General features: G+C 58.3%; 206 protein-coding genes, 3 tRNA genes and 2 pseudogenes (1 of these 211 cut by a window edge). 96 read left to right on the plus strand and 115 right to left on the minus strand.

What is annotated here, in order from left to right; all coding sequences use genetic code 11:
- Positions 1-127: pseudogene (locus HBN68_RS21995) on the plus strand (ribonucleotide-diphosphate reductase subunit beta); the annotation flags it as partial.
- Positions 128-172: 45 nt separating this feature from the next.
- Entirely contained in the window at positions 173-622 is a 450-nt protein-coding gene (locus HBN68_RS12320; RefSeq protein ID WP_094994570.1) for a DUF1289 domain-containing protein, read from the plus strand.
- 64 nt (positions 623-686) lie between these two features.
- Here the strand turns inward: HBN68_RS12320 and hcnC are convergent, their stop codons facing one another.
- From hcnC to hcnA, 3 genes are read right to left on the minus strand one after another with little or no spacing between them, the layout of a single operon-like run.
- Positions 687-1943 carry a cyanide-forming glycine dehydrogenase subunit HcnC gene (gene hcnC / locus HBN68_RS12325; protein WP_169964509.1) on the minus strand — a complete coding sequence of 419 codons (1257 nt, stop codon included), beginning with the start codon at positions 1941-1943 and terminating at the stop codon, positions 687-689.
- Position 1944: 1 nt separating this feature from the next.
- The gene (gene hcnB, locus HBN68_RS12330) at positions 1945-3342 is read right to left on the minus strand and encodes a cyanide-forming glycine dehydrogenase subunit HcnB (RefSeq protein ID WP_169964507.1); all 1398 of its coding nucleotides are present in this window, start codon (positions 3340-3342) and stop codon (positions 1945-1947) included.
- Positions 3339-3656, minus strand: a complete 318-nt coding sequence (gene hcnA / locus HBN68_RS12335) for a cyanide-forming glycine dehydrogenase subunit HcnA (protein WP_094994573.1) — start codon at positions 3654-3656, stop codon at positions 3339-3341. The genes hcnB and hcnA overlap by 4 nt, the downstream gene beginning before the upstream one ends.
- A 206-nt stretch (positions 3657-3862) precedes the next feature.
- Here hcnA and HBN68_RS12340 point away from each other — a divergent pair, with 206 nt between their 5' ends.
- Together HBN68_RS12340 and HBN68_RS12345 are read left to right on the plus strand one after the other, a co-directional pair.
- On the plus strand, positions 3863-4726 hold the full coding sequence (locus HBN68_RS12340) for a LysR family transcriptional regulator (RefSeq protein ID WP_094994574.1): 864 nt from the start codon (positions 3863-3865) through the stop codon (positions 4724-4726).
- Positions 4727-4840: 114 nt separating this feature from the next.
- Positions 4841-6109 carry an AGE family epimerase/isomerase gene (locus tag HBN68_RS12345; RefSeq protein ID WP_094994575.1) on the plus strand — a complete coding sequence of 423 codons (1269 nt, stop codon included), beginning with the start codon at positions 4841-4843 and terminating at the stop codon, positions 6107-6109.
- Here the strand turns inward: HBN68_RS12345 and HBN68_RS12350 are convergent.
- The 4 genes from HBN68_RS12350 to HBN68_RS12365 form a co-directional block, all read right to left on the minus strand.
- Complete coding sequence (locus tag HBN68_RS12350; RefSeq protein WP_169964505.1) at positions 6062-6391, minus strand: DUF4880 domain-containing protein; 330 nt, start codon at positions 6389-6391, stop codon at positions 6062-6064. The genes HBN68_RS12345 and HBN68_RS12350 overlap by 48 nt on opposite strands.
- A gap of 142 nt (positions 6392-6533) precedes the next feature.
- A complete protein-coding gene (locus HBN68_RS12355; protein ID WP_094994577.1) occupies positions 6534-7280 on the minus strand; it encodes an SDR family oxidoreductase in 747 nt (248 codons plus the stop codon).
- A 63-nt stretch (positions 7281-7343) separates the two neighbouring features.
- Positions 7344-9440 carry a bifunctional diguanylate cyclase/phosphodiesterase gene (locus HBN68_RS12360; RefSeq protein ID WP_169964503.1) on the minus strand — a complete coding sequence of 699 codons (2097 nt, stop codon included), beginning with the start codon at positions 9438-9440 and terminating at the stop codon, positions 7344-7346.
- A gap of 139 nt (positions 9441-9579) precedes the next feature.
- Positions 9580-10476: a LysR substrate-binding domain-containing protein gene (locus tag HBN68_RS12365; protein WP_094994579.1), complete on the minus strand. Its 897-nt coding sequence runs from the start codon at positions 10474-10476 to the stop codon at positions 9580-9582.
- A gap of 210 nt (positions 10477-10686) precedes the next feature.
- On the opposite strand from HBN68_RS12365, the gene HBN68_RS12370 reads away from it, so the two are divergent.
- The 16 genes from HBN68_RS12370 (at position 10687) to HBN68_RS12445 (ending at position 31680) form a co-directional block, all read left to right on the plus strand.
- Complete coding sequence (locus tag HBN68_RS12370) at positions 10687-12222, plus strand: MFS transporter (RefSeq protein ID WP_169964501.1); 1536 nt, start codon at positions 10687-10689, stop codon at positions 12220-12222.
- Between the two features lie 135 nt (positions 12223-12357).
- The gene (locus tag HBN68_RS12375) at positions 12358-13041 is read left to right on the plus strand and encodes a response regulator transcription factor (RefSeq protein ID WP_094994581.1); all 684 of its coding nucleotides are present in this window, start codon (positions 12358-12360) and stop codon (positions 13039-13041) included.
- Entirely contained in the window at positions 13019-14425 is a 1407-nt protein-coding gene (locus tag HBN68_RS12380; protein WP_094994582.1) for a HAMP domain-containing sensor histidine kinase, read from the plus strand. Before HBN68_RS12375 ends, HBN68_RS12380 begins: the two co-directional genes overlap by 23 nt.
- Positions 14426-14902: 477 nt before the next feature.
- On the plus strand, positions 14903-16717 hold the full coding sequence (locus tag HBN68_RS12385) for an ABC transporter ATP-binding protein (RefSeq protein WP_169964500.1): 1815 nt from the start codon (positions 14903-14905) through the stop codon (positions 16715-16717).
- Between the two features lie 904 nt (positions 16718-17621).
- Positions 17622-18431 (plus strand): energy transducer TonB, encoded by an 810-nt coding sequence (locus HBN68_RS12390; RefSeq protein ID WP_169964498.1) that lies wholly within the window; start codon positions 17622-17624, stop codon positions 18429-18431.
- Positions 18432-18483: 52 nt separating this feature from the next.
- Positions 18484-19188, plus strand: coding sequence for a MotA/TolQ/ExbB proton channel family protein (locus HBN68_RS12395; protein WP_094994586.1), 705 nt, complete (start codon positions 18484-18486; stop codon positions 19186-19188).
- Positions 19188-19589 carry a biopolymer transporter ExbD gene (locus HBN68_RS12400; protein WP_094994587.1) on the plus strand — a complete coding sequence of 134 codons (402 nt, stop codon included), beginning with the start codon at positions 19188-19190 and terminating at the stop codon, positions 19587-19589. The genes HBN68_RS12395 and HBN68_RS12400 overlap by 1 nt, the downstream gene beginning before the upstream one ends.
- Before the next feature lie 216 nt (positions 19590-19805).
- The gene (locus HBN68_RS12405) at positions 19806-22532 is read left to right on the plus strand and encodes a TonB-dependent receptor (RefSeq protein WP_094994588.1); all 2727 of its coding nucleotides are present in this window, start codon (positions 19806-19808) and stop codon (positions 22530-22532) included.
- Positions 22533-22729: 197 nt separating this feature from the next.
- Positions 22730-24547, plus strand: a complete 1818-nt coding sequence (locus HBN68_RS12410; RefSeq protein ID WP_262373522.1) for an extracellular solute-binding protein — start codon at positions 22730-22732, stop codon at positions 24545-24547.
- Position 24548: 1 nt separating this feature from the next.
- Entirely contained in the window at positions 24549-25619 is a 1071-nt protein-coding gene (gene yejB, locus HBN68_RS12415) for a microcin C ABC transporter permease YejB (RefSeq protein WP_094994590.1), read from the plus strand.
- Positions 25619-26641 carry an ABC transporter permease gene (locus tag HBN68_RS12420; protein ID WP_094994591.1) on the plus strand — a complete coding sequence of 341 codons (1023 nt, stop codon included), beginning with the start codon at positions 25619-25621 and terminating at the stop codon, positions 26639-26641. Before yejB ends, HBN68_RS12420 begins: the two co-directional genes overlap by 1 nt.
- A gap of 1 nt (position 26642) precedes the next feature.
- Positions 26643-28265: an ABC transporter ATP-binding protein gene (locus tag HBN68_RS12425; protein ID WP_169964494.1), complete on the plus strand. Its 1623-nt coding sequence runs from the start codon at positions 26643-26645 to the stop codon at positions 28263-28265.
- Between the two features lie 162 nt (positions 28266-28427).
- Entirely contained in the window at positions 28428-29207 is a 780-nt protein-coding gene (gene budA, locus HBN68_RS12430) for an acetolactate decarboxylase (protein WP_169964492.1), read from the plus strand.
- Between the two features lie 162 nt (positions 29208-29369).
- A complete protein-coding gene (locus HBN68_RS12435) occupies positions 29370-30176 on the plus strand; it encodes an ABC transporter substrate-binding protein (RefSeq protein ID WP_094994594.1) in 807 nt (268 codons plus the stop codon).
- 76 nt (positions 30177-30252) lie between these two features.
- Positions 30253-30981, plus strand: a complete 729-nt coding sequence (locus HBN68_RS12440) for an amino acid ABC transporter permease (protein ID WP_094994595.1) — start codon at positions 30253-30255, stop codon at positions 30979-30981.
- 3 nt (positions 30982-30984) lie between these two features.
- Positions 30985-31680 (plus strand): amino acid ABC transporter permease, encoded by a 696-nt coding sequence (locus HBN68_RS12445; protein WP_169964490.1) that lies wholly within the window; start codon positions 30985-30987, stop codon positions 31678-31680.
- A gap of 42 nt (positions 31681-31722) precedes the next feature.
- On the opposite strand, the gene HBN68_RS12450 is transcribed toward HBN68_RS12445, so the two are convergent.
- From HBN68_RS12450 to HBN68_RS12475, 6 genes are all read right to left on the minus strand, one after another.
- On the minus strand, positions 31723-36513 hold the full coding sequence (locus HBN68_RS12450) for an RHS repeat-associated core domain-containing protein (RefSeq protein ID WP_169964488.1): 4791 nt from the start codon (positions 36511-36513) through the stop codon (positions 31723-31725).
- 51 nt (positions 36514-36564) lie between these two features.
- Positions 36565-37560, minus strand: coding sequence for a hypothetical protein (locus HBN68_RS12455; protein ID WP_169964486.1), 996 nt, complete (start codon positions 37558-37560; stop codon positions 36565-36567).
- Positions 37561-37947: 387 nt separating this feature from the next.
- Entirely contained in the window at positions 37948-38289 is a 342-nt protein-coding gene (locus HBN68_RS12460) for a DUF3325 domain-containing protein (RefSeq protein WP_094994599.1), read from the minus strand.
- 1 nt (position 38290) lies between these two features.
- Positions 38291-39829 carry a PepSY-associated TM helix domain-containing protein gene (locus HBN68_RS12465; RefSeq protein ID WP_169964484.1) on the minus strand — a complete coding sequence of 513 codons (1539 nt, stop codon included), beginning with the start codon at positions 39827-39829 and terminating at the stop codon, positions 38291-38293.
- Entirely contained in the window at positions 39826-40116 is a 291-nt protein-coding gene (locus HBN68_RS12470) for an iron transporter (RefSeq protein WP_094994610.1), read from the minus strand. The genes HBN68_RS12465 and HBN68_RS12470 overlap by 4 nt, the downstream gene beginning before the upstream one ends.
- Before the next feature lie 139 nt (positions 40117-40255).
- Positions 40256-42514 carry a FepA family TonB-dependent siderophore receptor gene (locus HBN68_RS12475; RefSeq protein ID WP_169964482.1) on the minus strand — a complete coding sequence of 753 codons (2259 nt, stop codon included), beginning with the start codon at positions 42512-42514 and terminating at the stop codon, positions 40256-40258.
- Positions 42515-42869: 355 nt separating this feature from the next.
- Between HBN68_RS12475 and HBN68_RS12480 the strand changes: the two genes are divergently transcribed.
- On the plus strand, positions 42870-43211 hold the full coding sequence (locus tag HBN68_RS12480) for an FKBP-type peptidyl-prolyl cis-trans isomerase (protein ID WP_169964480.1): 342 nt from the start codon (positions 42870-42872) through the stop codon (positions 43209-43211).
- A 43-nt stretch (positions 43212-43254) separates the two neighbouring features.
- Complete coding sequence (locus HBN68_RS12485) at positions 43255-44364, plus strand: DUF1615 domain-containing protein (RefSeq protein WP_169964477.1); 1110 nt, start codon at positions 43255-43257, stop codon at positions 44362-44364.
- A gap of 5 nt (positions 44365-44369) precedes the next feature.
- On the opposite strand, the gene HBN68_RS12490 is transcribed toward HBN68_RS12485, so the two are convergent.
- Positions 44370-44594, minus strand: a complete 225-nt coding sequence (locus tag HBN68_RS12490) for a hypothetical protein (protein WP_169964476.1) — start codon at positions 44592-44594, stop codon at positions 44370-44372.
- Positions 44579-45946, minus strand: a complete 1368-nt coding sequence (locus HBN68_RS12495) for a PLP-dependent aminotransferase family protein (RefSeq protein WP_169964474.1) — start codon at positions 45944-45946, stop codon at positions 44579-44581. The genes HBN68_RS12490 and HBN68_RS12495 overlap by 16 nt, the downstream gene beginning before the upstream one ends.
- An 86-nt stretch (positions 45947-46032) precedes the next feature.
- On the opposite strand from HBN68_RS12495, the gene HBN68_RS12500 reads away from it, so the two are divergent.
- The 9 genes from HBN68_RS12500 (at position 46033) to HBN68_RS12540 (ending at position 53873) form a co-directional block, all read left to right on the plus strand.
- The gene (locus tag HBN68_RS12500; RefSeq protein WP_094994605.1) at positions 46033-46998 is read left to right on the plus strand and encodes a threonine dehydratase; all 966 of its coding nucleotides are present in this window, start codon (positions 46033-46035) and stop codon (positions 46996-46998) included.
- Between the two features lie 20 nt (positions 46999-47018).
- The gene (locus HBN68_RS12505; protein ID WP_169964472.1) at positions 47019-47489 is read left to right on the plus strand and encodes a GNAT family N-acetyltransferase; all 471 of its coding nucleotides are present in this window, start codon (positions 47019-47021) and stop codon (positions 47487-47489) included.
- Positions 47490-47629: 140 nt separating this feature from the next.
- The gene (locus HBN68_RS12510) at positions 47630-50044 is read left to right on the plus strand and encodes a membrane-bound PQQ-dependent dehydrogenase, glucose/quinate/shikimate family (protein ID WP_169964470.1); all 2415 of its coding nucleotides are present in this window, start codon (positions 47630-47632) and stop codon (positions 50042-50044) included.
- A gap of 5 nt (positions 50045-50049) precedes the next feature.
- Complete coding sequence (locus tag HBN68_RS12515) at positions 50050-50685, plus strand: TetR/AcrR family transcriptional regulator (RefSeq protein WP_169964468.1); 636 nt, start codon at positions 50050-50052, stop codon at positions 50683-50685.
- Positions 50686-50741: 56 nt separating this feature from the next.
- Positions 50742-51143, plus strand: coding sequence for a hypothetical protein (locus tag HBN68_RS12520; RefSeq protein WP_169964466.1), 402 nt, complete (start codon positions 50742-50744; stop codon positions 51141-51143).
- A gap of 118 nt (positions 51144-51261) precedes the next feature.
- Positions 51262-51582: a hypothetical protein gene (locus HBN68_RS12525; protein ID WP_169964464.1), complete on the plus strand. Its 321-nt coding sequence runs from the start codon at positions 51262-51264 to the stop codon at positions 51580-51582.
- A gap of 98 nt (positions 51583-51680) precedes the next feature.
- Complete coding sequence (locus HBN68_RS12530) at positions 51681-52235, plus strand: UPF0149 family protein (RefSeq protein WP_169964462.1); 555 nt, start codon at positions 51681-51683, stop codon at positions 52233-52235.
- A 51-nt stretch (positions 52236-52286) separates the two neighbouring features.
- On the plus strand, positions 52287-52955 hold the full coding sequence (locus HBN68_RS12535) for a GNAT family N-acetyltransferase (RefSeq protein ID WP_169964460.1): 669 nt from the start codon (positions 52287-52289) through the stop codon (positions 52953-52955).
- Positions 52956-53021: 66 nt separating this feature from the next.
- Positions 53022-53873 carry a CAP domain-containing protein gene (locus HBN68_RS12540; protein WP_094993892.1) on the plus strand — a complete coding sequence of 284 codons (852 nt, stop codon included), beginning with the start codon at positions 53022-53024 and terminating at the stop codon, positions 53871-53873.
- Positions 53874-53970: 97 nt separating this feature from the next.
- Here HBN68_RS12540 and mqo read toward each other — a convergent pair whose 3' ends face one another.
- Entirely contained in the window at positions 53971-55620 is a 1650-nt protein-coding gene (mqo, locus tag HBN68_RS12545) for a malate dehydrogenase (quinone) (protein ID WP_094993895.1), read from the minus strand.
- Positions 55621-56192: 572 nt separating this feature from the next.
- Here mqo and HBN68_RS12550 point away from each other — a divergent pair.
- Positions 56193-56564: a hypothetical protein gene (locus HBN68_RS12550; RefSeq protein ID WP_094993890.1), complete on the plus strand. Its 372-nt coding sequence runs from the start codon at positions 56193-56195 to the stop codon at positions 56562-56564.
- 3 nt (positions 56565-56567) lie between these two features.
- Positions 56568-56750, plus strand: coding sequence for a DUF1289 domain-containing protein (locus HBN68_RS12555; protein ID WP_094993889.1), 183 nt, complete (start codon positions 56568-56570; stop codon positions 56748-56750).
- A gap of 38 nt (positions 56751-56788) precedes the next feature.
- Here the strand turns inward: HBN68_RS12555 and HBN68_RS12560 are convergent, their stop codons facing one another.
- Both HBN68_RS12560 and HBN68_RS12565 read right to left on the minus strand, forming a co-directional pair.
- Positions 56789-58168 (minus strand): NAD(P)/FAD-dependent oxidoreductase, encoded by a 1380-nt coding sequence (locus HBN68_RS12560; protein WP_169964458.1) that lies wholly within the window; start codon positions 58166-58168, stop codon positions 56789-56791.
- A 414-nt stretch (positions 58169-58582) separates the two neighbouring features.
- Positions 58583-60775 (minus strand): GAF domain-containing protein, encoded by a 2193-nt coding sequence (locus tag HBN68_RS12565; protein WP_169964515.1) that lies wholly within the window; start codon positions 60773-60775, stop codon positions 58583-58585.
- A 239-nt stretch (positions 60776-61014) separates the two neighbouring features.
- Here HBN68_RS12565 and HBN68_RS12570 point away from each other — a divergent pair, with 239 nt between their 5' ends.
- The gene (locus HBN68_RS12570; protein WP_094993887.1) at positions 61015-61485 is read left to right on the plus strand and encodes an FAD/FMN-containing dehydrogenase; all 471 of its coding nucleotides are present in this window, start codon (positions 61015-61017) and stop codon (positions 61483-61485) included.
- Positions 61486-61557: 72 nt separating this feature from the next.
- Here HBN68_RS12570 and HBN68_RS12575 read toward each other — a convergent pair whose 3' ends face one another.
- The 16 genes from HBN68_RS12575 to HBN68_RS12650 all read right to left on the minus strand — a co-directional run bounded on the left by HBN68_RS12575 (position 61558) and on the right by HBN68_RS12650 (position 76721).
- Positions 61558-62478, minus strand: a complete 921-nt coding sequence (locus tag HBN68_RS12575; RefSeq protein ID WP_169964456.1) for a hypothetical protein — start codon at positions 62476-62478, stop codon at positions 61558-61560.
- Positions 62479-62685: 207 nt separating this feature from the next.
- Positions 62686-63474: a 3-oxoadipate enol-lactonase gene (gene pcaD / locus HBN68_RS12580; RefSeq protein ID WP_169964454.1), complete on the minus strand. Its 789-nt coding sequence runs from the start codon at positions 63472-63474 to the stop codon at positions 62686-62688.
- Positions 63475-63538: 64 nt separating this feature from the next.
- Positions 63539-64744: a 3-oxoadipyl-CoA thiolase gene (pcaF, locus tag HBN68_RS12585; RefSeq protein ID WP_094993884.1), complete on the minus strand. Its 1206-nt coding sequence runs from the start codon at positions 64742-64744 to the stop codon at positions 63539-63541.
- Positions 64741-65523 carry a CoA-transferase subunit beta gene (locus HBN68_RS12590; RefSeq protein ID WP_094993883.1) on the minus strand — a complete coding sequence of 261 codons (783 nt, stop codon included), beginning with the start codon at positions 65521-65523 and terminating at the stop codon, positions 64741-64743. The genes pcaF and HBN68_RS12590 overlap by 4 nt, the downstream gene beginning before the upstream one ends.
- Positions 65523-66374, minus strand: coding sequence for a CoA transferase subunit A (locus tag HBN68_RS12595; protein WP_169964452.1), 852 nt, complete (start codon positions 66372-66374; stop codon positions 65523-65525). Before HBN68_RS12595 ends, HBN68_RS12590 begins: the two co-directional genes overlap by 1 nt.
- Before the next feature lie 265 nt (positions 66375-66639).
- Positions 66640-67581: a catechol 1,2-dioxygenase gene (catA, locus tag HBN68_RS12600; protein WP_094993881.1), complete on the minus strand. Its 942-nt coding sequence runs from the start codon at positions 67579-67581 to the stop codon at positions 66640-66642.
- Positions 67582-67614: 33 nt separating this feature from the next.
- On the minus strand, positions 67615-67905 hold the full coding sequence (catC, locus tag HBN68_RS12605) for a muconolactone Delta-isomerase (RefSeq protein ID WP_094993880.1): 291 nt from the start codon (positions 67903-67905) through the stop codon (positions 67615-67617).
- Between the two features lie 16 nt (positions 67906-67921).
- Entirely contained in the window at positions 67922-69043 is a 1122-nt protein-coding gene (locus HBN68_RS12610; RefSeq protein WP_169964450.1) for a muconate cycloisomerase family protein, read from the minus strand.
- A gap of 107 nt (positions 69044-69150) precedes the next feature.
- Positions 69151-69927 (minus strand): 1,6-dihydroxycyclohexa-2,4-diene-1-carboxylate dehydrogenase, encoded by a 777-nt coding sequence (locus HBN68_RS12615; protein WP_094993878.1) that lies wholly within the window; start codon positions 69925-69927, stop codon positions 69151-69153.
- Positions 69928-70034: 107 nt separating this feature from the next.
- Positions 70035-71045 (minus strand): benzoate 1,2-dioxygenase electron transfer component BenC, encoded by a 1011-nt coding sequence (benC, locus tag HBN68_RS12620; protein ID WP_094993877.1) that lies wholly within the window; start codon positions 71043-71045, stop codon positions 70035-70037.
- Positions 71046-71178: 133 nt separating this feature from the next.
- Positions 71179-71667, minus strand: a complete 489-nt coding sequence (benB, locus tag HBN68_RS12625) for a benzoate 1,2-dioxygenase small subunit (protein WP_094993876.1) — start codon at positions 71665-71667, stop codon at positions 71179-71181.
- On the minus strand, positions 71668-73029 hold the full coding sequence (benA, locus tag HBN68_RS12630) for a benzoate 1,2-dioxygenase large subunit (protein ID WP_169964448.1): 1362 nt from the start codon (positions 73027-73029) through the stop codon (positions 71668-71670).
- A 180-nt stretch (positions 73030-73209) separates the two neighbouring features.
- On the minus strand, positions 73210-74181 hold the full coding sequence (locus tag HBN68_RS12635) for an AraC family transcriptional regulator (protein WP_094993874.1): 972 nt from the start codon (positions 74179-74181) through the stop codon (positions 73210-73212).
- A 208-nt stretch (positions 74182-74389) separates the two neighbouring features.
- Positions 74390-75232, minus strand: coding sequence for an IclR family transcriptional regulator C-terminal domain-containing protein (locus HBN68_RS12640; RefSeq protein ID WP_169964446.1), 843 nt, complete (start codon positions 75230-75232; stop codon positions 74390-74392).
- Between the two features lie 151 nt (positions 75233-75383).
- Positions 75384-75459, minus strand: a tRNA-Asn gene (locus tag HBN68_RS12645).
- Between the two features lie 65 nt (positions 75460-75524).
- A complete protein-coding gene (locus tag HBN68_RS12650; protein WP_094993898.1) occupies positions 75525-76721 on the minus strand; it encodes an amino acid aminotransferase in 1197 nt (398 codons plus the stop codon).
- A 335-nt stretch (positions 76722-77056) separates the two neighbouring features.
- On the opposite strand from HBN68_RS12650, the gene uvrB reads away from it, so the two are divergent.
- Together uvrB and HBN68_RS12660 are read left to right on the plus strand one after the other, a co-directional pair.
- Positions 77057-79072, plus strand: coding sequence for an excinuclease ABC subunit UvrB (gene uvrB / locus HBN68_RS12655; protein ID WP_094993899.1), 2016 nt, complete (start codon positions 77057-77059; stop codon positions 79070-79072).
- 144 nt (positions 79073-79216) lie between these two features.
- Positions 79217-80368, plus strand: coding sequence for an MFS transporter (locus HBN68_RS12660; RefSeq protein ID WP_169964444.1), 1152 nt, complete (start codon positions 79217-79219; stop codon positions 80366-80368).
- A 12-nt stretch (positions 80369-80380) separates the two neighbouring features.
- On the opposite strand, the gene HBN68_RS12665 is transcribed toward HBN68_RS12660, so the two are convergent.
- The 5 genes from HBN68_RS12665 to HBN68_RS12685 all read right to left on the minus strand — a co-directional run bounded on the left by HBN68_RS12665 (position 80381) and on the right by HBN68_RS12685 (position 86879).
- Complete coding sequence (locus HBN68_RS12665) at positions 80381-81700, minus strand: MFS transporter (RefSeq protein ID WP_169964442.1); 1320 nt, start codon at positions 81698-81700, stop codon at positions 80381-80383.
- Between the two features lie 90 nt (positions 81701-81790).
- Positions 81791-83239, minus strand: a complete 1449-nt coding sequence (locus HBN68_RS12670) for an efflux transporter outer membrane subunit (protein ID WP_169964440.1) — start codon at positions 83237-83239, stop codon at positions 81791-81793.
- The gene (locus HBN68_RS12675; RefSeq protein WP_169964438.1) at positions 83236-84300 is read right to left on the minus strand and encodes an HlyD family secretion protein; all 1065 of its coding nucleotides are present in this window, start codon (positions 84298-84300) and stop codon (positions 83236-83238) included. Before HBN68_RS12675 ends, HBN68_RS12670 begins: the two co-directional genes overlap by 4 nt.
- A gap of 19 nt (positions 84301-84319) precedes the next feature.
- Positions 84320-85819, minus strand: coding sequence for an MFS transporter (locus HBN68_RS12680; RefSeq protein WP_169964513.1), 1500 nt, complete (start codon positions 85817-85819; stop codon positions 84320-84322).
- Positions 85820-85970: 151 nt separating this feature from the next.
- Entirely contained in the window at positions 85971-86879 is a 909-nt protein-coding gene (locus tag HBN68_RS12685; protein ID WP_169964436.1) for a LysR family transcriptional regulator, read from the minus strand.
- Positions 86880-87312: 433 nt separating this feature from the next.
- Between HBN68_RS12685 and HBN68_RS12690 the strand changes: the two genes are divergently transcribed.
- Complete coding sequence (locus HBN68_RS12690; protein ID WP_169964434.1) at positions 87313-88653, plus strand: MFS transporter; 1341 nt, start codon at positions 87313-87315, stop codon at positions 88651-88653.
- Between the two features lie 4 nt (positions 88654-88657).
- Here the strand turns inward: HBN68_RS12690 and HBN68_RS12695 are convergent, their stop codons facing one another.
- Both HBN68_RS12695 and HBN68_RS12700 read right to left on the minus strand, forming a co-directional pair.
- A complete protein-coding gene (locus tag HBN68_RS12695; protein ID WP_094993905.1) occupies positions 88658-89611 on the minus strand; it encodes a LysR substrate-binding domain-containing protein in 954 nt (317 codons plus the stop codon).
- A 74-nt stretch (positions 89612-89685) separates the two neighbouring features.
- A complete protein-coding gene (locus HBN68_RS12700; protein ID WP_169964432.1) occupies positions 89686-91095 on the minus strand; it encodes an FAD-linked oxidase C-terminal domain-containing protein in 1410 nt (469 codons plus the stop codon).
- A gap of 185 nt (positions 91096-91280) precedes the next feature.
- Here HBN68_RS12700 and HBN68_RS12705 point away from each other — a divergent pair, with 185 nt between their 5' ends.
- From HBN68_RS12705 to kch, 11 genes and pseudogenes are all read left to right on the plus strand, one after another.
- Positions 91281-92381, plus strand: coding sequence for an FUSC family protein (locus HBN68_RS12705; protein ID WP_169964430.1), 1101 nt, complete (start codon positions 91281-91283; stop codon positions 92379-92381).
- 673 nt (positions 92382-93054) lie between these two features.
- Complete coding sequence (locus HBN68_RS12710) at positions 93055-93357, plus strand: urease subunit gamma (RefSeq protein ID WP_047275719.1); 303 nt, start codon at positions 93055-93057, stop codon at positions 93355-93357.
- A gap of 53 nt (positions 93358-93410) precedes the next feature.
- Positions 93411-93830: pseudogene (locus tag HBN68_RS12715) on the plus strand (urease subunit beta); the annotation flags it as partial.
- Positions 93831-94009: 179 nt separating this feature from the next.
- Positions 94010-95728 carry an urease subunit alpha gene (locus tag HBN68_RS12720; RefSeq protein WP_094993909.1) on the plus strand — a complete coding sequence of 573 codons (1719 nt, stop codon included), beginning with the start codon at positions 94010-94012 and terminating at the stop codon, positions 95726-95728.
- 63 nt (positions 95729-95791) lie between these two features.
- A complete protein-coding gene (ureE, locus tag HBN68_RS12725) occupies positions 95792-96472 on the plus strand; it encodes an urease accessory protein UreE (protein WP_094993910.1) in 681 nt (226 codons plus the stop codon).
- 20 nt (positions 96473-96492) lie between these two features.
- A complete protein-coding gene (locus tag HBN68_RS12730) occupies positions 96493-97179 on the plus strand; it encodes an urease accessory protein UreF (protein ID WP_094993911.1) in 687 nt (228 codons plus the stop codon).
- Positions 97180-97247: 68 nt separating this feature from the next.
- Positions 97248-97892, plus strand: a complete 645-nt coding sequence (ureG, locus tag HBN68_RS12735) for an urease accessory protein UreG (RefSeq protein ID WP_094993912.1) — start codon at positions 97248-97250, stop codon at positions 97890-97892.
- Positions 97889-98854, plus strand: a complete 966-nt coding sequence (locus tag HBN68_RS12740; protein WP_094993913.1) for an urease accessory protein UreD — start codon at positions 97889-97891, stop codon at positions 98852-98854. The genes ureG and HBN68_RS12740 overlap by 4 nt, the downstream gene beginning before the upstream one ends.
- A gap of 85 nt (positions 98855-98939) precedes the next feature.
- The gene (gene yut / locus HBN68_RS12745) at positions 98940-99932 is read left to right on the plus strand and encodes an urea transporter (RefSeq protein ID WP_169964428.1); all 993 of its coding nucleotides are present in this window, start codon (positions 98940-98942) and stop codon (positions 99930-99932) included.
- A 25-nt stretch (positions 99933-99957) separates the two neighbouring features.
- Positions 99958-101016, plus strand: coding sequence for a HoxN/HupN/NixA family nickel/cobalt transporter (locus tag HBN68_RS12750; RefSeq protein ID WP_094993914.1), 1059 nt, complete (start codon positions 99958-99960; stop codon positions 101014-101016).
- An 82-nt stretch (positions 101017-101098) separates the two neighbouring features.
- Positions 101099-102274, plus strand: coding sequence for a voltage-gated potassium channel protein (gene kch, locus HBN68_RS12755; RefSeq protein WP_094993915.1), 1176 nt, complete (start codon positions 101099-101101; stop codon positions 102272-102274).
- A gap of 52 nt (positions 102275-102326) precedes the next feature.
- Here the strand turns inward: kch and crcB (HBN68_RS12760) are convergent, their stop codons facing one another.
- Both crcB (HBN68_RS12760) and crcB (HBN68_RS12765) read right to left on the minus strand, forming a co-directional pair.
- Complete coding sequence (crcB, locus tag HBN68_RS12760; protein WP_094993916.1) at positions 102327-102731, minus strand: fluoride efflux transporter CrcB; 405 nt, start codon at positions 102729-102731, stop codon at positions 102327-102329.
- Between the two features lie 15 nt (positions 102732-102746).
- The gene (gene crcB / locus HBN68_RS12765; RefSeq protein WP_094993917.1) at positions 102747-103127 is read right to left on the minus strand and encodes a fluoride efflux transporter CrcB; all 381 of its coding nucleotides are present in this window, start codon (positions 103125-103127) and stop codon (positions 102747-102749) included.
- A gap of 155 nt (positions 103128-103282) precedes the next feature.
- Between crcB (HBN68_RS12765) and HBN68_RS12770 the strand changes: the two genes are divergently transcribed.
- Positions 103283-103564 carry a hypothetical protein gene (locus HBN68_RS12770; RefSeq protein ID WP_094993918.1) on the plus strand — a complete coding sequence of 94 codons (282 nt, stop codon included), beginning with the start codon at positions 103283-103285 and terminating at the stop codon, positions 103562-103564.
- Here HBN68_RS12770 and HBN68_RS12775 read toward each other — a convergent pair.
- From HBN68_RS12775 to HBN68_RS12785, 3 genes are all read right to left on the minus strand, one after another.
- Positions 103561-105924 (minus strand): DNA polymerase II, encoded by a 2364-nt coding sequence (locus tag HBN68_RS12775; RefSeq protein WP_169964426.1) that lies wholly within the window; start codon positions 105922-105924, stop codon positions 103561-103563. The genes HBN68_RS12770 and HBN68_RS12775 overlap by 4 nt on opposite strands.
- 30 nt (positions 105925-105954) lie before the next feature.
- Positions 105955-106308 (minus strand): hypothetical protein, encoded by a 354-nt coding sequence (locus tag HBN68_RS12780; protein ID WP_094993920.1) that lies wholly within the window; start codon positions 106306-106308, stop codon positions 105955-105957.
- Between the two features lie 381 nt (positions 106309-106689).
- Positions 106690-107247, minus strand: a complete 558-nt coding sequence (locus tag HBN68_RS12785) for a hypothetical protein (RefSeq protein ID WP_094993921.1) — start codon at positions 107245-107247, stop codon at positions 106690-106692.
- A gap of 296 nt (positions 107248-107543) precedes the next feature.
- Here HBN68_RS12785 and HBN68_RS12790 point away from each other — a divergent pair, with 296 nt between their 5' ends.
- The gene (locus HBN68_RS12790) at positions 107544-109253 is read left to right on the plus strand and encodes an amidase (protein WP_169964424.1); all 1710 of its coding nucleotides are present in this window, start codon (positions 107544-107546) and stop codon (positions 109251-109253) included.
- A 177-nt stretch (positions 109254-109430) separates the two neighbouring features.
- Here HBN68_RS12790 and HBN68_RS12795 read toward each other — a convergent pair.
- From HBN68_RS12795 to HBN68_RS12835, 9 genes are all read right to left on the minus strand, one after another.
- Positions 109431-109505: transfer RNA gene (locus tag HBN68_RS12795), tRNA-Gln, on the minus strand.
- Between the two features lie 285 nt (positions 109506-109790).
- Entirely contained in the window at positions 109791-110246 is a 456-nt protein-coding gene (locus tag HBN68_RS12800; RefSeq protein ID WP_094993923.1) for a glycine zipper 2TM domain-containing protein, read from the minus strand.
- Positions 110247-110411: 165 nt separating this feature from the next.
- Positions 110412-111500 (minus strand): hypothetical protein, encoded by a 1089-nt coding sequence (locus HBN68_RS12805; RefSeq protein WP_169964422.1) that lies wholly within the window; start codon positions 111498-111500, stop codon positions 110412-110414.
- Positions 111501-111908: 408 nt separating this feature from the next.
- On the minus strand, positions 111909-113447 hold the full coding sequence (locus HBN68_RS12810; protein WP_169964420.1) for a cryptochrome/photolyase family protein: 1539 nt from the start codon (positions 113445-113447) through the stop codon (positions 111909-111911).
- A gap of 117 nt (positions 113448-113564) precedes the next feature.
- Positions 113565-114023 (minus strand): DUF393 domain-containing protein, encoded by a 459-nt coding sequence (locus HBN68_RS12815; RefSeq protein WP_169964418.1) that lies wholly within the window; start codon positions 114021-114023, stop codon positions 113565-113567.
- A 643-nt stretch (positions 114024-114666) separates the two neighbouring features.
- Positions 114667-115968, minus strand: a complete 1302-nt coding sequence (locus tag HBN68_RS12820; protein WP_169964416.1) for an MFS transporter — start codon at positions 115966-115968, stop codon at positions 114667-114669.
- A 47-nt stretch (positions 115969-116015) separates the two neighbouring features.
- Positions 116016-117173, minus strand: a complete 1158-nt coding sequence (gene tcuB, locus HBN68_RS12825; RefSeq protein WP_169964414.1) for a tricarballylate utilization 4Fe-4S protein TcuB — start codon at positions 117171-117173, stop codon at positions 116016-116018.
- Positions 117160-118614: an FAD-dependent tricarballylate dehydrogenase TcuA gene (tcuA, locus tag HBN68_RS12830; protein ID WP_094995297.1), complete on the minus strand. Its 1455-nt coding sequence runs from the start codon at positions 118612-118614 to the stop codon at positions 117160-117162. Before tcuA ends, tcuB begins: the two co-directional genes overlap by 14 nt.
- A gap of 169 nt (positions 118615-118783) precedes the next feature.
- The gene (locus tag HBN68_RS12835; protein ID WP_169964412.1) at positions 118784-119719 is read right to left on the minus strand and encodes a LysR substrate-binding domain-containing protein; all 936 of its coding nucleotides are present in this window, start codon (positions 119717-119719) and stop codon (positions 118784-118786) included.
- A 169-nt stretch (positions 119720-119888) separates the two neighbouring features.
- Between HBN68_RS12835 and HBN68_RS22200 the strand changes: the two genes are divergently transcribed.
- Both HBN68_RS22200 and HBN68_RS12845 read left to right on the plus strand, forming a co-directional pair.
- The gene (locus HBN68_RS22200) at positions 119889-120164 is read left to right on the plus strand and encodes a transposase (protein WP_169964410.1); all 276 of its coding nucleotides are present in this window, start codon (positions 119889-119891) and stop codon (positions 120162-120164) included.
- Positions 120131-121006 (plus strand): IS3 family transposase, encoded by an 876-nt coding sequence (locus HBN68_RS12845; protein ID WP_346010208.1) that lies wholly within the window; start codon positions 120131-120133, stop codon positions 121004-121006. Before HBN68_RS22200 ends, HBN68_RS12845 begins: the two co-directional genes overlap by 34 nt.
- 285 nt (positions 121007-121291) lie before the next feature.
- On the opposite strand, the gene HBN68_RS12850 is transcribed toward HBN68_RS12845, so the two are convergent.
- Positions 121292-121555: a type II toxin-antitoxin system ParD family antitoxin gene (locus HBN68_RS12850; protein WP_094995301.1), complete on the minus strand. Its 264-nt coding sequence runs from the start codon at positions 121553-121555 to the stop codon at positions 121292-121294.
- A gap of 950 nt (positions 121556-122505) precedes the next feature.
- Here HBN68_RS12850 and HBN68_RS12855 point away from each other — a divergent pair.
- The 4 genes from HBN68_RS12855 to HBN68_RS12870 all read left to right on the plus strand — a co-directional run bounded on the left by HBN68_RS12855 (position 122506) and on the right by HBN68_RS12870 (position 128011).
- Positions 122506-123510: a hypothetical protein gene (locus HBN68_RS12855; RefSeq protein WP_169964406.1), complete on the plus strand. Its 1005-nt coding sequence runs from the start codon at positions 122506-122508 to the stop codon at positions 123508-123510.
- A gap of 1204 nt (positions 123511-124714) precedes the next feature.
- Complete coding sequence (locus HBN68_RS12860) at positions 124715-125698, plus strand: HipA domain-containing protein (RefSeq protein WP_169964404.1); 984 nt, start codon at positions 124715-124717, stop codon at positions 125696-125698.
- Positions 125691-126440 (plus strand): hypothetical protein, encoded by a 750-nt coding sequence (locus tag HBN68_RS12865; protein ID WP_169964402.1) that lies wholly within the window; start codon positions 125691-125693, stop codon positions 126438-126440. The genes HBN68_RS12860 and HBN68_RS12865 overlap by 8 nt, the downstream gene beginning before the upstream one ends.
- A gap of 161 nt (positions 126441-126601) precedes the next feature.
- A complete protein-coding gene (locus HBN68_RS12870) occupies positions 126602-128011 on the plus strand; it encodes a hypothetical protein (RefSeq protein WP_169964400.1) in 1410 nt (469 codons plus the stop codon).
- A 135-nt stretch (positions 128012-128146) separates the two neighbouring features.
- Here HBN68_RS12870 and HBN68_RS12875 read toward each other — a convergent pair whose 3' ends face one another.
- From HBN68_RS12875 to HBN68_RS12990, 24 genes are all read right to left on the minus strand, one after another.
- A complete protein-coding gene (locus HBN68_RS12875) occupies positions 128147-129118 on the minus strand; it encodes a hypothetical protein (RefSeq protein ID WP_169964398.1) in 972 nt (323 codons plus the stop codon).
- Positions 129091-129795 carry a hypothetical protein gene (locus HBN68_RS12880; RefSeq protein ID WP_169964396.1) on the minus strand — a complete coding sequence of 235 codons (705 nt, stop codon included), beginning with the start codon at positions 129793-129795 and terminating at the stop codon, positions 129091-129093. The genes HBN68_RS12875 and HBN68_RS12880 overlap by 28 nt, the downstream gene beginning before the upstream one ends.
- Positions 129796-129798: 3 nt before the next feature.
- Positions 129799-130347 carry a DNA-binding protein gene (locus HBN68_RS12885; RefSeq protein ID WP_169964394.1) on the minus strand — a complete coding sequence of 183 codons (549 nt, stop codon included), beginning with the start codon at positions 130345-130347 and terminating at the stop codon, positions 129799-129801.
- Positions 130344-131267: a hypothetical protein gene (locus tag HBN68_RS12890; protein ID WP_169964392.1), complete on the minus strand. Its 924-nt coding sequence runs from the start codon at positions 131265-131267 to the stop codon at positions 130344-130346. Before HBN68_RS12890 ends, HBN68_RS12885 begins: the two co-directional genes overlap by 4 nt.
- The gene (locus HBN68_RS12895) at positions 131264-131833 is read right to left on the minus strand and encodes a hypothetical protein (RefSeq protein ID WP_169964389.1); all 570 of its coding nucleotides are present in this window, start codon (positions 131831-131833) and stop codon (positions 131264-131266) included. Before HBN68_RS12895 ends, HBN68_RS12890 begins: the two co-directional genes overlap by 4 nt.
- Positions 131834-131835: 2 nt before the next feature.
- Positions 131836-134229, minus strand: a complete 2394-nt coding sequence (locus HBN68_RS22410; protein ID WP_169964387.1) for a phage tail protein — start codon at positions 134227-134229, stop codon at positions 131836-131838.
- A gap of 9 nt (positions 134230-134238) precedes the next feature.
- A complete protein-coding gene (locus HBN68_RS12905) occupies positions 134239-134763 on the minus strand; it encodes a phage tail protein (RefSeq protein ID WP_169964385.1) in 525 nt (174 codons plus the stop codon).
- Positions 134760-135932 carry a baseplate J/gp47 family protein gene (locus HBN68_RS12910; RefSeq protein WP_169964382.1) on the minus strand — a complete coding sequence of 391 codons (1173 nt, stop codon included), beginning with the start codon at positions 135930-135932 and terminating at the stop codon, positions 134760-134762. The genes HBN68_RS12905 and HBN68_RS12910 overlap by 4 nt, the downstream gene beginning before the upstream one ends.
- Positions 135929-136246: a DUF2590 family protein gene (locus HBN68_RS12915; protein ID WP_169964380.1), complete on the minus strand. Its 318-nt coding sequence runs from the start codon at positions 136244-136246 to the stop codon at positions 135929-135931. Before HBN68_RS12915 ends, HBN68_RS12910 begins: the two co-directional genes overlap by 4 nt.
- Positions 136243-138465, minus strand: coding sequence for a phage tail tape measure protein (locus HBN68_RS12920; RefSeq protein WP_169964378.1), 2223 nt, complete (start codon positions 138463-138465; stop codon positions 136243-136245). Before HBN68_RS12920 ends, HBN68_RS12915 begins: the two co-directional genes overlap by 4 nt.
- Positions 138466-138471: 6 nt before the next feature.
- Positions 138472-138624: a hypothetical protein gene (locus tag HBN68_RS12925; RefSeq protein ID WP_169964285.1), complete on the minus strand. Its 153-nt coding sequence runs from the start codon at positions 138622-138624 to the stop codon at positions 138472-138474.
- 11 nt (positions 138625-138635) lie between these two features.
- On the minus strand, positions 138636-138923 hold the full coding sequence (locus tag HBN68_RS12930) for a putative phage tail assembly chaperone (protein ID WP_169964376.1): 288 nt from the start codon (positions 138921-138923) through the stop codon (positions 138636-138638).
- A 39-nt stretch (positions 138924-138962) separates the two neighbouring features.
- A complete protein-coding gene (locus HBN68_RS12935) occupies positions 138963-139376 on the minus strand; it encodes a lysis protein (protein WP_262373518.1) in 414 nt (137 codons plus the stop codon).
- A 44-nt stretch (positions 139377-139420) separates the two neighbouring features.
- On the minus strand, positions 139421-139954 hold the full coding sequence (locus tag HBN68_RS12940) for a lysozyme (RefSeq protein WP_169964372.1): 534 nt from the start codon (positions 139952-139954) through the stop codon (positions 139421-139423).
- Positions 139951-140157, minus strand: a complete 207-nt coding sequence (locus HBN68_RS12945; protein WP_169964370.1) for a hypothetical protein — start codon at positions 140155-140157, stop codon at positions 139951-139953. Before HBN68_RS12945 ends, HBN68_RS12940 begins: the two co-directional genes overlap by 4 nt.
- On the minus strand, positions 140154-140366 hold the full coding sequence (locus HBN68_RS12950; protein WP_169964368.1) for a TraR/DksA C4-type zinc finger protein: 213 nt from the start codon (positions 140364-140366) through the stop codon (positions 140154-140156). Before HBN68_RS12950 ends, HBN68_RS12945 begins: the two co-directional genes overlap by 4 nt.
- A complete protein-coding gene (locus HBN68_RS12955) occupies positions 140366-140815 on the minus strand; it encodes a phage protein (RefSeq protein WP_169964366.1) in 450 nt (149 codons plus the stop codon). Before HBN68_RS12955 ends, HBN68_RS12950 begins: the two co-directional genes overlap by 1 nt.
- A 5-nt stretch (positions 140816-140820) precedes the next feature.
- Positions 140821-141936, minus strand: a complete 1116-nt coding sequence (locus HBN68_RS12960; RefSeq protein WP_169964364.1) for a DUF2586 domain-containing protein — start codon at positions 141934-141936, stop codon at positions 140821-140823.
- A 10-nt stretch (positions 141937-141946) separates the two neighbouring features.
- Positions 141947-142627: a virion morphogenesis protein gene (locus HBN68_RS12965; protein ID WP_169964362.1), complete on the minus strand. Its 681-nt coding sequence runs from the start codon at positions 142625-142627 to the stop codon at positions 141947-141949.
- A complete protein-coding gene (locus HBN68_RS12970) occupies positions 142617-143060 on the minus strand; it encodes a phage tail protein (RefSeq protein WP_169964360.1) in 444 nt (147 codons plus the stop codon). Before HBN68_RS12970 ends, HBN68_RS12965 begins: the two co-directional genes overlap by 11 nt.
- Positions 143057-143518: a head completion/stabilization protein gene (locus HBN68_RS12975; protein ID WP_169964358.1), complete on the minus strand. Its 462-nt coding sequence runs from the start codon at positions 143516-143518 to the stop codon at positions 143057-143059. Before HBN68_RS12975 ends, HBN68_RS12970 begins: the two co-directional genes overlap by 4 nt.
- A 96-nt stretch (positions 143519-143614) precedes the next feature.
- Positions 143615-144334 (minus strand): phage terminase small subunit, encoded by a 720-nt coding sequence (gene gpM, locus HBN68_RS12980; protein WP_169964356.1) that lies wholly within the window; start codon positions 144332-144334, stop codon positions 143615-143617.
- Positions 144331-145350: a phage major capsid protein, P2 family gene (locus HBN68_RS12985; protein ID WP_169964354.1), complete on the minus strand. Its 1020-nt coding sequence runs from the start codon at positions 145348-145350 to the stop codon at positions 144331-144333. The genes gpM and HBN68_RS12985 overlap by 4 nt, the downstream gene beginning before the upstream one ends.
- A gap of 1 nt (position 145351) precedes the next feature.
- Entirely contained in the window at positions 145352-146275 is a 924-nt protein-coding gene (locus HBN68_RS12990; protein WP_169964352.1) for a GPO family capsid scaffolding protein, read from the minus strand.
- A gap of 163 nt (positions 146276-146438) precedes the next feature.
- Here HBN68_RS12990 and HBN68_RS12995 point away from each other — a divergent pair, with 163 nt between their 5' ends.
- The 3 genes from HBN68_RS12995 to HBN68_RS13005 are packed head-to-tail and all read left to right on the plus strand — an operon-like array spanning position 146439 to position 149599.
- On the plus strand, positions 146439-148490 hold the full coding sequence (locus HBN68_RS12995) for a terminase family protein (RefSeq protein ID WP_169964350.1): 2052 nt from the start codon (positions 146439-146441) through the stop codon (positions 148488-148490).
- Positions 148429-149286, plus strand: coding sequence for a phage portal protein (locus HBN68_RS13000; protein ID WP_262373517.1), 858 nt, complete (start codon positions 148429-148431; stop codon positions 149284-149286). The genes HBN68_RS12995 and HBN68_RS13000 overlap by 62 nt, the downstream gene beginning before the upstream one ends.
- Positions 149287-149344: 58 nt before the next feature.
- The gene (locus tag HBN68_RS13005; protein ID WP_169964348.1) at positions 149345-149599 is read left to right on the plus strand and encodes an ogr/Delta-like zinc finger family protein; all 255 of its coding nucleotides are present in this window, start codon (positions 149345-149347) and stop codon (positions 149597-149599) included.
- Here HBN68_RS13005 and HBN68_RS22210 read toward each other — a convergent pair whose 3' ends face one another.
- Positions 149600-149806 carry a hypothetical protein gene (locus tag HBN68_RS22210; protein WP_262373513.1) on the minus strand — a complete coding sequence of 69 codons (207 nt, stop codon included), beginning with the start codon at positions 149804-149806 and terminating at the stop codon, positions 149600-149602. It abuts the gene before it with no gap.
- Positions 149807-150117: 311 nt separating this feature from the next.
- Between HBN68_RS22210 and HBN68_RS13015 the strand changes: the two genes are divergently transcribed.
- The 6 genes from HBN68_RS13015 (at position 150118) to HBN68_RS13040 (ending at position 155413) form a co-directional block, all read left to right on the plus strand.
- Complete coding sequence (locus HBN68_RS13015) at positions 150118-150366, plus strand: hypothetical protein (RefSeq protein WP_082149317.1); 249 nt, start codon at positions 150118-150120, stop codon at positions 150364-150366.
- Positions 150367-150395: 29 nt separating this feature from the next.
- On the plus strand, positions 150396-150890 hold the full coding sequence (locus HBN68_RS13020; RefSeq protein ID WP_048399287.1) for a YmfL family putative regulatory protein: 495 nt from the start codon (positions 150396-150398) through the stop codon (positions 150888-150890).
- 77 nt (positions 150891-150967) lie between these two features.
- Entirely contained in the window at positions 150968-151201 is a 234-nt protein-coding gene (locus tag HBN68_RS13025) for a hypothetical protein (RefSeq protein WP_169964344.1), read from the plus strand.
- A gap of 2 nt (positions 151202-151203) precedes the next feature.
- On the plus strand, positions 151204-153897 hold the full coding sequence (locus tag HBN68_RS13030; RefSeq protein WP_169964342.1) for a toprim domain-containing protein: 2694 nt from the start codon (positions 151204-151206) through the stop codon (positions 153895-153897).
- 47 nt (positions 153898-153944) lie between these two features.
- The gene (locus HBN68_RS22215; RefSeq protein ID WP_241485718.1) at positions 153945-154361 is read left to right on the plus strand and encodes a hypothetical protein; all 417 of its coding nucleotides are present in this window, start codon (positions 153945-153947) and stop codon (positions 154359-154361) included.
- A complete protein-coding gene (locus HBN68_RS13040; protein WP_262373516.1) occupies positions 154262-155413 on the plus strand; it encodes a tyrosine-type recombinase/integrase in 1152 nt (383 codons plus the stop codon). Before HBN68_RS22215 ends, HBN68_RS13040 begins: the two co-directional genes overlap by 100 nt.
- An 83-nt stretch (positions 155414-155496) precedes the next feature.
- On the opposite strand, the gene HBN68_RS13045 is transcribed toward HBN68_RS13040, so the two are convergent.
- The 9 genes from HBN68_RS13045 to thrS form a co-directional block, all read right to left on the minus strand.
- Positions 155497-155573, minus strand: a tRNA-Pro gene (locus HBN68_RS13045).
- Between the two features lie 79 nt (positions 155574-155652).
- The gene (locus HBN68_RS13050; RefSeq protein WP_047275136.1) at positions 155653-156009 is read right to left on the minus strand and encodes a MerR family transcriptional regulator; all 357 of its coding nucleotides are present in this window, start codon (positions 156007-156009) and stop codon (positions 155653-155655) included.
- A complete protein-coding gene (ihfA, locus tag HBN68_RS13055) occupies positions 155990-156292 on the minus strand; it encodes an integration host factor subunit alpha (RefSeq protein WP_002553164.1) in 303 nt (100 codons plus the stop codon). Before ihfA ends, HBN68_RS13050 begins: the two co-directional genes overlap by 20 nt.
- 3 nt (positions 156293-156295) lie before the next feature.
- Positions 156296-158674 (minus strand): phenylalanine--tRNA ligase subunit beta, encoded by a 2379-nt coding sequence (gene pheT / locus HBN68_RS13060; RefSeq protein ID WP_169964335.1) that lies wholly within the window; start codon positions 158672-158674, stop codon positions 156296-156298.
- A gap of 26 nt (positions 158675-158700) precedes the next feature.
- Entirely contained in the window at positions 158701-159717 is a 1017-nt protein-coding gene (pheS, locus tag HBN68_RS13065) for a phenylalanine--tRNA ligase subunit alpha (RefSeq protein ID WP_094994173.1), read from the minus strand.
- Positions 159718-159826: 109 nt separating this feature from the next.
- On the minus strand, positions 159827-160183 hold the full coding sequence (gene rplT, locus HBN68_RS13070) for a 50S ribosomal protein L20 (RefSeq protein ID WP_047275143.1): 357 nt from the start codon (positions 160181-160183) through the stop codon (positions 159827-159829).
- A gap of 29 nt (positions 160184-160212) precedes the next feature.
- Positions 160213-160407 carry a 50S ribosomal protein L35 gene (gene rpmI, locus HBN68_RS13075; RefSeq protein ID WP_002553160.1) on the minus strand — a complete coding sequence of 65 codons (195 nt, stop codon included), beginning with the start codon at positions 160405-160407 and terminating at the stop codon, positions 160213-160215.
- A gap of 60 nt (positions 160408-160467) precedes the next feature.
- The gene (gene infC / locus HBN68_RS13080) at positions 160468-161019 is read right to left on the minus strand and encodes a translation initiation factor IF-3 (protein ID WP_169835808.1); all 552 of its coding nucleotides are present in this window, start codon (positions 161017-161019) and stop codon (positions 160468-160470) included.
- The gene (gene thrS / locus HBN68_RS13085; protein WP_169964333.1) at positions 161019-162941 is read right to left on the minus strand and encodes a threonine--tRNA ligase; all 1923 of its coding nucleotides are present in this window, start codon (positions 162939-162941) and stop codon (positions 161019-161021) included. The genes infC and thrS overlap by 1 nt, the downstream gene beginning before the upstream one ends.
- Positions 162942-163298: 357 nt before the next feature.
- Here thrS and HBN68_RS13090 point away from each other — a divergent pair, with 357 nt between their 5' ends.
- Together HBN68_RS13090 and HBN68_RS13095 are read left to right on the plus strand one after the other, a co-directional pair.
- The gene (locus HBN68_RS13090) at positions 163299-163628 is read left to right on the plus strand and encodes a hypothetical protein (protein ID WP_094994175.1); all 330 of its coding nucleotides are present in this window, start codon (positions 163299-163301) and stop codon (positions 163626-163628) included.
- Positions 163629-163922: 294 nt separating this feature from the next.
- The gene (locus HBN68_RS13095) at positions 163923-164135 is read left to right on the plus strand and encodes a cold-shock protein (protein WP_003179963.1); all 213 of its coding nucleotides are present in this window, start codon (positions 163923-163925) and stop codon (positions 164133-164135) included.
- Positions 164136-164204: 69 nt separating this feature from the next.
- Here the strand turns inward: HBN68_RS13095 and HBN68_RS13100 are convergent, their stop codons facing one another.
- On the minus strand, positions 164205-164516 hold the full coding sequence (locus tag HBN68_RS13100) for an I78 family peptidase inhibitor (RefSeq protein WP_169964331.1): 312 nt from the start codon (positions 164514-164516) through the stop codon (positions 164205-164207).
- 159 nt (positions 164517-164675) lie between these two features.
- Positions 164676-164981 carry a hypothetical protein gene (locus HBN68_RS13105; RefSeq protein WP_094994177.1) on the minus strand — a complete coding sequence of 102 codons (306 nt, stop codon included), beginning with the start codon at positions 164979-164981 and terminating at the stop codon, positions 164676-164678.
- Between the two features lie 132 nt (positions 164982-165113).
- Here HBN68_RS13105 and HBN68_RS13110 point away from each other — a divergent pair, with 132 nt between their 5' ends.
- Entirely contained in the window at positions 165114-165308 is a 195-nt protein-coding gene (locus HBN68_RS13110) for a hypothetical protein (protein WP_094994178.1), read from the plus strand.
- 171 nt (positions 165309-165479) lie between these two features.
- On the opposite strand, the gene rbsD is transcribed toward HBN68_RS13110, so the two are convergent.
- The 6 genes from rbsD to HBN68_RS13140 are packed head-to-tail and all read right to left on the minus strand — an operon-like array spanning position 165480 to position 171383.
- On the minus strand, positions 165480-165884 hold the full coding sequence (rbsD, locus tag HBN68_RS13115; RefSeq protein ID WP_094994179.1) for a D-ribose pyranase: 405 nt from the start codon (positions 165882-165884) through the stop codon (positions 165480-165482).
- On the minus strand, positions 165881-166801 hold the full coding sequence (gene rbsK / locus HBN68_RS13120) for a ribokinase (protein WP_169964329.1): 921 nt from the start codon (positions 166799-166801) through the stop codon (positions 165881-165883). The genes rbsD and rbsK overlap by 4 nt, the downstream gene beginning before the upstream one ends.
- Positions 166802-166810: 9 nt before the next feature.
- Positions 166811-167845, minus strand: coding sequence for a LacI family DNA-binding transcriptional regulator (locus tag HBN68_RS13125; RefSeq protein ID WP_094994181.1), 1035 nt, complete (start codon positions 167843-167845; stop codon positions 166811-166813).
- 3 nt (positions 167846-167848) lie between these two features.
- A complete protein-coding gene (locus HBN68_RS13130) occupies positions 167849-168826 on the minus strand; it encodes an ABC transporter permease (protein ID WP_094994182.1) in 978 nt (325 codons plus the stop codon).
- Positions 168823-170376: a sugar ABC transporter ATP-binding protein gene (locus HBN68_RS13135; protein ID WP_169964327.1), complete on the minus strand. Its 1554-nt coding sequence runs from the start codon at positions 170374-170376 to the stop codon at positions 168823-168825. Before HBN68_RS13135 ends, HBN68_RS13130 begins: the two co-directional genes overlap by 4 nt.
- A 53-nt stretch (positions 170377-170429) precedes the next feature.
- On the minus strand, positions 170430-171383 hold the full coding sequence (locus HBN68_RS13140) for a sugar ABC transporter substrate-binding protein (RefSeq protein ID WP_169964325.1): 954 nt from the start codon (positions 171381-171383) through the stop codon (positions 170430-170432).
- A 440-nt stretch (positions 171384-171823) separates the two neighbouring features.
- Between HBN68_RS13140 and HBN68_RS13145 the strand changes: the two genes are divergently transcribed.
- Positions 171824-172903, plus strand: a complete 1080-nt coding sequence (locus HBN68_RS13145) for an asparaginase (protein ID WP_094994185.1) — start codon at positions 171824-171826, stop codon at positions 172901-172903.
- 83 nt (positions 172904-172986) lie between these two features.
- Here the strand turns inward: HBN68_RS13145 and HBN68_RS13150 are convergent, their stop codons facing one another.
- The 5 genes from HBN68_RS13150 to HBN68_RS13170 all read right to left on the minus strand — a co-directional run bounded on the left by HBN68_RS13150 (position 172987) and on the right by HBN68_RS13170 (position 178509).
- Positions 172987-173208, minus strand: coding sequence for an MbtH family protein (locus tag HBN68_RS13150; protein ID WP_047275172.1), 222 nt, complete (start codon positions 173206-173208; stop codon positions 172987-172989).
- 83 nt (positions 173209-173291) lie between these two features.
- A complete protein-coding gene (locus tag HBN68_RS13155) occupies positions 173292-174698 on the minus strand; it encodes an aspartate aminotransferase family protein (protein ID WP_094994186.1) in 1407 nt (468 codons plus the stop codon).
- Between the two features lie 225 nt (positions 174699-174923).
- Positions 174924-176336 (minus strand): D-serine/D-alanine/glycine transporter, encoded by a 1413-nt coding sequence (gene cycA / locus HBN68_RS13160; protein ID WP_094994199.1) that lies wholly within the window; start codon positions 176334-176336, stop codon positions 174924-174926.
- Positions 176337-176497: 161 nt separating this feature from the next.
- Positions 176498-177832 carry an ATP-binding protein gene (locus tag HBN68_RS13165; RefSeq protein WP_169964324.1) on the minus strand — a complete coding sequence of 445 codons (1335 nt, stop codon included), beginning with the start codon at positions 177830-177832 and terminating at the stop codon, positions 176498-176500.
- Positions 177829-178509 (minus strand): response regulator, encoded by a 681-nt coding sequence (locus tag HBN68_RS13170; RefSeq protein WP_094994187.1) that lies wholly within the window; start codon positions 178507-178509, stop codon positions 177829-177831. Before HBN68_RS13170 ends, HBN68_RS13165 begins: the two co-directional genes overlap by 4 nt.
- Positions 178510-178635: 126 nt before the next feature.
- Between HBN68_RS13170 and dsbD the strand changes: the two genes are divergently transcribed.
- From dsbD to dsbG, 3 genes are read left to right on the plus strand one after another with little or no spacing between them, the layout of a single operon-like run.
- A complete protein-coding gene (gene dsbD, locus HBN68_RS13175; RefSeq protein ID WP_169964322.1) occupies positions 178636-180378 on the plus strand; it encodes a protein-disulfide reductase DsbD in 1743 nt (580 codons plus the stop codon).
- On the plus strand, positions 180379-181248 hold the full coding sequence (locus HBN68_RS13180; protein ID WP_169964320.1) for a TlpA disulfide reductase family protein: 870 nt from the start codon (positions 180379-180381) through the stop codon (positions 181246-181248).
- Entirely contained in the window at positions 181227-182000 is a 774-nt protein-coding gene (gene dsbG, locus HBN68_RS13185; RefSeq protein WP_169964318.1) for a thiol:disulfide interchange protein DsbG, read from the plus strand. Before HBN68_RS13180 ends, dsbG begins: the two co-directional genes overlap by 22 nt.
- Before the next feature lie 47 nt (positions 182001-182047).
- On the opposite strand, the gene HBN68_RS13190 is transcribed toward dsbG, so the two are convergent.
- Positions 182048-195049, minus strand: coding sequence for a non-ribosomal peptide synthetase (locus tag HBN68_RS13190; RefSeq protein ID WP_169964316.1), 13002 nt, complete (start codon positions 195047-195049; stop codon positions 182048-182050).
- 112 nt (positions 195050-195161) lie between these two features.
- Positions 195162-195920: a thioesterase domain-containing protein gene (locus HBN68_RS13195; protein WP_169964314.1), complete on the minus strand. Its 759-nt coding sequence runs from the start codon at positions 195918-195920 to the stop codon at positions 195162-195164.
- A 367-nt stretch (positions 195921-196287) separates the two neighbouring features.
- On the opposite strand from HBN68_RS13195, the gene HBN68_RS13200 reads away from it, so the two are divergent.
- Positions 196288-196836, plus strand: a complete 549-nt coding sequence (locus tag HBN68_RS13200) for an RNA polymerase factor sigma-70 (protein WP_094994202.1) — start codon at positions 196288-196290, stop codon at positions 196834-196836.
- A 53-nt stretch (positions 196837-196889) separates the two neighbouring features.
- On the opposite strand, the gene HBN68_RS13205 is transcribed toward HBN68_RS13200, so the two are convergent.
- Both HBN68_RS13205 and HBN68_RS13210 read right to left on the minus strand, forming a co-directional pair.
- Positions 196890-197891, minus strand: coding sequence for a GNAT family N-acetyltransferase (locus HBN68_RS13205; protein WP_169964312.1), 1002 nt, complete (start codon positions 197889-197891; stop codon positions 196890-196892).
- A gap of 61 nt (positions 197892-197952) precedes the next feature.
- Positions 197953-198714, minus strand: a complete 762-nt coding sequence (locus HBN68_RS13210) for a transporter substrate-binding domain-containing protein (RefSeq protein ID WP_249275372.1) — start codon at positions 198712-198714, stop codon at positions 197953-197955.
- A 250-nt stretch (positions 198715-198964) separates the two neighbouring features.
- On the opposite strand from HBN68_RS13210, the gene HBN68_RS13215 reads away from it, so the two are divergent.
- Entirely contained in the window at positions 198965-199507 is a 543-nt protein-coding gene (locus HBN68_RS13215) for an exonuclease domain-containing protein (RefSeq protein ID WP_094994194.1), read from the plus strand.
- Between the two features lie 79 nt (positions 199508-199586).
- On the plus strand, positions 199587-199868 hold the full coding sequence (locus HBN68_RS13220; RefSeq protein ID WP_047292885.1) for a pyrimidine/purine nucleoside phosphorylase: 282 nt from the start codon (positions 199587-199589) through the stop codon (positions 199866-199868).
- 115 nt (positions 199869-199983) lie between these two features.
- Here HBN68_RS13220 and HBN68_RS13225 read toward each other — a convergent pair whose 3' ends face one another.
- A complete protein-coding gene (locus HBN68_RS13225) occupies positions 199984-201741 on the minus strand; it encodes an ABC transporter transmembrane domain-containing protein (RefSeq protein ID WP_169964310.1) in 1758 nt (585 codons plus the stop codon).
- A 255-nt stretch (positions 201742-201996) separates the two neighbouring features.
- Between HBN68_RS13225 and HBN68_RS13230 the strand changes: the two genes are divergently transcribed.
- A complete protein-coding gene (locus tag HBN68_RS13230) occupies positions 201997-202173 on the plus strand; it encodes a PA1571 family protein (RefSeq protein ID WP_169964308.1) in 177 nt (58 codons plus the stop codon).
- Positions 202174-202225: 52 nt separating this feature from the next.
- On the opposite strand, the gene pdxB is transcribed toward HBN68_RS13230, so the two are convergent.
- The 3 genes from pdxB to HBN68_RS13245 all read right to left on the minus strand — a co-directional run bounded on the left by pdxB (position 202226) and on the right by HBN68_RS13245 (position 205117).
- Positions 202226-203368, minus strand: a complete 1143-nt coding sequence (gene pdxB, locus HBN68_RS13235) for a 4-phosphoerythronate dehydrogenase PdxB (RefSeq protein WP_169964307.1) — start codon at positions 203366-203368, stop codon at positions 202226-202228.
- A gap of 103 nt (positions 203369-203471) precedes the next feature.
- Complete coding sequence (locus tag HBN68_RS13240; RefSeq protein WP_169964305.1) at positions 203472-203732, minus strand: bacteriocin immunity protein; 261 nt, start codon at positions 203730-203732, stop codon at positions 203472-203474.
- 8 nt (positions 203733-203740) lie between these two features.
- Complete coding sequence (locus HBN68_RS13245) at positions 203741-205117, minus strand: S-type pyocin domain-containing protein (protein WP_169964304.1); 1377 nt, start codon at positions 205115-205117, stop codon at positions 203741-203743.
- Positions 205118-205527: 410 nt separating this feature from the next.
- Between HBN68_RS13245 and HBN68_RS13250 the strand changes: the two genes are divergently transcribed.
- Positions 205528-206931 (plus strand): MATE family efflux transporter, encoded by a 1404-nt coding sequence (locus HBN68_RS13250; RefSeq protein WP_169964301.1) that lies wholly within the window; start codon positions 205528-205530, stop codon positions 206929-206931.
- Positions 206932-207021: 90 nt separating this feature from the next.
- Here HBN68_RS13250 and tusA read toward each other — a convergent pair whose 3' ends face one another.
- Both tusA and rlmM read right to left on the minus strand, forming a co-directional pair.
- Complete coding sequence (gene tusA / locus HBN68_RS13255) at positions 207022-207270, minus strand: sulfurtransferase TusA (RefSeq protein ID WP_094994531.1); 249 nt, start codon at positions 207268-207270, stop codon at positions 207022-207024.
- Positions 207271-207284: 14 nt separating this feature from the next.
- A complete protein-coding gene (gene rlmM, locus HBN68_RS13260; protein WP_169964299.1) occupies positions 207285-208361 on the minus strand; it encodes a 23S rRNA (cytidine(2498)-2'-O)-methyltransferase RlmM in 1077 nt (358 codons plus the stop codon).
- A 385-nt stretch (positions 208362-208746) separates the two neighbouring features.
- On the opposite strand from rlmM, the gene acnA reads away from it, so the two are divergent.
- From acnA to HBN68_RS13275, 3 genes are all read left to right on the plus strand, one after another.
- Complete coding sequence (acnA, locus tag HBN68_RS13265) at positions 208747-211488, plus strand: aconitate hydratase AcnA (protein ID WP_169964297.1); 2742 nt, start codon at positions 208747-208749, stop codon at positions 211486-211488.
- 111 nt (positions 211489-211599) lie between these two features.
- Positions 211600-212391, plus strand: coding sequence for a type II CAAX endopeptidase family protein (locus HBN68_RS13270; RefSeq protein WP_094994534.1), 792 nt, complete (start codon positions 211600-211602; stop codon positions 212389-212391).
- A 113-nt stretch (positions 212392-212504) separates the two neighbouring features.
- Positions 212505-214070: a PAS domain-containing methyl-accepting chemotaxis protein gene (locus HBN68_RS13275; protein WP_169964295.1), complete on the plus strand. Its 1566-nt coding sequence runs from the start codon at positions 212505-212507 to the stop codon at positions 214068-214070.
- A 25-nt stretch (positions 214071-214095) separates the two neighbouring features.
- Here the strand turns inward: HBN68_RS13275 and HBN68_RS13280 are convergent, their stop codons facing one another.
- The gene (locus HBN68_RS13280; RefSeq protein WP_169964293.1) at positions 214096-214803 is read right to left on the minus strand and encodes an alpha/beta family hydrolase; all 708 of its coding nucleotides are present in this window, start codon (positions 214801-214803) and stop codon (positions 214096-214098) included.
- A gap of 73 nt (positions 214804-214876) precedes the next feature.
- On the opposite strand from HBN68_RS13280, the gene ccoN (HBN68_RS13285) reads away from it, so the two are divergent.
- The 14 genes from ccoN (HBN68_RS13285) to hemN all read left to right on the plus strand — a co-directional run bounded on the left by ccoN (HBN68_RS13285) (position 214877) and on the right by hemN (position 229111).
- Entirely contained in the window at positions 214877-216301 is a 1425-nt protein-coding gene (gene ccoN, locus HBN68_RS13285; RefSeq protein ID WP_047275220.1) for a cytochrome-c oxidase, cbb3-type subunit I, read from the plus strand.
- 10 nt (positions 216302-216311) lie between these two features.
- The gene (gene ccoO, locus HBN68_RS13290; protein ID WP_094994537.1) at positions 216312-216920 is read left to right on the plus strand and encodes a cytochrome-c oxidase, cbb3-type subunit II; all 609 of its coding nucleotides are present in this window, start codon (positions 216312-216314) and stop codon (positions 216918-216920) included.
- 15 nt (positions 216921-216935) lie between these two features.
- Positions 216936-217127, plus strand: coding sequence for a cbb3-type cytochrome c oxidase subunit 3 (locus tag HBN68_RS13295; protein WP_094994567.1), 192 nt, complete (start codon positions 216936-216938; stop codon positions 217125-217127).
- Positions 217124-218062, plus strand: a complete 939-nt coding sequence (gene ccoP / locus HBN68_RS13300) for a cytochrome-c oxidase, cbb3-type subunit III (RefSeq protein WP_094994538.1) — start codon at positions 217124-217126, stop codon at positions 218060-218062. The genes HBN68_RS13295 and ccoP (HBN68_RS13300) overlap by 4 nt, the downstream gene beginning before the upstream one ends.
- Positions 218063-218542: 480 nt before the next feature.
- A complete protein-coding gene (ccoN, locus tag HBN68_RS13305; protein ID WP_094994539.1) occupies positions 218543-219985 on the plus strand; it encodes a cytochrome-c oxidase, cbb3-type subunit I in 1443 nt (480 codons plus the stop codon).
- The gene (ccoO, locus tag HBN68_RS13310) at positions 219985-220593 is read left to right on the plus strand and encodes a cytochrome-c oxidase, cbb3-type subunit II (protein WP_047275230.1); all 609 of its coding nucleotides are present in this window, start codon (positions 219985-219987) and stop codon (positions 220591-220593) included. Before ccoN (HBN68_RS13305) ends, ccoO (HBN68_RS13310) begins: the two co-directional genes overlap by 1 nt.
- Positions 220594-220598: 5 nt before the next feature.
- Positions 220599-220790, plus strand: coding sequence for a cbb3-type cytochrome c oxidase subunit 3 (locus HBN68_RS13315; protein WP_080960189.1), 192 nt, complete (start codon positions 220599-220601; stop codon positions 220788-220790).
- The gene (gene ccoP / locus HBN68_RS13320; protein WP_094994540.1) at positions 220787-221764 is read left to right on the plus strand and encodes a cytochrome-c oxidase, cbb3-type subunit III; all 978 of its coding nucleotides are present in this window, start codon (positions 220787-220789) and stop codon (positions 221762-221764) included. The genes HBN68_RS13315 and ccoP (HBN68_RS13320) overlap by 4 nt, the downstream gene beginning before the upstream one ends.
- Positions 221765-222092: 328 nt before the next feature.
- Positions 222093-223508 carry a cytochrome c oxidase accessory protein CcoG gene (ccoG, locus tag HBN68_RS13325; protein ID WP_094994541.1) on the plus strand — a complete coding sequence of 472 codons (1416 nt, stop codon included), beginning with the start codon at positions 222093-222095 and terminating at the stop codon, positions 223506-223508.
- A gap of 12 nt (positions 223509-223520) precedes the next feature.
- Positions 223521-224063, plus strand: coding sequence for a FixH family protein (locus HBN68_RS13330; protein WP_094994542.1), 543 nt, complete (start codon positions 223521-223523; stop codon positions 224061-224063).
- A gap of 104 nt (positions 224064-224167) precedes the next feature.
- Positions 224168-226618 (plus strand): heavy metal translocating P-type ATPase, encoded by a 2451-nt coding sequence (locus HBN68_RS13335; protein ID WP_169964291.1) that lies wholly within the window; start codon positions 224168-224170, stop codon positions 226616-226618.
- A 20-nt stretch (positions 226619-226638) separates the two neighbouring features.
- Positions 226639-226869 carry a cbb3-type cytochrome oxidase assembly protein CcoS gene (ccoS, locus tag HBN68_RS13340; RefSeq protein ID WP_094994543.1) on the plus strand — a complete coding sequence of 77 codons (231 nt, stop codon included), beginning with the start codon at positions 226639-226641 and terminating at the stop codon, positions 226867-226869.
- Positions 226862-227545 carry a sulfite exporter TauE/SafE family protein gene (locus HBN68_RS13345; protein WP_094994544.1) on the plus strand — a complete coding sequence of 228 codons (684 nt, stop codon included), beginning with the start codon at positions 226862-226864 and terminating at the stop codon, positions 227543-227545. Before ccoS ends, HBN68_RS13345 begins: the two co-directional genes overlap by 8 nt.
- Positions 227546-227728: 183 nt before the next feature.
- Complete coding sequence (hemN, locus tag HBN68_RS13350) at positions 227729-229111, plus strand: oxygen-independent coproporphyrinogen III oxidase (RefSeq protein ID WP_094994545.1); 1383 nt, start codon at positions 227729-227731, stop codon at positions 229109-229111.
- Here the strand turns inward: hemN and HBN68_RS13355 are convergent.
- Positions 229104-229574, minus strand: coding sequence for a hypothetical protein (locus HBN68_RS13355; RefSeq protein WP_262373512.1), 471 nt, complete (start codon positions 229572-229574; stop codon positions 229104-229106). The two genes, hemN and HBN68_RS13355, sit on opposite strands and share 8 nt — an antisense overlap.
- 158 nt (positions 229575-229732) lie before the next feature.
- Between HBN68_RS13355 and fnr the strand changes: the two genes are divergently transcribed.
- Together fnr and HBN68_RS13365 are read left to right on the plus strand one after the other, a co-directional pair.
- On the plus strand, positions 229733-230467 hold the full coding sequence (fnr, locus tag HBN68_RS13360) for a fumarate/nitrate reduction transcriptional regulator Fnr (RefSeq protein ID WP_094994546.1): 735 nt from the start codon (positions 229733-229735) through the stop codon (positions 230465-230467).
- Between the two features lie 47 nt (positions 230468-230514).
- On the plus strand, positions 230515-230686 hold the 5' end (the start) of the coding sequence (locus HBN68_RS13365; protein ID WP_094994547.1) for an adenine phosphoribosyltransferase. The gene runs 374 nt beyond the window's last position; 172 of the gene's 546 nt are visible here — the first part of the coding sequence; it begins with the start codon at positions 230515-230517; its stop codon lies off the right edge, out of view.

Below are 230686 nucleotides of genomic sequence, written 5' to 3' on the forward strand. Positions count from 1 at the left end.
AGAGTACCCGGGCACCACTAACCCGTTCCCGTGGATGAGCGAAATCATGGACTTGAAGAAAGAGAAAAACTTCTTCGAGACTCGCGTGATCGAGTACCAAACGGGCGGCGCACTGAGCTGGGACTGAGCCAATCGGCCCAATGCGGCCTTCATTTTTTTCAAACTGATACTTATGTGTAGCCAGAAAATAAAAACCCCTTGCGTGGGGCTGTGCTCGACGGTTTTTGGGGACCTCGTGTGCCGCGGATGCAAACGCTTTCACCATGAAATTGTGGGTTGGAACGGGTATTCGGAAACGGACAAACAAGCCGTATTGTGGCGGCTTGAGCACTTGCTCGACCGTGTTACGCAAGGGTTGGTGGATGTGTTCGATGAAGCCTTGCTCAAGGACCAACTGGCCCGGCGCAAGATTCAACTGCGACCCGAACACTCCATTTACTACTTGGCGTATCAGGTGATTTGGCGAGGGGCGGACACGATCAAGAACATCGAGCATTACGGCATACGGCTCGCCCCGCAAATCCGGGGTATGCCGCTGGTGGACGTGCGAGCCTTAATCGACAAAGAGTTCTTTGTGCTGTCCGAGATGCACTACCAGCGCATCCAGGCGCACGAGCTTTAACACGTGCCGTTGACACTCGACACTGTGGGCGCCAGTTGACTGGCCCCCACAGGTGAGGGGTGCGTCAGGCGCCGATGACTTTAGCTAGCCCCACCGGCTGCAGGTCAAAACGGTCAGCCAGAAATGGCGTCACGTCCAGTGGCAAGGGTTCATTGCGTACCAATGCATCCAGCATGACGCCGGTAATGGCCGACGTCAGAATGCCCGTGCGGAAGTGACCGCAGGCATTCAAATACCCCTCCACCCCCGCCATCGGCCCCAGAATCGGCAGTTCATCCGGCGACCCCGGACGCAACCCCGCCCACGTGCGCTTGAGGTTGACGTCTTTGAGTTCCGGGATGCAACGCATGGCGCCCTGCACCAAACCGCTGATTTCCGGGAAGGTGGTGGTCACGTCGAAGCCTTTGTCTTCGGTGGTGCTGCCGATCAGGATTTCGCCGTTGTCTTTCTGCGCCAGGTAGCAATCGCTGGTGGTCAAACACCCGTTGAGTAATTTGGGCATACGCTCGGTGAGCACGATCTGGCCCTTGACCGGCGCAACCGGGATGCTCATGCCGGTGGCCATGACGCTCAGCTCGGCCGCCCACGCACCTGCCGCGTTGATCAGGGTTGTGCTGTGGAACACCCCTTCGTTGTCCGTGCGCACGCCCAGCACTTTCGAGCCTTGACGCAACACGCCCGTGACGTTGGTGTTGAAGAACAGGTCCACGCCATTTTGGCGGGCACCCTCGGTGTAGGCGTCGGTAAGGCGGAACGGGCTGACCTGGTGGTCGCACAAAAACTCCAGCGCTCCCTGCGCATCGTGGCTGACGCTCGGCTCGGACTCGCGCAGCGCGGCTTGGTCAAGCCAGCGCACCTCATGGGCCAGATGCGGAATATTGGCGACGATGTGCTCGGCGTAGAGGCGGTCTTCGTCGTCGTAAATCACGTATTTGAGACCGGTGCGCTCGAACTTGAAGTCCATGCCGTGTTTTTCTTTGAGTTCCTCATGCAGGCCGGGGTACAGCGCGTTGGACTGCAAGGCAAAGTCGAAGAAGCAGTCGGGCAGGATATGCGGCGTGCTGGAATCCACCACCACTGCCGAACCCTGGGCTTCGCGCTTGCGTTCAGCCGACATCATGCGAAAGAAAATCACCCCGCAGCCCAGCCCCACCGACTCGCCGATGGCCCACAATCCGCCCGCCGAGGCACGGCTGGCATTGCCGGGGCGCTTGCAGTCGATCATGGCGATTTTCAGGTCCTTGCGCCGTGACAGGTGATAGGCGATTGAAGCGCCGATCACGCCGCCACCGGCAATGACTACGTCATACGTTTTGATCATGTCAGGCATCCTTGCAGGCATTGGTGAAGGCCGAAAATGGCACGGGTTCCAGCGGGAAGCGCGGGCGCAACCAGCCCACGTCCTTGCGCCCGGTAGCGTCGCGCAGACGGTCGCTGCAATAGCCAACGCACATGCGCCCTTGGCAGTCGCCCATGCTGACCCGTGTGCGCATCTTCAAACCGGCCATGTCCTGTACACCTTGGCTGAGGGCCAGGTCGATGTCGGCGCGGGTCACGTGTTCGCAACGGCAGACCACGGTGTCGGCCTGTGGCAAGTCAATCTGACGCGTGCCACGTTGCGTGTAGCGGTCAATCCCGCCGCGAAAGCGCACGATGGTATTGAGTTGGGAGAGGTAGGCACGACGCTGTTCGAGGGCCTGCTTTTCACTGAGCACCCCGCGTTGCAACAAAATCGACAGGGCCGCGATGCGCCCGGTCAGCATCGCGGCTTCGCCGCCGCGCAACCCGGTGACATCCCCCGCCAGGTGAATGGCGGGCTGGCTGCTCTGCTGCCAGCTGTTGGCCGTGGCCGCCAGATAACCGTCCACGTTGTAAGCGTGTTCCAGCCCCATTTGCTGGGTGAGCTGGGTACGCGGGATAAAGCCATAGCCTACGGCCAAGGTGCGTGCCATCACCGTCTGGGCCTTGCTCACGTCTGCTTGCCAGTGGCTGTCATAGGGCGCCACCTTGACCGCTTGCACCTCACCATCGCCAATGGCCTCAACCACCCCCCAGCCATAACGCAAGGTAATGCCATGGCGCTTGAGGTAAACCAGCATGCTCAGGCCATCAAGGAACAGTTGCGGCTGATTGAGCAGCGCGAGGCTTTCTTTGGCGATACGGCCGAACTCACAGGCTTCATACACCCCGGCCACTTCCACGCCCGCCGCATGCAATTGACAGGCAACCAACATTAACAGTGGCCCCGTACCGGCAATCAGCACCGGGCCTTTGGGCTTGACCACACCGCTTTTGATTTGCAATTGCAGACCGCCGAGCATAATCACGCCGGGGATGGTCCAGCCCGGAAAGGGCACGCTGCGCTCATGGCAGCCTGCGGACAGCAGCAGCTGCGCGAAGGCAATTTCCTGCACCTGTTCCTCGGCATTCAGCAATTGCAGGCGCTGTTCACCCTGACCGCCGATCACCCGGTGGTTGAGGCGCACATCGACATGCTGGGCAATCGCGGCGAATTCGCCGTGCAGCTTATGCAGTGCGTCTTTGTAACGTTCGCCCAAATAATCGAGCTCCACGCCTTCGCGCAGCGGCCCGCGATAGACGACACCGCCCAAGCGTGAGGCTTCTTCCAGCACCGTGCTCTGTACACCGTGCTGCGCCAGTTCAATGGCCGCCGACATACCGGCCGGGCCGCCGCCGACAATCACAGGATTAAGGCTCATCGTGCAGGCTCCTGTTCAGCGACCCGGTTTTGCCCGGTTTCGACTTTCATGCCGGGGCGCACCACGGTCTGACAGGCCCGGCGCTTATGCCGCCCGTCGATGTTGACCAGACAGCAATAGCACACGCCCATGCCGCAATATGCGCCGCTGGCCTGCCCGTGGTCGTTGGCCGACACCTGGCGTACACCTACCGCGTTCAAGACACTGAGTACGGTTTCGCCTTCAGCAGCGCTCACCGCCTGACCATTGAGCAGGATGGTCATATCCGCCTGCATTAAAGGTTGAATGTCGTACTGCCGGTTCAAATCATCCATTTTCTTATGTAGTCCTTTTTTGAACTGCTTAGCGCGGGCCTCCGGCTTTTAGGCAGCCAGAGGTCTTGGTCACTGGGAACCAAGGCCAGAACGTTAGTCGATTGGTGAAAATAAGCATTGATATAAGCCAATAGATCAGCCCCCTTTTTCGAATTCTCGACGCAATGCACTTACACTGAATGCCCTTTGCATGTTGGCGCCCCCCCATGGACCTCGATCTGGCTCGCACTTTCCTTGAGATTGTTCGCTACGGCAGCCTTGCCGGCGCTGCCGAGAACTTGCACGTAACCCAGACTGCCGTCACGGCGCGGGTGCAAAAACTCGAAAGCCTGCTGGGGGTGACGCTGTTCATCCGCAACCGCGCCGGGGCGAAATTAACCCCTGAAGGCGAAGCGTTTGTGGTGTATGCCAACCAGTTGTTGCAAACCTGGGAAGCAGCGCGGCGTGACCTGCCGCGCCCTGAAGGGCTCGACCGGGTGCTGCACATCGCAGGCGAGGTCAGCTTGTGTAACCCGCTGATCCTCAGCTGGACCAAAGCCCTGCGTCAGCACCTCACGTCCCATGCCGTGCGCGTGCAGATCCGGGATGGCGAGCAATTGTTGCGGCAGGTTGAAATGGGCTTGCTGGACGCCGCACTGGTGTACCGGCCCGCGTACTGGCCAGGGGTGCAGGTGGAGCAACTGCTGGAAGAAAAGCTGATCCAGATACGCCGCCCCGCGATGCCCGATCCCTATGTGTACGTGGATTGGGGCGACGATTTTCGCCTTCAGCATGATGCCGCCTTGCCGGAAAAGGCGCGGGCCGCCATCAGTTTCAACCTCGGGCCAGTAGCGCTGCATTACATCCTTGAGAACGGCGGCAGCGGCTACTTCCGCACGCGCGTGGTGCAAAGCTACCTCAACAGCGGCGCACTGGAACGGGTACCCAAAGCACCTGAATTCAGTTACCCGACCTACCTGGTGTATTCACGCGAGCGCGATTGCCCGGCCTTGCAACAGGCACTGGAATTGCTGCGCGACATCGTCAAGCTGGACAGTGACTGGTCGCAGCGCTGGGGGCCGGAAGTTTGATCTGCCCTGCGCCTTGATGAAACCTCAGGCACCTGAAACCTTTCAGCTTTGCAGCGGCCGCGCTATCCCTTAGGCTGCTGCAACGCTGAATAACAATGACAACACAGGTGACCCATGTCCGACCTCACCCGCACCGACGCTGGCTGGATGGCGTGCAGTGCCCACCACCGCTGGCTGGAAGACGAAGGACGGCGGCTGGTGGACTTCGCCCGCGCCGCCCGCGTGGCTGATGGATTTGCCCGCCTCGACCCATTTGGCCAGCGCCCCGACAGCGCCCGTGCCGATACCATGACCACGGCACGCATGGTTCACAGCTTCGCCCTCGCCCACCTGCAAGGCCTGCCCGGCTGTGCTCAGTTGATTGATCACGGGCTGGCGGCGCTGGCAGGTCCGTTGCGCGATGCCCGTCATGGGGGCTGGTTTGCCGTCCCGCACGCGCAGACCGGTAATAACCGCAAACAAGCCTATCTGCATGCCTTTGTAGCACTGGCCTTCAGCTCGGCAGCGGTGGCCGGCCGACGGGGCTCTGCCCAGTTACTGGGGGATGCAGTGGCGCTCTTGGAAGGCACATTCTGGAACGACGCCGAAGGGGCGTTACTGGAGTCCTTCGCGGACGACTGGAGCGAGTGCGAGGCGTATCGCGGCGCCAACAGCAACATGCACGGCGTCGAAACCTTTCTGGCGCTGGCCGATGTACTGGACGAAAACCTGTGGCTGGACCGCGCTTTGCGTATCGCCGAGCGGGTCATCCATGTCCAGGCAGCTCAGGCCGGGTACTTGCCGGTCGAACACTTTGATGCGCAATGGCAACCGCTGCCCGACTACAACCGCGACAACCCGGCCGACCCCTTCCGCCCTTTCGGCAAAACCCCTGGCCATGCCTTTGAGTGGGCGCGTCTGTTGTTGCATCTGGAAGCGGCGCGCACTCGACGCGGCATGCCAACGCCAGACTGGCTACTGAGCGATGCCCGGCAACTGTTTCACAGCGCGTGCCTACATGGCTGGAATGCCGATGGGCAGCCCGGCGTGGTGTACACACTGGATTGGGATAACCGACCGCTGGTGCGCGAACGTCTGCACTGGACAGTGGCCGAAGCCTCGGCCGCGGCCGCGGCGTTATGGCAGCGCACGGGGGAAGCGGAATATGAACAGTGGGGTCAGTGCTTCTGGGCGTTTATCGACCAGTACCTGATCGATCGTCAGCACGGCAGCTGGCATCACGAACTGGACCCGAACAACCAGCCTTCAGCGCGCATCTGGTCGGGCAAACCGGACTTGTACCACGCGTATCAGGCCACCCTGCTGCCGCGCCTTCCGTTAGCGGTCAGTCTGGCCTCAGCCCTGGCACAACAGCCCGGACGCCAGCACGCCCAAACCGACTAAGACGGCCAACAGGGCGTGTTGCAGGGCTTTGTGCCGGGTGAAGAAGGAACGCCCGTTCAACATGCGTTGCACCTGCTTGAGCAAGTCGGGGTCGGTCGCGCGCGCTCGCGGGTTGAAACTCAGCGCATTGGCGACGCGCTGCCATGCCGCCAGATGCGCGGGGGCTTCAGCCAGCCAGGCCTTGAACACCTGACGCTCTGACGGGCAGGCATGACCGGACTCAAGCAGCAACATCCACTCAACAGCTGCACGGGTTATGGGGTCAACGCTGCTTTTGCTCATAGGGACTGCGCCACTCGAACAACTCATAAGATAACCGAACTTAAATAGTAATAAGTCGCATTATCGGGATATCAATATGAATTGCAAGGTGGCGCAGGCTGCAGGGGCATGACAGACACGTCTGTTTTTGCCGCCTGCACAATCACCGGCCGCCAGCCATGTCCACAAAGGTGCCCGTGGCGTAAGACGCTTTGTCGGACAGTAGCCAGACAATCGCCTCCGCGACCTCCTCCGGGCGCCCGCCCCGGCCCATGGGGATCATGGGCTCCAGCTTGCTGACACGGCCCGGATCGCCGCTCAAGGCGTGGAAGTCAGTAAAGATGTACCCCGGTCGCACAGCGTTGACCCGGATACCCTCGCCCGCAAGCTCTTTGGACAGGCCGATGGTGAAAGCGTCCAGCGCACCTTTGGAAGCCGCGTAGTCGACGTATTCGCCCGGTGACCCCAGCCGCGCCGCCACCGAAGACACATTGACGATATTGCCGCCTTGGCCGCCATACCGGGGCGACATGCGCAGCACTGCATGCTTGGCGCACAGGATGGGGCCTAACACGTTGGTTTTAAGGGTATGCAGCACGCGGAACTCGGACATCTCTTCCAGCCGCGACTTGTGTCCGACCGTACCCGCATTGTTGACCAGCGCCGTCACCGGCCCCAGCTCCTGGTCAACCCGCAGGAACAGGCTGATGACTTCATCTTCATTGCTGACATCGGCCCGCACACTGATTGCCTGCGCGCCCAGTGCGCGCACCTGCTCCAGCACCTCATGCGCCGCCGCGTCGTCCGCCAGATAATTGATACAAATCTTGTAGCCCTGCCGGGCAGCCAACAATGCCGTTGCTGCACCAATGCCACGGCTGCCACCGGTGATCACGATGACTTTGTCCATAAATACGCGTTCCCCATTCACGGTGTAAACCTGCGGCCAGAATAACCGGGCGGCACGCCTTTGTCAGTGCGCGGCGTCAGGGACCCCGGCTGTTTGCTGAACGCGGTGGATATCGGCCATGAACTGTTGCGCAGGCTTTGGGTGCCCCAACAGATAGCCCTGCAAAGCATCGCAGCCCAGCGTGGTGAGGAAACTTTGCTGGGTGTCGGTCTCGACCCCCTCAGCCACAATCCGCAGGCCCAATGCCTGACCCAGCGCGACAATGGCCGACACAATGGCCGCGTCATCACTGTCGTGCTCCAGATCACGGACAAAACCGCGGTCAATCTTGAGTTCGTTGGCGGGCAAGCGTTTGAGGTACATCAAGCTTGAATACCCGGTGCCGAAATCGTCGATGGACAAGTCGACGCCCATCAGGGACAGCTGTTGCAACACGGTCATGCTGGCATCCGCGTCGCTCATGGCCGTGGTCTCGGTAATTTCCAGGGTCAGGCTGTTAGCTGGCAATTGATGGCGGGCCAACGCACACGCCACGCTGTCGACCAGCCCCTTGTGACAAAACTGCAACGCCGACAGGTTCACCGCAACCCGCCAATGGCTGTAACCCTGATCGAACCACACTCGCATTTGGCGACAGGCCTCATTGAGTACCCACTCACCGATGGGGATGATCAAACCGGTTTTTTCCGCTACGCCGATAAACGCATCAGGCATCAACAGCCCTTGCTGCGGATGCTCCCAGCGCAACAACGCCTCGGCTCCCACTGGCTGGCCGTTGCTGGCATCAATCTTGGGCTGATAGTGCAAACTGAACTGCTGTTGCGCCAGCGCTTGACGCAAGTCCTGCAGCAATTGCAATTGCTTGCGCGCATTGGTGTTCATCGATACATCAAAAAAACTGTAACCGTTCTTGCCAGCGCCTTTGGCGTGGTACATAGCTGCGTCAGCGTTCATCAACAGTTCTTCAGCGCTGACGCCATTGCCGGGGTACAGCGCAATGCCAATGCTGGCGGAGATTTGCAGTTGATGCTCGTCCACCTGAAATGAACGCGACAGCAGACTGACTTGCCGCGCAGCCACCTGCGGTGCATCGTTGGCTTCGGCCAGGCGCACCAGCATCACAAACTCATCGCCGCCGATGCGCGCCAGCGTGTCCTGCCCCCGCAACTGTTGACGCAACCGCTGGGCCACTTCGCGCAGCAAACGATCGCCCAAGTGATGACCAAAGGCATCGTTGACCGGTTTGAAACCATCCAGGTCAATGAACATCAATGAAAAACAACCGCCCTGTTCCGCCACTTTGCGCTGGGCCTGCCCGATGCGGTCGGCCAGCAGGATGCGATTGGGCAACCCGGTCAGGTTGTCATGCAAGGCAAGCTGGGTCAGTTCTTCATTGGCCAGGGTCAGCGATTGCGCCAGTGCCGCGGTGCGGGCATCGAGTCGGGCATCAAAAATCGAGGTCAGCAGTGCGATGGTCATGACTGCAAGGCTCGCCACCAGTACCAGATTGTCGAGCCCCTTGGCGCTCAGGCCATTCAGGGCTGCGCCGCAAAAACTGCCTTCAGGAAAACTGGCCGCCGCCATGCCGGTAAAATGCATGCCGACAATTGCCAGGCCCATGACGACTGCTGCCCCAGCCCGAGCCAGGCGCACATAGGGTGTTTGTTGACGCAAACGGAACGCAATCATCAACGCTGCCGCTGACGCCGCCACCGCGATCACCAGCGATAAACCGAACAACGCAGGGTCGTAGTCGATCCCCGGCTGCATGCGCAACGCCGCCATGCCGCTGTAGTGCATGGCGCTGATGCCCGCGCCCATGATCAGGGCACCATAGAGCAGTTGCAGCGCTGGCAGCCGCGGCTGACTGACCAGCCACAAGGCAAAACCCGATGAAAGAATCGCCACCAGCAACGACCACACGGTCAGCCCGAGGTCGTAGCCCAGTTCAATCGGCAAGGACAGCGCGAGCATGCCGATGAAGTGCATCGACCACACGCCAAACCCCATCGCCAATGCACCGCCACCTATCCATAGGTAAGCTGCACGGCCGTTCGCCGTGGCGATGCGACCGCTCAGGTCAAGGGCAGTGTAGGAAGCAAGAATGGCCACACACAAAGAAATTAGAACCAACGCGGGGGAGTAACTTGCCAAAACCATGGACCTTCTGCAGAGCGCAAGCCGAACGGCATCCATGCACAGTGAAAAGTGCGCGATTGTACTGATTCCATGGGCAAACGCACGCACAGACATAGGCTAATTGCCAGCATCTGACGAACTGGCCGTTGCCCGTTCCGGATCAATCGCCGCAAGCCGGTGGATGAAGCCGAAAATCACGCCTGGCATGCTCGATATAACGCGCCACCACCGCCGACTTTTCAAAGCGCCGGTGGATCAACGACAGCCACGAGGTGACGTCACAGCCCTCGATCTGCCGATAAACCACCCCTGGCAAGCTGATCTGCCCGACTACCGAGGCAGGCACCACCGCGACTCCCTGCCCCAGCGACACCAGCGCGATCACCGCCACCAGCCCGCCGGGTTGCGGGCCAAGCCTGGGCGCGAAACCACCTTGACTGGCTACCTGCAACGTCCCGCTGATTTGCTCGGGCAACACAAACGTTTCGTTTTGCAGGTGTTCGGGGCTGATGACCTTTAAACGTGCCAGCCATGCGTGCGCTGCCAGCGCCAAGACAAAGCCTTCTGCATTCAGACGAACCGCCTCCACCCCGTCGGGCAACGCCATGGGCGAGCGCACATAGCCAATATCGAAGCGGCCTTCAGCCACCATCGTTGGCAAACTCGCCATGGCGGCCTCACGTACCGACAGGCTGACTTCGCCTGATTCGCGGCAAAAGCCCTGCACTTGGCGCTGTAAAACCCCGGAATAGACTGCGGACGCCACATACCCCAACTCGATATGCCCGGTCTCGCCGCGACCTGCCCGCTGTGCGTGGCGCCGGGCCCGTTCGAACTGACTCACCGTGGCCTGGGCCTCAGGCAATAACGCCTCGCCGGCCTGGGTCAGGCTTACCTGACGTTGCTCGCGCACAAACAGACGCACCCCCAACTCGGCTTCCAGATCCTGCACTTGCCGACTCAGGGTAGGCGGCGCAATGCCTAGCACCTCGGCCGCGCGGGTGAAATTGCGTTGCTGCGCAACCGCCAGAAAGTAGCGGAAATGACGTATGTCCATGGGTGCATTAGCTCATAGGTAATGAAGTCCCGGTCGATGCCTAACCGACCCTTGCTGGCACCGCGTTAACCTGTGCCGACCGTCACACTAGAGAGCCGCTTCCATGTCCGTCAAATTACGACCTACCGTGCCGCTCAGTCACTTCACGCAGCCGCTCGTCCGCCGCATTGCCTCACAGGCAATCCTGAGGGTGTGCAGGGCGTTCCGGCCATGAAACCTGTCAGCCCGCGCCTGACCCTGCTGAGCGCCTCCGGCGTCTGCGCCCTGATCGTGCTCGACACCAACATTGTGGCCGTCACCTTGCCGAGCATCGCCCAAGACCTGGGGGCCAATTTTGTCGACATCGAATGGGTCGTCAGCGCCTACATGCTGGCGTTCGCCGCACTGTTATTACCGGCAGGAAGCATTGCCGATCGCTTTGGCCGTAAAAAGACCCTGCTCTGGGGCCTGAGCATTTTTATCCTCGCCTCCATCGGCTGCGGGGCCGCACCCACCACCTTGCTGCTGGACATCGCCCGCGCCATCAAAGGTGTCGGTGCCGCGCTGCTGCTGACCTCCGCGCTGGCCTCGATCGGCCACGCGTTTCATGACGAGGTGGAACGTGCCAAGGCCTGGGCGTTTTGGGGCGCGTGCATGGGGGTGGCCATGACGGCCGCCCCCACGCTCGGCGGCCTGATTACCGAATACCTGGGCTGGCGCTGGATTTTCTACCTCAACCTGCCCGTGGGCCTGCTCCTCATGGCGCTGGTCAACCATGCCATCGCTGAATCCCGTGACCCGCAATCCGCGCGGCTCGACCCGTGGGGCAGCCTGGTGTTCAGCGCCAGCCTGTTGTGCCTGATCTGGGGCTTGATCGAGGCCAATCGCATTGGCTGGAACAACCCGTTGACCTATGCACGGATCGTTGGCGGGTTGCTGCTGCTCGGGCTGTTTGTATGGGTCGAGTCGATGCAAAAGCGCCCGATGATCGACCTGCAACTGTTCCGCCATCCACGCTTTATCGGCGCCCTGCTCGGCATGTTCGCCTACGCGGGTTGTGCACAGGTGATGATGACCCTGCTGCCGTTTTACTTGCAGAACGGCCTGGGGTTTAGCGCCATCTATTCAGGGCTGGGCATGTTGCCCTTCGCTGTGACCATGTTGATTGGCCCGCGCATTGGCGCCCGCCTGGCCATGCGCTATAGCCCGGCCACCCTGATGGCAACCGGGCTGACACTGGTGGGCTGCGGCAACCTGCTCAGCGCCTGGGCGGTGGAGCACGGCGGCTACCTGAGTTTTGCCCTGACCACCGCCGTGACGGGCGCAGGCGCCGGTTTGCTGAATGGCGACACGCAAAAAAACATCATGGCCTGCGTGCCACGCGACCGTGTAGGCATGGCCTCGGGCATGAGCACCACCATGCGTTTCAGTGCCATCGTGCTGGCCATTGGCGTGCTCGGCGCCTTGCTCGGCAGTCATGCTGAACAGCGCCTGCATGCCAGTCTCGTGTCCGTTGCCCCGCAATGGATTGATCAAACCCATGCCATCGCGTCACGGGTGGTGGCGGGTGATCTGCGCGGCGCAGTGAGCGCATTGCCCCTGTCGGCCCAACCCCTGATTCAGACGCTGGCCACTGAGGCCTTTGTAAGCGGGTTCAGTGTGGTGTTGTGGGTCGCCGGGTGGCTGGGGCTACTGGGCGCATTGGTGGTGGGTACGTTAATGCGCAAGCCGATCCCGCAACTGACGCTCGTCACCCGGCCCCTTTAAAGCCCGTGCAGGGTTTGAGCATGCGAAAAGCCGTTGCACCTGACGCCCGGCTGAACATGAAGAAATATTAAGAAACGTTTCAGCTATTTGCGGGCAAAATGTGCTCACCGCTGTGAAGGCTAATCAGGTGACGGTATGACCCGCATTTTGACCATTGAAGACGATGCCGTGACGGCGAAAGAAATCGTGGCTGAATTGAGCAGCCACGGCCTCGATGTCGATTGGGTGGACAACGGCCGGGAAGGTCTGGTGCGCGCCGTCAGTGGCGACTATGACTTGATTACCCTGGACCGCATGCTCCCCGAGCTGGACGGACTGGCGATTGTCACGACCCTGCGCACCATCGGCGTCAGCACCCCGATTTTGATGATCAGCGCCCTCTCCGATGTGGACGAGCGCGTGCGCGGGTTGCGTGCCGGGGGCGACGACTACCTGACCAAGCCGTTCGCCAGCGACGAAATGGCGGCCCGGGTCGAAGTCCTGCTACGGCGCAAAAGCCCCGCCGACAAATATGAAACGTCGCTGCGGGTGGCTGACCTCGAACTTAACCTCATCACCCGCGAAGCCAGTCGCGCCGAACAACAGCTGAGCCTGCTGCCCACCGAGTACAAATTGCTTGAGTTCCTGATGCGCAATACCGGGCAAATCCTCTCGCGCATGATGATTTTCGAAGAGGTCTGGGGCTATCACTTCGACCCGGGCACCAACCTGATCGACGTGCACATCGGGCGTTTGCGCAAAAAGATTGACCCGCCGGGCCAGGTGCCCCTGATTCGCACCGTCCGAGGCTCGGGTTATGTCATTGCCGAACCCCTCTAAGGGCTGGCGTTCTTCCAGCAGCCGTTTGCTGGCGCTGTACAGCTTTCTGTTCGTGGCCTGGAGCTGCATCTTGATGGGCGTGCTGTATTACGAGGTGTCGGATTACCTCGGCAATCTGGCCAAGCATTCATTGATGCAGCGCCAACACCTCTTTTCACGCTTTCAGGGCGAACAGTTGGACGAGGCGCTGGCCACCAGCCTGACGTTTGATTTGCGAACAGTGGATGCGTATGGACTGTTCGATGCGCAACAGCGCCACCTCAGCGGGCCGATCCAGGTAATACCCGCCGACCTGCCCCTGGACGGCCAGATCCATGAACTGAGCACTTGCGTCGACGCCGACGACCCCAACCTGCCGCAAGACAGCTGCGACGCCGTGGCCACACAAACCCACGATGGCCGCTGGCTGGTGCTGGTGCGCGACAACGGTTCACTGTTCGCGGTCACACGGATCATTTTGCATGCGCTGTTTTGGGGACTGTCGCTGACCATCATCCCCGGCATTGCAGGGTGGCATTTGCTGCGACGTCGCCCCTTGCAACGCATCCGGGCGATTCAGGCCAGTGCCGAAGCGATCGTCGCAGGGGATTTGACCTATCGGTTGCCGCTGTCCAACCGGCGTGACGAACTGGACATGTTGGCGGCCATCGTCAACGCCATGCTCGACCGCATCGAACGGCTGATGCACGAAGTCAAAGGCGTGTGCGACAACATCGCCCACGATTTGCGCACCCCGTTGACCCGTTTGCGTGCGCAACTGTATCGCATCCAGCAGCAAGCCCCGGAAGGATCGCCCGAGGCCGTGCAAATGGATCAAGTGATCGCTGAAACCGACACCTTGATGGCGCGCTTTCGCGGGTTACTGCGCATTTCCGAACTGGAAGACCATCAACGCCGCTCGGGCTTTGTACAACTCGACCCGCAGCCGCTGCTGCAGGAGCTGTATGACTTCTACCTGCCGCTGGCTGAAGAAGGCCAGGTCACCTTGTTACTGGAGGCACCGCCGCCATTACCGGGCCTGAACGGGGATCGCGCGCTGCTGTTTGAAGCGCTGGCCAATTTGTTAAGCAACTCGATCAAGTTCACCCCGTCCGGTGGTGAGGTGACACTGCGCGCCGTCAACGATCAAGGCAGCGTGCGCATCGACGTGCTCGACACGGGCCCCGGCATTGCGGAAGCTGAGCGTGAAGCGGTGTTCCAGCGTTTTTACCGCAGCGACGACCAGCACGGCGGCTTTGGCCTTGGCCTGTCTATCGTCGCGGCCATCGTCAACCTGCATGGTTTCAGCCTCGAGGTGGACAACCGCCCCGGTGGCGGCGCCAGACTCAGCCTGCATTGCCGGCAAAGCCTGATCAGCGCTCAACCACGACCTTGGGTCGTGTAGTCGCGGCCCAAAGACGAGGGGGCGCCCCCCCCTTCATCGCATCCCATCTTTACACTTCTGTCGACACACTTTGGCACAGATTTTTCTTGTCTATCCGTGTTCGCAATTTTTCAGCCGGAAATTCAGCCCCGGCGTGCGCAACCCGCACCATTTGCAAACACGGACGGTAACGCCGTCCACATTCAGTGCAATGACGGGCCAAAAGTCACGTCAATACGCGGTTGTTATAAAGGAATATGAACCATGTCGGATGTGTGCACCGTTTCACGCTTGACCCTCTGTCCCGCCTCCCCGCGCCCCTTCAGTGCGCGATCCTGCCCTTGTAGCGCGGGCATCGACACGTAGCCCTTAACGCCCTCGATGTACCCGGGGGCTGTAAAGACGCACACAGCACGTAGCTGAATCTCAGCCCGTACGTGGCAGCGCTTCTGTGCGCCGCCAATGCCACTCCTTTTGCTCAAGAAAAGGCAGCTTGTCATGTCTGATGTTGACGCTATAACCGTTCCGCCAAAACGGCCATGGGCCTTTGTCTGGCATTACATTCGCCTTTATCCCGGCTGGTATTGGGGCATCGCCTTGTTGCAAATCGGCGCCGCCATGACCGCGACCCTGATGCCCTATGCCATTGGCCGCATCACCGGCGCCGTCAGCGATGGCACGTGGGACAGCGTTGACCTGTGGCACGCCAGCCTGCCTGCGTTGGGGCTGCTTTTTGGCCTTGCCATGGCTCAAATGCTGTTCGCCCGTGGCGCAACCTTGTGCATGATCATGGTTCGCCCGCAGCAGAAGATCCGCATCATCCGCGAACTGTTTGCCTATCTGCAGCATCATTCACCGCGCTATTTCAGCGAGCACTTCGCAGGCAGCCTCGCCCACCGCATCAGCGAGGGCAGTATAGGTTTGCTGGAAATCACCTGGTCACTGGTGGTGGAAATGTTGCCGATTCTGGTGGTGTTGATCACCAGCCTGGTGTTGCTGACCCTGGCCTCGCCCTGGCTGGGGCTGGGTTTGTTGCTGTGGGTGGGCACTTATGGGTGGCTCGCATTTGTCCTGTCACGCAAGGCCCAGGTCCTGGCGGGAGCCCACGCGCAGGCACGCAGCATTACCACCGGCAAGATTGTCGATGCGGTGGGCAATTTGAACAGCATCCGGCTATTCGCCCGCCAAGGGTTTGAACTCGATTACCTGACCCGCTACCAGACCGCAGAAAAACAGGCCGCCCAGCGTTCGTTCTTCTACCAGGAAAAGATCCGCCTGTTACAGGACAGCCTGTCGGTGGTACTGCGCGTGGGGCTGGTGGCACTGGCCTTGTACCTGTGGCAGGCGGGCATGATCGATGTCGGGCAACTGGTGATGGTCGCCACGCTGGGGTTGATGATCGTGGCGCAGTGCAGCTTTTTGAGCATGCAGTTCATGCATTTTTTCGAATTCATTGGCAACATCGAAAACAGCCTCGACACCCTGTTGCAACCCCACGAAATGCCCGACCGCGAGAACGCCTCTCCTGCACAGATCGAGAAAGGCTCGATCCACTTTCGCGATGTAAGCTTTGGCTATACCCCGGACAAACCCCTCTTCAAACACTTCAACCTCGACATTCGCGCCGGTCAACGCGTGGGCATCGTCGGGTTTTCGGGCTCTGGCAAATCGACCTTGTTAAACCTGCTGCTGCGCGCCTACGACCCGCAAAGTGGCACGATTGAAGTCGATGGCCTGGATATTCAAGGCATGACTCAACCCTCGCTGCACAATCACATCGCGCTTATCCCGCAGGAACCGGGGCTGTTTCATCGTTCCCTGCGCGAGAACATCGGTTATGGCGACGTGAACGCCAGCGATGCGCAGATCATCCTCGCGGCCAAGCGCGCACACGCCCATGAATTCATTATGCAAATGCCCGACGGTTATGACGCGCTCATCGGCGAGCGCGGGGTCAAACTGTCAGGTGGTCAGCGCCAGCGTATTGCCATCGCCCGTGCACTGTTGAAAAACGCGCCCATCATGGTGCTTGATGAAGCGACTGCGAGCCTCGACTCCGAAACGGAAAGCCTGATTCAGGGTAGCCTTGACGACATCATGGCGGACAAAACCGTGCTGGTCGTCGCGCACCGACTGTCGACCATCGCGCACCTGGACCGGATTGTGGTGCTGGAAAATGGCCAAATTGTAGAAGACGGCAATCACAGCCAATTACTTGAACTCCGCGGGGTGTACTACCGGCTTTGGCAACGCCAGTCTGACGGTGTATTAAATGAAAGCGCTGATGAAAAATATGACGCCTGGGTTAGTTAATCACCCTCAACCCCGCCATGAATAAACTTTAAAAAATAAAAACCGGCATGAATACACCCGACTTTTTACGTCTACATCATCCGCAACGGCCTCGCCTTTGGCACGCGCCAATGTTCAATGGCTGTTCTTTCAACAACGTCGGGGCGACTTGAATGTGCGCCTGCAAGATTAATAGGCAGCCCTAACCGGCTCACTTATGTTTCAGGCTTATTTAGCCCACACCCTGAAGATATTAAGGCACTCGATAAAGCAGCGTATTCAACGCCACCTCCAGGCCTCTTTTTAATAGAAGGCGGTATCAATGGCACCGCAATCGCACACGTTCCGGAAAACCCCGTACACGGTGGTGTGCGCCCGTCAGTCTGGCTAAACGACGCGCGTTTAGACGCTTGTACACTGACGCTATACCCATAACAGCTTTGTAAGTGCACTGTTTTCATACAGTAACTGGTCATATTGGTGCACCCATCAACACCGCATTAAGGGGCAAGTAAGATTGTCCAACAATGGCAATTACACTCACTAGAGTTTGGCACATTCATGCTTATTAAAACGGTACTGCTCGACCCCGCAATGGCGTTAATTGATAAGCTCTTTATTGAATCAGTTCGCACTTTTCACTGATTAATATATCTGACACCTTGCATTCACCTTGGTTGGCACAGCCATTGCTTGTAACAAATAGAAATAGGTTTCAACACCTGACAAGATCGGACCATTCAACCCTGTAGCACACAACAAGGAGTGTATATGAAACCGTTTTTTATCAGCCCTTGAGGCCCTTCGATCAATGAGCAGTCATTGATCGGTTAATGATTGATTCAACCGTTAACGGACAGTTCTCGTCCCTGCATGCAAGGGCGAACGGAGCCTTATTGCCCTTCATTTAGTCGAGGGACTCTTAATGAGTGACGAGGTAAAGAACAAAGCGCGGCCCGCCCCTCTACTCGACGCTGAGCGTGTGCAGCAGTGGACACATATTCCCCATGTGCCCAACACCTCAACGCCGGGGGGCGTGAGGGTGCCGAGGGTGCTGTTGCTGATAGGCGTTGCGGCGGTGCTGCATGCCGCAGCCTGGTGGGCGTTTCAGCAGGCCAAGGCAGCGCCGGTGGTCACCCCGCCCGAGATCCCGGAAATGACCGTCGAACTCACCAGCCCGGCGCCGCCAGCACCACCGGTCGAAGAGCCGCCACCCCCACCGCCGCCACCCGAGCCTGAAGTACCTCAAGAGGACGAAGACGCCGTCAAGCCGCCTCCCAAACCGCTGGAGAAACCCAAGCCGGTCGAAAAACCGAAACCGGTGGTCAAGCCAAAGCCGGTGCTCAAACCGCAGCCCGTCAAACCGGCTCCGCCAGCACCACCAGCCCCTGCCGCACCTGCAGCGCCCCCCGCACCTGCGGCGCCTGCTGCCGCGCCGGGGCCGGTCAAGGAAACCGCTGCGGTGTCGGGCCTGGCCAGCTTGGGCAACCCGCCGCCGGAGTACCCGTCGCTGGCCCTGCGTCGCAGTTGGGAAGGCACCGTGGTGCTGCGCATCAAGGTCCTGCCCAACGGCCGCGCCGGGGCTGTGGAAGTCACCCGCTCCAGCGGCAAGCAGGCACTGGATGAGGCTGCTGTCACGGCGGTACGCAATTGGAAGTTTGTCCCGGCCAAACGCGGGGACACGCCCATCGAAGGTTTTGCAACCCAGACCATCGCGTTCAAATTGCCGGCATAACCCGCTCAGGGGCCGACGTTAACTTTTATTTAGCCGTGTGTGAGGTGTAGCCATGAACGAGTCTCTGTCTTCCATGATTGTCCCGGGCGTGTTGTGGGCGCTGGTGCTGTTTTCGGTGGTGAGTTGGGCACTGTTGCTCATCAAGTCATCGCAGTACCTGCGCCAGAAAAAGCAAAACAAACTGTTCAGTAAAGCGTTTTGGGCCGCCCCGGACCTGCTCACCGCCGCCGAGCACGCCAGCCAGTACCCCGGCGCACTGGCGCGCATCGCCAACAGCGGTTTTGAAGCCATGATTGTCGATGACAGTCCGCGTACCACTCAGCAACTGGCTCACACCATCAACCGCTCTGATCGCCTGGAGCGCAACTTGCGCCAACAGATCCAGAAAGAACGCCGCGCCCTGGAAAGTGGCCAGGCCATTCTGGCCAGTATCGGCAGCACCGCGCCCTTCATCGGCCTGTTCGGCACGGTGTGGGGGATCATGGAAGCCCTGCAAACCATCGGCGCTACGGGTTCGGCCAGCCTTGAAACAGTGGCTGGCCCCATCGGACACGCCTTGATCGCCACCGGCGTGGGCATCGCCGTCGCGGTCCCGGCCGTGCTGATTTACAACTTCTTTCTGCGTCGCCTGAAGCTGGCTGCCGCCAACATGGATGACTTCGCCCACGACTTCGACGCCCTTGCCCAGCGCAGCGCCTTCGCCATCGACCGCCAAGCCATTGTCAACAAGCGCACGCCGGTGCGGGAGGCCAGCTGATGTCTTTCTCAACTCAGGACAGCGACGAAGTACTCAGTGAAATGAACGTCACTCCGCTGGTGGACGTGATGCTGGTACTGCTGGTGGTGTTCATCGTCACCACGCCGATGATGACTAACGCCATCAAAATCAACCTGCCCAAGACCGACGCCGTGGCCACGCAGCAGAAGAAAGACCCGGTGGTTGTCAGCGTCGATCAGGACGGCACCTTTTATCTGGCAAAGAACGAGGTGGCCCCCGAGTTGCTCGAGAAAAGCCTGCAAGACGTGAAAAACCAGGACCCGGAAGTGCGCGTTCAGTTGCAGGCCGATGCGGGCGTCAACTACGGGCAGGTGGCCAAGGCCATGGCCTCCATCGAACGTGCGGGCATCACCAGGATTTCGGTGATGACGGCCAAATAACACTGCCTGTCGCCGCAGCCCCAGGGCGCGGCGACAGCGCACACCGTGCAATCGCTGTCACTACGCAGTACCCACGCCGCGCGCGAACGCTGTTAGTCCGTGCAGGGGAGCGGCTTGCTTGAAAACCGTGTTTTGCAAGGGTCGACACAACCCAACTGGAGTCATGAGGGCTCACAAGGCCATTCCAATAAACGTCTGAAAAAGTCGGAAATAATTATGCAGATGAAGAGTTCAGGTTTTACCCTCAAGCCGCTCGTTGCCAGCCTGCAACGCCATCGTTTTGTGCCGCTGTATCTGGTTGCTCTGGGGATGAGCACAGGACAGTTACACGCTGCCGAAGCCGTTGCAGCAGACGATTCAGGCGCGGCCGTAAGTGCGGCGGCCGTCAGCGCGGATGCCGTGGCTGCACCGGCCACCACGCAACTGCAACGGGTGGAAGTGACCGGGACGGCGATTCGTCGGGTCGATGCTGAAACCGCAGTGCCAGTGACCATTTTGCGCGCCGAGCAACTGCGCAACGAAGGCGTGACCACCACGGCTGAAATCATGCAGCGCGTGACCGGCAACCAGTCAATCCGCAACTCGGCCAGCTCCGTGGGCTCGGCCACTGGCGGCGCCACGTTCGCTGACATGCGCGGCATCGGTGCCAATAAAACCCTGGTGCTGCTCAACGGCCGGCGCTTGGGCAACAACGCCATCGACGGCTCGGCAGTCGACTTGAACACCATCCCGTTCGCCGCCATTGATCGCGTCGAGGTACTGCGCGACGGTGCTTCGGCCCTGTACGGTACAGACGCCATCGGAGGCGTGATCAACTTCATCACTAAAAAGTCCCTGACCGATGGCACCCTGTCGCTGGGTGGCGAAGGCGCCGATGCCAGCGGTGGCGGCAATAGCCATGACATCAGCGGCAGCTGGGGCTACGGCGATCTGGAAAAAGACCGTTTTAATGTGATGGGCGTGGTGGGTTACAACAAACAAAGCGCGTTACAAAGCAAAGACCGCACGTTCACCACCAACTACGCCCCCGACCGCGGGCTGGACCAGACCTCCGGCACCTCGTACCCGGCCAACTGGAGCCAGGGCAACCTCAACACCAACCCGTTGTCGGGCAGCAATTGCAGCGGCGCCAATCTGGTATTGCGTCAGGGCGTATGCCGCTACGACACCCGGGACTACATCGACCTGTTGCCCGAAACCGAAAAGACCTCGTTCTTCGGTAAGGCCACCGGCAAGATCACCGATGACGACAACGTCAACCTTGAATACTTCTGGGCCCGCAACAACAACGCCACGTCGGTTGCCCCGGCCCCGTTGACCGGCCTGACCATGGACCCGACCTCACCGTACTACCCCGGCAACGGCATCACCCCGGGCAGTAACGATGCTGCCTTCGACCCGACCCAGCCGATTGGCCTGAACTGGCGAGAAACCGCTGCCGGTGGCCGTCAGTCCAAAGACCAGAACACCAGCCAGCGCCTGGTGTTGAGCTTCGACGGCATGGTCAAGGGCTGGGATTACAACCTCGGGGCCTCGTACAACCAGAACCAGGTGATCTCCAGCGTCACGGGCGGCTATGCCAGCGACGCGGCAATGATCAGCGGGATTGCTGACGGCATCCTCAACCCGTTTGGCCCGCAGACATCGGCCGGTCAGGCGTACATCGACGCCAATCAATACCACGGCCAGTATTCGTCCTCCGTGGGGCGTGTCAGCGGCCTTGACGGGCGCATGAGCCGCGAAATTGGCGACTGGTTCGGCGCAGGGCCTTCCGGCCTGGCCATTGGCGGCGAATACCGTCAGGAGAAATTCCACCAGAACTACGAAGCGTTTGCCGCAGACATCAGTAGCCTGGGCGTCGACCCCGACGGCAGCGTCGAAGGCGACCGCAATGTGAAAGCGGTGTACACCGAACTGAACGTACCGGTGCTCGACAGCCTGGAACTCTCGGCGGCCGTGCGTCACGACAAATACAGCGACTTCGGCAGCACCACTAACCCCAAGTACTCGTTCCGCTACCAGCCGGTGAAGGAATTGGTAGTGCGCGGTGCCTACAGCGAAGGGTTCCGCGCACCCTCGCTGTACGAGTTGTACAACCCGCAATACACCACGTACACCCAGGGGTATTACAACGACCCGGTGCTGTGTGCGGGCGGCGTGGTGCAGCCGGGTGGCAACAGCGGCCGCGACTGCGGTCAGCAGTTCCATAATCGCACCGGCGGCAATACCAAACTGGCCCCGGAAAAAGCCCGCAACGTCACATTGGGCTTTGTCTATCAACCGGTGCGCGAACTGTCGCTGGGTCTGGACTTCTGGTGGATTCACATCGCCAACCAGATCGCCGAGTTCCCGGAATCCACTGTGTTCGATGACCCGGACCTGTACGCCGATCGCTACATCCGCAACCCGGACGGCTCACTCAACTACGTGCAGACTGGCCTCGCCAACCTGGGAGCCGTCAAGACCAGCGGCATTGACGTGAGCATGGACTACCGCTTCCCGAACACACCGTATGGGCAGTTCGGTCTGGGTCTGCAAGGCACCTACGTGACCCGCTACGATTTCCAGAGCACGCTCGGTGGCACCTACACCGATAACGTCGGGGACTTCGAAGGCACAGGCGTCGTTGCACGCTGGAAACACGTGCTGAACGGCACCTGGAACCTGGGCCCCTACCGTGCATCGTTGGTTAACCGCTTCACCAGCGGCTACAACGACTACGACCCCAGCACCCATGCCAAAGTCGCTTCGTACACCTTGTGGGACGTGTCGGCCGGTTACACCTTCAACAAAACCGTGGACCTGGATGCGGGCATCAAAAACATGTTCGACCGCAATCCGCCGTTCTCCAATCAGGCCTATAACTTTCAGAGCGGTTTCGATCCGCGTTATACCGATCCTATGGGCCGTACGTTCTTCGCCCGCGCCACTTACCACTTTTGAGTGATCACCGGCGCAGGCCGACTCCAGCCTGCGTCGGTCTGACTGCGAAATCGCGCCCCCTCGGCCTGTTCACGCGCAAGGCCGGGGGGATTTTTCACGGTCCTCACCGGTTCTACACGCGGCACAAGGAAACCCCACACATGTCGTCAATTTTCCTGCCCCTGATCCGTTCGTTTCTGGTGCCCGTACTGTCGTGCATGTGCTTCGGTGCCAGCGCCGCGCCTGGCCAGTCCATGACGGTCTATGGCGAAGCCCCCAAGTACCCGGCCGGTTTCCAGCACTTTGACTTTGTGAACCCGCATGCACCCAAAAGCGGGTCGCTGAGCCGCGCCTCCATGGAAATCGGTCAGTTCAACTACCTCACACCCTATGTTGACCAAGGCACCGGCGTGGCCCAGATCGATCAGTGGGTGTACGCACCGTTGGCTTTTCGTTCGCTGGACGAGCCTTACACCGTCTACGGATTAGTGGCCCAGACCATGGAACGCGACCCGCAGGGCCTGTGGGTGCGTTTCAACCTCAACCCCACAGCCCGTTTCGCTGACGGCACCCCGATCACCGCGCAGGACGTGGCCTTCACGTACAACACACTGATGACCCGGGGCAGCCTGAGTTTTCGCATGCTCTACGGCGAGGTTAAAGACCTGGTGATAGAAGGTCCGCTGCGCGTACGTTTCGACTTCAAGAACAACCAGAACCGCACGTTGGCGCTGGATCTGGCCAACCTGCACATCCTTCCCGAGCATTGGTGGAAGACCCGCGACTTCAGCAACGGTGGCGGCTTTGAACCCCCATTGGGCAGCGGCCCGTATGCGGTCTCGCACGTCGATCCCGGTCGCAGTATCAGCTTTGAACGCGTTAAAGACTGGTGGGGCAAAGACTTGCCGGTCAGCAAGGGGCTGTACAACTTCGACCGCCTGACGGTGAATTTTTACGGCGACACCGACGTCGCCCGCGAACTGCTCAAGGCCGGGGCTTTCGATTACAACCGCGAGTTCTCGGCCACCGGCTTCAGCATCGGTTACGACAGCCCGTCGCTCAAAGACGGCCGGCTGCAAAAAGGCGTGTTTGCCAAAAACAAACCGGGGGCAGCGCAAGGGTTTGCGTTCAACCTGCAAAACCCGTTTTTTCAAGACCGCCGGGTGCGTCAGGCCTTAAGTTTGCTGTGGGATTTCGAATGGACCAACAAGCAGATGATGCGCAGCTTTTATGTGCGCCAGCAAAGCTACTTTCCTAAAAGCGAAATGGCCGCCACCGCCCTGCCCGACGCCCGTGAGCTGCAAATCCTGGAACCGTTGCGCGGGCAAATCCCGGATGAAGTCTTTACCCAGGTGTACCAGGCGCCGAAAACCGATGGCAGCGGTTACATCCGCGACAAACAGCTGCAAGCCCTTGATCTGCTCAAGCAAGCCGGCTGGACCGCCAAGAACAATACGCTGGTGAATGCCGCAGGCGAGCCGCTGCGTTTTACCTTCCTTGATGGTCAGGGCGGTTTTGATCGCATGATCCTGCCCTACAAACGCACGCTGGCGCAGATCGGCATCACCATGGACATCCGCAAGATTGATTCGGCGCAGTACATCAACCGGCTCAATGCCCGCGACTACGACATGATCGTGGTGGGTTTCCCGCGCAGCGGCGTGCCGATCGTCTCGCCCGGCCGCGAGATGTATGACATGTACGGCTCGCGCAGCGCCACGCAGGTGGGCGCCTCCAACGCGATGGTGCTGCGCGATCCCGCCATCGACACCCTGCTCGACGGGCTGGTCCAGGCCAACAGCCGTGACGAGATGGTGCACTACGCCCGCGCCCTCGATCGCGTCCTGCAATGGGGCTACTACATGATTCCCAACTACTACTCGGTCGGCACCCCGACCGTGTTTCAGAACCGCTTTGGACGCCCGCCCCATGAGCCCACGTACGACGAGGGCCTGGACACCTGGTGGGAAATCAGTAAAAGCGCGCTAACTAACGCCGCCATGCGTACCGCCCAAACGCCGTCGGAGGGTCAATGAGATGGTGCATTACATCAGTCGTCGTTTACTGTTGATCATCCCCACCTTGTTGTGCATTTTGGTGGTCAACTTTCTCATCGTGCAGGCAGCTCCAGGTGGCCCGGTGGAACAGGCCATCGCCCGCCTGCAAGGGTTTAGCGGTGCCTCGGTGGGCGGTGGCGCGCGGGACATGGCCGCCAGCAATGGCGGTGCCAGCCGCAGCAGCCGTGGCCTCGACCCGGCACTGGTTGAAGAAATCACCAAACATTACGGGTTCGACAAACCCCTGCATGAGCGTTTGTGGCTGATGCTCAAGAACTACGCGCAACTGGATTTCGGCAGCAGCTTTTTCCGCGGTGCCAAGGTCACGGATTTGATCCTGCAAAAACTGCCGGTTTCAATATCACTGGGGTTATGGGCAACGCTGATCACGTACCTGATCTCGATTCCACTGGGGATCCGCAAGGCCATTCACAACGGCAGCGCCTTCGATGTCTGGACCAGCACCGCGATCATCATCGGCTACGCCATGCCTGCCTTCCTGTTCGCGATTTTGCTGGTAGTGGTGTTTGCCGGCGGCAGTTATGTCAGCTGGTTTCCGGTGCAGGGCATGGTCTCGGAGGGGTTTGAGCACCTGAGCGTTTTCGGCAAGCTCGGCGACTACCTCTGGCACATGGTGTTGCCGGTCTCGGCGTTAGTGATTGGCGGGTTCGCGACCCTGACGATATTGACCAAAAACAGCTTCCTCAACGAAATCAGCCGCCAATACGTCGTCACAGCCCGGGCCAAGGGGCTGACTGAACGTCGGGTGTTGTACGGCCACGTGATGCGTAACGCGATGTTGCTGGTGGTGGCAGGCATTCCTCAGGCGTTGATTGAAGTGTTTTTCGCAGGGTCGTTGCTGATTGAAACCATTTTCAACCTCGACGGCATAGGCCGCATGAGCTACGAGGCGGCGGTATCGCGCGATTACCCGGTGGTGTTTGGCACGCTGTTTCTGTTCACCCTGTTCGGGTTGCTGATCAAGTTGATCGGGGACCTCTGCTACACCCTGCTCGACCCCCGTATCGACTTTTCGGCGAGGACTGCCTGATGCTCAACCTCTCTCCTCTCGGCAAGCGCCGCCTCGCTCATTTCAGGGCCAATCGCCGTGGCTGGTGGTCGTTGTGGCTGTTCGTAGCGCTATTGGTGCTGTGCTTGTGCGGGGAACTGGTGGCCAACGACAAGCCGCTGGCGATTCACTACAAAGACCACTGGTACTTCCCGATTGTCTCGAGCTACGTCGAAACCGATTTCGGCGGCGAGTTACCGTTCGAGCCCGACTACCGCAGCGATTACGTACGCAACTTGATCACCGGTCAGGGCGGCTGGCTGCTGTTTGCGCCGATTGCGTTCAGCTACGACACCGTCAATTACGACCTCAAGGAACCTGCGCCGAGCCCGCCCAGCAGCAGCAACTGGCTCGGCACCGACGATCAGGCACGCGATGTGCTGGCACGGGTGATTTTCGGGGCGCGGATTTCCATTTTGTTTGCCTTGATCCTGACCGCTATCAGCGCCGTGATCGGGATTACCGCAGGCGCCCTGCAAGGCTTTTATGGCGGTTTGGTGGACTTGCTTGGCCAGCGCGTGCAGGAAGTCTGGGCAGGCCTGCCGGTGTTGTACTTGCTGATTATTTTGTCGGGGTTTGTGGCCCCCAGCTTTTGGTGGCTGCTGGGCATCATGGCGCTCTTCACCTGGCTGGCGCTGGTGGACGTGGTACGTGCCGAGTTCCTGCGCGGGCGTAACCTTGAATACGTCAAGGCCGCGCGCGCGCTGGGCCTGACCAACGGCGCCCTGATGCGGCGTCACATTCTGCCCAATGCCATGACCTCCACCCTGACCTACCTGCCTTTCATCCTCACCGGCGCCATCGCCACCCTCACCGCGCTGGACTTTCTAGGCTTCGGCATGCCGCCCGGCACCGCGTCGCTGGGCGAGATGATCGGTCAGGCCAAACGCAACCTGCAAGCGCCCTGGCTGGCGCTCACAGCGTTCTTCACCCTGGCGCTGATTCTGTCGCTTTTGGTCTTCATCGGCGAAGCCTGCCGCGATGCTTTTGATCCCCGGAGTTGATATGAACCAAACATTGATTGAAATACGTGACCTACGCGTCGGGTTTGCCGGGCGTGAAGTGGTACACGGGGTCAACCTCGACATTCGCCGTGGCGAGTGCCTGGCGTTGGTGGGGGAATCGGGCTCGGGTAAATCGGTGACCGCGCATTCAATCCTGCGCCTGCTACCCGGCAAGGACGTGCAGACCCACGGTAGCATCCGCTATGACGGCATCGACCTGGTGAACGCCAGTGACCGGCAACTGCGCGGCTTGCGCGGTAATCGGATCGCGATGATTTTCCAGGAGCCCATGACCTCGCTCAACCCGTTGCACACCATCCACAAGCAAGTCAGCGAAGTACTGATCACCCATAAAGGCCTGAAACCCCGTGCGGCCCGTGCGCGCACCCTTGAGTTGCTGCAACTGGTAGGCATCCGTGACCCCGAACACCGCCTGAATGCCTACCCGCATCAACTCTCGGGGGGGCAGCGCCAGCGGGTGATGATCGCCATGGCCCTGGCCAACGAGCCGGAACTGCTGATTGCAGATGAACCCACCACGGCGCTGGACGTGACAGTGCAGCAGAAAATCCTGGAACTGCTGATCGACCTGCAACAGCGGCTGGGCATGTCGTTGCTGTTGATCAGCCATGACTTGAACCTGGTGCGCAAAATCGCGCAACGGGTGTGCGTGATGCGCGGGGGCGAAATTGTCGAGCAGGCAACGTGCGATGACCTGTTTGGTGCACCACAGCACCCTTACAGCCGCCTGTTGATCGAAGCCGAGCCCTCAGGTACGCCGGTGCAGAGTGACTACCGGCACAATCTGCTGGAGGTCGATAACCTGCGCGTGTGGTTCCCGTTGCCCAAACCGCTGTTCAGCCGGGAGCGCCTGTACGTCAAAGCGGTGGACGGGGTCAGTTTTGAACTTAAAAAAGGCCGCACGCTCGGTATCGTCGGCGAGTCCGGCTCGGGCAAATCTACGCTGGGGCAAGCCATCCTGCGGCTGGTGGACGCCGAGGGGGATATCCGTTTGGGTAACAAACAGTTGAACCTGCTCAATCAGGATCAACTGCGACCCTTGCGCCGCCAGATGCAGGTCGTCTTCCAGGACCCCTTCGGCAGCCTGAGCCCGCGGATGTCTGTGCAGCAGATCATTGCCGAGGGCCTGCTGGCCCACGGTATCGGCACCGCGGCCGAGCGCGAAGACGCCGTGATTCGGGTATTGCAGGAGGTGGGGCTTGATCCGCAAAGCCGACACCGCTACCCCCACGAGTTCTCGGGCGGGCAACGTCAGCGGATCTCGATTGCCCGCGCCCTGGTCATGGAGCCGGCGCTGATCCTCCTCGACGAACCCACCTCGGCGCTGGACCGCACGGTGCAAAAACAGGTGGTGGACTTGTTGCGCGACCTGCAACGGCGCCATGGCCTGACTTATCTGTTTATCAGCCACGACCTGGCCGTGGTGCATGCGCTGGCCCACGACATGATCGTGATCAAAGAGGGCAAGGTGGTGGAACAAGGCGATGCGCAGACGATCTTTAATGATCCGCAGCACCCGTATACCCAAGCGCTGTTGCAAGCCAGCAGCCTGCGCACGGTGCCACTGGCAACGGGTATACACGCTGTGCCAGTCATGGCTTGAAGTAAGGCAATCCGTCGCCCCGCTGCCGTGCATACGCAGGTTCGGCCGGGGCCGGTGCAGCGTCCATTCGTCGCAGAGCGTCTATTTCGCGGGCATGGCTCCATTCCTGGTCTAGTGTTTGCCAGCGGTACCCGCCTGCAAACAATGAACACAGGAGTGATCATGAGCCACCTGCAAGGATGTCTTTGCCCGCAGCACTTGCTGCAAGGGCTGGTAAATCAAGGCCAACGCGATAACCGACTTGAATTGCATCAAGTGTCGGTCATGAGTGCGCTGATGGACGGTGTGTATGAGGGCGAAATGACCTTGGCCGAGCTGTTTGGCAAAGGCGATTTCGGCCTCGGCACGTTTAACGGGCTGGACGGCGAATTGATTGCCTTTGACGGTGAAGCGTTCCAATTGCGCTCGGACGGCTCTGCGCGCCCTGCCACCGGCGATCAAAAAACACCCTACGCCGTGGTGACCTTTTTCGAACCGCAACTGACGTTAACGGTCGACAGCCCTGTCTCACGTCGAGCGCTGCATCACGACATTGATGAGCAAATCGGGTCAGCAAATGTGTTCTGCGCCATTCGCATCGACGGGCATTTCAACCGCGTTAAAACCCGCACTGTGGTGCGACAGGTGCCCCCTTTTCGGCCCTTTACGGAAGCCGTCAAGCAGCAGCCGATATTCGACTTTTCGCACGCAACAGGCACGCTGGTCGGGTTCCGCTCCCCCGATTTCATCCAGGGAATCGGCGTGGCCGGTTATCACGAACACTTCATCACCGAGCAGCGTCAGGGCGGAGGGCATGTCATCGACTACCACTTGCAGCAGGGTTCGGTTCAGTTCGGGATCATCAGCCGGCTGGTGGTGCACTTCCCCAAAGGTGAAGACTTCAGGCATGCCAATCTGACCCCGGCCTTTCTTGACCGGGATATCCGCAGGGCCGAGCACTAATCGCTGCACCTGCAGGGACCTTGAGGCGCTCGCCTCAAGGTCAGTCGAACGGACCCTTTATATTCATAAATAGAATATACAAATCGTTTTATATTCTTTTTTAAAAGATAAATTTCCTGCAAGACTCTCGTCATAACGATTCCAACTCATGATGAGAACGAAATGAAGAAAATCACTGCCCTCACCGCGTTAACCCTGGCTGTGCTGTCTGGCCTGGCCCACGCTGATCGTCTGGAAGACATCAAAAAATCCGGTGTGCTGCGTGTGGCGTCGTTTGACAGCAACCCGCCCTTCGGTTTTGTGGATGCCAAGAGCAAGCAAATTGAAGGTCTGGACGTGGATTACGCCAAGGCCATTGCCGACAAGCTGGGGGTAAAGTTGCAACTGCAGCCAACCAACCCGGCCAACCGCGTGCCGCTGCTGGTAGCGAACAAGGTCGATCTGGTGCTGGCCAACTTCACCATCACCCCGGAGCGCGCTGAACAGGTGAATTTCAGCATTCCGTATTTCTCGTCCGGTCAGCAGTTCATCGTCAAAAAAGGCACCCTCAAATCCCCGGAGGACCTGAATAAATGGCGTGTTGGCGTCGACAAAGGCACGGTCAATGAGGGTGTACTGCGCGCTAAATACCCGGGGGCCAAAGTGGTCGCTTATGACGACACGCCATTCGCCTTCACGGCATTGCGCAACGGCAACGTACAAGCCATCACCCAGGATGGCCCGAAACTGATTGGCTTGCTGGCCAATGTGCCGGACAAGGATAAGTACGAGGTGCCGCCATTCACCATTTCCAACGACTTGATCGGGGTAGGCATTCCCAAGGGCGAAACCGCGCTGACTGACGTAGTCAACCAAACACTGACCGAGCTTGAAAGCAAAGGCCAGGCGCAAGCCATCTATGACGCCTGGTTCGGCCCGAACACCAAAACCCCGCTGGCCCGTCTGTACAAGATTGGTGACAGGAGCTAGGCCTCGCCGCCGCTTCATCGTGCAACCCGTCACGGTCAACCGGACGGGTTTGTTTGTTTCTGGATGGACGCTGTTTATGTTCGGTGAACTGCTTGCCCCGCACTACCTGCACTGGCTGCTGGATGGCTTTGTGCTTACGCTGATCTTGTCATTGCTCACCTGCTTGTTCGCCACCGGCCTCGGTTTTTTGCTGTGCCTGGCGCGCATGTCGTCTTCGCGTCTTTGGTCCTGGCCTGCCCGTGCCTACCTTTCGCTGTTTCGCAATACGCCACTGCTGGTGCAGTTGTTCTTCTGGTACTTCGGCGTTACCGCGATGCTGCCCGAAGGGCTGGTGATGTGGCTTAACCAGCCGCGCAGCCTGTCATTGGGTTTATTTGAACTGCAATGGCCATCGTTTGAGTTCATCGCCGGGTTCTGGGGCTTGATGCTCTACACCGCGGCCTTTATCTGTGAGGAGTTTCGTGCCGGCGTCAGTTCGGTGCGCATCGAACAACGGGCCGCCGGTCTGGCCTTGGGGTTCACGAACGCGCAGGTATGGCGTTACATCGTATTTCCACAAGCAGTACGCACCGCGCTAGGCCCGCTGCTGGGTCAATACATGAATGCATTGAAAAACTCATCGCTGACCATGGCCATCGGATTGGCCGAGTTGTCCTACGCATCACGTCAGGTTGAAACCGAAACATTCAAGACGTTTCAGGCTTTCGGCTTTGCCACACTCTTGTATGTGGCAAGCATCGCGCTGATTGAAGTCATCGGCCAATGGATTGCCCGCAGCAACTGGTACAAGCAGGGAGTGGTCTGAGCCATGGATTTTTCGGTCATTAGCGACAACCTGTCGTATTTCTTGCTCGGGGCTTACCCCGACGGGCCGTTAGGCGGCGCTGCACTCACGCTGGTGCTAAGCGTATTGTCAGGGGTGATTTCGGCACTCCTTGGGCTACTGCTCGGGGTTGCGCTGGTGATGATACGCGGGCGGGGCCGCTGGTTATTACTGGGAGTGCTGGGGTTTCTACGTGCGATTCCCGTGGTCATGCTGATTTTCTGGAGCTACTTTCTGCTGCCCATCCTGTTCAAGGTGGACGTGCCTGCGCTGGCGACCGTGGTGTGTGCGCTGTCGTTGATCGGCGGCGCATATTTGGCGCATTCGGTGTATGCCGGTATCAGCAGTTTGCCGTCCGGACAATGGGCGGCGGGCAAGGCGCTGGGGTTAAGCAAATGGCACGTGTTGCGGTTAATTATCTTGCCGCAGGCCCTGCCAATGATGCTGCCCTCCTTCCTTAACCAGTGGATTTCGCTGATCAAGGACACCTCATTGGCGTACGTGATCGGCGTGGGCGAACTGTCGTTTGTCGCCACTCAGGTCAGCAATCGGGTGATGGTCCACCCGACCGAGATTTTCCTGTTTGTTGCCTTGGTCTACTTCGTACTGTGCAGCAGCCTGGACTGGCTGGCCCAGCGCTGGGTCAAACCCGTTATGCACGCTCACTCTGGAGCAAAATAACGAGGCTTGGCCCGCGCTCAATCCTCACCCCTCAGAGGGGCATCAAGTACTCCTGATTTGCTTGACCCGCCCCTCTACACCTTCTAGAAACGTTTCAAGCGGGAGTTTTTGATGTGCTTGTGTGGAACATTCCCCGGTAAAAAAACGTTCCCTACCGAACGGTTCAAAATTCAGATAACTAAGCCCCTCCTGAAAACCGTCACTGTTCCAAACATCCGCGACTTTTTCGCGGTGTTTATAGCTTGACCTGACGGCAGTGAACACATACCCCGTGTAATCGATACCGTCTTTTACTTTAGAGGCCGTTTGAAGTTGCGCATGAAGTTTTCTTAGGTTTTTTACCCCTCCATTGCCGCGCAGTGATGCACTTGGGGTGGACATTGGCCTGGATGCAGTTGTGAGCTTGGCACCTGACCACGTTGATTGTGCGGCGGCCGCTTTTCCTACACGCTCTATCGTTTTTTGCGACGCTGTACTCAACCCTTTTTGAGCCAGTTTCCCCACGACCGCATTCCCCCCGGAAACGACGCCCAAAGCAATGCTTGCATAACTGAATGCTTTAGCCACCGTGGAATCTGGTGCCAACTCATCCAGGACAGCTGACGTGATTGTAATAGCCGTGGAAACAACGTCATAAACCAGGCTGATAATTGACGTTATTGAAAGTCCTACCGTTGGAGCTGCTGCACCAAATGTGAAGACAGTCAGTGCCAAAGCGGCCACTGCCAAACCAATGGCAAGCCCCATCTTTATGCCTTGAAAAGAAGTGATGTGGCCCGTTGGGTCGAGGTAATTGACAGGATCACCCAAACAATAGGCATAGGCATTAAGCCCACCGCCATCAAACACACTCAAACTGTCCGGCGTGTGAAAGCGCATCAGCAACGGGTTATAAGCACGGTACCCATTGCCCAGCAAATAACAACCTGTATAGGGGTCAGGTAATTCACCGTTGAACCCCAACAGTGAACTCATACCATCATCAAGGGGACGCCCCCCGTAGGGCGTATAGGTAACGCGCGCTTCTTCTTTTTTCGAAGCCGCCTGAATTACGCTGCCCTGACTATCTGTACTCAGTAATAAACAGTCATTACCGTCCGTTTGGGCAACTGCGTGAGCGCCATACCGAACGTAGCTGCATCGATGCTCACCTTGAAGTTCATTAGTCAAAAAGCCTTCATGGTAAAAAAACTCTTTTATCACCCCTGCTGCCGACCTGCTGCTTTGTATGTTGTCCGACGGGGTGTAGCGGTATTCAACCAGCGTGGAGGAAGTGCTTGATGTGCCTGCCGCAACCGAACATAAACACCCAAGCTCGTCATATCCAAGGAGGCGCCCCAACTCATCATTCAGTTGATTTCCGTCGTCATCGTATTCGAACCGTCGGTGCCGCGGGCTGTAGTCAGGATGACTGTGTGTCACCGAACTTAGCTGCGTTCGGTCCAGGTAGTCATAATGAAATGTGGTGATATTTTCACCGCCACGAAAGTGTGTCGTCAGGCGAATAATATTATCCAGCTCATCATGTTCGTATAACTGGGAAATGATCGTGTTACCCCACGCGTCAACGGGCCCCTGAGATCCGCTGCACGCATACCGATTCAAACGGCCACGTTTGTCATACCGAAAAGTTTCATCGCGCAGAACAGTCTCTTGGGAGCGCAAGGTGCGGCGCTGCAGTTTGTCCTCAGACGTAAAGGACTGCTCTATCACCAGCACAGGTGATTCACTTGACGTAAACGTGCGCTGTATTTCCCTCCCGAAATCGTCGTAAATCAAGTCTGTATTCAACCAATACCCCGTATGGGAGTCATTGACACGGAGGCTCTTCAATGCCCCTTGCCGATCGTAACTGTACGTGGTGATGAGCGTATTGGCCTCTATACGTTCAAGACGCCCGAACGGGTCGTAACGATAATGTTGGTGGTTACCCAGCACATCGGTAAAACGCATGACCTTTCCCAATAAGGAATAAGCATGAGACGTTTCAAATTGCTTTTTTTCAATCAGGTATTCTTTACGTTTAAGCCTGCCCGAGGCGTAATAATGGTAATTCTCTTGTGACGAGCGGTTAGAGGCCTGCAGCAATTGACCATGTAACGCGTCCCTGTTAAATCGGGATACCACGTTTGAATTATTCTCAACTGAACGCTCTGCCACTTCACCTTTGAACACAGGGTCCAGGCTAAAGTTGATCACTTTGCCACTTGCACAGGTTTTTCGCGACGGCTCCGCCTGGCCGCGTTCATATTCAAGCTGCTCGGTTCGCCCACCGACAGTTGTTGTACTGACACGCATGAGTGCGTCATAGGTGCGGTGACCCAGCGCATACCCATTTGCTTTGATGGCAACAGGATGATCCCCGGCACTGCGTGGGTCGTATTCGCGCGTCACGACAACGCCATCCGGCAATCGTGTCTCTATGACCCGGCCAAACAGATCGTAAGTAAAAGAAGTCGTCAGGCTTTCAGGTGTCACCGTTTTCAGGCAACGACCAAAGCCGTCATAGGTATATAGCGTTATCCCGAGGGAGCGACCTTGCGTGTCGACTCGTTCGATGCTGTTCGGCTTTGCGAAAGCATTTATCACCGTTAATGTCTTGCCGCCTCCCCTCAACCACTGGACCCGGGTCCGGGTAACCGGGTCAAACGTGTCATTCGCAATAGTGCCGTTAGCCTGTATGACCTGAACAGCTTTGCCCCAGTCATCATAAATAAACGTTACCGCCTGAGGTTGTGGGTCCCCGTCAAACCAGTCAGTCGTAATCTCTTGCGTCATTTGCCCCCATTCATTGTATGAAGCACGGTACGTTTCACGTAGCGGCTTGATTGCTCCGGGATAATCGATGTCTTGCTCGTAGACCTCAATTGTTCGTCCCAGACCATCAAGCACCGTAATATGCTCCTGCCCTCTTGAATCTAATAGAACCTGCCGTACGCGCGCAGTCCCCTCCTCGGAACCAGGATACCTATAGGTTCTCGAAACAGTCTTAGCGCCCTGCTTCACCGTCTCCTGCTGTAAACGGCCAAGTCCGTCATAGAGCGTCTCAACCACATGCCCAGCATGGTCGTTAACGTTGACTTCCTGCCCGGTAAAGACATCGCACTCTATGAGTTGCGCATAAAACTGATTACCCACTTCAACGGTCTGGCTGAATCCGACAACCTTCTCGTTGACGGCATAGGCATATGCGTAAGCTGTGGAGTTACCTCCCATGTGTTCAGTTTTAGCACTTGGTTTTCCGTAAAAAGGATGGGCAGTATCGGTGATATAACTGTACGTCGTGCGGACCGTCGGTTGGGCCGCACTGTTTTCATACAGTCCGTCACTGCGCAACACGATAAAGCGCTGGCTATTGTCTCTAAGAGAGGGCAAGTCAAGGTAGGTATGTTCAACGTTAGTGGCTGACGCGTGAACATAATCAGGTGCAGGTATAACGCGTTTGCTTTTCAGGTAGTGAGGCCGCCCTGACGGGCTGGGAGGACAGCCGTTTTCCCCCGCAGCGGCATAATACACGTACACTTCGCGCGCCCCACTGGGACTTATCAGCTCCAGCAAATTACCAAAAGAGTCGTACGATGTGCGGGTAACTTCCGAATATTCACCTGACGCCGGATCGAGGCTGTCGTAATAGGTATTTGTCAGTTTTTTTTGCATCTGAAAAACAGCTGGCTGAGCCGCAAAGTCCTGCCCATCCCTGTCGTGGTACTCAATTCTCTTATGATGTACTTTTGTCCCGACCGTCGTCTGCTCAGCAATCAGTAAATGAAAACGGTTGTAGGTCCTCTCTATCCGTTTGACTTTATTGCCACAAGCCACCGATTCAACAGACGAATAGGTGTAGTCACTGGTATTCCTGTAAAGATAGTCCTCGCTGTCGCTCCATTCGTACCCGGCGCCATTACCGAAATAATTGTGGGCTGAGAATTCAAACCTGCGGACCGTTGCAGGTTGCCCGGCGCCCGGGATTATTGTGCAGGATAAGACTGCAGGCATTGCCGCCAGGGGAGCACCCACCGGCAAGGCATGACCCTCCATGGAATAACTCAGGGTTTCGAGGGCCCCGGCAGGCGTCTGTAAACGTGTGATCAAAAGCGTTTCATTTGCGCCGGGCTGGTAATCAAATACCCAACGTTCTTTTTCCTGCCCGTCGCGTGACCCCATGTAGATCTGACTCAACCAACTGTCACGAATGACAAAGCCAAATTTTCTTCTGTGGTGAGGGTTGTCAGGCCATAAAGTAATCCCGGGCGAACTGTCCCAATTATTATCGCTTTCATAGTCAATTTTCAGTAACCGGTGATGGGCATCACTGAGTTCGCGTAAAACGCGATGCCCTTGGACGATGTCATACGAAAATGAAACATGCCGCCCGTCTGCCGAATAAATACGCGCGGGCAACCATTGGTCATCATCCGGGTCAGGGCGCACTAACTCTTCAACGGTGCCATCTTTGTGTTGAATGATCCATTTATCATCCACAACAGACACATTAAAGGTATCCAGTTTCTTATCCAGCAGTGTGACGTCACGCCCATTTGCATAAGCCTGATAGCTCGCACCCGAGGACAAGGACAGTTTTTGTGTTGTACGGCTGTAAGCACTCATGCGCAAGGACCAACCTGTGCCCAAGCCCAGATTGCGGGAGTCAAATGAGTTAAAGCTAAGGACCAAGGGTATGGCTGGCCCACACAGGTGATTACTGAGCAGATCACTCAACGAAAGACTGCAACTGTAGGCGCCCGTGCGTGGATCAACGCCTGACTGAATAAAACTTGAATAATTAAACGCACCTGAACTCAGTACTTCTTTCTTTTCTACGGGCGTGCTCATACATCAACCTAATAAATAGTAAACGCAACGTGAAAGTTTAGTGATTCAGCATCAAGAGAGCTTTAAGACAGGCGGCGACTGCTCCGAGGCTTTAACCGTGACGGTGTGCGTATTGCCATACATATCCAACACCTCCAAGGTCCACATGTCGTATTCAAACCGGATTTGTGAGTCGCCACCTTTTTTGGCATAACTCATCAGGAATGTCACTGCACCTGGGTAATTATGGTACTTGGCTTGTGCATGCGGCAGCTCAAATAACACCACATCGTCGAGCCGACTTTCACCCCCCACGTAGGCCGAGGCGTAATACCCCAGGTAATCAGGGTGTTCGCTTTTACGCAAATAAACACCTGGATAAACACTGTTCAACTTGATGATGTCTACTTTATGTTGCTCCACGATCAGCGTTAACTGATACACCTCCACTTTTGAAATATGCTTGCTCGCGTAAGGTGTCTTGCCGTGGAACCTCAGCTGAAATTGATTCTGTGAATAAACGGCAGGAGGAATGCTGTTAAGCGTCACTCGCCCGTGGGCCTTGATCGCTTCTGAGTAGAAAACAGTCCCGTCAGCGCGGGTAATCGACGCCAACAACGAGATTGAGGTACTCGCATTTGTGCTGACATAAAAATCGCGACTATAGACTTTCGCCCCCAGTAACCCACCTGCAATTTGGCCTTGATAGGGAAGCGGCTTGAAAGCGTCATTTCGTTCCAACACATACCGCCAGCCAATTGGATCACCTGGTCTGACCTTGCCGTGTACCAACGGCTGGCCAGTGCCTGCGTCCACCAATTGCAGTGAAGACAGCGCGTATTCATCGAGCGCCACTGTCGCATGGTCTTTATTCTTAACGCGGACAGATACACGAACTTTCAACTGTTGTTGACCGTTCGCATAGAGTGTTGTGCCGCCCTCAGGCATATAAACTTGAAAGTCTGCAATATTTGTCCATGTCACGATGTCGGGCGTTGGGGCCACATCTTCCTGAACAGGGTGCAGCGGGGGGAGACGGTTTGATGCCCATTTAAAATTCGCGTCCATTCTATTTCCTGCGCTCTTCGAGAAATGTCTTGTGATTTCACCCAGCACTGAGTTCCAAGTGCTTATCGCCACGTAGAACCAGGGGTACTGAAAACCAGTCTAGAGCACAAACACGGGAAACAACTCTGTGGCCTACACGCCTTATATTAAAAATGAACGCAATAAAATTCCGTCAAGCAGCGTTACGCTGCCCAAGCACTTAGAATCAACATAGACACGTGTAGTTACTTTCTTAACAGGTTTCAAAAAGAGCGATGCACTCAGAAAAAAAACATCGGCAACGACTTATCAGGATAAGTCGTTGCCAATAACTGATTAAGACTACAGCTGACCGATCTTATCTTTCATCGCCCTATATTTCCGTCCCAACAGGGAGGGACAGGTTTATCACGCCCAGGCCACCACCCTGAACAGCGCCCACACGGGCGCACAGCCAAACGCCAGCCACACCGCCAGACGCGGTCGATAAGGCAGCAGCATCAGCAAACCGAATCCACTTACTGACAACATGCCAAACCAGCCGATGGGCCCCATAGCCCAGCCCCAGGCACGCCCACAGAAGTAAAAGCTCAGGGCCAGGCTCAACCAGCCCGCCCCGCGTAGCAGTCGCCGCACAGTTGCCGACGGCGCGTGTTGCCACACCTGTTTGTAATGCCGCTCTAACCCCTGACACAAACCGAGCATGCCGATATACGCCAGCGCGAAGGCCGTAAAAAAGTAAGCAGCCATCTCAACTCACCTCGGCCATGGGCGATGTTTTTTTGCGCGGCACCCGCCCGATCGACGGTTGCGCGATTTTCCAGCCAGTCCAGAGCAACAGCGCGCCAATCACCATCGCGACGCCTTCCACGCCCATACGACTGGGCAGCGCCCACGGCTGATTGACGGTCAGCAAACTCAGTAATGGCAGCGTCAGGCACAGCGTGCCCGCGAGGGTCAGTTGCTCGCGCCATGCCTGCATACGCGGCCGGAACAAGGCGTGCCCCAGGCTCAGTGCCCAGACGCCAAAGAACACATTCAGTTCGGCATCCGCACGGTCCGCCATGCCCACCGGCAGCAGGCGATTGCCCCACAGCAGGCTGATGCAGGCCAGGCTCAAGCCCGCCATGACGGTCACATTGAGTGCTTCGACCCCGCGATAAAGCACCTGTGCCACGCGGTTTTCAGTGGCGTACTTGCGTCGACGCTTGACGGTAAAAAGCACCAGTCCACTGGCGATCATGGCGCTGCTGATCAACCCGCAGATGAAGTACAACCAGCGCATCGGATAGCCGCCGAACTGGGCAAAGTGCATTCCTGAAATGACCCGATGGGTCAACACGCTGGGGCGCATTTCAGTGGGCCCGGACAGCTGCTCGCCGGTGACGCCGTCAAAGCGCATGCCCTGCCCTTTAGCCAGTGCAATCCGGTTGCCCAGCAACGGCCGAATCATGATTTGCGCGTTGCTCTGGCGGGGGTTGGAAATGCTGACCCCGCCCAGCGGCCCCATCACCTCGCGCGCCTTGCTCAAAAGCGGCGCCAACGCCACCAACGGCGCGGGTTCGGCGGTGGCCGGATGTTGCACGTCAAGGACAACGGGCGCTGGATTCTGCGCCTTGAAAAACGCCTCGCGATTGCCGTCGAACAACGCGTCCATGGCCGCAGGCATGTAAATCACCAAAAAAATCGCCAGCCCGCTGTAAGTAATCATCAGGTGGAACGGCAGCAGCAACACCGCGCTGGCGTTATGCGCATCCAGCCATGAACGCTGCCCTTTGGCAGGTCGGAACGTGAAGAACTCCTTGAAGAATTTTTTGTGGATCACAATGCCGCTGACCAACGCTGCGAGCATGCCCATGGCCATCGCGCCCACCAGGTAAATGCCGAACATGCCCGGCATGTGCAAGGTGAAGTGAAAGAAGAAAAAGAACAGGCCGCCCGCGGTTTCGCGCACGGGTATTACCGCGCCAGTGTTCGGGTCGAGGGTCACTGACACGCCGTCGCGGCGCCCGCCGGTCGAGGCTTGCAGGGCTGGCGTGCGCTCGCCGGGCAGGCTGATGCCCCACTGTTTGGCATCGGCTTTGTGTTCACGCAAATAGCCCAGCGCACGCTCGGCCGCCTGTTCGTCGCTCACGTGATGGGCAGGCAGTTCGGGTTGCATCCAGTTGTCGATTTCCTGATCGAACACCGCGAGGCTGCCGGTCAGGAAAATCACAAACAACAGCCAGCCCACGATCAGGCCGCCCCAGGTGTGCAGCCACGCCATGGACTGAGTCAGGGTCTGTTTCATGCCAGTCGCTCCATCCACTGCGGCCAAAAACCAATGGCCGCCAATGGCAGCGCCAGCACCGCCCCCATCCACGCCGACCAGAGATGGCGGGCAGCAAAAGCCCAGAGGATGGCGAAGGTGTAGATCACAAAAGACAGCAGGCTGGCGACGATCAGTGCGTCCACGTTGTCCAGCGGCAACACACGCGCCAGGGCTGCGGTAAAGGCATAGGTAAAAGCATAACCGCCCACCCAGGCCGCCAGTGTGCGAGACAGAATCGGCACCCAGGCCGAGGATACGGGTTTCATAGCGTTCAATCCTTCGTTCAGCGCCGGCCACGGTTTTGCCAGTGCCAGATGCAACAACGGCGCGGCGCCCGTGGATACGGGTGTCGCGCCTGTAAAGACCGGCATTACCGGGGGGGGCAATGCACAGTCACTCAGGTCATCAGAACGAGGTGGTCACCGAGGCGAAGTAGGCGCGGCCCGCTTCGTTGTAGGTTTGCGCTCCCGCTTCGTCCGAATTGCCCTTGCGGTACAGTTGCTTGTCGAACAGGTTGTTGATGCCGAGTCGCACGCTGAGGTTTTTGTTGAACTCGTAACCGCCGCTCAGGCCCACCAGACCATACGGGTCTACGGATTGCTGCACCGACTTATCGAGCTCTTCGTTGGCACGGTTATTACGTTTTGGCGCTTCTTGCTTGCCGTAGTAAGTCCCGCTGACCTGGAACGACAGTTTCTCGGTGGCGTACCAGTCCAGGGTGGTGTTGACCGTGTACTTGGGAATGATGCTCAGTGGATCGCCGGTTTCCTTGTCTTTGCTCTCGATCATGTAGGTCAGGTTGGTGTTCCAGTCCAGATCGTCGCGCAGGGTCACGAACAGGTTGCCCTCGATCCCCTGCACGATGGCTTTGCCGCTGTTATCCCACTGGTAGACACGTCGGCCATTGGGCAAGCGGTAGGCGGCTTCGTTACTGGCGTTGATCTTGTTCTGATAATCGTTGCGGAAATACGTACCGCTGGTGCGCCATGTCCCTTTATCAAACGCCAGACCAATCTCTTTGTTGACGCTGATTTCGGGTTTGAGGTCCGGGTTACCGACGAGGTAGCAACCGCCGATGTTCACTTCAACCGAGCTGCAACCTGCGCCGCGGCTGTACAGCAGGTAGTTGGGGTTGGACTGGTAAAGGTTCGGGGTTTTGTAGGCACGGGCGATGCCACCTTTGACGCTCAGTTCATCGGTGATTTGATGCGACGCGTTCAGGCTCGGGCTCCAGTTGCCGCCGAACGCGTTGTGATGATCGAAACGCACCCCCGGCGTGATGATGGTTTTGGCACCCGCTTCGATGTTGTCTTCCACATAAAACGCGTAGCTGTTGGCCGTGGACTTGGTTTGCGTGCGGTCCTGACCCGGGATGCCCGGTGTACCGTCTGAACCCGGATCCCAGCTCTGTGGACGCAACGAACCCGGGTCATTCAGGGATTCGTACAAGTATTCGCCGCCCAGTGTCAGCACTTGCTCGGTCCATGCATTGAGCGGCAGGTTCACTTCGCCGGTGGCGCGGGTATTGCGCAAGCGCGATTCGAAGCGCCCCGCACTTTGCGAAGGGGCTCCTTCGCCGTAACCGGCAAGGCCCTCGTTCAGGCGTGCGTTGCGGGTCAGGTCATGGCTCAGCGACGCCTTGGTCGAGCCCCAGTCGAACGAGCCATTGTGGGTCGCCGAGAAGGTGCTGCGTTGCAGAACGCTGGTTTCCTTGCCGGTCAGACTGTTTACGAAATCGCCGCCGCTGTTGAGCATGGTGTCGCCAGCAAAGATGTTGCCCTGACGGCTGTAACTGGCTTCGAGGTCCAGCGATTGCTCCGGGGTGAACTGCCAGCTGAGCAAGCCGTTGATGTCTTTGTTGCGCACGCCTTCACGGCCCGCCACTACGCTGTCCGGCGACGCCTGCTCGGCCGTGTTGATGCCCGCGTCGTCAGCGTCGGTTTTATTCGCACCGCCGTACACGCGAAACACCAGGTCGTCAGTGATCGGCCCGCTGAGGTTGAAGTTGGTGCGCTTGCTGATGCCTTCGGCGTCGTCTTCCGGTGCCAGGTAGTAGGCAGTCAACGAACCTTTGAGTGTGTCGCTCGGCCGTTTGTTGATGATGTTCACCACCCCGCCCATGGCCCCCGAGCCATAGCGAGCGGCGGCGGGGCCGCGCAGGATCTCGATGCGTTCGACCTCTTCGGCAGGCACCCAGTTGGTTTCGCCCCGGGTATCGCGGTCGCCGCTCCAGCCATAACGCACAGCGTTGCGCGAGGACGAAGGCTTGCCGTCGATCAGGATCAGGGTGTTCTCCGGGCCCATGCCCCGCAGGTCGATCTGGCGATTGTTGCCCCGGCTGCCACTGGTGCTGTTACCCGTCAGGTTGACTCCTGGTTCGCGGCGCATGATTTCTGACAGGTCGTTGGCCGGTGGACGTTTTTTGATGTCTTCAGCGGTGATGATCGAAACCCCCGGCGCTTGCTTGAGTTCCTGCGCGGCGGTGCCCAGAACGCGGGTTTCTTCAAGCTCCAGTGCCTGCGAGGTGCCGTCGACCGGCAGGTCCGCGCCTTGAACGGGAACCTCGTCACGCTCACGTTCCAGCGTATCGGCCAGCAACGTGGGTGACGCCAGTGCAGCAATAAAGGCGAGCGAAATCTGACTGCGTTTGAATCGAGACGACATGTCCAGTTGATCCCTTAACAATGGAGTGTGCTCAGCAGGCGCACGACTGCAAGCGTCTGCGCCGGGCTCCAAAGGACCCTGCAACGCTTGCGCGCCATGGCACTGCAAGGGTCGCAATAATAATCACTCTCAAATGAGAGTAAAGCGCAACGGACAATAATCCTCATTAATCAGTTCCGTATCCCGCGTTTTTTTCAGCTTTTTCACGCGCGAAAAAGGTTGCCAAACCCCGGCAACCCTGAGAAAACCAGCGCCCAGAGGGCTCTACAGCAGCTTTTCTTAAATTTGTTACTTTTTGTGTAGAAGATTGGCTTTTAAAAAAAAAGCTCCCCAAGACACTTCTTGAGAACCATCAATGAACCCTGTACTCCTCATCACGGACCTGCAAACCGGCGACGGTAAGGCCGCAGTCAAAGGCGCCCTGATTACCACCCACTACACCGGCTGGCTTAAAGATGGCACGGTGTTTGACTCTTCCCATGAGCGCGGCAAGCCGTTCCAGTGCGTGATCGGCACTGGCCGGGTGATCAAAGGCTGGGATATTGGCCTGATGGGGATGCAGGTCGGTGGCAAACGCAAGCTGCAGGTGCCCGCGCATCTGGCCTATGGTGAAAGAAGCATGGGCGCGCACATCACGCCGAACTCTGACCTCACCTTTGAGATCGAACTGCTGCAGGTGCTGACGCGAGACGATTGAGCGCATCAGTGCATTTTGAGGATTTTCCGGGAGTTGCCTGTCAGTGAACCGTTTTAGCCTGTTTTTTTTCTCGTGTGTGTCCGTGGCCGTACTCGGCGGTTGCAGCAGCCAGGACACCCGTACTGGCCCGGTGCTGACGCCTGAGCAAACCCGTGCGCGGATCGTGCAACTGTTGCCGGCCACGGTGCCTGATCGTCAGGGTTGGGCCGCTGATATTCAGGTCGCTTTGGTGGCGCAGGATCTCCCTGCGTCCGACGAGAACCTCTGCTCGGTACTGGCCGTCACCGAGCAGGAGTCCACATTTCAAGCAGACCCGCCCGTGCCGGGGCTCGCAAAAATTGCCCGCACTGAAATCAACCGTCGTGCCAGCAAGTTGCATATCCCGGAATTCTTGGTACGCAGCGCGCTGAACCTCACATCGCCGACCGGCAAAACCTATAACCAACGTCTGGACGCAGCCCGCACCGAAGGCCAGTTAAGTGCCATTTTCGATGACTTTATCGGCATGGTGCCCATGGGCAAAACGCTGTTTGGCAGCCTGAACCCGGTACACACTGGCGGCCCGATGCAAGTGAGCATCGCGTTTGCCGAACAACGGGCGAAGGATTATCCCTACGAGGTGGCTCACTCGATCCGACAGGAAGTGTTTACCCGGCGCGGGGGCATGTATTTCGGTATCGCTCATTTGTTGGGCTACCCGGCGGATTACTCACAGTCGCTGTACCGTTTTGCTGACTTCAACGCGGGCTGGTACGCCAGTCGCAACGCGGCTTTTCAGAACGCGGTGAGTCAGGTTTCCGGTATCCCGCTGGCACTGGATGGCGACTTGACCATTCCCGGTTCTTACGCAGTAGGCTCTACCGAGCGTGCCGTGCGAGCGCTGGGCAAACAACTGGGCATGAGTGACAACGCCATTCGGCGTCAGCTCGAAAAAGGCGACAGCCTGGCCTTCGATGAGACCGAACTCTACCGTAAGGTGTTCGCGCTGGCCGATCGCCAACAAGGCAAACCGTTGCCCCGTGCCGTGTTACCGGGCATCACCCTTAAAAGCCCGAAAATCACGCGCAACCTGACCACCGCCTGGTTTGCCCAACGCGTGGATGAACGGCGTCAACGCTGCATGAATCGCGCGGGCTCGGTGCCGATCCGATAGCCCCCTTACACTGTGTACTGTTTGAACAGTTCTTCCTTGATGATCAGCAGCGCATCCTCGTAATAGCGTTCGCCCCGCGCTTCGCTGAGCAATACCGATCGTATGCTGCCCTCGCCTACGTCGGGGGTGTGTTCACAGGTCAAGTAAAACTCGGCGGTCTCGGGCTTGAATTCCAGGTAATAAAACAGTTCTCGACCCTCGCGGTGCCAATAGCCTATTTCTCTGCGCATGGGGTTCTCATATACGGGATGTCAGGAGGTAAACGCTGCAGCGCGACACTCAACTGCTGAATGCTGGGGGCTGCGCTCAGGCTGATTCGCACTGCGTTCAAGGGCGCTGATTTAACCGTAAATACCTGTGAAGGCACCACCTCAATCCCCGCCATGCGAAACGTCTGCACCAGCGGTTCTGCCTCGGCGGGGGCTTGTAACCAGATATGCGGCGAGGCCATGTGCGTCTGGTACATCCCTCGCCCCATGAGGTGTTTTGCCATCCGCCAACGATGTCCAACCTCCCGGATTTGCCAGTCGAGGCGCTCTCGGGCAATGCCTTCACCGATCCAGTGGCAGGCAATCGCCAGCGTCAGGGGTGAAAGCCCCCAATGTGCCGCCTGGGCATGGGGGTCAATGCGCGCCAGTACCTGTGGGCGGGCCGCGATCCAGCCCAGTCGCAAACCCGCGCCGACCGTTTTGGATAGGCTGGTGATCAGCACGCCAAGCTCGGGCAAGAACTGGCACAGCGGCGGGCTGTCGGTCAGGGCGCCATAGACATCATCTTCGATCACTTGCACGCCATGGCGCCGGGCAATCTGCGCAATGATCTGCTTGCGTTCCACACTCATGACCGCTGACGTCGGGTTCTGCAAAGTGGGTGTGAGCACTGCAATGCGCGCCCCCGTGGCGCGAATCATGCGGTCGAAATCGTCCGGCATGATGCCTTGTTCGTCCAATGCGACGCCGTGCAGGGGCAGCCGCAGTTGCGCACAGGCGGCCTTGATGCCGGGGGCGGTCAACGCTTCAACCAACACCGGTTCACCTGCCTGACACAGTGACAACAGCACGGTGAATAACCCCTGCTGCGCGCCGGTACACAACATGATGTGATCGACCGGCAGTTCCAGCCCCCGCCCGCGCAACCAGGCTGCACCTTGCGCCCTGGCCTGCAGCAAGTCGGCCGCACTGACATAGTGTTGCAGGCGACTGGCCTGTCGGGTGTCAAGCAACCAGCTCAGCGCCTGCGCGTCGCGCTCGGTGTGCAGGTCGATGGCAGGCAGGTTGGTTCGCAGGTCAAGGCGCGAGGGCAGATCCTCAACCTGTTGCAGCTTGAATAATGTGGCCTCCTGACTGCTGGCCAGTACGTAAGTGCCGCGCCCCACTTCTCCCGACACCAGATGCCGACGCGCCGCCTCGCGATAGGCTTGCATCGTGGTGCTCGGGTTCCAGCCCAACGCCCAGGCCAGACGGCGCTGTGGCGGCAAGCGTTCGCCGGGTTGCAACTCACCACAGGCAATGGCACGGGTGATTGCATCGACCAACGCCAAATAGCGCGGCTCTTGTGTCTGGTTGAGGGTCGGCATCCACATTTATTGTTGGCCATGCAATATAAGAATCGGCCCATACAATGTGCCGTGCTTAGAATCGAGTCAAACCCTCGATCACGGTACCTCCAATGTTTGACTTGAATAGCCTGCGTCTCGCCGCCCACGATATCCACCAGACCCTAGCACCCACGCCACAACTGGCGTGGCCTTTATTGGCCGAGCGCTTGGGCGCGCAGGTGTGGGTCAAACATGAAAATCACACCCCGACCGGCGCTTTCAAAGTGCGCGGCGGGTTGATCTACGTCCAAGGCTTGATCCAGCGCGAACCCCACACGCGAGGCCTGGTGACCGCCACGCGCGGTAACCACGGGCAAAGCCTGGCACTGGCTGCGCGCCGCATGGGGCTGGCGATCAGCATTGTGGTGCCGGTCGGTAATTCGTCCGAAAAAAACGCTGCGATGCGGGCACTGGGGGCGCATGTGATCGAGTTTGGCAACGACTTTGACGAGGCCCGAGCCGAAGCAGCCCTGCTTGCACAATCCCATGGGCATCATCTGGTGCCCGCGTTCCATCCTGACCTGATCCGCGGGGTAGCCACCTATGCACTGGAACTGTTTGAAGCAGTGAGCGACTTGCACACGGTGTATGTGCCTATTGGCATGGGTTCGGGTATTTGCGGGTTGATCCAGGCCCGCGACCTGCTGGGCCTCAAAACCGAAATCGTGGGCGTTGTGTCGCGGCATGCCGATGCGTTTGCCCAGAGCCTTGAGCAAGGTCGCGTAGTGAGCACAGAAACCGCCCATACCTTCGCCGACGGCCTGGCCTGCCGCCAGCCTATGCCGCAAGCGCTGGCCATGATTGCGCAGGGCGCTGCGCGAGTGATTCGGGTCTCAGACCGTGAAATTGCCCACGCCATGCGGGTCTATCATGAAACCACGCACAACACCGCCGAAGGTGCAGGCGCTGCGGCGCTGGCCGGTTTGATCCAGGAACAGCCCCAGCAGCAGGGACGCCGAGTGGCGGTGATTTTGAGCGGTGCCAATATTGATCGGCAGCTGTATGCCGGCATTCTGGCCGAAGGGTTCGACGACTGAGGTCACAACAAGGAAGCGCCATGACTTGCACGATCCGACGCGCCACCCCCGCAGAGGCACCCGCCATCAGCCAGCTGATTATCACGACGTTGCGTGTTTCCAACGCCGGTGATTACTCGCCGCAGGTCATCGCGCAGGTGGAGCAGCACTTCGCCCCGCCTTCAATTCTTCAGCTCATGCAACAGCGCCAGGTGTACGTCGCCCATGCCGAACAGCAACTGATCGGCACCGCCAGCCTGGATGGCGCCGTGGTGCGAAGTGTATTTGTGGACCCCGACTGGCAAGGACGCGGCGTAGGACAAGCATTAATGGCGCAGCTCGTTGCGCTGGCGCGCGCGGCACACCTGAGCGCATTGCAGGTCCCGGCCTCGGTCACGGCCGAGTCGTTCTATGCCCGGCTGGGCTTTGAAAAAGTGCGCGACCAGTACCATGGCGAAGAACGCACCATCGTCATGAACCTGCCGCTGAACGAGTCATCACCGGTTAACTAAAATTTCATCCCCTGCGACAAATTGTCTTTATTTGTGCCGGAAACAGGCTCAGAATAAAAACTGTACTGTACAGTACCATTCTAAAACCTAAACCCGCAGCGCTTCTAAGGCCTTGGCTGCCGGTTGCCGGGATCACCGTAATGAAAAACGCTAAACAAGAGGCGCCTGCCTCTAAAGGAAGACACCTGATACTGGGCATCTTCGGACTGTTGCTGGCCCTCAGCGGGCTGTTTCTGGCAGTTGCAGGGACGCGACTGATGTCACTGGGAGGCTCCTGGTACTACCTGCTCGCCGGGCTCGGCATGCTTGGATCGGGTCTGCTGTATATCCGCCGCAAACCCGCCGCCACTGCGGTCATGGCCATTGTGTTTGTCGCCACCGTTATCTGGTCACTGTGGGAAGTCGGCTTCACGTTCTGGCCGATGGTGCCGCGGCTGGCGCCGTTCTTGGTCATGGGTCTGTTGGCGTGTTTGCTGCACCCCTGGCTCACACAGGGTCGCCAGCGTGCTGCCAGTTATAGCGCCAGTGCAGTGTTTGCCGCCTTGCTGGCCGTGGGTGCCAATGCCCTCTTCACCCCGCACGGTGTGATCGAAGGCACGCCGCTACCGGTTGCCCAACTGGCTGCTGACACCCCGCAAGAACGTGTCGTGGACTGGAGCCACTACGGTAGCAACCCGGCGGGCACCCGCTACACGGCACTGAATCAGATCACCAAAGACAATGTCGATCAGTTGCAAGTGGCGTGGACCTATCGCACCGGTGAAGTCGCCGAAGGCGCGTCGGAATACCAGAACACGCCGATCCAGGTCGGCAACACCGTCTACACCTGCACACCTACCAGCAAAGTCATCGCGCTGGATGCGGATTCCGGTGAACAACGCTGGATGTTCGACCCCAAGCCGCACAACATCAAAACCTGGAACCGCTGCCGGGGCGTGAGCTATTACGAGCCTGCCAAGGTTGAACACCCGTTGGTGTTTGCCGACCTAAAGCCCGCTGCTCCCCCGCAAGACGGCGTATGTGCCAGGCGCATTGTGCAAGTGACCATGGATGCCCGGTTGCTGGAAATCGATGCCCAAACCGGTAAACCGTGCGAGGCCTTTGGTGACAAAGGTGCCGTGGACCTGACCCAGGGCTTGGGCAAGGTCATGGAAAACGTGCCGTATTACGCCTACACCTCAGCCCCGACCGTTTCGCGCAACCTGATTATCTTGGGCGGCTGGGTCTTTGACGGGCGTTCGACCGATGAACCGTCCGGCGTGGTTCGGGCGTTCAGTGCCGACACGGGTGAACTGGTCTGGGCCTGGGACCTGGGCAATCCGGCCATCACCAAATTGCCGCCTGAAGGTCAAACCTACACCCGCAGCACACCAAACATGTGGTCCAGCCCGGCATTCGATGACGAACTGGGTCTGGTGTACCTGCCCACGGGTAACCAGCAACCGGATTTCTGGGGCGGCGCACGCCCCGAATTGACCGAGAAATACTCGTCTGCCGTGGTTGCGCTGGACATGGCCACCGGCCGCGAACGCTGGACGTTCCAGACCGCGCATCACGACATCTGGGACTATGACCTAGCGGCCCAACCGGCCCTGTATGACGTGCCGGACGGTAAAGGCGGCAAGATTCCGGCGCTGATCCAACTGACCAAGCGCGGGCAGATTTTCATGCTCGACCGCCGCACGGGTCAGCCGATTGCCGAGGTCATCGAAAAAGCGGTGCCACAGGACCATGCGGCTGGCGACTGGGTTGCCAAAACCCAACCTTACTCAGTCGGCATGCCCACCTTCGGCGCAGCACCGCTGACCGAGAAAGACATGTGGGGCGCGACCTTCTTCGATCAATTGATGTGCCGCATCGACTTCAAGAAGCTCAACTACCACGGCGAGTTCACCGCACCGAGCACCGAAGACACATTGATCTACCCAGGCTACTACGGGGGCTTTAACTGGGGCGGCGCGGCGATTGACGAGAAAAACGGTTACCTGTTCGTCAACGACATTCGCATCCCGCAGGTGGTCAAACTGGTGCCGCGTGAAGGTGTCGACCTCTCCCACCTCAAATCCGGACATGGCGTCGGCAGCACCTACCCCATGGACGGCACGCCGTTCGTGATTGACCACAAAAGCTTCAACTCGCCCTTGGGTATTCCGTGTCAGAGCCCGCCGTGGGGCGTGTTTGCTGCGGTAGACCTGAAGACACGCAAACAGGTCTGGGAGCGCCCGGCCGGTACCGTTGAAGACGCGGTCATCCATGGTGTGCGCGCCAACTTGCCGATTCCACTGGGCATGCCGACCTTGGGGGGCGGCGCCATCACGGGCTCCGGAATCGTGTTCTACGCCGGTACACAGGATTACTACCTGCGTGCCATGGACATGGCCACCGGCAAAGAGCTGTGGAAGGGCCGCTTGCCGGTGGGAGGCCAAGCCACGCCGATGACCTATCGCTCACCTGAGACCGGGCGTCAATATGTGGTGATCGTCGCAGGTGGCGCGCGTCAGTCTCCAGATCGCGGGGATTACGTGATAGCGTACGCGCTTCCCGACAAAGAGTAGTTCCCATGCCGCAGGTGCACCGTTCCCCGACTTCAACCCCGACCCGGAGTGAGGACCGACGGCGCAACCTGCTGATCACGGCAAGCGAACTGTTTTTGCAGCAGGGCTACGATGGCCTCAGCATGGACGCCATCGTCGCCGCTGCAGGCGGCTCGAAGGCCACGATTTACCGGTATTTCGGCAGCAAGCAAGAGCTGCTGGTGGCCGTGGTCGAGTACCTGTGCGAAGACTTCATCATGGACCTCAAGCAACTTGACACCTCGGGTGTCGAGTTGACGCGCGGTCTGGAAATGATCCTTGAACAGTTGGTGGCAGTGGTCACCAGCCCTCGTCATGTCAGCTTCTACCGTCTGGTGGTCAATGGCTCGGCCCATGTCCCGCAAGTGGGGCAAACCTGGTACGAGCACGGCCCCAAATTCTGGCACCAGTTGATCGCCAACCTGCTCGAAGAGCAGCGCCAACGGGGGGTGATCGCCACCGACGCATCTACCAGCGAATTGCCCACCATCTTGTTCGATGCCTTGTTCTCTCACCTGACGACCCGCACCGTGATGCTGGGCCAAACGTGTACCGCCAACGCATTCCAGCCCATGATTCAGGAGCTGATTGGCCTGGTAATGCGGCGCCTGCAAACCGCTTGAACACTGCGCGGCGGGCACGGCGGCAAATTGCGGGCAATCTGGCTATGCTCTAGCCCATGACCCCATCCGTACCCATCCGACCTGCCTGCCCGCCCGGCGTTTGCATCTGCGAGCGTGACACTTTGCTGGCCCGCGCCGATGCCGACCTGCGGATTTTCAAATTAACCCGTCAGGCTGAAAAAGACCTGCTGCAACGGCTGGAAAACATTCAAGACCTCAACGAGCTTCAACACTTGCAACGGCGCATGCACGAGCAACTGGGCATCCGGCTCGACATAGAGCCGGGTTTTAATGAAGTGCGCACCATGCGCGGTATTGCCATCCGCTTGGCCGATCAGCCTGGCCTGTGCCGCAAAACCCGTCAGGCAATTCCCGCCGCCATACGGCGAGCGCTGGAGAAACGTCCAGAAATTGCCTATCGCCTGCTCGACGGCCACGACCTGTTGCGCGATACCTGAATCGGAATGCGATACCCGGCGCCCAAATCCCGATTTTTTGAAATTACCTGAAGAATTCGCTTGCCTTGACCAGAGGCCTGAAATATAAGCCCGTGTTTCACATCAATAGAGTCACACCATGAGCACCGGATTCACCGAGGACGAAATGCGCAGAGCGCTCGGCCTTGATACCCCCACGCCCGCCGCGGCCCCCCAGCCTGAACCTGAACTGCCTCCCGCCGCCCCCGTCAAGACAGCGGAGCGCGCTCCGGTGAAACGCAGAGGCCCGGTGTTGCGCGTCACCATGAACGTCAGCAAGGAATACGACGGCGAAGTGACCCAATTCATTCATGACTCAAAATCCTTGAGCCGGTTTGATGCCGAGCAAGAAGCCAAAAAAGCCTTGGCCAAAGCCAAATTTAAATACTACGAATTGGCGTCGATCGTTAAAGTCGATTGATTTATTGAGCCCGCGCGCGGGTCAAACACCGCGTCTCACGGCATTCTGCGCTTTTTTTTCAGCGCCCAGCTCAAAGCGCCCGGTACAGGAACTCGTCCATGAACACCCACCCCTTGAATGCTGCCGACTTTGCCTCGCTTGAAGACACGTTGTTGAAGTACGGCGACGACCATTCGGTCCTTAACCCGAGCGAACTCGACGGCTACTTCACAGCACTGGTTTCTGGCCCGGCGCAGGTGGACATTGCTGAGTGGTTCCCCGCCATTTGGGGCGGTCAAAACCCTGAATGGGAAACCCCGCAAGAGGCCCGGACATTCATTGACCTGTGCGTGCGGCACCTCAACACGCTGGCTGTCCAACTGGCACAAGGCAGTCAGGCATTTGTGCCGCGCTTCGAACAGACGGAGCATCTCGGGCAGGCCGTGACGCTGGCAGAAGAATGGTGTTTCGGTTACCTGCGCGGCATTGCCGTCGCCAACTGGGCGCCCTTGCCTGCCATTCAGGCGGGTTTACTGCAGGCTATTTCAGACTGCGCCGAACAGTACAACTTTGAACTGCCGGCCGATCTGGACGTCGCAGCGCATCAGCAACAGGTCAGCGATCTGGCGCCTGCCGCCCGCGCGTTGCATGACTACTGGCTGAGCCAGCGCTGATCCCGCGGCCCCCGACCTCCACTCACGCAGAGACCTGCAGATAAAGGCCCCATGACGCTTCTTACTCATTTTGATACACCGGTCAGCGAACCCATCAGCAGCCAGATTTTGCAACGCGTGGTGGACCAGCTTACCGAGCTGAGCATGATGGAAATCACGCCCAGCAACCTGCTCTACAACATCTATCAATACACCATCGGCTTCGAAGTACATTTGTACCTGGAGGCACTGGAGGGGAGCAAAGGGATTACCGTAGAGCTTATCGTGGCCACGGACGAACAGAACCCGGCTACCGTGACCGGCTTTGCCTTGTACCTGCCCGTGAAGGACGACCCTCAGGCCTGTGGCATCGCCTACATGGCCGCCAGCACCCCGGCTGTCACCCGGGCAATGGTGCAGGAAGTCACCCGCCGCTACCCCCACACCGAGCTCACGTGCAGCGTGCGCAACGTGGCGCAATTCGAGGCCTTGGGCTTTCAGGTGCTGGGTGCCCGCGGGCCGCAGATTGTGATGAATACACGCGACCACGGCACCGACGGGCTGATGGCCCTGCTGGATGTGTCGGCGGTCTACCGCTCCACCGAAGTGCGGCAGATTCACACTTACCTGCTCAACCGGCACGGCAAAAAAGCCATGATCGACGCCGAAAAAAAGCGTGACCGCCAGATCGACCAACTCACCGCCAAGGCACGCGCCTTCGTGACCGAACACACGCGCTGAAATGCGGTTGCCAAACAACGGGTGAAATAACGCATCATGGGCGCACCCCGTTCAGAGGAAACCTGCATGCGCGTTCCCGTCACCCTCACCCGCCTGGCCACTTTTACCTCCAGCGTGCTCGTGGCCTGCTCGGTCATGGCCAGTGAAGAATCGCAACTCGTCGAGTCGATCAATACCTATCGCAGCCACCTTCAGAAGTGCGGCGGGCAAGTGTCACAGGAACTGCCGCCTCTGGCCGCTGATCCGCGCCTGATATTGCCCGCCAACCGCTTTGGCGACCTGCAACAAGTGCTCGCCAGTAATGCTTATCCACTGGTCAATGTGCAGGCCATTAGCCTGTCCGGCCCGCGTGATGCACAGGCGGCGATGAAAGCGGTGCAAGAAAGCTTCTGTAACGTGGTACTCGACCCGCAATTCGTCGACATCGGCGTCAGCCGCAACCAGCGCGAGTGGCGCATCGTGCTGGCACGCCCCTTGTTGACCGGACGTCTAGGGGATTGGCAAGTTGAGGGCCAGCAGCTGCTGGCGCTGATCAACACTGCCCGCAACCAACCGCGTCAATGCGCAACACAGGCGTTTGCCGCAGCCGCCCCGTTGACCTGGAACGCTACGCTGGCCATTGCGGCCGAAAGCCACACGCGAGACATGGCCAATACCAATTACTTTGATCACATGAACCGTGACGGCAGAACGCCAGGAGATCGTGCAGAGCTGGCTGGCTACAGTGCGCAAAGCGTTGGCGAAAACATCGCCGCCGGGCAAGACACGCCGACCAAGGTGGTCGATGGATGGCTGGCCAGCCCCGGGCATTGCGCCAACATAATGAACCCGCAGTTCCGCGAACTGGGCGCGGCCTATGCGGTCGATCCGAAAAGTGATGCGGGGATTTACTGGACGGCCCTGTTCGGTACGCCGTGAATCGGCGTCCGCTCATTCAGCGGGCGTTGTATCGAGGGGGAGTCAAACGTTACAACTGAAAGTGGCCCCACCCAACATCGTTGGGTGGGGCTGCTTTTTACAGGGCCATATCAGCCGCTGGGTTGCTTGGTGCTGGCTTGGCCGGCGCTTCAGCTGGCGCTTGCTCAGCAGCGGTGGCTGCCGGAATTGCCGGTGGAGGCGTCAATTGTAGCGTCTCAGCCGTGTAGGCCCATTCCTGCGCAACGCGCTCTGGCGAACCGTTCAGCTTGGTGCCATAGCTTGGCACGATCTGGTGCAGCTTGGCTTGCCACTGCGGCGAAGCCACCTTGTCCTTGAACACGGTTTCCAGCACGGTCAGCATGATCGGTGCCGCAGTGGAGGCGCCGGGCGAAGCGCCCAGCAGGCCTGCAATGCTGCCATCTTTGGCGCTGACGATTTCGGTGCCCAGTTTCAGCACACCGCCCTTCTCTTCGTCTCGCTTGATGATCTGCACGCGCTGGCCGGCTTGCCACAGACGCCAGTCTTCAGACTTGGCATTCGGGAAGTACTCTTTCAACGCGTTGAAACGGTCTTCGTCCGACAGCATCAACTGACCGGCCAAGTATTCAACCAATGGGTATTGTTCGATACCGACTTTGGTCATTGGCCAGAAGTTGTGGGTCGTGGTGCTGGTCAACAGGTCGAAGTAAGAACCTTCTTTCAGGAACTTGGTCGAGAACGTCGCGAATGGGCCAAACAGAATCACGCGCTTGCCGTCCAGCACGCGGGTGTCCAGGTGAGGAACCGACATGGGTGGCGCGCCGACCGATGCTTTGCCGTAGGCCTTGGCCAAGTGTTGTTCGGCAACTGTCGGGTTCTCGGTCACCAGGAACGAGCCGCCTACCGGGAAGCCCGCGTATTCCTGAGCTTCAGGAATACCGGACTTCTGCAGCAAGTGCAGTGCACCGCCGCCCGCGCCGATGAACACAAACTTGGCATCGGTCTGAGATTCGGTGCCGTCCTTCAGGTTTTTGTACACCACGCGCCAGGTGCCATCTTCGTTGCGCTTGATGTCTTTGACTTCGCTCGACAGGCTCAGCGAGAAGTTCGGCTGGGCTTGCAGGTGAGCAGCGAACTGACGCGTGATTTCACCGAAGTTAACGTCCGTACCGATCGGCGACCAGGTGGCTGCGATCTTCTGGTTCGGATCACGGCCTTCCATCATGAGCGGGACCCATTTTTTGATCTGGTCCGGGTCTTCGGAGTACTGCATGCCGGCGAACAGCGGGCTCGCCTGCAGTGCCTCGTAGCGCTTTTTCAGGAACTTGATGTTGTCATCGCCCCACACAAAGCTCATGTGCGGCGTGGAATTGATGAATGAACGCGGGTTCTTCAGAACGCCGTTCTTGACCTGCCAGGACCAGAATTGACGGGAAATCTGAAACGCTTCATTGATTTCAATGGCTTTCGGGATTTCAACGTTGCCGTTTTTGTCTTCCGGGGTGTAGTTCAGTTCAGCCAGTGCCGAGTGACCCGTACCCGCGTTGTTCCAGCCATTGGAGCTTTCCAGCGCCACACCGTCCAGACGCTCGATCATCTGCATCGAGGTGTTCGGTTCCAGCTCATTGAGCCAAACGCCCAATGTGGTGCTCATGATGCCGCCGCCAATCAGCAAAACATCAACCTGTTTGGGCTCGGCTGCCTGCACGGAGGTCAACCCCATGCTCAGCGCGAGGCCCAGTAGCCCCTTGTTCATTTTTTTTAACATTTTGTAGTACCTAAGATAAAACATCATCTACCCGGCACGCGGTTCATGAGCACTATCAACTCACCACAGGCTGATCGCCTGCAGTCGAGCCCTCAGGCCTTGAACGGGTAGATGGATAAAGGCCTATGCACAACTATAGACCCCACGTTTATGTACCTTGGGTGCTGATCTCTTATTAATTATTGGCTTCAGCGACTTGGGTGACATTTATGATATGTGTCAGCTATTGATGGCCACGGCCTAATCGGATTGCCTCCGCCCAGCTCCTTCGCAACCACCAACCGTTTCGCTATTCCCTTGCATCCGACCGCCTCGCGGTTCCTTCCGGGGAACTGCGTGAACATGAGTATCCGGGGTGGCCAGCCTCAAAACCGCGACATTCTACCTCAGGTGGCCCTTTGGGCGAAAATGCATCTTTTGCGGTTTTTTCAGGCAGCTGAATCGTTTGCGACGTGGGTTTGCCCACGGTTTGCAACCCCGCCCCAACACAAGCGCACAATCAACGATCCGCCAGTACAAGGCTTGGCGTATGATGGCCGGCTTTTCAGCACCGCCAGCCAACAGGATGATTCATGTCACTCAACAAACGTAATCAGGCGCAAATTGAACGCCGCCTGGTTAAAGCCCTGACCGAGGCCTGCGAAACCGCCAAACATCAAATCGACGGGTTTGTCTGGCTGACCCACGCCGTCGACCATGAGGCGTTTGCGACCAGTCTCAAAGTGGTGTGGGTGTTCGATACGCAAAACAACAAGGACTTTGCCCTGGCCGACGGAGAAGCAGGCTACATGGTTGAGCTGACAGAAAAGGCGTTCGACAAAGCCAATGTCAACGTGCGCAACGTAGCCTCCCATGTGTATTTCGACTCCGAAGAAGAATGCCAGCGCACAGACGCCGGTCAGTGGCCACAACGCCTGGCGCGCAAAGGCGCGGGTCGCAAGTAAGACGTGGCCAAAGATATCGAAAACCCGTGTGTAGCCACCTGCCAGCTCAGCGGGGACGTATGCGTGAGCTGCGGGCGCAACAAAGAAGACATCAGAAAGTGGCGGCGCATGAAACGCCCGGAAAAAATGGCGGCCGTGCAACGCGCCAGCGCCCGCTTGAAAAGCCTGCAAAAAAAGAAAGGCTAAGTTGCCTCTGGCCACATCAGGAGCCAGAGGCTGCGCCGTCAACGTTGACGCAGTGTATTGACGTCACCCTTGCCCGCCGTTTCGCGCAAATATTCTTCCATCGAATCATCCAGCGCCTGCAACCAGCGGGTGTGATGAGGCACCGCTAACGTGCCAGTCATGACTGAACGGTAGGATTTGTCGCGATAGCCCATGATGTCGCGCTTCTTGTCAGTCTTCCATTTGAGGAAGATCTGATTCACAGCGTCGATATCAAAGGCCGGGTAATCCGTATGCTCGATCAGGTGCTTGATGTAACGGCCCTGGAACTCGTACATCGAGGCGGTGGAGTGCAGACGTTCTTCCTGCTCGCGCCACGAGGCACTGTCGGCCTGCATTTCGGATATTTCAGGCAGGTTGATGCGACCCAGAATGTAATCGCGCACAAACCAGGCCTGAGCATCAAATAGGTTGAAGCTGTACCACAGGTCTTGCATGCCGAGGTAGATCAACTGCGGGTTCTGCTCCCAGATCACGCCTTTGTACAGGCCCAGCGGCCACAGGCGATTACCTGTAGTGAGGGTCAATTCATCCGGCAGAAACGCGAAGTGATGTTGATAGCCGGTGCACAGAATGATGGCATCCACGCGCTTGCTGGACCCATCGGCAAAATACGCGATGTCTCCCTCGACCCTGTTCAGCAGCGCACGCTCTTCCCATCCCTTGGGCCATGCGTAACCCATCGGTTGCGTGCGGTAGGTGCTGGTGATCGAACGTGCGCCGTACTTGTAGCACTGCGAGCCGATGTCCTCGGCCGAATAGCTACTGCCCACGATCAGCAAGTCCTTGCCCTGAAATTCGGTGGCTTCACGAAAGTCATGGGCATGCAGAATTCGCCCGAAAAAACGTTCGAACCCGGCAAACTCCGGCACGTGCGGCGTGGAGAAATGCCCACTGGCCACGATCACGAAATCAAACGTGTCCGTCGTGCTTCGCCCGTTGGCGTAATCGTGAGCAGTCACGGTGAATTGCCGCGATACCGGGTCGAACGTGACGTGTTTGACCGCCGTATTGAAACGAATGTAATCACGCACGCCGGCCTTCTTGACCCGGCCCTGGATGTAATCCCACAGCACTTCACGGGGCGGATACGAAGAAATTGGTCGACCGAAGTGTTCATCAAAACTGTAATCCGCGAACTCCAGGCACTCTTTGGGACCATTGGACCAAAGGTAACGGTACATGCTGCCGTGCACCGGTTCGCCGTGCTCGTCCAGGCCGGTGCGCCAGGTGTAGTTCCACATGCCGCCCCAGTCGGCTTGCTTCTCGAAACACACCACATCCGGCATGGCCGCACCCTTTGCATGGGCTGACTGAAAGGCACGCAGTTGCGCCAGGCCGGACGGGCCTGCGCCAATAATTGCTACACGAATAGACATCGAATTCCCTCAACAGGTTGAACGCTGAATCATTGGAAACCCTCGCGTGAACACACTCGATGAGCGCGGCGAGAGGACAATCAGGCATCAAACTGAAGGGGGAGGTACCGCGCGGCTGCGCTTGCGGGTGACCAGAGCGTCCCGCAGCGAAGTGGGTGGCAAATGAAAACGCGTCGCCAGTGTCTGGCAGAACGTAGCCACTAAAACAGGAAGGGTGTGCAGCTGGATCGGCCTGGTTACGTCACTGCGTTGCGCAGGCGTAAGGCCGCAAGTGTCAAAGATACGTGTGGTCTCATGCATCGGGCTTGTTGAGCCTCTTTTGGTTATGAATGCCTTTCTAGCTATAACGGATGGAGACAGGGATTACAAGTTTGAGGCGTATTTCAGACGCTTTGCTCACTAGAAATAAAGCCATCAGCGCTTGAGGGTTATTTTCTCTAAAATCTGCGAAATCTGCTCGACTGAGTAGGGTTTAGGCAGAAACTCGAAGCCATCGTAACCGTCGAACGCCAGCTCTTCGCTGTAGCCGGAGGCCAGTATGATCGGCAAATCTGACCGCCGTTTGCGCATCTCCTTGGCCATTACCACCCCCGTCATGCCAGGCATGACCACATCCGAAAAAACCGCGTCAAAAGCCATGGCTTGCGGCCCGATCATTTGCAGTGCCGCTTCGGCATGGGTGGCCCAAGCCGTCTCATAGCCCAGGTCCTGCATGATCTGTTGTGCAAAACGCCCCACTTCCAGGTTGTCTTCCACAATCAGGACGCGAGGTTTCTCGGCTTCAGGGTCTGAAGGTGCAGGCACGCACACGCTGGATTCAACCTCCGCAAGCGCATCAACGCTGGCTCGCGGAAGGTACAGGGTGAATACCGACCCCTGATCGAGGACACTTGAGACGTCCACATTACCCCCGGACTGCTTGGCAAACCCGAACACTTGCGACAACCCGAGTCCCGTGCCTTTGCCCACTTCCTTGGTGGTGAAAAAGGGTTCGAAAATCTGCGTCAGCATGCGCGTGGAAATACCGATGCCCGTGTCGGCCAACGAGATGGCAACAAAAGGTTCGTCGGAACCTGCATGCCCCCGAATGGCAGGCAAGGTGGTGGTGTCATTGAGCCGCAGCAGGAGCGTGCCCTGCCCTTCCATGGCATCCCGTGCATTGAGCGCCATATTGATTAGCGCTGTCTCGAATTGGCTGGCATCGGCGCGCACATAGCAGGCTTCGGGCGGTAATTCGACCGCCACATTGATTCTGGCCCCAGTGATGGTCTCCAACATGTCGCCGATATCACGGATGCGTTGGCCGATCTCGAATACCTGCGGGTTGAGCGGCTGGCGCCGGGCGAAGGCCAGGAGCTGGCCGGTCAATTTGCTCGCACGCTCGACGGTGTCTGACACCGCGTTGACGTAACGCTCCCGGCGCGCATCCGACAGGTTCGGCATGCGCAGAAAATCCACCGACGAACGAATAATTGTCAGCAGGTTGTTGAAATCATGGGCTACACCGCCCGTGAGCTGGCCGATGGCCTCAAGCTTTTGCGATTGATGCAACGCCGCTTCAATGTTCAGCAAACGTGCACTGCGCTCCTGTACGCGCTGTTCCAGCGTGGTGTTGAGCTGCGCAAGCTCAGCCAGACCGGCGCGCACGGCGGCATCGGCGCGCGCACGCTCAATGTGCGCCCATGAGCGTTCTGTCACTTCACGCAACAATGCCACTTCATGGGACGACCACTGTCGCGGCGATTGATCGTGCACTGACATTAACGCTGTCAGCCGTCCGCCTTTGATCAAGGGCAGGCAAACAGTGGCCTTGACACCCAACGCGGTGAAACTGGCGGCATCTCGTGCAGGCAGTTCGGCCTGCGCGTCGTTGATGACCAGCGGCTGTCCGGCTTTCAACCGGGACGCTGCTTCCTGACCGAAATCCTCCAGACTGTATTGGCCCACAAGGCGGGTGGCGCCCTTCGCCAGCCAGTTGTCACGAATAAAGAAGGTATCTTCGTCCGCCTCCAGGTCGGCGTAGGCGCAATGCGTAACGCGCAGGTGATCGGCAAGCTTGCGCATGGTGATTGCGAGGATTTCCTGCGGGTCACTGGCATTGACCACTGCACGGCCGATCGCGTCCAGCACCGACAGACGCTGGGTCATGTACACCGTCGCTGTGGTTTCGGTCACGGTATCAATCATGCCGACCACCTGGCCGGCGGAGTCGCGAATCGGGCTGTAGCAAAAGGTGAAGTACGCGAGCTCCGGACGCTCACTGCGATGAATCACTACCGGGAAATTTTCGATGTACGTCGCTTTGCCCGCGAAGGCCAGGTCGGCAATCGGACTGATCTCATGCCAGGCCTCGCTCCAGATATCGCTAAACGCACGACCCAACGCTTGTGGCTTGCTCCCCAGAATGGGCACAAAGGCGTCGTTATACAGCGTGGTCAGGGACTCGCCCCACACGATGCACTGCGGAAAATGCGAATCCAGCATCAACGCCACGCTGGTTTTCAACACATCCGGCCATTCGGTTAAAGGCCCGAGCGGCGTGCTGGCCCAATCATGCGCTCTGATTCGCTCAGCCATCGCGCCATCGTGTTGAAGCCAGTCAGTCATTACGCCGCTACTCTGATTACTGCCATTGATCGGTGAAACGCCGACGATGATAAGCCAGTCGCACAAATTGTGCTCCACTCGCCGTCGTGTCACCAGACACCCTTTGTCATACTTTTGGACAGCAGCACGACAGTACAGGTTCTACTCACAGGGCTTGCGGGCTAACATGCCGCGCTACGACTAATGGCCATACGCTGTTAGCGATCTGAATCAACCGTCATGAACAGAAGGATTGAACGTTGAAAATTGTACTTGCGCTGTTATTGAGTGCGGTATCCCTGCTGGCTCAGGCAGCCAACATCGGCGATGCGTTGCAGCCCTGGGCGCTTAAAGACCAGTTCGACCAGACGCAGGCCCTCGATAAAAACACCCGCATTCTGTTGGTGGCGCGCGACATGAAGGGGGCTCAATTGGTCAAGGCGGCGATAGAAGACCAGCCCAAGGGCTACCTGGAAGCACGCCATGTTGTGTTTCTCGCCGATGTCCACGGCATGCCTTCGCTGATCGGAAAGCTGTTCGCCATTCCATCCATGAAGGGATACAACTACCGCGTCGCGCTGGACCGCGACGGCTCGATTGCCAGTCGATACCCCGGTGACAAAAAGCAAATCCTGTTTCTGCAGCTGGACAATGGCACCCTGGTTTCACAGCAGGCCTTTACAACAGCCACGGCATTGCGCGAAGCACTGGATAAAGCGCCGACTGACTGATCCGCGCCGCGCCCCCCGCCTTTTACTTGCGCCACCGCCCCCGACGGGGACCGCGGCGCAGGTGCTTGGCTTTCAGCCTTGCTTCACGTAAAAGCCACGTCCGGTCCATGTATAGATGTCGACGCCCTGCACACTCGGGCAGCATCGCGGGTCATCCGGGCCACTGGTCAGGGTACTGACAGCAACCTGCTGACCCGGCGCGGCCTTGATGTCTGTTACGGCTCCGGACACCACTGAGTGCCCCTGGTACATCCAGCCTGCGCCCGAGCGGTAAAAACCGGCCAGACTCTGGTAAGAACCGTTACCACCACCCTGCCCTTCAACCGTGAACAGCACCACGGCATCTGGCTGACTATCTTCATTCAGGTCCATGTAAATGACCTGACGGCTATCGGTGTATTCCGCGCCACCCTCTTTGGCTATTTCTGACGCAATCAAATTGTTTATCGCCGCTTCAAGGGCGGCCTCGGCTTGCCCGGCCACAGGCTCAGCGACAGGTTGCGCAGGACTTGGGGCATATTTTTCAGCGCCTTTATCAGTCAGGGTCAGCCCTTGTTTCTTACCCTTGGCGATAAATTCGGCCATCAGCGCGCCTTGCATCTCTTTCAGGTCCTGGCCGGAGAACTCCATCATCCCTTTGCCACTCAAAGGCTGCGCATCCCCGAGGAACCAGCGCGAAAAGAATCCGGGCCGCACCGATTCCAGCTTATCGACCAACTGATCAGTGCGCTGTTCAACCAGACCGGTCCACAGTGAGCCCGCCTCCTTGCCCAATGACTCGACCAACTCTCCCTCTTGCGCCAACCAGGCTGACTTGGCTTGCTCCAGTAACAGGATGTTGTAATCAATGGTTTTGCTGACACAGGTGTTGGTGAATGTGCCCATGCACTCCTGACGCAATGCATCACGCGCCATCGCAACTTTCACATCGCTGTAAACCCCACAGCCTGACAACAGAACGATCAAGCCAATCGTAGAACCCATGCGTTTCAAGGTGCTCTCCTTAACGCCTGGAGACCTCCAGGCGACACTCCATTTATGTGATCGGGCACAGGGCCATCGCCTTCGTTATCGGCAGGTGCCAAAAGGGCTTGAGTAGCAGGCAAAGGGCTTGAGCCGCGACACAACAGGAACGTATGGCATTCACCGGCCCTGTGATGTGCGTGTCCGTTCAAGGCAGGCCGGGCCTTGCAGAACCGCTTATGCCCGCAAAAAATCCAGCACGCGGCGAGTGAACTGCGCCCCAGCTTCCACGTTGGACAAGTGCGCCGCGTGCAGCATGACCCGTTGTGCCTCGCGAATGCGCTCAGCCATATAACGCCCATCCTCGACGGTGGTAACCGCATCTTGCGTGCCGCACACGATCAACACAGGGACGTCGATACGGCCCAGGTTTTCCCGAAAATCGGCATCGCGCACGGCAGCACAGTTGGCGGCATACCCCTGGGGCGCGGTGTGCGCCAGCATGTCGACAATCCGCTCAACCCGGTCGGGGCAGGCGATGGCGAATTCAGGGGTAAACCACCGTGCAACTGCGCCATCACGCAGCCCGCGCAGGGCTGCTGCCCCGTCAAGCAACACCGTGTCAATGCGCGGGTTCCAGACAGTCGGGTTGCCGATTTTCGCGGCGGTGTTGCACAGCACCAGACGCTGCAAGCGCTCAGGCGCATGGATCGCCAGCCACTGACCAATCAAGCCACCCATGCTGAGGCCACAAAAACTGGCGCGATCTATCTGCAAGGCGTCCAGCAATGCCACGGCATCACGGCCATGCTGTTCGATGCTATACGGGCCGGGGGTCACACAGGATTGGCCATGCCCACGGGTGTCATAGCGCAACACACGAAAATGCTCGGTGAATGCAGCCATCTGTTCATCCCACATGCGCAAGTCAGTGCCCAGCGAATTGGACAACATCAGTACCGGGGCATCTGCCGGACCTTCAAGGAGGTAATTGAGTGGGCCATCGACCCGTTTTATTCCAGACATACAACACTCCAAGGGGAAGAGATTTTCGGGCCAGATCGCCGTCAATGAACGGCGAACCACCAGGTCAGACGCGCGCTATGGCCAATGCCAACCCCTGGCCGACCCCCACACACATCGTCGCCAGCCCATACTGGCCGCCGTACTTATGCAGATGGTGGACCGCCGTCAGTACCAGCCGATTACCACTCATGCCCAGCGGATGCCCAAGGGCAATCGCGCCCCCCTGCGGATTGACCCGCGCATCGTCGTCAGCCAGCCCCCATGCACGGGTGACTGCCAAACTTTGCGCCGCAAACGCTTCGTTGAGCTCAATCACATCGAAGTCATGAAGACTCAAGTCAAGGCGCGCCAACAGGGTGCGCACAGCGGGCAGCGGGCCTACCCCCATCACCCGTGGCAATACCGCGCCACTGGCCATGCCCAGCACTTTGGCCCGAGGCGTCAAACCATACTTGGCCACCGCGTCAGCCGAGGCCAGCACCATGGCCGACGCGCCATCGTTGAGGCCCGATGCATTGCCTGCCGTAACGGTCTGACCGTCGCCGTTGACCGGCTTGAGCTGTTCCAGGGCTGCAAGCGATGAACCGGCGCGCGGGTGCTCATCCGTGTCAATAACCGACGTTGCGTGCTTGCTGTGGATGACCACCGGCACAATTTCTTCGGCAAAATAGCCCGCCGCTTTGGCCTCGGCGGCCTTTTGCTGGCTGCGCAGTGCGAAGGCATCCTGATCGGCGCGGCTGATCGCGTACTCGTGGGCTACGTTGTCACCGGTGACCGGCATGCTGTCCACACCGTAGGCGGCCCGCAGCGCCGGGTTGATGAAACGCCAGCCCAACGTGGTGTCTTCGAGTTGTTGGGCGCGCCCAAAAGCGCTCTCGGCCTTGCCCATCACATACGGCGCACGGGTCATGGATTCGACCCCCGCCGCGATGGCCAACGCCATTTCGCCGCTGGCAATGGCCCGAAACGCAGCGCCCACCGCTTCCATGCCCGACGCGCACAGACGGTTGAGGGTGACCCCCGGCACGCTGGCTGGCAGACCGGCGAGCAACAGTGCCATGCGTGCCACGTTGCGGTTGTCTTCGCCCGACTGATTGGCACAGCCCATGAACACTTCGTCCACGGCCGTCCAGTCCACCTGCGGGTTGCGTTGCATCAGGGCGCGCAACGGGATCGCCGCCAGATCGTCGGCGCGTACCGGCGCCAGCCCTCCATTCAACCGGCCAATTGGCGTGCGCACGGCATCGCAGATGAAGACCTCGCGGCTCATTCCTCACCTCCCGTCTGCCCGTGGGCAATGGCGGTACGGGCTTCAAGGGCCCGCAGCGCGGCCAACTCTTCCACGGTAGGCGCCAGGGTGGTGGCCACGTGGGGGGCAAAGCGAATCGGCCAGCCCGTGTTGTCAATGACCTGTTCACGGGTCACGCCCGGGTGCAGCGAAGTGACGATAAATTCGCGGCTGTGCGCTTCCGGCTCCATGATGCACAAGTCGGTGATGATCGCCACCGGCCCCTCACCCGGCAACCCGAGACGCTTGCGGTGATCGCCGCCCTCGCCATGCCCGACTGAAGTGATGAAGGCCAGTTTTTCGACGAACGTGCGGTGCCCCTGCTTGAGAATGATCAAGACGTTCTTCGCACTGCCCGCGATTTCCGGCGCGCCCCCCGCACCCGGCAGACGTACCCTGGGCTGGTGGTAGTCGCCAATCACCGTGGTATTGATATTGCCAAACTTGTCGACCTGCGCGGCACCGAGGAAGCCCACATCGATGCGCCCGCCTTGCAGCCAGTAGCGAAAGATTTCGCCGGTGGGGACCACCGTGTCGGCGGTTTCAGCCAGTTCGCCGTCACCGATGGACAGCGGCAACACGCTCGGTTTTGCACCGATCGGGCCGGACTCATAAATCAGCACCACCTCGGGCGCATGGGTCAAACGCGCCAGATTGGCCGCTTTGGAAGGCAGGCCAATGCCGACAAAGCAGACACTGCCGTTGCCCAGATTTCGGGCAGCCGCCACGGTCATCATTTCGTTGGTATTGAAGTCGTTCATCACTTGGTCCCTGCGTTCAGTTTCGCCTGAAACTGCTCAAAATCCTCAGTGCCACGGATGTGTTCATCGATCCAGGCAGTAAAAGTCTCACGGTCGCGAGCGATGGAATCCCACGCCTGGTAGAAGCGGTTATCACGCTCGTAGTAACCATGGGCATAAGACGGATGTGCGCCGCCGGGGACAACGCACACCGCGCTCAGCGCCCAGCCGGGCAGCACACAGGCATTCATCGGCGCCTGTAAGTCATCCACCACTTCTTCGACGGTCACGATGCAGTGCCTGGCCGCCAGCGCAGCTTCTTTTTGTACGCCGAGGATGCCCTGAATCAACACATTGCCTTTGCGGTCAGCTTTCTGCGCGTGGATCACGCTCACATCCGGGCGCACGCTCGGTACAGCGGCCAATTGCTCGCCGGTGTAGGGGCATTCGATGAACTTGATGTCGGGATTGACCTTCACCAAATCCGAGCCCTGATACCCGCGTAGCACCGCGAACGGCAGGTTTGAGGCGCCGGCCACATACGCATTGGCCATGGCCGCATGGCTGTGCTCGCTGATTGCCAATGGCTGCGGCCAGCCCTTTTCAACGGCGTCGCGCAGGCGATGCAACGAGCCGACGCCCGGGTTTCCGCCCCACGAAAAAATCAGCTTCTTGGCGCACCCGGCACCAATCATCAAGTCGTATACCAAGTCAGGCGTCATACGAATCAGTGTCAGATCTCTCTTTTTCTGACGAATAATCTCGTGTGCCGCTGCCGTCGGAATCAGGTGGGTAAACCCCTCAAGCGCCAGGGAGTCGCCGTCATTCACAAAGCGCTCGACGGCTTCGCGCAGGGAAAGAATCTCAGCCATGGTGATCTCAATAATGTTCAGGACGCAGCAAGGCGTCGGGTAGAGAAGAAGTACGCTCGGCAGGCATGCCACCCCATGCGCTAAACGCTTGGTGGTTCGATAATCGAACACAGGCACCCGATCAGGCAGCGGACGGGGCGCATTCGTTAATCAAGCTTTCATGACGCCTCGCAGCAGGCGCATCAGGCCATCCGTGACGCGCCGCGCGCATTGCCCAGGTTAATGCGAGGGGTGGGCAACCGCGCCGCGGCCGCCACTTGCCGGTTCAGCCGTCTTGCATCGCGCGAGGGCGCTGGCTGCGCTGTTCGGCTTCAACCCGTGGTGTCTTTTGCAACTGGAAATCGAATTTCAATTCAGCAAAGCGCTCACCCTGAACCCCCCGCTCACGGGCCACTGCCGGGTCTTCGACGAAGGTAATGTCCCCCACCAGCCCCTCTCTGGTGGCATAGGCGAAGTCATCCCACAGGTACTCTTCACCTGAGAGATTGATCTGTGTGGTCAAGTGCCGATGGCCCGGCGCCGAGATGAAAAAATGAATATGCGCCGGGCGCTGACCGTGACGCCCCAACATGTTCAGGCATTCTTGAGTCGGGCCGTCGGGTGAGCAGCCGTATCCACTGGGCACGATGCTGCGGGCGCGGTACTGGCCCTTGGCATCGGTGACGATGCGCCTGCGCAAGTTGTACGGCGTCTGACGCGTGTCGAAGTAGGAGTAGCTCCCCTGGGTATTGGCGTGCCACACGTCGACCACCGCCCCCGCAACCGCGCGGCCTTCGCTGTCTCGTACCACCCCTTCCAAAAACATCACGGTGGCGTGATCCAGTTCACTGCCGTCGTCCATGCGCACTTCGCCTTCGCCAATGGGCGCGCCCGCCACATACAACGGGCCTTCAATGGTGCGAGGCGTGCCGCCGCTCAGGCCTGCTTGCGCGTCTTTGGCATCTTGTAGCACATCAAGAAAGTGCTCCAGCCCCAGCCCCGGCACTAACAGACCCGCCTCATTGCGCCCGCCCAGACGGTTGAGGTAGTCCACCGCGAACCAGAACTCGTTGTCGGTGATCTCCAGGTCTTCAATAAGCGTGGCGACGTCGTTGATCAAGCGCAGCATGATGGCTTTAACCCGCGGGTTGCCCTGGTCGTTGTTAAAACCGGCCGCCTCTTTAAACAGGTGCTGTATTTCGGCAGTGTGGCTAACGTTAACGGTCATGGGTGTTACCTCATTTTTTTGTTATGGGCGTAATCAACGGTCGTCTTCGCGAAGGGAGGACGGGTGCCGACACAGCGGCGTAACCTCAATATCCATGTAGGGAAACAACGGCAAACGCATCAAGGTGTCGTGCAGCGCTTGCACACTCTCCACGTCAAATACGCTGTAGTTGGCGTACTGCCCGGCGATGCGCCACAAGTGCCGCCAGGTGCCTTCGCTCATCAGGCGCCGGGCCAGTTCTTTCTCATCGGCCTTCAGTGTTGTGGCCTTGGCCGGGTCCATGTCCGCCGGCAGTTTTACGGTCATCTTTACGTGGAACAACATGTGCGGGTCCTCCGGGTCAGTTACGGGCAAAGAACGCCAGGCGCTCTTCATCGAGGGTCAGGCCAAGGCCCGGCGTACGCGGTACGTGCAACGCAAAATCGCGATAAACCGGTGGTTCAGTGACAATGTCTTCAGTGAGCAACAAGGGGCCAAACAACTCCGTTCCCCAGCTCAGTTGACGCAGGGTCACAAAGGCATGGGCCGAGGCCAGGGTGCCGATGGCCCCTTCGAGCATGGTGCCGCCGTACAGCGCGATGCCTGCCGCTTCGGCAATGGCCGCCGTGCGCAGCACCGCTCGCGGGCCGCCGTTTTTGGCTATTTTCAGGGCGAAGATGCTCGCTGCGCCGTCTGCGGCGAGGCCAAAGGCGTCTTCGACGCTTTCAATGGATTCGTCCGCCATGATCGGTGCCGGACTGCGCTGGTTCAGGCGCACTTGCCCGGCGCGGTTGATACGCGCAATCGGCTGCTCGATCAGGTCGATGCCGTTATTGCCCAACACTTCGCAAGCGCGAATGGCCTGCGACTCGTCCCACGACTGATTGACGTCCACCCGCACGCTGGCGCGCTCACCCAAGGCCTGCTTGATGGCAATCACGTGCTTGAGGTCCTGGGCAACCGGGTTGGCCCCGATCTTCAGCTTGAAAATCCGGTGACGACGCAGGTCCAGCATCTGTTGCGCTTCGCTGATATCGCGGGCGGTATCTCCACTGGCCAAGGTCCAGGCCACCTCAAGGCTGTCGCGCACACGCCCGCCCAGTAACTCACTCACTGGCACCCCCATGCGCTTGCCCTGAGCATCGAGCAGCGCACTTTCCAGCCCGGATTTGGCAAACGTGTTGCCTTTAGCCGCTATTTCCAGCCGCAACATCGCTGCATTGATGTTGGCAGCGTCCTGGCCCACCCACAGCGGCCCCAAATGGCTGTCGATGTTCTGCTTGATGCTTTCCGGGCTTTCATTGCCGTAAGCCAGCCCACCAATGGTGGTCGACTCACCGATACCTTCTATGCCATCGCTGCACTGCACGCGGATCACGACCAGTGTCTGTTTATGCAGGGTGTGCATGGCCAGCTTGTGGGGGCGGATGGTGGGCAGGTCGACGATAACGGCCGACACACGTTCGATCAGGACTTGGCTCATTTCAGGGTTCTCTGTTGCATTAATAAAGAGGTCAGGGACTGGCTGCGCCCGGCACAGGAGCAGCGTTGTCGGTGCCTGACACAGATGGCTAACTGGCACAAACCCGCCTAGCCCTGATCGCCCCCCCCGACGGGCAGCGTCACGCCGGTGATGTACGCGGCGTCATCGCTGGCAAGGAACAAAATTGCGCCCGCTTGTTCGTCAATCGTCCCGTAACGCTTCATGTGGCTGCTGCTAACGGTTTGGTCGACGATTTGCTGGTACCAGGCTTTTTCCTGTTCGGTCTGCCCGGCGGCATTTCGCGGGATGCGCCGTGGCGGCGCTTCGGTCCCGCCCGGCGCTGTGGCGTTGACCCGAATCCCGCGCTCGGCCGTCTCAAACGCCAGGCACGCCGTGAGGGCATTCACCCCCCCCTTGGCCGCGCCGTAGGGGACGCGGTTAATGCTGCGAGTGGCAATTGAAGACACGTTGACGATGGCGCCTGCCCCTTGTTCGAGCATGTGTGGCAATGCGGCATGGCAGCACCACAAGGTCGGAAACAAGGACCGGCGCACTTCGGCCTCGATTTCAGATGCCTGGTAATGCTCAAAGGGTTTGGCCCAGATGGTGCCGCCGACGTTGTTGATCAGGATGTCCAGTCGCCCGAAACGTTCGACTGCTGCCGCCATCACCCGCTGGCATTGCGCGATGTGTTCAAGGTCAGCGGTCAGGGTCAACACGTCGGTCACATGCGCCCATTCAGCGGCCAGCTCATGCACCAGCTCCGAACGGTCAACCAACACCAATTGCGCACCCTCTTGCCCCAAGCGCTCGGCCACACGCCGCCCAATGCCTTGAGCGGCACCCGTGACAACTGCAACCTTCTTTTGAAAACGCATATTCATGGTTCCGACCTCGCTATAAGCAGGTGGGCGATCCGGCCAGCGAATCCCGCACCGCACTGCGAATAAACACGCCCGTTGAGCCAGCAACGGGCCGACAAGAGCAACACTCAGGCGCTGGCGGCAAATTTCTCGTAATAGAAATTCGCAGGCTCAATGCCGTGTTCGCGCAGGTAGCTGCTAACCGCTTCCACCATCGGCGGCGGGCCGCACAGGTAAACGTCCACATCCCCATCGTTCAGGTGCGCGGGCGCAATGTGCTGGGTGACATACCCCTTGAGCGGGTGCGTGCTGTCCGGGTTGGCGACGCACACGCTGTAGGTGAAGTTGGCGATGCATGCGGCCATGGCCTGCAATTTGTCCACTTGCACCACATCGACGTCATGGGTCACGCCATAGATCAAGTGCAGGGGGTAGGCACTGCCCTGCTCGGCGATTTTTTCCAGCATGGCGGTGAGTGGCGCCAGCCCCGTGCCACCCGCCAACAGCAACAGCGGCCGCTTGATATCCCGCAGGTAAAAACTGCCCATGGGGCCAGTCAGGGTCATGGTGTCGCCGACCGCTGCCTGGCCGACCAAATAACGGCTCATCAACCCGCCGGGCACATTGCGGATCAGAAAGCTGACCTCTGCGTCCTTTTGCAGCGAGCTGAACGAATAGGCACGTGAGTGCTCGCTGCCAGGCACCTTGAGATTGACGTATTGGCCCGGCAGAAATGCCAGGTTGCTCAGGGCCTCGCCCTTGAGCGACAGGCCGATGGTGCTTTCGGAAAGCGGGTGCACTGCGCTGATGTGCACCTCATAACTGGCCTGCCGGGTTTTACACACCTCGCTGGAAGCTGGCACGCGCACCACGCAGTCGCTTTCGGCGCGCATCTGGCAGGTCAATACGAAGCCGCGTTGCGCTTCTTCTTCACTCAAGGCGTCTTCAACGTATTCTTCGCCGAGGTCGTACTGACCGGACTCCGCGAAGCATTTACAAGCACCGCAAGCGCCGTCGCGGCAATCGAGCGGGATGTTGATGCCCTGACGGTAGGCCGCATCCGCAACCGTTTCGCCCACAGCGGCATCAATAAAACGGGTCACCCCGTCTTCAAAATTCAGTGCGATCTTATGGCTCATGGCACGCCTCGCTTAACACAGAAAGAGGTCAAACCGCAGGCGGAGCTTCATGCGCGCACGGCACCCAAGGTGGCGGCAAGAACCGGGGTTCTGCTCGCCCCTGATACGGGCCAGCGCAGGCTCCGCATCGGGTTTAGAGGTGGTACACGTCGATAATCTGACGCACGTAGTCGTTCTTCAGGACTACCTTTTTAGCCTTGATCAGCGGGTTAGGCCCGCGGGTGTCCAGGGTGTAAAAGCTGGTGCCGTAGAAATGATCAACGACCTTGTAGCGAAAGCTCAGGGTGTGCCAGTTGAAACGCAGTTTGCACAGGCCCTCCGCTTGCTCGATCAGTTCTATGTTGCTGATGTTGTGCGAGGTGCGTGTGTCAGGCACCGTCGCGCTGGAGCGTTCGGTGCGGATGCGAAACACGCGGTCTTCCAGACCGCTGCGGTTGGCGTACCAGATCAACGAGATCTCGGTCTGGGGGTTTTCCACTAATTGGTCGCGATCGTCCCAGGCGGGCATCCAGAAACTTGCGTCGCGGGCGTACATTTCCAGCCAATCGTCCCACTGCTTGTCGTCCAGGTAACGCGCTTCACGGTAAAGAAAGTCTCGCGCGGCTTCGTAGGTCAGGCTCATTTACGCGCCCTCCACGTGAATCATCTGATCCTGACGGTGTGTAAGCGCTGCCACCATTTGCGACTGCCAATACGTATGCTGCAACACGAACAAGCCCTCGTCTTCGGTGCGCACACCGCTCATCAACGGCTGCAGGTCGATCTCCCTGGCCGATTCGTCGGCGCCATCGACCCAATGCTCACTGCCCCGGGACATGTCATTCCATTCCATGGCGCGACCGGCGAAGCCTTGTTGACAGGCGCGAAACTCTTCCAGATCGTCCGGCGTGGCCATGCCACTGACGTTGAAGAAGTCTTCGTACTGACGAATCCGTTTGGCACGCGATTCAGCGCCCTCGCCTTTGGGGGCGATGCAATAGATGGTGACTTCGGTCTTGTCGACTGCCAACGGCCGGGCAATGCGCAGCTGTGAGCCGAACTGGTCCATCAGGTACAAGTTGGGGTACAGGCACAGGTTGCGTGAATTACCGATCATCCAGTCAGCCCGCGCGTCACCGAACTCACTGGCAAGGCGATCGCGCTCGGCAAACATTGGCCGGTCTTCAGGGTTGTCCCAACGGGTCCAGAGCAACAAATGGCCGTTTTCGAAGGCGTAGAACCCCCCGCCCTTTTTGCCCCAGCCGCCCGCGCTCATGGCGCGAATATCATCCCCTGCCTCTTTGAGCTTGCGCTGCTGCTGGGTCGCGGCGTAGTTCCAGTGCACGGCCGATACGTGGTAGCCGTCGGCGCCGTTCTCGGCCTGCAACTTCCAGTTACCTTCGTACACATAGGTCGATGAACCGCGCAGCACTTCCAGGCCATCGGCAGATTGATCGACCACCATGTCGATGATTTTTTTCGATTCGCCAAGGAAGGTTTCAAGCGGCGCAACGTCATCGCGCAGGCTGCCGAACAGAAACCCCCGGTACGACTCAAACCGAGCAATTTTCTTCAGGTCATGGGAGCCGTCGCAGTCGAAGCTTTCCGGGTAACCGGCGTGCTTGGGGTCTTTGACTTTGAGCAGCTTGCCCGAGTTATTGAACGTCCAGCCGTGGAACGGGCAGGTGTAGGTTGCCTTGTTGCCGCTTTTGAAACGACAGAGCATTGCCCCGCGATGGCTGCAAGCGTTGATAAACGCATTGAGTTCACCCGCCTTGTTGCGTGCGATAAAAATCGGCTGACGCCCCATGTGGGTGGTGTAGTAGTCGTTGTTCTGCGGGATCTGGCTTTCATGTGCCAAGTACAACCAGTTGCCTTCGAAGATGTGTTCCATCTCCAGATCAAACAACCGCGGGTCGGTGAACATTTCGCGTTTGCAGCGGAAGATGCCGTTCTTTTTATCGTCTTGCAGCAGGCTGTTCAGGTAGTCGAGTCCCAGGTTCATGGCCATGGCTCCGTTATTATTGTTTCAACGGAATCAAGGCTACGTTGCCCGGTGACGCGGCAATATCCGCTTTGTGCACGACCTCTATCCGTTTACTGCATACCCGCAGTCGGCAGGTAAACGGCAGCGGATGGGCGGCACAGCAAAAGGTCATCGGCCCGGATCAGGCCGACGGTGCAGCTACCCCTGAGGGTTAGGTGCCTTGTGGCGACGCAGGGTTTCGGAGGGCAATTCGCCAAAAGCACTTCTGTAGCTTTCCGAAAACCGTCCCAAATGCAGGAACCCATACTCCAGGGCGACTTGCGTCACGTTGCGCACCCGTGCGGCCGGGTCGCAAAGGCTTGAGCGGATCTGTTCGAGCTTCTTCTGACGGATAAAACTCTTAGGCGTCGTGCCCGTGTGTCGCTCAAACAAGGCATACAACGAGCGTGGGCTGCTGTGCGCCAGACGGGCCAGTTGCTCAACACTGATGTCGTGTTTCAGGTTGGTTTCAATAAATTGCAGAATGCGCTCAAAACTGGCGGCGCCTTGTGCGAGCGGCAGGCGGCTGACGTTGTTGTCCAGCAGTGTCAGCAATTTGGCGCAGATGATCCGCGTAAAGTGCTCTTGCACTTGCTGCAACGTGTGAGCGCTCTCCGCTTCCACGCACACCAACTGCAACAGACCGTAAAAACCCTCTAACTGATGCAGGTTGTGCCTGGGTTTGAAACGAATTCCGTCATCAGGGGGCTGCCAGTGATGATCGCGGCACGTTTTATCCAACAGCGACGAAGGCAATTTGATGATGAATTTCTCGCAGTCAGCGGAATACGTGAGGTCGACCGGATCATCCGGGTTAATCAGCAACAACTCGCCGGGGCTGAAGTGGTGCTTCTCACCGCCCCCGCGCCAGAGGCAATGGCCACGCAACAACACCTGCAAGTGGTAAATGGTCTCCAGCGCAGGCGAAGTCACCTGCACACTGCCGCCGTAGCTGATGCGACACAGGTCAAGGCTGGCGAACTTGCGATGGTTTAACGAAGCCGCGGGCTGACCGAGCCGCGGCATACGGATGTCGTGCATTCCCATGTGTTCATTCACGTAGCTGGAGACGGCATGGGGGTCCGCACGGTCGAACACACTACTGGTGTTACTGAGCAGGCAACTGTTCATGGCAAGGCACTCACGTTGTTTTTATGCACTGCGCTTTGCCTAAACGCAGTGTTTGATCAAGCTGCCACCGATTCTATGCCTGTGTGCACAGATAAATACGCTGACCGGAGGAACGGTTCTCGGCGCATGGCGCCTGTCGCATTAAGCCGCACGACGAAGAAGGACTCAATTGAACCTTCTGCCAAGCGTTCGATTAACGCACACTGTTTCAGCTATAGAGCCGGGTGCTGAGTTCCCGGCTGGCTTGCAGCAGTATGGGCAGGTAGCGCGACTCCAGCTCCTGGCTAGATACGCGGCTGACGTGAGTCCCCACATTGAGGGCTGCCAGGACTTGTCCCGCCGCGTCTTTCAATGGGACGGCAATCGAACGCAAACCGATTTCCAACTCTTGATCGACAAGTACCCACCCCTGCTCGCGGACGTGTCCGATGCTTGCGCGCAAACCGTCCACGGTATGGACCGTACGGCTGGTTTTGACGTGAAGTTCGGCACGCTCCAGATAATCGTCCAGCGCCAGATCATCCAGCCCGGCGAGCAGAATTCGTCCCATGGACGTGCAATAGGCCGGTAAACGACTGCCCACACTCAAATCAACCGAGATCAAGCGTTGAGGGATTGCCGAGCGGGCAATGTAGAGGATTTCATCGCCCTCCAGTGTGGCCATTGAGCACGCCTCATGCAGGTGTTCGCTGAGGCGATCCAGAATGGGCTGGGCCGTCACCGCCAAGGGGGTCGAAGACACGTAAGCGTGACCCAGGGTCAGCACTTTGGGCAGCAAGGAATACGTGCGCCCATCGGTGGTGGCGTAGCCGAGTTTGATCAGGGTATGCAAGCAACGGCGTACGGCGGCACGGGGAATTTCGGTGCGATGGCTGATCTGCGCAATCGTCAGTTGCCGTTTTCGCTCCTGGAAGGCATGCACCACGGCGAGGCCTCGGGCCAGTGACGTCATGAAATTCGGGTCGCCGGTCAAGGCGTCGATGCGCTTGGCGGGTGACGCCACAATTGGCGGCGCCACGGTAGAGAGTGGCAACGGGCGTTCTTCGCTCATTATTGTTTTCCTGTCCTGATGCCAACAAAGGCCGGGGCGATTATCGAACCGCCACTTGATAATCGCAAACGGACGCGGCACAGCTAACAGGCAGGAAACCTTATCGACAGGCATAAAAAAAGCCGCTATCGCTAGCGGCTTTTCTTTTATCTGGCTCCACGACCTGGACTCGAACCAGGGACCCAATGATTAACAGTCATTTGCTCTACCAACTGAGCTATCGCGGAATGGCGTCTATCTTACTGATATAAAAAGAGAAGTCAACACTCGTGAAGACTTCTCTTTGCATTATTCAGATGACCTGAACAATGGCGTCGGTAACCACCTCAATGTTGCGCTGGTTCAAAGAAGCCACGCAGATGCGACCCGTGTCGAGCGCGTAAATGCCGAACTCGGACCGCAGGCGCGCCACTTGCTCCACGGTCAGGCCCGAATAGGAGAACATGCCGCGCTGGCGGGCCACGAAGCTGAAATCGTGCTCAGGTGCCTTCTTGGCCAGCAACTCGACCATTTGCAGGCGCATGCCACGAATGCGCAGGCGCATTTCGGCCAGCTCGTCTTCCCACATGGCCCGCAGCTCAGGGCTGTTGAGCACAGCCGCCACAATGCTTGCGCCGTGGGTTGGCGGGTTCGAGTAGTTGGTGCGGATCACACGCTTGACCTGAGACAGAACGCGCGCGCTCTCGTCCCTGGATTCGGTGATGATCGACAGTGCGCCAACACGTTCGCCGTACAGCGAGAACGACTTGGAGAACGAACTGGACACAAAGAAGCTCAGGCCCGAGTCAGCAAACAGGCGCACGGCTGCGGCGTCTTCGGCGATGCCGTCACCAAAGCCCTGATAGGCCATGTCGAGGAACGGAATCAGCTGGTTGGCCTTGACCACGTCCAGCACGTTCTGCCAGTCAGCAGGGGTCAGGTCGACACCGGTCGGGTTATGGCAGCAGGCGTGCAGCACCACGATGGAACCCGACGGCAGCGCGTTCAGGTCTTCCAGCATCCCGGCACGGTTCACATCGTGGGTGGCGGCATCGTAGTAGCGGTAGTTCTGCACCGGGAAACCTGCGGTTTCAAACAGTGCGCGGTGGTTTTCCCAGCTTGGATCGCTGATGGCGACTACCGCATCGGGCTGCAGCTGCTTGAGGAAGTCTGCGCCGATTTTCAGAGCGCCCGTCCCGCCGACTGCCTGGGTGGTGATGACACGGCCAGCAGCCAGCAACGGCGACTCGGCACCGAACAGCAGTTTTTGAACGGCCTGGTCGTAGGCGGCAATACCGTCGATTGGCAAGTAACCGCGCGACGCGTGTTGAGCGACGCGTTGGGTCTCGGCTTCGACAACGGCACGCAAGAGCGGAATTCTTCCCTCTTCGTTGCAGTAAACACCGACCCCCAGATTCACTTTGCTGGTACGGGTATCGGCGTTGAATGCTTCGTTGAGGCCCAGGATAGGATCGCGTGGTGCCATTTCGACAGCGGAGAACAGGCTCATTATTACGGCGGCTCTGAATAGGGAATGGAGGGGGTGACAACGCTCCAGCCGATTGCACTAGAGCGGTGCACAAACGGGGAGCAAGTATAAGCCCGTACACGATTGGGGCAACAGGCGATTCCCGGATTTGGTCAAGTATTTCAGTTTATTTTCAGGCCACTGGTCTAATTGCATTCCGGGCCTGAATGGCCCTGTCAGACACGCGCCTTGAAACAGTCAGTCACCAACACCATATTTAGCCGTATCCTGTTTTTTTCCTGCGGCATGCGTCGTATGCAGTCTTTCGCGCATTTGAAAGGTCCATGCCTTTATAGATGCGAATCCAGAGGTCAGATATGTCCGATTTTCAGCTCGTTACCCGCTTTGAGCCCGCAGGCGATCAACCCGAAGCCATTCGCCAGATGATCGAAGGCATTGAAGCCGGCCTGTCCCACCAGACCCTGCTCGGGGTGACCGGTTCGGGCAAGACCTTCAGCATCGCTAATGTGATTGCCCACGTGAACCGTCCGACCCTGGTGCTCGCGCCCAACAAGACCCTGGCGGCGCAGTTGTATGGCGAGTTCAAGTCGTTCTTCCCGAACAATGCGGTGGAATACTTCGTTTCGTACTACGACTATTACCAGCCCGAAGCCTACGTACCCTCCTCTGATACCTTCATTGAGAAAGATGCCTCGATCAACGACCACATCGAACAAATGCGTCTGTCAGCGACCAAAGCGCTGCTGGAACGCAAGGACGCGATTATCGTGACCACGGTGTCGTGCATCTACGGCTTGGGCAGCCCCGAAACCTATTTGAAAATGGTGTTGCACATCGACCGCGGCGACAAACTCGATCAGCGCGAACTGCTGCGTCGCCTGGCCGACCTGCAATACACCCGCAACGACATGGACTTCGCGCGTGCCACGTTCCGCGTGCGTGGCGACGTCATCGACATCTACCCGGCCGAATCCGACCTCGAAGCCATCCGCATCGAGCTGTTTGATGATGAGGTCGAGAGCATCAGCGCATTCGACCCCTTGACCGGTGAAGTGATCCGCAAGATGCCGCGCTTCACCTTCTACCCGAAAAGCCACTACGTGACCCCGCGCGAAACCCTGCTCGACGCCGTAGAGGGCATCAAGGAAGAGCTCAAAGAGCGCCTCGATTACCTGCGCGCCAACAATAAGCTGGTGGAAGCCCAGCGCCTTGAACAGCGCACCCGCTTCGACCTGGAAATGATCATGGAGCTGGGTTACTGCAACGGCATCGAAAACTACTCACGCTACCTGTCGGGACGCGAATCCGGGGCTCCGCCGCCCACGCTGTTTGATTACCTGCCGGCTGACGCACTGCTGGTGATTGATGAATCCCACGTCAGTGTGCCGCAGGTCGGCGCGATGTATAAGGGCGACCGCTCGCGCAAGGAAACCCTTGTTGAGTACGGTTTCCGCCTGCCGTCGGCGCTGGACAACCGGCCCATGCGTTTTGACGAGTGGGAGCGCATCAGCCCGCAAACCATTTTTGTCTCGGCCACACCCGGCAACTACGAAGCCGAGCATGCGGGCCGGGTGATCGAACAGGTGGTGCGTCCGACCGGTCTGGTGGACCCGCAAATCGAGATCCGCCCGGCACTGACCCAGGTCGACGACTTGCTGTCGGAAATCACCAAGCGTGTGGCGCTGCAAGAGCGCGTCCTGGTGACCACGCTGACCAAGCGTATGTCCGAAGACTTGACCGACTACCTGGCTGACCACGGTGTGCGTGTGCGTTATCTGCACTCGGACATCGACACGGTGGAACGGGTCGAGATCATCCGCGACTTACGCTTGGGCGTGTTTGACGTGCTGGTGGGCATCAACTTGCTGCGTGAAGGCCTGGACATGCCGGAAGTGTCATTGGTGGCGATTCTCGACGCTGACAAGGAAGGCTTCCTGCGCTCCGAGCGCTCGTTGATCCAGACCATTGGCCGGGCAGCCCGTAACCTCAACGGCCGGGCAATCCTGTACGCAGACCGTATCACCGGCTCCATGGAGCGGGCGATCGGTGAAACGGAACGGCGCCGGGAGAAACAAATCGCCTTCAACCTTGCCAACGGCATCACCCCCAAAGGCGTGTTCAAGGACGTGGCCGACATCATGGAAGGCGCAACCGTGCCCGGCTCGCGCAGCAAAAAACGCAAAGGCATGGCCAAAGCCGCCGAAGAAAACGCCAAGTACGAAAACGAACTGCGTTCACCGAGCGAAATCAGCAAGCGTATTCGTCAGCTGGAAGAAAAAATGTACGCACTGGCCCGCGACCTGGAATTCGAAGCCGCGGCGCAGATGCGCGACGAAATCGGCAAATTGCGCGAACGTTTGCTGCAGGTGTAAACCGTGCACCAGCAGGTCCAGAGGGCCATGCAAAGCCTGTAGGCGCACGCAGGCTGCGTTTTCACAGCGCAGCCTCACACCGCCCGCCGCGAATATGTCAGGATGTTTCGCCGCGTCGCACCGACTCGATAGACAAGGATGATCATGACCGCCGCCGTTACGCAAAAGCCCCTTGTTCCGGGACGCCTCGAGCAGATGTCGACCCGCATGGCGTTCTTTATTGCCGGGTTCGGCGTGGCGGCCTGGGCGCCGTTGGTGCCCTATGCCAAAGCCCGGGCGGAGCTGGACGAGGCCACCTTGGGCTTGCTGTTGTTATGTTTGGGGGCCGGTTCGATTCTGGCGATGCCCATCGCGGGTATGCTGGCGACCCGTTATGGCTGCCGCAACGTCACCATCGCCGGTACGCTATTGATTTGTCTGGCACTGCCTCTACTGGCCACCGCCAGCACCGTCGCGCTGCTGATTGCCACGCTGTTTGTGTTTGGGGCCGGTTTGGGGGTCGTGGATTCCACGGTCAACCTGCAAGCCGTGATCGTCGAACGCGCCAGCGGCCGCAATATGATGTCGGGCTTCCACGGCCTGTTCAGCGTGGGCGGGATTGCCGGTGCGGCGGGGGTCAGCGCCTTGCTGGCACTGGGGCTTACACCGCTGTGGGCGATTGCCGTGGTGATTGTGCTGTTACTGGCTGCGCTGGCCAAAGCCGCACCGCACCTGCTGCCGTATGGCAGTGAAAGCAGTGGCCCGGCATTTGCCATCCCTCACGGCGTGGTGCTGTTCATCGGTGTGCTGTGCTTCATCGTATTTTTGGCCGAAGGGGCCATGCTTGACTGGAGCGCCGTGTTCCTCAGCGCTGAAAAACACATCGGCGAAGCCTATGCGGGCTTGGGCTATGCCGCCTTCGCCGTGACCATGACCGCCGGGCGCTTGCTGGGCGACACCCTCGTCCGGCGGTTGGGCCCCACCCGGGTGATCGTGCTGGGAGGGGCGCTCGCGGCGTTGGGCCTGGCACTGGCTACCCTGGCACCGGGTTGGCAAGTGGCATTGCTCGGCTACGCGCTGGTAGGCGCGGGATGTTCCAACATTGTGCCGGTGCTGTACTCCGCCGTGGGCAAGCAAACCGTGATGCCTGAACACATCGCCGTACCGGCCATCACCACGCTGGGCTACGCCGGTATTCTCGCAGGCCCTGCGGCAATCGGATTTGTCGCACACGCCAGCAGTTTGAGCGTGGCCTTCCTGATGATCGCCGCCCTGCTGCTGGTCGTGGCCATCAGCGGGCGGATCTTGCGGGTTTAAACCTGGCTGCCCCTACCCTGGCACATTCGCCAACAGCCGTTGCTCCACCTGCACCCCCCGTGCAAAACCGAACACGCGTGCCGTGAGCACACCGACCAGCCCCATCATTGCGCAGAATCCCACGCAAACCCACGGGCTCCAGGGCATCAGCGCAATCAGCAACAGGGGCGTGGTACTGGCCCACAGGGCGTACGCGATGTTGTAGGTGAAGGAAATACCCGACACCCGAATCGGAGCAGGGAACAACCCCACCATCACCGACGGCACCACGCCGACGATGCCGCAGGTCAGGCCGGCAAACGCATACGCCAGCCCCGGCATGGCCCATTGACCGACCAGACTGGCGTAAAGCAGGCCAATCCCCAGCGGCAGCAGCAGACTGTAAAGCACGATGCTGCGCCATACGCCGATGCGGTCCACCATCAACCCGGCCAGCACGCAGCCCAGGTTTAAACACACGATCCCCAGACTGCTCAACGCAAAGGTATGGCTGGCGTCCATACCAAAGCGCTGTTGCATGACGGTGGGGGTTATCACCACAAACACCACCACCGCGCTGGTCAATACGCAGGTCAGTAACGCCGCAGGCAGCAAGGCACTGCGATGGTCGCGCAACACGGTGCGCAGCGGGAACTGCGCCTTGCCCTCGTTGCGTTCGCGCAGGGCCAGAAAGACCGGGGTCTCGCTCAGCCAGCGGCGCAGCCATACACCGATCACCCCGAATACCCCGCCCAGCAGGAACGGAAACCGCCATGCGTAATCAAGGATTTCGGCGGGGGTGAAGAGCTGCGCCAGCAACGTCGCCGTCAGGGCTCCCAGCAAATAGCCGAAGGTCAAGCCGGCCTGCAAAAAGCCCAGTGCATACCCGCGTCGCCCGGCCGGGGCGTGCTCGGCCACGAACACCCAGGCGCTGGGCACCTCGCCCCCTACCGCTGCGCCTTGCAGGATGCGCAACGCCAGCAGAATCAAGGGGGCGAAGTAACCAATGTCGGCGTAAGTGGGCATAACCCCGATCAGCAGGCACGGCAGAGCCATCATTAAAATACTGAGGCTGAACACCCGTTTGCGGCCCAAATGGTCGGCAAAGTGCGCCATCAGAATGCCGCCCAGCGGGCGTGCCAGGTAGCCGGTCACGAAAATGCCGAAGCTTTGCAGCAAGCGCAGCCATTCAGGCATGTCCGGCGGGAAAAACAGCTGGCTCAGGGTCAAGGCGAAAAAAACGAAAATGATGAAATCGTAGATTTCCAGCGCCCCGCCCAGGGCCGCCAGGCCGAGGGTTCGGTAGTCAGACCGGGAAAAATGCACCGAAGAGGCTTGAGTATCAGCAGGCATAAATACGCTCAATGTGAAAGGAACACGCCTAAGCAGACGCTGCGACCAAGGGCGCGAGCATAGCAAATCTGCATCCTGGGTCTTCAACCTCTACTTGAGGCAGGGCTCACGCCTGCACTGACTCACCTCCCAGCCCCCACCCAGCGAGACATAGACGTCCACCAGCGCTAGCGACACCGCTGCCGTGCTCTGCACCCACGCCGCCTGATTGGCCAGCAGCGCGTTTTGCACCGTCATGACGTTGAGAAAATCCACCGTGCCCTGCGCGTACTGCTGATGCACGCTGTCGAGCGCCCGCTCGCTGTGACGCACCGCCTGCTGCAGGCTGTCCCGGCGTTGCTGGTTGGCCTGATAGGCCACCAGCGCATCATCCACCTCATGCCAGGCCCGCAGCACGGTTTGCTGATAATGGACCCCCGCTTCCTGCTGACGACCTTCCTGCAATTGCAATGCGCCCTGCAAACGTGCGCCTTCAAACAACGGCACGCTCAAGCCCGGCCCGAGGGCAAAGCGGCGCGAGCCCCAACTGCCCAAATCCGACAACTGCAGGGCTTGAAACTCAAGGTTGCCGGACAACGTGATGCGCGGATAGAAGTCTGCTCGCGCCACGCCGATAGCGGCCGTTGCGGCGTGCAACCTCGCGTCGGCGCTGCGAATGTCCGGGCGGCGCTGGGCCAGTTCACTCGGCAAACCGATGGGCACATCCCCTCGGTACGCAGGCACGGGGGCAAGGGTCGCCAATTGCCGGTGCAACGCACGCGGCGCCTTACCCAGCAACAGGCTCAAGGCATTGATCAACTGAGCGCTGCTTTGCTGCAACGGCGCCAGTCGCGCTTGCATCTCCGCCACTTGCGAGGCAGCTTCAGACACTTGCAGGTCCGTGGCCACGCCCTCCTGGACTTGCAAGCGCGTCAACTCCAGCGTGCGCTGTGCAATCTTCAGGTTTTGCTCCACCACCGTCAGCACCTGCTGGGTGCCGCGCAACTGGATGTACTGTTGCGCCGTTTGCCGCATGACCAACAATTGCACGCCGTGGCGGTCTTCCTCCGCCATGCGCACCGTGGCGTCGGCCGCTTCCACGGAGCGCTTGACCCGCCCCCACACGTCAGCTTCCCAACTGAACCTAAGGCCACCATTCCACAGGCTGAACGCCTGTTTACCGCTGCGACCCGACGGGTCGTTCAACCCGCGCTGACTATTGCGGCTGCGGCTGTAATCCAGCCCACCACTCACCGCCGGCAAGGTGTCGGCCGCGATCTGGCGGCGTAGGGCACGACTTTGCTCAAGTCGGCTGGCGGCTTGTTGCAGATCGAGATTACTGAGAAGCGCCTCACGCACCAGGTCCGCCAGTTGCTCATCGCCAAAACTGTCCCACCAACGCCAATCGACCTCACCTTCGACCGCCCGGCTATGACCGGTTTCACTGGCCGTGGGCGCCCAATGTGCGGGCAACGGTGAGGTCGGGGTGCGAAAGTCCGGGCCCATCACGCAACCGGTCAGGTTCAAGGCCACGGCGCAGGCCAATGCGTTGAGTTTCATCGCGCAATCACCCGTTCGGGTCGGGTCGAGGCGATGTCGATGGCCGCGTCCACCGACATGCCCAGACGCAGCTCGCTGGCCATAGGCTGACCTTGATCGAGGGTGATTTTTACCGGCACGCGTTGCACCACTTTGGTGAAATTGCCAGTGGCGTTGTCCGGGGCGATGGCCGAAAACGTCACGCCCGTGGCCGGGGCAATGCTGTCAACCGTGCCGAGCAAGAGTTCTCCGGGGAAGGTATCGACCTTGATGCTGACCCGCTGGCCAGGCCGCATGTGGGTCAATTGATTTTCCAGAAAGTTGGCCACGACATAGGCCTGCGCCAAAGGCACCACGGCCATAATCGTGTCGCCGGGCTTTACGTAGGCCCCAAGCCGCAGGCTGCGGCGCCCGATCACGCCATCAAAGGGAGCGACCACGCGGGTGTGCGACAGGTCCAGCTCGGCGCGTGCCAGCAATGCTTGCGCATGTTGCACAGAGGCTTGAGCGGCGGTGTGCTCGGCAACCAGCACGCGGGTTTGCTGGCGGGCCGCTTCCAGCGCTGCCTTGTGCTGAGCCAATAATGCGCGGGCGGTTTGCGAGCGGTTTTTTGCCTGCTGCGAATTTTGCAGCGTCCCGGCGCCCTGGCCTGCCAGATGCTCGTAGCGCTTCAATTCATGGGCCGCAAACTCCACTTGCGCCAGGTCTGCGTCCACCGTGGCATTGGCCTGTTCGATCAACGAACGCTGGCGTTCCATCCTTGCCAGCGCATTCGCCTGTTGCGCCTGAGCCATGGCCACACTGGCCTTTGCCGCCTGTACCTCAGCCTCGTAGTCTTGCGGATCGATGCGCGCCAGTAACTGGCCCGCCTTGACCGGCTGGTTATCCTGCACCAGCACCGCCTCAATAAAGCCCGCTACCTTCGGCGCCACCAGGGTGAAATCGGCACTGACAAACGCGTCATTGGTGCTTTGCACCGCGCTAGCGCCAAACACCAGCCGCCACAGGCCATACAACAGCACCACCGCCAGCAGTCCCAGCCCCGCCGCCACCCAAGGCGTGCGCCCGCGTGTTGTGTTCATGTCATTACTCCGCACAGATTCAGCCAGCAGCCCGTGGCGGATAGATCCGCGTCGGGCCGAAAGGGATTAAAACAATCAGAAGCAGGGCCAGACCGGCCATGCACAGATAAAGGTCAGACGAGGTCAGCACTATCGCCTGCTGGTGAACACGGCGTGCCAGATCTGCGCCGTCGCTGACGAGTGGCCAATTGCCGATCCGGTCCACCAGCATCATCGAGTGAAAGTGTTCGCGGTTGAGGGTGATCACTTGCAGCAAACTGCCCGCGGCCATGGCCGCGAACCCTTTGACCGTGTTGAACCAGGCCGACGCAAACGGCCCGTCGGCCGGGTTCAGGCTGCCTGTGGCCAGCATCAGCAGCGGAATCACCGCCATGGGCTGGGCAATGATTTGAATCGCTTGCAGCGCGTAGAAGTTGTCGCGGTTCCACGCTGAGGTCACTTGCGAGCCAATAACACAGGCCAGCGCCAACAAGGCCAATCCGATGGCCAGCACCCAGCGGCAATCCACCCAACGCACGTTGCACAGTGCGACCACCAACGGCAGTGCGATCAGTTGCGGCACCGCCACCAGCAGCATCACCGGCGCGGTTTCCAAAGGCCGGTAGCCCTGAATCTGTGCCAGATAACTGGACGGGATCTTGATCAGCGCCAGCAGCACAAACAGCACCCCACCCAAGGTGATCAGCGCGTGCGCAAGGTTGCGGATCTTGAGCAACTGCAATTTGAAAAACGGCAACGGGTGCGACCATTCATTGATGAAAAACAGCACCAGCAACCCCACCCCGCCGACGATGAACAGGCGGATCATCGGGGACGCAAACCAGTTCATGCGTTGACCCAGCTCCAACCCCAGCACCAGCATGATCAAACCCGGCAGGCCCAAGAGCAGGCCGCGCCAGTCAAATTGCTTGAAACGTTCAAGGCGTAGCGGGTCGTGCGGCAAGCCCCAGGCGACACAGGCCATGGCCAGCAGGCTTAACGGAATGATTTGCCAGAACGCCCATTGCCAACCTGCGTATTCCACCCACCAGGCTGACAGCGGTGTGCCAAAACTGGGGCCAAAGGTGGCGGTCAGCGCGTAACTGCCCAAGCCGTACAGGCGAATCCCCGGTGGGAAAAAACGCAGCGCCGCTGACATCAACATGGGCGGCAAGGCGCCCCCGGCAAAGCCTTGCAGGATGCGCAACAGCATTAGCACATCGACAGTGGGGGCGAACGGGCAGAGGATGCCCAGCAGCAAAAAGGCGCCAATCGCGCATAGCGTAAAACGTCGCAGGGAGAACGTCGCAGCGCACCACGGCGCAAAGGCCATGGCGCTGATCGAGGTAGCTGAGTAAACCGCCAGCAGCCAGGTGCTTTCGTCATAGCCGATGCCCATCGCGCCGCGAATGTCTGGCATCGCCACCTTGATGACGTTTTCGTTGAAACCCGACACCAGCACGGCCAGCAGCACGCCGACCAGCCCGGTGAAAATCCGCAGGCCGAATGCCGCGTTGATGACCGGGGCCGGCACTGGCATACCCTGCACGCCGCGCGCACCGTTAGAACCGCCGCACATGGCTGACTCCGTCGTCATTAAAGAGGACGAAAAGTGTAATCAGCAGCGACAGTTATAAAAATTGATATATCGGCACGCGTGGAATGCGCCAAACGCAATCCACAAATACCCTTCAGGCCGTGGCGTTATCGCACAGGGTTTTCAGGGTCCGGCGCAGCCAACGGTGAGCGTGATCGTTGTCGAGTCGCGGGTGCCATGACTGAGAAATTTCTTCCGGTTTTACAAGGATTGGCAGCTCAAAAGCGCGCAGTCTCAGCCCCAGGGGCTCCAAGGTTTTAAGCAACAACTGTGGCATCAGCGGCAGGATCAATTCCGAGTCAGCCAAGGCAAAAATCGCGGAATAAAACGTCGGTGTGGTGAATAGCACCCTGCGCTCAAGGGCCATTTGCGCCAGCACCGCATCGATAGGCCCACGCGCTCGCCCCCGGCGCGAGACGCTGATGTGGTCGTAGGCGGCGAAACGCTGCGGCGTAATCGGCTGATCGAAAATCGGATGCCCTTCTCGGGCCAGCCCTACGAACGGGCAGGTAAACAAGTGCTGCACTTTGATGTCTGCACTTGAAGGAAGCGTGGACCCGATGGCCAGGTCAATGCGGCCCTCACTCAAAGCCTCATCGTCGGTGAAGCCTTCAGGTACCACCCGCAACGCGGCATTCGGCATTTCCAAGGCCATTTTCCGACGCAATGCCACGCCATACACACCGAAAAATACATCTTTGGCCCGGATGCTGAAGGTGCGGTCCAACTGACTAAGGTCGCTGTCCTGCCCTTGGGTAAATACCCCGTGCGCCAGTTCAACCACACCGCGCACCTGCTCGCGCAGTTCCAGTGCGCGGGGGGTGGGCACCAGCCCGCGACCGGAACGCACCAAAATCGGATCATTCAGGGTCTCGCGGATGCGCGTCAGGGTGCGGCTCATTGCGGGCGCGCTGAGGTTCATGCGTCGGGCAGCGCCGACCACCGAGCCTTCTTCAAGCAATACGTTGAGGGCAACCAGTAAATTCATGTCAGGTATGTGCATGGGCCAAAGGTTAGCGCCTAAGTGATGACGTGAACAGTTCCAGGCATTGCGCCGGCGCCATGCCCCCACCTGAAAAACGCACCATTGTTGCGCATAAGGTAAAACTGTTTCGCGCCTCCTTAGCTAGCTAACTAAGTGGCCCATTGATACATTCTCGTCCGTCAGGTCAGTCCTGACGCTCTCTTTGGTTGAGATAGTTGGCCATTACCGGATCCCCATGATGGTAATGGCCCTTTTTATGCCCCCTCGCTCAACCCGCACCTGCCTGCTTGTCTTTTCTGCCACTTTTGGCCTGCCTGTCTTCTCCTGCACGAAAGATAAACCGCCGATTGTGCGAATCGTCCCGCGATCGTAGAGTCCCTTTTGCACCTCACTAAAAGATGCCTGCCCACGCCCGTGTTCAGGCGCGTGATAACAAAAAAGGGCTTGAACGATGACTCACCTTCCTGCGCAACACGCTGACCCCGATGATCAGGCTCTAGACGGGGCATATCGCAAAACCGCCTGGCGCATCATGCCGCTGTTAATGGTCTGTTTTCTGGTGGCCTATCTGGACCGGGTCAACGTCGGCTTTGCCAAGCTGCAAATGCTTGATGACTTGAAATTCAGCGAGGCCGTGTACGGGCTGGGTGCCGGGATATTTTTCATCGGCTACTTGATGTTTGAAGTGCCCAGTAACATCGCCCTGCACCGCTTCGGCGCACGACGCTGGATCGCTCGCATCATGGTGACCTGGGGCTTGTTGTCTGCCGCCATGATGTTTGTGCAAACACCGTGGAGCTTTTATGCGCTGCGCTTTCTGATCGGTGTGGCCGAAGCGGGGTTCTTTCCCGGCATCATTTTCTACCTCACCACCTGGTTTCCCGCTCACCGACGCGGGGTGATGGTGGCACTGTTCATCTCGGCCCTGCCGATTTCCAACCTGCTGGGGTCATTAATCTCCGGCTACATCATGCAAAACATGAACGGCGTGGCCGGTTATGCCGGCTGGCAATGGCTATTCGTTATCGAAGGCTTGCCTGCCGTGTTTTTGGGCATGGCTGTGTTCTGCCTGCTGCACGACCGCATTGCCGACGCCGGTTGGCTGAGCGATGACGAAAAGCACGCCATGCAAGCCGCCATCGACCGCGATAACCAGGGCAAACAGGGGCACTCGGTGCGTGAGGGCCTGCTTAACCCGAAAATCTGGTTGCTGGGGGCGGTGTATTTCTGCCTAGTGATGGGCCAATACATCATCAGCTTCTGGATGCCCACCATCATTCGTAACAGCGGCATCGAACAGCCGTGGGTCATCGGCATGTTGTCAGCCATACCGTTCGCCGCGGCGGCTGTGGCCATGGTGTGGGTGGGGCGCAGTTCTGACCGCCGTCATGAGTACCGCTGGCACGTGGCATTGTGCGCACTGGTCGGCGCGGCGGGTGTGCTGTTCGGCACCCTGTTCGGTGACAACCTGATACTGGCCATGATCGGCCTGACCGTCGGCACCGCTGCGATGATCAGCAGCCTGCCCGTATTCTGGGGCATGCCGACGGCCGTGGTGGGCGGTGCCGCAGCCGCAGCAGGGATTGCACTGATTAACTCAATGGGCAATGTGGCGGGCTTCTTCGCCACCATTGTGGTGGGCTGGATCACGCAAATAACCGGCAGTACCCAGGCCGCCATGTACATGATGGCGGCGGTGCTGGTGCTGGGCGGTGCACTGGGGTTGTGCGTACCCAAAGCCAGATTGAACCTGCGCGGCCCGGCCCCTGTGGTCGCGGTGCAGCGCCCGTAACACCTCAGCGGGGCCCGGTGGTCAACCGCCGGCTGCCGGGCCACTGCCCTTGCTCACACATGCCGCTGACCACCTGCGCGATCAACGCGGCGACCGCCTCACGTGCGGGGGTCGGTGGCATGCGCGTCGACACACACATGCCCAGCGTGCGATACAACCCCGCACATGCGATGCGGTGAGCTGTCAGCCGCCCCTCTTCGAGTTCGCGACGGGCCAGGTTGAGGGGCATCAGGGTCGGCCCCACGCCCGCCTCAACCGCACTTTTGAGGATGTGCACTGAATTGACCTCCAGTGCAGGCGTTGACGCAAACAGGCCACTGCGCGCCGCCACCCGCTCGACAATCGCCCGTGTGCAATGCCCATGCGCTGCGCCCGGCCATACCAGCGGCCGGGCAAACGCTTGTTGCAGATCAAGCACCTGACCGGCTGGCCATGGGTCATCGCTGGTCGCGCACAGCCAGTAAAAATCTTCTTCCAGCAACGGGGTAAAGGCGATCTCGGGCGGCAGCTCGGCATCGGTGAACAGCGCCAGATCGATGCGCCCGTACAACAGTTGTTCGAACAGGTTACCGGTCAACTCTTCATTGAGGTTTAACTGCACCTGCGGATAGCGCGCGGCCACCTCGCGCAGCAAAGGTAAGGCCAGCGGGCTGGCAACACTCTGCGGCAGCGCCACCACCACCGGGCCGCTGACGGCTTGCGCCGAGTTCAGCACCGCACTGCGTGCGTCCTGCAAATGCTTGAGAATGCCCTGGGCATATTCGTAAAACACCTTGCCCGGCTCAGTGGCAGTCACCCCGCTGTGGCTGCGGTGCAACAGTTGCACCCCAAGCTCTTTCTCAAGGTCAAGGATTTGCTTGCTCAGCGCCGACTGGGCAACAAACACGTCGCGGGCAGCCCCGCTGAGGCTGCCGCTGTCGAGAATGGCGACAAAATATTTGAGCTGACGAATTTCCATGCCGCGGATTCTATACACGCCGCGATTGCAGCGTCACCTGACAATCCTTGTGCGCTGCGCGCGCAAGCCGCGAACTAGTCGCGATTGAAAATTTTGCCGGGGTTCATCAGCCCTTTCGGGTCTAGCGCGTGCTTGATCGACTGCATCACGTCGACCGCGTTTTGCCCGTGTTCCACCACCAGGTAATCGCGCTTGGTCAGGCCGATGCCATGCTCCCCCGTGCAACTGCCTTCATAGGCAATCGCCCGTTCGGCCAAGCGATGGGCAACCGCTTCGGCTCGAGCGACTTCGTCGGGATCGTTGGGATCGACCAGAATCAGCGCGTGGAAATTGCCATCCCCGACGTGGCCGAAAATCGGCGCCAGCAAACCGTGTTCCTGCAAGTCTGCAGCCGTGGCCTCCATGCACTCCGCCAGTCGCGAGATCGGCACCACCGAATCGGTGGTCAAGGAGCGGCAGCCTGGGCGCAGGGCCACGGATGCGAAATACGCATCGTGCCGTGCTTGCCATAGACGGGTACGGTCTTCGGGATTAACGGCCCATTCAAAGTCTTGCCCGTCATGCTCATCGGCCACCATGCGCACGGTTTCTATCTGCTCCTTGACCCCGGATTCAGAGCCATGCAGCTCGAAAAACAGCGAGGGCGCTTCGCGTAAGGCGGTTTTGCTGTAGGCGTTAATCGCCCGCACGGTCAGGGCATCGATCAGTTCAATGCGGGCTATCGGCACGCCGAGCTGGATGGTCTGAATCACTGCGCGCACGGCATGATCCACTGTCGGGAACGTGCAAATAGCCGCCGATATTGCTTCCGGCAAAGGGTGCAGCTTGACCGTCAGCTCGGCAAATGTGGCCAGCGTACCGCCCGAACCCACCAGCAAATGCGTAAGGTCGTAGCCCGCCGACGATTTGCGCGCCCGGCCCCCGGTTTTAATCACTCGGCCGTCGGCCAGCACCGCCGTCATGCCCAGCACATTTTCACGCATGGTCCCGTAGCGCACCGCGTTAGTGCCCGATGCCCGGGTCGAAGCCATGCCGCCCAACGAGGCGTCTGCGCCCGGATCAATCGGGAAGAACAGGCCCGTACCATGCAGGGCCGCATTCAGCTGTTTGCGAGTAACACCCGGTTGCACCGTGACGTCCATGTCGTCCGGGCGAATCTCAAGGATCTGGTTCATCCCCGACACATCGATGCACACCCCGCCCTTCACCGCTTGCAGCCAGCCCTCCAGCGAGGTGCCACTGCCGTAGGGGATCATCGGTACGTCGTGGGCATGACACACCCGGGAAACGCTGACGATTTCATCAAGGCTCTGCACGAACGCCACCGCGTCCGGCGCAATCGGCCCTAACGAGGAAATATCACTGCCGTGGTGCTCGCGCACACTGGCAGAGGTCGACAGACGGGAGCCCAACAGCGCCTGCAACTGTTGCAGCAACGACTCGGGCAAAGGTGGGCGGGTCAACGGCGCCTGCACAGCATTCATCAGCACTTCCTCTTTATTTTTTTGGCCTGTGGTCGCCATCTTAAGCGCTGCACTGTGCGTCTTGGCCATAGCAAATACAGAACGTGCCATCTCGAATGCGCATGGCAAATCCGCTCATCGTGTGGAGGACTCCCCGCCCTTGAACTACGCTGCCAGCCCAATCCACATCAATGATTGGGGACGACATGCAACTGGGAAAAAAGATTTCGACGCTCGAGCAGTTGGCGTGTCGCTATTACCGCTGGATTCACGCGACACGCATCAGTCTGGCGTTTTTGATCACGTTCGCTGCCATCCGCTGGTTCAAGCTCGAAGACGCCTCTTGGGCCTTGATTACCATGCTGATCGTGATGGGCCCGCTGCCCTACTGGGGCAATGTGTTCTCACGGGCCGTGCAACGAACGGGCGGTACGGTAATCGGCGCCGTGTCGGGGCTGGTGGCGCTGTACCTGGAAATGTATTCATTCCCCGCGATGCTGCTGTGGTGCGCGGTGGTGATGTTCGCGTGCGGCTACCTGACACTGGGCAAGCATCCCTACATGGCGCTCTTGATTGGCGCGACCCTGGCCGTGGTCAGTTGTTCGGCCCCCAACGACATGGACGCCGCCGTATTGCGCAGCGTCTATGTGATGGCGGGTTCGATTCTGGCGTTGATTTTCACCAGCATTTACCCGCAGCGGGCTTACACCGACCTGCGCATCAAGTTCAGCCAGAGCATGGGCAAACTCAATGACCTGTATGAGGCGTATTTTTCGCCGCTGGTCCTTGAGCGGCCCAGCCTGGACGACAAACTCAAAGACGAACTGGATGGGGTGGTGAAGTTGCGCAATTACATTGCGCCAGCCAGTAATGAAAGCCACCTCAAACAAGACGTGTTTAATTCACTGCAAACCCTGCACCGCAATGTCGTGTCCACGCTGATTCTAATGATTGATGCGTACTGGTCATCCCGGGAAAACCATTTGTTGATTAAAAACGAACCGGCCTTGAGTGATTTGCACCGGTTGATTCCGCTGGCGCTGCAATCGCTGCAAAACAAGTTAGTGATGGGCATCGACAACAACGAAATCAGTACACAACTGCGTAACAGTGCCCAAGAACTACGCGAACTGGCGTTAAACAGTATGAATGGTAAAGAAATACAAACCGCATTTTATGCCTATGTCTGGTTAAGCCTTGAGATGCTCAGGCAATTGACGGCATTGAATGATCAACTGCACGCCGCGCTCTACCATCCGGGGCATAAACACTTGTTCATTAACCCTAAACGCCCCTCTAAAAATTAGTGTTCTCAATCACGACATGGCGCGGGAATGTCGCGCCACCTGTATCGAATGTCGATACAGAAAGCCGACTAACAACAAGAAGAACCCTACAAGCATTTATGACATAGAGCACTAAAGATGAAGATTTTAGCTTCAAATCCCACTCAAAACAGCCACAAAAAGAGAGCCAAAACGGTCAATTCAATGCTTAAAGCAATCTCAAACCATTGATTTAAAAGATATTTAATTGAAAGCGCCGTTCGCATTCACCCGTCAAGCCTCGTCCTTCATTCTTGCGCTGTGCCAGGCGTACCCTCTGCAGCTCAAATTTATGATCTACGCTCTGATCGCGCCCGTCTTGATGGAACTAAACGGTAAGGCCCATGACCACTGAATGCATCTTTACAACTCAACCCATGATGCACATATCCCGTGCGATGTGCCGGGTGTTTGTAACCGGCAGCGTGTACACGCTCCGTGGTCACAGGGCGTCGGGCAGGGTGCGTCAACAGCACGCAACAAGGGCTGCCGTGACGCCCGCGTGTTTGAACAACCCCGTTCCCGCACCAAGAAACACTACGTTCCATTCAACCCGTTGTATTCACGCTTGTTCTCGATTGTTGAAACTTGGGTGGGTGGGGCTGACCGGCACATTGAAACTTAACCCTTAAGCGCACTGTAATTAGGAGGGCTTATGCAGCTCACCCCGAGAGAAATCGATAAGTTAATGATTTACACCTTGTCGGACGTGGCACTGCGGCGCAAGGCTCGTGGTTTGAAGTTGAACTTTCCGGAGGCCGTTTCAATTATTACTGTCACGGCGCTTGAAGGTGCTCGCGATGGCAAGTCAGTTGAAGACGTGATGACCGAAGCGGGAAAAGTACTGACCAAAGATGACGTCATGGAAGGTGTCAGTGACCTGATCCCGAACGTTCAGGTGGAAGCGATTTTTACCGATGGCAGCCGTCTGGTCACGGTCCACGACCCGATCAAATAACGGCGCGCAGTCAAGCCGGTTAACGCCAAACACACACGTTTGAGGATTCCGTCATGAGCACCAAAAAGCCCGCGTCACCCCAACCTGCACAATCACCGCATCAGGACACCCATCCTGACCACCATATCCCCCACGCCAAAAACCCAGGCGGGGTCTCCACCGGCAATGAAAGCAACGTTCCACTGGGCGGCTGCATCTACGCCAGCACGCCGATCACGTTCAACGAAGACCGTGCAGTAACCAAGGTCAAAGTACGCAACACCGGCGACCGCCCGATTCAAGTCGGCTCGCACTTTCACTTTTTCGAAGTTAACCGCGCCCTGGAATTTGACCGCGCTGCGGCCTTCGGCAAGCGCCTGAACATCACGGCCACCACGGCCATTCGTTTCGAGCCGGGGGATGAAATTGAAGTGCCGTTGATCCCGTACGGCGGCAAACAGACCTTGTACGGTTTCAACAACCTGGTGGACGGCTGGGCCCCCGACAGTACGGTCAGCGGCCATGAACGCCCGGAAAAACTGCAAGCCATCAAGCGCGCAGCCGATCGCGGCTTCAAGTTTTCCAAACCATCCAACTAAGCGCCGCATTTCACACTTTGACAGCGCGCCGTTGCGTCATTGACGAATGCGCCGCATGAAGGAAGGAGCCACCGATGCCAACTATTTCACGCAAAGAATATGCCGGGCTGTTCGGCCCGACCACGGGCGACAAGATCCGCCTGGGCGACACTGACCTGTTTGTAGAAATTGAAAAGGACCTGCGCGGCTATGGCGAGGAGGCCGTGTACGGCGGCGGCAAATCGCTGCGCGACGGCATGGGCGCCAATAACAACCTGACCCGCGATAACGGCGTGCTCGACCTGGTCATCACCAACGTCACCATCATTGACGCCATTCAGGGTGTGATCAAAGCCGACGTGGGAATTCGCGACGGCAAAATCTGCGGGATCGGTAAAAGCGGTAACCCCGGCACCATGAGCGGTGTGACCAATAACATGGTGGTGGGCGTGAGCACGGATGCTATTTCCGGCGAGCACCTGATCCTGACCGCTGCCGGGATCGACACCCACATTCACTTGATCTCGCCACAACAGGCTTACCACGGCCTGTCCAACGGCATCACCACATTCTTCGGTGGCGGTATCGGCCCTACCGACGGCACCAACGGCACCACTGTGACGCCGGGCCCGTGGAACATCCGGCAGATGCTGCGCTCGCTCGAAGGCTTACCGATCAACGTCGGCCTGCTGGGCAAGGGCAACTCCTTTTCCCGCGACCCGTTGGCGGAACAAATCATTGCCGGTGTGGCCGGGCTCAAAGTCCACGAAGACTGGGGCGCTACCTCCAACGCCCTGCGCCATGCCCTGCGTACCGCCGATGAAATGGACATTCAGGTTTCGGTGCACACCGACAGCCTCAATGAATGCGGCTATGTCGAGGACACCATCGATGCCTTCGAAGGGCGCACCATCCACACTTTCCACACCGAAGGCGCAGGCGGCGGTCACGCCCCCGACATCATCAAAGTGGCCAGCCAGCTCAACGTATTGCCCAGCTCGACCAACCCCACCCTGCCCTACGGTGTCAACAGCCAGGCCGAGTTGTTCGACATGATCATGGTCTGTCACAACCTCAACCCCAACGTTCCGGCCGACGTGTCGTTTGCCGAAAGCCGGGTGCGCCCGGAAACCATCGCCGCCGAAAACGTGCTGCAAGACATGGGCGTGATCTCTATGTTTTCCAGTGACTCCCAGGCCATGGGCCGGGTCGGTGAAAACTGGCTGCGGGTGATGCAAACCGCCCACGCGATGAAAGTTTCACGTGGCAAGCTGCCGGAAGACAGCGACGGTAACGACAACTTCCGCGTGCTGCGTTACGTGGCCAAAATCACCATCAATCCGGCCATTGCCCAGGGCGTGAGCCATGTCATCGGCTCTGTCGAAGTGGGCAAGATGGCCGACCTGGTGCTGTGGGACCCGCGCTTCTTCGGGGCCAAGCCGAAACTGGTGATCAAGGGCGGCATGATCAATTGGGCTGCCATGGGTGACCCTAACGCCTCCCTGCCGACCCCGCAGCCGGTGTACTACCGTCCGATGTTCGGGGCCTTCGGCAAAACCATGCAGGACACCTGCGTGACCTTCGTGTCACAGGCCGCGCTGGAAGACGGGGTCAAGGAAAAGGCCGGGCTGGATCGTCAAGTCATGGCCGTGCGCAACTGCCGCACCATTTCCAAGAAAGATTTGGTGCGCAATGACCAGACGCCAAAAATCGAAGTCAACCCTGAAACCTTCGAGGTGAAAGTGGACGGCGTGCACGCCACCTGCAAGCCGATCGATGTAGCCACCATGAACCAGCGGTATTTCTTCGGCTAAGGCAGAACGCCCGGCCGCCACCAAGGGTGTGGATGGCCGGGCATCAAGGAAGGAGTTTGCGACGTGATTTTGATCGAACACATTCTGGGCAATGCCAAGAAAGACCCGGCCTGGCAGCACAAACTCGAAGGCGCCCACATTGACCTGCTGGTGCTGGATCAGCGTGAAGCGCAGAAAAGCCGCTGCCGACGTACCAGCCTCGGCGGACGTGACCTGGGCATTTCACTGGAGCGCAACGTGGTGCTGGCCGACGGCGACGTGCTGATGTGGGACGAAGCCAGCAAAACGGCCGTGGTGGTGCAACTGAACCTGCGCGACGTCATGGTGATCGACCTCAAGGAGCTGAAAAAACAGCCCCTCGACGTGTTGATCAAGACCAGTTTCGAACTCGGCCACGCACTGGGCAACCAGCACTGGAAGGCCGTGACCAAGCACAACGAGGTGTACATCCCGCTCACGGTGGAAACCAAAATGATGGACTCGGTGATGCGCACCCACGGTTTTGAGCACTTGCCCTACGCCTTCATTGGCGGCGCCGAGATCCTGCCCCTCCTCACCAGCTCTGAAGCACGCCTGTTGTTTGGCGGTGCCGAAGAAACCGACACCCACGTTCACGTCGCCAGCCCTCAGGACAAGCTGGATGCAGCGGCGCTGAAGATTCACGGCGTGCACAGCCATGGCGACGGCATCAGCCATAGTCACAGCCACGACCATGGCCATACGCACCACGACCACAAGCACTGAACCTTGCAGAAGGCGTGACCATGAAGGCAGCAGATCTCATACGCATCATGCAGTTTGGCGACTCGGTGTTACCGGTCGGTGCATTCACGTTCTCCAACGGGGTCGAGTCCGCGATTCAGACCGGCATCGTTCACGATGTGGCAACGCTCAAAGGTTTTGTGCTGACGGCGCTCAAGCAGGCCGCCAGTTGCGACGGTATGGGTGTGGTTGCGGCACACCGCGCGGCCTTGGCCGATGACCGTGAGGGCATTTTGCGTGCGGACTGGGCGGTCAATAACCGCAAGCTCAACGAAGAAAGCCGCTTGATGGCAACGCGCATGGGCAAAAAACTCGCGGAAATGTCGATCCATGTGGTGGAGACCCCGCTGGTGCGCTGGTGGCTGGAACAGATCAAGGCCGGTAACGCCGCAGGCACCTACCCCGTGACCCAGGCAGTCGTGATGTCGACCCAGGGCATCGGCGCCCGCGAGGTGGTGGTGATGCACCAGTACGGGGTGGCGATGACCATCCTCAGCGCCGCCATGCGCCTGATGCGTGTCACGCACCTGGACACCCAGCACATCCTGTTTGAACTCAACCACGACATCGAAGCGTTCTGTGACATCGCTGAAATCGGCGATATCGAGCAGATGGCCTCCTATGTGCCGATTGTCGACGTGTTGGCTGCGGTCCACGTCAAAGCCCATGTGCGGCTGTTTATGAACTGACCCGATGCACAGCGCTGGCCCCAGCCCGCGCTGCACCTGTTTGCAAGACTGTTTTAGGAGCAAGGCCTGTGAAAAAGATTACGCGTATTGGTATTGGCGGCCCGGTCGGCTCGGGTAAAACCGCAATTATTGAAGTGATCACCCCGATCCTGATCAAGCGCGGTTACAAACCGTTGATCATCACCAATGACATCGTCACCACCGAAGACGCCAAGCAGGTTAAACGCACGCTCAAGGGCATCCTCGACGAAGACAAGATTCTCGGCGTTGAAACGGGCGCCTGCCCGCACACCGCGGTGCGCGAAGACCCGAGCATGAACATTGCCGCCGTGGAGGAAATGGAAGAGAAATTCCCCGACAGCGACCTGATCATGATTGAAAGCGGCGGCGACAACCTGACACTGACCTTCAGCCCGGCACTGGCCGACTTCTACATTTATGTGATCGACGTGGCCGAAGGCGAGAAAATCCCGCGCAAAAATGGCCCGGGGCTGGTGCAGGCCGACATTCTGATCATCAACAAAATCGACCTTGCGCCGTACGTGGGTGCCAGCCTCGACGTAATGGAAAGCGACACCAAAGTGGTGCGCGGCAACCGCCCGTACATCCTCACTAACTGCAAGACCGGCCAAGGCATTGAAGAACTGGTGGACATGATTGAACACATGTTCCTGTTCGCCCAAAAACCTGCTGCCCGCGAGGTCACTGCATGACAGCTCAGAGCCTGAACATCGTGAACACCCCTTCACGGCTTCGCGCTCATGCATTGGGTCAGGACGCGCCGGAGCTGGCGGAGTATCAAAACGAACCGCCGCAGATGCACAGCGGCGCGGTCGGCAAGAGCGGTTATTTGCGCCTGGGGTTTGAGCGGCGTGGGGATCGCAGCATATTGGCGGATGTGGAGCGACGCGTGCCGTCACTGGTGCAGCGGGCCTTGTACTGGGACGAAGAAATGCCCGGTCTGCCCTGCGTGACGATGATTTCGACCTCCGGCTGCGTGCTGCAAGGCGACCGCTTGGCCACTGACGTCCATGTGGGGGTGGGCGCATCCGGGCACGTTACTACCCAGTCGGCCACCAAAGTGCATTCAATGAATGCCAACTATGCCTCGCAGATCCAGCAGTTTCGGGTCGAAGAGGACGGCTATCTGGAGTTCATGCCCGACCCGCTGATCCCGCACCGCGATGCGCGGTTTATCACCGACACCCGAATCAAGATCCATCCCACCGCCACGGCGATTTACAGCGAGATCCTCATGTCCGGGCGCAAATACCACCATGTGGATGAGCGTTTCGGTTTTGACGTGTATTCGTCGCGGGTCTGCGCCGAAACCCTTGAGGGCCGTGAGTTGTTTGTCGAGAAATACGTGCTGGAGCCAAAGAAGGAAAGCCTCGACGCGATTGGCGTGATGCAGACCTTCGATGTGTTCGGCAACGTGGTGCTGCTCACACCCCAAGTGCATCACGACCGCATTGTCGAGCGCGTGCCTGCCCTGTTCGACATCAAGGCAGGGCTGGCCAGCGGCGTGACCCGCCTGCCGAATAACTGCGGGCTGATCTTCAAGGTGTTGGGCAATGACAGCGGTCAGGTCAAGGCACAGATTCGCGAGTTCTGGAAAATCGCCCGAGAGGAGATTCTGGGGGTCACGTTAGGGCCGCAGTTTCTCTGGCGTTAAGCAATTCACACTGCGCAGTAGTGACCGGGACCGGCTGCGGCCCCGGTGATTGCAATTCCTTTGCAGCCCGAACGGAGAAACCTCTATGGATGTTGCCAAAGCGCCCGGATCCAAGTGGACACAGCTGGCAAACGGCAATGTGGTGATTGAGTTTATCGACGTCACCCTGCGCGGCTGTGCTCAAGTCATGTTTCAGAACAACCCGTTGACCGGGTTGCTATTCTTCGCCGCGATCTTTGTGGGCGCCTATGCCGAAGGAATCCCGGCCGTGGCCTGGGGCTGCGTACTGGGTACGGCGGTGGCGACGCTCGCTGGGCTTAACCTCCAAGACCGCACGTCGTGGAAAGCCGGGTTGTACGGCTACAACGGTTGCCTGGTAGGCGCGGCGTTGCCGACCTTCCTGGACGTCACACCGGTGCTGTGGCTGTGCATCATCCTCGGCAGCGTGGTGTCAGTGATCGTCATGCTCTGCATCGCCGATATTCTCAAGACCTGGAAAGTCGCCGCCCTGACCGCCCCGTTTGTTTTGGTGACCTGGACGATCCTGCTGGCCAGCTATGCCTTCGGCGGCCTGACCAACACGGCGCTACCGGTCCCCAACCTGCCCCACGACCTGGTCGCCCACAACAGCAACCTGTTCGATGGCATTCACCTGATTGACGGGCTGTTCAACGGGATTTCCGAAGTATTCCTGATCAGCACCCTGATCGGCAGCGTGCTGTTTATCGCAGGACTGGCAGTGTCTTCAGTCTGGGCTGCGGTGTTTGCCGTGTGCGGATCACTGCTGGCGGTGCTGACGGCCACTGTGCTGCAAGCCGAGCATGCCAGCATCAACAATGGCATGTACGCGTTCAGCGCCGTGCTGACTGCCATCGCGCTGGGCTCGACCTTCAACACGCCCAGCTGGCGAGTGCTGATCTACACCCTGATCGGGGTGATCTTCACTGTCTTTGTGCAAGGGGCTTTGAATACCCTGCTGACCCCGGTGGGCATACCGACCCTGACCATGCCGTTTGTGTTGGCTTCCTGGTTATTTTTGGTGCCCAACAAAGACGTCATGCCCGCCCACCGCCAGTAGCGTTCACTTTTAGCGGAGCCTTTATATGACAGCCATCGCTCAACCTCTGGCCGCAGCCGCTCCCTCAAACACCCGGCGCAACGCGATCTATTTGCTGACCGGCTTGATTGTCGCCAATGCATTGGCATGGCTCTGGGCCTTCAGTGAATTCGGCACCAACCCGGTGCTGATGGGCACTGCGCTACTGGCCTACAGCTTTGGCCTGCGCCATGCGGTCGATGCCGACCACATTGCGGCCATCGACAACGTCACTCGCAAACTCATGCAGCAAGGCAAAACCCCGATTGCCGTGGGCACTTATTTCTCCCTCGGGCATTCCACCATCGTGGTTCTGGCATCGCTGGCCATCGCCGCCACAGCCATGGCGTTCAAAGACGACATGGTGTGGTTCCACGAAACCGGCGGGCTGATCGGCACGCTGGTTTCGGCCCTGTTTCTGCTGCTGTTCGGTGTGCTGAACCTGGTGATCCTGATCTCGGTGTACAAGAAGTTCAGGCAGGTCAAAGCCGGTAAAACCTTGGCCCCGGAAGAACTCGACGGGTTGGTCAGCAACAGCGGCGGCTTGATGGCACGGGTGTTTCGACGGGTATTTAACCTGGTCAACAAGAGCTGGCACATGTACCCCGTGGGGTTTCTCTTTGGCCTGGGGTTCGACACCGCCACTGAAATCGGCCTGCTGGGCATCAGTGCCACCAGTGCTTCCCATGGCATCAACCTGTGGTCGATCATGGTCTTCCCGGTGCTGTTCGCAGTGGGCATGGCGCTGGTGGATTCGCTGGACAATTTCGTGATGATCGGCGCCTACGGCTGGGCGTTTTCCAAACCCGTGCGCAAGCTTTACTACAACATCACCATCACCGCAGCCTCGGTGGTGGTGGCCTTGTTTATCGGCGGGGTTGAAGCCCTCGGGCTGATTGCCGACAAACTGGAACTCACCGGTGGTATCTGGACCCCGATCAACGCCATCAGCGACAACTTCGGCGAAATCGGTTACTGGATCATCGGCATGTTCGTGTTGTGCTGGCTGGTCTCAGCCTTGAATTACTACCTGCGCGGTTATGACCATTTAGGAGCCAATGCCTGATGAACAGACTCAGCAAAAGGACGTGCGCGTTACACGCTGACCGACACTCCATCCATTCTTTCACTGAGGCGTCGTAGCAATCATGACTTTAAAAGAGGACGTAAAAGCCCGATTCTCATTTGCCTACGGGGTCGCCCTGCTGGTGGCCATCAATGGCTTTCTCTTGTTTTTGCCGGTCTTGCAACGGGGGGTGGCGCACTCCAATGCCGCTTCCGGCACCTTTGATACCTGGAAGGAGGCTTTGAGTTTTCTGGCGCTGCTGGAAATTCCGGGGTTCGTGGTGGGGCTGGTGTTGCTGCTGATGTCCATCGGCCTGGTGATCAAGTCGCGCATCAGTTGGTTCTTCTCGCTGCTGCTGCTGGTGGCCACGGTCAGTGTCGACATATTCATCCTTAAAAACCCCGACGGGGTCACGCTGTTCTCATTGTTCAACATCGCCGTGCTGGTTTATTTCTGGCGGCGCTTCGATCATTACAGCCTCGCGACCGGCAGCTTTTTCGCCGTGGTCAGTATCGCCTCGCTGATCGTCTACAGCATGCTCGGCACGCTTTACATGGGCGAACAATTCGCGCCGCAGGTTACCGACCTGCCGACCGCGTTCTACTTCGCCATTGTGGTGATGTCCACCGTGGGCTTTGGCGACATTGTTCCGCACACCACCGACGCCCGCATGTTCACCCTGACAGTGATCATTCTGGGCATCACCATCTTCGCGATCTCGGTGGCGTCCATAGCCGGTCCGCTGATCAGCAACAACATCCAACGCATTGTTAAAGGCAGGATTACTCACATGGCGCGTAAAAATCACTACATTCTGGTAGGCACGGGTTCACTGGCACAAAACGTCTACAAAGGCCTGACTGATCGCGGCGAACACGTGACCGTGGTGTGTGCGCCGGGCAGCCAGCACGACCTGCCGGAAAAAGCCGACATCATTGAGGGCGACCCCTCGGCCACCTCGACCCTGAAGCTGGCCGGTGCCAACGAAGCCAAATACATCGTGGCGCTGTCCGAAAACGACGCCGATAACGTATTCGTGATTCTGGCCGCCAAGGAAGTGGCGGGCGATGACACGCAAGTCATTGCACTGGTCAATGAAACCCGGAACCTGGCCAAGGTCAAACGCGTCAACCCGACCATGGTGCTGTCATTGCCGTTACTGGGCAGTGAACTGCTGGTGCGCACCCTGCAAGGGGATGCCATCAACAATGACCTGATCACTGAAATGTTCTTTGGCAAGCGTATGTCGCTGGGCTGAGGCGTCGCCGGCCAGAGCAGGCGCGTTTGACTGCGCGCCTGCTGTTGCTAACTCAGGCTTGCGTATCACTTGTCGGTTGCGCAGGCAGTTTGGCCCCGGCGATCAACCCCAGTTCAACTGCCGCAAAGCCAATCACCAGGCTCGCCACCAAGTAGCAAATGGACACAAAGACCCCGGCCGGGTCTTTCATCATTTCAACCGCGCCGAACACAAAGCTGGAAAAGGTTGAAAGCCCGCCCATGATCCCGGTCCCGATCATCACGTGTACGTATTGATTGATGCGATTGCTTTTGAACAGTGACGTCGCCACGCCAAGCAAAAACGCAGCCACGATATTGGCCACAAAAATGTCCATGGGAAACCCGTCAGCCAGGCGTGGCACTGACAGCATGACGAACTCCCGGCACATGGCGCCAAACGCGCCGCCGACAAAAATCAAAATGATCAGATTCAACATGGTTCCTGCTCCTGATTAACGCGCCAGCCAGGCGCCAAACGCGGCAGCCGCCAAACCCAACACTACCGATACGATCAAATAACCGGCCGCCCAGGCGCGGTCTTTGGCCGTGGCCAGTTTCGAGGCATCCAGTTGCATGCTGCTGAAGGTGGTGTAGCCGCCCAGAATGCCGGTGAGCACGGCAGCGTTCAGAAAGTCACCGTAACGGTCCCGCCAGTCGACACTGAACAGAATGCTCAGGTAGCCGATCACAAACGCGCCGCTGACGTTGATGATGAACGTGCCCAGAGGCAACGGCCCCTTGTACAGTTGGCCAACCCGTAAACCGATCCACCAGCGCAGCAGTGAACCCAGCCCGCCTCCCAACCCGACCCAGAAAACGTCCAGTGCGGTCATGAAAATCCCTCTCGTGTCTGTCAATGAGTGGGAAGAACTCTAGTTCATATATGGGTGCCGGGCGTTTCGTGTCCCGCATCGGATTTGCCGGGCCAGCCCTCTGAAAAAGGAGTACCCTGCCGCCCTGCTTCGCATCCTGCCCACACGGAACCCTCATGTACCCCAATGCTGACCGCTACAACCCCGACACCGAATACGCCAACAAACTGGTCGACCGCATCGGTCAGACCCCGGCCTGGATTGCCTCGCGCATTGGCGTGACCGAAAAGCGTATGCGCTACATCCTCGCCGGTTCGCGCACGATCAAAAATGAAACCACCGACATTTTTATGACCTACGCCGAGCAGTTCTGCATGGAGTGCCTGGCTGTCGAAGCCAAGGCCGCCAAGGACCGCGCCAAGTCCAAAGCCCTGGCTGAAGCGTCGGGCAAGGCTTAAAACAACCCCATCTGCCCGCCCACCAACGCGCTGAAGTCGTCATCGACGAACACCAGAATCGCATCGGCCACGGGCTGTAGCTGACGCGTCAGGTAGTGATCGTAATCCACCGCGGCGGTCAGGTTCTCCAACGGCTGCGGCCCGGCCAAGGTGATGATGTAGCTGATCGTGCCGCCGCGCTGGTATTGGCGGGGCCGACCCTGTTGATCGTTGTATTCATCGGCCAGCCGTGCAGCGCGCACATGGGGCGGCACATTGCGCTCGTAGTCGCTGAGCGGCCGGCGCAGACGCTTGCGGTAGATCAACAAGGCGTCCTGTTCACCGGCCAGCGTTCTGCGCACGAAATCACGCACGTAATCCTGATACGGCTGACGTTTGAAGATGCGTTCATACAACGCCTGCTGGAACTGTTGCGCCAACGGCGACCAGTCGCTGCGCACCGTTTCAAGCCCTTTGTAGACCATCTCGAACTGGCCGTCGGCCCGCTCCACCATCCCGGCATAACGCTTTTTGCTGCCTTCCTCGGCCCCACGGATGGTCGGCATCAGGAAGCGTCGGTAATGGGTTTCGTATTGCAATTCGAGGGCGCTGCTCAGCCCGTATTCCTCGCGGACATGGTCTTGCCACCATTGATTGACGTGCTGCACCAGCTCGCGGCCAATGCGGCTGGCGTCGGCTTCGCTGTGCTCACTGCGCAGCCAGACGAAAGTAGAGTCGGTGTCGCCGTAGATCACGCTGTAACCCTTGGCCTCAATCAGCGCACGGGTTTTGAGCATGATGTCGTGCCCGCGCAGGGTGATGGACGACGCCAGCCGCGTGTCGAAAAAACGGCAACCGCTAGAACCCAGCACCCCGTAAAACGCGTTCATGATGATTTTCAGGGCTTGGGACAGGGGCGCGTTCTTCTCGCGTTTGGCCACTTCGCGGCCATTGGCCACACGCTCGATGATCGCGGGCAAGCAATGCCGGGTGCGGGAAAAACGGGCGCCGCGAAAGCCCGCTACCGACGCTGTATCGCCGGGATCGCGCAAGCCTTCAACCAGCCCCAGCGGGTCAATCAGAAAGGTGCGAATAATCGACGGATACAGGCTTTTGTAGTCCAGTACCAACACCGACTCGTACAAGCCCGGCTGCGACTCCATGACAAACCCGCCGGGGCTTGCCTGGGGCGGGTTCTCCCCCAGATTGGGCGCCACAAAGCCCTGACGGTGCATCAACGGCATGTACAAATGGTAGAACGCGGCCACCGAGCCGCCACTGCGATCTGCCTCCAGCCCGGTGACGGACGCGCGCTCGAGCAAAAAAGTCAGCAGCTGCGTTTTCTCGAAGATCCGCGTCACCAACTCGCAGTCTTTGAGGTTGTAACGCGCCAGCGCCGGTTTGTCCTCGACGAACATGCGGTTGATCTCGTCCATGCGCTGGTACGGGGTGCTGATGTCCTTGCCTTCCCCGAGCAAGGTTTGTGCAACGTTCTCCAGACTGAACGAGGGGAACGACCAGGTGGCAGAGCGCAGGGATTCGATGCCATCGATGATCAGGCGCCCGGCCGCGCTGGCAAAAAAGTGATTGTTGCGCGCGCCGTGTTCACGCCATTGCATCTCGCTGCCGTCGCGCCCCAGCAACAACGGGATGCCAAGGCGACGCGCGTGTTCGTGCAGTACCCGCATGTCGAACTGCACCACGTTCCAGCCAATGATTGCGTCCGGGTCGTGGCGCAAAAACCACTGGTTCAGGCGTTGCAAGAGTTCGGCACGGGTGGCGCAGAACTCAAGGTCGAAATCCACCGGAGTATCCACTGCCGTGGCCTTGCCCAGCATGTACACCTGGCGCTGCCCGCAACCTTCAAGGGCAATGGAATACAAATCACCCTGTTCGCTGGTCTCGATGTCCAGTGACACCAGTTTCAAACGAGGTCGATAGTCTGGATGGGGTTTGATCTGCGCATCCATCCACAAGCCGTCCGGCTGCTCGCGTGCGCTGAAGCTCACAGGCGCGGTGATGAAACGCTCCATCAGGTAGCGCTCGGGAGGACGGATATCAGACTCATAAACGTCAAGCCCGGCACGCCGCAAACGCTGGGCGATGTCGGTGAGCTGGCCATACTGCCGGCAATACAGCCCGACCACTGGACGCGAATGAAAGTCGCACATCGCCAGTGCACGGAACTCGATATGGCGCTCACCCTGCAACAGCGTTTGCGCCTGCTCGCACTGTTCGGCGGGGATGAACGCGGTGCACGACTGGAGCGGCAGACGCAGGCGTTGTGGCCCGCGGTCGGTGGCCAGCCAGAACTCGACTTCAATCCCCGACGGCGTGTCGCGCCAGTGCCGGGTCAGCACAAAGCCCTGCTGCACGCTCACGCGAACAGCCTCAGTGCCGCGCCGAGCGGGTTACAGACACGTCGCCATCGCTGCCATTCGGCGCATGGCCACACTGTCATCCGGTTTGGCAGCGTAATAGCTCACTGATGTCCCGGTGCCCTGAGGCACCAGGTCGGCAAAGGATTCACCACCACGGGTATAGACCGTCATGCCACCGTTTTTACCGGTGTTCAGGTAACCACTGGCATCAACGCCGAAGACGGCTTCGTCCTGCCATGCAAACTGAATGCACTGTGCAACCAGCGGCGTTTCTTTGCTCGAAGCCAGCACCCGCACCGGCTTCTGATTGCGCGCTTCATTCATGGCAGAAGAAACACAACCGGCCAGCAGGGCCAGGCTCACAGCGCCAATCAGCATTCGCATCGGTTTACCCCTCGGAAAAGTGAGGAACGATAGCACGCGGCCCGCCGTGATTCATGCCAGAAGGTGTTTGCGACGAACACTGACCGGACGGCGCCCTTGATTTTTGGATCCAATAAATGAGCAGCTCAAAAAAAAGCCCAAGTAGCTGATGGAAACTTGGGCCTTAAAAATGCATAAACCGTGGTAGGTGAACGCGGGGCAATCTTACCGCAGCGTTACAACTCGTAACAAGATATTTTGCAGGATTTTTTTCAATTCTTTACTGACCTAAGTCATTAAATAACCACATGTTTTTAATAAGATTAAACCCGTAAGGCTATTCCAATTGGCTATAAGCTGAATCTTTTCAGCTACCTATGACAATGGATCCGATTTTGGCCTTCATTTCACCTTGCGACTGAGGTCCTCGACGTTACGTTTCAACCCATCCATTTCGCGGTGCTGGTCGCTGACCTCGCGCTTGAGCGCAGCCAGATCATTGGCACTTGAATTAGACCCGGCACTGCGCTTGAGGTCCTCAACCTGCTGCGCGAGTTTGTCCAATGCTTTTTGTTGGTCTTGTGTGGTGCGTGTCAGCCGGGACAGTTCACTGGCGCCCGTGTTGTGTGCCGAACCCGTGTCGCGTTTGAGCGCTTCAATCTGGCGCGCCTGTTCGCTGACGGTTTGCTTGAGCGACTGCAGCTCATTGAGGGCCTTGTTGTTGTCATCCAGTTTTTTTTGCATCTGCTGCAAATCATTGACGGTAAAACCTGAACTTCGCACGGTGTAGGTCCTGCCCGCCTCGCTTGCGCCCGCCAGAATGTCGTCGTTGTACACCGCACTGAACGGCCCCATGACCAGACGCGTCGGTTCACTGTCGGCAAAGGCCGCATTGACCGGCATCAGCAGCGCCGCGCTCAGGACGGAAACAGCAAACAAGGCTTTATGGGGACTGAACATCAATGAATTCCTTTGCAAATGGCCGAGATGGCACATCGCTATGACTGAGTATCCGGATTCTGGTTCCCGTCCGGCATGCCAGAGAAATGAACGACAGACGCCAGAATGTGCATCGGAGATGGCCTAAACGCCCGGGATTTCGCTAAGCTCTGGCCACTAGTTCAGCCCTGCTGCGTGAGCCGTGCAATGAGAATTGATATGACCTGCCCTTTTAAAACACACGACGCTTTTACCCCCCACCCCAGAAGTGATGCCAGCCGTCGCCTGTTTGCCTTCATCGCAAAAGCGGTGACGGCATGATCGAAGTGACTGAAGTCTCGATTGCCCACTTGCGCGCCGCGCTGGAATCAGGCCATACCACCGCCGTGGAGCTGGTCGAAGCCTACCTGCAGCGCATCGACGCCTATGACGGTCCGGACACTCCCACCGCACTGAATGCCGTGGTGGTCCGCAACCCGCAGGCACTCGCGCAGGCGCAGGCTTCAGACGAGCGTCGCGCCAAGGGCCAAACCCTGGGCCCACTGGACGGCATTCCGTATACCGCCAAGGACAGTTATCTGGTCAAGGGCCTGACTGCAGCTTCCGGCAGCCCTGCGTTCAAGGACCTGATTGCCTACCGCGATGCCTTCACCATCGAACGCCTGCGGGCGGCGGGAGCCATTTGCCTGGGCAAAACCAACATGCCACCCATGGCTAACGGCGGCATGCAACGCGGCGTCTACGGCAGGGCCGAAAGCCCATACAACGCCGATTACCTGACCGCACCGTTTGCCTCCGGCTCATCCAACGGCGCCGGCACAGCTACCGCTGCCAGTTTCGCAGCCTTCGGTCTTGCGGAAGAAACCTGGTCGAGCGGCCGCGGGCCTGCCTCCAACAATGGCTTGTGCGCGTATACCCCATCCCGGGGCGTAATTTCGGTGCGGGGCAACTGGCCACTGACGCCGACCATGGACGTGGTTGTCCCCTATGCGCGCACCATGGCTGACTTGCTTGAAGTACTCGACATCGTTGTGGCGGACGACCCTGAGACCCGCGGCGACCTGTGGCGCCTGCAACCCTGGGTGCCCATTCCAAGGGCCTCTTCGGTGCGCCCCGACGCCTACCTGCAACTGGCCGCCACCCCACAGGCCCTGGCCGGTAAACGCTTTGGCGTGCCGCGCATGTACATCAATGCAGATGCCGAAGCAGGCACCTCGGAAAACCCGGGAATCGGCGGCCCTACCGGGCAAAAGATCATCACGCGCGATTCAATAATGGACCTGTGGAAACAGGCACGCCACGCACTGGAAACGGCAGGCGCTGAGGTGATTGAAGTGGACTTCCCGCTGGTCTCCAACTGCGAAGGTGACAGGCCGGGTGCGCCCACTGTATTTAACCGCGGGCTGGTGTCCAAAACGTTTATGCACGACGAGCTGTGGGAACTGTCTGCTTGGGCATTCGATGATTTTCTGCGCGCCAACGGCGATCCGAAACTCAACTGCCTGGCCGATGTCGATGGGCCAAACATTTTCCCCCACGACCCCGGCACCCTGCCCAACCGTGAAGACGACCTCGCTGCCGGTATGGATGAGTACGTAAAAATGGCCAAGCGTGGCATTACCCCCTGGGATCAGATTGCCTCTTTGCCGGATGGCCTGCGCGGGCTGGAGCAAACCCGAAAGATCGATCTCGAAGACTGGATGGATGCACGCAAGCTGGATGCGGTGATCTTCCCGACGGTCGCTGATGTCGGCCCGGCCGATGCCGACGTGAATCCCGAATCAGCGGATATCGCCTGGAGCAACGGCGTGTGGGTGGCCAATGGCAATTTGGCCATTCGCCACCTGGGCGTCCCGACCGTCACAGTGCCGATGGGCGTCATGCACGACATCGGCATGCCTGTGGGGCTAACCTTTGCTGGCCGCGCCTACGATGACTCAGCCTTGCTGCGTCTGGCCAGCGCATTTGAAGCCACCGGCTCACGACGCAAAGTGCCGCCGCGTACGCCACCGCTTAGCACACCTTAAGCAGTCAGGGGTTGGCCGTAGCGCAATCGCCAACCCCTGCTCTTTTGTGCTCGATACAAGTGCCGGACACGCAAAATCGCTTCGCAAACAACACGCAAAGTGAGGACGGGGTTTTAGATTCAAAAGGATGGTTACGCAGAATGCGCAGCAACGGTATGCGAGAAATACTGTAAGAAATGGCAGGGGCGGCTGGATTCGAACCAACGCATGGCAGGATCAAAACCTGCTGCCTTACCGCTTGGCGACGCCCCTGTATCTGTTGCGATGAGTGCTTGGCACTCGACTCCCGCGTGCTCAGCGCAAAACACATAAAGGGCTTTGAACTGCAGGCCATCGGATGACCTGTCCAGGAATGCGCGCAAATTTACCAACATTCGTAACATCTGGAAACCCCCAAACGCACAAATTTATTAAAAAACAGCCACTTAGTAGGAAAAGCGGAAAATAACCGTCGAAAACAGCCTCATCAAAAGCGCTGCTCGACAGGAAAAACCATTGCCCCAAGTCAACCAGCGCTTGCGGGCAATGCCTGAGGGGTTAGTTTTGTGGAATCACCCGCGCGTCACTGCCCGCGCCTTCGATATACACGTGCATCCCCGGCTTAAGGACAGGGTTGATTGGCTGGGTAACCGACACCAGGACACCACTTTTGACCCGTACGATAATTTGCTGAACTTGCCGCGGTTGGTCATAGCGCTGTCTTTCGGTGTAGTTGCCGCCCGCCGCCCCGGCCAGCGCACCGGCCACCATCGCCACATCCCGCCCCGTGCCATGACCGATCAAGCTGCCTATCCCGGCCCCGGCAATCCCGCCCAAAATGGCGCCGACCCCGCTGTCATGGTTTGTCTGTGCCTGCGTAAGCTCAATTTGCTCAATGACCCCGGTGCGGATTTCATACTCATTTGGCCCCGGGTTATTCGCCCCGCCATTAACGCAAGCGGTAAGGACGAGTGCTACAAGTGCGATTGATAGCGTTGACAGAATGTTTCGCATCGCCGACTCCATAGTCCAGAAAGGGGTTAGTCAAACTGAAAAAGAGCGTAGCACACGGTTTTTTTGACGCCCGCTAGCGGCGCTTTGCCCTGCAACGTGAATGAAAAAACCCCGCACAAGGCGGGGTTCTGGTTTCAAGGGAGGGCTGTTGCGAGACCGCGCCCGTTATGAAGCCGCGTCCAGTTCAGCTTTAAGCGCCTTGGCGCTTGAGCGACCACGTACCCAGCTAAACGCAATCGCGAGAATGAGGGCAAAGCCGACGTATCCCAGCAGTGGGTAAACAGTCCCGACCAATTTGCTAAAGCCACCCAGGCTCAAGGCCAGCCCCACGCACACAGCCACTGCGCTGGTCACCTTGAAACGACGCGTTTCAGGTTTTGCAAAACGGGCGCTGAACGCAAAGAACATCCCTACCGCCGTGCTGTACACCATGCAAACCAGAGCCAGCGACATCACAACCGACAGAATCGGCGAAATGCGGCCGGCCAGTGCCAGCGATGGCATTTCGATGCCCTGCAGTTGGTTGATATTGGCGAACAGGCCGATGTTCAACAGCAGGATCAGCACGCCCAATCCCAAACCGCCGAGTATGCCGCCCACAGCCGCGGCCTTCGGTTGTCGAGTCATGCCTCCGATCACAGCCAGCATCGGGAAACCTACCGCAATGTTGAACGATGCATACAACAGGGCCCCGACAAACCAGTTGCCGGACACCGTTTCGTTGTTCTCACGGGCGACAGCGTCGAGGGTCTCTACGGGTGCGTTGTAGCTGAAAATCGAATACGTGGTGATGATGAGCACCATGGCCAGCAGAAAGGGCATGACAGCGCTGATCAAATCAATGATGCGCTTGACGTTCATGCACAGGGTGGCGATCACCAGGACCGTCATCAGTACGCCGCCAAACAAAGGTGGCATGTCGTACTGCTGAGCGAAGATTGAGCCGCTGCCAGCCAGCATTACCACGCCGACGCCATACAAGAAGAACGACAACACCACATCAACGACCCATCCAATACGTGCCCCGAACAGGCTGTAGAGAACCTCTTTGTGCGAATTGGCTTGCATCTTCGAGCTCATGCGGGCGATTTGCATACCCAAAAAGGCAAACATCAGGCCGCTCACCAGCGTGCCTGCGATGCCTATCAGCCCATAGCCGGTAAAAAACTGCAGCACCTCCTGTCCGGAAGCAAAGCCGCCGCCAATGACCACAGACATGTAAGCAAGAGCAATCTGGATGGACTGTTTATTCATTACACTTTTCTCATTCTTAGACTTATTAGGTGCACGCCACAGGAGACGCTGCCAGCGCCCTCTTCTGCGGGTAAAGCGCCCCGACAGAGCAGGTTCTCGAATCAGTCAGATAGGAGGTGCTGCGCAGGTAGACAGACGCCGAGCGCAGTATAAGAAGTGTCATGTAGTCCTTTTCACCATATACACCGCCATATCTGGTGAAAAATGCGGCCTTAATGCGTTTGGCCTCATAAAAGTCTGGATCTTGTCTTTATTAACCCCAAAAACGATTGAAATATATTGATACAAGACAATCTTTACAAATCAGTCAGTTAGCGGTTTGGTGCTACGCGCTCTATAACGACATGAACGCTCATGTGCGAAATCCAGAGCGCAATACAGGTAAGTACGCCTGCGCATTCAGTCTTTTTAAAGGGGCTCACCTGCCTCCAGCTTAGCCAGCAGGTCTTGGCCACGTAGCCAAAGTGCCTCCTGCTTCGACTCAGGCATACGCGCGAGGTTTTTGTAGATCATGCTCATGCGTTGATTACTGAGCAGAAGATCACGGTGGCGCATCAAAAAATGCCAATAGAGCGCGTTGAATGGGCACGCGTCCTCACTCGTACTTTCGCTCACCTTGTAAGCACAGCCACGGCAATAATCCGACATGCGCTTGATGTATTGCCCGCTGGCGCAATAAGGTTTGGAGCCCAGATAACCGCCATCGGCATGCATGACCATGCCAAGGGTATTGGGGAGTTCCACCCAGTCGAAGGCGTCCATGTAAATCGCCAGATACCACTCGCAAATTTGGCTCGGAGCAATTCCCGCCAACAGTGCGAAATTGCCGGTCACCATCAATCGTTGAATATGGTGCGCGTAGGCATGCTGCAAGCTTTGGTTGATGGCTTGACGCATGCAGTTCATCTTGGTGTCGCCTGTCCAGTAGAAGGCGGGAAGCGATCGGGTATTGCCGAACCTATTGGCATGGGCATAGTCAGGCATCTTCAGCCAGTAGACCCCCCTGACGTATTCCCGCCAGCCGATCAGTTGCCGAATGAAACCTTCGGCAGCGTTCAACGGGATACTGCCTGACCAATAAGCAGACGCCACATCACTGCACAGCTGATGCAAATCCAGCAAGCCAATATTGAGTGCAGCGCTGATACGGGCATGAAAAAGAAAGGGCTCGTCACTGGCCATTGCATCTTGATAGTCGCCAAAGGCCGCAAGGCCCCAATCAAGAAAGAACGCCCAGAGGACTTGGGCTTCGGCGTGCGTGACAGGGTAATCGTACTTGTCCAGTGAGCCATAGTGACTGGAGAAGTTTTGCGCCACCAACGCCAGTACCTCCTGCGTGATGGCATCGGGCGTAAAACGAGTGGGTAACGGGGGCTTAAGCCCTTTGGGTAACGGTTTTCGGTTTTGCGCATCAAAATTCCAGGCGCCTCCGACCGGGGTGCCGTCGCCATTGAGCAGTAACCCACTTTTGCGGCGCATTTCTCGATAAAAGAACTCCATGCGCAGCTGTTTTTTCCCTTTCGCCCAGTTCGCAAATTCATCACGCGTGCAGAGGAAACGACGATCGGAATGCCACTGGATGGCTAGACCGCAGGCCCTGAGTGATTGCTCCAGGCGCCAATCACCACACTCCGTGATATGAATTTCAGCTGGCTGCAGCAGCGCCTGCCACCGCACCAATTCGCCCGGTACGGAGCCACTGTTGTCCGGATCAACGAGCGAAACGTACTGCACGTTAAATCCGCGCTCACGCAAGGCCGCAGCAAAGTGGCGCATGGCACTCAAGATCAGAACGATTTTTTGCGGATGATGAGGGACATGCCTGGCCTCCTCCATCACCTCAACCATCAGTACCGTGTCGCGTTGTGCGTCGAGACACTGCAGTGACGCGAGATTGAAAGAGAGCTGGTCGCCCAACACCAGGCACAGCCGGTTTGGCCTTTTCATTCGATAAGTTCCTGCAGGGTTTAGTGGACAGGCATCAGGGACGCAAGAAGGCCTCGCGCCGACTCGATCAGTTCAGCAGACGTCTTTGCCGAGTAGGACGAGCCAGGTAGCGCAGTGCTATTTGCCCACTAGCGGGTTGGGACGCTTGTCAGAAGGCGCAGGGGGTGAAACCGTGCAGCGATTGTCGGTACAGCGCCGACGCCCATCTGGATGCGGCAACCAGCCCAAGTGCGGGCGCACGCGGCAAAAAAAGCGATAACCAAGGCTCAGCACTGGCCTCATAAACCGCCAGGACAATGGCGTAACCCACATTCCGAGACCGGCGGCTCGCCAACTCCATAGCGTCGCGTCCAAGCCTGTGACCCACGCTCCGTCACTGAACCTGGCGTGCAGGCACGACTGCATCTGCCCAAGGGTAAATCCCAGGGTTTTTGCGTCGAAGGTCGCTTCACTGATATCAACAAATACCAGCCGCTGCGGCGAGGCCCGCGCTCGTAACACGTTGATTTCCTGGGCGCAGAGCGGGCAAGCGCCATCAAAAAAAAGCGTCAGTGGCCACTGCAAATTCTTGTACATCACCCGACTGCCTGTATAAGTTTTTCACACAATATTCTCAAACAGCTCTGTAGGCAACCGATGCGCGATCTTGAACGCCAAGCAACGCTTTTACTTCACCCCTTGCAGGAATAAGGAGTCACAGCGCGACTCGCTACAGGCTCAATTACCCTTGCTCAGCACGGATTACGGCCTGGGCGCAGGCTCCACGAAGTGACGTTCAGGCTGCGTAACAACGACTGCACCTAGGGGATTGAGTCGCACAGACTTGACGTTGTAGCCACCTGCGGTGCCCGATCTGATGCAGCTAGGGGGGCGAAGTTGATATCGCTGCCGCCTGCGTTGAGGGTGATTTCTTGTTGGCAATCAGTTTGAAGCCTGCTTGCGCACGAACAGGCCCATGCCCTGCCCCACGCCCGTCGCTGGGAAGCTGGTCAGGCATGTGCCGGTATGGGAGATAACCTTTCAATCTTGCGCTAGACCGCAGATGGGGGAGCCCGCCTTGATCGACTAGACGCATTGAGCGCCTGATCTTTGCCGGTTATAGCCAATCGTCCAAGGCGCAACCGGGCAATCGTGAATACAGGCTAACTGTTGATTCAATTCCAAGCCGCAACTCACGAGACGTCGCTACCCAAAAGTAGCGACGGTTATCGAGCGCGAACTACACAAGTTTGGCCGCTAATATTTTTTGCTTGCGATATAGAATGGTTGTCGCCGTAAATCCGCACATCGCCGCGAACATAAGCCAGTAGGCTGGCGATGCTTTATCCCCTGTGGCCTGGACCAGCAGGGTCGAGATTGCCGGGGTGAAACCGCCAAATACAGCAGTTGCCAGACTGAACGCTAGCGAGAAGCCAACCACACGGACGTTCTGAGGCATCACCTCAGTTAACGCTGCAACCATAGCGCCATTGTAAATACCGAAAAAGAATGAGAAGTACAGCAGGACGGTAAGCAACCGTTGGAAACTAGCCGCTTCTGCCAGCCAGTGCATAGCCGGATAAGCCGTAAAGATGCACAGAAAAGAGATCGCGAGAAGCAGCGGGCGACGACCTATCCGATCAGAAATCGCACCGCCTATGGGTAACCAGAAAAAGTTACTGACACCAACAAGCAACGTGACCACCAGGCTATCGGTGGTGCTCAAGTTCAGTACAGTTCTACCAAACGTGGGGGTATAGACCGTGATCAAGTAGAACGTGGTCGTTGTCATGGAGGCTAACAATCCGCCGGCAAGTACTGTGCGCCAGTTGTCACGCATTGAGCGAAACACTTCACGCGTTGTTGGACGGTGCAGGCGTGCAGCGAATGCCGCTGTTTCTTCAAGTGAACGGCGGATAATGAAAATGAACGGGATAATCACGCAGCCAATGAAAAAAGGAATGCGCCAGCCCCAGTCGGCGATTTCAGCAGCCTGCATGGTAGCGTTGATGGTGTAGCCAAGTGCGGCCGCTACGACGATTGCAACTTGCTGACTGGCCGATTGCCAACTTGTGTAGAAGCCGCTGTGGCCGGGTGTTGCAATTTCCGCAAGATACACGGATACACCGCCCATCTCTGCGCCGGCAGAGAAGCCTTGCAGCAACCTGCCCAGCAATACCAGAATCGGTGCCGCTACGCCGATGCTGGCATAGCCCGGCACCAGGGCGATCAACACCGTACCAGCGGCCATAATTGACAGTGTCACAATCAGCCCCTTACGACGGCCAACTTTGTCGATGTACGCACCCAGTACGATTGCTCCCAACGGGCGCATCAGAAACCCAGAGCCAAACACCGCAAAGGTCATCATTAGCGAAGCAAATTCGCTGGTGGCTGGAAAGAAGGTCTGAGAGATGTAAGTTGCGTAAAACCCGAAAAGAAAGAAATCGAACTGTTCTAAAAAGTTACCACTAGTAACCCGAAAAATGGCCCCTAGCTTGGACCCCTTTGTACGCGTTGTGGTCGTCGTAGTTTTCATCATGGCTGCCGTTATGCTCACTATTGTTTTTGGAATGAGTGTTCAAGCCGTTAGTCGTTGCCAGCAACGACCGGGTTAGGTTGGCGTTTCTCGATGGCGTGTTTGAGCAGCGCTGCGCTGCGGAAGATTCCATGGGCAAACTTGCTGTATGGCATGGTCAGAAAAAACGCCATGACCAGACCGAGATGAATAGCCAGCATCAAGCCCAATGAGCTGGTTTCTCGAAGCGCCAAAAGCGCTAAGCCGCTTGCGCTAACCAAAAAAAGCAATGCGATGAACCCGCGATCCATAGGCTTCTGGTTCTCGTCACCGTGCGCAGGGTTGCGGCGCAGGTTCAACCAGAGCAGGCCTGCCGGACCGATCAGCAAACCGATACCCCCGACAACGCCCAACATCACCGGCAAGCTGAAGATCGGATAAGGGGCCGGCCAATTCAGCAAATAGTGAAAAAGCGTTGCTACACCCGTGGCGGCGAAGCACAACATGAAGCCGTAGAAAGTGAGGTGGTGGAAGCGACGCCGCCAGAGGGTGAAATGATCGTCGGCGTTGTTGCAGCCCTCACCATGGCCACCGTCCAGATATTTGAGCTGCGCGACGCTGGCTGTCGCTTCAAATGCGGCGGACGCTCTTACTGGCAGAGAGGCTGCCACGGGTGAGACGCTGTGCCAGAAACGTCGTACCCCAATGGTTAGCGCTAGTATCGAAAAGCCGAACACTGCGCCAAACATCCACGCAAGCGTGTTATGCGGGAAGATTTTGTAGAAATTACCCGCCGCAATGGTGACGAATAGGTTCCCCATGATCATCTGGGTCAGGCATAGAAACAATGCCAGGCCCGCTCCCGAAGCCAGCGCCAGGGTCATACCGTTTCGCTGATACAACTTGCCCATCACCCGTGGCCATGCGTATTCGGTGTAAGTATCGAGGCGCACCTTGGCCATTGCCTTCGGTACATTGACGTCGAACTCATGTGGGGCCGAGTACTGACAGGCGTGTAAGCAGGCACCACAGTTGTGGCAAAGGTTCGCCAGGTAATGGATGTCCGCCTGGTTGAACTCAAGCCGCCTGGTCATTGCCGGAAATACCGCGCAGAAACCTTCGCAATAACGACAGGCATTGCAGATGGTCATCTGCCTCTCGACTTCAGATTCGTCAAGATTCAGTACCGGGATCAACTCGCCCGATGTTTTGGGATCAAACAGTTGCATGTGAGGACTCCGTATTCACAGATGAAGCGTCAACGCCCGCAGCGGCGGCCGCTTGTGCACCGGCTATACGGCCGAACGCTGTACCGATGGCCATGCCGATACCTGCGGTGTAGCCCTTACCCAATACATTACCGGCCATCATTTCTCCGGCTACGAACAGGTTGGGGCTCGCTTCTCCGTTAAAGTGCACGGCGGCGGTTTCGTCAGTGGCGAGGCCGAGGTAGGTGAACGTGACACCGGGTTTGAGCGGGTAGGCATAGAAAGGCGGTTTCACCAATGGACGCGCCCAATGCGTTTTGGCCGGCGTCAATCCGTGGGTGTGGCAATCGTCCAGTGCCGTGTGATCGAAGGTACCGACGCGGCAGGCGTTGTTGTAATCCTCCACGGTCCTTACGAACTGTTCTTCTGGCAATTTCAATTGACGGGCGAGTTCTTGCAGGGTATTCGCAGTAGTCCCGGGAAAGACGGGAGGCATGAAGCGCCCGACGGCTTGTTGATCGATAATCGAGTAGGCCTGCTGCCCTGGTTGGCCGGCGACCAGACGCCCCCAGATGGCATAACGCTTGGGCCAGAAATCCTCACCTTCGTCATAGAACCGTTTGCCGTCACGATTGACCACGACACCCAGTGATACACAGTCGATTCGCGTACAGATACCGCCGTCGTAAAGTGGCGCGCGTGCATCGATTGCAACCATGTGTGCTTGCGTCGGATCGCCGATCACGTCAGCGCCCAGATCAAGCATGCGCCGCAGCAAAATACCCGTATTGAATCGGGTTCCACGGATCAGGAAGTTGTCGGCGGGCCATTCACCGCGCTCGTTCTGCCCCCAGGCTTCGCGTAACCACTCACGGTTGGATTCGAAACCACCAGCAGCCAACACGCAGGCCCGGGCTTCAATACGTTCTGCCGCGACGCGCTGACCATCGACTTGATGCTCGCCAATGTGGGCCGCGACGAATTTTCCATCGACCAGTTCAATATCGGTGACTTGGGCGTTGTACCGGATTTTCACACCCAACCGTTCGGCACTGCGGAAGTACGCATTCACCAGCGCCTTGCCGCCCCCCATGAAAAAAGCATTGGTGCGGGCCACGTGCAGCGCGCCTGACAGAGGTGGCTGAAAATGCACCCCATGTGAGCGCATCCAGTCGCGGCAAGAAGAAGATGCGCGAATGGCAATGCGTGCAAGCTTTTCATCAGTAAGACCGCCGGTGACCTTCAACAGGTCTTGCCAGTATTCCTCTTCAGGATAGGCGTCGATCAATACATCTTGCGGCTGGTCGTGCATGCACCGCAGGTTACGGGTGTGCTGGGAGTTTCCACCGCGCCAGATTTTCGGAGAAGCTTCCAGCAGCATCACGCTGGCACCCGCTTCTCTCGCCATCAGAGCGGCGCATAAGGCAGCGTTGCCGCCCCCTATAATTAAGACATCGATCATCATCGCTCCTCGATCTGCAAGGAGGCTGAAACGAACGGCTCCTTGCGTGTTGGGGAACGATAGAGAGGGCGTCCGATAGTCGAAAGGCTGCTTTTGACACGAGGCGTTTAGTTTTTCTAAACACTTAAGCCCTTTCGACGCTCATGCGGCCATGATTGCGTGGAGGCGATTACACGTCTAAATCTTCAATCCAAGTTGCGCCTGGCCACTGCTTGTTGGCAACCAATTGTCGTGCAACATCGACGATGACCAGTCGCGTTGCCAATGCCGCCGGGGACAATTCGTCATCGGCCAACGTCGCAAGCAAATTACGCCGGCCCACATGGGGGTCGGTAATTTTGACCAGTGAAAGTCCTGACTCGTCCTTCAATGCAGCTGCCGCCCCGGGTTGAATCGTTGCAGCATGACCGGCGCGCACGGCGTTCATTAGCACCGCAAGCCCATCCACTTCCATGATGACGTTGGGGGTTAATCCGACACGCTCGAATGCGCTCATCAATGCCGAACGCAAACCATGTTGGGCACTGGGCATCACTAGTGGCAAGCCGCCCAAGTCGGCTAACTGCACACTGTCGCCACGAGGCGCTTGCAGTAGCGTTGGCGAGGCGATGACAAACAGCTTTTCATCCAACAGTGACGTCACGCTCCAACGTTTACCGCCTTCAAGCTGGAACAGAATTGCCAGATCAATCTGCCTGGCGTTTAGCTGGCCTGCCAAGTGTCCGGAGAGCATTTCCACTAAATGGAGTTGGATATCCGGATAACGCGTGCGCATGGCGTTTATCAATGGCAGAGCAAGCACCGTCGCGGTAGTTGGTGGCAAGCCGACACTGACATAGCCACTCATACGCCCGCGATGTGCTGCCAGGATGGCGTTTTCTGCTTGGCGCAATGTCAACTGTGCATGGTGTAAAAATGCAATTCCCGCGCTGGTAGGCGTCACGCCCGTCGTGGTGCGATTAAAAAGACGGGTGCACAACTCGCTTTCGAGCTTGGAGATCTGCTGACTAAGGGCCGACACACCTACCTCCAACTCGAGTGCTGCCCGCCCTAGACTGCCATGCTCAATAATTTTTACGAAATAACGTAGTTGTCGTAATTCCAATGCTGTCGCTTCCCGCAAAATTGCTAATTTAAACCTCGATGTTGTTTCTCAAATGCGCAACAACCAACCTGAATCGCCCCGGGTTTCCTAGACACCCTTTTGCCTTAAATGGACTGCCCCCGGCGCCATAGACATCTCCAGCCTATGCTTTGAGCATAGGAGGAAGTCTATGAGCACCCAACGATTCACGCCGGAATTCAAGGCAGAAGCTGTCAGGCAAGTCATCGAGCGCGGATATTCTGTTGCAGATATAGCCGAGCGCCTCGGTGTATCAACCCACAGTGTCTACAAATGGGTCAAGGCTGTGACGCCTGATAAGACCGAAAAACAGGCCAGCGAACTACTCGAAGCCAAGAGCGAAATTTTGCGGTTGCGAGCCCAAATGCAACGGCTGGAAGAAGAGCGCGACATATTAAAAAAAGCAGCGCGGTACTTTGCCAGGTAGCCCGAGTGAAATACCGCTTCATCAACGAGCACCGTCATCAGTACGCGATCACCACGCTGTGCCGGGTCTTGCAAGTTGCTCGTGCCGGGTTCTATCAATGGCTGCACAAGCCGGTCTCTGCGCGCGAATACGACAATGCACGGTTGTTAGGGCTTATTCGCGATTCTTATGCTGCCAGCCGAGGTGTCTATGGTGCCCGGCGGGTGTTTGCAGACTTGCGGGAGGCAGGTGAAACCTGCGGCAAGCACCGTGTGGCCAAGTTAATGCGCGTACATAAAATCAAAGCCCCTCGCCCTATTAAAGGACGGCCCTCAACCATCGCCCCCAATCACCTCAATCGGACGTTTACGGTTGACGCACCGAACAAAGTTTGGGTGACCGATATCACCTATATCCGGACGTGGCAAGGTTGGTTGTACTTGGCTGTCGTGCTGGATCTCTATGCGCGCAAGGTAGTCGGCTGGTCAATGAAACCGACGCTAGCCAAGGAGTTGGCGTTGGATGCTTTGCTGATGGCCGTGTGGCGTCGCAAGCCCAAACACCGAGTGCTCGTCCACTCCAACCAAGGCAGTCAATATGGCAGCGATGACTGGAAGCGCTTCTGCCTGGCCAACCAGCTGGAGCCCAGTATGAGTCGCTGGGGTAACTGCTGGGACAATGCCGTGGCCGAGTCCTTTTTCAGCAGCCTGAAAAAAGAACGCATCCGCAAACGGATTTACAAAACCCGGGATATGGCCCGGGCCGATGTGATCGATTACATTGAAGTGTTTTATAACCGAACACGCCGTCACAGCCATCTGGGCGGCGTCAGCCCTGAGGCCTTTGAAAGCACCTCATTATGAGGCTGGAAATTGTCTATGGCGCCGGGGGCAGCCCACCAACTAGGATGAAGCTGAAGAAGACAACTTTGCGCATCGCAAACCTCCGCACGACAGCCTCCAAGCTACGCCTGCAGGTGCCACTCGATCGATGGAAGATACATCTGCCATTGGCGCTTTATACGACGGTCACAACAGAGGTTCCAGCGAACTCATATTGAGTTACAAAATTGGTGACACCCATAGCAATTTCAGCGTGAGGCAGCTCACCTTTTCCTCATCAGGCCTTGATCTGCAACTTTACGAAAGTCAGCCTCTCGACTTGGCCAACTCACGCACCTGCGCTTCGATCTCATCGAAGACCTCCTCAGCAGATCGCGGCTCCCCGCCTTGTATGCCCTCGGCCAAGGCCGCCTTCAACTCCAGCGTCCTGGTCGCGAATTGTTGCTGCTGTTCTTCCAGCAGACGCAAGCCTGCTCGAATGACCTCACTGGTGTTGTTGAAACGCCCCGAGGCCAACTGCTGCTGCACAAAGGCCTCAAAGTGCGGAATCAAGACAACGCTGGTGGACATGCGGTTCTCCCATGTGATGCGCCTGACTACCAATAGATAGTGATTTTCAGGGTGGCTGCGTGGCTGCGTTCAAGTCGCATTGATGAACGGCAGCCAACATCAATCTTCATCGACAGGTCACCTCCCTATTCAGGGCGGCGATGACCGCGAAAGTGCGGCAGAACCTAGAGTTCATAACAGCCCACGAGCTGGTAGGGGTCTTTTCGCAGACATGAAAAAGCCCAACTCGCGAGAGTTGGGCTAAGTCATTGAAAAATATGGTCGGGACGGAGTGATTCGAACACTCGACCCCTAGCACCCCATACGGGCTTGTATCTCTGCAGGCCTCTAAATTCAAGGCTTCGCGCTTGGTGCTCGCTGCAACGATGCCCAACAACGCTGAACCGTGAGTGACAAAGTCACTCGAAAAGTCACTCGGCCTTTTTGGCCCCCACCGTTTACCTGCCGACTTAGTACTTTTCAAGCCTACAGGCATCAAATGCTATCCAGCTACTTCAGCTTAGCCCCGATGATGGATGTGATCGATTAAGAGCGAGGGCCTTTGAAACCAAGCCTTACAGCAGCGGCCAATTTCGGTCGTACCAATTCTGTACCACCAAGCCCTCTCAAAGACTTTCCCCTATAGCTAACTGCGTTTACAAATGACAGACCTCGGCAAATGCGGTAATCGCTTGCAGCCGATAGGGTTGATGCCGTTACAAGTCATCGCCGTCACGCTTTAGGCCTTGCCGTTTGATTACGGTGATTCACCCAGCAAACCAATGCCTTTAGCCCTCTTCGACTTCTTCTTTACCAGTAATGTACTGAAACCACCTGCCAGGTAAGCGCCGTCAAGCTGCCTTTGTCGGCCGCAAGAAATTCAGGCGCTTTCGAATAGCGCTTGGATTGAAGGTTTGTTTTTGTCATTCTAAATGATGGCAATTAGCCGCAAATCGACGACAAGGACAGTAATGAGCTACATCACCCGCATCTGTCAAAATGACTCCAATTGGCAGTTCCCTACCAGGAGCGCAGTCGAAGCATCGAATACCTTTTACTCACAGCACGGCTATGGCCATGAGGAGTGGCTTTTTCGATTCGAATGGCAAATTGGCGGCTGGCAATATGGCTTTCTTCAAGGGGTAAACAAGGGTTGGGGGTCAAGGCTCGCACGTGGTGAACGTGCAGGTGATGTTGTGCTCTTCACCCTTACTCCCGATGGGCGCCGTTATGTGGCCCGTATTCGCCACATCGAGTTCCTAGATGATGCTCAAGGCATTGCGGCCTTGGATCACTACAAGCGGCTTGGCTGGTATGACCGCATGCTGGAAGAAATAGACGCTGTAAATGGCGATAGAAGTGGCTTGGGAAATGGTGAATGGGCTCCTTACGTATTGAATGTTCGTTTTCGCCCTGTGGATGTTGAGTGGTATCCGCCCAACACATTTGCCGAGGCTGGGGACCCCGTGCAGCACTACAACCGTTATCAGCTCATTGAGCTTAATCACGAGGCCTCACTGCCAGAAACAGTGAATACACTCCGTCCAGCTCGGACAGGACAGAATCTTCCACCCATACAAGACAGCTATTTCAGGAGCGGCGGCTCGGGACGGGAGTGCTCGCCGGAGCATGGGATAATGCAGGCCGCCCTGCATGAGGAACTGAAGATTGAATATCCTGGGGCGAATATCCTCTTCGAAGAAAATTTTGTAGACGTCACCGTAACGACGGAAACAGAGAAAATCCTCTTTGAGGTTAAGTCAGATTTCTGCACCCGTAGGGTTCTGCGCTTGGCGATTGGTCAGCTACTCGAGTACGCGTACTACTGGGATGATCTGCCAGAAAAAGCAGTAAGGCTGGTTGCGGTTGGTCGGACTGCACTGAGCCCTGAGGACGAGAGATATCTCAGATACCTAAAAGAAAAATTGAATCTTCCACTCGAGTATCGCCAGGTCAAGCTTCCATCCGAAGCGTAGGAGTATCTCTAAATCAGTGCCGATCTCCCAACCATCGGCACTGCTTGAGGCTCTCACGCTTTATGATGATGGATGGTACTGACGGAGCCCTGCCCCCCTTTAAACAAAGGGCTGTCGCCTCATCAAAATTTCCTCTGCATCAGTTTCGTACCAGTCTGCTTTCTCCCCCCTCCTAAAACACCTTTCCTAGCCATCGCCATGAGCATGAATGCTTGCAGCGCTGACACGCGCTCACACACAGACGATCGAGATCCAGCCCGCCACCCTCTATAGGAGCCATTTTCTAAAATCTATGGGGCGCCTGAAAAATAGTAACATTAGTAATATCCCTTTCGAAAAACGGCTACAGCCCTTACAGAACAAGGCTTTCAGCGCTCTCAGCAAAAGGCGATATTTGAGCGATAAGAAGGCGATAGTATTACCTTTCTATAAAGCTATATTTCTACTCTTTAAAACCCAATGAAACCGGGGGTTTGGCAGAAATATTACATTTCATATCGCTTCATATTACATTCCCTTGTAATACTAAGAGCTCAGTAAAACCGTGGCTTACAGGCGCACTTGCAACGGCGTATCGCTCATATCGCTTTTTTTGAAAACACCCCCCTATACTTGAGAAGCAATCTCAATAAAACGACGTTTTTCAGACAACCCTGAATAGTCCGCACAAAGGCGAATCTGATCGTCAACCGTGTTCAGTCCTGTGAAATACACGCAACCGGCTACAGGCCACACCAATCAAGGCTTACAGGGAGTTCAGCCTCTCCCCGCACACCAGCAACTCCCGCTCAAAAATGACCGTGCGCGTTTTTGAAAACATACCGAAAGCCACGTTTTAAATTTTTTCACCCAACGAATCCGGGCACTTGGCCGCCACCCCATCCGTGACCGCTCTGTGAGCCGCTATGCAACCGCGCTTCATTTCTCTGCAAAAGTTTGCATTCTGTGCAAATGGCGATCGGCTGCAGAGCCCCACGGCACGCCTGGCCTGCAGGTTCGTTTACACTACATCCGGATTTGCACAAAAAAAGGACACAAGGCCCGTCGGCGGGAGGGGGATAAGTGCTTTCCGAGGAATATTTTTCTTCAAAAAAAAAGATTTAAAGCATATCTTCAACGACGATAAGTCGCGGTAAATGCCGTAACACGAGGTTAGCCCTCCCCTAACCATATAACAAACATTTCAGGCGAGTTCGAAAAATCTATGGCGTATCAAGTTTTTGATATTTCAGAATTCAAACATGAAGAATTTGAACCATTAGGTACCAAAGCGAAATATTGGTGTTCAGACCAACAAGGAAATGACTACTTATTTAAGTCTATAGAGACACATGACTCACAAAACAACACAATATCAAGAGATGGTGAGGACTGGTCTGAGAAAGTCTCCTGCGAAATCGCAAAAAAATTACGCATTCCATGTGCACAATATGAGCTTGCCTACAACAAAGAAACACGAGGAGTAATAACCAGGAGCTTTATAACTGGACCCAACACCTACTTAGTAACCGCGAATGAGATCTTACAAAACTATAGCGCTCCAATTAATAACGAGAACGTAAAAAAAACCGAAAAACAAAACATTATGCATGTTTACATTATTTTAAGAAGAATAATTAGAAACAAACCACTCAGCTTTAAAAGTCGCCCTGGAATTAAAACAGCTGCAGATTTTTTCACCGGTTATCTGATGCTTGACACTCTTCTATCGAATCAAGACCGCCATAGCGAGAATTGGGGACTGATTGTAACGGGAAAAGGACGATTTCATCTCGCCCCAACCTTCGACCATGCGGCCGGACTAGGTAGAAATGAGTCTGATGAGACAAAAAGCAAACGACTCAACTCGCAAGATATTGGACAACAAGTCTCAACATATGTGAAAAGGGCTAAGTCATATTTTTACTTAAAGGAAAGCAGACTTAAAACTTTTAAAGCATTTGAATATTTCGGAATACTCAACCCAAGGGCTGCATTAAGTTGGCTTGAAGAGCTAGACGGATTGACTGAAGAGATAATGCGAGCTATTATCGGCTCAGTCCCTACGGAAATTATGAGCGATGCATCTAAAATATTTGCCCTCGAAATGCTGGTTTGCAACAAATCGAATATGATGGGTCTGGTATCTTTTTTTAAGGAAAACTTGGATCCATTGTATAGAAAGCGGCAGATTAAAACATATGAATAGTGCATTCGTCATCTGGCGAGACCCTATCACCACAATGTGGCAACCAGTTGCAAAACTGACAGAGCTAGACGGAATTTATACATTTTCTTATACTCGAGGCGCTCTTAATAAAAAATTCATTCCCTTCCCAAGAATGAGCATTCTTGAAAAAGAGTATGTATCTCATGAGCTATTACCTTTCTTTCAGAATCGGCTAATTCCCGAGCGCAGACCTGAATATTACACAATGCTTTCTTGGCTCGACATGGCGCCAGGACCTAATGATCCGTTTGAAATTTTAAGTGCTTCGGGTGGCGCTCGAAAAACTGATAATTTTAGGATTGTAAAAGTACCTCAAAAGTCTGAACAAAATGAGTATCGTTTAAAATTCTTTATCAGCGGAATTGCTTATATTTCAGACGAAGCAAAACATGACCTCATTAATTTAGATAATATGATTTTTCTTCCATGTATCAATGAAGATAAGAACCAAGCAGACTCTAACGCAGTAGCTATCATCAATCCTAAAACAGGAAGACGCTTAGGCTATTATCCACGATATCTAAATGAAGATCTGATTCGAGTAAATCGTATGCTGGGAGTAACTGGCAGTGAGTTACTTACAAAAATCCGGGTATTGAAGGTTAACCTGAGTGCTCCTGAGCAGTATCGGGTTTTCTGCGAGTCAGTAACATCGTGGCCTGATGGCTTTTCACCATTTCAGTCGGATAGTTATAAACTTTTAGTCGGCCAGGCTAACTAATTTTTATTAGGACTCTACAACCTGGCTGATAGATTTTTATGGTCAACCCCCCTAAAGTGGATAGAAAAAAGCTATCCACCACCTAACCTGTAGCTAAAAGATCAGTAGCTCTGATGATATCAAAATGCTAGCCTGCAGACTCCTGTAATGGAGTTCAGGCAATGACCATAAACGTAAGTTTTCCGCTCAGCAGCAGTACCTCAAGTAAAGAAGTTTTTCAAGAATGTATAAATTGGATTTTAGATTCTCCTTTTACGAAATTTGCTCAGGAAGATCTTAGAAAACTGAGCAATGAAGAAGATTTCAAATACTCTTCAAATCAGGAAGTTATTGAGTTTTCTCGTGCAGAAACCCAGAGCTTTTTCGTCTCATCATTTAGATACACAAAGCATACAGACAATACGAGTTGGATTACTGAAATCTCAACTCGAACAGAGCCGGATCAGCATTGGATAAGTGTAAAGGCGAGTATAGTGACGAGCACCGCATCAGATGCAACGCTCGAAGTTAAAAAACCCCTGATCGTTATGAGGCTTATCGATAGATTTGGTGGCGGCCATGATGGAGATATTCCTATCACATTAACCCCCATCACTTTAGACGAAAGCACTCTTAGCTTAGACATTGCAGCAGCTGTCATTAACGGAGATAGTAGCTGCACCCTACCAATAGTTTACATAAGTTCCAACGCGGCTAGCAAACACTCGGTAATCCCAGAGCGCCTAGCTAGGAAACTATGTGGGATGGCGCATGTAGTAGTAGAGCCTAGTCGTACATTCTCTTATACTTTAAGGCGAGAGGTAGGATCACGAAACGTCTATGGAGGCGTAGTAGGAATATATTGGCCTAAAGGTTCAGGTGTTACTATTTTCAGAAGAGGGTATAAAGAAGTAAAAGTTTTCGAGCAGGAAATTTTTACTACAATTTGCGAGGCGCTATCGCTGTTGATTCCCGCTAAGGAATGTAGTTGGGATGAAGTTACGCATGTAAAAAACCGCAATGCGATTGAATTGATGAAGCGTGAAGGTGTCAGTGCTGACGAAGCCAATCAAATAGTTTCTCTATATGAAAAAGAAATCACACAGAATCGTGACTATATTAATACGTTAAATCGAGAGATAGAAAGACTCAACACTAGAGTACGGCACTTAGAATCAAAAACTCCGGTCCAAGGAGGGATTATAATCAATACCGGCGACGAGGAAGACCTCTTCGACTCCGAAATTCTTGTTTTTGTTTTATCAGCTTTAAAGCATTACACTGATAAAAATACCTATGCAAACTCGCGAAAAGAGCACGTATTAAAATCAGTTGTAAACAGCAATAATTATATCGACCTCCACGAACAGAATTCAAAAATACTTAAAGAATCTCTTCGCAACTATCGCGAAATGTCTAAAAACATCAAAGACACCCTTCAAGGTCTCGGATTTAACGTTAAAGCCGATGGGAAGCACTGGAAACTTACATACTTTGAAGATGAACGCTATACATATGTTTTGCCTAAGACCGGCAGCGACTACAGAGGCGGACTTAACGCATATGCAGACATAACAAATATTGTATTCTAGTCAGACGTTCGCCTTGAAATCTTTATCTAAAAACACATAGAAAGTTTAGCCGCTCAACTCATGAGCGGCTTAGCTAAACTTATAGATCCTTACTAAACTCTCTTGACCGCTTGCATACCACTTAAAAAACAAGCACTAATGAGTTATCTCTTTCAACTTTACAGCTAGCTCTAAGGACGTCAGCGCATTACTCAAAAACTCTCCGGATATCTGAGGGTGGGGACTCGCTCCATGTGTATGGTTAGCCAATTGAGTGTTCATGTTTTTTACTAAATCAAGTAAGTCACATAATACCTGCAGTACATTTACAGCTTCGGATCCCAACCATGTCTTGGGCGCGATCAGCCGCTGGCTGACCTTCGCCACGCTCTGGCGTACCCCTTGAATCCTTTCCTCCATGTCGCTACCCACCGTGGCGTTATGCTTCTGCCCAACCACTAGGTTCAGATCCCTCCCCGTCGCCTGATGCAGATCATCCACCGCTGCCAAGCTCGCTGACCCGCCTGACAGCAGCTTGAGCGCGCCCAGCGCTTCTATCGTCTTGATCCCGCCCACTGACTCAGTTGAATGGTCGTCCACGGTTCTGGTGTGGTTCTGGAACGTCTCGGTATTGTCCAAGGCTTCCACTTCGCGCTCGATCGCTTTGTCCTGGATCTTGCCGTCGGTTTGGCGCAGCCAGTTGCCGTCGGCGTCTACGCGCTGCTGGCACGCTTCGCTGTGTTGCCAGACCTGATCCCCTTTTGGGACTTTGGGCATGCTCAAGCCGTGCGGGAGGATAGTTTGGATGTAGGGTTTGTGCGGCAGGCCGTAGGCGAAGCACACGACGACTTGGGTGCCTTCCTCGGGGAAGGCATAGATGCCCATTTCTTCGCCGCCCGTGGGCAGTGGCAGCGGGACTCCGGCCAAGATTGGCAGTTGGGTGTCGGGTTCGCCGTCTGGGCCCATGACCTCGATGTCGACCGCGTAGCGCGGGCGGAAGTCGTCGCAGATCCCGGCGCTGCTCGGGGCATCAGCCACGGCGACCACGCGGGCAAAGCGTGGCAGGTGGTAGCCGCCAGTGAGTTCAGGGAATTGTCGTTCTACGCTGCGGCGGATTGCGTCGTCCATCGGATGGCCATCTGGTTGTCGACGAGGGCCACACTGGTGATGCGCTCGCCGTGGTTGATTGATGCACCTGGTCGCAACCCGGGAAGGGCCGCGATCATGGCGCTTTGATTGCCCTCGTAGCCGTCGAACAGCTCGGCAGGCAGTTCTAGCGGCGCTCGCACGCCAAAGAAGCTGTCGGCCCAACTGCCCACGAACACTTCACCGTCGCCCTGTTGCTGCCAGATAAAGTCGGGGATGTTGAACACGCGGGCCATGCTGTCCAGCGCCTGATAACCAGCGGCCAAGCTGTAGAAAAACGGCGCTTTCACCCTGGCATAGGCTTGTTCCGGCACACGAAAGCGCAGGCCGGTGTGCTGGCTGATTTCAGTCAACACGGCGCCCAGATCGACGTGGCGCAGGTTCAGCGGCAGCGGTCTGGCCAAGACGGCGGCCATCTCCCGGCAGTACAGCACCTGCTCCACGCGGCTGGCAGCGGTGCAGCGCTCGACGTAGCCAATGAAGTGCCTTTGCAGCGTGCGTTCGTTGTAGCCGATGTCGAGCGTGACCAGCCCCCTGACGGGGGCTTGGGCTTGAATGGTGAGGGTCGCCCGGCCGGGGCTTTTCAGATCCAGCCGCACGTCGTCTTTGACCAGTTCCACCCGTTCGCCGTTGATGCTGAGGATTTTGTGCAGTTTCATCGGTTAATTACCCCCACCCAGCCAGCCGTCGACCTTTTTCAAGGTGGCTTCAAAGCCGGTCAGTTCCTGTTCACCTTCTCCCGGATCGCCACCAGCACCGCCACTGCCACCCACGGCAGCGCCGGGGCCGGATTGAGCCTTAACGCCATTGGCTGCGCGGCGCCCTTCAACTTTTTGCGGGTTGGAGACTTTTTCGGTCAGGGTGAACTGAATGCGCCAAGCGCTGAGGGTGTCGTCTTCGCGGGCGCTGACGCCCTCGGAGAACTCCACCTGACGGATGCCGAACGTGCTCGCGGTGTCGTTGACCACACGGTAGGTTTTGAGTTGGCCACCGCCTTCGGTGGCCTCGGCCATGCGCATCAGATCGCGCAACTGCACCTGGTCAACGTAGGGGATCATCAGGGACGCCGTGAGGGTCTTGGGCTTGAAGCCCTTGTGGGCGGTTTCGGTGTTGCTGGTCTGGCCCGACATGTCCGCGCTTACGATCCGCATATTGGCCGTCACTTTCAGGCCCTTGCCGCGTACCTGTTCGCCATCGAGTAGCAGCGTCATAGGCCCACCAGCTCACGCACGAAGCTCAAGCCCTTTTCCGACCCCACCAGCAGCGCACCCGCGCAAAGCACCCATTCATGGCCGGGGGCTTCGGTGCTCAGCAAGTCTCGGCGCAGGTCGCTGGTGGTGCCGGGGCCGATCATCAGCGCGCGCAGGCTGCCATCCTGGTGGCCACCGGCAAGCAAGGCTTTAAGGTCAGCCAGTTGTTGGTCACGGCCTTTTTGCTGAGCCGTCTTACGGCTGGCCAGCGCGGCTAGGTCGCTCATGGGTGAGCTGTCTGCGGCGTAGCTCTCCAGCACCGCCAGTTGGCCCGCCATCGATTGCTTGGCGGCCTTGAGCAAGGTGCAGCGCTCCAGCGGTAAGGACTGCCAGCGCGGTAACGGCCCGGCGTTGGGGATTTCCCACTTTTCGGTTTCCAGCTTTGACAGGTGCCGGGCGCGGCGCTCTGTGCGCACCAGGTCCGGCATCGGCAGCAATGCGTTGAAGCGCGACAGGCTCTCGGCCAACTGGTCGAAACGTGTGGCCAGAAACATCAGGCACAACGCGTATTGCTGACCCTCGGGGCGGCTGGCATCGCTGACGTCCACCAGTTTGCTGGCCAACTGTTGCACCAGGTTCGGCGCCGACAGAAAACGCTGATAGCCACGGCCTTGCCCTACACCACTTTGAAACGGCGTCACCACCAGACAGGCTGGGGCTTCGTTCATTTGTTCAGTCAGGGCCGCACGCCCGGCCGCGATCACGCCTTGAGCGGCGGCGCCCACAGGCCCGGGATTAGTACTGGTCATGCCGTCCAGGCCACTCAGGCGCATCGCCGTGCTGGCCAGCTCGCCGCTGGCCAGGTCCTTGGCCGCGCCCAGTTGCTGCATCCAGCCGGTGGCCTGCTCGGGCCAGCGCAGGATGACGGGTGCCCAGGTCATGAAAGCGCCTCTCCCCAACGGATGGCCTCGACCGTCTCCTGCTCGCCGCTGGCCAACGCTTGGTCGAGCTGCTGTTTCAGCTCATTGCCATACACCAGCAGCTTCATTTTGAATTGGTTGAAGTCCTCCCCCACCTGGCGCAACTGCTGCGCCGTGTGCAGGTGAAAGCCCTTCTCCCCCTGCGCATCACGGCAGGGATAGTGCATGTCGATGCCCAGCAAAATAGCGGCGTTCAGGTTCAATTGGTCGTCCCGCTGACTGTCGTAGTCAAAACGGGTACCGGTGGCATTTGAGCTGAATCCCGAAGTGATAGCGTCCTCGCAGCGCTGGTCAATGTCGCGGCGCGTGCGCAGGCTTTGCTGCTGGGCATCCAGCCGATAAGGGCGGAACTCCAGCACGTTTTTGACGTAGTACGGCGCTTGCTCCTTGCGGTAGTTCAGCGAACCGTCATAGATCGTTTTCGCCACATCGATGGCGTCGTCCGGTATGGCATCGCCGTGCAGTGCCGATGAATAGCGGGTCAAGATGCGGCCGTCAGTGGCCAGCAGAAAGCAGAAACGGGCCATGGTTATTTCCCCAATGCCAGAAAGAAGGCTTGGCCCTGATATGAAAAGGTGCCGCCCGCGTTCCAGAGGAAGCGCGAACTGTCCACAACTTGGTGAACTATCCCGACGTTGTTGCTGAAACCACCCACCGTGGTGGACATAAGACCGAACACCATCCCGAAGCACTCGGTTGGAAACGGGGTCGGGAAGTACCGGTAATCACTGTTGGAAACACACTCGCTGGTGGTCGCCCACTGCAACACCCAACCGCCGAGCCAGGTGGGGGCGGCAAAGTAGCCATTGCGCCCGATCGACCAAGAGCAACCCCGGCGCAGTTTTTTCGGGGTGACGATGGTGCTGTCATCGTTCCCCGCATCGATCTGGTCTTCAGAAGCAATGCGCGCCACGCCCACTTCGGCGGTAGTGGCCAGCTTTGAGCTGTCGATGATTGTGGCTTGCCCTTTAAACACAATCGGGTTGGCCCCGGCCTCTGCACGTCGCACGATCAGTTGACCGGCCGCCCCCGCCATCACCACCGCAGGCAGCCCGGTGTTGTGGCGCATCCATTTGGCGCCGTCCCAGTAGCAGTTTTGCGACAGGCAGGTCTCGCTGATAGAGCTTATAAAACCGTACTGACCGGCATGAATGTCCAGGCTGTCACCCGACAAGGGATTACGGTTTGGAATGGCGTCGGTGATGCCGTAGTCCTTAAGCGTGGTGCCCTTGTCGGCTTTTTTATCCAGCGTTTTGTTGATGACAACCAGGTCTTTATTGATCTGCCCCACGCTCACATTGGTCTTGTCGATCGCGTTATTGATGGGCACCAACAAGCCGTCCACCTGGTTGGCACTGTAGGTGTTGCGACTGTCCATTAACGTGGCGTCATACGCCCAGACAATTGGATTACCCCCGGCCTCCGCCTTGCGAATGATCGCTCGGCCATTGGTGACGGCAATACAGGCGGCAGGCTTGCTGGTGTCGTGACGCATCCAGCGGCTGTCCGCCCAGTAGCAGTTCTGGCACAGGCTGGATTCGAGAATCGAACTCACAAACCCGAAGCTGCCCGCATGAATGTCCAGGCTGTTGTTGGGCAACGGGTTGAGGTTGGGAATGGCGTCTGTAATGCCATAGCCCCGCAATGTTGTGGCCTTGTCGGCTTTAGAATCCAACACCAGATTGAGCGCCGTCAGCAGGCGATCGATTTCAACAATGCTGTAGGTGTCGCCACTGTCGCGGATCGAGGCTGAAGAGGTCCAGGCTATCGGGTTTTCCCCTGCGCCTGTGCGCTGTACCCGCAAGCGGCCACCGCCACCGATCAGCACAACAGCTGGCTTCGTCACGTCATGGCGCAACCAGACACTGCCGTTCCAGTAACAGTTCTGGCACAGGTGGGTTTCGCTCTCGGCAGACACAAAAGCGAACTGCCCGCCGTGCAGATCCAAGCTGGTACCGGGCAACGGGTTGACGTTTTGAATAGCATCGGTGATGCCGTAGGCCTTCAGCGTCGTGCCCTTGTTGGCCTTTTTCAACAGCTCGGATTCAACCCAACTACGACCGGCAAAGTGCTTGACCAGCGCGTCTGTGATCGGCTCGGGCTTGCGCATGTCGGTGATGGTGTTGGAATTGGGAATGTCGGCCAGCGGCACCACGTAGTGACGCACCCCAACGCTGTCGGTGTAGTCGGGCAACGAGGCGCCAAAGGTCACTTTCCAGCTGACCACGGCATCGCTCAACTGGCGTTCCAGGCACACATCCAGCCAGGCTTTGGTCGGCAGGTTGGCCGGGGCGACTGGCGTGGCCGCCGCTGACAGCACCCGCACGCCTTCGATGTAGGCAATACCGGGCTTGAGCTGGCACACCGCCCCGACTTTCTCCAACTGAAAACCACCGTCAAAGAAGCACGCACGCCCGAACATGTCGCGGTTACTCAGACGCTCGCGCTCGTCGATGCTGTGCAGGCGCACGGTGAAGTCGTGCTGCCAAGTCTTGGCGTCGATGGTGATGCCGGTCAGCGCCTGGGCGCCGTCGAACACCACCAGAAAGTTGCGGGTGACGTTGTTGCCGATTTGCAGCGGCGGGATGTTGCGGCGCTTTTGCTGCACCGGCACGTAGGCCACGGCCAACAACACGTTTTCGGCAGTTTCGAGGCCGATCCAGTTCCAGTCGAAGTCCCCGATGTCGCTGCCCATCATCAGGCTGTAAACCACTTGGTTGGGGTTCACAAAGCCTTTTTGGGTCACCTCGTAGGTGGCCACGACCTGGCTCACGGGCGGCTTGGCCGCGCCACGGTTTACCGGGCCGTTCGGATCAAGGCCCGGCACGTTGGCCAGCACGAAGCGGCTGACGATCAGGGGTTGTTGTGCGCCGACTTTCTGCGCGATCAGGCTTTCACCTGCAAGAGTAATGCTGGCACCCACGGGAGGCTCCTACAGGCTGGCAACCAGCGTTTGCTGGTCGTCGTTAAAGTCCACCGCGACGATGCGCAGCGATACAGGGGTGATGGTCACGAAGTCATAGCGGCGGCACGTGCGCCCGTACTGCTGGATCAATACCCGCATCAGCTCCGGGTTTTGCGACAGTTGCGAATCGGAGAGGCGCAGCAGCACAACGTCCCAGTCCCGATCGGGCAGGCGCTCGTCGATCTCCACGTACCCAACGCCCAGGCGTTGCAAAATGCGTTTGAGCCCGGCCGTGCTGCCCGCATCCACCGCGTTAATAAAGGCGAACTTGACCCGCAGCCGGTACAGGCTTTCGGGCTCGTCCTTGAAGCGGCTGATGTCGCGCTGCCAGGCCAGCAGATCGAGCACGGTCAGGTGACAGGTCTCGGCGTCCATTTGCAGCAGTGGCCACTGCAACCAGCCTTCGACCTTGTTCCACCAGGACTGGCCAGCGGCCTTGAGCTTGCTCAGCTGTGGGCCGTCGAGCCAGAACGGCAACTTGAGTTGGATCATGCGAGCGTCACCTCCAGACTGTTGATCCGGGGGATGCTCAGTTCCGAAACGATGTCGGCGTTGTCAAAATGCAGCGACTCGATGCCGGGGAACTGTTGGTGCAGCTCTTCGCCCAGTCGGCTAAAGGAAAAGCGCGACTGCGGGTAGGTCAGGGTCGGCTGGTAGTCGATGGCGGTGCTTTCGCGGAACGCTGCCCGCACGAACAACGCCACCTCGTCGCGCAGGCTGTCGCGTTTCTCATTGCCGATCAGGGCCCGTGGCCACAGGGTCAGGCGGATGGCGTGTTGGGTTTCGGGCATCACCATCACCACCAGATCATCGCCGTGGCCATGGTTGCCCTGGTCCCGGATGTGGGCGTTGATTTGCTCCAGATACGTGTCGGCCGGCACGTCCGCATCGAACAGCACATAGGCGTTGGCACTGCCGGGGCCACGAGGTGCGCCGTGCAGAAAATACACACCGTCCGGGCGCACGCCGGGGAACGCTGAGATCATCGCCCGGTACACCGCGTCGGTGTGCCACTGGTTGACCGCCGAGAACTGGTTGCGCACGCGCAAGCGCAGTTGCTCGTCCGGCTCAGCGTCGGCGCCGGGAGAGATTAGCCAGCCGTCTGCGTTCACCACCTGCGCAATACCCGCCAGTGGCACCGGCAAAATGGCGAAGTAACCGGGCGCCAAGTTGTACCCACTGCCCACTTCTTGCGCCTCCACCGGCACTTCCAGTTGCAGCAGGCCATCGGCAAAGGTCGCGGGTGTGGTGGTGACCAGTTGATAAATATGGCCGTTGATCGCGGACGACTGCACCACGATCCCCGCAGGCAATTCCAGCGTGCCACCGGCTGCAATGCGGGTGAACAGGATCACGCCCTTGGCCTTGGTCGCGCCTTTGCGCTCGACGTTGACCGCCCAGGCCAAGGTGTCCAGCCACGCGTTGCTTGCGGTTTTCACAAAGAAATTCGGCAGTACGGTGTCGCTGATAAAACTGATCAGCCACATCACCGGCTTGGTCACCAGCGCGGTAATCAGCCGCCAGAACGGCGAATAGGCGCTGGTGTTGCTCAGCTTGCTGCCTTGGGTCGCCACCTCGCTTTCCCACGCCTTGCGCAGGCCCGCTTCGGTGGTTGGAATCCCGGCGTCTGTCAGTGCTTGCTTAAAATCCACGTCGCTCACAGGTACACCTCGATCGGGCCGAACTTCAGGGTTTTCGCCGTGACCAGGTACTTGCCGGTGTCGTACGACTGAATCAGCGCGGTGCCCGGCACCAGGCGCACGTCGGCCTCCACCAGCAGCTCCAGTTGCTGGATGCAATCGCGCTGACGCAGACGGCTGCGCTCGGCCACCAACGTCACCAGCAAGCCGCTTTCGCGGATCATGTGCGCAATGTCCTGGGCAATACTGGCGCGGTCATCGATGAGCAACGGTTGGCGCGACGGGTCCAGTGCCAAGTCGTTGCCGACAATCCACAGGTCAATGTATTCACTCATCCGCCCACCGCCATGCTCATCATGTTTTCAAGCTCCAGCGGGCTCATGGGTTTGGTATTGGTGATGTTCAGGTTCTCCACGTGGGTGCCCTTGTTCTGGGTCTGAGAGTTGTTCTGAATGCTGCTCAACAGACCGCCCTTGGGCACAGCGTTGGGCCGCGACGGTGACAGGCTGCTCAGCGAGCTGTTGAGGCGCTCCTGACTTTGTTCGGCCTTGGCTTGCGGCGGTGCCGCCGTCACCAGTGCAGGGACTTGCAGCGGCGGTTGCAGCGCATCGTTTTGCGGCATGGCCGGGGTGGTCAGCGCCCGAGGGCCGGGGATGTTGGGTTGCGCGGGGGCCGGTGCCATCACCAACGGCGGCGCTTGGGGCACGAGCTGCAACGGGCTTTCCATCTCCGGCAGCATGGCCGGGGGGGCTTTCGGCGCGGGTGCCATGACCAGCGGCGGCGCCAGTTGGGCCTGCATCTGGGCCACGCCGATGTCCGGCACCTGCGGCGGTGCTGGCAGGTCGCCAAACGCGGTATCGATCTGCACCCCGGGGATCTTGTTCAACATCTCGATCAGGCCATTAATCGCACCTTTAAAGATGTTGATAATCCCGTCCCACGCGGCCTTGGCCATGCCCGTCCAGCCACCCATGGAATTGAACCAGTCACTCAAGCCATGAAGCTGGTCACTGACCCACTTGAAGGCCTCGCTGTTGAGTAGCGCGGCGGTCCATTCATCCCAGTAGTAAACAGCCGCGGCTACGGCGGCGATCAATGCCACTACGCCGACCACGATCCACACGATGGGGTTGGCCAGCAGCGCCGCGTTCACCAGCCAGATCGCGCCTTGCCACAGCAGCATGGCGCCGCGAACGAGGCCCATCCACGCGACCATGGCCATCATGCTCAACACGAAAGTGGTGGCCATGGCCACGTGAATCAGGAACATGGCAATGCTGCGAAAGCCCGTCCAAGTGAGGATCTTCCAGACCGTCACCAGGCCCAGCCACACCATCTTGCTGATCCCGACCACCAGCGTCAGCGCGGACATCACCGCCGTGATGCCGAGCACGGTCAACGCTGTGATACTCACCACGCGGGTGATGTTGGGGAACAGTTGCGACCAGCGCGTCAGGGTTTGCGCCACGCCCGTGAGCTTGGCCATCAGCGGTTCCAGAATCGGAATCAAGGCTTGGCCGAAGGCAATACGCAACGCCTGCACAGCGGCGCCGAACTGTTGCCACGGGTCAACCATCGCCCGCGCCATCTTGTCGGCGCTCTCCAGCCCGCGCACGTTGCCTAACTGCTCCATGCCATTGCGCAAACGCCCGGTGTCCTTGGCCAGAGCGCCAATCACCCGCGCCCCTTCACCGCCAAAAGCATCGGTCAGGGCAGTGCCTGCGGCAGCGGTGGTCAGGTCGCCAAACTTGCCTTGCAGCTTGTCCAGGATGTCGAGCATCGGCAGCAGCTTGCCGTTCTGGTCGGTGAACTTCATGCCCAGTTTTTCCGACCCTGCGCCGATGTTTTCAAACAGCGCCTTGTACATGCCCCCGGCGTCGCCGCCTTCCATGGTGCTGCTCAGCGTGCCAATCACCGCGAATTGCTCGGCCAGATCGACACCGGCCGTGGTGGCGATCGCGCCGACTTCTTTAAACGCATCCTTGAGCTGGGCGCCGTCGGTGCGGAACAGCTGCACCGCCAACGCGGTTTGCCCACCCATCTTCTCGACCCACTGGCTTTTGCCCATGGCGTCGGCCTGATCCTTGAACAGGTTGTACATAGTGCCGACGTAGGCGCCCATGGTTTCGGCGTCGGTTTTGGTGGCCTTGGCCAACAGGTTGCTGGTGTTGGTAAAGGTGGCCAACTGGCTGCCGCTCAAGCCCTTGATCGCGCCCTCGATGCTGTATGCCGAAGCCACAAAGTCGCGGGCGTTTTCACCGTAGGCCACCGAAAACTCCAGCGACTTACGGTTGAGCGCAGTCAAGGCGTCCTCGGCCACACCCAACGAGCGGACTTCGCCCAGGGCGCGGTTCATCTCCAGCGCCGGTTCCAGTGACTGGCTGATCGCAACACCCGCCCCCACCAAGCCACCCAGGCCAAGGCCCATGGTCTTGATGTTGTTTTGCCCTTGCTCGGCCAAATCCGAAAAGCTGGTTTTCACCTTGCCCAGGGGCGCGGTGATCTTGTCGGTCAGGCTCAAGATAAAGGCCAGGCGAGCGCTGCGATCTGCCATGTGTGGTTATCCGTTCAGGGCATGGGCAATGCCGTTAGCCACGGCAAATTCCATGCGTTTCCAGTACTCGTCTTCCAGCCACTTGGCCGTGCCCATCACCTCGGCAGTGGGCTCGGCACCGGGCAGCCAGCGGTTGGCCAGGGCCACTAACTGGCCCAAACCGTTCTCACTCAGTCCTTCGGCGTGGTCGAGGGCTTTTTTACGATGATTTCAACGTCCGGGCCGTATTCTTCCAACAGCGTGCCGGCCAGTTGCATCACCATCACCGGGTTGGCCAGCAGCGGCTTCAATGCTGCGCGCTGTTCTTGCTTCACCGTGGTCACCAGCAGGTTGTTGGCCGGGGCCACTTTGTTGTTCTGGTTAACGGCGTTGAAGTACTTGGTCACGTCTTGAGGGGTTAGCTCAAAGGTGAATTCGTTGGTGCCAATTTCCAGTTCGATTTCGCGACGTTCAGTCATGGGGTGTTGTCCGTTCAGGTTTAAAGTGGGTGATTCGGGTCAGCGCAGGCAGATCCGGCGCACGTGATCTTGCAGCCCCAGGATCATTTCGCGGCTGAGGGCGAGCTGATCGCGGAGGGTGAAATAATCCGGTCGAGCGTCTGTTGCGAGTTCGGCGGTGGCTGCATCAGCCACGCCGCCGGGGCCGGTTTGGTGGGGCTCGGGGGCACGGCACACGGCGTTGACGCGCAGCCGCTGACGGCCAGCGTCAACAGCGCGGCGCAGCTCAGTGTTTTCAGAACGTGCATGGTTCAGTGCCTCGCTTCGGGCTCGGTCAATGTCGTCACGGTCAGCCAGCATTTCGCCGCTGATTCGGGCCGCTTCGCGCAGTCCAGTGACTTCGATTCGGGCGCTGTCACGCTCGCGCACGGCGTCGTTTCGCTCATCCAGAAGGCGGTCCAGCAGCAGGCACATCAGCGCCCCGGCCAACAGCCACACCAGCGTTGAGCTGATCGAATTCATAACCCGGCCCTGCACAACTTGGCTTCGGCCAACCGGCGCGCATGCAGGCCGGGAACGAAGGTTTTGCGGCCCTGTGCATCGGTGACATACGCCCACACCGGGGTTTTGCCATCCGCCGCCCACGCCAACGCGTTGCAGCCCTCGGCAATGCGTCCGGCGTTTATCAGGCCCACTGCGCGACTGGCGCAGGTGCTGGGCATGCCGACGTTATGGCCGTGACTGCTCAGGGCGTCGAAGGTGTTCTGGCCAATACGTTGATTGGTCAGGCAGTCCGCCAGGGCAAGCTGGCCCTTCTCAACCACCAGCTGTTCAACTTCGGCGCAGCGGGCCGGTGACCAGTAATCACCTACCACCAACGGAAAAGGGCTGGTGTGGCGGGTGATGCCCTTGCACACCGTGGGCAGGCCACGGGCCAGCGTGTCGGCGTACACCACGTGCTGGCCTTCGCCTTCCCACTTGCCCAGAAAAGCGACCAACGAGGCGCTGGCCAGCGCAATGGCGCCGGTGGCGATCTTGTGGCGCAGGCTCATGGCTTGCGCTTCCAGTCGCGCAACATCTGGCGGTACTTGGGAGCCAACAGCAGGATCTGCAACACCATGTAAAGCGCGGTCAGCATGTAAGCCACCGCCGACCAATCGACGGCTCCGGTCGCACCGGTTGCAGCCACGCCGATGGCAGGTGAGGCTTTTACGATCGCAATGGCGGTGTCCTGGGCGGCCTGATTTGTGCTCATCGCAGCCCCTCCTTTTCAAACAAGGACTGGCACGGCACACAACGTAGGATCCCGCCCAGTGCCTGGCGGGCGGCAGGGATGTCGCCCTCACAGTCCAGGCACGCGGTACGGCTTGGCCCGGTCGGGCGCGCTTTGGCCAACTGGGCGGCAATCGCCTGATCGCGCTGACGTTGCTCCAGCGCCTGGGCGCGATCGAACGGGCACGACATCAGCTCAGACCCTCAGTCTCGGACGCAGCCAGGTACGGCACGCCGTTGATGCGGATAAAGTCCGGGCTGGTGACGTCAAACGGCACCTTGTGCTTGGTCTTTTCGCCGCCCTTGGGGTCGATGCTCAGCAGGCTGGACACCTTCAACTTGCAGCCGAAGGCCTCAATGCGCATTTCCTCTTCGCCGCTCTTGGCGAAAAACACGCTGTCGAACGGCTTCAACTCGCGAAAACTGCCCGCCGTGCGTGCCGCATCTACCAGCAGGCCGAAGTTGTAGCTGTCCAGCTCAAACTCGCCGCTGGCCGAGACGTCGCCGTCCACGTGGCCATCGGGCACGCCACGGGTTTGCGCCACGGCGCTGTTGTCGGTGATGTCGAGGGTGCAGCTCTCCACGTGAACCAGCAGGTCGCCCAGGTTCACGTCAAAATTCTTGCCGCCAATGCGTGACATAGGGGTTACTCCGTGGCGTCGTTGGAAAGATCCAGGGCGATGTTGGCCGTGATGTCTTTCGGGCAGTTGTGGGGTTTGAGCTTGATGTAGGCCTCTACGGCGGTTTTGCTCTTCCAGACCAGCACGATGTCGCCGTCTTTTGGGGTCTGGATTTCGCCGGGGAACACTTGCCCTGCGAACGTGACGGACTTGGCCATTGCTCGCAGGGGGGCCATCAGCGCGTTGATGTTCACGGCCATGCTGTTGGGCGTGCTGTTCAGGCGCCGATCACCCACGCGACGGATCAACAGCGGGCGCACCTGACGCGCTGCCTTGTCAGCCAGACGCAGATGCTCGATCACCTGAAAGTCACTGGCTGGGGTGTCCAGCAGATTGCCGTCGCCCCAGTACACGCCCTCGTAGTCCGGGTAGGTCTGTGAGACCGAGAACCGCGCTCTGTCCAGCTCGGCGCGAATCGCGGACGGCAGCGGCACGCCTTCAGAGTCCGATGGCACCGGGCCAAGGCCCAGCACTGCACCGCTGGCCACACGCATCGGTGTGTCAGCAATGCTCACGGCCGCATTCGCCAAACGACCGGCCAACACGCCCAGATCGTTGCCGTGCAACTGCGGCACCACCAGCACGCGGGGTGCGGCCAAGTCGGCGGTAATGGCTTTCTGTTCGGTCAGGTATTGCGACCACGGCTGCAACAGGGTGATGCCCGGTGACGCGGCCATGACGAACGAGCGACGCCCGTACACGTTGTTCAACTGGATCGCCGCGTCGTGCATGGCAGACAGTTCGTCGCCGGTGGTGACGGGTTTGGTGATGACCACCGCCTCGACCGAAAAGCCTTGCTGCTGAGCCATTTCAAGCGCGGGAGCCCACTCGCCCTCTGCGCCAATCGGTGCTGCTACGCAGGCCCAGCGGTCACCGCCATTGAGGCGCGCCGCAATGATCTGGGTTTTCAGATCACTTGGCGCAATGCCCAGGTCGTTGTCCAGATCGCTGTCGGTATTGAGGGCCAGCAACTTGCCGACGTTCTTGGTGCAGGGGCCAATAAAGAGGAAATAACGCTCGATCGCGGTCACTTCGCCCTGGCCCAGATTGAGATTGTTAACGCTGACTTTGCCGAGTGCCATGGTTGCCTCGTTAGCGGGGTGAATTTAGGATTTGTTCAAAGACCTGGTTAACCAGTTCGCGGGTTTCATTGCTGCTTTGCACGCCGAGGAACTGGCGTTTGGGCAGGGTGATGTCCCAGCTTTGTGCGCCCGAGGACTCGGTTCTTTCATCGTTCAAAATGCGGATCAACAGACCGGCCTTGGCGTAGTTCACATGCTCTTGAATCCACGCCACAGACGGTTTGGTCAGGTTCTTTTTGCCTTTGACGCGCACTCGAAAACCCAACTGACGCAAGCGTTTGGCCTGTTTGTCCGTGCAGGCGACACCGGGCGGGACTTTGTTCCAGCGGCGCATCTGCGCGGCCGTGCGGCGCTCGCTGACGCCGTTGTGCTGCTGGGATGCAACCCAACGCGTGAGGGCGTTTTTCCAGCCCAACTCGGCTTCGTCCGGGCTGACGCGAGTGACTTGCAGCAGCTTGGCCAACCCGGCTTCCATCTTCTTTTTGCCCTTGGCCGACCCCTTACGTTCAGCGAACGGCGAACCGTCCAGGTTTTTCTGCTCGCGCACGCGCTTGCGGCTCATCGAGCGCACGCGTTTGGTGACGTTGTTCAGCAAGCGGCGGCGCAGTTGTGGGCGCAGCTCCATCAAGGCCAGTTGCGCGTCAACGTTGAGCAAGCCCCGGACATCGAGGTCGAGCGGACTAGCGGCCATCGCTGCCCACCTCGCCTTCTTCCGCGACCCACAGGTCAAACGGGATGAATGACCAGGTCTTCTCGAACGCCTCGATTTCGCCGTCGGGGTCTTCGGCCAGGTACTGCGGCTCGACAAACTCCACGGTGATTTCGACGTCAGCCAGGTCGTTGTCCAGCATGTCGATGGCGAACGTGAGGGCTGGCAGCCCGTCGCGGTCCCGGTCGTTGCTCTCCAGCCAACTGCCGAGCAACGCCATCAGCCGTCCCGGCTCATCCGCAAAACGCTCCAGCACAATGGCGGCGCTATAACGCATGTCAGCAAAGTGCAGCCCCTTCACATCCGGCTTCCAGATCAACTCCAGACTGATCTGGTTGGCCCAGCTGTCGAGCTGCTCCGGCATGACCAGGCGGCGTTCGATCAAGTAGCTGGTAAGGGCTTGAAGCTTCTTCATAGCAACACCGCCGTAATGCGCCCACGCCCTTGCAGCGAGCGCACAGCCTGCTGACTGAAAGACAGGAAGGTCTCGGCGCGCTCGGGGGCTTCCTTGCCGGTATTTTCCGCGCTCTCGCGACGGGTCACGGTGGCGAACTGGGTCAACAGGCTGGCTTTGGCGCGTGCATACACGGCGCGCTTGTACGTCGCTACGTGAAAAGCACGCTCGGGCAGCACCATAGGGTCAGCAGATTCCACACAGACAACGCCTACGGATTGCCACCTGGACTTACAGCGCGCCAAATCGGTATTGACCTCGACCATGGCAGTGGTCAGATCCGCGACAAGCATGTCGCCCAGGTACTCACCCGGCAGGCGGTAGCCTTTCTGGAACTCGCCTACAGACAAGTCCGGCCAGAAGCCGTCGTTGTCGATGTGCTGTTCCACCAATGTGGTGGGTTTGCCTGAAAAGCTCATTGCCGGGCGCTCAAATAGGGCGGGAGAACTGTTTCAGGGAGGCAGGCCATAAATGGCTCACTCTCATCCACAGTTTCCCGCTGGGGGGGTAGTCGGTTATTCGAAGGCCGGTGCGGCCTGTTGTTTCGCCAACGCCTTACGGCACTTGGAGATGCGGGTTTCATTCCCGGCTTTGGGGTACAGCTCGGTCGAGCGCTCAAGGTGCTTGAGTGCGGTGTTCCACTCCCCCGCTTCCATGGCGCGCATGCCGATCAACTTGTGGTACTTGCTCGGGATCTGCTCCGTCAGTTCCCACTCGCCATCGACCAGCGGCAGCATGTTGCTCAAGTAGGGCTCAGGACTGCGCTCGGCGTTGTACTCAGCAAAGGCCCAATCGATCATCGCGTCCGCGACAAAGGTCTGGATGTCGCGGCGCTTGAAACGCTCCGGCATCACTTGCCCCTGCTCGATCGCGAAGTCCGCCAGTTCCAGACCGTCTTCGAACTGCTCGGTGTCGAACAGCCAGACCATCACCTGCACCAGGACACGGTTTGGAAAGCTCAGGCCCGATGCGCAGTAGCACTGCACATAGTCCTGGTACTTGGGCAGCAGCTCGTCGCGCTTGAGCGATTGCTTGCTGACCAGATTTTTCAGGTCGCTCAGGCGCAGCAGATCCTGATCCAAAGCCGCTTCCTGCAACATCAGGTGCTTGCGGGCGTTGGCCGGGCTACTCAAGGCATCAGCGGGCGAGTACGCCACAGGAGCGCCCGCTGCCTTAACCACCGCTGCGGTTCCCTGTGCCAAGGTGCGGCGCTTGTGCGCCAGGGCGAGACTCACGCGACCACCAACTCAACGTTTTCAGTCAGTGCGATCTTTTCCATTTGCTCGATCACATAACCTTCGTTGCGGCTGTTGTAGTCCTCGACACGGGAGCGTTTCGGGTTGTCGACCGTCTGCTTGCGCCAACTGGTGTCCTGGAAGTAAATCGACAGGTTGTCCCAACTGGTGACCAGCACCGCATTGACCGGGAAGTTCGGCACGCTGAACGCGGGCAGACCGCCGTAGGTGGCAATCACTTGGGCGTTTTCGATGCGCTCTTTTTCGGTCGGGGTATCGCCCTGTTTGGTGTACAGCTTGGCTTTGTCAGCGGCCAACAGGTCAGTACCGATGATCGCCACCAGGTCGCCGTCTTCGCGCAGGATTTCGTCAACCATTTGCTTGGTGTCATGCACCAGGGCGTCAAGGTTGGCGTAATCGCCACCGGCACCCAACGTGATCTTGCCAGCGTTTTTGCCCTCTTTGAGCACTTGTTGCGGGGCATCTTCACGCAGTTGCTGGAGCCAACCTTTGTTGACGTCCTGCAACTTGGGGTTAGCGTCCAGATCGGTCTGGGGTGCCGCCGTTTTACCGTGAAAACCGATCACAATTCGGTCTTGTGCAATGCGCTTTTGCACCGCAGCGGAATAGCGGTCTTGGAAGTCGGGAAACTTCGCCCATGCGTCGATCTTGGCGTATGGCAGGCCCACGTCAGACTGGGTATCCACCAGCTCATAGGTGGTGTTTTCCAGCGCCGAAGCATCCTTGGCCTGGCGGTCAGTGGTTTTGGTGTTGGTGCGGCCAGTGACCGGGCCATTTACACCAATAAACACCTTCTCGCCCTTGATTTCGCTGACCGGGACGATGTTGATGCGTTCCAGAAAGTCCGCTTTCGCCGTGATCGCGTCGTTCAGTTCCTGGGCAACGGAAGGATCAACGCTGAACATCTTGCTGGCACGTTCGACGCCATATGTATCTGCGATAGCGTCCTGCAATTCGGCGTAATGCTTGGCGCCCTTGGCGCTCAGTTGAGCCATGTCAGAGCACCTTTTTCTTGGCAGTCACTACAGGGCCGGAATGGCGTGGCAACTGGCGACCGGTCGCGGTGTTCTGCAAGGTGGAAAACTGCTTTTGCAGACTGTTCAACGCAGCCAGCACCGCCTTGTTCGACGAATTACCCTTGCGACGAAATTCACGCTCTTCTTCGGCAGTGGTGACGATCTCATCCACAGCAGCGCTGACATCATCGATCGGCTCTTGATCGGGCTCGGGCGCGTCTGCGGCGGCAGGCTCGATCACGGCCTGAATGCCAGCGGCGACAACCATCAATTGTTCAAGCAAGGCTTTGAGGGCCGTTGCAGTGGCTTCATCCATTGGGGGTTTGCTCTCTGTTTGAGGTGAGGTGGTATCGGCAGGTAAGACGTCGGCGGAAAAGCGCTTGAAAAAACCGGTCAGGGCGTTGATCAGCCCTGTTTCAGAAGGGGTTTGCATGTCGTCCTGCGGGCGGCCAAGTTCAACCGCGCCCGTGAAATACGTGCGCTGGCTGGTCTTGTTCGAAAAGTAGAGTTCTTGGGTGCCGGTACTGGCGGGCTCGTCCGTGACGGCCATTCCGGTCATATAGGCTTTGCCTTTACCCCGAAAATTCGGGTAGATCTCGATGCTGCTAAACAGCTTCTGACCTTGATCGTTCAGGGCCAGCAGGCGGTCGTTTGGCTTGAGTTGAGCCTCCAGCGCGACTTGGCCGGGCTCCAGGTCCTCGCCCTCTTCGATCAGGCGGACGGCAAACACGGTGCCGAAGCAGCCTTGCCAGCGTTCGTGTTCACACCAGATCACAGCGGTGTAAAACGACGGCTTGTAGGTCTCAGCGATATCACGCAGTTCCTGGGGAAGGATCTCGCGACCATCAGTGGTCGGGCCGCTGGTGGCGACACGTTTCCAGTACGAGACAAGGGAACGGGGCATGGTGGTTAACTGCGCTCAATCGGTTGAATGAGCCGCCAAGATAGGGAGCGATTCAGCCCGAAACAAACGGTTCACTTGCGCGTTTCTCCTATATTCGACTTTTAGGATAATCGCGGAAATTATCCCCACGTTTTCGGCGTTTTCGCCGCATAGACTGCTGCGCATGTACTACTCGACCGAAGTTAAAGACGCCGCCAAACGCCTGTTTCTACGCCGCTGCAAGGCCAAGGAAATTCAGGCGCAACTCAACCTGCCCAACATCCGGATCGTTTATTACTGGATCCGTCAGGGCGGCTGGGAAGACATGCTGTCGGATGAAGAGCCGCTAACCGCCCTGAGACGCCGAATCACTCTGCTATTGGACAAGGCTGGCAGCCTGTCCAAGGACGATTTGAACGAGCTGGACCGGCTAACCACCGTTCGGGAGCGGCTGTTAAAACAGGCGGCTAAACCGGCATCAGCTCCGATCGGTGACGGTGCCGAAGCGCCGCCTGAAAGCCGCCAAGGCTCGCGGAGTGAACGATCGCGCCGTGGAGACAGCAGCGGCAAGAAGCGCGAGAAAAAGGCCAAGAACGACATCAGCTGCCTGACGGAAGTGGACTTTCTGGATAAGTTCATCTCCAAGATGTACCGCTATCAGCAAGAACTGTTTGCGGCCAAACAGAACCCGCTCACGCGCCGGGTGCGCAACATCCTGAAAAGCCGTCAGGTCGGGTTGACCTATTACTTCGCCGGTGAGGCTTTCATGGACGCCGTGCTCAGCGGCGACAACCAGGTGTTTCTGTCGGCCAGCCGATCGCAGTCGGAGATTTTCCGCAGCTACATCATTCAGTTTGCCCAGCAGTGGTTTGGCATCGAGCTGACCGGCAACCCGATTACCTTGAGCAACGGCGCCGAACTGCGCTTTCTCAGCACCAACAGCAGTACCGCGCAGGGCTATCACGGTCACGTCTACGTCGATGAATACTTCTGGATCCGCGACTTCGAAAAGCTCAGTACCGTGGCCAGTGCCATGGGCACCCACAAGAAGTGGCGCAAAACCTACTTTTCCACGCCCAGCGCGGTGTCGCACCAGGCGTACCCGTTTTGGTCCGGGGAAGAGTTTCGCAACAGCAAACGCGGCAAAAAAGCCGGTGGTACGTGGCCGGTCGAGGCGGCGTACACGCAGGGCGCTTTGTGTCCGGATGGTCAATGGCGCAAGACCATCACCATTCAGGACGCAATCGACGGCGGGTGCGACTTGTTCGACATGGAACAGCTGCAACTGGAGTACGACGAAGACAAGTTCCAGCAACTGTTTTATTGCAAGTTCATCGACAGCACGCAGAGCGCGTTTGGTCTCAAGGATCTGGAGCGTTGCTATTCCGACCTGACGCTGTGGGAAGACTACACACCCGACGACGAACGCCCCTTCGGCAACAGCCCGGTGTGGTTGGGGTACGACCCGAGCCGCACCCGCGACGACGCGACGTGCGTGGTTATTGCACCGCCGCTGGAGCCCGGGGCGAAGTTTCGCATCCTCGAAAAACACAGTTGGCGGGGCCAGTCATTCAAGTACCAGGCCGAGCAGGTCAAAAAGCTCACCGAGCGATTCAACGTCCAGCACATCGGCATCGACACCACGGGCATTGGCTACGGCGTGTTTGACCTAGTGCGCGACTTCTACCCTCGGGCAACATCGATTCACTACAGCCTGGAGACCAAAAACACCCTGGTGCTTAAGGCACAGGACACGATTCAGGGGAGCCGTATCGAGTGGGATGCGGGATGGACCGACGTCGCCCAGGCATTCCTGACCATAAAGCGCGGCACCACCGGCAGCGGCCAAGTCACTTACAGCGCATCGCGTACCGACGCCACCGGCCACGCCGACATCGCCTGGGCAATCATGCACGCCCTCGCCAACGAACCCTTGAACACGAACAAGCGGCGCCGGAGCCGCTACATCACGAGCGGAACCCATGTCCAAAGCACGACGCAAACAGCACCAGGTCACTCAGCAGCCACGCCAACAGCAGCCCATGCGCGCGTTCACGTTCGGGGAACCGGAACAGGTATTGAGCGGCAACATCGGGGAGTACGTGGGGGTGTTTCCCAGCGACGACGGCGACATCTACAAGCCCCCGGTGTCGCGCACCGGGCTGGCCAAGCTGTTGCGCGCCAACGCGCACCACGGCGCCATACCGAAGTTCAAACGCAACCTGCTGCTGCGTGAGTTCATCCCCTCTGCGGGGTGCAGCGCCCGCACCATGGGCTGCGCGGGACTCGACTACATGGTGTTTGGGGACGCGTTTCTGTATTGCGACACCAACACCTTCGGTGAAGTCCTGGAGCTCAAACACCTGCCTGCGATCAACATGCGGGTAAAAGTCGACGGGGGTTATCGCATGCTCTTGCCCGACGGAAAATTCATGGACTTTGAGCCCGATGAAATCGTCCACGTCATGGACTACGACGTGGAACAAACCATCTACGGCATCCCCGACTACCTTGGCGGCATGCAGGCGCTGTTACTCAACGAAGCCGCGACCCTGTTCCGCCGCCGCTACTACAGCAACGGCGCCCACGCGGGCTACATCTTCTACACCAACGACCCCGACCTGACCGAAGAAGACGAAACCAACCTGCGCGAACAAATCAGTGCCAGCAAAGGCGTGGGTAACTTCCGTTCAATGTTCGTCAACATCCCCAACGGTAAAGAAAACGCCATCCAGATCATCCCCGTGGGTGACTTTCAGGCCAAAGACGAACTGGAGAAAGTGAAGAACATCACCCGCAACGACGTCATCGCCGCTTGGCGAATGAACCCTGCACTGGCGGGCATCATCCCGGAAAACAGCGGCGGCTTTGGCGATATTGAAAAGATCGATCGGGTTTACACCAGCAACGAGATACGGCCCATCTGCCAGTTGTTTAACCAGGTGAACGATGTGTTGAGGGGGGATCGATGGATTGGGTGGCGGGAGGAACACAAAAAAGGCGATTCGACCGAAAAAAATTACCCAAAATGAATAATTTAGTTAGGTTCGTGGCAAAATATTAGCTCTTGATATTCCTGGGGAGGGATCAATGCGAGTTTACTGTAAAGAGTGCCGAAGCAAAGGAAGGATTACTTCCAGCGATCAATTGGATCCTACATTTGTGAAGCTTTATTGTCAGTGCAATTCAGCGACCTGTGGCCATACTTGGGTCGCGAATTTAACCTTTTCCCATACACTGAGCCCATCAGCACAAGTCGTAGACAGCCTTATCTTTGACCGAGTACGGGACATGACACGCACAGAACAACAAGACCTGTTTGAAAAGCTTCGTTGTGGTGCTTGATCAAGCCTGCTGCTTAATGTCATTCAGCATGGCCGTTATTTCGGATAGCTGCTGGGCCATGTCTTTCAGACGTTTCTTTTCTTCAGCAGCGCTTTGTATATCCCGCTGACCGCTCTCATCCAGTGATCGAAACAACGACAATATGGCCTCTTCCTTTGGGCTACTTACTGTCGGTGAAAGTGGACCGTCTGCAGCTGTGCGAGACATGGCTCCCTCCCCCGTTAGCAACCAATCCAGCGCGATACCTTTGCTCTCGGCAACGCTGACACACAATGGGTAAGGCACAGAATCACGATTTCGCCAATTCCCTAGCGTTGCACGGGGCGTACCTAACACATCACAGAGCTGAGAATCGTTTTTAACGCCAAAGACCAAATGGAGACGATCCAGTACTGCGCCCGCACTTTTATTACCCAATTTGAAGAATCTCCTGTTGACTTACCCATAGTGGGTTACTAGGATTACACGCAATGGGTACATCTTAACCAACCGGGAACACTTCAACCATGAGCAACGCAATGGAAAAGCGCCTGATTCAGGCACGCCTTATAGAGAAGGGAAGTAATTTCCGAAAATTTGCTATCAGTCACGGGTATGAACCTCGGACTGTCACTCAAGTTATCCAACGCTGGGCAGGACATTCAAACCTTCCAAGCGGAAGACTTTCGTTTCGTATTCTCAAAGATTTATCAGCATTTATTGGCCAAGAAGTCCTTCCTGGAATTCTTCAGCCAGACCCCGAACGCGCTATGTATTCAGAACAGTAAAGCTGATAAACAAAAGGTAGAAGCAGAACATGAGCAGGAAATTTCTTACCACGCGACGCCAAGTGACAAGTGCCATTATTTGCGCTTATCCCGGTGGGCGTGAATGCGCGGCTGGCCGCATCGGTTTGGAACTAAAGAAGTTCGATAACCATGCTTATGAAAATAACGGCAGTCGACCTCTGACCGATGCGCAACTGCACCAGTTAGAACTGACTGCTGGCACTACCCACTTACCAGAGTATGTGGCGGCGATGTATGGCGGGATGTTTGTCCCTGTTGCTGATCCAGATTCACTCGACAACGTGGAGCTTTACACCATGTGCGTACAGACAGCAGCCAAGCGCGGGACGGTGGATCACATCATCGCTCAGGCGCTGGAAGACGGCGTAATAGACCAAACCGAAGCAGACGCCATCCTGAAGGCTGAAAGCCTGCATATGGCTGCACGACACGCCGAAGTGCTGGCAGTTATCCAGTTACATGCAAACCGCTCTGCACCACGAACCACCCCGCTCGCCCCATAGCACCCCCCTCCCACTAAACCGCCTGCCCCCATGCCCTGTGGGTTTGGGTGAACTGCGCCCGAAATAGAGGTTTCACCATGGGAAACGCCGTAATTGTCACCACAAGAATGTCCTCAGCGCATGCCGAAGCGCTGTTGGCAGCCATGCGTGCGCAGTACCTGATGAGCCTGAATGAGCATTGGTATGCCGATGAATACCGCTATGTCCCGAAAGACACACGCCACAAATCGATCCTGGAGAAATCCCCTGTGATGGCCGCCCAAAAACACTTGATGGCCGCCTTATCCCTCAGCCTTAAGTCAGTGAAGTAACCATGAGAGAAGATTTGCGCCACGACGTAATACAGCGGATTGAGTCCGAATTCGGACTCAAGCATCGCTCTCCCACAAATTATATGCGGGGTGGAAGCTGCCCCAAGTGCAACAAAAAAGAGTTGTATACCCGCTTCGACAGACCGTGGCAGCTCATCTGTGGCCGTCAGGAAAAGTGTGGCCACACGGTGCACGTCAAAGAGATTTACGACGACCTCTTTGAGGATTGGAGCAAGCGCGTACCTGCGACTGAAAACGCACCAACAGCAACTGCACGTGCCTATCTTGAGTTCTCCCGCGGCTTTGATATTTCAATGATCGCCGGTTGGTTCACGCAGGAAACTTATTACTCCACTCAGCATGAAGCAGGTAGCGCCACAGTTCGCTTTGCCCTTGAAAAAGGTGGGTATTGGGAGCGATTGATAGACAGGCCAGCACGCTTCGGAAAAATGAAAGCTCGATTCAAACCGGGCGAATCATACAAAGGCGTTTGGTGGTGCCCACCTTGCGTGGACGTTCTAGAAGCAAAAGAAATATGGATCGTCGAAGGCATATTCGACGCGATCGCATTGGCTCATCACAATATTGCTGCTGTATCCGCAATGTCTTCGAATGCCTTCCCAGCCGACTCGCTGCAAGCGCTCGCAACCGCACGACCGGGCAATTTGCCCAAGCTTGTGTGGGCACTTGATAACGAACCAGGCGCGCATGCCTACACCAAGCGCTGGGTTCGGATGGCTCGCGAGCTGGGCTTTAACTGTGAAGCTGCGCAAATCCCACAGCGGGATAACAAAAAGTCTGACTGGAATGATCTACACCAACGTTGGCAGTTTCTCGATGAGGGTGAGAAACGTGATGTTCAGGTAGACAAAGACCTGACGATTGCTCGCCATCATGGCGCCCTTTTAATTGCTGAAAGCGCAACTGAGAAAGCCTTGGTGATGTTCGACTGGAAGCGTCGGAGCGAATTTCACTTGGAGTTCGGCAATCGTTTGTACTGGTTCAAGCTCGATCTTGAGAAGTACAACAAAGCGATTCAGGAACTGGAAGACAGCGAACACCACGACGATCAGCAGTTGAACAACAAACAGATGCGGGCCAAGGCAATGCAGCAATGCGGCGCGTTACAACGCATTGCTACCTGCAACCCGAAGGCACTGTATTACCAAGAGAACAAGCTAACCGACGAGTCCTGGTATTACTTCCGGATCACGTTCGCTCACGACGCGGCGCCGATAAAAAACACCTTTACCAGCTCACAAATCGCATCCTCAGCAGAGTTTAAAAAGCGTCTGCTTGGCATTGCCCCTGGCGGCATGTTCACCGGCACCACTCAACAGTTGGATGCGTTCATTGAAGAACAGACCGACGCGCTCAAGACCGTGCAAACCATCGACTTCACCGGCTACACCCGTGAACACGGCGCGTACATCTACGGCGACGTGGCAGTACGCGATGGAAAAGTGTTCAAACTGAACGAAGAAGATTTCTTCGATATGGATCGGTTGAGCATCAAGACCCTGAGCCAGTCGGTCATTCTCAACCTGAACACGGACTTGGAGAAGTTCGACACAGAATGGCTGGACATCATCTGGCAGTGCTTCGGTGCCAAAGGTTTGGTCGCACTCGCGTTCTGGTTCGGGTCACTGTTTGCTGAACAGATCCGCCAGCACCAGAAAAGCTACCCCTTCATGGAAATCATCGGTGAGCCAGGCGCAGGCAAGTCCACGCTGATCGAGTTCCTGTGGAAAATGTGTGGCCGTATCGACTATGAGGGCTTTGACCCAACCAAAGGCACGCCAGTTGCTCGGGCGCGGAACTTCGCCCAGGTAGGCAACCTGCCGGTTGTACTCATCGAGTCAGAGCGGGAAAAGACGGACGGTAGCCAGACCAAGCAATACGACTGGGACGAACTCAAGACCGCCTATAACGGCCGGAGCGTTCGCTCTACTGGCGTAAAAAACAACGGTAACGATACCCGTGAACCCCCTTTCCGAGGGGCGGTTGTTATCGGCCAGAACCATGCGGTGAATGCATCAGAACCCATCCTGCAACGACTGGTGCATATCGCCATGACGAAGGAAGGTCAGACGCCACAAACCAAATTATTGGTGGAAAAACTGGAGCGCATGCCGGTCGACCGCGTGAGCGGGTTCCTTATCAAAGCAACGATGAAAGAAAGCATCGTGATGCAGACCGTCCGTGAGCAAGTGCCAGTCTACGAACAACAGCTGTTGGCCCTGCCGGAGATACGCACCGTCCGGATCGCAAAAAACCACGCTCAGTTACACGCGTTGATAGACGCCCTGGTTCACGTTATTCCATTGAAAAAGCATCAGATAGACGCGGCCCATAGCGAGATCCAGAGCATGGCCAAAGAACGTCAGTTGGCGATCAACGCCGATCACCCGATCGTCGTCGAATTCTGGGAACTGTACGAGTACTTGAACAGTGCTGCGGGCGGACTCAACCACTCCCGAAATGACGGCCTAATTGCTGTGAACCTCAACGACTTCGCCAAGGAAGCCGCAGAGAAGCGCCAAAAAGTGCCGGATCTGACAGAACTGAAACGCCACCTTAAAACAAGCAAGTGTCCCAAGTTCATAGAGACGAACAGAAATGTTTGCTCTGCATGGGATGTCGACGCCGCTAACAAAGCGAAAACCGTTCGGTGCTGGATGTTTCAGACAGCCTGAAACCACCCTCCCCAACTTCTGCCGCCCCGGACGGTATGGAAAAAGTTATGGCAAATCAAAGACCAGCTCAAATTGCACGAATCCTCCCGCGGTTTATTCGCGCCGGTGAGGCATACGGCTATCTCGGCATGTGCCGGGACGAATTCAATAAAACCGTTCGGCCACACGTACGGGAATTCCCGATCGGAAAACAGGGTGTTGGCTTCGACCGATTGGAGCTTGAAGCTTGGGCCGACGCCTACGTTCAGGCCACGGCAATTGAAAAAGGAGCGAATCAGGACAACAATCGGCCCCGCAGCGAGCGCCAGGGCGGATCCAAAGGAGATACGCAATGGCACAAAAAGCAATCACTGGGCTCCAGCAAATGCCGAGCGGCATCTGGAAGATCGACAAGAAATACCGAGGTGAACGAATTCAAGAAAGCACTGGCACTCGTGACCGCGCCGAAGCGGAGCAGTACCTGATTTATTTATTGGAACAGCGCCGACAGGAGAAGGTGTACGGGGTCAGGAAGGTGAGAACGTGGCGGGAAGCGGCGACTCGCTTCCTGCTAGAGGTAAAGGATCAGGCCTCGATCCATATTTCGGCAACGTACATGGCACAGCTGGATCCGTTCATTGGGGACATGCCAATCACACATATTGATGATGATGCCTTGGCCCCTTACATCAGCTCTAAGCTCAAGCCGATGACGGGCAAGCCAGTGACTAATCGGACAGTGAACATCGCTCTTCAGCGAGTGATCCGGGTTTTGAATCTGTGCGCGCGCAAATGGCGTGATGACGAGCGCAGACCATGGCTCGATGTTGTGCCGATGATCTCCCTGCTGGATGAGAAGACGAACTGCCGCAAGCCCTACCCGCTTTCTTGGGAAGAGCAATCGATTTTGTTCGCTGAACTGCCGGCACACCTGCAGGCCATGGCCATGTTCAAGGTCAACACGGGGTGTCGTGAGCAGGAGGTTTGCAAGCTTCAATGGGATTGGGAAATCGCGGTACCGGAGCTGGATACTACGGTGTTTTTGATTCCGGCCGGGTTCGGCGGACGAAGCGCAAGGTCTGGTGTGAAGAACCGAGACGAACGTCTGGTGATTCTCAACACGGTGGCTAAGTCAGTTATTGAGAAGCAGCGCGGCCAGCACAAGTTGTACGTCTTCCCTTTCGGCAAGCCAGACGGCGACGGGGACGAAACAATGGTTCACCGCATGAACGACTCAGCTTGGAAGAAGGCCAGGGTCAGGGCGGCGAAGAAATGGCAGGAGAAGTATTTGCGGCCGGCACATGATGGTTTCGTCCGGATCCGCATTCACGACCTGAAGCACACCTTTGGCAGAAGGCTGCGTGCAGCAGGCGTGACTGAGGAGGATCGCAAAGCATTGCTCGGCCATAAGAACGGCAGCATCACCAGTCACTACTCAGCAGCAGAGCTGGACCAACTGATTGAGGCTGCAAACAAGGTATCAGTAACCGACTCACGCGCACCAGCGCTGACGATCCTGAAGAGGAGGCAGGGATAGCAGGAAAACCCAAGGTCACTCGAAAAGTCACTGGGGTAGAAATGAAAAAGCCACCCAAAAGGTGGCTAAGTCATTGAAAAATATGGTCGGGACGGAGTGATTCGAACACTCGACCCCTAGCACCCCATGCTAGTGCGCTACCGGACTGCGCTACGCCCCGACTAGGCGTTAGAACTATTTGAAATAACTCGGGCAAATATACCTTAAGCCTAAAAAAAGCGAAAGTAGTAATGATCAAGTTATTTGCGAAGGATCAACAAAACATCTTCAAGCTCTGAAATGGTTTGGCGGATCAACTGCTTGTACTGGGTTGTATCATCTTTCGCTTCATCACCTGAAAGACGCAACCGCGCACCTCCAATTGTGAAGCCTTGGTCATACAACAAGGCACGAATCTGCCGGATCATCAACACATCCTGTCGTTGATAATACCGGCGATTTCCTCGCCGCTTTACGGGGTTAAGTTGAGGAAACTCTTGCTCCCAATATCGCAGCACATGCGGTTTGACCGCACACAACTCGCTAACTTCGCCGATGGCGAAGTAGCGCTTGCCCGGAATTGGCGGGAGCTCGTCGTTATGACTTGGTTCCAGCATAAGCCTCTACTCGGGCTTTTAACTTCTGCCCTGGACGAAAAGTGACCACACGGCGTGCCGTGATCGGGATTTCCTCTCCCGTTTTCGGATTGCGGCCAGGCCGCTGTCGCTTGTCACGCAAATCAAAGTTGCCAAAACCGGACAACTTGACCTGTTCATTGTCTTCAAGAGCGTGCCTGATCTCTTCGAAAAAAAGCTCCACCAATTCCTTGGCTTCACGTTTATTCAGGCCCAGCTCTTCATAAAGACGTTCCGCCATTTCAGCTTTCGTCAGAGCCCCCATACGTCACTTCCTTAACGTGGCGTTTAACCTTTGTTCGAGCGAGGTGAGGATGTTCTGCGTCGTGGTATTCACCTCATCGTCATTAAGAGTGCGCGATGGATGCTGCCAGGTCAAGCCGACCGCAAGGCTTTTTCTATTGGGATCAATACCTTTACCTTGATAAACGTCAAAAAGCCTCAGGTCTGTCAACCATTCGCCCGCATTTTCACGAATGACATTCAACACATCACTGGCAGCTACGTCTTTGTCGGCAATCAAAGCCAGATCGCGACGGACTTCCGGAAAGCGCGAAAGCTCAGAAAATTTCGGCATTTTGCCCGACGCCACTTCTGCCAAAACCAATTCAAAAACAAAAACAGGCCTGTCCAGACCCAATTTTTTGTTCAGTTCCGGGTGAAGCGCGCCTACAAAACCTACCTGACGACCATTACGCTCAATACGTGCAGTCTGTCCAGGGTGGAGCGCCGAGTGCCGACCAGGAACAAACTCAAAAGCATCCAAAGCACCCGCAAAGCCCAATACAGCTTCCACATCAGCTTTAATGTCAAAAAAGTCGGCCACTTCACGCCCCTGCGCCCAACCTTCAGGAAAGCGAGTACCGCACACAACTCCCGCAAGCATGGACTCTTGCTTTAGACCTTCCAACTGCCCTACAAACCGTAGTCCGCTTTCAAAAAGACGGACGCGATCTTGTTGACGGTTCAAGTTGTGTTGCAATGCTTTGACCAAACCAGGCCACAAGGAAGCACGCATTGCCGCCATATCATTGGATATAGGATTGGCTAACAGCAAAGGCTCAAGGTCAGGGTTGAAAAGCTCAAACTGTTTAGGGTCGATGAAACTGTAGGTGATAGCTTCTTGATATCCGCGCGCTACCAGTAAACGACGCAGCTCTGGCAACTCACTGCGAGCTTCAGTCTTGGCTTGAGGCGCCAGTCGGGCTTGCGGATAACGGACTGGAAGACGGTTGTACCCGTACAAACGAGCAAGCTCTTCTATCAAGTCCACTTCCAGACTGATATCAAAACGATGGCTTGGGACGCCTACGCGCCATTGCCCCCCGCCAATTGCAGTGACTTCAAGCCCCAAGGCACACAGCAAACGCTCGACCTGGCCGGGATCCATCTCCATTCCCAACATCTGACTGATACGCGCAGCACGCAGGTTGATGGGGGCAATCGACGGCAAGAACTGTTCGGCAACTGTTTCGATAATCGGACCTGCTTCACCGCCGGTAATTTCTAGCAATAAGCCAGTGGCGCGCTCCATAGCTTCACGGGCCAAATTCCAGTCCACGCCACGCTCGTATCGGTGGGACGCATCCGTGTGCAACCCATAGGACCGTGCTTTACCAGCTACGGCAATTTGGTCGAAGAAAGCGCTTTCAAGAAATACATCTCGGGTTGTCGCAGATACGCCGCTGTGCTCACCACCCATTACACCCGCAATGGCCAGCGCCCGCTGATGGTCTGCAATAACAAGCGTATCACTGCGCAAGCTAACTTCCTGGCCATCAAGCAAAACCAGTTTTTCACCCTCTTCCGCCATGCGAACACGGATACCACCGTTGATTTCGGCGAGATCAAATGCATGAAGAGGCTGCCCCAGCTCCAGCATCACATAATTAGTGATGTCGACCGCAGCGTCGATGCTGCGCACATCGGCGCGGCGCAAGCGCTCCACCATCCACAGAGGTGTAGGTCGGGATAAATCTACATTGCGGATGATACGGCCCAGATAACGAGGGCATGCAGAAGGCGCCAACACATCTACAGAGCGGACTTCGTCATGTACGGCAGGGACAGGCTCAATCACCGGGCGTGTCACTTCTGCTGCGTACAAAGCGCCCACTTCACGGGCCAAACCTGCCAAAGACAAGCAATCACCGCGGTTCGGGGTCAAATCGACCTCAATACTCGCATCTTCGAGGTCTAGGTAAACACGAATGTCCTCGCCTACCGGAGCATCTGCAGGAAGCTCCATCAGACCGTCATTACCCTCGCCAATTTGCAGCTCGGCTTCGGAGCACAACATGCCATTGGACTCAACACCGCGCAGCTTGGCTTTCTTGATCTTGAAGTCGCCCGGCAATTGAGCGCCGATCATGGCAAACGGAATCTTCAGGCCCGGACGTACATTCGGCGCCCCGCAGACGACTTGAAAAGTTTCAATACCATTTGTAACTTGGCAAACACGAAGTTTGTCAGCGTCCGGGTGTTGCTCGATGGCCAATACCTCACCCACCACAACACCGCTGAATGCACCTGCGACCGGAGCCACACTGTCCACTTCAAGTCCAGCCATCGACAGACGAGCAACCAACTCGTCGCGTTCTACCTGCGGGTTAACCCAACCACGCAGCCACTGTTCACTGAATTTCATCCTGCTCTCCTAAAAATGCGTTACGACTAGCGAAATTGCGCGAGGAATCGCAAGTCGTTCTCGAAGAACAGACGCAAGTCATTCACACCGTAACGCAGCATGGCCAAACGCTCCACACCCATGCCGAAAGCAAAACCTGAGAACTCTTCAGGGTCAATCCCGGACATACGCAGCACATTAGGATGAACCATTCCACACCCCATGACCTCGAGCCAGCCCGTCTGCTTGCAGACACGACAACCCTTGCCGCTACACATCACGCACTCCATATCCACTTCTGCCGAGGGTTCAGTGAAGGGAAAGTAAGAAGGACGAAAACGTACGGCCAATTCTTTTTCAAAGAACACCCGAAGGAACTCTTCAATGGTGCCTTTGAGATCAGCAAAGTTGATATCGCGATCGATCAGCAGGCCTTCAACCTGATGAAACATTGGCGAATGAGTGATATCCGAGTCACTTCGATATACACGCCCAGGGCAGACAATGCGGATCGGCGGTTGCTTCGACTCCATTGTGCGGACCTGAACCGGAGAGGTATGGGTACGCAGCAACATGTTCGCATTGAAATAGAAGGTGTCATGCATAGAACGCGCCGGGTGATGACCCGGAATGTTGAGTGCTTCGAAGTTGTGGTAATCGTCTTCAACCTCGGGACCTTCGGCAATGCCGTAGCCAATGCGGGTAAAGAACTGCTCAATACGTTCCAGAGTCCGGGTTACCGGATGCAGACCACCGGAGGTCTGGCCTCGACCAGGCAGGGTCACATCAATGGATTCGGCAGACAGTTTGGCGGCCAGCTCGGCCTCTTCAAACTGAGCCTTGCGCGCATTGAGAACCTCTGTGACACGCTCCTTGGCATCATTGATTAGCGCGCCTACTTGAGGACGCTCCTCTGCCGGCAAATTCCCCAAGGTCTTCATCACCTGAGTCAATTCGCCTTTTTTACCAAGGTAAAGAACCCGGATTTGCTCCAGGGCATTGATATCTTCAGCGCTCTCAACAGCCTCTAGTGCTTTAGAGACCAGCGCATCCAGGTTTTCCATGTACAGACTCCAGATACAAAACAGGGGAAGAGCTTGAAGGCTCTTCCCCTGTTTATGACGTTTAACACCCAAGCTTACATAAGCAAGCCCAAGTGACTGTCGGGGGTACTTAAGCCAGAGTGGCTTTAGCTTTCTCGACAATCGCAGCAAACGCCGCTTTTTCGTTCACTGCCAGATCAGCCAGAACCTTACGGTCGATCTCAATGGACGCCTTTTTCAGGCCGGCGATGAAACGGCTGTAAGACAGGCCGTTGATACGTGCACCAGCGTTGATACGGGCGATCCACAGAGCGCGGAACTGACGTTTTTTCTGACGACGGTCACGGTAGGCGTATTGGCCTGCCTTGATTACCGCTTGCTTGGCAACACGGAATACGCGCGAGCGTGCACCGTAGTAGCCTTTAGCCAGTTTCAGAATTTTTTTGTGACGTTTACGGGCGACAACGCCACGCTTTACACGAGCCATGAGTTACTTCCTCTAGTCTTAACCAAAAATTAACGAAGGCGCAGCATGCGCTCGACTTTTGCCACGTCAGACGGATGCAGCAAGCTGCTACCGCGCAATTGACGCTTACGCTTGGTCGACATTTTGGTCAGGATGTGGCTCTTGAAAGCGTGTTTGTGCTTGATACCGTTAGCAGTTTTCAGAAACCGCTTAGCAGCACCACTTTTAGTCTTCATCTTTGGCATGTTCGGATACTCCGCATTCAGTTGATAAACATAACCGCAAGGCCTGCCGTGCCCTGGTGGTTACTTCTTCTTTTTCGGGGCGATGACCATGATCAGCTGGCGTCCTTCCATCTTAGGATGCTGTTCGACGGTACCGTATTCCACAAGGTCAGCTTCAACCCGCTTCAACAGTTCCATACCCAGCTCCTGGTGGGCCATCTCACGGCCACGGAATCTTAACGACACCTTGGCCCTGTCCCCATCACTCAGGAAACGTACCAGGTTGCGCAGTTTTACCTGGTAATCCCCTTCCTCCGTCCCTGGACGAAACTTGATTTCTTTAACCTGGATTTGTTTCTGGTTTTTCTTCGCTGCGGCAATCTGTTTCTTCTTTTCGAAGATCGATTTGCCGTAATCCATCAGCTTGCAAACAGGTGGTACTGCATCAGCGGAAATTTCCACCAAATCCAGTTTGGCTTCTTCAGCCTTAAGAAGCGCTTCTTCGATCGGGACAATGCCAAGTTGCTCGCCCTCAGCTCCGATTAACCGAACCTCGCGTGCCGAGATATTCTCGTTGATCGGGGCCTTCGGTGCAGCTCGTTTATCTTGTCTCATTTCACGCTTAATAATAATTACTCCGAATCATGGCGACCACGCCGGGAAACCGCTTGTGCGAGGAATTCAGCGAATTGCGCGACGGGCATCGAGCCCAGGTCAGCACCTTCACGTGTACGCACAGCGACAGTCTGCATCTCGACTTCCCGATCTCCGATAACCAAGAGATAAGGAACCTTGAGCAAAGTATGCTCGCGGATTTTAAAGCCGATCTTTTCATTTCTCAAGTCTGACTTGGCACGAAATCCGCTCTGATTGAGAGTTTTTTCAACTTCAGCAGCAAATTCGGCCTGTTTATCAGTGATATTCATGATCACTGCCTGGGTTGGCGCCAACCACGCAGGGAACGCACCTTCGTAGTGTTCAATCAGAATACCGACGAAACGCTCGAACGATCCAAGGATCGCACGGTGCAACATAACCGGGTGCTTGCGGCTGTTGTCTTCAGAGACGTATTCAGCGCCAAGACGAATCGGCAGGTTGAAATCGAGCTGCAAGGTACCACACTGCCAGACACGACCCAGACAATCTTTCAAAGAAAACTCAATCTTCGGACCGTAAAAAGCACCTTCACCCGGTTGCAGGTCATACGCAAGGCCAGCACTGTCAAGCGCCGAGGCCAATGCGCTTTCGGCACGATCCCACAACTCATCGGAACCCACACGCTTTTCCGGGCGAGTAGACAATTTCAGCTCGATATCCTTGAAACCGAAGTCAGCGTAGACATCCAGCGTGAGCTTGATAAATGCCGCAGATTCGGCCTGCATCTGCTCTTCGGTGCAAAAAATATGCGCGTCATCTTGAGTGAAGGCACGCACCCGCATGATGCCGTGCAGCGCACCCGACGGTTCGTTACGGTGGCAAGCACCGAACTCTGCCAGACGCATTGGCAACTCGCGGTAGCTTTTCAAGCCCTGATTAAAGACCTGCACGTGGCACGGGCAGTTCATCGGCTTGATTGCGTAATCGCGGCTCTCCGACTCAGTCGTGAACATGTTTTCAGCGTAGTTGGCCCAGTGACCGGATTTCTCCCACAAACTGCGGTCCACAACCTGAGGCGTCTTGATCTCAAGATAACCGTTCTCACGCTGCACCTTGCGCATGTACTGCTCAAGCACCTGGTAAAGCGTCCAGCCGTTTGGATGCCAAAATACCATCCCCGGCGCTTCTTCCTGAGTATGGAAAAGCCCCAGGCGCTTACCGATTTTGCGGTGATCGCGTTTCTCGGCCTCTTCAATACGCTGAATGTAAGCAGCCAACTGCTTCTTGTCAGCCCACGCAGTGCCGTAGATACGCTGCAACTGCTCATTCTTGGCATCGCCACGCCAGTAAGCGCCCGACAACTTGGTCAACTTGAAGGACTTCAAGAAGCGCGTGTTTGGCACATGAGGGCCACGGCACATGTCGACGTATTCTTCGTGGAAATACAGGCCCATGGCCTGTTCGTCCGGCATATCTTCGACAAGGCGCAGCTTGTAATCTTCGCCGCGCTCGGAAAACAGCCGGATCACTTCGGCACGAGGCGTGACCTTCTTGATCACGTCGTAATCTTTCTCGATCAACTGCTGCATGCGCTGTTCAATGGCAGCCATGTCCTCAGGGGTAAAAGGACGATCGTAGAAAATGTCGTAATAGAAGCCTTCCTGAATGACAGGACCAATGACCATTTTGGCCGTTGGATACAATTGCTTCACTGCATGACCAACGAGGTGGGCGCAAGAGTGACGAATGATCTCCAGCCCCTCTTCATCCTTGGGCGTGATGATTTGCAGCGTGGCGTCATTTTCAATCAGGTCGCAGGCATCAACCAGCTTGCCGTTGACTTTGCCGGCGACAGTGGCTTTTGCCAGACCTGCACCAATCGAAGCGGCAACTTCGGCGACTGACACTGCGTGATCGAAATTACGTTGACTGCCATCGGGAAGAGTAATAGTTGGCATGGCGCCTCCTCTCCTAGTGGTGACCCCTACCAAAGGTCACGTGGGTTGGGATGAGCCAGTACGCGATTCGGTGGTGAGCCTGCCTCACAGTGGCAGGAGCCTTGCGGCCAACCGTTAACCGAACCAGAGTGACTGGAGTTCAAATCAAAAAGTTCAGGGCTCTGTTTCGCGGGATATAAAAAATCGCCACGACAGGCCAAGGGCGGCATGCTAGCACACATGAGCGCTTGATGGAGCGCTCAGCTTGAGGCAGCGAAAATACTGCTCGCATTGCACAATGGTGAACTTGAGCTGCACTTTCCCCCTCAGATACACCGTGAGTCACATTTAGCCTTATCACCCTGTAAGGAGCATCACATGCCCACTAAACGCTTATTAGCTCTCGCAACCCCATTATTGGCACTACTTCTGCCGCTGAGCGCCCACGCGGACAATTGGCCTGCAGCCCTTAAAAATGACTATATGAAGGATTGTGTCGCTGCTGCCAGCCAAAATATTGATAAAAAAACGGCTACGCAATATTGCGCATGTGGCGCGGATAAATTGTCTGCCAATTTTTCGACAGCTCAGATCAAGCAGTTGATGAGTAAAGAGGTACAACCCAGTGCTGAGCTGCGCGCACAAGCGCTGAAGGCCATCGAGTCATGCCGCGCGACAGCGCCTACCCCCGCCAAACCCAAGAAATAATCCCCCTAGGGTCACCGCCACTTACGCCTTGAGCCACTGACAAAAGCCCGATAATGGGCCATTCCTTAAAAAAAACATAAGGAGTGATGCTTTTTTTAAGTGCCGGCGAAAGCGGCAAAGCCCCATAAATCGGGGGTTTCAAGCCTTCCGAGCAGCTCTGGGAAGCTTACAAAGCATCAAACTGTGACGCAGGGGGGCTCCCAAACCTCACATTTCGACTATGATAGCCAAGTGTGCCCAGTTGGCCTGAGCAGCACAGTACTACTGAAAATATAAGTTTCTTGGAGATACACCATGTCTAATCGCCAAACCGGCACCGTAAAATGGTTCAACGATGAAAAAGGCTTCGGCTTCATCACTCCTCAAGGTGGCGGTGACGACCTGTTCGTACACTTCAAAGCTATCGAAAGCGACGGTTTCAAAAGCCTGAAAGAAGGCCAGACCGTTTCCTTCGTGGCTGAGAAAGGCCAAAAGGGTATGCAAGCTGCACAGGTTCGTCCGGAGTAAATCTCCTTCGAACAAAAAAACCCCGTCCACGTGACGGGGTTTTTTGTGCCTGATACAAACGCGAACTGCTTAGCCGCAGTTCACGCGCGTAATCACGGCATTGTCATCCGCATTGAGGTTCAGGCGATCTGAGCGGTACTCAAGCGTCATGACATCGTTAGGCCCGAGGATACGGGCGGTCTGCGCACCTGCTTTGACGCGGGCCTGCTCCAAAAGCTGCGCCAACGCTTTTTTCCCGACTGCAAAGGCTGCCGCCTGAGCGTCGCACCGCGTGTGCGCAGGGGTGGCCGCCGCAGGTTCCTTGTCAGAACTTGAGGTACTGCACCCGGACAACGCCAGCACTGCCAGCAATGAACCCAATGACACTAGCTTCCAGGACATGAAGCCTCCTTAAAAATAAATAGTCGAGACCTTTGCGACAGTTTTTACGCAAAGAGGTTGCACAGCGCCATGCAAGAAGTACGCGTGAGCGCAGGCGCGTGATTTTGGACGAGAAGCCGTGTATCGCCTTGGCTTAATCGTCACGGAATATGTGCTGTATCAGTACACATCGATGTAATCGAACGGTGGATTGGGCCAATTCGCCTTCAAAGCATTGAAGATCTGCATAACCCAAACCTCGTCACTCGCTGCAACATTGCCCACATACCCAGAACCCGCTGACCAGGTTTCCAGCCTGAAAAGCAGCCCGTCAATATCTGTACCGCCAACCACGCCTGAAGACAGGTAAGCCCGCCCGACTTTCGAGACTCGCAGCTGCGTGTGCACATCATCACAGGCTGAGGCCAATAGCTGTCGTACAGCCTCCAGCGTCAGCCCCTCAGGCTTATTCAAATCGATATACATAGTAATGCCCCTCCCTCAAAGGGTCAGTGTGACATGGGCGCGGCCATTCCTGCGCCCATGCCCACTCTCACACTGATGGCATCTCAATGGCATTTTGCTAAGATCTAGCGTTTTAACGCAACGAGTCCAACCATGAGCAACGTCAGTATTGACGCCGACATCAAGGCGAAATGGCAACAGGGGCAATGTTCTTACAGCCCGGGCAGCCCCGAGGAACTGGCCATTATCGGGATAGATCTGCTGGTTAAAGAACTCGGAATCGAAGCGGCAAAAGCGTTTAGCCATCAGGTTTTCGAGAAATATGGCCCGCCTGTAGAGACGACCTGAGGGTACAGAGACTCAAGCCCACATCGGTCAGGCATCAACCTTGATTCTGCCTTCGCACTGGCTGAGCCACTGAAAAACACGGCTTCAGCACGTACATACAACGCTGCGACCTGCACGGGCACCCCCTGAACGCTCAAGCCTTGTATCAACTGATGCTTACACCACACCGTTTTAAAACGTAACACCAGCGATCAGCGCAATATTGCAGTACGGACGACATTCCCCGGTACGCACAATCGCTTTTGCGCCCAGACACAAGCCCTTAAAGGCATCGTGAGCAAGCATCCGCCTGCCTCCCATCAACCCAAGGCTGGTTTGAGCCTCAATGGCACTGAGCGCAGCACACGGATGTTCAAGCAACTCTTTAGCCAGTACATGGCTTTCAACCTGCATCTCACTCAGGACGATACACAATGTGGTCTCCAGGTCCGGCACTCCACGGGTCAGTGCCAGATCAATCAGCTCAACGCCCTTAGGCACCGGCAAACCGGCATCGGCAATCACCACAATGTCGCCATGTCCCAATGACGCGATCAGCCGTGACAGTTGAATATTCAGCAGGGGTGTCTTTTTCATGACGGTGCGAAACCTAAAACGTCAGCCAACTTTGGAATGGACGGTTGAGCGCCTGAGCACGTGACAGACAAAGCTGCCGCAATTTGTGCAAACCGGATGGCTTGATCTTCACTCTTCCCCCCCGCGAGGGCGGCAGAAAATGCACCAACAAAAGTGTCACCCGCCGCAGTGGCATCGACCGCCTCAACGCTGGGCGCCGAAAAATGCACGGTATCGCGCCCGCTGACGAACAGCGCGCCTTTGGCCCCCAGCGTCACAATCACGTTGCGCGCGCCCGCCTCAATCAGCTTCAAAGCAGCACACTCTGCAGACGCCAGCGAATCAACAACCACGCCACTGAGGGCCTGAGCCTCACTTTCATTGGGGATCAGGTAATCAATAGCCTCAAGCCACTGTGACGGCAACGGCCCGTTAACCGGCGCCGGATTGAGGATTACGGTCTTATTGAGCGCTCGCCCCCGTTTGAGCGTATGGGCAACGGTGTCATAGGGCACCTCGAGCTGGCAGACGATCACCTCTGCCCCCTGCAGCATCGCGTCACATGATTCGATATCGCCAGGTGCCAGGGAAGCGTTGGCGCCCGGCACGACCACAATGGTGTTTTGACTGTTGGCATCCACAACAATCAGGGCAATGCCACTCACACCCCCCGCGACACTCGACACCCCCGAGCAATCAATCTGCTCATCCATAAGACCTGCTCGCAGCTGTTCGCCATAGGCGTCACTGCCCACACGCCCCAGCATCGCGACGCGCGCGCCCAACCGTGCAGCCGCTACCGCCTGGTTGGCGCCTTTACCGCCATGTACCGTTTGCAGTGAATCACCGAAGAGCGTTTCGCCCGGCTGCGGCAACCGCTGCGTTCGTGTGACCAAATCCATATTCAGACTGCCAACCACTACTACATTTGCGTGCATGCTCGACACTCAACCGATGGATTGCTGAAGGCGTTGCCGGGCGATCGCTCGGTACGGCCCGGTGGATTCACGTAGCACTAAACTCGGCGCAACGATTAACTGCTCAACAGATCGCGCGGGCGTTGCAATACGCTGCAACAAAACCCGTGCAGCGGTTTCCCCCAACTGCAGGATTGATTGACCTACCGTCGTCAACGCCGGGTACACATACCGGCTCAGTTGAACATCATCAAAGCCGATGACAGACAGTTGCTGCGGCACCTGAATCTGGCGTTCAGCGGCCGCACGCAAGACACCAATGCCCATCATGTCGTTGCACGCGAACACGGCCGTAGGCGGATCGTCGGTCAACAAGCGATTGGCTGCGACATAACCGCCTGTACAACTGAAATCACTTTCCACCCTCCAGTGCGCCGCAGGCTCGATCCCGGCCTCGTTCAAGGCTCGCAGATACCCGGCCTGTCGCAGCTGCGCCACACTGTTAAGCGCTGGGCCGCCAATACAGGCAATCGCCCGATGACCCAGCTCAAGCAAATGACGGGTCGCTAGGTACGCTCCCTGCTCATGATCGATTCGCACCAGATCGGCGTCGATACCTTCCAGGCTACGGTCAACAATCACCATGGGCGTGCGGACCCCTGATAAACCGCTGGCCAGTCCCAAATCACCGCCCGCAGAAGCAACTACCAGACCGTCCACACGCTTTTCCAGCAACACCCGCAAGTAGTTGCGCTGCTTATCCGGATCGTCGTCGCAATTGCAGAGGATCACGCAGTAGTTATTACGCTCACAGTAATCCTCGATTCCCCGTGCCAACTCGGCGAAGTAAGGGTTGAGACTATTAGCCACCAGCAAACCAATGGTGGCGGTGCTTTTGGCTTTCAGGGAGCGCGCTACAGCGCTCGGTACGTAATCCAGACGCGCAATGGCTTCTTCCACTTTCAACCGCACCGGCTCGCTCACCGGCCGGGTCTTGTTCAGCACATGGGACACCGTTGTGTAGGAGATCCCCGCCATTGCCGCCACATCTTTGATGGTTGCCATTGCTTAATTCCGTCGCCGTGCCCGTTGACTGCGGTAAGTATCCAAAATCACTGCCATCACAATGACAGCACCGGTGATGATACGCTTGGTCGGATCGGTCGCGCCGATCTGCGCTAACCCTGCAGCCAGGACCGAGATAATCAGCACCCCAAAAAACGTGCTGATGATAGAACCGCGGCCGCCCATCAGGCTGGTCCCGCCAATGACCACCGCAGCAATCACTTGCAGCTCCAGCCCGGCCCCCGCGTTAGGGTCTGCGGCCTCCAGACGCGAGATCTGAAATAAGGCTGCCACCCCGGCCAGCAGCCCCATCAGGCTGAATACCAGAACTTTGTAGGGCTTGGGGTTGATGCCGGCCAGGCGGACCGCCTCTTCATTGGTGCCGATTCCGACCAGGTAGCGTCCGAACACCGTGCGGGTCAATATCACCTGCGCGACCACGATGACCAGCAATGCAATGATGAAAGACGGCGCAATGCCAAACGCAATTGGATCGGACAACCAGGCGAACGCGTCGCCAATATAGGCGGTGCGCGATCCGGTCATTTGATAAGCAGCGCCGCGGGCCATTTCCAGCACGCCCAGCGACACGATAAACGAAGGAATGCGCCAAGCGACGGTGATCGACCCCGTGAGCGTACCGACCGCAGCAGCGCAGCCCATGCCCAACAATGCGGCTGGCAAGACACTCCAGCCCCACCCCAGGATCGCCACACTCACCACGGAGGCCGCCAGCGCCAGCACCGAGCCGACGGACAGATCAATGCCGCCGATAATCAAGACAAAGGTCATGCCCACGGAGAGCACCATCAGGTCAGGAATCTGATTGGCCAAGGTGCTCAACGTACCGTAAGAAAAGAAGTGATCGCTCAGACTGGAGAAGAGCACGATCATGGCCAGCAAAGCGCCAGCCAACCCCACGTACGTGCCCATACCGTAAAAACTGTGCGCAGCGTTGCGCGGCGAGGAAGCGGTGTTCATGCAATGTCCTTGGGCGCCACTGACGTCAGTGGTGCATCGTGTGTTTGATAACCGGCAAACGCAGCCGCCAGCAGTTGTTCCTGACTCCAGCTGTCGCGCTCAAAGGTAGCGGTCAAGCGCCCCGCCGACATCACCCCGATGCGGTCACAGATCAGCATCAATTCCCGCAGGTCGCTGGACACCACCACCACTGCCTTGCCCTGTCGGGTCAACTCCGCGAGCAAGCGATAGATATCGAACTTGGCCCCGATATCAATGCCGCGCGTGGGCTCATCAAACAGCAACACAGCGCAGTCGCGCTCAAGCCAGCGGCCGATCACGACTTTCTGCTGATTGCCCCCCGACAATTGCGCGACGATCTGCTCGGGCCCGGCACAGCGAATGCCCATCGCATCGATCTGGCGCCGGGCCAGCGCACGCTCTTGCGCCCCCTTGATGAAACCCGCACGCGACAGCTGTTGCATATTGCCCAAGCCGATATTGGCGCTGATGGGCAAGCTCATCAGCAAACCTTCGCCCTTACGGTCTTCGGTAATCAATGCAATACCGTGCCTGACAGCGTCCATCGGGCTGCAAATAGGCGCGGGTTGCAGGGGGGTGCCCACCGCGACCGTGCCACTGTCAGCGTGGTCGGCGCCATAAATCAGGCGCAACAACTCTGTGCGCCCTGCCCCGATCAGGCCAGATATGCCGAAAATCTCACCCTGGCGGACCTCAAACGACACATCCATAACCTTGGTCCCACGGCCCAGCCCTGAAACCCTCAGCGCAGGCTCCCCCAGAGGGCGCTCACCCATCTCCAGGTGATCGCCCAGCTCGCGCCCGACCATCAAATTGACCAGTTGCTGGCTGTCATAGTTGGCAATGGGCTCGACACACACCAGATGCCCGTCACGCAGCACCGCAATGCGCTGGGCTACCCGTGCCAGCTCTTCGAGCCGGTGAGAGATGTAAACAATCGCTACGCCCCGGGCCTGTAACCGGGTGATCTGGATAAACAACAGCTCGACTTCGCGGGCCGTGAGCATGGCCGTGGGTTCGTCGAGGATCAACACCTGACAGTCGCCAATCAGGTTGCGGGCGATTTCCACCATCTGCTGGTGCCCAACCCCCAACTCACCCACCATTGTGTCGGGATCAATGGCGTCAAGGCCGACCTGTGCCATTGCCTCAATCGCAGCCGTACGCAAGCGCTTGCGGTTGATCCACCCGGCGCTGGCAGGCAGATTGTCGAGAAAGAGGTTTTCCGCCACGGTGAGCGTCGGCAGAAGATTGAGTTCTTGCATCACCATGCGCACACCCAGGCGCTCGGCTTGCGCGCGGCTGCCGGGCGCATAAGGCTGGCCGTTGAAATGCATCTGGCCGGTGGAGGGCATTTCAAGCCCGCCAATGATTTTTGACAAGGTGCTTTTCCCAGCACCGTTCTCCCCCGTCAACGCCAATACTTCGCCGCGATACAGGGTCAGGTCGATCGCACTCAGAACAGGTTGCGCATAGGTTTTACCTATGCCGCGCACTGAAAGCGCCACGCCAGCATCTGGATTTGCCATCAAACATCTCCGGGCACCCGGTCAAACACGCAGGTGCCGAGGGCATGGATAGATTAGGGGGTCGTGATCAGCTCAACCGGCGTGGCAATGACACCGTCTTTTAGTGCGTCGACTGGCGCTTTGCTGATTAGCTTGAGCGCGGTCTGAATCCCAAAGACAGCCTGCTGGGCGGCCGCCTGGTCTGCGGTGGCCAGCACACGACCGTTCTTGAGCATCGGCTTGATGGCATCGATGTTATCGTAACCGACCACCAGCACTTTCCCGGCCTTACCGGCTGCGCGGATGGCCGATACCGCGCCAATCGCCATGCTGTCGTTGCCCGCCAACAGAGCCTTCACGTTTGGATACTCGCTAAGAATCGCAGCGGCCTGCTTGTTGCCCCCTTCGATTTCCCAATTGCCGGACTGCGTGGACACCACCTTGATTTGCGCCGCGTTCATGGCGTCCGTGAAGCCAGCCGTGCGTTGCTGCGCGTTGGTGGTGGTCGAAACACCTTCAATGATGGCCACTTCGTCGCCAGCGTTGAGTTTGCTCGCCAGGTACTCACCCACCTTGCGCGCGCCAGCCCGGTTATCAGGCCCTACAAACGGAACATCCATCTTCTTACTTTTAAGCACTTGCGGGTCGAGCTGGTTATCGATGTTTACCACGACAATCCCGGCATCCTGGGCTTTTTGAAGGGCGTTGATCAACGCCTTGGAATCAGCCGGAGCGATCACCAGACCATCGACTTGGGCAACGATCATCTGATTGATGATGTCTAACTGCCCCTGCGTATCGGTTTCGTTTTTGATGCCGTTGGAAATCAACACAAAATCAGCCGGGTGCTGTTTTTGATAATCCTCGGCACCCTTGGTCATGGTGACAAAAAACTCATTGGCCAATGACTTCATGACCAGTCCGATTTTTGGGGGGGTGGGAGAGTCGGCGTGCGCAAGCGGAAGGGAAAACGAGGCCGCTGCAAACAAGGCGACGGCGAGCAAGCGTCCAGCAAAGGGCAGCTTCATGGGAGTACTCCGATCTTATGATTATTGTGAGCAACATCCTGTTTGCACGGGCTGCCAACGCATTGACAGAGTCGCTTGACCGGAAGCCGTGAAGGCACTCAAGTCAGCGAAAAAAAGACCGCGCAAACGTTTGCTTGAACCTCACTATGAAAACGCGTCTGGCATTTGTCAATCACAAAAATCGGCGCCATTAAACCGACGAATGGACGACTTTCCGTACGAAAAGTTACCTCTAAATTCGGCAACCCGTCTCCAAAAACCTGAACAATCACTCTATTTTTAATTTTTATTCATATAAATCAATTACTTATAAAAACTCAAAGCGATCCGATCTGGCTGGCACAAAATATGCCTTTATATGACCAGCATGTGGCCAGTGGATGGCACGTGCCGTGCTAGGTGTATGTGCATCAGCACTCTCATCATTAAGAGAGAACATAATGAAAAAAGCTGTGTTGAAATCCATTGTTCCGGGCGCTTTGGCCCTTTTGCTGGTCATGCCAACCGTTCACGCACAAGAAGCCGCTGCCAAGCCGAATGTGATCATTCTGGCCACCGGCGGCACCATCGCAGGCGCAGGCGCCAGCGCTGCCAACAGCGCAACCTACACCGCTGCCAAAGTGGGCATCGATCAACTGATCGCAGGTGTGCCCGAGTTGAGCCAGTTGGCCAACGTGCGTGGCGAACAAGTGATGCAGATCGCCTCTGAAAGCATCACCAACGACAACCTGTTGCAATTGGGCCGCCGTGTTGCCGAACTGGCCGACAGCAAAGACGTCGATGGCATCGTGATCACTCACGGTACCGACACACTGGAAGAGACCGCCTACTTCCTGGACCTGGTTGAAAAGACCGACAAGCCAATCGTGGTGGTGGGCTCGATGCGTCCGGGCACCGCAATGTCCGCTGACGGCATGCTGAACCTGTACAACGCCGTTGCTGTAGCAGGCAGCAAAGAAGCCCGTGGCAAAGGCGTTCTGGTCACCATGAACGACGAGATCCAGTCGGGCCGCGATGTCAGCAAAATGATGAACATCAAGACCGAAGCGTTCAAAAGCCCATGGGGCGCATTGGGCATGGTGGTTGAAGGCAAATCCTACTGGTTCCGCTTGCCTGCCAAGCGTCACACCATGGACTCTGAGTTCGACATCAAGAACATCAAGAGCCTGCCAAACGTGGGTATCGCCTACTCGTACGGCAACGTTGATGACACCGCCTACAAGGCACTGGCTCAATCCGGCGCCAAGGCCATCATTCACGTCGGCACCGGCAACGGCTCGGTTTCGTCCCGCGTAGTGCCGACCCTGCAAGCATTGCGTAAAGACGGCGTACAGATCATCCGTTCTTCCCACGTGAACGCTGGTGGTTTCGTACTGCGTAACGCAGAGCAACCTGATGACAAAAACGACTGGGTCGTTGCACACGACCTGAACCCACAAAAAGCCCGCATCCTGGCCATGGTCGCCCTGACCAAAACCCAGGACAGCAAAGAGCTGCAGCGGATTTTCTGGGAATACTAAGTCACTCGGATTCCTTACCGTGTGAGCATTATAAAAGCCAACTGACACCGTTATGTCAGTTGGCTTTTTTGTGAGAGCGCGATTCAGTGCGTTGCCACGGCATCCATCTTTTGGCGCAGGCTCAGCGGGCGCATGTCCGTCCACACCTCTTCGATGTAGGCCAGGCATTCCGGCTTCAGGCCGCTCTTGCCCACGGCACGCCAGCCGTTCGGAATGGCTTTGTAGTCAGGCCAGATCGAATACTGGTCCTCGTGGTTCACCACCACCTGAAAAAGAATATCGTCGCGGTCAAATACTGAACTCATGTGCGGGTCTCCATCGCATTAGGCAGGCTGCGCCAACACGCGCAGCAGGGGTCATAGAACAAACGAGCGACCATCACCGGGAATTAGAGCCGGGCGATGGCAGCCGCCAAGGCATTGCCAAAAATGGCAGCCACTTGATCGATCTCGGCGCCGGTGATGATCAGCGGGGGCAGGAACCGCACCACACTGCCGTGGCGCCCCCCCAGCTCCAGAATCAACCCGCGCTTGAGGCACTCACGCTGCACCAACGGCGCCAGACGGCCGAATGCTGGCGGGTGGCCCAATGCGTCAGGCATGCCAGTCGGGTCAACCAGTTCCACACCCAGCATCAGCCCGCGCCCCCGAACGTCACCCACTTGCGGGAAGTCGCGCTGCAAGAGGTGCAAGTGCTCACTCAGCCGCTCACCCATGGCTGTCGCATGCGCTGCCACATGATGTTCCTTGAGGTAGCGCATCACGGCACTGCCCGCGGCCATGGCCATCTGATTACCGCGGAAAGTACCGGCATGGGCGCCAGGCAGCCAAGTGTCGAGCCACTGGCGATAGACCACCACCGCTAACGGCAAGCTGCCACCAATGGCCTTGGACAGCACCACCACATCAGGCACGATGCCAGCATGCTCAAAGGCAAACATCTTGCCGGTGCGGGCGAAACCGCTCTGAATTTCATCAACGATCAAAGCCACCCCGGCCTGTTCCGTGATGCGCCGCAGCCCCCGCAGCCAGTCCAGGTCGGCCGGAATCACGCCCCCCTCGCCCTGCACCACTTCTACAATCACGGCAGCAGGCAACTGCACACCGGCTTCCGGATCACTGAACAGGGTGTGCAGGTAACTCAAATTGGCCTTGACCCCTTGCTCCCCCCCGAGGCCAAACGGGCAACGGTAATCGTAGGGATACGGCATGAATTGCACGCCATTACCCAACAAGGCGGCCATGGGCTGCTTCGGGCCAAGGCTGCCCATCAGGCTCAAGGCACCCTGACTCATGCCGTGATAGCCGCCCTGAAAGGAAATCACCGTGTTGCGCCCGGTGGCCGTGCGCACCAGCTTCAACGCAGCTTCCACCGCGTCGGTGCCTGTAGGGCCACAAAACTGGATTTTCGCTTCTTGGGCCAAGGCGTCCGGCAAGAGGCCAAACAAGTCTTGCACAAACTGATCCTTGACCGGCGTGGTCAAGTCCAGCGTATGCAAAGGCAGCCCCTCGTCCAGCACCCGGCGGATCGCCTCGATCACCACAGGATGGTTATGCCCGAGCGCCAACGTGCCCGCGCCTGCCAGGCAGTCGATGAAACGTCGGCCTTCCACGTCCTCGACATACAACCCCTTGGCGCGCTTCAACGCGAGCGGGATACGTCGCGGATAACTGCGCGCATTGGATTCTTGACGGCTCTGGCGGGCCAGCAAGGGAGATTCTTCAAATCGATACAGCGTTTCGGTCGTACTGACCCGAACCGGCTGATTGTCGACAAGACTGGTAGCGACTGACATTTGCGGGACCCTCAATGCGCTGAAGAGATTGACCAACACTGCTGACCTGCGAGGACTTTCGCGGTACGAATAATCGCTGCAGGCTTTCCTGCTTTGGAAACGCATTGGCAGGGCCCGGATTTAGAGGTGAATCGCAGAATCCCCGCGCTATGGATCGCTAAAACGACAAAGGGGATGGCACCTTGCAGGCCATCCCCTTTGTTTCAAACAGCAGCACACTGCGCGTTATTGCACAGGCTTAGTGACCTGCTGCTTGTTGCGCACGATAGACCGGTAGGCCAGCCCTAACAGCAGGAACCAGCCCGGCACTGCGTACAACGCCTGCCGCGTGTCGTCCTCCAGCGCCAACAACACCAAAATGAACGCGAAGAACGCCAGACACACCCAGACCATCACTTTGCCGCCCGGCATCTTGTAACGCGATGCCTGATGCAAGTCTGCGCGTTGTTTGCGATAGGCCAGGTACGACAACAGAATCATCGACCAGACAAACATGAACAGGGTCGCAGACACCGTGGTGATCAGGGTGAAGGCTTGCATCAGGTTAGGGATCAGATAAATCACCAACGCCCCGGCCAGCAGGCAAATGCAAGAAAAAATCAGCCCGTTGGATGGCACGGCACGTTGCGACAGGTGCTTGAATTTCTGCGGTGCGTCACCTTCCAGCGCCAGGCCGTAGAGCATACGGCTGGTGGAAAACACACCGCTGTTGGCCGACGAAGCAGCCGAGGTCAACACCACGAAGTTGATGATTCCTGCCGCAGCCGGAAGCCCCGCCAGCACGAACAACTCAACAAAAGGGCTTTTGTCCGCCACCACGTCGCGCCACGGGGTAACAGCCAAAATCGCAATGAGCGCGAACACGTAGAACATGATGATCCGCAGCGGGATCGAATTGATCGCGCGGGGCAAATTACGCTCGGGATCTTTGGTCTCGGCCGCAGTGGTGCCCGCCAGCTCGATACCGACAAACGCAAATACGGCGATCTGGAACCCGGCAAAGAAGCCCATCAGGCCATGGGGGAACATCCCGCCGTCATTCCACAGGTTACTCAGCGTGGCGGCGTGCCCCGCAGGCGACTGATAGGCCGTTACCACCATGTACAAGCCGGTGCACACCAACGCGCAAATGGCGACGATTTTGATCATGGCAAACCAGAATTCCAGCTCACCGAACATCTTCACGGTGATCAGGTTCAGCGACAGCAGCAACGCCACGCACCCGACAGCAGGCATCCATAAGGGGACGCCCGGAAACCAGAATTGGGTGTACCCGGAAATCGCGACTACATCCGCAATGCCCGTGACGATCCAGCAAAACCAATAAGTCCAGCCCATGAAATAACCGGCCATCGGCCCCAGCAGGTCCGCCGAGAAATCAATGAACGATTTGTACTTGAGGTTGGATAACAGCAACTCACCCATCGCGCGCATGACAAAAAACAGCATGAAGCCAATGATCATGTACACAAAAATGATCGAGGGGCCCGCCAGGCTGATGGTTTTGCCCGACCCCATGAACAGGCCGGTGCCGATGGCGCCGCCAATGGCGATCAGTTGAATGTGGCGGTTGGACAGACTGCGCTGGAGTTCGTGAGGTTCACCGACAGGCGGGTGATCAAACGCTGAATCCTTCAATGTTTTTTTACCTTGCAAGTGGATTTTTCTTATAGGTGGAGTTGACTTAACCCCCTCATAAACCGAGAGGTACTTTAAAGGCGACGCGCAGGCAAAACACTGAGCTGCATCAGTGCTTGCCGGACTGTCCTGCAGACAGGAAGGATCATGAAAAAGCGGCCTTACTGGCCGCTTTCAGTTTGCAAGGGCATGCGCAACTCAACCCGCAGCCCGTCGGGCTGACTGTCAAAGCTCAACCCACCGGCGCAGCGCTCGACAATGGCCTGCACGATGGCCAGCCCCAACCCGCAGCCGTTGCTGTTGTCGTGACGCCAAAAACGTTGGGTCATGTGCTGCAAGGTCTCAGGCGAAATGCCGGGGCCGTGATCGCGGACGACAAAATACACATCTGTGGCCACTACGCGAAGTGTCAATTCGACGCGGGTATCGGCCGATGTATGCCGCAGGGCGTTCTCAAGCAAGTTGCGCAAAGCTGCAATGGCCAGCACGGACGGCACTTTAAGCGGGGTCTCGGGCAGATTCGCGGGCACATTCAGGACAATGCGATCCGCCGCCCCGCTGGCCGCATCATGAATGGCCAGACGCGCCACCTGCTCGGGCGAGCATTGGACACCGTCATCGAATGACAAACTGCCTTCGACCCTGGCCAGCAACAGCAGTTGCTCAAGGGTACGGTGCAAGCGGTCGGCCCCGGCTTCAGCGTGGGCCAGCGATTGCTCGCGGGCAGCGCCCTCGGTCATGCGTGCCACTTGCAGGTGGGTTTTAATTGCCGTCAGCGGGCTGCGCAACTCGTGCGCGGCATCGCCGGTCAAACGCCGCTCGCGCTCAATGGCCTTGGCGATACGGGCCAGTAACTGGTTTTGTGAATCGAGTAACGGTTGCAATTCGCTGGGCAGCGGGCTGATTTGCAAAGGCTGCAACGAATCGGCATCGCGGCGCATCAGGGCATCACGCATCCGTTTGAGCGGTGCCAACCCTTGCCCGATGCCCAGCCACAGCAGTAATAAACAGCCCACCAACGCCATGCCCACAGGCACTGAAGCCGCCAGCAGCACTGACAGATTCAACGCCTCCCGCTCCACCTGACGATCGGCTGTGGTGATGCGCAGGTCGCCACGGTCCAGGGTAAAGGTGCGCCAGGCGGCACCGTCGATGATTTGATCGCGAAAACCGGTGGATTCGGACTGCATCGGCTGATCCGGGTTGTTATGGCTGCGGGCCAGAATCTCCCCCCGCAAGGAGCTGACCTGACAGGCCATGCCACCGGGGATGGTCAGTTGTTCAGCGCTGAAATGCGTGCCCTCGCCTTTTACCGGCAATTGCGGCAATTGCTCCAGCAGCCCGGCGACCATCCGTGCAGAGGCCACAAGCCGCTGATCGAGGGAAAACATCATTTGTTGACGCAGATCGCTGAGCATCCATGCCGCCGCGAGCATCCAGATCAAGATGAACGCCGAACCAATGGTCAGGCTTAACCGCAGGCGCAGGCTCATCATGCCTCGGGCTCGTTGCCATCGGCCGGACCCAGGCGATAGCCAAGACCACGCACGGTTTCGACGATGCCATTACCCAATTTGCGGCGCAGGTGGTGGATATGAACGTTCAAGGCGTTGCTCTCCAGCTCGTCACTGAACCCGTAAATACTGTCTTTGAGTTGCTCGGTCGACAGCACCCGCCCCCGGTTATGCAGCAAGGCTTGTAACAACGCCTGCTCGCGGCGCGACAGGTCCACGGGCTTGCCCCCCAACAACGTGGCGCGGCTGCTGGGGTCGTAGGTCAGGCGGCCATGCTCGATGAGGTTGACGCTACGCCCCGCCACACGGCGCAGCAGCGTGTGCAGGCGCGCGGCCAGTTCGCGCAGGTCGAATGGCTTGAGCAGGTAATCATCGGCGCCAGCCTGCAGGCCATCCACCCGGTCGGTCACCGCATCCCGCGCAGTCAATACCAGGACCGGCAGCTCAAAGCCCTGCTGGCGCAATTGTTGCAGCAGCTTGAGCCCGTCCTCATCCGGTAACCCGAGGTCCAGCACCATGGCATCGAACGCGGCGGCCTTGAGCATCGCGCGCGCCTTGCCAGCGGTGTTCACGTGCTCAACCGTCATGCCCTGAGCCGTCAGCCCGGCCACAATGCCGCTGGCAATCAGTTCATCGTCTTCGCAAACCAATACGTGCATGCAGATACCCGCGTAAAGAGACCAATTTAAGGGCGCTGGGATTAAGGCCCGATTATGCCGTTTTTAACACTCGGTTAATCAAGTGCCGCCAAGGTAGCGTCAATTCGAACATCCAGGGTTTGGCGCATGCCTCAGTTGATTGTGTTTTTTTTCCTGCTACTCACGGGTTTGAGTCAGGCGTACGCCAGTGACAACCCATTTGAACAAAAGGCTGATTTCCTGCCGGCTAACCAAGCATTTGTGTTCACGTCCGAGCCTTTGCCTTCAGGTGAAACCCGGCTGCAATGGCAAATCACCAATAAATACTACTTGTACAAAAAACGCTTCAAGTTCGAAGGACTGGATGCCGCGCATCTGCCGGTACTGCCTGAAGGGCAAGCACACAGCGACGAATTTTTCGGCGCCACGCAGGTGTACCGCGACTACCTGGAGCTGCTGATCCCGGCAGGTGCCAGCGGTCAGGTCAACGTCAGTTGGCAAGGTTGTGCGGACGCCGGGCTGTGCTACCCGCCACAAAGTCAGACGCTGGACCTGGGTGGCACGCAGGCGGTTGTCGAGCAGGGGCAGGCCCAGGATCAGTCACTGGCCGCCAGCTTGCAGCAACGCTCGCTGGGCTGGAGCCTGTTGCTGTTTTTCGGACTCGGCCTGCTGCTGGCTTTCACCCCGTGTTCATTGCCCATGCTGCCGATTCTCGCCGGGCTGGTGGTCGGTAGCAGCGCGGGCCCAGGCCGTGGCTTTGCGGTTGCCGGCAGTTATGTCATCAGCATGGCGCTGGTGTATGCCGGCCTCGGCGTGCTGGCCGCGCTGCTCGGTGCCAATTTGCAAGCGCTGTTGCAACAACCCTGGCTGCTGGGCAGTTTTGCTGCGCTGTTTGTCGTGCTTGCTTTGCCGATGTTCGGTTTTTTCGAACTGCAATTGCCTGCGGCGCTGCGTGATCGTCTGGAAACCGCCGGACGCGGGCGCAAAGGTGGCAGCTTGATCGGGGCCGGTGTCCTCGGTGCCCTTTCCGGCTTGCTGGTCGGGCCGTGCATGACCGCTCCGCTGGCCGGCGCCTTGCTCTACATCGCGCAAAGCGGCAATGCCGTGCAAGGGGGCCTGGTGCTGTTCACCATGGGCGTCGGTATTGGCATGCCGTTGTTGCTGCTGGTCACGGTCGGCAGTCGCTTCCTGCCCAAGCCAGGGGCCTGGATGAACCTGATGAAGGGTCTGTTTGGCTTCCTGTTCCTGGGCACCGCGCTGCTGCTGGTGCGCCCGGTGCTGGATGAATCGCTGTGGCTGGCCTTGTGGGGCGTGCTGTTGCTAATCGTGGCAGGCAGCCTGTGGCAACAGGCGCAACAGTATTTGCGCGTGAAAGCGCTGTTTGCGCCCCTGGGCCTGCTGGCGGGGCTGTGGGGCAGTCTGATGCTGATCGGCGCCGCGGGCGGCAGCACCGACCCTTGGCAGCCGATGCAGGTGTACACCGCAAAAACAGTGGCCGGCAGCCCTTCACAAGCGGCCCACGACGCGTTCATCACAGTCAACAACTTGCCTGACCTGGAGCGCGAACTGGTAGCCGCCAAGGCGCAGGGCCAATGGGTGATGCTCGACTACTACGCGGACTGGTGCGTGTCCTGCAAAGTGATGGAGAAAAAAGTGTTCGGCCAACCGCAGGTCATGCAAGCCCTGCAAGGTGTGCGTTTGTTGCGTCTGGACGTGACCGACGATACTGTCGCCAGCCGCGACCTGCTCAGCCGTTATCACGTACCCGGCCCCCCTACGTTTATCTGGATCGGGCCGAACGGGGTTGAGCGTCGCGCCCAGCGCATCACGGGCGAAGTGAGCGCCGAGACCTTTTTGAATAACTGGCAATCCACCCGGGAACTCCACTAAATGCTGACCCTGACCATCGGTTCGTTTGCACTGGCAATCAACCACCTGTTGCTGATCCTGGCCCTCGCTCTGGCGACGCTGGTGGGTTGGCGGGTGGCCAAACGCGGCGGCGAAAACCCTGAGTCAGTGCTGTTCAGCCTGTTCCTGATGGGCTTGCTCGCGGCGCGTATCGGTTTTGTCATCGCCTACTGGCGCTACTTCCAACAGGACCCGCTGCAAATGCTTGACCTGCGCGATGGCGGCTTCCTGGCGTGGACAGGCTTAGTGGCGGTGCTGGTGGGCGCTGTAATCTGGGGCTGGCGCCGCACGGGCTTGCGACGCCCCCTGGGCTGGGGAATAGCCAGTGGCCTGGCATTCTGGCTACTGGCCAGCTTGGCCTCGAACCTGTACGAAAAAGGCACGCAATTACCTGACATCGTACTGCGCAACGCCAATGGCGAATCTGTCCAACTGGACAGTTACAAAGGCGGCCCGCTGGTGATCAATTTGTGGGCCACCTGGTGCCCGCCTTGCCGCCGCGAAATGCCGGTATTGCAGAACGCGCAGCATGCACACGAAGGCGTGACGTTCCTCTTCGTCAATCAGGGCGAGAGCATGCAGAGTGTCAGCACCTTCCTCGAAACTCAGGGCCTGAACTTGAGCAATATTCTGTTCGACAGTGGTGGCCAGTTGGGGCAGAAAGTCGGCTCCATGGCGTTACCCACTACACTGTTCTACAACGCGGACGGCCGCCTGTTGGCCAGTCATTTGGGCGAGTTGTCCGAAGCCAGCCTGGCGCGCGCCCTCGAGACTTTTGATCCACCTATTTCACCGTCAGCCCGCCCGGGCGACCCTGCAAGGAATACCCAATGCGTAACCGCACACTGTTAAACCTGAGCACGACCGCCCTGCTTGGCGCGGCCCTGCTGCAATCGCCGTTGTTGCACGCCGAAGAACTGCCACCGGCAATCAAGAAAATCGAAGCCAAGGGCGCGAAAATCGTCGGCAGTTTTGATGCGCCAAGTGGCCTGCGCGGGTATGCCGCGCAGTATCAGAACCGCGGCATGGCGCTGTACCTGACCAAAGATGGCAACGTGCTGGTAGGTAATTTGTATGACGCAAACGGCAATGACCTGAGCCTCGCGCCGCTGCAAAAGATGGTGTACGAACCGATGGCCAAGGAAGTCTGGGCCAACATGGAGAAAACCCACTGGATTGCCGACGGCAAAAAAGACGCACCGCGCATCGTGTATCTGTTCAGCGACCCCAACTGCCCGTACTGCAACATGTTCTGGGAGCAAGCCCGTCCGTGGGTGGACGCGGGCAAGGTGCAATTGCGCCACATCATGGTCGGCATCATCCGTGAGGACAGTCCAGGCAAGTCCGCCGCTCTGCTCGCCGCCAAAAACCCGCAGCAAGCCCTTCACGACCACGAAAAAGCCGGCAAGGCCAGCACCCTCAAGGCACTGGGCAGCATCCCGGCTGACGTGCAGGCCCAGCTCGACGCCAACATGCAACTGATGTCGGAACTGGACGTGGCAGCGACCCCGGCGATTTTCTACCTCGACGAACAGGGCAACCTGCAACAGCAGCAAGGTGCGCCGTCGCCGGAAAAACTGGCGAAAATCCTCGGCCCGAAATAACCCCCTGTCAGGCCCGTGCCGGTGACACGCACGGGCCTGAACGTTGATTACAGTCCTTCCAGTTCCGCCATCAAGTCACTCAGACGATCAACCTTCTCTTCATTGATCTCGCTGTCTTCCAGCCCCTGGATGTACTGCGCCAGTGCCTGTACGCAACTGCACTCAAACATCGCCCGCAATGGCACGTTACGTTGCAACACCTTCTGCACCCGTGACGCAATTTGCGTGGCCAGCAGCGAATGCCCGCCCAATTCGAAGAAGTTGTCGGTGATCCCCACCCGGTCCACCTGCAACACCTCAGCCCAAATATCGGCCAGGGTCTGCTCCAGTTCTGTACGCGGCGCCACGTAATCTTCGCGCGGCTGTTGGCCGATCTCGAGTGCGGGCAGCGCTTTGCGGTCCAGCTTGCCGTTGGCATTGAGTGGCATCCGCTCCAGCCACGTCCAGTGCAGCGGCACCATGTACTCCGGCAGTTCGGCACGCAGACGTCGCTTGATGTGCTCCAGACGCTCGCCATGACTCAGCGCCGAAGGTGCGGCCACCAAATAGCCCACCAGGTACCTGCCATTGGCACCCTCCTGCACGCCAACCGCTGCGTCACGTACATGCGGCTGTTCATGCAGCCGCGCTTCAATTTCCCCCAGCTCGATACGGTAACCGCGAATTTTTACCTGATGGTCGATGCGCCCCACGTATTCCAGCACCCCGTCCATGCGACGACGGGCCAGGTCGCCGGTGCGGTACAACCGCTCACCCGGCGCGCCATACGGGTTCGGCACAAAAGCCGTGGCGGTGCGCAGCGGATCACTCACGTAACCGCGCCCCACCCCGGTGCCCGCCACACACAACTCGCCCACGGCGCCCAGCGGCACCAGTTGCAAGGCGCTGTCCAGCACATACAAACGGTTGTTGTCGGTCGGCGTGCCGATCGGCAAATAGCTGCCTTGGGTCGACGCCTGATCGACACGGAAGAACGCCACGTCGTCAGAACACTCAGCCGGACCATAGGCGTTGACCAGCCCGATCCCCGGGTACCGCGCCAGCCATTGCTGGGCCAGTTCGGGCGGCATCGCCTCACCCGTCGGCAACATCCAGCGCACACTATCGAGCGGCACGGGCTCCTGCGCCAGCATCCCCTGAATCAGCGACGGCACGCTTTCCAGCACGCTGATGCGCTGCGCAGTGACCTGCGCCAACAATGCCTGCGGGTCATGGGCAAGGGTGTTCGGCACGATAGCCACCTGGGCACCAAACAACGGTGCGGCCAGGAACTGCCAGACCGAGATGTCAAAGCTTTGCGAGGCGGTCTGGGCAATCACGTCCCGCCCGGTCAGTTGCAGGTACGGCACTTTACTCAATTGGTTGTTGAGCATGCCGCGCTGTTCCACCATCACGCCTTTGGGCAAACCGGTCGAGCCCGAGGTGTAGATGACGTACGCGAGGTGGTCCGGCTGGCTGTAAACCTGCGGATTATGCTCAGCGAGCGCCGCGGCTTGTACCTCCTCCCACACCAGCAGGCGCGGACGGACCGGGCACCCGGCGTCGTCGATCAACCCTTGCGCCTGTTCCCGGCACGCTTGGGTGCACACCAGTAATGGCGCGCGACTGAGGTCAAGGATGCGGCTCAGACGAGCACCCGGCAGCCCCGGGTCCAGCGGCAAATAACCGGCCCCGGCCTTGAAGCTGCCGATAATCATGCCCAGCAACGGCAAGCCGCGCTCAGCCAGCAACGCCACAGGTTGGTCTGGGCGCACACCGGCAGCGATCAGGGCATGCCCCAGGCGATTGCTGGCCGTATTCAGCTCGCGGTAGCGCCATTGCTCATCCAGACAAGTGGCCACAATACGCTCGGGGTGCGCCGCCACCTGTGCTTCAAACAAGGCGACATAGCTCTGCTCCAGCGGGTAGTCGCACTGGCTCTGGTTGCAGCCGTCGATCAGGAAGGCGCGCTCACTGTCGTCCAGCAAGGGCAACTGCGCCATGTCCCCTTCCAGCCCGTCCATCAACGCCAACAGCAGGCGCTTGAAGTGCGCCAACAACCGTTCGACGCTGCTGCGCTCGAAGTAGCGCTGGTCATAGGACAGGTGCAGGCCCAAGTCATCACCGGGGTAACACACGGCTGTCAGCGGGAAGTTGGTATGGGTGCGGCCTGAGTCCGAGGTTGCCTTGAGGCGCTGCGCCCGGTCCATGACCGACATGTCCACGGGCGCGTTCTCGAACACGAACAAACTGTCGAACAGCGGCTGGCCCTTTGGCAGCTCACTGCGCTCCTGAATCGTCACCAGTGGCAAGTATTCGTACTCGCGCAGCTCCATGTTGTGCGCCAGCAGATCGCTCAACCATTGACGCACGCTCAGCGCCTGCCCGTCCTCCGGCATCTGCACCCGCAGGGCCACGCTGTTAATGAACAACCCGACCGTCTGCTGCATCTGCGGCAACGCCACCGGGCGTCCGGCCACAGTGACGCCGAACAACACGTCACGCTCGCCGCTGAACCGGCGCAGCACCAATGCCCAGGCCGCCTGAGCAAAGGTGTTGATGGTCAATTGATGCTGTTGCGCCAGCTCCCTCAGCCGCACGCCGTCCTGCACCTCAAGCCGGGTATAGCAATCACCCACCAGCATGCCGCCGCTGTCGCCTGCATGCTCGCGCAGGAAAGGACGGTCGCTCGGGATGTACGTGGTGTGTTCAAAGCCTTGCAAGTTACGCTGCCACCATTGGTTGGCCTGTTGCAGGTTTTGCTGTTGCAACCAGCCAATGTAGTCGCGGTAGCGCGGCGCCAGCGCCAGTTGTGGCGCTCGGTCCTCGCCTAGCGCGCTGTAGATTTCGAAGAAATCGCTCATTAGCAATGAGCGGCACCATGCATCGATCAGGATGTGGTGGTTGCTCATCATGAACCAGTAGCGCGCCTCCCCGACCCGAATCAGGCGCAGGTGGAACGGCGCCTGGTTGAGCAAGTCGAAACCGGCTTCACGTTCTTGCTTGAGCAACGCTTGCAGCCGCGCTTCGTGGCCTTCCTGCGGCGCATCGCTCCAGTCCTGATAGTCCACGGCGGTGGCGCCGGGACGATGAATGATTTGCAGCATGTGCTCACCGGCGTTCCAGCAGAACGAAGCACGCAGTGCTTCGTGCCGCGCGACCACGGCTTGCCAGGCCCGGGCAAAACGTTGCGGGTCCAGCACACTGTTGATGCGGTAGCGGTCCTGCATGTAATACAACCCGGTGCCCGGCTCCAGCAAGGTGTGCAACAGCATGCCTTCCTGCATGGGGGTCATCGGGTACACGTCTTCGATGCACTCGGCGGGCACCGGCAGCGCGTCCAACTGCGCCTGAGTGAGCGCGGCCAGCGGGAAGTCCGACGGCGTCAGGCCCCCGGCACCGTCGCTCACACAATGCGCAATCAGCGCCTCAAGCTCGCGCAGGTAGGCCTGCGCCAGCGACTGCACGGTGGTCGTGTCATAGCGGTCAGCGCTGAAGGTCCAGCGCAGCAGCAGCTCGCCGCCGTAGACCTGACTGTCGATGCTCAACTCGTTGGGCAACGGCGCCTGCGGGTCATGGGCCGCCCCAACCGGTTCATCCAGCGGCCGGAATAACGCATCGCTGGCAAAACTCTGATCGAACTGACCCAGGTAATTGAACGTCACCGCCGCTTCCGGCAATGCGGCCAGTGCCTGCCGGGTCGCGCTGTCGGTCAGGTAACGCAGCACGCCATAGCCCAGGCCCTTATGCGGCACGCTGCGCAGGTGTTCCTTGATGGCCTTGATCGAAGCGCCCTGATCGTCGCTCAGCGGCGGGGTCAGGCGCACCGGGTAGGCACTGGTGAACCAGCCCACGGTGCGGCTCAGGTCGATACCGTCGAACAGGGTTTCACGCCCGTGGCCTTCCAGTTGCACCAACGTCGAGGGTTGCCCCGTCCAGCGGCACATGACCCGTGCCAGCGCAGTCAGCAACAGGTCATTGACCTGCGTGCGGTACGCGCCGGGCGCGTGTTGCAGCAATTGACGGGTACGCTCGGCATCCAGCCGTACGCTGACAGTCTGCGCGTGCAGGTATTGCCTGCTGCCCTGCGGCCGGGCGCACGGCAACACGACCGGTGGCCCGTTAAGTTGCCGTTGCCACTGCCCCAACTCTTCGCGCAGCGCATCGCTGCTGGCATAGGCCTGCAAACGTTCGGCCCAGGCACGGAAGGCGCTGGTCTTGGCGGGCAAATTCAGGGGTTGATGCGCCGCCAGTTGGCGGTAAACCGTTTGCAGGTCGTCCAGCAGCACCCGCCAGGACACACCGTCGATGGCCACGTGGTGAATCACCAGCAGCACGCGCTGCTCACCGTGCGGCCCGTTGAGCAGCAATGCGCGCAGCAATGGCCCGTCCTCCAGCGTGAGGCTGCGCTGGGCGTCGTCAAACAGTGCTTCGCTGGCGCGCCAGTCAGTCACATCGGCCTGCCACAACACACCGTGATCGGCATCGCCCCGGTATTCGGCGCGCCATTGCCCGGCACGGTGCTCAAAACCCAGGCGCAAGGCATCGTGATGCACCAGCAATGCCACCAGTGCCTGTTCAAGCAGCTCGGGTTCAAGGCGCAGGGTCGGCTGCAACAGCACTGACTGGTTCCAATGCTCGCGGTGCGGCATAGGGGTATCGAAGAACCAATGCTGGATCGGGGTCAACGCCGATTCGCCCGTGAGCTGTCCTTGCTCAGCGGTGGTCTGCTCGCAACGGGTGGCCACGCTCGCCAACGCGTGCACGGTTTGATGCTGGAACAAATCCCGCGGGCTGAAATGGATGCCCAGCTGCCGCGCCCGGCTGACCACCTGAATCGACAGGATCGAGTCGCCACCCAACTCAAAGAAGTTGTCATTGAGACCGACCTGCCCGAGGTTCAGCACATCACACCAGACCTGCGCCAAGCGCTGTTCCAGCGGGTTGCTCGGGGCCACGTACTGCGCACGGTTGAGCTCAGGGTCCGGGGTCGGCAAGGCGTGCCGGTCCAACTTGCCGTTGGCGGTCAGCGGCATGTTGGCCAGCAGCATCATATGAGTCGGCACCATGTAATCGGGCAACTGCGCCTTGAGCCGGGCTTTCAGCCCTTCGCGCAAGGCCGCGTGCTGCGCGTCCTCCGGGGGCGCTGCGTCGCACACCAGGTACGCCGCCAGCTGTTTGCCGCCGGGCATGTCCAGCGCCAGCACCACCGCTTGGCGCACGGCCGGGTGTTCCAGCAGGCGACTTTCGATTTCCCCCAGCTCGATGCGGAAACCCCGGATTTTGACCTGATGGTCGACCCGACCCACATATTCGACCAGCCCGTCAGCGCGTTGGCGCACCCGATCGCCGGTGCGGTACAGCCGTCCGCCCTCGTCAGAAAACGGGTCGGCCACAAAGCGTTCGGCGGTCATGGCCGGGCGCTGGTGATAGCCTTGTGCCAAACCGGCACCTCCCACGTACAGCTCGCCGATGGCGCCCTGCGGCACCCGCGCCAGCCCGGCGTCGAGGATGTACGCCACGCGGGCGCCGATCGCCCGGCCGATCGCCACACTGCCCGCCCCGTCTTCCAGGTGCTCAGGCGCCAGACTGGCCAGCGGCATGACCACGGTTTCTGTTGGGCCATAGGCGTTGAAAAACTGTTGCGGCTGGAACGCGGCCCGAATGCGTTGCAAATGCTCACCCGTCAAGGCTTCGCCGCCCGTGATGCACAGGCGCACCGGCAAGGTCTGCTGCTGCGTCGCCAGCCACTGCGCCAGCTGGCTGCCATAGCTGGGGGTGAACCCCAAAATATTGACCTGCTGCTCGCGTATCAGCTGGCAAATTGCCTGAGCGTCCCACTGCCCCTGAGCGCGCAACACCACCCGCGCACCGCTGAGCAACGGCACCAGCAAGCGCTCGGTCGCCGCATCAAAGTTGATGGAATAAAAATGCAGTTCACAGTCGTCCGGGCGCATACCGAAGGTGTCAATCACCGCGCGGCAATGCATGGCGATTTCACCGTGGGACACCACCACACCTTTAGGCTGGCCAGTGGATCCGGAGGTGTAAATGAGGTAAGCCTGATGCTGCGCCAGGCTAATCAGTGGCAGCTCGGCTGCCGGGTACGCCGCCAGTTGCGCGCCGTCTTCCTCTGCACACCAGCGCGCCACGCCTTGAGGCAAAGGCCCCAGTGCGTCAAACAACGCGCGGTGGCTGAGCAGCAGGCCTATGCCGCTGTCTTCGATCATGTAATGCAAGCGCTCCAGCGGGTATTCAGGGTCCAACGGGACGTAGGCGCCCCCGGCCTTGAGGATCGCCAGCAGACCGACCACCATCTCCAGTGAACGCTCCAGCGCCAGCCCCACGCGAACCTGCGGGCCCACGCCCCGTTCACGCAGCATCCACGCCAGACGGTTGGCGCGGCTGTCCAGCTCGCCATAACGCATGTGTTGACCGGCAAAGGTCAAGGCGATGGCCTCGGGACGCGTGCGCGCTTGTTCGGCAAACAGCGTGTGAATGCACAGGTCCAGCGCGTGATCGCCTGCTGGCGCAGCCATGGCCTGCCCCTGTTGTTGCAGCTCGTCGGTGTGCATCAGTGGCAAGTCGCTCAAGCGCTGTTGCGGATCACCCAGCAACGCCTCCAGCAGGGTGCGCCAGTGCGCGGCCATGCGGGCAATGCGCGGCTCATCAAACAAGTCCGTGCTGTAAGTCAGGCAGCACCCCAGCCGATGGTCGAGGTCGGTCACCTCCAGGTTGAGGTCAAACTTGGTGGCCCGCGCATCGTTGGCCAGGTACTCGACGGTCATGCCCGCCAGTTCGCGGCGCTGCTGGAATTCCCAGCGCTGAACGTTGCACATCACTTGAAACAGCGGGTTATAGGCCGCGCTGCGCGGCGGTTGCAGGGCTTCGACCACGTGATCGAACGGCAAGTCCTGATGGGACTGACCTTCAATCACGGTGTGCCGTACCTGTTCCAGCAACTCACCGACACGCATGTGCGCGTCGAGCTGGCAACGCAGCACCTGAGTGTTGAGGAAGGCGCCGATCAGCCCTTCACTTTCGGGCCGAATGCGGTTGGCCACCGGCGCACCGATGCGCACGTCGGTCTGGCCGCTGTAGCGATAGAGCAACACGGCCAACGTGGCGGTCATGGTCATGAACAGCGTCAGGCCGTGCTCGGCATTGAAGCGACGCACGCGGGCCGCCAGTTCATCACTCAGGTCAAAGCGGAACAACTCACCCTGATGGCTCTGCACCGGGGGCCGAGGGCGGTCGCCCGGCAACTCCAGCAGCGGGTGTTCATGCCCCAGTTTGGCGATCCAGTAATCGAGTTGGCGTTGACGCTCGCCCGACGCCAGCCACTGCCGCTGCCACACGCTGTAATCCAGGTACTGCACGGCCAACGGCGCCAGCGGCGATAAACGGTCATCGAGGAAAGCTTCATAGAGCTGGCCCAGTTCGCGGGCGAAAATATCCATCGCCCAGCCTTCAGTCACGATGTGGTGCAAGGTCAGCACGAAGTCGTGTTCGCGCTCCCCGGCCTTGACCATGCACGCCCGCAGCAACGGCCCGGTTTCCAGATCGAACGGGCGATGCGCTTCGGTGTCGGCCAGCGCCTGTAAACGCTGCTGCCGGGTGGCTTCGTCCAGGGCGCTGAGGTCGAGCCAAGCCATGTTTATGCCAGCGTCACGGTGCACCTTCTGACAGGCCACGCCGTCTACGCTCGGGAACGTGGTACGCAGGGTTTCGTGACGCAGGATCAGTGCCTGCAAGGCTGCCTCAAAACGACCCACATCGAGCACACCCTTAAGGCGCGCCATGCCGCCGACGTTGTAAGCCGGGCTGTCGGGCTCCATCTGCCAGAGGAACCACATACGCTGCTGGGAATACGACAACGGCACCGGTTGGCTGCGATCGACCGTTTCAATCGGCAGTTGCGTGTTGCGCGCACCGGCTGACTGAATCAGCGCCACGGCGTCCACGAATGCGCCCAGCTCACTGGCTTCAAACAGCGTGCGCAGCGCCAGTTCGACGTCACAGGCCTGACGTACCCGCGACACGATTTGCGTGGCCAGCAGGGAGTGGCCGCCCAAGGCAAAGAAGTCGTCACGCAGCCCGATGCGCGCCTGCCCCAACACGTCGCGCCAGATGGCGGCAATCTGCTGTTGCAGCGCGGTGTCTGGCTCGACATGTTCGCGCACGCACCATTGCGGTTGCGGCAAGGCGCGCGCGTCCAGCTTGCCGCTGGGGCTCAAGGGCATGGCCGCCAGCTGTATGAGCTGCGCGGGCACCATGTAATCCGGCAGTTCCCGTGCCAGAGCGGCACTGAGCTGCGGGCCATCGACCGCGTGATGTTCAACCGTTGTGAAGTACCCGATCAACTGCGGCCCGGCGGCCGTGTCGCGAATCAACACCGCCGCGTGTGCCACGCCGGGCTGCGCCAGCAAGCGCGCTTCGATCTCCTGCGGTTCGACCCGGAACCCGCGCACCTTGACCTGCTGATCGAGCCGACCGAGGTATTCCAGCGCACCCTGTGCGCCCCAGCGCACCTGATCGCCGGTGCGGTATAAACGCGAACCCGGCTCGCCCAGCGGGTCGGCAATAAACCGTTCAGCGGTCAAACCGGGACGCTGCTGGTAACCCCGCGCCAGGCCGCTACCGCCAATGCACAGCTCACCCGGCACCCCGGCAGGCAGCGGGTTGAGTTCGCTGTCGAGCACCCGGCACAGCACGTTGCCCAGCGGCCGCCCGATGGGCGAACGTTCGCCGTCGGCTACGCTGCAGGCCCAATGGGTGACGTTAATCGTGGTTTCAGTCGGCCCGTAACGGTTGTGTAACTGCACGTTCGGCAACCGCGCCAGCACCCGGTCCCGCAGCGCAGCCGGCAACGCTTCGCCCCCGGAAAACACGCGGCGCAGACTGCGGCAGTGCACGGTTTGCGGCTCGTCCACAAACACACGCAGCAGGGGCGGCACAAAGTGCAGCGTGGTGACGCCAAACTGCTGCACCAAATGCGCAATGCGCTGCGGGTCGCGGTGCTCGCCGGGCCCGGCCACTACCAGTTGGCAACCGGTCACCAATGGCCAAAAACATTCCCACACCGACACGTCAAAACTGATCGGCGCTTTTTGCATTAGCACATCATCGGCTTGCAGCCCATAAGTGGCCTGCATCCAGTGCAGACGTTCACTCAGCGCGGCATGGGTAATGCCCACGCCTTTGGGCAGGCCGGTCGACCCCGAGGTGTAAATCACATACGCGAGGTTATCGCCGTGCAGGTGCAGGCCCGGCGCATGGCTGGGCCAGGTGTCGAGCTTGAGCAGGTCCATCGCAATCACGCTGACGCCTTGCACGACGGGCAAGGCTGCCAGTAACGGGCTTTGGGTCAGCAGCAATGCCGCGCCGCAGTCCTCAAGCATGTAGGCCAAACGCTCTGGCGGGTAGTCCGGGTCCAGCGGCACGTAGGCGCCGCCCGCCTTGATAATCGCCAACAAGCCGATCAACAGGTGCGCTGAACGCTCGACCGCAATCGCCACCGGCACGTCCGGCCCCACCCCTTTGTCACGCAGGTAATTGGCCAACCGGTTGGCCTGGGCATGCAGCCCGGCAAAGTCGAGGCTGCCGCCGTCCCACAGAAGGGCCAGCGCGTCGGGCGTCTGCTGTGCCTGTTGCTCCAGCCATTGCGGCAACCACTGAGACGCCGCAGGGCAAGGCGCTGCGCCCCAACTTTGTTGCTCGGCGCATTGCTCGGCCGTGACCAGGTACAAGTCGCCCAATGCCTGCTCCGGGGCGCTGCTGACTTGGCGCAGCAGGCTGACGTAATGCTCGGCCAGACGCGAAATGGTGCCGGCTTCGAACAGTTCGTCGGCGTAATCGAACGACAGTTTCAGCCGTCCTTGCCGGTCTTCTTCGGCCTGCAACTGCACATCGAACTTGGCTTCGCGGCTGTGCCAGTCCAGCTCTTCGGCCAGCAAGCCCGGCAGTCGGTGCAAAGCCGCCGAGTCGCGCTGCTGGTGGTTAAACATGACCTGGAACAACCCCTGTTCACGGGCCTGCGGCAGCGCTTCGACCAACTGTTCAAACGGCACGTCCTGGTGCGCCTGTGCTTCGAGCGTGGCCTTACGGGTGTGCGCCAGCAGTTCATTAAACGGCAATCGCCCGTCCAGCTCGGCCCGCAGCACCAACGTATTGATAAAAAACCCCATCAGACCGTGGGTTTCCTGCCGCGGACGGTTCGCGCTGGGCACGCCTATGCGAATGTCACGCTGGCCGCTGTAGCGGTAAAGCAACGTTTGAAATGTCGCCAATAGCCACATAAACAGCGTGGTGTTGTGCCCGTGGGCTGCCGAGCGCACCGCGTCACTCAAGGCGGCATCCAGCGTCAGCGTATAGCGGGCAGCGCTGGACAGTGTGCGAGCCGACCGTGGGTGGTCAGTGGCCAGACGCAGCACCGGGTGCTCGTCGCCCAGTTGTTTGATCCAGTACTCGAGCTGGCGCCCGGCCTCGCCCTGCGCCAGCCATTGCCGCTGCCAACTGCCGTAGTCGGCGTATTGAACGGCCAAAGGGGCGAGTTCCAGCGACTGCCCGAGGCAGGCTGCCGCGTACAATCGCGAGAATTCGTCGACCAGCAGGTTCAGCGACCAGCCATCCGCGATGATGTGGTGCAAGGTCAGCAGCAGTTGGTGTTCGTGCGTGGCGAGCTTGACCAGCATGACCCGGAACAATGGGCCATGCTCCAGATCGAATGGGGTGCGGGCTTCTTGCTCGCGAATCTGCTGCGCACGCGCCTCTCGCTCAGCGGCGGGCACGTCGCTGATGTCAATGATGTGCAGGTCGAAACCGCCGGCTTCCTCGACACGCTGCATCGCCTGCCCGTCTTGTTCGTAAAAGCGTGTGCGCAACGCTTCGTGGCGCTCGACCAACTGCGCAAAACTGCTGCTCAGCGCAACCTCATCCAGTTCACCGCGCAAGCGCAGCGCACCGGGGATGGTGTAGGCGCTACTGGTCGGGTCCAGTTGCCACATGAACCACAGGCGGTTTTGCGCCAACGATTGTGGCAACCCTTGTTCACGCGATAACACGCTAATCGCTTCCGGCACCAGGTCCCCAGCGCCTTGCAACGTTGCAATGTGCGCGACGAACGCCCGCAGTGTCGGCGCTTCGAACAACGCACGCAGGCTCAACGCCAGCTTGAGTGCTTCTCGCAAGCGAGCGATCACCTGCGTGGCCAGAATTGAGTTGCCGCCCAACAGGAAAAAATGGTCGTCGGCGGTGACGTGCTCGACCTGCAAGTGTTCGCACCAGACCCGCGCGATCAACGCTTCCAGCGCGCAGCCGCGCGCTGCGACCGCTTCGGCCACCTGCGCACCGTCGCGGGACGGGAACTGCGCATAACAGTCGAGACTGCCATCGGCCAGCCGATGACCACAGGCAGAACGTTGCAGTTTGCCGCTGGAGGTTTTGGGCAAGGCGCCAGGGTTGAGCAGCAGCACCACACTCGGCGCCTGCTGGCAGGCGTCGGCCACCGCCTGGCGGATGGTGTTGATCAGCGCGTCGGGCGGGAGGATTTTTTGCACGCTGCGGCTGATCTCGGCCGCAATGCCGATCCCCTCTTCGCCTTGGACATTCACCGCGAACGCTGCCACCCGGCCTTTGCGCACGGCTTGTACTTCGCGCTCGATGGTTTTTTCGATGTCTTGCGGGTAAAGGTTTTGACCGCGCACGATCAGCAGGTCTTTCAGGCGCCCGGTGATAAACAGTTCACCGCCCTGCATAAAGCCCAGATCGCCCGTGCGCAGCCAGGTCTGGCCTTCGAGTTGAACGAAGGTGTTGGCGCTGGCTTCAGGGTTGCGCCAATAGCCGTGTGCAATGCTCGGGCCGCTGGCCCAGACTTCGCCCACGCAATCGTCTGCCAATACCGCCAGGCTGTTGGGCTCGACGATCAAGACCGCGTGATCCGGCTGTTGGGTGCCGCAACTCATGACCGCGCTGCCGTCACCGGCCACGATGCGGTTTTCTGCCAGCGCCTGTTCGTCCAGGCGTAACGCCGCAATGCCCTGCCCGCGCTGGCCACCCGCCACAAACAGCGTGGCCTCGGCCAGGCCATACGACGCGAAATAGCTGCTGGCACTGAAGCCACAGGGCGCGAATTTTTCAGCGAAGCGTTCCAGGGTGTCCTGACGGATCGGTTCGGAGCCCGAGTACGCGACGCGCCAACGGCTCAAGTCGAGGCCGGCCTTCGCACTGTCGCTGACCCGCTCGCTGCACAGTCGATAGGCGAAATCGGGGCCGCCGCTGATGGTGCCGCCGTATTCGCTGATGGCTTCCAGCCAGCGCAGCGGGCGCGTCAGAAAATACGCCGGTGACATGAGCACGCACGGCACGCCGCTGAAAATCGGCTGCAACAGGCCGCCGATCAGGCCCATGTCGTGGTACAGCGGCAACCAGCTGACGATCACATCGTCCGGGTTGAGGTCGATGCCAAAGCCACGACGGATCAGCACTTCGTTGGCCACCAGGTTGCCGTGGGTCACTTGCACGCCCTTGGGCAAGGCCGTGGAGCCTGACGTGTATTGCAAAAAGGCAATGTCATCGGGCTGCACATTCACCTGCTGCCACGGCTGGGCAAGGCCGGTTTCAAGCGCATCCACGCACAGTAGCTGCGGCGCGTCAGTAGCGCTCAGTGCGTCCATGAGCATCAGCGGCTGGCGCAGGTCGCTGCTGGTGAGCAAGACGCGGGGTTGGGCGTCCGCCAGAATCGACAGCAAACGTTCCTGATGATGGCGGCGCGCCGATTCGGGCGGGTACGCCGGAACTGCAATCACGCCCGCATACAAACAGCCAAAAAATGCCGCCACATAGTCCGGCCCGCTGGGGAACAACAATACGGCGCGATCCCCGGGCCCGGCCGTGGCCTGCAAGGCCGCCGCGATGGTCCGCGCGCGCCGGTCCAGGTCGCCATAGCTCAGCACCTGGCCACCCTGCGGATCGTCGGCAAGAAAGCGTAAAGCCAAGCGGTCCGGGGTGCGGGCTGCGCGCAGTTGCAGGGCTTGAGCCAATGTACCGGGGAGTTCGAACGCGTCCATCATGGGGGTTTCCTGTAGAGGGCCGACAGGGTTTCGCGGTGACAGCGAAACGCCAACAGGCTCCAGGCTTGAAAAAAATCGGTCTGCTTGAAGTACGAGGAGCCGGGGTTGCGCTTTACACGTGGCCGCTGGCTATTTGCCGGGCCTGAAGGTTGCGCCAGCGCGCCAGATGCTCTTCGGCATAGCGGCGCAGGCAACGCAGCAAGGGTTGTTCCTGCTCCACCAGAAAGAAGTGATGCCCCTCAAACATGTCGAGGGAAAACAGGCAGTTGGTGTCAACCTGCCAGTCGAGCAGTTGATCGGCGCGAACGCTGTCCTGCTTGCCGCCAAAGACGTGAATCGGCAACGCGAGTGGCGTTCGCTGGCCATAGGTGAAACTGCCGCACAGCAGAAAATCGGCGCGCAGGATGGGCAGCATCAATTGCATCAGCTCGGTATTGGCCAGTACGGCGGTGTCGGTGCCCTTCAACTCACGCAAGCGCGCGAGCAGTTGTTCATCGGACTTGACCACCGCGTATTCGCTGACATCGCGCCGGGCCGGGCCCGCAGTGGCCGACGCGAACAGGGCCAGCGGCTCTGGCAGGCCGCGGTCACGCAAGGCATGCACCAGTTCGAAGGCCAGCAACCCGCCGAGGCTGTGGCCAAAAATGGCAAACGGCCGGTCCAGCTCGGCGCTGATTTCGTCGGCCAACTGATGGGCCAGACGCTGGATATCACGTTGCAGCGGTTCATCCATGCGCATGCCACGCCCCGGCAATTCCAGCGGGCGCACATGCAGCCATTCAGGTAATGAACGTCGCCAGCGGCTGTAGGCCATGGCACTGGCGCCCGAGTGCGGCAGGCAAAACAGGCGCATTTTGATCACTTCACTCATCGCCCGGCGCCATTGCATAACGCCTGAAAGCTGCGCAGAAGGTACGCGCAAGCGCCCTCTGCATGCGCTACGTGCTTACGGTCTATTGCCATCTCGCCCTCCTGTCCGAGCCATTACGTGGCCAGCTCTCAACCCGGCCCATGTGCATAGAGAACGGTTGGCCAACGCAAAGAATTAGTCGCACAGGAGGCGGCATAGTTGAGCGGATGCTGCGTGATGTGAGGCGTATCTCAAAGTTGAGCGCGCGGCTTCATTAATTCTCTTTCTCAATTGACAATCATTATCATTCAACCTAATTTGTTGCCAGCTGTGTAGGACGCGGCTTGTTCAAGCGCCCGCACTTTTTCAATTGCAACAGGTGATTTCCATGACGGAACAAGTGTCCACAAGCAGGTGCGATTCACCCTTACTTCAAGCCTTTGTTGATAACCGACTCATCCTGGTCAAGATCGCAGCGCGCATCACCGGGTGTCGGTCCAGGGCTGAAGATGTGGTGCAAGACGCCTTCTTCCGTTTGCAATCTGCGCCGCACATCACCTCATCGTTCAAGGCGCAATTGAGTTACCTGTTTCAGATCGTGCGTAACCTGGCGATCGATCATTACCGCAAGCAGGCGCTGGAACAGAAATACGCCGGCACGGAAGAGGAAGGCTTGAATGTGGTCATCCAGGGGGCATCGCCCGAAACGTCGCACATCAACTTTTCAACCCTGGAAAACATTGCCCACGCCCTGACCGAACTGCCAAGCCGTACGCGCTATGCCTTCGAGATGTACCGTTTGCACGGGGTGCAACAAAAGGACATTGCCAAGGAGCTGGGGGTATCACCCACGCTGGTGAACTTCATGATCCGCGACGCCCTGATCCACTGCCGCAAGGTTTCGGGCACCCAGCGCGATACCTTTGCGCGCCGCTGAGCATCATTGCCTCTTGCAGGTGCGCACCCGCCCCTGCAAGTCCCGGTCAGCCTCTAGACCAGTTCGCAATCTTCGAAGAAACGCTCGCGGCTTTGCATCATCAGCGCCGCACGCTTGTGCGGGAAGTTGAATGTTTTCTCGCAGTGAAACCCCTGAGACTGCATGTAGCCGATCATTTTTGCGTTGTCGGCACGCGGCTCGGCCACCACGCGCTGAGTGCGCGGATCGTCCAGAAACAAGTAGTGGGTCAGCGCCGACAGCCAACAGGCGACTTTGTGCGGCCCGCGATGCGCGTGCTCCCCCACCAGCATGTGAATACCCCGGTCATAATCGTCCACGTCATAAAACGGCGCGATACGGTCCTCTTTCGCCCAGTACGCTTCGAAATACGCAAACGGCTCGTCATCCATGCAGCCAATCAGGGTCAGGGTGTGCGGGTCAGCGGCCAGGGTGTCGAGAAACTGGCGATGGCGCTCCAGGGTGCCCCCTTCCTCCCAGAACGCCATAACCCGGGGCGTGTTCTGCCAGCGGTTGAAGTGTTCAAGGTCGGCCTCGATATCCAGCGTACGCAGGGAAATCCAGCTGCCCAACCGTGCATCAAACCGGCGGTACACCTCGCCCACCGGTTTGGGTGCACGCAGTGGATGACGTTTGCCTTCGCTGATGACCATATGCTGCGGATACGCCGCCACGGCCGTTTCGCCGGTCCAGGGGTGCGGCAGTTGCCAGAACAGGCTGCGCAGGCAGTGGTAGTGACCGGCACGATCGGTGGCGCGCAACAACCCGCTGCGCAATGCCGCCGACGGAGGCTGATCCAGCTGCCAGGTCAATTGCTGACAGGCAGGGTCACTGGCAAACAACCAGTAACAGGCCGCCCAAACGCCTTGCGCCGAGGCGCCGGGCTGATCGTCTTGCAGGTGCAGTTCAAGGGTGTCGCCACGCTCCAGGCGCAGATCGATCAGCGGGTGCTGCCCCAGAGATAGGCTCAGGCGGGTGTCAGTCAGGTCGGCGCTCAGATCGCGCCAGCGAGGTTGAAACGGAAACTCAAAAGTCATGGCTTGGGCTCACGGTTAGCGTCAACAGTCAGGCTGTTTGACGTTAGCCGGCCCGCAGAATTTAGGGCAAGACCTCGGCCAGTGGCCGACGCATGGGCACCAGCGCTACCTGATAAGGCTCAAAGATCGCCTTGATCCGGCCGTTATCACGCAGTTGCTGCAACATCGCGGCCAACTGCGGGGCGGTGATCGGCGCTTGGGGCCGCAGCAAGGCGTAGTGGTGGTAGATCTGGTCAATGCGCTCGGACACCAGCACCTGTGCCTTGATCTTCGGGTTACGGGCTAGCAACTCGGTGAGGTTGGAGCGGGTAATTAACGCCACATCGACCCGGCCACGCAGCACCATCAGCAGGTTACTTTCGTGGGAATACGTGAGCGTGGCATTGAAATGCTGCGCCAGGTATCTGGGCGATGGGTCGAACCCGGCAAACGCATAGTGGTAGCCGCTAAACAGCGCAAGTCGCTTATCGGTCAAATCGTCGAAGTAATTTTGCTGCCGGTCCGGCTGTTGCCTGGCGACAAACACTTCGGCATCTTCAAGGCCCATGTCGACCGCGCTGTAGGCGATGTCCTGCCAGCCCCAGGCCGGGTTTTCAAACATCACCACATCGACCCGCCCCTGATCGAAGTCGCGGAAACGACGGGGAATTGAACTGGGCACCGGCACAAAACGGTAGTCGTTTTGCAGCTGGTTGAGGGCATCGAGCAATTGCGGCAACAAGCCTGTGTCGACGCCACTTTCGGGACGCACGGTGTACGGCGGGAAGTGAGCAGCGCCGACCCTGACTTCCTGAATTGCCCACACGGGCGTCAAGACCGTCATGCCAAAGACAAGCACTATGCTGTGAGCCATCCGAACTGGCAGACACTTCAAACCGTATACCTCTGGTTACGCTTTTGGCTGGAACTTATTGTTCTGCACACGACCTGAGATCGGGCGCGATGGCAATACAAACCCGCGTAGCCTATCAAGGAAGCCCTTGGCTGGCCCACACAAAATAGAGCCTAGGCGGATCTCAACGCTTTGGCTACGCTCCAATGCTCGACACCGATGCTGTTTAAGGAAGCCGCACATGCCTCACTGGCTGGTAATTGATCTGGAAGCCACCACCGACGACGGCGGCTGGCCTCTGGAGGAAATGGAGGTAATTGAAATCGGTGCCAGTATCGTCACCCGTTCGGGACGTGAGGTTGACCATTTTCAACGTTTCATTCGCCCCGTGCGCCGCCCTTTACTGACCCCTTTTTGTCGCCAGCTGACGCGCATTACCCAGGCCAATATCGACACCGCCGCGCCGATGACGCAGGTTTGGGAACAGTTTGAGCGCTGGCTGGGCCAGCACCTGCCCCACCTTGAAGCCTGGGCCAGCTGGGGCGACTACGACCGCAAACAACTGCAGCAAGAATGGCAGCAAAAACAGTTGAACAGTGCGTTAGCCCGACTGCCGCACCACAACCTTAAACAGCAATTCGCGCACGCACGCCATTTGAAGCGGGCATTAGGGCTCAACAGCGCCCTGCAACTGGCGGGCATGCAGTTTCACGGACAGCAGCACCGGGCGCTGGAAGATGCGCGAAATACCGCACGTTTACTGCCGCTGATTCTTGCCGATTAGTGCCCTTAAAAGGGCGTGACGGGATAAATCGGCTTCTGCATACTGGCCAGCCTTTTTAAGCCCATTCCGAGGAATCGCCATGTTTAAAGTCAACGAATACTTCGACGGCACCGTCAAGTCGATTGCCTTCACGCAAGCCGAAGGCAAGGCCACTATCGGCGTCATGGCCCCGGGCGAATACGAATTCGGCACTGCCGAGCGTGAAATCATGCACGTGGTGTCGGGTGAGCTGAACGTCAAATTGCCGGGCAGCGAGGTCTTCGAAACGTTTAAGACCGGTAGCCAGTTCAACGTACCGGCCAATAGCAAGTTCCAGCTCAAGGTCGTGGTTGAAACCGCCTACCTGTGCGAATACCGCTAACGGGCGTCTGACGCCCACCTCACCAGCGATTGCGGGGCATCCAGCCCGCGCAGTCGCTGGCGCAGGCTGTGAACAATTGCAAAGCAATCTGCTCTCTCAGCCCCCCTTCAGTCACTCACCCCTGCACATTGAACTGCAACGCTGCCAACCGCGCATACAGCGGGTTAGTGGCAATCAGATGCGCGTGGGTGCCGATTGCTATCAACTTGCCCTGATCCATCACCGCAATGCGGTCGGCATTTTGGACGGTGGCCAGCCGATGGGCGATCACCAGCGTGGTTCGGCCTGACATCAGGCTGGGCAAGGCTTGCTGTATCAAGTGTTCGCTCTGGGCATCCAGCGCGCTGGTGGCCTCATCCAGCAACAGGATCGGCGCATCCACCAACAGCGCACGGGCAATCGCCAACCGCTGACGCTGGCCGCCAGACAACCCCAGTCCGCCTTCCCCCAAATGGGTGCTGTAACCGTCGGGCATTTGCAAAATGAAGTCATGGGCATGGGCAATGCGCGCCGCCGCTTCAACCTGTTCCAGCGTGGCACCGGGATTGCCGTAGCGGATGTTGTCTTCCACCGAGCCAAAGAACAGCGCCGGGCTTTGCGACACCAACGCGAAGCAGCGGCGCACGTCCTGCGGGTCCAGTTGCGTGATGGGCAGCCCGTCCAGCAGGATCTGACCGTGCTGCGGGTCGTAAAAGCGCAACAGCAAATCGAACAACGTCGACTTGCCCGCCCCCGACGGCCCGACCAGCGCCAGCGTCTCGCCTGCATTGACGGTCAGTGTGAGGTCTTCAAGGGCAAAGCGTTCCGGGCGCGAGGGATAGGCAAACGACACGCCCTGCAGGTGCAAATTGCCCGCCACCCGATCGGGCAATGTCAGCAACCCGCTGACCGGCGCCGAGATCAGGCTTTTGGATTGCAACAACTCGGCAATCCGCTCTGCGGCCCCGGCCGCTCGCTGCAACTCACCGATGACCTCACTCAACGTGCCAAACGCGCTGCCCACTATCAGGCTGTAAAACACGAAGGCCGCCAGTTCGCCGCCGGTGATGCGCCCGGCAATCACGTCCATGCCGCCCACCCACAACATTACCCCGACTGCGCCCAGCACCAGCAGGATGACCAAGGTAATCAGCCAGGCACGCTGTACGATACGCTTGCGCGCGGTGGCGAAAGCCTGTTCGACCGTGTGTGCAAAGCGCTGCCGGTCCTGCTGTTGATGGTTGTAAGCCTGGACGGTTTTGATTTGCCCCAGCGCTTCGGACACATAGCTGCCGACATCGGCAATCCGGTCCTGGCTTTGACGCGACAGGCTGCGCACCCGGCGTCCGAAAATCAGAATCGGCGCCAGCACCAGCGGTAAAGCCACGACCACGATGCTGGTGAGCTTGGGGTTGGTGATGAACAACAACACGATGCCCCCGATCACCATCAGGCTGTTGCGCAAGAACAATGACAGCGAAGAGCCAATCACCGACTGCAGCAACGTGGTGTCCGCCGTGAGCCGCGACTGGATTTCCGAACTGCGGTTGTTTTCATAAAAACCGGGGTGCAGGTCAATCAGGTGGTTGAACACCTGACGCCGGATGTCGGCCACCACCCGTTCACCGATCCACGACACCAGATAAAAGCGCACAAACGTGCCCACGGACAGCGCCAGCACCAAGAGCAGGAACACGCCGATGGACTGATTGAGCAAGTGCGGGGACTGAGTCATAAAACCTTTGTCCACCAGCAGACGAATGCCCTGACCCATCGACAGCGTGATGCCGGCCGTCACAATCAATGCCAGCAAGGCGCCGACGGTGTGCCAGCGATAAGGCGCTACAAAATGAGTCGCCAGACGAAGCGCACGGCGATGACGAGAAGAAAGCATTCAGAACACCCGAATAAACCAGTAATGCCCCATCTGGGCAGTCCACAGCCTACAACGAAAAAACAGGCTTTGATGTAAACCTTTCTCACTCGTTTTGAATATGACCTGCTCACCTCAACCCTAGGTCGGATTGTTCTAAGGTGAGACTGGAAGTTTCAGGATATTTCTGTTTGAGTAAATGGCCGCCAAGGGTTGTCACAGCTTGGTCACTAAATGGAACTACATTAGCGCTACACCCTGATGAGGAGACAGGCCATGGATTTGCAACACAATGCTCAATCAGTACCGGTGATTCGTACTCAGCCCAACCAGTCACTGGGGTGCGCAATCATTGATGCGCAGGGCAAAGAAGTCGACATCACCGAAGCAATGATTCAACAGGCATGCGAAGAGCTGGATAAACGCCTGGTTACACCCGAGCACAAAAACTGATAGACCCCGTCTTTTGAAAACCGGCCTCTGTGGCCGGTTTTTTTATGGCCGGTTAAACCACCACACAGCCCAGGGCGGCGGCCATAGTAGTCAACGCGGGATTATGCCCTTCGATGTGCACGGTGAGCCCTTCGATTTCACGGCGCATCGGGTAAAGCTTGCGCAAGGCATCAAACGCCAGCTTTTGCTGGTCACCCGAGCCCGTCAGAGTACGTCGAAAATCGGCGTCGTCCCGGCGCGGATCGTAGACGCCACGGCACAGCATGGCCAACGCCCACGCCTGATCACTGTTGGCACTCAGTTCAACCCTGGCCAACCACGGCGCGGGCAACAAATCGGCCAACTGCACCTGTGGCGCCTGGCCGAGGAAATCGCACAGTGCCTCATAGATTTGCGCCGTGCCGCGCTGTTTGCCATCCAGGCTGTATCCGGCGATGTGCGGCGTGGCCAGTACGCACAAGTCCGCCAATTCAACGTCGACCTGCGGCTCACCTTCCCACACGTCCAATACAGCCTGCAGGTCTTCACGGGCGTTCAGCACCTTGCGCAGCGCGGCATTGTCCACCACCGGGCCACGGCTGGCGTTGATCAGCCAGGTGCCGGGCTTGAGCCGGTTCAACCGGGCCTCATCCAATAAATGCCAGGTCGCGAATTCGCCGTTTTTGCTTAACGGCGTGTGCAGGCTGATGACGTCACACTGTTCGATGATCTGCTCCAGGCTGACGTAACCTGCGCCTTCAGCCGCCTGACGCAGGGGGTCACACACCCGCACGTTCCAGCCCAGATCACGCAACACGCGAACCAGACGACCGCCCACCTCACCCGCACCGATCACACCATACGTGCGCTGAGCAAGGTCAGCTCCTTCGATGTCTGCGAGTGTCAATAGGCTGCCGAGGACGTAGTCCACCACGCCGCGGGCGTTGCAACCGGGGGCGCTGGACCACTGAATGCCAGCCTGCTCGAAGTAGTCCAGGGCCAAGTGATCGGTGCCGATGGTGCAGGTACCGACAAATCGAACGGCGCTGCCTTCCAGCAGCTCACGGTCGACCCGGGTGACGGAGCGGACCAGCAGCACATCGGCGTCATGCACGTCGGCGCGGGTAATCTGGCGCCCGGGCAAGCGGCGTATTTCACCGAATGAGGCAAAAAACGCTTCGATCAGCGGAATATTTTCATCAGCAACAATCAACATGGCAGGCTCCTTTGGCGGAGCAGCAGTGTAGGCGTTGTTGTACACAATGGGCCAGCAAGGCGTGACGTCCGATGCTCAGTGAATAGCCCAGGGTTCTTTACACTCAGACGTCTTTAAAACCCGGCAGACCATTGGCTGCACGCCACAATTTGACGGTTTGCGTAATGCCTTCGGCAGAGTTATCAGCACCTTCTTCGGGGTAGTAAATCAGATCAGTTCCGGCGGGATGATCAGCAATCTCGCAAAACTGGTCTAGAAGGTCTGCCATTACTTCATCCGAGGCGCCGCTACTATTAGCTACAAGTATGTCCTGTATGAAACTGGCGAATTGAGCTTCCGTATAATCAGAAATTATTTTTTTCATTGATGCATCTACCTGTGAATTTCAATGTGATTTTTTGGAGTATTGACGCGCAAATTGTCCACGTCGTATACATTGCCGCCTTCAGATACCCATTCAACATGATGTAACTCAAACACTTTTCTCTTACCAATGGCATCTGCATAGCGGGCGGTTGGAGCAAACCCATCTCGCATACGATCTATATTTCTTGGAATAAATTGACTGCCTAGCTCTGAATCCTCAGCTACAGCCTGCCAAAACGCTTTACGGAAAGCGTCGAAACTAGAAAATTTTACACCCCGGAGCTGGTCCGCAATACGAGTTGGAATTGGCGAACCCAGCCCAACCCCGGCACCCGCCAGCCAGATGCCTTTAACATCCTGCCCCCGCCCTGTCACAGTGCCTGGATCGAGGCGCACGCTGATCACGATGTATAGCGGTTTTATGCCCGAATCGGCGGGGAACACAAGGATAAAATCTTTGTAATCCGGCGGATGAATCGGGTTAACGATCATCGTGTCAGCGTGTTCGGTCGGTGGGTAGATCCAGATCTGCGGGGCCTGCGGAGCGGCTTCCAGTGCTGGAATGCCCAGCGCGTCGGAAGGATTGGCGGCAGGCGTCCAGATTAATGTAACGCCGTCGCCAAAGTCGGCTACCTGCTGTTCGCCTTGGGCAACGAACTGCGCGACCGGAATCATCTCCCAGTCACGACGCTTCTGAGTGTTGTACCCGTACCCCTTCAAGGTTCCATCGGCCTGCTGCTCGACATGCAATCGAACCCGTGTGCGCCCTTCTTTGAGCGACTTCAGCTGTTCGTCGGTGTACAGACTGCTATCCCCAAGGCTTGACGGCCAGAGCATTGCAACCACACCGGCCAAAGTACCTGCAGCAACACCTGCCGTAACAACGCCTGTTCCTGTCGCCGTGCCAGCTCCCGCGGTGCAAAGACCTCCACATGAAGCACCGGCAGAGGCCATGGCCGTTGCGCCGCGCAAGAGGCTGCCGAGTTCAGAGGGTAAGGCACTGCCGCTGATTTTTTTTAGTTTGATGTTGCCGTTGGCGTCCGTTTCGCGACCGCCGAGCAACGCGAATTCGCCATACTCTTTAACCGTATCGGTGGGAATCGCGCCGCAATGGCTAACGTAATTAAACATGCCATCAGGCAGTTTGCAGGGCTTTGTAAAAGTACAGCCGACGACTGACCGCTCTTGCTGTTTGGAATGCTTGAACAAGCGGTCTTCATAAGCGTGCTGCCTTGCCAACATGGCCTGATAAGGCTTTTGCCTTTCCTCACGTTCGGCAATTTCAGCATCTGTCATGTCACGCAAATAACGACCGCCGATACCACTGCCACCGCCTCCGCCATAACGTTCCCAAACCTGAGGTATGCCTTTATTTCTGGCCATATAACTTTATTTTTTTCGATCCAAAAGTATAACGGTTGAGAACACGCATTTAAGTGCTACCGAAGGGGATTGAGATGAGCACCTTATTAGAAAGAGGCGTGAGAGATTGAAGGAATTTTCTGAACTTTCTAATAATATTTAAGTTATATAAAGGTATTAAGGTACGAAAAATTTATAGTGCACCGCCACTATCAGGTTGCACTACCAGCAGTGGGTAGTACTCAGCGGCAATCGAGCGAGGGCGTCCGTTTTAGCCATGACTTCAGGGCTGTTCAGGCAGAAGGAACAGTCAGTCTAATTAATTGTGTCTACCCCCCTCTTACAAACTGCCTACAACTGCACAGTTGCCCGAGGGTGAAGGGGGCGTACAATCCCTGCCTTTGCGCGTTAAACACTCTGGATGCACGCTTGTGAACTCTGTTTCTCCTGATCGATCTGCCCCCCTTGTCAGCCGCCCTGCACGTGTGCGCACCGAAGTGCGCGCCCTGCTTTTACTGGCGTTTCCCATCATCATTTCGCAAGTGGCCACCACGGCAATGGGGTTTGTCGATGCGGTCATGGCTGGCCGTGTCGGGCCACGGGATCTGGCGGCGGTGGCGCTGGGCAACTCAGTGTGGGTGCCGGTGTTTTTGCTGATGTCGGGGATTCTGCTGGCCACCACCCCGAAAGTCGCCCTGCGTTTTGGCGCCAACACCCACAGCGAAATCGGCCCCATCGTGCGTCAGGCACTGTGGCTGGCCTTGATTACCGGGCTGTGCGCTGCGTTGATCCTGATCGCCGCAGAACCGCTGCTGCACTGGATGAAGGTCGCACCCGACCTGATCGAGCCGTGCATGGGCTACTTGTACGGAATTGCCAGCGGTATGCCTGCCGTGGCGATTTACTGCGTATTGCGCGGGTTCAGTGACGGCCTGGGCAAAACCCGACCAAGCATGGTGCTGGGCCTGTTGGGGCTGGCGCTGAACATCCCCATCAACTACGTGTTCATTTATGGTCACTTTGGCGTTCCGGCCATGGGCGGCGTCGGTTGTGGCTGGGCCACGGCCATCGTGATGTGGTTCATGGCACTCGGCATGCTGGTCTGGACCTTTCGCGGTGCGATCTATCAATCGAGCCAGGTTTACAGCCAGTTTGAATGGCCCAAGTGGTCGATCCTCAAGCGTTTGCTCAGCGTCGGCCTGCCCATTGGCATCGCGGTTTTTGCCGAGTCGAGCATCTTCGCCGTCATCGCCCTGTTGATCGGCAGTCTGGGCGCCACCGTGGTGTCGGGCCATCAGATTGCCCTTAACTTCAGTTCGCTGGTGTTCATGATTCCGTATTCGCTGGGCATGGCCATCACCGTGCGCGTCGGTCAGGCACTGGGGCGCCAGCAACCGCGCGAAGCCCGGTTTGTCGCAGGCGTGGGCATGGGTACGGCGCTGATCTGGGCGTGCATGTCAGCCAGCTTGATTCTGTTGCTGCGCGGGCCGATTGCCAGTATCTACACCGCTGACCCTATGGTGCTGGAAGTCGCCACCCTGTTGCTGGTGTTCGCGGCGCTGTTTCAATTTTCGGACGTGATCCAGGTGACAGCGGCGGGCGCGCTGCGCGGCTATCAGGACACGCGGGTAACGATGATCATGACCTTGTTTGCGTATTGGGGAGTGGGCTTGCCGGTGGGCTATGCGTTAGGCCTGACCGACTGGTTCGGTGAGCCGAGCGGCCCGAGCGGGCTGTGGCAGGGCTTGATTGTGGGCCTGACGTGCGCCGCGATGATGCTCAGCGCACGCTTGGTAAGCAGCGCGAAAAAACGCATTCGCGCCGTCGGCCAATAAAGGGCTGGCGCTGCCAGGCAGCGATTGGCTGAACGGGTTGCGGTACAGCCCTTCGCCTGCACGGGCAGCGACTATTGGCAGCGATCCGTTTCAGCCCTGTTTTTTACGGATCCAGTACAGGTAGGTCCCCGCCTCTTCTACCTGTCCGACCAGTTCATGGTCGAGAAACACACAAAACTTGGGAATGTCCCGGCGCGTAGACGGGTCGGTGGCGATGACCTTCAACAGGCCGCCTGGCACCAGGTCCCGAATGTGTTGGTGCAACATCATCACCGGCTCGGGGCAGTTGAGCCCGGTGGCGTCCAGCGTGCCGTCAACCGGCAGGTCTGCAAAACTCATCAGTGACTCCTGAATCAGCGAGATTTGGGTTTTTTGACGTCTATTCGACGCAAATGGCAAGTGACTTCTTCACGGTCGTGGTACAGCTGTTTGCAGCCGATCTCAACCGTAATGCCGCGTGCCTTGAAGCCATCCGCGATACGGTCCAGCAAACGCCGGACTTCGGCATACCGCTGTTTCATCGGCAATTTGAGGTTAACCACCGCTTCACGGCAGTGGCCTTCGCCGATCCACTCCTCCAGCATTGCCGCATTGCGCGCGGGTTTTTCAACGATATCGCAGACCATCCAGTCCACCGGCTCGCGGGGCTTGAAGGTAAAACCATCGGCCATCAAGTGCTGCACCAGCCCGGTGTCCATCAGGCTCTCGGCCATCGGGCCATTGTCGATGGCGGTCACCAGCATGCCGCGATTGACCAATTGCCAGGTCCAACCGCCGGGCGCCGCACCGAGGTCAACCCCGGTCATGTCGCTGTGCAGGCGCTCGTCCCACTGGTCGCGGGGGATGAAATGGTGCCAGGCCTCCTCCAGCTTCAAGGTCGAGCGGCTCGGCGCTTCACGGGGGAACTTCAGGCGCGGGATGCCCATGGGCCACATCGCGCTGTTGTCGGACTCTGCAAGCCCGAGAAACAACTCGCGGCCACTTTTGACTGTCAGCAACAGGCGCGGCTTGCTGTCATCGTCTTCCACCAATTTGCCGGCTTTAATCAGTGCCTTGCGCAAATGCGCATCAAATTTTTTACAAAAATTCGACAGCTCTTTACCGTCATTGGTGTCGACCATTTCCAGCCACAGGCTGCCGCACACGGGGAAACCATCCATGCGGCCCAGGATCACGCTGATACGGTCGGTCTCAGGCAGCTCGACGAACGTTCCCCGCGCCCACTGCCGGGGAAAAATCAGCTCGGCGAAACGCAAACCGCGCATCAGGCGTTCGGCGCCACCCTCTTCGGTGCAGACGAATTCAGCGCAGGCACTGGCCGGTTTGGCTTTCGCGTAGCCGGACACATTAAGGCGCGCGGCATGCTCGGCAATTTCCGAACAAACTTCACCCTCAAAACCGGGGCGGCAGTGCATAAAAACGGTGTTCATTGAATCACTCCTGGGCAGCTGACAAGGATTGGTCTGCTGCACAACCCTGCTTTGGAGCAAGGACTGTCACAAAAAGGCCGGCATGATAACTGAGATTGGAACCTTGAACCCGCATGGGCAGTCCAGTTATTAGCCAGTTTGATGAATCAGGGCTAGGGTCTGTTCAAGTTTCATAGCAGCCGCGACGAAAACCCACGTGGTGCAGGGCAAGGCGCGACAAGCGTGGTTGGGTTGTTCCCAATACGCTTCGCGCCACGCCACCCTGCGCCACGCGGGCTTTCGTCCCTTCGGGTCGTGGCTTGCATGAAACGGGACCAGCCCCTAGGTTAGAAGCTCAGTTTGTTCCACACGATCCGTCACCGTGCGGATCTAAAGGAGTCATTTCATGTCCTCCCTCGATAGCCTGAAGACCCTCTCTACCCTAAAAGTCGACGATAAGACTTATCACTATTTCAGCCTGCCACTGGCCGCCAACTCGCTCGGCGATTTGAGCACATTGCCCATGTCGCTCAAGGTGCTGCTGGAAAACCTGCTGCGTTGGCAAGACGATAAAACCGTCACCGAGTCGGACCTCAAGGCCCTCGCCGGTTGGTTGAAAGAACGACGTTCGGACCGGGAAATCCAGTACCGTCCTGCGCGGGTGCTGATGCAAGACTTTACCGGCGTACCTGCAGTGGTTGATTTGGCGGCCATGCGGGCCGCCATGGCCAAGGCCGGTGGCGACCCCCAGCGCATCAACCCGCTGTCGCCAGTGGATTTGGTGATCGACCACTCCGTGATGGTGGACAAGTTCGCCAGCCCGGACGCTTTTGAACAAAACGTTGATATCGAGATGGAACGCAACGGCGAACGTTATGCGTTTCTGCGCTGGGGCCAAAGTGCCTTCGACAACTTCAGCGTCGTACCGCCGGGCACCGGCATTTGCCATCAGGTCAACCTTGAGTACTTGGGCCGCACGGTCTGGACCAAGGATGAGGACGGCCGCACCTACGCCTTCCCCGACACCCTGGTGGGAACCGATTCCCACACCACCATGATCAACGGCCTCGGTGTTCTGGGCTGGGGCGTGGGCGGTATCGAAGCCGAAGCCGCGATGCTCGGCCAGCCAGTGTCGATGCTGATTCCGGAAGTCGTAGGGTTCAAACTCAGCGGCAAGCTCAAGGAAGGCATCACCGCCACTGACCTGGTGCTGACCGTCACGCAAATGCTGCGCAGCAAAGGTGTGGTCGGCAAATTCGTCGAATTTTATGGCGACGGTCTGGCAGATTTGCCTTTGGCCGACCGCGCCACCTTGGCCAACATGGCCCCCGAATATGGCGCCACCTGCGGCTTTTTCCCGGTGGATCACATCACGCTGGAGTACCTGCGCCTGTCGGGTCGTCCCGAAGCCACCGTGAAGCTGGTCGAAGCCTATTGCAAAGCGCAGGGGCTGTGGCGCGAACCGGGCCAGGAGCCGGTGTTCACGGACACGCTGGCCCTCGACATGGGCAGCGTGGAAGCCAGTCTGGCCGGGCCGAAGCGCCCGCAAGACCGCGTGTCGCTGCCCAACGTCGGTCAGGCGTTCAATGACTTCATGAGCCTGCAATTCAAACCCACCAGTAAAGAAGAAGGCCGTCTTGAAAGTGAGGGCGGTGGAGGCGTGGCCGTGGGCAATGCCGATTTGGTGGGCGAAGCCGAATACAGTTGGGAAGGCAAAACCTATCGCCTGAAAAATGGCGCCGTGGTGATTGCTGCGATTACGTCGTGCACCAACACGTCCAACCCGAGCGTGATGATGGCTGCCGGTCTGGTGGCTAAAAAAGCCGTGGAAAAAGGCCTCATGACCCAGCCTTGGGTCAAAACCTCCCTTGCCCCAGGGTCCAAGGTGGTCACCGATTATTACCAGGCAGCCGGCCTGACGCCGTACCTGGATCAACTGGGCTTCTCGCTGGTGGGGTATGGTTGCACCACGTGTATCGGTAACTCCGGGCCGCTGCCGGACCCCATCGAAAAAGCCATCACCCAAAGCGACCTGACCGTGGCCTCCGTGCTGTCGGGCAACCGTAACTTTGAAGGCCGTGTTCACCCGCTGGTGAAAACCAACTGGCTGGCGTCGCCGCCCTTGGTCGTGGCCTATGCGTTGGCTGGCAGTGTGCGCACCGACATCAGCAGCGAACCGCTGGGGATTGGCAAGGATGGCCAGCCGGTCTACCTGCGTGACATCTGGCCAAGCCAAAAAGAGATCGCTGACGCTGTGGCGCAAGTCACCACCGCCATGTTCCACAAGGAATACGCCGAAGTGTTTGCCGGGGACGAACAATGGCAGGCCATTGAAGTGCCTCAAGCGGCCACCTACGTGTGGCAACAGGATTCGACCTACATCCAACACCCACCGTTCTTCGATGACATCAGCGGACCATCGCCGGTGATCACCGACGTCAAAGCGGCACGGGTGCTGGCGCTGCTGGGGGATTCGGTCACCACGGACCACATCTCCCCGGCCGGCAATATCAAGGCGGACAGCCCGGCCGGGCGCTACCTGCGCGAAAAAGGCGTCGAACCGCGGGACTTCAACTCATACGGGTCGCGCCGCGGCAACCATGAAGTGATGATGCGCGGGACCTTTGCCAACATCCGCATTCGTAACGAAATGCTCGGCGGCGAAGAAGGCGGCAATACGATTTACATACCTACCGGCGAGAAACTGTCGATCTACGACGCCGCCATGCGCTATCAGGCGTCAGGCACGCCGCTGGTGGTGATTGCCGGTCAAGAATACGGCACCGGCTCCAGCCGTGACTGGGCTGCCAAAGGCACCAACCTGCTGGGGGTCAAGGCGGTGATTGCCGAGAGCTTTGAGCGTATTCACCGCTCCAATCTGGTGGGCATGGGCGTGCTGCCATTGCAGTTCAAGCTGGACCAGAACCGCAAGCGCCTGAACTTGACTGGCAAGGAAACGCTCGACATCCTGGGTCTAACCGGGGCCGAGTTACAGCCGCGCATGAACCTGACGCTGGTCATCACCCGTGAAGACGGCCGCAAGGAACAGGTCGAAGTGCTGTGCCGCATCGACACCCTGAACGAGGTCGAGTACTTCAAGGCCGGAGGCATTCTGCATTACGTGTTGCGTCAGCTGATTGCCTCCTGAAATTCGGAAATAACTGACGATATTTATTGGTAATTCCTTGAAAGCTTGATCGTTATACTTACGCCCCGACGCATTTCGGGGCGTTTTTTTATCGATCACTTAAGGATTTTCATGCGTTCACTGCCCTGGCCATACTTGGCCCTCTTAACCTTGGGCTATGGCCTGGCCCTGAGCTACGGCCAATTAAGCCTGCAAGCCCTCACCGCGTTGTCATTGCTCATCATCAGCGGGCTCGCGGTGTTACAAACCCGTACCCCGTACCTGCGCTATGCCGGGCACGGCCTGTTTGTACTGTTGGCCCTGGCGCTGGCCCTGCACTGGCTGCCGGGTTTCCATAACGGCCGTGCCATCGCCCCCGAACGGCTGTCCGCCGACGCGGTGCCGTTTTCGATGTACCTGAACCTGGACAAACCCCTGATCGGGTTCTGGCTGTTGCTGGTGTGCCCGTGGATCGCCACGCGCTTCAACTGGCGTGCCTCGCTGGGCGCGACCTTGATGGGGCTGGCGCTGGCAGCGATCGGTGCCTTGGGCGGTGCAATGCTGTTGGGCATGATCGCCTGGGCACCGAAATGGCCAGCGCAAGGCGGGCTGTGGTTATTGAATAACCTGCTGCTGGTGACCCTGGTCGAAGAGGCGCTGTTTCGCGGCTACGTACAAGGCGGGTTGAGCCGCTGGTTCAAACACGTGCCGTATGGTCAGACCCTCGCGCTGTTGGTCGCTTCGCTGCTGTTTGGCCTGGCGCATTTTGCCGCAGGCTGGCAATGGGTGTTGTTGGCGGGAATCGCAGGGGTCGGCTATGGTCTGGCCTACCGTTTTGGCGGCCTGAGCGCGGCAATCGCTACCCACTTGGGACTCAACGTGCTGCACTTCGTTTTTTTTACCTACCCGATGCTAATGCCCTGAGCGTCGAAACACAGCCTGCGCGGCGCCGCCCCGGCGCCCGTGGACTGAAATATAAATTAAACAAATCCCAGCCAGCGCCGACACCCTTTCAAAGCCTTGCGGATTGAAACGACATGCGTAATAACCAGCCCATCACACAACGCGAACGCACATTCCCCGCTCAGCAACGGTTGATTTCCACGACCGATGCCAAAGGTGTGATCACGTATTGCAACGACGCCTTTGTGGAGATCAGCGGCTTTTCGCGTGATGAGCTGATGCGTGCCCCACACAACCTCGTGCGCCATCCCGATGTGCCGCCAGCGGTCTTTGACCACATGTGGACCACCTTGAAAAAGGGCCTGCCGTGGATGGGCATCGTGAAAAACCGCTGCAAGACCGGTGACCATTACTGGGTCAACGCGTATGTCACGCCAGTGTTTGAAAACGAGCGTGTGGTGGGATACGAATCGGTGCGGGTCAAACCGACTGCCGAACAGATTCGGCGCGCCGAAGCCCTGTATTCGCGGATCAACCGGGGCAAGCCTGCGATTCCACAGCGGGACAAATGGTTGCCGGTATTGCAGGACTGGTTGCCGTTCATTCTGGTCAGCCAACTGAGCTTCATGATTGGCGCCCTGCTCACCTCAAGCTGGGGGTTTGTGCTGGCTGCGGTGTTGTCGATTCCGCTGGGGCTGCTGGGCCTGAGCTGGCAGCAACGCGGGATCAAACGCTTGCTGCGTCTGGCGGAACAGACCACATCCGACCCGCTGATTGCGCAGATGTACACCGACAGCCGTGGCCCGCAGGCGCGCCTGGAAATGTCCATCCTCAGCCAGGAAGCACGCCTGAAAACCTGCCTGACACGTTTGCAGGACACCGCCGAGCATTTGAGCGATCAGGCCCGTCAATCCGACGCCCTTGCGCATCAAAGCTCCAGCGGGCTTGAGCGCCAGCGTCTGGAGACTGAGCAAGTGGCCACTGCCGTGAATCAGATGGCAGCCACCACCCAAGAAGTCGCCAGCCACGTGCAACGCACCGCCGACGCCACACAAGAAGCCAACCGCCTGACCAGTCGCGGCCGCGACATCGCTGGGGAAACCCGTGAAGCCATTGAGCGCCTGTCCGTGGTGGTGGGTGAAACCGGCGCCACCGTTACGCAACTGGCCAAGGACAGTGACGAAATCGGCGGCGTGGTGGACGTGATCAAAGGCATTGCCGACCAGACCAACCTGCTGGCCCTCAACGCGGCCATCGAAGCTGCCCGCGCCGGTGAAATGGGCCGTGGCTTTGCCGTGGTGGCGGACGAAGTGCGCCAACTGGCACAACGCACCAGCACCTCGACCGGTCAGATCCACAGCCTGATTGCCAAACTGCAACAGACCGCTGCGACCGCCGTACAAACCATGGACGCCGGGCATCGCCAGGCAGAAGAAGGTGTGGCGCGGGTTCTGGAAGCGGATCAGGCGCTGGTGGGGATCAGTGAAGCGGTGGCCAATATCACCGACATGACCACGCAAATTGCCGCTGCCACCGAAGAGCAAAGCTCGGTTGCGGAAGAAATCAGCCGCAACATCAGCACCATTGCCGAGCTGGCTGACCAGACCTCCGATCAGGCCCAGCGCTCAGCGCAATTGAGCGAAGAGCTGACCCAGACCGTGAACGTGCAGTACTCGCTGGTGGAGCGGTTTAACCGCTGACCCGCCCCTGCCTCGCTACCGGACGCTATCTCGCGTTGCCCGGTAGCGACCAGGCAGGTTTCAACCCGTGCGCAATCCTGTCTGCCGCAGCGTCCAAATGGTGCGCATGGGTGTACCCCGACGCCTTGAGCGGCTTCAAATCGTGATCCCCCGCTGCCAACCACATCACGTCAATACTCGGCGCCAGGGTGTAACCCTGCACTGTTTCACGATTGCCCAAGGCATCGCGCGCTCCTTGAACGATCAGGGTTGGGGTTTTCAGCTCGGCCAAATGCGCAACACGCGGCTTTTCGGGCTTGCCCGAAGCATAAAACGGGTAGCCCAGGCACACCAGCGCATCCGCGCCCAACTCATCGACCACCAGGCTTGCCATGCGTCCGCCCATGGACTTGCCACCGATGGCAATTGGCCCAGCGACATGCCGTCGCACCTCGCTAAAAACCTCACGCCAGCATTCGAGCAGTTTGGCCTGTGGATTGGGAGGCCTTTTGCCACCATCCAGCCTGCGTTGCGCCATGTAGGGGAACTCGAAGCGAAGGACGTTAACCCCGCGAACGGCAAGGCGCTCAGCCATTTCACTCATCCACTGACTGTCCATTGGCGCGCCCGCGCCATGGGCCAGGATCAGGGTCGTACAGCCACCGGTGGACGCGCCATTCCATAGCCAGCCCCGCGCCTGCACGCACTGCGCCCATTGATCCCCGTCAATACCGACATCACCCGCTACCCCCATGCTTGCCTCGCTTTTAGTCTGCCTATAACTCCAGGCGCGCGTTTGCACGCACCTGATCCGTGGATGGGGAACCATGAACACTTCTACAAGTACCGCCTACAACTACAAGGTGGTCCGCCAATTTGCCATTATGACGGTGGTTTGGGGCATCGTCGGTATGGGGCTCGGCGTTTTTCTCGCCGCGCAGTTGGTCTGGCCTGAACTTAACTTCAATTTGCCTTGGACCAGTTTCGGGCGCCTGCGCCCATTGCACACCAATGCCGTGATCTTCGCCTTCGGCGGTTGCGCACTGTTCGCATCGTCGTTCTATTCGGTGCAACGCACCTGCCAGGCGACCTTATTCGCGCCAAAAATCGCGGCGTTCACCTTCTGGGGTTGGCAGCTGGTAATTTTGCTGGCCGCGATCAGCCTGCCGCTGGGCTTCACCAGTTCCAAGGAATACGCCGAACTGGAATGGCCGATCGACATCTTGATCACCATTGTCTGGGTCGCCTACGCCATTGTTTTCTTCGGCACGATCATGAAGCGCAAGACCAAGCACATCTACGTGGGCAATTGGTTCTTCGGCGCGTTCATCGTCACCGTGGCGATTTTGCACATCGTCAACAACCTGGAAATCCCGGTCAGCTTCACCAAGTCCTACTCCCTCTACGGTGGCGCTACTGACGCCATGGTCCAGTGGTGGTACGGCCACAACGCTGTGGGCTTTTTCCTGACGGCAGGCTTCCTGGGGATGATGTACTACTTCGTGCCGAAGCAGGCCGAACGTCCGATCTACTCCTATCGCCTGTCCATCGTGCACTTCTGGGCGCTGATCACCCTGTACATCTGGGCCGGTCCGCACCACTTGCACTACACCGCACTGCCGGACTGGGCTCAGTCGCTGGGCATGGTGATGTCGCTGATTCTGCTGGCGCCAAGCTGGGGCGGCATGATCAACGGCATGATGACCTTGTCAGGGGCGTGGCATAAGTTGCGCAGCGACCCGATTCTGCGCTTCTTGGTGGTATCGCTGGCGTTCTACGGCATGTCGACCTTCGAAGGCCCGATGATGGCCATCAAGACCGTCAACGCCCTCTCCCACTACACCGACTGGACCATCGGCCACGTACACGCGGGTGCGCTGGGTTGGGTCGCCATGATCTCGATCGGCGCCCTGTACCACATGATCCCGAAAATCTTCGGTCGCCCGCAGATGTACAGCCTGGGCCTGATCAACGCCCACTTCTGGCTGGCAACCATCGGCACCGTGCTGTACATCGCGTCGATGTGGGTCAACGGCATCGCGCAAGGCCTGATGTGGCGCGCAGTCAACGAAGACGGCACGCTGACGTACTCCTTCGTCGAAACACTGGTGGCCAGCCACCCCGGGTTTGTCGTACGTCTGATCGGTGGTGCGATCTTCCTCAGCGGCATGTTGCTGATGGCTTACAACACTTGGCGCACCGTGCGTAACGCCGAGCCCGCTGAAGTCGTAGCCGCCGCGCAGATGGCCTGAGGAGTTCGCCATGAAACATGAAGTCGTAGAGAAGAACATTGGCCTGATGCTGTTGCTGATGATTCTGTGTGTGAGTGTCGGCGGTCTGACGCAGATCGTGCCGCTGTTTTTTGAAGACGTGACCAACACCCCGGTGGAGGGCATGAAGCCTTACACCGCGTTGCAACTGGAAGGCCGTGACATTTACATCCGCGAAGGCTGCGTGCAGTGCCACTCGCAGATGATTCGTCCGTTCCGTGCCGAGACCGAACGTTACGGTCACTACTCGGTAGCCGGTGAAAGCGTCTGGGATCACCCGTTCCTGTGGGGTTCCAAGCGTACCGGTCCGGACCTGGCCCGCGTCGGCGCCCGCTACTCCGATGACTGGCACCGTGCGCACTTGTACAACCCGCGCAACGTCGTGCCCGAGTCGAAGATGCCTGCCTATCCATGGCTGGTGGCCACACCGGTCGATGACAGCCATACCCGCAAGAAACTGGAAGTGATGCGCATGATGGGCGTGCCGTACACCGACGAAGACATCGCCGGTGCCAAGGATGCGGTCAAGGGCAAGACTGAAATGGACGCATTGGTGGCTTACTTGCAGGGCCTCGGCACTGCGATCAAGAGCAAGAGGTGAGCCATGGTCTTGGAGATGAGTAGTGGAATGATTCGCGGCCTGGGCACTGTCGTGGTGGCAGTGGCCTTTATTGGCCTGGCGCTGTGGGTATTCAGCCCGCGGCGCAAGTCGGAATTCGAAGACGCGACCTTACTGCCTTTCAAGGACGATCCAGAAGCCATCAAACACGTCGAGCAAGAACAAGCGTCTAGGAGTAACAAAGCATGACCACCTTCTGGAGTATCTATATCTGCGTGCTGACCATCGGCACGTTGATTGGCCTGACCTGGCTGCTGGTTGGTACGCGCAAGGGTGAAACCAAAGGCGAAACCGTCGAGACCATGGGCCATGCCTTTGATGGCATCGAGGAATACGACAACCCGCTGCCGCAATGGTGGTTCATGTTGTTCGTGGGCACACTGGTATTTGGCGTCGGCTACCTGATCCTCTACCCCGGCCTGGGCAACTGGAAAGGCCTGTTGCCTGGGTATGAAAACGGCTGGACCGGCGTCAACGAATGGCAAAAGGAAATGGACAAGGCAGATGCCAAGTTCGGCCCGATTTTCGCCAAGTACGCCGCCATGCCCGTTGAGCAAGTGGCTCAGGACCCGCAAGCCCTGAAAATGGGCGGTCGCCTGTTCGCGTCCAACTGCTCGGTGTGCCACGGTTCGGATGCCAAGGGTGCGTTCGGCTTCCCTAACCTGGCCGACAACTCATGGCGCTGGGGCGGCGATGCCGACACCATCAAGGCCACCATCATGGGCGGTCGTATAGCCGCCATGCCCGCCTGGGGCGAAGTGCTGGGCGAAGACGGGGTCAAGAACGTCGCCGCTTATGTGCGTCATGACCTGGCAGGCCTGCCGTTGCCGCAAGGCGCCACGGTGGATCTGGCCGCAGGCAAGCAAGCGTTCGACACCACGTGTGTGGCGTGCCACGGGGCCACCGGTAAAGGCACACCGATCATGGGTGCACCTGACCTGACCCAACCGGCCGCCTTCATCTACGGCACCAGCCTGGCTCAGTTGCAGCAAACCATTCGTCACGGCCGCCAGGGTCATATGCCGGCGCAGAACGAATTGTTGGGCAACGACAAGGTGCAACTGCTGGCCGCCTACGTGTTCAGCTTGTCCCACGGTAAGCAAGAGGAAAAATCAGCGGAATAATTTCCGGACATTTCCTGCCGCATCGTTTTGGTGCGGCAGTTCCCGCCTTCATGCGCGACCAAGTGTCGCACCCCCCAGCAGTCCCTCATTGCTCTCTCGCCATTCAGGACTAAGCTCTTAGTTCTGTGCTTCGGCGTGCGCCGGGTTCAGGTCAAGCGAAAAAAATCGGTCAGTTGAAGGGCAGTGTTTCTGGCCACACGGTTGGGTTTATAACGGCTATCGTCGATTGTGGTCTTCGCCATGATGTCGTCTTGCCTTAATCGCACCCGGTTTTGTCCGTCCCACCCCCCTTCGCTTGCGTGCTCCATGCGTTTGATTTTCGTCGTGCAATTTAACCCTACGACACGTGTGGAAAGGGCGCAGAATCAGCGTTGGAAAGCATTGACCGAGGTCATGCTGCGTTGCAATAACCCTACGCTTTATACATACTTGCGCCCGATTTTTACTCCTAATAAAACACCTAAACCGTGGAACCTTAGAATGAGCACAGCAATCAGTCCGACTGCTTATAACTATAAGGTAGTCCGCCAGTTCGCCATCATGACGGTGGTCTGGGGGATCCTTGGCATGGGGCTCGGGGTTTTCATCGCTTCACAACTTGTGTGGCCTGAATTGAACCTTGGCCTTGAGTGGACGACCTTCGGCCGTCTGCGTCCCTTGCACACCAACCTGGTGATTTTCGCCTTCGGTGGTTGTGCATTGTTCGCCACCTCTTATTACGTCGTGCAGCGCACCTGCCAAACGCGTCTGATCTCCGATGCCCTCGCCTCCTTTACCTTCTGGGGCTGGCAAGCGGTGATCGTCGGCGCCTTGATCACGTTGCCGCTGGGTTACACCACGACCAAAGAATACGCAGAGCTGGAATGGCCTTTGGCTATCCTGCTGGCCATCGTTTGGGTGGTCTACGGCATTGTGTTCTTCGGGACCATTACCAAGCGCAAAACCAAGCATATCTACGTGGGTAACTGGTTCTACGGTGCATTCATCATCGTAACGGCCATGCTGCACATCGTGAACCACGCCTCCCTGCCCGTGACGCTCTTCAAGTCCTACTCGGCTTACGCCGGTGCGACCGACGCCATGATCCAGTGGTGGTATGGCCACAATGCCGTGGGTTTCTTCCTGACCACCGGCTTTCTGGGGATGATGTATTACTTCGTTCCCAAGCAGGCCGAGCGCCCGATCTACTCGTACCGCCTGTCGATCGTGCATTTCTGGGCACTGATCACCCTGTACATCTGGGCCGGTCCGCACCACTTGCACTACACCGCACTGCCGGACTGGGCCCAGTCGCTGGGCATGGCCATGTCGATCATCCTGCTGGCACCGAGCTGGGGCGGCATGATCAACGGCATGATGACCCTGTCGGGCGCCTGGCATAAGCTGCGCACCGACCCGATCCTGCGCTTTTTGGTGGTATCGCTGGCGTTCTACGGCATGTCGACGTTCGAAGGCCCGATGATGGCCATCAAGACTGTCAACTCGCTGTCGCACTACACCGACTGGACCATCGGCCACGTTCACGCCGGCGCGTTGGGCTGGGTTGCGATGATCTCCATCGGCGCCCTGTACCACATGATTCCGCGCCTCTATGGGCAAAAGGCCATGTACAGCACCAGCCTGATCAACACCCACTTCTGGCTGGCAACGATCGGTACCGTGCTGTACATCGCGTCGATGTGGGTCAACGGCATCACCCAGGGCCTGATGTGGCGCGCCATCAACGACGACGGCACCCTCACCTACTCGTTCGTCGAAGCGCTGCAAGCCAGCCATCCGGGCTATATCGTTCGCGCCATCGGCGGTGCTTTCTTCGCCAGCGGCATGCTGTTCATGGCCTACAACGTGTTCCGCACGGTACGCGCCTCGAACCCGGTAGAAGCTGAAGCAGCCACCAAGATCGCTGTCGTTGGAGCCCACTGATGAAGCACGAAACAGTCGAGAAGAACATCGGCCTGATGGCCTTCTTCATGGTCATCGCCGTGAGCATTGGTGGTTTGACCCAAATCGTTCCGCTGTTCTTCCAGGACGTGACCAACACGCCCGTCGAAGGCATGAAGCCGCGCTCGGCACTTGAACTCGAAGGCCGCGACATCTACATCGCCAACGGTTGCGTTCAGTGCCACTCGCAAATGATCCGCCCGTTCCGTGCTGAAACCGAACGTTACGGCCATTATTCCGTCGCCGGAGAAAGCGTCTGGGACCACCCGTTCCTGTGGGGTTCCAAGCGCACCGGGCCGGACCTGGCCCGTGTCGGCGGCCGTTACTCCGATGACTGGCAACGTGCGCACTTGTACAACCCGCGCAACGTGGTGCCGGAATCGGTCATGCCCGCGTATCCGTTCCTCGTGGAGCGCAAGCTGGACGGCAAGGACACCGCGAAAAAAATGGAAGTCTTGCGCACGCTCGGCGTCCCTTACACCGACGAAGACATCGCCGGTGCCAAGGATGCAGTGAAGGGCAAAACCGAAATGGACGCACTGGTGGCATACCTCCAGGGCTTGGGCACCATCATCAAAAGCAAACGGTGATCTAGATGGATATCGGGATGATTCGTGGCCTGGGCACTGTCGTCGTGATGGTGGCTTTTATCGGTTTGGCGCTGTGGGTGTTCAGCCCGCGCCGCAAGTCGGAGTTTGAAGACGCAACCCTGTTGCCGTTCAAGGATGATCCCGAAGCCATCAAGCACGTCGAGCAAGAGCAAGCTTCTAGGAGTAACAAAGAATGACTACGTTCTGGAGTCTGTACGTCACAGTCCTCACTCTGGGTACCATCTTCGCCTTGACCTGGTTGTTGCTGGCCACCCGCAAGGGGCAACGCAGCGAACAGACTGACGAGACAGTTGGGCACTCTTACGACGGGATTGAAGAGTACGACAACCCGATGCCGAAATGGTGGTTCATGCTGTTTGTGGGCACCGTGATTTTTGCCTTGGGCTATCTGGTGCTGTACCCGGGTCTGGGTAACTGGAAAGGCCTGTTGCCGGGTTACCAGTACCTCGACCTGCAAAAGGAAACGCCGTTTGCCAATGGTCAGACAGGCTGGACAGGGGTTCACGAGTGGGAAAAGGAAATGGCCAAATCGGATGCCAAATTTGGTCCGATCTTCGCCAAATTCGCTGCCATGCCCATTGAGGAAGTCGCTAAAGATCCGCAAGCACTGAAAATGGGCGGCCGTTTGTTCGCGTCCAACTGCTCGGTGTGCCACGGTTCCGATGCCAAGGGTGCATACGGCTTCCCTAACCTGACCGACGCCGACTGGCGCTGGGGCGGTAGCCCGCAAGAGATCAAGACCACCATCATGGATGGCCGCCACGCGATGATGCCGGGCTGGGCTGACATAATCGGCGAACAGGGCGTTAGCGACGTAGCCGCTTACGTGCTGACCCAGCTGGACGGCCGCAAGCTGCCAGAAGGCGCCAAGGCTGATCCGGCCAAAGGCAAAGAGCTGTTCGCCACCAACTGTGCCGTGTGTCACGGCCCGGAAGGCAAAGGCAACCCGCTGATGGGCGCACCCAACCTGACTCACCCGGGCGCATTCATTTACGGTTCGAGCTTCGCGCAACTGCAGCAGACCATCCGTTACGGCCGTGAGGGCCAGATGCCTGCTCAAGCGGATCTGCAAGGGAACGACAAGGTTCACTTGCTGGCTGCTTACGTGTACAGCCTGTCCCACGGTGAAGACGCCAAGGCCGCTGAATAACCCAGTGGTTTGACCGCGTTGACAAAAAGCCCCGCCACCCAGTGTTGGCGGGGCTTTTTTACGCCATGAGAAACTGCACGTAACGCAATGAAACCGCTCTGGCCAAGCGTGCTACGGGCTTTGCGGCCTGCAGCCAAACACTGAAGTCAATTGATCTGTGTCATGACTTGTTACAACTGCTATACCAAGTTCTGTTTTTTCGGAACGCGACCAAAGGTCGCACCCTTGAGCTAGAGTCACAGGCGTATCATTGCGCCACTGCAACACCTTCTGACTGCGGCCGGCACGCACTGGTCGCGGCATTTTTCCACTGCCGTGGGACGCACTAATGAGCAATCAGATTCCAGTACACGATGTAACGCCACCTGCCAAGAAGGCACCTGAAAGCGTCAACCTCTATGCTGCCCGGGAAAAGATCTACACCCGCGCATTCACCGGTTTGTTCCGCAATTTGCGAATGGTCGGGGGGGCTGTGCTGTTTTTGCTGTACTTCGGCACTGTCTGGCTCAACTGGGGCGGCCATCAGGCTGTCTGGTGGAACCTTCCGGAACGTAAATTCTTCATTTTTGGCGCCACCTTCTGGCCACAGGATTTCATCCTGCTGTCGGGCCTGCTGATCGTCGCCGCCTTCGGCCTGTTCTTCATTACTGTGTACGCCGGGCGTGTGTGGTGTGGCTATACCTGCCCGCAGAGCGTGTGGACCTGGGTTTTCATGTGGTGCGAAAAAGTCACCGAAGGTGACCGCAACCAGCGCATCAAACTCGACAAAGCGCCGATGAGCGCCAACAAGTTCGTGCGCAAGCTCAGCAAGCACAGCCTGTGGCTGCTGATCGGCTTTGTCACCGGCATGACCTTTGTCGGCTACTTCTCCCCCATTCGCGAGCTGGTGATCGATTTCTTCACCGGCCAGGCCGATGGCTGGGCGTATTTCTGGGTCGGCTTCTTTACCCTCGCCACCTACGGCAATGCCGGGTGGCTGCGCGAACAAGTGTGCATTTACATGTGCCCGTATGCGCGGTTCCAGAGCGTGATGTTCGACAAGGACACACTGATCGTGTCCTACGACCCGCGTCGCGGTGAAGTCCGCGGCCCGCGCAAGAAAGATGCGGACTACAAGGCGCAAGGGCTGGGTGACTGTATCGACTGCACCATGTGCGTACAGGTGTGCCCGACGGGGATCGACATCCGTGACGGCCTGCAGATCGAGTGCATCGGCTGCGCGGCCTGTATCGACGCCTGTGACAGCATCATGGACAAGATGAACTACCCGCGCGGCCTCATCAGCTACACCACCGAACACAACTTGTCCGGGCAAAAAACCCACAAGCTGCGCCCTCGCCTGATCGGGTATGCGCTGGTGCTGCTGACGATGATGGGCTTGCTCGCCGCCGCCTTCTTTACCCGCAGCCTGGTCGGGTTTGATGTCAGCAAAGACCGCGTGCTGTACCGCGAAAACGCTGAGGGCCGGATTGAAAACGTGTACAGCCTGAAGATCATGAACAAGGACCAGCACGACCATACCTACGTGCTCGACGCCACGGGCCTGCCGGACCTGAAACTGCAAGGCAAACGCGAGATCAAGGTAGCCGCCGGCGATATCGTCAGCATGCCGGTCGAGCTGTCGATTGCCCCCGAAGCGCTGCCGTCCAGCACCAATGAGGTGTATTTCATTCTCAAGGACGCGGACAACAGCGACATCAACGTTAAAGCCAAGAGCCGCTTCATCGGCCCCCAAATCAGATAAGAGAGCCTTGCCATGCCAGCACCAAAACCCTACAGCCCGTGGTACAAGCATCTGTGGCCGTGGATCATCATTGCCATTCTGGCTTGTTCGGTGACGCTCACGCTGTCGATGGTCACCATTGCGGTGAACAACCCCGACCACCTGGTCAATGACAACTACTACGAGGCGGGCAAAGGCATCAACCGCTCGCTCGACCGCGAGCTGTTGGGCCAGAACCTCAACCTTAAGGCGACGTTGCACCTGGATGGCATGACCGGTGAAGTGGTGCTGCTGCTTGAGGGCAACAGCCACCCGAAAACCTTAGAACTGAGCCTGATTTCGCCAACCCAGCCTGAAAAAGACCGCAAGGTGTTGCTGACCCAGAGCGAGTCGGAACCGCGCCGTTACATCGGCCAGCTGGATGACAAGGTTGAAGGTCGTCGCTTCGTCGAACTGCTGGGCGTCGAAGACGGTAAGACCTGGCGCCTGTTTGAGGAAGAAGAAGTCGGTCACGACAAAGACCTGTTGTTGGGTGACGAACCCCTGCAAGGCGCTGAAGACCACTCCAAACAGTAAACACATTGCCCGCAGGGCCGTCGTCACAGGGATACGCGAACCCTGCACCGTCGGCCTTGCGGGCAATGATGTATGTTCAGCGCACAGCCTCGCGACAGACCGCCATGACCACTCCCGTTCCCTGCTATCACTGCGCCCTGCCCGTTCCGCCTGGCAGTCGATTCACTGCAATCGTTCTCGGTGAGACCCGCGAGTTTTGCTGCCCCGGCTGCCAGGCCGTGGCAGAAGCCATCGTCGCTGGCGGCCTGGAAAGTTATTACCAGCACCGCAGCGAAGCCTCTGCCAACCCTGAAGCGCTACCCGTGCAACTGGTGGAAGAGCTGGCCCTGTATGACCGTCCCGACGTGCAACAGCCTTTTGTGCGACACGAAGGGGAACAGGCAGAAACCACTTTGTTGATTGAAGGCATCAGTTGCGCGGCTTGTGGCTGGTTGATTGAAAAACACCTGCGCCGCCTGCCGGCGGTCAGCGAAGCACGCCTGAACCTGTCCAATCACCGCCTGCATGTGCGCTGGGCCGACAGCCAACTGCCCCTCAGTGAAGTGCTGAGCGAACTGCGTCACATCGGCTATGCGGCCCACCCGTATCAGGCCGACCGCGCTACCGAGCAACTGGCCAGTGAAAACCGCCTGGCCTTGCGCCAATTGGGCGTCGCCGGATTGCTGTGGTTTCAGGCCATGATGGCTACCATGGCAACTTGGCCCGAATTCAACATCGACCTCAGCCCCGAGATGCACACTATCCTGCGCTGGGTCGCACTGTTTCTGACCACCCCCATTGTGTTTTACAGCTGCGCGCCGTTTTTCAAAGGCGCCATGCGTGACCTGCGTACTCGGCACCTGACCATGGATGTGTCGGTATCTCTGGCCATCGGCGGTGCCTACATCGCCGGTATCTGGACTGCCATTACCGGCATCGGCGAACTGTATTTCGATGCAGTGGGCATGTTTGCGCTGTTCCTGCTGGCCGGGCGCTACCTCGAACGTCGCGCCCGGGAGCGCACCGCCGCCGCGACCGCGCAACTGGTTAATCTGCTGCCCGCCTCGTGCCTGCGCCTGAGCAGTGACGGGCAAAGCGAGCGCATCCTGCTGACTGAACTCAAGGTCGGGGACAAGGTACTGGTGCACCCCGGTTCGATCTTGCCGGCCGATGGCAAGATCCTCGACGGGCAATCGAGTATCGACGAATCACTGCTGACCGGCGAATACCTGCCCCAGCCTCGCAGTCCCGGCGACGCGGTTACGGCAGGCACGCTGAACGTCGAAGGCGCCCTGACCCTCGAAGTACTGGCCTTGGGCCAGGACACGCGCCTGTCGGCCATCGTCCGCTTGCTCGACCGCGCGCAAAGCGAAAAACCGCGCCTGGCCGAAATTGCCGACAAGGCCGCGCAATGGTTTTTGCTGTTCTCGTTACTCGCAGCGGCTGCCATCGGGGTGTTGTGGTGGCAGCTAGACCCCTCCCGCGCATTCTGGATTGTGCTGGCCATGCTGGTAGCAACCTGCCCGTGTGCCCTCTCGCTGGCCACCCCCACCGCCCTCACAGCGGCCACCGGCACTTTGCACAAGTTGGGCCTGCTGCTGACCCGCGGGCACGTGATCGAAGGGTTGAACCAAATTGACACGGTGATCTTCGACAAAACCGGAACCTTGACCGAAGGCCGTCTGGCGCTGCGGGCCATTCGCCCCCTGCGTGACCTGGACAGCGACCAATGCCTTGCGCTGGCCGCTGCGCTGGAAAACCGCTCTGAACACCCGATTGCCCGCGCATTCGGCCGCGCGCCACACGCCGCAGAAGACGTGCACAGCACGCCCGGCCTGGGCCTTGAAGGGCGCGTAGGTGTGCAGCGTTTGCGCATTGGCCAACCGGGGTTTGTCTGTGAGCTGAGCCAAGCGACCCTGCCGGACATGCCGCAGGAGCCGGGTCAATGGCTGCTGCTGGGGGACGCTCAGGGCCCGCTGGCTTGGTTCGTCCTTGATGACCGCCTGCGCGCTGACGCCCCTGCTCTGCTGGCGGCCTGCAAGGCACGGGGCTGGCGAACGCTGCTGCTGTCTGGCGATACCTCACCGATGGTCGACCGTGTGGCGGCCGAGCTGGGGATTGATGAAGCGCGGGGCGGCCTGCGCCCCGACGACAAATTGCACGTGTTGCAGCAGTTGCATGCCCAGGGCCGCAAAGTGTTGATGCTCGGTGACGGGGTCAACGACGTGCCGGTGCTGGCTGCTGCCGACATCAGCGTGGCCATGGGATCAGCAACCGATTTGGCCAAAACCAGCGCGGATGCCGTGCTGCTGTCCAATCGGCTGGATGCATTGGTGCAAGCGTTCAGCCTTGCCCGTCGCACGCGTCGGGTTATCATCGAAAACCTGTTGTGGGCAGGCCTGTACAACGGCCTGATGCTACCTTTTGCGGCGCTGGGCTGGATCACCCCCGTATGGGCCGCCGTGGGCATGTCCATCAGCTCACTGACCGTGGTCTTGAACGCCTTGCGCCTGACGCGCATGCCGAAGCAGGCCAGCCCGCAACCGACCCTAGACCCTCAGCCGATGCCGGTCTGAAACGGCCGTCCGGAGTTCATATGCCAGCACTTTACGTCATGATTCCCGCGGCCTTGCTGATTGTCGGGGTCGCCATTTACATCTTCTTTTGGGCGGTGGACAGCGGCCAGTACGACGATTTGGACAGCCCAGCCCACAGCATTCTGTTTGACGATCAGGACCCGCAACACACTGCCGCCGTCGACGAGGCCAAAGGCCTGCACCCGGACGCCTCCAAAGACGACGATCAAAAAGCGCCGCCCCATGCTTGAATTGGCGCCCCTGCTGGTTTCAGCCGTCATCCTCGGCCTGCTGGGCGGTGGCCATTGCCTGGGGATGTGCGGCGGATTAATGGGCGCGTTGACGCTGGCCATCCCAAAAGAACAACGCAGCCGACGCTTCAGGTTGCTGGTGGCCTACAACCTCGGTCGAATTCTCAGCTATGCCGCAGCCGGTTTATTGCTCGGGCTCGCGGGCTGGGCCGTGGCCAACAGCCCGGCGGCGCTGTTCATGCGCCTCCTGGCGGGGGTGCTGCTGATTTGCATGGGCTTGTACCTGGCGGGCTGGTGGAGCGGGCTGACCCGTATTGAAAGCCTGGGACGCGGCCTGTGGCGCCATATCCAGCCGATTGCGACGCGACTGTTACCGGTATCGAGCATGCCGCGCGCTTTACTGCTGGGCGCACTGTGGGGCTGGCTGCCGTGCGGGTTGGTATACAGCACCCTGATCTGGTCAGCCAGCCAGGGCAGCGCGACCGACAGCGCGCTGTTAATGCTCGCATTTGGCCTTGGTACGTGGCCGGTGTTGCTGGCCACAGGGCTTGCGGCCGAGCGCGTAACGGCGCTGCTGCGCAAACGCAGCGTGCGCATGACGGGCGGCGTGCTGGTAATCCTGTTCGGCATCTGGACCCTGCCCGGCCCCCATCAACACTGGCTGATGGGGCACTGAACCGGGCCGACCGAGGCCGCTCGCGACCCGCAATGGAAGCGTGCGCCTCTTACCCCTTCGCTGCCGCGTGCCTGGACCGCGACGGAAAACCTTGCAACCACAGCGCTTGATGCAAATCAAGATGCAGCAGTGACTCACCCCCTAGACTCGCGATTATTGCCAGCCATCCCGGGGGATACCCGCATGCTCGACGCCATTCGTTGGGACTCAGATTTAATTCGCCGTTACGACATGGCCGGACCGCGCTATACCTCGTATCCAACCGCCATGCAGTTCAACAGCCAGGTCAGCGCGTTTGACCTGCTGCACGCCTTGCGTGAAAGCCGCAAGGCGTTGCGCCCTCTGTCGTTGTATGTGCACGTGCCGTTCTGCGCGAACATTTGCTACTACTGCGCCTGCAACAAAGTCGTGACCAAAGACCGGGGTCGCGCTCAGCCGTATCTGCAACGCCTGGAGCAGGAAATCCAACAGATCGCCTGCCACCTCGACCCCAAGCAAAAGGTTGAACAACTGCACTTTGGCGGCGGTACCCCGACGTTCCTCAGCCATGACGAACTGCGCCAGTTAATGGGTAAGTTGCGCCAGCATTTCAACCTGCTGGACGATGACTCCGGCGACTACGGCATTGAGATCGACCCGCGCGAGGCCGACTGGTCGACCATGGGGCTGTTGCGCGAACTCGGGTTTAACCGGGTCAGTATCGGCCTACAGGACCTCGACCCGCAGGTACAACGCGCGGTGAATCGCCTGCAAAGCCTGGAAGAGACCCGCGCTGTGATTGACGCGGCGCGTACCCTGCAGTTTCGTTCGATCAATATCGACTTGATCTACGGCCTGCCCAAACAGACACCCGAGGCGTTCGCACGCACGGTCGAAGAGGTCATTAACCTGCAGCCGGATCGCTTGTCCGTGTTCAACTACGCGCACTTGCCTGAACGTTTCATGCCACAGCGCCGCATCAATGCAAGCGATTTGCCTTCACCCGCTGACAAGTTGCTGATGCTGCAACACACCATTGAGCAGTTGACCCAAGCCGGTTATCGCTACATCGGTATGGATCATTTCGCCCTGCCGGATGACGAACTGGCCATTGCGCAGGAAGAAGCCACCCTGCAACGCAACTTTCAGGGCTACACCACCCACGGTCATTGCGACCTGATCGGGCTCGGTGTTTCGGCCATCAGCCAGATCGGCGACCTGTACTGCCAGAACAATAGCGATCTGGCGCAGTACCAGAACACGCTGGCCAGTGCGCAGCTCGCCACCAGCCGGGGGTTGATCTGCAATCAGGATGACCGGATTCGCCGCGAAGTGATTCAGCAAATTATCTGCAACCTGCACCTGCCGTTTGCGCGCATCGAACAGGCGTTCAACATCGACTTCAGGGGCTATTTCGCGGCCCAGTGGCCAGCACTGGAAGAGATGGCGCAAGACGGCCTCATCGCACTGGACAGTGACCAGTTGACTGTTCTGCCCGCGGGGCGGTTATTGGTGCGCTCGGTGTGCATGGTGTTTGATGCCTACCTGGAACAGCAAAACCGCCAGCGCTATTCGCGGGTTATTTAGCGGCTAATGAAGCGGTCTTGAGCGCGTCATCGCCGCTCAAATCTTTCATGGCCTTGGCCAGGCTGGCGTTGAGCGTGATCAGACTGGCCGTCAAGCTGGAAATCTCGCCCTGCAACGCAGACGCTTGAGCCTTGGCCTGTTCCGGGCTCAGGCTGCTGTTGGTCAACACTTGTTGCAGTTGCTGCTGCTTCTCGGCGATCTGTTTTTTGACCTCGCGAATCATTTTCAGCAGCTTCTGAATGTTATCGGGCAAGCCGCTGTCTTCGATGTCGTTGTTATTAGCCTTTTGTGCACCGGCTGCTTTGAGGGCAGCGCCGGAAATAGTGACCGACACGCCTTCGGCTGGCGCAGCGGCATCTACTTCAAGTGTCGCGTTTTTATCGGCCGTTTTCGGGTTCTGTGCATTCTGCGCAGGCACCGCGATATGCAACATGCCACTTTGACCCAGGGTTACTCCACCCATCGACGACATCTTCCCTGCTCCCTTTATCAACGATAACTTTTATATCGGCCAAATCCTGCCTTCCTTGAGACCTACGCCCACAAAGGGTGCACTGGTCTGGATTCCCGTGCTGAGTTACCCTTGTAACTTATGTGTGTTTTCCCACAAGGATTAAAGAAATGTCTGAGCCAGTAAAACTGCGCGCTCATAACCAGGCTCACTGCAAGGATTGCAGTTTGGCGCCTCTGTGCTTACCACTTTCATTGAATCTGGAAGACATGGACGCGCTGGATGAGATCGTCAAGCGAGGCCGCCCCCTAAAAAAAGGTGAGTTCCTGTTTCGCCAGGGCGATACGTTTGGCTCGGTGTACGCAGTACGTTCTGGCGCGCTCAAGACATTCAGCTTGAGCGACAGCGGCGAAGAGCAAATCACGGGCTTCCACTTGCCCAGTGAACTGGTCGGCCTGTCCGGCATGGACACCGAAGCCTATCCGGTGTCGGCACAGGCGCTGGAAACCACTTCGGTGTGCGAGATTCCGTTTGAGCGTCTCGATGAACTGGCGCTGCAACTGCCTCAACTGCGTCGTCAATTGATGCGTGTGATGAGCCGCGAAATCCGCGACGATCAACAAATGATGCTCTTGCTGTCGAAAAAGACCGCCGATGAACGTATTGCCACGTTCCTGGTTAACCTGTCTGCCCGCTTCCGGGCTCGCGGGTTCTCGCCCAACCAATTCCGCCTGAGCATGTCACGCAACGAAATCGGCAACTACCTGGGCCTGGCCGTTGAAACGGTCTCGCGGGTGTTCACGCGCTTGCAGACTGACAAATTGCTGAGCGCCGAGGGCAAGGAAGTGCACATCCTTGATCCAATCAAGCTGTGCGCGCTGGCAGGCGGATCCCTGGAAGGCTAAAGCCGCTATACTGGCGCGCTTAATGCACGCCAGGACACTCCCACACCATGGTCTTCAACGACTTCTGCTTAAAATCGCTGATCCGCCCGGTCATTGACTTCCCCAAGCCGGGCGTGATTTTTCGCGACATCACCCCGCTGTATCAATCCCCCCGCGCCATGCGCGTGATTGCCGATTCGTTTATCGAACGCTACGTAGAAGCCGACTTCACCCACATTG

Source organism: Pseudomonas sp. WS 5078 (assembly GCF_012985745.1).
Lineage (GTDB): Bacteria > Pseudomonadota > Gammaproteobacteria > Pseudomonadales > Pseudomonadaceae > Aquipseudomonas > Aquipseudomonas lundensis_A.

Coding starts and splice junctions, on each gene's coding strand:
- HBN68_RS12320 (WP_094994570.1), top strand. CDS start 173: ATGTGTAGCCAGAAAATAAAAACCCCTTGCGTGGGGCTGTGCTCGACG.
- hcnC (WP_169964509.1), bottom strand. CDS start 1,943: ATGATCAAAACGTATGACGTAGTCATTGCCGGTGGCGGCGTGATCGGC.
- hcnB (WP_169964507.1), bottom strand. CDS start 3,342: ATGAGCCTTAATCCTGTGATTGTCGGCGGCGGCCCGGCCGGTATGTCG.
- hcnA (WP_094994573.1), bottom strand. CDS start 3,656: ATGGATGATTTGAACCGGCAGTACGACATTCAACCTTTAATGCAGGCG.
- HBN68_RS12340 (WP_094994574.1), top strand. CDS start 3,863: ATGGACCTCGATCTGGCTCGCACTTTCCTTGAGATTGTTCGCTACGGC.
- HBN68_RS12345 (WP_094994575.1), top strand. CDS start 4,841: ATGTCCGACCTCACCCGCACCGACGCTGGCTGGATGGCGTGCAGTGCC.
- HBN68_RS12350 (WP_169964505.1), bottom strand. CDS start 6,391: ATGAGCAAAAGCAGCGTTGACCCCATAACCCGTGCAGCTGTTGAGTGG.
- HBN68_RS12355 (WP_094994577.1), bottom strand. CDS start 7,280: ATGGACAAAGTCATCGTGATCACCGGTGGCAGCCGTGGCATTGGTGCA.
- HBN68_RS12360 (WP_169964503.1), bottom strand. CDS start 9,440: ATGGTTTTGGCAAGTTACTCCCCCGCGTTGGTTCTAATTTCTTTGTGT.
- HBN68_RS12365 (WP_094994579.1), bottom strand. CDS start 10,476: ATGGACATACGTCATTTCCGCTACTTTCTGGCGGTTGCGCAGCAACGC.
- HBN68_RS12370 (WP_169964501.1), top strand. CDS start 10,687: ATGAAACCTGTCAGCCCGCGCCTGACCCTGCTGAGCGCCTCCGGCGTC.
- HBN68_RS12375 (WP_094994581.1), top strand. CDS start 12,358: ATGACCCGCATTTTGACCATTGAAGACGATGCCGTGACGGCGAAAGAA.
- HBN68_RS12380 (WP_094994582.1), top strand. CDS start 13,019: ATGTCATTGCCGAACCCCTCTAAGGGCTGGCGTTCTTCCAGCAGCCGT.
- HBN68_RS12385 (WP_169964500.1), top strand. CDS start 14,903: ATGTCTGATGTTGACGCTATAACCGTTCCGCCAAAACGGCCATGGGCC.
- HBN68_RS12390 (WP_169964498.1), top strand. CDS start 17,622: ATGAGTGACGAGGTAAAGAACAAAGCGCGGCCCGCCCCTCTACTCGAC.
- HBN68_RS12395 (WP_094994586.1), top strand. CDS start 18,484: ATGAACGAGTCTCTGTCTTCCATGATTGTCCCGGGCGTGTTGTGGGCG.
- HBN68_RS12400 (WP_094994587.1), top strand. CDS start 19,188: ATGTCTTTCTCAACTCAGGACAGCGACGAAGTACTCAGTGAAATGAAC.
- HBN68_RS12405 (WP_094994588.1), top strand. CDS start 19,806: ATGCAGATGAAGAGTTCAGGTTTTACCCTCAAGCCGCTCGTTGCCAGC.
- HBN68_RS12410 (WP_262373522.1), top strand. CDS start 22,730: ATGTGCTTCGGTGCCAGCGCCGCGCCTGGCCAGTCCATGACGGTCTAT.
- yejB (WP_094994590.1), top strand. CDS start 24,549: ATGGTGCATTACATCAGTCGTCGTTTACTGTTGATCATCCCCACCTTG.
- HBN68_RS12420 (WP_094994591.1), top strand. CDS start 25,619: ATGCTCAACCTCTCTCCTCTCGGCAAGCGCCGCCTCGCTCATTTCAGG.
- HBN68_RS12425 (WP_169964494.1), top strand. CDS start 26,643: ATGAACCAAACATTGATTGAAATACGTGACCTACGCGTCGGGTTTGCC.
- budA (WP_169964492.1), top strand. CDS start 28,428: ATGAGCCACCTGCAAGGATGTCTTTGCCCGCAGCACTTGCTGCAAGGG.
- HBN68_RS12435 (WP_094994594.1), top strand. CDS start 29,370: ATGAAGAAAATCACTGCCCTCACCGCGTTAACCCTGGCTGTGCTGTCT.
- HBN68_RS12440 (WP_094994595.1), top strand. CDS start 30,253: ATGTTCGGTGAACTGCTTGCCCCGCACTACCTGCACTGGCTGCTGGAT.
- HBN68_RS12445 (WP_169964490.1), top strand. CDS start 30,985: ATGGATTTTTCGGTCATTAGCGACAACCTGTCGTATTTCTTGCTCGGG.
- HBN68_RS12450 (WP_169964488.1), bottom strand. CDS start 36,513: ATGAGCACGCCCGTAGAAAAGAAAGAAGTACTGAGTTCAGGTGCGTTT.
- HBN68_RS12455 (WP_169964486.1), bottom strand. CDS start 37,560: ATGGACGCGAATTTTAAATGGGCATCAAACCGTCTCCCCCCGCTGCAC.
- HBN68_RS12460 (WP_094994599.1), bottom strand. CDS start 38,289: ATGGCTGCTTACTTTTTTACGGCCTTCGCGCTGGCGTATATCGGCATG.
- HBN68_RS12465 (WP_169964484.1), bottom strand. CDS start 39,829: ATGAAACAGACCCTGACTCAGTCCATGGCGTGGCTGCACACCTGGGGC.
- HBN68_RS12470 (WP_094994610.1), bottom strand. CDS start 40,116: ATGAAACCCGTATCCTCGGCCTGGGTGCCGATTCTGTCTCGCACACTG.
- HBN68_RS12475 (WP_169964482.1), bottom strand. CDS start 42,514: ATGTCGTCTCGATTCAAACGCAGTCAGATTTCGCTCGCCTTTATTGCT.
- HBN68_RS12480 (WP_169964480.1), top strand. CDS start 42,870: ATGAACCCTGTACTCCTCATCACGGACCTGCAAACCGGCGACGGTAAG.
- HBN68_RS12490 (WP_169964476.1), bottom strand. CDS start 44,594: ATGCGCAGAGAAATAGGCTATTGGCACCGCGAGGGTCGAGAACTGTTT.
- HBN68_RS12495 (WP_169964474.1), bottom strand. CDS start 45,946: ATGTGGATGCCGACCCTCAACCAGACACAAGAGCCGCGCTATTTGGCG.
- HBN68_RS12500 (WP_094994605.1), top strand. CDS start 46,033: ATGTTTGACTTGAATAGCCTGCGTCTCGCCGCCCACGATATCCACCAG.
- HBN68_RS12505 (WP_169964472.1), top strand. CDS start 47,019: ATGACTTGCACGATCCGACGCGCCACCCCCGCAGAGGCACCCGCCATC.
- HBN68_RS12510 (WP_169964470.1), top strand. CDS start 47,630: ATGAAAAACGCTAAACAAGAGGCGCCTGCCTCTAAAGGAAGACACCTG.
- HBN68_RS12515 (WP_169964468.1), top strand. CDS start 50,050: ATGCCGCAGGTGCACCGTTCCCCGACTTCAACCCCGACCCGGAGTGAG.
- HBN68_RS12520 (WP_169964466.1), top strand. CDS start 50,742: ATGACCCCATCCGTACCCATCCGACCTGCCTGCCCGCCCGGCGTTTGC.
- HBN68_RS12525 (WP_169964464.1), top strand. CDS start 51,262: ATGAGCACCGGATTCACCGAGGACGAAATGCGCAGAGCGCTCGGCCTT.
- HBN68_RS12530 (WP_169964462.1), top strand. CDS start 51,681: ATGAACACCCACCCCTTGAATGCTGCCGACTTTGCCTCGCTTGAAGAC.
- HBN68_RS12535 (WP_169964460.1), top strand. CDS start 52,287: ATGACGCTTCTTACTCATTTTGATACACCGGTCAGCGAACCCATCAGC.
- HBN68_RS12540 (WP_094993892.1), top strand. CDS start 53,022: ATGCGCGTTCCCGTCACCCTCACCCGCCTGGCCACTTTTACCTCCAGC.
- mqo (WP_094993895.1), bottom strand. CDS start 55,620: ATGTTAAAAAAAATGAACAAGGGGCTACTGGGCCTCGCGCTGAGCATG.
- HBN68_RS12550 (WP_094993890.1), top strand. CDS start 56,193: ATGTCACTCAACAAACGTAATCAGGCGCAAATTGAACGCCGCCTGGTT.
- HBN68_RS12560 (WP_169964458.1), bottom strand. CDS start 58,168: ATGTCTATTCGTGTAGCAATTATTGGCGCAGGCCCGTCCGGCCTGGCG.
- HBN68_RS12565 (WP_169964515.1), bottom strand. CDS start 60,775: ATGACTGACTGGCTTCAACACGATGGCGCGATGGCTGAGCGAATCAGA.
- pcaD (WP_169964454.1), bottom strand. CDS start 63,474: ATGTCTGGAATAAAACGGGTCGATGGCCCACTCAATTACCTCCTTGAA.
- pcaF (WP_094993884.1), bottom strand. CDS start 64,744: ATGAGCCGCGAGGTCTTCATCTGCGATGCCGTGCGCACGCCAATTGGC.
- HBN68_RS12590 (WP_094993883.1), bottom strand. CDS start 65,523: ATGAACGACTTCAATACCAACGAAATGATGACCGTGGCGGCTGCCCGA.
- HBN68_RS12595 (WP_169964452.1), bottom strand. CDS start 66,374: ATGGCTGAGATTCTTTCCCTGCGCGAAGCCGTCGAGCGCTTTGTGAAT.
- catA (WP_094993881.1), bottom strand. CDS start 67,581: ATGACCGTTAACGTTAGCCACACTGCCGAAATACAGCACCTGTTTAAA.
- catC (WP_094993880.1), bottom strand. CDS start 67,905: ATGTTGTTCCACGTAAAGATGACCGTAAAACTGCCGGCGGACATGGAC.
- HBN68_RS12610 (WP_169964450.1), bottom strand. CDS start 69,043: ATGAGCCAAGTCCTGATCGAACGTGTGTCGGCCGTTATCGTCGACCTG.
- HBN68_RS12615 (WP_094993878.1), bottom strand. CDS start 69,927: ATGAATATGCGTTTTCAAAAGAAGGTTGCAGTTGTCACGGGTGCCGCT.
- benC (WP_094993877.1), bottom strand. CDS start 71,045: ATGAGCCATAAGATCGCACTGAATTTTGAAGACGGGGTGACCCGTTTT.
- benB (WP_094993876.1), bottom strand. CDS start 71,667: ATGAGCCTGACCTACGAAGCCGCGCGAGACTTTCTTTACCGTGAAGCG.
- benA (WP_169964448.1), bottom strand. CDS start 73,029: ATGAACCTGGGACTCGACTACCTGAACAGCCTGCTGCAAGACGATAAA.
- HBN68_RS12635 (WP_094993874.1), bottom strand. CDS start 74,181: ATGAACAGTTGCCTGCTCAGTAACACCAGTAGTGTGTTCGACCGTGCG.
- HBN68_RS12640 (WP_169964446.1), bottom strand. CDS start 75,232: ATGAGCGAAGAACGCCCGTTGCCACTCTCTACCGTGGCGCCGCCAATT.
- HBN68_RS12650 (WP_094993898.1), bottom strand. CDS start 76,721: ATGAGCCTGTTCTCCGCTGTCGAAATGGCACCACGCGATCCTATCCTG.
- uvrB (WP_094993899.1), top strand. CDS start 77,057: ATGTCCGATTTTCAGCTCGTTACCCGCTTTGAGCCCGCAGGCGATCAA.
- HBN68_RS12660 (WP_169964444.1), top strand. CDS start 79,217: ATGACCGCCGCCGTTACGCAAAAGCCCCTTGTTCCGGGACGCCTCGAG.
- HBN68_RS12665 (WP_169964442.1), bottom strand. CDS start 81,700: ATGCCTGCTGATACTCAAGCCTCTTCGGTGCATTTTTCCCGGTCTGAC.
- HBN68_RS12670 (WP_169964440.1), bottom strand. CDS start 83,239: ATGAAACTCAACGCATTGGCCTGCGCCGTGGCCTTGAACCTGACCGGT.
- HBN68_RS12675 (WP_169964438.1), bottom strand. CDS start 84,300: ATGAACACAACACGCGGGCGCACGCCTTGGGTGGCGGCGGGGCTGGGA.
- HBN68_RS12680 (WP_169964513.1), bottom strand. CDS start 85,819: ATGCCAGTGCCGGCCCCGGTCATCAACGCGGCATTCGGCCTGCGGATT.
- HBN68_RS12685 (WP_169964436.1), bottom strand. CDS start 86,879: ATGCACATACCTGACATGAATTTACTGGTTGCCCTCAACGTATTGCTT.
- HBN68_RS12690 (WP_169964434.1), top strand. CDS start 87,313: ATGACTCACCTTCCTGCGCAACACGCTGACCCCGATGATCAGGCTCTA.
- HBN68_RS12695 (WP_094993905.1), bottom strand. CDS start 89,611: ATGGAAATTCGTCAGCTCAAATATTTTGTCGCCATTCTCGACAGCGGC.
- HBN68_RS12700 (WP_169964432.1), bottom strand. CDS start 91,095: ATGAATGCTGTGCAGGCGCCGTTGACCCGCCCACCTTTGCCCGAGTCG.
- HBN68_RS12705 (WP_169964430.1), top strand. CDS start 91,281: ATGCAACTGGGAAAAAAGATTTCGACGCTCGAGCAGTTGGCGTGTCGC.
- HBN68_RS12710 (WP_047275719.1), top strand. CDS start 93,055: ATGCAGCTCACCCCGAGAGAAATCGATAAGTTAATGATTTACACCTTG.
- HBN68_RS12720 (WP_094993909.1), top strand. CDS start 94,010: ATGCCAACTATTTCACGCAAAGAATATGCCGGGCTGTTCGGCCCGACC.
- HBN68_RS12730 (WP_094993911.1), top strand. CDS start 96,493: ATGAAGGCAGCAGATCTCATACGCATCATGCAGTTTGGCGACTCGGTG.
- HBN68_RS12740 (WP_094993913.1), top strand. CDS start 97,889: ATGACAGCTCAGAGCCTGAACATCGTGAACACCCCTTCACGGCTTCGC.
- yut (WP_169964428.1), top strand. CDS start 98,940: ATGGATGTTGCCAAAGCGCCCGGATCCAAGTGGACACAGCTGGCAAAC.
- HBN68_RS12750 (WP_094993914.1), top strand. CDS start 99,958: ATGACAGCCATCGCTCAACCTCTGGCCGCAGCCGCTCCCTCAAACACC.
- kch (WP_094993915.1), top strand. CDS start 101,099: ATGACTTTAAAAGAGGACGTAAAAGCCCGATTCTCATTTGCCTACGGG.
- crcB (WP_094993916.1), bottom strand. CDS start 102,731: ATGTTGAATCTGATCATTTTGATTTTTGTCGGCGGCGCGTTTGGCGCC.
- crcB (WP_094993917.1), bottom strand. CDS start 103,127: ATGACCGCACTGGACGTTTTCTGGGTCGGGTTGGGAGGCGGGCTGGGT.
- HBN68_RS12770 (WP_094993918.1), top strand. CDS start 103,283: ATGTACCCCAATGCTGACCGCTACAACCCCGACACCGAATACGCCAAC.
- HBN68_RS12780 (WP_094993920.1), bottom strand. CDS start 106,308: ATGCGAATGCTGATTGGCGCTGTGAGCCTGGCCCTGCTGGCCGGTTGT.
- HBN68_RS12785 (WP_094993921.1), bottom strand. CDS start 107,247: ATGTTCAGTCCCCATAAAGCCTTGTTTGCTGTTTCCGTCCTGAGCGCG.
- HBN68_RS12790 (WP_169964424.1), top strand. CDS start 107,544: ATGATCGAAGTGACTGAAGTCTCGATTGCCCACTTGCGCGCCGCGCTG.
- HBN68_RS12800 (WP_094993923.1), bottom strand. CDS start 110,246: ATGCGAAACATTCTGTCAACGCTATCAATCGCACTTGTAGCACTCGTC.
- HBN68_RS12805 (WP_169964422.1), bottom strand. CDS start 111,500: ATGAATAAACAGTCCATCCAGATTGCTCTTGCTTACATGTCTGTGGTC.
- HBN68_RS12810 (WP_169964420.1), bottom strand. CDS start 113,447: ATGAAAAGGCCAAACCGGCTGTGCCTGGTGTTGGGCGACCAGCTCTCT.
- HBN68_RS12815 (WP_169964418.1), bottom strand. CDS start 114,023: ATGTACAAGAATTTGCAGTGGCCACTGACGCTTTTTTTTGATGGCGCT.
- HBN68_RS12820 (WP_169964416.1), bottom strand. CDS start 115,968: ATGATGAAAACTACGACGACCACAACGCGTACAAAGGGGTCCAAGCTA.
- tcuB (WP_169964414.1), bottom strand. CDS start 117,173: ATGCAACTGTTTGATCCCAAAACATCGGGCGAGTTGATCCCGGTACTG.
- tcuA (WP_094995297.1), bottom strand. CDS start 118,614: ATGATCGATGTCTTAATTATAGGGGGCGGCAACGCTGCCTTATGCGCC.
- HBN68_RS22200 (WP_169964410.1), top strand. CDS start 119,889: ATGAGCACCCAACGATTCACGCCGGAATTCAAGGCAGAAGCTGTCAGG.
- HBN68_RS12850 (WP_094995301.1), bottom strand. CDS start 121,555: ATGTCCACCAGCGTTGTCTTGATTCCGCACTTTGAGGCCTTTGTGCAG.
- HBN68_RS12855 (WP_169964406.1), top strand. CDS start 122,506: ATGAGCTACATCACCCGCATCTGTCAAAATGACTCCAATTGGCAGTTC.
- HBN68_RS12860 (WP_169964404.1), top strand. CDS start 124,715: ATGGCGTATCAAGTTTTTGATATTTCAGAATTCAAACATGAAGAATTT.
- HBN68_RS12865 (WP_169964402.1), top strand. CDS start 125,691: ATGAATAGTGCATTCGTCATCTGGCGAGACCCTATCACCACAATGTGG.
- HBN68_RS12870 (WP_169964400.1), top strand. CDS start 126,602: ATGACCATAAACGTAAGTTTTCCGCTCAGCAGCAGTACCTCAAGTAAA.
- HBN68_RS12875 (WP_169964398.1), bottom strand. CDS start 129,118: ATGGACGACGCAATCCGCCGCAGCGTAGAACGACAATTCCCTGAACTC.
- HBN68_RS12880 (WP_169964396.1), bottom strand. CDS start 129,795: ATGAAACTGCACAAAATCCTCAGCATCAACGGCGAACGGGTGGAACTG.
- HBN68_RS12885 (WP_169964394.1), bottom strand. CDS start 130,347: ATGACGCTGCTACTCGATGGCGAACAGGTACGCGGCAAGGGCCTGAAA.
- HBN68_RS12890 (WP_169964392.1), bottom strand. CDS start 131,267: ATGACCTGGGCACCCGTCATCCTGCGCTGGCCCGAGCAGGCCACCGGC.
- HBN68_RS12895 (WP_169964389.1), bottom strand. CDS start 131,833: ATGGCCCGTTTCTGCTTTCTGCTGGCCACTGACGGCCGCATCTTGACC.
- HBN68_RS12905 (WP_169964385.1), bottom strand. CDS start 134,763: ATGATCCAACTCAAGTTGCCGTTCTGGCTCGACGGCCCACAGCTGAGC.
- HBN68_RS12915 (WP_169964380.1), bottom strand. CDS start 136,246: ATGAGTGAATACATTGACCTGTGGATTGTCGGCAACGACTTGGCACTG.
- HBN68_RS12920 (WP_169964378.1), bottom strand. CDS start 138,465: ATGGCAGATCGCAGCGCTCGCCTGGCCTTTATCTTGAGCCTGACCGAC.
- HBN68_RS12930 (WP_169964376.1), bottom strand. CDS start 138,923: ATGACTGAACGTCGCGAAATCGAACTGGAAATTGGCACCAACGAATTC.
- HBN68_RS12935 (WP_262373518.1), bottom strand. CDS start 139,376: ATGTGCCTGCTGCTGGACCGCCTTCTGGATGAGCGAAACGACGCCGTG.
- HBN68_RS12940 (WP_169964372.1), bottom strand. CDS start 139,954: ATGAGCCTGCGCCACAAGATCGCCACCGGCGCCATTGCGCTGGCCAGC.
- HBN68_RS12945 (WP_169964370.1), bottom strand. CDS start 140,157: ATGAGCACAAATCAGGCCGCCCAGGACACCGCCATTGCGATCGTAAAA.
- HBN68_RS12950 (WP_169964368.1), bottom strand. CDS start 140,366: ATGTCGTGCCCGTTCGATCGCGCCCAGGCGCTGGAGCAACGTCAGCGC.
- HBN68_RS12955 (WP_169964366.1), bottom strand. CDS start 140,815: ATGTCACGCATTGGCGGCAAGAATTTTGACGTGAACCTGGGCGACCTG.
- HBN68_RS12960 (WP_169964364.1), bottom strand. CDS start 141,936: ATGGCACTCGGCAAAGTCAGCGTTAACAATCTCAATCTGGGCCAGGGC.
- HBN68_RS12965 (WP_169964362.1), bottom strand. CDS start 142,627: ATGGCCGCTAGTCCGCTCGACCTCGATGTCCGGGGCTTGCTCAACGTT.
- HBN68_RS12970 (WP_169964360.1), bottom strand. CDS start 143,060: ATGAAGAAGCTTCAAGCCCTTACCAGCTACTTGATCGAACGCCGCCTG.
- HBN68_RS12975 (WP_169964358.1), bottom strand. CDS start 143,518: ATGAGCTTTTCAGGCAAACCCACCACATTGGTGGAACAGCACATCGAC.
- HBN68_RS12985 (WP_169964354.1), bottom strand. CDS start 145,350: ATGGCTCAACTGAGCGCCAAGGGCGCCAAGCATTACGCCGAATTGCAG.
- HBN68_RS12990 (WP_169964352.1), bottom strand. CDS start 146,275: ATGCCCCGTTCCCTTGTCTCGTACTGGAAACGTGTCGCCACCAGCGGC.
- HBN68_RS12995 (WP_169964350.1), top strand. CDS start 146,439: ATGTACTACTCGACCGAAGTTAAAGACGCCGCCAAACGCCTGTTTCTA.
- HBN68_RS13005 (WP_169964348.1), top strand. CDS start 149,345: ATGCGAGTTTACTGTAAAGAGTGCCGAAGCAAAGGAAGGATTACTTCC.
- HBN68_RS22210 (WP_262373513.1), bottom strand. CDS start 149,806: ATGTCTCGCACAGCTGCAGACGGTCCACTTTCACCGACAGTAAGTAGC.
- HBN68_RS13015 (WP_082149317.1), top strand. CDS start 150,118: ATGGAAAAGCGCCTGATTCAGGCACGCCTTATAGAGAAGGGAAGTAAT.
- HBN68_RS13020 (WP_048399287.1), top strand. CDS start 150,396: ATGAGCAGGAAATTTCTTACCACGCGACGCCAAGTGACAAGTGCCATT.
- HBN68_RS13025 (WP_169964344.1), top strand. CDS start 150,968: ATGGGAAACGCCGTAATTGTCACCACAAGAATGTCCTCAGCGCATGCC.
- HBN68_RS13030 (WP_169964342.1), top strand. CDS start 151,204: ATGAGAGAAGATTTGCGCCACGACGTAATACAGCGGATTGAGTCCGAA.
- HBN68_RS22215 (WP_241485718.1), top strand. CDS start 153,945: ATGGCAAATCAAAGACCAGCTCAAATTGCACGAATCCTCCCGCGGTTT.
- HBN68_RS13040 (WP_262373516.1), top strand. CDS start 154,262: ATGCCGAGCGGCATCTGGAAGATCGACAAGAAATACCGAGGTGAACGA.
- HBN68_RS13050 (WP_047275136.1), bottom strand. CDS start 156,009: ATGCTGGAACCAAGTCATAACGACGAGCTCCCGCCAATTCCGGGCAAG.
- ihfA (WP_002553164.1), bottom strand. CDS start 156,292: ATGGGGGCTCTGACGAAAGCTGAAATGGCGGAACGTCTTTATGAAGAG.
- pheT (WP_169964335.1), bottom strand. CDS start 158,674: ATGAAATTCAGTGAACAGTGGCTGCGTGGTTGGGTTAACCCGCAGGTA.
- pheS (WP_094994173.1), bottom strand. CDS start 159,717: ATGGAAAACCTGGATGCGCTGGTCTCTAAAGCACTAGAGGCTGTTGAG.
- rplT (WP_047275143.1), bottom strand. CDS start 160,183: ATGGCTCGTGTAAAGCGTGGCGTTGTCGCCCGTAAACGTCACAAAAAA.
- rpmI (WP_002553160.1), bottom strand. CDS start 160,407: ATGCCAAAGATGAAGACTAAAAGTGGTGCTGCTAAGCGGTTTCTGAAA.
- thrS (WP_169964333.1), bottom strand. CDS start 162,941: ATGCCAACTATTACTCTTCCCGATGGCAGTCAACGTAATTTCGATCAC.
- HBN68_RS13090 (WP_094994175.1), top strand. CDS start 163,299: ATGCCCACTAAACGCTTATTAGCTCTCGCAACCCCATTATTGGCACTA.
- HBN68_RS13095 (WP_003179963.1), top strand. CDS start 163,923: ATGTCTAATCGCCAAACCGGCACCGTAAAATGGTTCAACGATGAAAAA.
- HBN68_RS13100 (WP_169964331.1), bottom strand. CDS start 164,516: ATGTCCTGGAAGCTAGTGTCATTGGGTTCATTGCTGGCAGTGCTGGCG.
- HBN68_RS13105 (WP_094994177.1), bottom strand. CDS start 164,981: ATGTATATCGATTTGAATAAGCCTGAGGGGCTGACGCTGGAGGCTGTA.
- HBN68_RS13110 (WP_094994178.1), top strand. CDS start 165,114: ATGAGCAACGTCAGTATTGACGCCGACATCAAGGCGAAATGGCAACAG.
- rbsD (WP_094994179.1), bottom strand. CDS start 165,884: ATGAAAAAGACACCCCTGCTGAATATTCAACTGTCACGGCTGATCGCG.
- rbsK (WP_169964329.1), bottom strand. CDS start 166,801: ATGCACGCAAATGTAGTAGTGGTTGGCAGTCTGAATATGGATTTGGTC.
- HBN68_RS13125 (WP_094994181.1), bottom strand. CDS start 167,845: ATGGCAACCATCAAAGATGTGGCGGCAATGGCGGGGATCTCCTACACA.
- HBN68_RS13130 (WP_094994182.1), bottom strand. CDS start 168,826: ATGAACACCGCTTCCTCGCCGCGCAACGCTGCGCACAGTTTTTACGGT.
- HBN68_RS13135 (WP_169964327.1), bottom strand. CDS start 170,376: ATGGCAAATCCAGATGCTGGCGTGGCGCTTTCAGTGCGCGGCATAGGT.
- HBN68_RS13140 (WP_169964325.1), bottom strand. CDS start 171,383: ATGAAGCTGCCCTTTGCTGGACGCTTGCTCGCCGTCGCCTTGTTTGCA.
- HBN68_RS13145 (WP_094994185.1), top strand. CDS start 171,824: ATGAAAAAAGCTGTGTTGAAATCCATTGTTCCGGGCGCTTTGGCCCTT.
- HBN68_RS13150 (WP_047275172.1), bottom strand. CDS start 173,208: ATGAGTTCAGTATTTGACCGCGACGATATTCTTTTTCAGGTGGTGGTG.
- HBN68_RS13155 (WP_094994186.1), bottom strand. CDS start 174,698: ATGTCAGTCGCTACCAGTCTTGTCGACAATCAGCCGGTTCGGGTCAGT.
- HBN68_RS13165 (WP_169964324.1), bottom strand. CDS start 177,832: ATGATGAGCCTGCGCCTGCGGTTAAGCCTGACCATTGGTTCGGCGTTC.
- HBN68_RS13170 (WP_094994187.1), bottom strand. CDS start 178,509: ATGCACGTATTGGTTTGCGAAGACGATGAACTGATTGCCAGCGGCATT.
- dsbD (WP_169964322.1), top strand. CDS start 178,636: ATGCCTCAGTTGATTGTGTTTTTTTTCCTGCTACTCACGGGTTTGAGT.
- HBN68_RS13180 (WP_169964320.1), top strand. CDS start 180,379: ATGCTGACCCTGACCATCGGTTCGTTTGCACTGGCAATCAACCACCTG.
- dsbG (WP_169964318.1), top strand. CDS start 181,227: ATGCGTAACCGCACACTGTTAAACCTGAGCACGACCGCCCTGCTTGGC.
- HBN68_RS13190 (WP_169964316.1), bottom strand. CDS start 195,049: ATGATGGACGCGTTCGAACTCCCCGGTACATTGGCTCAAGCCCTGCAA.
- HBN68_RS13195 (WP_169964314.1), bottom strand. CDS start 195,920: ATGAGTGAAGTGATCAAAATGCGCCTGTTTTGCCTGCCGCACTCGGGC.
- HBN68_RS13200 (WP_094994202.1), top strand. CDS start 196,288: ATGACGGAACAAGTGTCCACAAGCAGGTGCGATTCACCCTTACTTCAA.
- HBN68_RS13205 (WP_169964312.1), bottom strand. CDS start 197,891: ATGACTTTTGAGTTTCCGTTTCAACCTCGCTGGCGCGATCTGAGCGCC.
- HBN68_RS13210 (WP_249275372.1), bottom strand. CDS start 198,714: ATGACGGTCTTGACGCCCGTGTGGGCAATTCAGGAAGTCAGGGTCGGC.
- HBN68_RS13215 (WP_094994194.1), top strand. CDS start 198,965: ATGCCTCACTGGCTGGTAATTGATCTGGAAGCCACCACCGACGACGGC.
- HBN68_RS13220 (WP_047292885.1), top strand. CDS start 199,587: ATGTTTAAAGTCAACGAATACTTCGACGGCACCGTCAAGTCGATTGCC.
- HBN68_RS13225 (WP_169964310.1), bottom strand. CDS start 201,741: ATGCTTTCTTCTCGTCATCGCCGTGCGCTTCGTCTGGCGACTCATTTT.
- HBN68_RS13230 (WP_169964308.1), top strand. CDS start 201,997: ATGGATTTGCAACACAATGCTCAATCAGTACCGGTGATTCGTACTCAG.
- pdxB (WP_169964307.1), bottom strand. CDS start 203,368: ATGTTGATTGTTGCTGATGAAAATATTCCGCTGATCGAAGCGTTTTTT.
- HBN68_RS13240 (WP_169964305.1), bottom strand. CDS start 203,732: ATGAAAAAAATAATTTCTGATTATACGGAAGCTCAATTCGCCAGTTTC.
- HBN68_RS13245 (WP_169964304.1), bottom strand. CDS start 205,117: ATGGCCAGAAATAAAGGCATACCTCAGGTTTGGGAACGTTATGGCGGA.
- tusA (WP_094994531.1), bottom strand. CDS start 207,270: ATGAGTTTTGCAGACCTGCCGGTTGACGGCACGCTGGACGCCACCGGG.
- rlmM (WP_169964299.1), bottom strand. CDS start 208,361: ATGAACACCGTTTTTATGCACTGCCGCCCCGGTTTTGAGGGTGAAGTT.
- acnA (WP_169964297.1), top strand. CDS start 208,747: ATGTCCTCCCTCGATAGCCTGAAGACCCTCTCTACCCTAAAAGTCGAC.
- HBN68_RS13270 (WP_094994534.1), top strand. CDS start 211,600: ATGCGTTCACTGCCCTGGCCATACTTGGCCCTCTTAACCTTGGGCTAT.
- HBN68_RS13275 (WP_169964295.1), top strand. CDS start 212,505: ATGCGTAATAACCAGCCCATCACACAACGCGAACGCACATTCCCCGCT.
- HBN68_RS13280 (WP_169964293.1), bottom strand. CDS start 214,803: ATGGGGGTAGCGGGTGATGTCGGTATTGACGGGGATCAATGGGCGCAG.
- ccoN (WP_047275220.1), top strand. CDS start 214,877: ATGAACACTTCTACAAGTACCGCCTACAACTACAAGGTGGTCCGCCAA.
- ccoO (WP_094994537.1), top strand. CDS start 216,312: ATGAAACATGAAGTCGTAGAGAAGAACATTGGCCTGATGCTGTTGCTG.
- HBN68_RS13295 (WP_094994567.1), top strand. CDS start 216,936: ATGAGTAGTGGAATGATTCGCGGCCTGGGCACTGTCGTGGTGGCAGTG.
- ccoP (WP_094994538.1), top strand. CDS start 217,124: ATGACCACCTTCTGGAGTATCTATATCTGCGTGCTGACCATCGGCACG.
- ccoN (WP_094994539.1), top strand. CDS start 218,543: ATGAGCACAGCAATCAGTCCGACTGCTTATAACTATAAGGTAGTCCGC.
- ccoO (WP_047275230.1), top strand. CDS start 219,985: ATGAAGCACGAAACAGTCGAGAAGAACATCGGCCTGATGGCCTTCTTC.
- HBN68_RS13315 (WP_080960189.1), top strand. CDS start 220,599: ATGGATATCGGGATGATTCGTGGCCTGGGCACTGTCGTCGTGATGGTG.
- ccoP (WP_094994540.1), top strand. CDS start 220,787: ATGACTACGTTCTGGAGTCTGTACGTCACAGTCCTCACTCTGGGTACC.
- ccoG (WP_094994541.1), top strand. CDS start 222,093: ATGAGCAATCAGATTCCAGTACACGATGTAACGCCACCTGCCAAGAAG.
- HBN68_RS13330 (WP_094994542.1), top strand. CDS start 223,521: ATGCCAGCACCAAAACCCTACAGCCCGTGGTACAAGCATCTGTGGCCG.
- HBN68_RS13335 (WP_169964291.1), top strand. CDS start 224,168: ATGACCACTCCCGTTCCCTGCTATCACTGCGCCCTGCCCGTTCCGCCT.
- ccoS (WP_094994543.1), top strand. CDS start 226,639: ATGCCAGCACTTTACGTCATGATTCCCGCGGCCTTGCTGATTGTCGGG.
- HBN68_RS13345 (WP_094994544.1), top strand. CDS start 226,862: ATGCTTGAATTGGCGCCCCTGCTGGTTTCAGCCGTCATCCTCGGCCTG.
- hemN (WP_094994545.1), top strand. CDS start 227,729: ATGCTCGACGCCATTCGTTGGGACTCAGATTTAATTCGCCGTTACGAC.
- HBN68_RS13355 (WP_262373512.1), bottom strand. CDS start 229,574: ATGGGTGGAGTAACCCTGGGTCAAAGTGGCATGTTGCATATCGCGGTG.
- fnr (WP_094994546.1), top strand. CDS start 229,733: ATGTCTGAGCCAGTAAAACTGCGCGCTCATAACCAGGCTCACTGCAAG.